Here is a 222,749-nt window from a genome sequence, read left to right as displayed (position 1 = left end):
TTCTCGCCCCGTTGGCGCAGGCCTTGCACGCCTCCGGGCAGGAGGTGGCGGCCTGGTTCGAGGACGGCGCTGCCGCCAGCAGCCTGCCGGGCGTGCCCAACATCGGACTGAAACAGGCCCTGGCGATGCGGCCGCGTGCCGTGTTCAGCGCCGCCAACTGGGTGCCGACCTTCCTGTCCGGCGCCAAGGTACAGCTGTTCCATGGCTTCAACGTGGAGAAGCGCGACAGTGCGCGCGGCCACTTCCGGGTGCGGGGCATGTTCGACCTGTACTGCACGCAGGGGCCGGCCACCACCGCTCCGTTCCGTGAGATCGCCGCCCTGCAGGGCCACTTCGCCGTAGCCGAGACCGGCTGGCCGAAGCTCGACCCGCTGTTCCGCGACGACGGTGGCGAGAGCGCCGCGCTGCGCGCAGCGGCGGGCGGGCGCCCGGTGATCCTGTTCGGTTCGACCTTCACCGAGCGCCTGAGCGCAGCGCCCCACCTGCATGCGCAGATCGCCGCCGATATCGCTGGCGGTGAGCGCTATTGGCTGCTGACCCTGCACCCGAAGTGCCCACCGGAACTGTTCGAGCGCTACCGCGCGCTGGCCGGTGCCCATGCCCGCTTCATCGAACCGGAGCAGGTGATGGCCGCACAGCGCGCCGCCGATGTGCTGGTGTCGGACACCTCGTCGATCGTTTCGGAGTTCATCGTCCAGCACAAGCCGGTGGTGACCTTCCGCAACCGCGTGCCCAAGCCGCACATGATCGACTTCGACGACCCGGCGCAGCTGCCGGCGATGCTGCAGCGCGCGCTGCATCCCGACGCCACGCTGCAGGCGGAGATCGTGCGCTACGCCGACGCCATCCATCCGTACCGCGATGGCCTGTCCAGCGAGCGGGTGATCGCCGCCACCGAGGATTTCCTGTCCGGTGAAATGGGCGTGCTGCGGCGCAAGCCCTTCGGCAGCTGGGTGCGCGACCTGCAGATCCGCAAGGACCTGGGGTACTGGGGCCCGTCGCAGCGCTGATGCCTCGCCGACCCCGCTCGCGGTAGTGCCGGGCGCTGGCCGGCAACCTCGGGAATGTCTGCGGTTGCCGGCCAGCGGCCGGCACTACCGGTGTTGCTTACCAGCGCAACTTGCGCCGCGCCAGCGCCGCGGCCAGCTGCTCCATCACGTGTTGCGCCTGCGCCTGCGGCAGGTAGCGCAGGGTCAACGCCACATCGCCGTGCGCACCGGCCGTATCCAGCTGCAAGCTGCTGGTGCCGAGCAGCTTGTCCAGCGGTGAACGCTGCAGGCGCAGGCCCTGCACCTTGTCCAGCTCGGCCCAGCGCCACCAGCGCGTCCACCAGCCGCCGCGCACGGCCACGTAATGGGCATCCAGATACCAGCCCATGCGCGCCATCTGCCGATGTGCCACCAGCAGCGCCACCGGCAGCCAGGCCAGCACGATCAGGCCCCATGATCCCCAGCGCCAGTACGCGGCCGCTGCCAGCACCGGCACCAGCAGCAGCGCGCCCAGGCACAGCCGCCACCAGCCACGCTGCGGAATGGACTGCCATTGCGCTGGCGGCCACTGCAGTTGAGGCAACAGGTGCTGCACCAGCTGCTCGCAGCGCATTGCCGGTGCCAGCGGTGCCAGCTCGCGCAGGGCGCGGTCCTCGTCGCGCGAGGGCCCGCCGGCAGCGCTGTCGATGCGCAGCTGGCGCAGGCCGAACCAGCGATGCAGGGTGGTTTCGCGCAGCGTCCAGGCCTGGATGCGGCGACGCGCGACACTGCTGCGTGTGCGGCTGAGCAGGCCGGCCGAGACGGTCAGGCGGCGGTCCTGCTCGCTGAGGGTGAAGCCGTGATAGCGCAGCAGGGTCAGCACCACCGACAGCGCACGCAGCGCCAGCCAGCCCAGCAGCAAGGCTGCGGCCAGCAGCAGGAAGGCGCCGGCCACGCCGGGATGCAGGTGGCTTGCGTAGCCGAAGGCTTCCCGGCCGCCACGCTGGATGGCCGCGTCCATCACCGGCCGCGGCACGGTCTGGAACAGCACGCCGAAGGCGGCGATCGCCAATGCCCAGCCGCGGTTGGACAGCAGGCCCATGCGCACCACGTCCCAGCTCGACAGGCGCAGCAGCACCTGTTCGGTGTCGGCGTCGGTGATCGAGGGGGCGGCCACGACGTCGGCGGCCTGCGGTGCCTGCCCACGCTGGCGCACCAGTCGTTCCAGCGCCAGCGCCTGGTCCAGCTTCAGCACGCGCATTTCGGCTTCCGGACGCACGCCACCGGCCGATTCCAGGCGCAGCTCGGCCACGCCGAACAGGCGGTGCAGCGGGTTCTGCCGCACTTCCACGTTGTGGATGCGGGCGAACGGGATCTCGCGGCGGTTGCGCGCCAGCAGTCCGCTGCGCACGGTGATCGCGTCGCTGCCGATGCGGTAGCGGTAGCTGAGGTACTGCAGCACCGAGACCAGCACCAGCGCGGCAATCGCCGACAGCGGAATCAGCTGCGCCCACATCGGGTCGCGGTCACCGCGCTGGCCGAACACCAGCAGCGCCACCAGCGGCAGGAAGTAGTGGCGCAGCTGCATCAGCAGCACGAACAGCCACGACCACGGGTGCAGGCGATGGTCCTCGCCACCGGCAGGCAGCGATGCGGGCAGGGGCGGCGGCAGGCTCACAGGGCGTCGGCGTCCTGGTCGAGCTGATGGGACAGGGTGTCACGCAGGCGCTCGGCGTCGGCCTCGTCCAGGCCGCTCACGGTCACTGCGCTCATGCGGGTCCCGGCGGTGTGCACGATCAGCGTGGCCAGGCCGGCACGGCGTTCCAGCGGGCCGCGGCGCAGGTCCAGGTGCTGCACGCGCGAAATGGGGATGCGCGTTTCCAGCTGCCACATCAGGTCGCGGCGCAGGCCCAGCCCTTGGGTATCCAGCCGCCAGCGGGTGCGGGTCAAGCGCCGGTGGCCAAGCCACGCGCCGAAGACGATGCCGATCAGCAGCCCAAGGGCGGCCGTCCACAGGCCGCCGGGCAGCTCGAAGAACCACGCGGCCGCGGCCAGCGGCAGGCCCGGCACGAACAGTCCGCCGAAGGCGCCTTCCAGTGCGGCCAGGCGGGCGGCGCGCTGCGGCAGCGACTGCCAGGCATCGGCAGGCGGGGAGGTCAGGGGAACGTCGATCACGCAGGCTCCGTCAGGTGGCAGGGCGGGCGGTGGCGGCAGGGCCGCACCGCGCAGACGGTAGCAGGTCGACCGCGCTACTGGGCAGCCTGGATCAGCGCGTCCACATCCAGCATGTGGCCGGCACGATCGGCCTTGGTGCGCAGGTAGTGTTCGTTCTCGGCAGTGATCTCGCCGGTGACCGGAATGCAGTCCAGCACCTCGATGCCGGCGTTGCGCAGACGCTGTGCCTTGGTCGGGTTGTTGCTGAGCAGGGCCACGCGCGAAATGCCCAGGCCATGCAGCATCGCCACCGCACTGCCGTAGCGGCGCTCGTCGGCACCGAAGCCCAGCTGTGCATCGGCATCGATGGTGTCCAGGCCGTCGTGCTGGTAGCCGTAGGCGCGCATCTTGGCGGCGATGCCGGTGCCGCGGCCTTCCTGGTCCAGGTACAGCAGCACGCCGCCGCCCAGTTCCTTCAGCTTGCGCAGGCCGCGCCGCAGCTGGTCGCCGCAGTCGCACTTGAGTGAGCCGAACAGGTCGCCGGTCAGGCACGAGGAGTGCACGCGTACCGGCACCACCGCCGACAGGTCCGGTTCGCCGACGATGATCGCGACCTGGTCGCGCTGGGCCACGCCGCCGCGGAACACCGCGAAGGTGGTCATGCCGACGTCGCGCAGCGGTACCGGCGAACGGGCGACCAGTTCGTAATCGTGGGCGGCGTGTGCCGCGCCTTCGGCCAGATCGCAAAGCGCCACTTCAGCAGCACCCTCGAAGGTGCGGTCAGCTGCGTCCAGGCGCACGGCCACCATGGCCGGCAGCAGCAGGCCCAGGCGGGCCAGCTCCACCGCGCCGGCATCGAAGGCGTCGCCGGCCGTCCAGTCGTCCGGCATCGGGCCGGGCTCGCGGAGGTAGCCCAGCGAGGGCAGGGCATCGAAGGCAACCCCCGCCAGCGGCAGGCGTGCGCCTGCCGGTGCCTCCACGCCGAGCACGCGGGCGCGGGTGGCGGTCAGGAACAGGTAATGGCGCTCGCGTGCGGCAGCGGCGAAGGCAGCGAAGCTGCTGGCAGTGGCGCTGTCCAGTGCAATCACCGCCAGCCGCTGGCCCTGCCCATCGTGGAGCAGTACCGGGCGACCGGCACGCAGTTCGGCCACCGCGCGTTCGCAGCGGATCGCGGCGGGGTCGCCGAACAGGGAAGAGGCAGCAGGCATGGCGGGACCGGGGGAGGCGGACATCGCAGTCTCTATGGGGGCGCCGGCGTCGTATTCAACGTGGTGCGGCCGCCGGTCGCAGGGGCCGGATGGGCCTGGGCGTGGGGGCCGTCAGTGCGGATGCTCTTCGGTCGCATACGGATCTTCCTCGCCGCTGCCCGGTGGCCGCAGCGTATAGCGCTTGTAGGTCCACTGGTACTGCGACGGGTCGCGGCGGGCGATGCGCTCGATGCCGGCATTGAGCGCGGTGGCGGCCACCTGCGGGTCCGGATCGGCCACGGCCGGGTCGGTCGGCTCGATGTGCAGGGCGAATTCCATGTCCGGCCCGATGCGCTCGCACCAGCCATACAGCACGGTGGCGCCGGTGCGCTCGGCCAGCCGGTTGACCAGGGTCATGGTCAGCGCCTGCACGCCGAAGAACGGCACGAACACGCCATCGCCGGCCTTGGGCTGCTGGTCGGGCAGGATGCCGGTGGCGCCGCCGTCCTTGAGCACCTTGAACAGCTGGCGCACGGCCGGGCCCTCGGCGCGTACCTGCTGCACGTTCTGGCCGCCGCGCACCAGCTGCAGGAAGGCGTCGCTGGCCTCGTCTTCCGGCGGCTTGTAGACGATGGCGATCTGCCCGCGCGAGGCCAGCCACTGGTTCAGCAGCTCCCAGTTGCCGAAGTGCGGTGCGGCCACGATCACGCCCTTGCCGCTGGCCAGGGCCGCGTCGTACAGGGCTTCGCCGTGGCGCTGCTTCAGGTGCAGCCGCAGGTTGTCGGCCGGCTGCCGGCTCCACAAACGCAGGGTCTCGATGGCCTGCAGCGCAGTGGAGCGCAGCAGGTCGCGGTGCAGGCGGTCGCGTGCAGGACCGTCCAGCTCCGGGTAGGCCAGTTCGAGGTTGCGCCGGGTAACGCGGCTCTCACGGGCATTGACACGAACCCACGTCCACGCCAGGGCGTGTGCGAACCCCCGCAGCAGCGGCCAGGGCAGGCGGGCGAACAGGGTGGTGGCGCGGTAGACCAGCCGGGCTTTGCGTTGCGGATTCATCGGCGCCAGTTTAGCCAAGGGCGCTGCTATCGTGGCCGGCCCCGTTCATTGGAAGCCCACGATGCTCGTCCTGATCCAGCGTGTCAGCCAGGCCGCCGTCCATGTCGACGAGGAGGTGGTGGGGCAGATCGGCCCCGGCTTGCTGGCCCTGGTCGGCATGGAACCGGGGGATAGCGAGGCCCAGCTGCGGCGGATGGCCGAACGCCTGCTGGGTTACCGGGTGTTCGCCGACGAGGCCGGGAAGATGAACCGGTCGCTGCGCGACACCGGTGGCGGCCTGCTGCTGGTCAGCCAGTTCACCCTGGCGGCCGATACCCGTTCGGGCATGCGGCCGAGTTTCACCAGCGCCGCACCGCCGGACGAGGCTGAACGCGGGTTCAATCGATTTGTCGACATCTGCCGTGAAAATCATGCGCCAGGGGTGGAAACGGGCCGGTTTGGTGCCCATATGGTCGTCAGCCTGGTCAACGACGGTCCCGTGACCTTCCTTCTCAGGCCCTAGGCCGCCGGGACCACCGCCCGGCAGGCAGGGCCCCGGGCTGGTATAATGCTACGTTCCCTATTTCTCCCTAGCCGGTGGCGCGAGCACTACATGGCCAACGAACGTCCTGCCCAATCCGAAATCAAGCAACTGATCAGCAAGGGCCTGGAACAGGGCTACCTGACCTACGCCGAAGTCAATGACCATCTGCCGGACGACATGGTCGACCCGGAACAGATCGAAGACATCATCGGCATGATCAACGGCATGGGCATCGATGTCCATGAAGTTGCGCCGGATGTGGAAACCCTGCTTCTCAACGACGGCAACACCGGTAACCGCGAAGTCGATGACACCGCGGCCGAAGAAGCTGCCGCCGCGCTGAGCGCGCTCGACACCGAAGGTGGCCGTACCACCGACCCGGTGCGCATGTACATGCGCGAAATGGGCACGGTCGAGCTGCTGACCCGCGAAGGCGAAATCGCCATCGCCAAGCGCATCGAGGAAGGCCTTTCGCAGGTCCAGGCCGCCCTGGGCCAGTTCCCGGTTTCGGTCGAATCGCTGCTGACCGACTACGAGGCCCACAAGGAAGGCAAGAAGCGCCTGGCCGAAGTGATCGTCGGCTTCAACGACCTGGCCGACGAAGAGCCGGCGCCGCCGGCGGTCGCTGCCGATGACAGCAGCGATGCCGACGCAGAAGGCGACGAGGACGAGGACGATGACGTCGAGGGTGGCGAGGAAGAAGCCGCACCGACCGGTCCGGATCCGGAGGAAGTCGCTGCGCGCATGCAGGCGCTGAGCGATGCTTTCAATGCCTTCAAGAAGGCGGCGACCAAGGGCGACAAGAAGAACCTGCCGCGCCTGCGCGAAGAGATGTCGGCGGTGTTCGTCACCCTGAAGCTGCCGCTGCCGCTGACCGACGTGCTGACCAAGCAGCTGCGCGACACCATGGCGTCGATCAAGGCCCATGAGCGACGCGTGCTGAACCTGGCCACCGTCACCGCGCGCATGCCGCGCAAGGACTTCATCCGCTCCTGGGAAGGCAACCAGACCAACCTGGAGTGGGTGGAAGACGCACTGAAGCGCAAGCAGAAGTGGTCGTCGGCCCTGCGCGAAGTGAAGGACCAGATCATCGCCGAACAGCAGGCGACGATCGACATCGAGAAGCTGACCCAGCTGGACCTGGAAGAGCTGAAGGAAATCAGCCGTGCCATGGCCTACGGTGAAGCCAAGGCGCGCAAGGCCAAGAAGGAAATGGTCGAGGCCAACCTGCGCCTGGTGATCTCGATCGCCAAGAAGTACACCAACCGTGGCCTGCAGTTCCTCGACCTGATCCAGGAAGGCAACATCGGCCTGATGAAGGCCGTGGACAAGTTCGAGTACCGCCGCGGTTACAAGTTCTCGACCTACGCCACCTGGTGGATCCGCCAGGCGATCACCCGCTCGATTGCCGACCAGGCGCGCACCATCCGTATTCCGGTGCACATGATCGAGACGATCAACAAGTTGAACCGCATTTCCCGCCAGATGCTCCAGCAGTACGGCCGCGAGGCTACGCCGGAGGAGCTGGCCAAGGAAATGGACATGCCGGAAGACAAGATCCGCAAGGTGATGAAGATCGCCAAGGAGCCGATCTCGATGGAAACCCCGATCGGCGACGACGAGGATTCCCATCTGGGCGACTTCATCGAGGACACCAACGTGGAGTCCCCGATCGAGAACACCACCAACATCAACCTGTCTGAAACCGTGCGCGACGTGCTGGCCGGCCTCACCCCGAGGGAAGCCAAGGTGCTGCGCATGCGCTTCGGCATCGACATGAACACCGACCACACGCTGGAAGAAGTCGGCAAGCAGTTCGACGTGACCCGCGAGCGCATCCGCCAGATCGAAGCGAAGGCGCTGCGCAAGCTGCGTCACCCGAGCCGCTCGGAGCAGCTGCGCAGCTTCCTGGATATCGATTGATTTCCAGCGGCTGGTGAAGCGTTGAGAGAAACCCCGCCTGGTGCGGGGTTTTTCTTTTTGGGGTGCCTGGACATGCCCGACGGGGCTTGCCGATGACGCATCTGCCGTTTGAATTTTTCCTGCGACGGTCGCACGCTGATCGCGCAGATGCTCAACACATCCCGTAGGCGGGCCGGTCATCACCGGCGCCGATGCAAGCGCGCGGCAGGTCACGTGCAGCTCGTACGGCCTGCGGCATTGATTCGTCATGCATCTGGAGTCACGCCATGAATGATGTGGAGCACGATGTTCCCGAGCCCGTGCAAACCGATTTCCCGCCGCTGCTGGACTGGGATGAGGTGATGCGGGTTGAGTGCGAGGATCGATTGGGATTTGCACGCCGTACGACGTATGCGCTGCTGACGCTGTCGGAGGCCGGATTGCTTGCCGGCTTCAGCGGCGACAACCAACAGGGACTGAAGCAGATCAGACGGATGGTTGCGTTGTTCCAGGCATGCCTGAGGCGGCAGGTATGGCTCGCGGAAGCGGCGGAGAGGCGGCTGGGGCGTATTTCGGAGGCGCTTGCCGCCGCCGGGTAGCCGATCGGGCGCGGCCTCCACTACACTGTGACGCTGCGCCGGGCCTATAGCTCAACGGTTAGAGCAGGGGACTCATAATCCGCACCTCTCCCGTTTCAAGTCATCAGATAGGATGGCTATATGACTGTATTTGCAGGCTTTTTCCAGAGTTCCAGCGCCTCGCATTCCTCTTCTGTTGTAGCGAGTACGCCGGTTTTTCCGACGCGATTACACCAGAATTACCACTTCACTGCCCGGCAATCGGGGGGGGCACTTGGGATGCTCCATCAGCTGGAAAATCTGGCCAAGATTGCTGCCTTCGAGCGAGCTCTTCTTCGCGATCACGAAGCTTCTTGAGCTGCTCGCGAAGGAAGGACTCAGGATTCCATTCCCTAGAAGGTCGGCTAGGGATGCCGGTCTCCAGCCGGAGCGTCGCTGCAAGATCGGCAGCCATTACGCCTAGTTCCGCAAAACGACGTTGACGCGCCGCGATGTAGCCATCGTAAGGCGGGTCATCATTCTCACGGACCCCCTGCAGATAGTCTTTTGCTTCAGCGAGCTCAAGCGGCAGGGAAAGAACCGCGTACATCAAGCCTGGCTTAACGGACTTCCACTCAACCTCTACCGTATCCCAGCTCAGTTCCGGTGCCTCAGTCTGCGAGACAAAATACTCTTGGCCATCCTCAGTGCGCCCGGCTGGTCGACCGTGTGTTGTTCCATCATCGCCCGCTACGCTAGCGCATCCATGTATGAGCCGTTCAATTTGGATCAGGACCGTCGCGCCCAGGTAGGCCGCCTCCGCTTTCCTCTCCCGCCTGCGCCTCCAGATGTCCGCAAGCTGCGCTAAAAGCCAACCCACAATGACGCCGCCGAAAACGTTACCAATCGCATTCATCCGCTTCCCTCCAGTGGTTACGGTCCTAGCAACTATCGCACGTACTTTTCGCTGGCTGAAGGATGTTGCGAGCCTAGTGCACAATACCCACTCAGTACGATTGGATCCGCTGTTCAGACTGCGCTCGTTGGCCATGGTCGCGGGAGCAATGCCTTCAAAGAAGTCATCCCGCGTGTCGCCAATGCCTGGCCGGTAGCGTCGCCTCGGTCCGCAGGCGCTGCATCGACGTCTTGTACTGGTTCTCCACCTAAACGCGCCGCGCTCCGCCGGGCTTGCCGTCCAAAGGCAAGGTCACAGTTTCGATCCCTGTGCCACCCAACGGACAAGTCGTGCACTCGCCTTGGGGGGGGGGGGGGCGAATCTCTAGGTATCCTTTCGAGAGATGCTTTGCCGAGCGTTGAAATACGCTCGTGGCTTGGGTATGCCCAAGGCTGCTGGCCAGCGTGGCCTTGACCCTCTCCTCAGGGAGGTGAGAGTCTCCAGTTGGCTGGAACCTGAGGATAGGACATGGTAGTCAAACTTTTTGGTCCGAGTGGCGCTCACTTCGGATGGATGGTGGAAGGGGACGTGTTTGATAGAGATTACGAGCCGATTGCGTTCCCTGATGGCGACGACTTGTATTCGTTCTCCCGGAATTGGTTAGGCACCTACGACGAACGGGCAGTGTACGATCGGACTGGGACGGTCGTTGCTATCGCACTCGGTCATCCACCTCTGCGCACTGTTCCCTCTCTGCTGGGAAGGCTACCGCCGAGGTTCTCCCCTCTTGCCGTGGCGCTACCACAGAGCATGAGGCATGAAGGTGACGCAGAACGTCTCTCCAACTCAGAACGCTGGGAGGGGCTGGCTTTGGCAGAATGGCTTGCGCAGGGGAATACATGAGATGATCAAGTCTTGCAGGAAGCGCTGAGACTTCGCCAGCGCATCAGCCAGCTCCGCGCCCACTCACTCAGAGCGTGAGGCGTTCGCGGACGATGTGGTGGGTGTCTTCGCGGGTGGTGCCGCATCTTTGCGCGGTTGAATGGGATGGCGCGCTCTAACCGTCCAATAAACCCCTTAAGATTTTTCCTCACTGGTCGATTTCTTCAGCCAGCGGATGCCTTTCAATGGAGCTGAACAATGAATACGGTAGTAGAGATCCCAGACACGCAGCAGGAAGAAGAAGAGGATCTTTCGGCGCCCGCCAACGCTGCAGAAACTTACGTCGTAAGCTCCGACTGGACGCTCGAAACAATTTCGCTCCAGATTAAGAAGGGCAACATAGATCTACAGCCGGAGTTCCAGCGAAGAGCAGCATGGGACGATGAGCGAAAAAGCCGCCTGATAGAGAGCTTCTTGGTCAGCATTCCTGTTCCCAGCATTGTTCTCGCTGAGAGCAAGTTGAGCAAAGGTCAGTTCCTGGTGATTGATGGCAAGCAGCGCTTGGTCTCAATCGCTGACTTCATGGGTGACGGTTTCAAGCTGAAAGGCTTGAAGATGCGACCGGATCTGAATGGTAAGAGCTACAACGATCTGTCGCAGGGAGATCGGGATAGCTTCGACAATTCAACACTCCGAACTACGGCAATCCGCAAATGGCAGGACGAATCTTTCCTGTATACCATTTTTTATAGGCTCAACAGCGGTAGCCTGCCTCTTTCGCCTCAAGAGTTACGAAAGGCTCTCATTGGGGGGCGGTTGATAAACTCAATCGAGGACTACCTCTCCAAGAGCCAGCCGTTTAAGAGACTCTTCGGGGATGAATTAGATCGCCGCATGCGCGACTCGGAGTTGGTGCTCCGGTTTGTATCGTTTGATCTATTCCTGCTGAACTATGAAGGCGACTTTAAGAAATTTCTAGATGAAACGGCAAGATACTTCGAAGTAGACAGTCAGGCCAGAGAAGCCGAACTGCTTGCTTCATTGAATCGGCTCGACACGGCGTTGGAAACGGTTGCCACCGTTTTCCCAGACTCTGCGTTTAAGAAATGGCTTGGCGCGAAGTACGAAAGGGTAATGAATAGAGCAGTGTTCGACGCCATCTGTCGACCCTTCTCCGATGCGACAATTGCAGCTGCCGCTGTGGCGAACGCGGCGGCGGTCGAGGGGGAATTTAGAAGGGTGTGCTTAATTCAGGAGTTTAAGGCGTCCGTTGAGAAGACCACAAAGACCCGAGCGAACACGATACTCAGAATAGACACGTGGGGTCGGGCTCTTAGCGTGCTGCTTGGGCGTGGATTTGATGACCAGGACCATCGGGTGATCTGATGACTGTTTATTGCGGTCACTTCAATCATTTGAAAAATCGCAGCGACCTGATTAGGCAGAAATTCTTGGATCAGGAGTTGCAAAACGAGTTGCAGGCCGGGCTTCAATACGTCCCAGATCTAGAGATGCTCGCGGCTTATCGACTTCTCATCCATGCGGAGCTCGAATACTTCTTGGAGCAGAAGGCGAAGGACACTCTCAACGCACTTGACTCGGCGGTGACATCAGGGAAGTCGTGGCAACGAGACAACCCTCAGGTGCTCTGCCTCTGCCTCGTAGGAAGGCTCGCCGTTAAGGGGAAGGGGCCCTTAACGGATAAAGGGATCGGTGAGGTTGCGAGGGAGGTTATCAAAGAGGCACGTGATTGCATTGCGAACAATCACGGAATAAAGAGCGAATCCTTCACCATGTTGTCCCTGATCGCAGGTAAGGTTTGGGAGGAGATCGATGCACAAGTCTCGTCAATGTTGCATAGCTATGGGAGTGATCGCGGTGATGTCGCCCACCAGACTATAGGTAAGTCGACTTCCATCACGGCCCCCTCGGCTGAGTTGAATAACGTCTCGAACATGATCATCGCGCTCGGACACTATTTCGACGTGCACTGAAAAAGCGTCGCTGCGCTTAGGAGCAGCGTAGCGGCGTTCAGTCACACTGTTCTGCTCTAAGGGCCCGGTCACCAGCGCGAGGTGTGCGGATCCGCAGAACGCGGGCCCGGGCTGCAGGTGTTGTTTGGGACACCGCCTGCTGGTCCCTCTTGACGAATCAGTCGGCCAGCGTGATCGCCGGGTTGGCATCGCCGCGGCGCGGAATGCTCTTACCGGCCGCAAAGGCGTCTCGGATCAACAACTCTTCCTGCCGCTCCAGCTCCAGTAGTTGTGCCTCTAGGCGTTCCTGCTTCCGGTCATCGGTGATTGTCACCTCGCCCTGGTAGAGGGCCTCGACTTCGGTGCGGAGGCGGTCACGGATGACTTCGGGGAAGAATTTGCATGCGTAGGCATGTGCGCTCTCGGGGTAACCCGATACGGCATCGCCGCCGCCTCCAGTGAAGGCTCTTGGCCGTATGCTGATTTTCGTGGCCTCGCGCTCGATGTGAGCATCGACGGCTGCAAGCGCTTCCTCTTTCGGCGGCATGCCGTTGCTCAGGTTCCGGATTTCGTCGGCGAGTTTTTCGATCTGGGCGCGGACGCGCGACAGTTTCGGCGAGTAGTCGGTCATTGTCGTTTCCTTACTGGCTTAGGCCCCAATCGGCCACGGTCTGCTGGAGATGTTGTGAGGCGGCCTGGTAAGCCCCTACGTCACCGGATGAGGCACTGAGTTCGTCGTAAGCGGCGGCCACTATGGCGTCCACTGCATCGATCGCAGCCATCCAGCGTTGCAGCTTGGCCAACGTCTCGCGCCGGTGTTCGTCCAGGGTTTTGCCGCCAAGGTTGGTTGGCCTGCCAACGCCCACATCGAGCTCTCTGCCGCTGAAGCTCTTTGAGGCGGTCTCCATCTCTTGGCGGATGAACTTCCGCTGGTCGTTGAGCTCTTTGCGGCGCTCGCTCAGCGCGCGCCTCGCCGCGAAGTAGAGGTCGTTGCGAATTCGCAAGTGCTCCAGCTTCAGTAGGGAAGAAGGGACGGACGGAGATTTATCACTCATGGGGTGCTCCGGGGTTGAGGGCAAAGGCGGGGAGCCGCTCGGGCCTGGCTGCCAAGGCGCGCTGGAACGCGGGAAGGGTGCGCAACGCATCGGCCAAGAGCTCGGCGGGGGGAATGCCCGCGGCGTAGGCAGCGTCATTCATCGCGTCGCAGACCACCTGGGGTAGATCGAGCTCGATCTTGGGCATGGCGATATGGCTCAGAGGGAGCGTCTATTGGACGCTGGGCACCGCTGCTGGGCCGGGCCGGAATGCGTAGGAACGCGCACTTGCTGGCGGCGAATTGGGCAAGCAGCACCTGTGCATCGCGTTAGCCGGCTTAGGGCTGGAAATGCACAAGGCGTGCAGGCAGAAATCGTCCCTTTCCTTCGGGGAAACGCCGTTTTCTGCGGACCTGTGGTGGAGCACCCTAGAGGCCGAAATACTCTCTTTTACCGGGGTCCGAATTCCCCCCGGTGGCTGTGGATAACAGCAGGGGCCCCCGCTCGCAATTTTTCAACAAGTTATCCACAGGCTTGTCCATGGCGAGCTGTGACCGCTGTCACATATATTTGCCCCGACCATTCCGGTCAAAGGAGAACGGCATGACGGGACATCCTCAGCAGTTCGTGATCTACAAGGACAAGGCCGGTGAGTTCCGCTGGCAGCTCTACGCGCAGAACAGCAAACTCATTGCCGATAGCGGCGAGGGTTACAAGAATCGAAGCGATTGCATCCACGGGGCCAAGCTAGTGAGCTCGATCGCAGCTGGCGCGTTGATGTGGGACAAGTCAACTCAACAATGGGTTGAGTAGCTGATGCAGGGGCGGCGCACTACTGTGTCGCCCCTTTGTCTCAGTGACAGGGTTAAGGACGTGCTTGCCCTGGGCCTGCTCAATGGCGTCGGATGCGCTTCTTACTGCAGGTGGCACGCTTGCGGCCATTGCATACTTCGAATACCGCCGAGGGCGGCGCCTCTCTCACTGACTTTTAGTGCTTATGCAGCTGGGCGTCGATCAGAATGCAACGGCCGCGCAGAAAAGATTGCGACGGTCGGCACGCGGCTGCAACCCTATCAAGAGCGCCGTTGCAAATGCTCTAGCTCGCAAGTGCAGCGAGCTGCGGTAGGAACGGGGCAACCGCGGTTCCTATGATCTGCATGTGATCTGATACGGTCGAGACAAACCTAACGTATGCCTCGTGGAAGCTCTTCTTGGTCCCGGCCGAGCGCATTTCCTCAACTGCCTCAGTAAGACGTCGGATGGTGTCTTGATCGGCCGCAGAGGTCGAAATTGCTTTCACAAGCTCTGTGAACAGGGCGGACTCATTGTGTACCGACGTCGCTGTCTGGGTCGTCCCTGGGCTACCGTTTGCGACGTTCTGTACAGTTCCGTAGATGTTCGTATGGAAGATCTGTTGAAGTCTTTCCTGTGCGATGGGTTCAACGTTGGGCGGTGCTTCTCCCGCTTCTGGGGCCGCAGCCTCTATGTCTATAGCGAAATTTAGAACCTTCGTTCGGACGGTGTCCAGAACACCCACAATTGCTGAGACAGGAATGACCTTCCACGCCTCCATGCAGTTCATTCCGTCATAGATATCCTTACCGAAGTGCGCCACTAGGTCGGGATTCCAGAGCTCACGTAGAGTCCCTCCATCTGAATTCTTGACGAGACTCTCAAGTGCCGCGATCCCATTCTGAATGTGGGTGTGGCTGAGCATCTCGTGGAATTGGTGTGGCAAGCAGGCCAAGGGGATGTTTGCGTTTCTCAGTCCCGACTGAAAAGGTCCGGAGAAATGGCCTTTTGAGACTACTGTTGCAACTCGATAGGGAGGGAGTTCGTCGGCGGAGTCGTAGCCATTGAGTTCGCTTGCAACCCAAGTTCTCAGTTCGTCATTCTGCAGCCGCGCTGCCAACAGAGTGCACTTTCGTAGCAAGTCTGAGAGTGGGATCGAAGAGTCGACTGCGGCCTGCTGGATATCTCGGAGAAGTGACATGGCGTTTCCCGGCGGCTCTAGGGCTGTGTTGTTGGACGTATCCTAGAGCAGAGGTGGGTCCTCATGCATGTTGCTGCGTAGCTGATTGGCGCTCTCAGCGCAAACTGTCGCCGGATTCGATCCACGCCAGTACGTCGCCAAGGTAATACCAAGGCGTTTTTGCGGGCTGAAAGTAGCGCGGCCCCTTGCCCTCCAGCCGCCACCTTCGTAGACGGCTGACAGGGCAGGGGATCAGCGTTGCCGCTGTCTGTTCGGTTACCCGACCATCGATCGTCACGTAGTGACCTGTCGCTTCCAAGCGCTCGCGTACGTCTGTGATCGAAGTCGGGAGACTGCTGCCGTGGGCAGCGCGTGGTTGCTGACCGCTCACTTGTCCCTCCGTGCCGCTGGGGCCAACAGCAGGTTGTGGTAGTCGCTTCCTGCTACTCCACGGCTTTGACTGCAGCGCGCGCCCCGAGCAGCTAGTGCATAGGCTATTTCTGACCGAATGCCACGAAGCTGCTTCACTAGGTCGCACATCGCGTGCGTCGTGGCCCGTGCAGTCCGGGCCAGGCGGCGTACTGCGATGGTGAACATGGTGCACTGGTGAACGTGGTGCATCAGGTGCGCCCCCTGCAGCCCTGCGCCCGCTGCACCATTTGTCACCCGTGACGTGGTGTCACCCGTGACAACGTGGATTGATCCCGCAGTGCAACCGTCTCGCCATTTCTGGCGGTGCGGTAACGTAGGGAGCGTTAACAGCAGTGCCGCGGTGTGGGCGAAACGACACACCGCCTGGTAGTAGTTATCTGTGTAGTGTCCAGCGCTACGGTTTTTGACCATAAATCGCTCCATCCGTAGCGTCTGGCGCTACGCTTTCGTTAGTTGGTCGTTACGCGGCCTTGTCGCTGTAGCGCTGGGCGCTACAGTTTGTAGCGTCTGGCGCTACCGCGTTTTTTGGGCATTCGCTGGCGTATGGCTTCCAGTGCATGTAGGTCCGCTTCGCATCAACGTCATCGCCGGCGGGGCCAATGTTTGTCAGGAGGAACGAGCGAGCGCGTCCCGTACCTGTCTTCTGATCGAAGCTGCCGGCCTTTGCTTCCTCGATCCACCCTCGCTCCAACAGCGACTTGAATGCGTTCTGCACGGGCCTTTGCGTGACGCCTACGCGCTGCATGGCTTCCCGAACGCTGAGGAACACCTCAGCGCCGGTGGATGGGCGGTACAGCGCGCGCAGCTCCACCAGTAGCGTGCGCGCGACGGGATCGAGAGTGCGATACGCCTGGCATTCCAGCTCCCAGGCGTACAGGCGGACGTGTGGCGAGATGGGCACGTAGACGCTACTGCTGCGCCCCGTCGCCCGTGCCCGCCGCTTGGCCTGCTTACGGGCTTCTCGCTCACTCATCAGCCTCCCCTACAATCACAATGGCCACCTTCTTCCCGATGTAGTGCAAGGGAAGGGGGGTAAAGGGCAGGCAGGCGCCAACCTGGGAGCGATAGATCACGTCCACGGTCTTAGCGGAGTCCAAGTCCTGCAGCGCGCGCCTGGCTGCAGCGGAGTTGCTCTTCTCCAGGGCGTCGAAAAGATCACCGTTCATCGGATGGCCTCCCCCAGCAGCTGGCCGACAGAGCGGCCCCAGTCAGTTCCAGCCCGCGCCGCGCGCGTCATGATCCATTCGCGCACACGGGCCTCAGACGGGTTGCCCCTGTGCTGCAGGGCGCAGTCGCCGCACAGCACGTAGGGCAGGGACGCCCAGCCGAATTCCCGCTCCACACGATGGAATGTGCCGAACACCGGTAGCAGCGGTTTGCCGCAGCAGTCGCAGGCAATAGGGTCTACCTTAGGTTTGCGTATGTTCACGGCTACACCCCTAACGCTTTGTGCAGGCGTTGCTGGTCGCGCGCAGGCAGAGTTGTCCACAACAGGTCGGCGGCATCGGCTGGCCGGGTCAGTGCAACGTGCTTCTCATCGGCCATTAGCGGGCCATCTGGTAGCGTGGCGCGGGTGAATGGCGTGCACTCGAACACCACCTTGACGAACGAACCACGGTTGCAGCGGGTGTACGGCCGGTGGATGCGCTTGACCCGCACCGCCCGGCACTCGTTCCCTGGTCGCCCCCAGTAGATGAAACGGATGCTGGCCGGCGTGACCGCATTGCGTGGCCCCACTGGCAGCGCGCGCGGGACGTGGGCATCGTCCGGTGTGGCCGGCTCGGGGCGGCCGCTGTCGCCAATAGCCATTAGCTGAGGGCTCATCGGATCACCTCAGTGCCAAAGGCGTCCTGGTACTTCCTCAGGTATCGATAGGCCGTCGCACGGCACATCCCATAGCGGTCTAGCAGATCGCTGGGTGTGGCCGGCGTGCGGCGTGACTGCATCCATGCCACGAACTGGAATGCAAACTCGGTTGGGCTGGCGGCGCCTGCCTGGCGCTCGTAGAAGGCGCGGCGCTTCATCCGACCCTCCGCGTGGTGGTGGCGTAGGTGACCATCCCAAGGATTACCAGCAGGTCGGGAGGGATCGGGTAGGCAGCGCCGGGATTGCTGCGTGTGTAGACGTGCAAGCCACCGGGGCGGGCTTGGATGAATCGAATCGACTGCTGCCCGGCAATCTCCACCGCATAGCAGGCGTCGCCGGCGAAGTAGTTGCGGCGCAGGTCCACATGCAGCAGGTCGCCCGGCTCATAGCGCGGGGCGTTGAGGCTGTCCTTCACCTCGACCAAGCCCCAGCGCGCGGTGTCAGAGAAGTCCGGTAGCGGAGCGGGGGTATGCCCGATTGCGGCCGGCAGGGGTTGGTGTACGATAGGTCTCATGGTCAGGTCGTTCCTTGTAGGGGTTCGGACATGGCTTTCACGGCTCGTCCCGGTTGCCGCCGGGCGAGCCGTTTTCATTTCAGCGGGGCAGCGCACGGCTATCCGCCGTCTCCACAACTGCGGCCTCCAAGTAGGCTTCCAGGTCGGCAGGTCGGTAGAAGCAGCGTTTGCCCACCCGCAGGTATCGGGGGCCGCGCCCCTCACATCGCATCTTGTCCAGCGTGCTTTTGCTCAGGCCGAGCCAATCAGCTGCGGCCGCAGTGCTGAGTCGCTCGGCCGGGGGATTTGTAGCTTTGGGGGGGCTCATGTGCCTTCCGGTCGTACGTAGCAAAAGTGCTACGTTGCGAACGCTACTCCCCAAAATTGGAATGTGCAAGCACTTTTGCTACGTGCTATCGTTGGGCATGGCCAAGAAAGACGATCAGCAAACAAATGTGCGGCTCCCAGTCGAGCTGAAGCAGCGGCTAAAGGCGGCGGCCGAGAAGGCTGGACGCAGCTTCACCGAAGAACTGGTGGAGCGACTTGAGGCAAGCTTCTATTCGGTTCTGGAGGCAACCCTGCTACAGGCGCGATTGACGGAGCGGGGGGAACTGCTCCTCGCTCATGCTGATTGCGAAGCGACCCTTGAGGATGTTCGTCGTGAGCTGGCTGAGGTTGAATCCCGCAAAGACCCCGCTTCGATCAAGCGGCACGCTCAGCTGATCGCAGAAGAGCGTGAGGCGCAGCGGCAGTGGGAGAACATTGAGATCTATCTCAATAGACTCACAGCTGACATAAAGCTGCTCGCTGACAAGTTGCAGGAGCGCATTTGGTTCCTTGAGGCGGAAGTCACAAAGCAGTGACCGCCTTCACCCGGCTCACCAGGTCAGCGCAGCGCGCGCTGAAACCCGGCCAGTCCATCAGCGAGCATGGGATTACCTACACCCGTACCGCCAACGGTGATGGGCGTTGGTCGGTCAACGTGATGGTGGCCAGGCGCCGGCATCACCAGGTGGTGGGCTTGGAGTCGGAGGGGTACACCCGGACTCAGGCCGAAGACGTTGTGGCGGCGCTTAAGGCCGCCAAGCGCAGCGCGTCCCATGGGGTGCAGGGGAGCAAGGGCAACGCCTCGCAGACAGTCGCGCAGGCGGCGGACGATTACCTGGACTATCTACGCCGGCATGACGGCAAGGACATTGATACCAAGGAGCGTCGGTTCCGCGATCACATCAAGCCTCACCTCGGGCGCCGGCCAGTGGCTAGGCTGACCGATGACGACTGGCTTGCCTATGTGTCCAAGCGGAAAGGCGAGGGCGCGAGCCCGGGCACGATCAACCGTGAGCGCTCAGCACTGCTGCACATGCTCAACACCATGCTGCGCCGGAAGATCCTCAACGCTGCGCCGCTGCTGGCCCGCCAGCGCGAGCCGCAGGGAAAGCTGGTGTATCTGACGCCGGAAGAGGCGCAGCGGCTGCTACTGGCTGCTCAGGAGGACGTGTCGCCATTGGCACATCGGTTTGTGATGGTGACGCTCTACACCGGTCTGCGGCACAGTGCGGCGCTCAACCTGCGCGCGGGCGACGTGGACGTGCAGCGCAGGATTCTGTGGATCGGCAAGGACAAGGCGGGCCGGCGCGAGCAGCCTATGCCGCAGGTGCTGGCGCAGTACCTCGGTAAGGTCATCAAAGGCATGGAGGCTGAGGCCTACCTATTCCCGTCACAGCGCGCGGGCAGCGGCCGGGCGTACCAGATGAACGCCGTTTTCGGTCGATGCGTGCAGCGCGCTGGCATCACCAAGCACGTGACCCCGCACACAATGCGGCACACCGCCGCGACCAACGCTGCACATGCTGGTCTCGATGCGGCAACTATCCAGGCAATGGGCGGCTGGAAGACAAGAGGCATGGCCGAACGGTACACTCACGCCGCTTCGATGCAGGACGCTATGGCGGCCCTACAGAAACAGCTTTCCGGCGACGCGATTACACCGAAATTACAACGGCAACCGCGCAAAACCGCCTGAAACCCTTACAGGGCCTATAGCTCAACGGTTAGAGCAGGGGACTCATAATCCCTTGGTTCCAGGTTCGAATCCTGGTGGGCCCACCACATTGACGTCCAGCGAAGTCCGGGGATGTCCAAGAATGCTAGCGAAGTGGGTCTTTTAGGCTGCTTGACCGTCCATCGGCATCCGTTGGCATCCACTTGCATCCGCAAAAAAAGTGAGTCAGGCTGTGAGTCGAGGGTAGGTAATTCCCGACCCCGACTCACTGGCGGATGACTCACATGCTCACCGACACCAAAGTTCGCACACTGAAGCCCAAGTCAGCGGCCTACCGGATCGCTGACTCAAATGGGCTATGCATCGAGGTGCGTCCAACGGGGTCGAAGGCTTGGCGGTACCGCTATAGGTACGCCGGTAGGGCGAGCATCGTCACCCTCGACGAGTACCCCTCAATGTCGCTGCAGGCTGCTCGCGTCGAACGTGACCGTCTTCGTGCGCTGCTGCGCGGCGGAGCAAATCCCGCTCAGGTGGCAAGGGCCGAGAAGGCAGCGCAAGGAGAAAGGGCCGCGAACACCTTCGGTGCCATCGGCCTGGAGTTGCTCGCCAAGCGGACAAAGGAAGGTCTTTCCCCTGGATCCGTTGTGCGCGAGCGTCGGCTGATCGAGAAGGATCTGGCTGGATTGGCGGATCTGCCTGTTGGCGACATCACCGCGCCGGTTCTGCTAGCTGCGCTTAGGAAGCTGGAACAGCGAGGCGTAGTCGAGACTGCACATCGGGCTCGAGCCCACGCCGGCCGAATCTTCCGCTACGCCATCGCTACGGGTCGCGCAGACCGCAATCCCGCTCAGGACCTCACAGGAGCGCTTGAACAGCCTCAGACCAAGCACTTTGCCAGCGTGACTGATCCTGCCGTTATAGGAGGGCTCCTGCGCGCGCTGTGGGGCTACCAGGGGGCATTGGTCACACAAGCCGCGCTAAAGCTGGCTCCGATGCTATTTGTCCGTCCAGGGGAGTTGAGGCAGGCGAAGTGGGCTGACATCGACCTCGATGCGGCGGAGTGGCGCTACGTCACCAGCAAGACTAGGACTCCGCACATCGTTCCGCTCTCGAGCCAAGCCGTGGAAGTGCTCAGGGACCTGTATCCCTATACCAAGCGCAGCGAGTTCGTGTTTCCAGGGGTCCGTAGTGCCCAAAAGCCCATGAGCGAGAACACGCTGAACGCGGCGCTGCGGAATCTTGGATTCGACTCAGACACGATGGTGGGCCATGGCTTTCGAGCGATGGCGAGAACGGTGCTGGATGAAGTGCTTGGCTATCGCCCGGACTACATTGAGCATCAGTTGGCGCATGCCGTGAAGGACCCACTTGGGCGTGCCTACAACCGAGCGACCCACCTGCCGGAGCGCAAGAAGATGATGCAGGCCTGGTCTGACTATCTCGACCAGCTGCGCGCTGCAGAACCGAACGTGCTGGCCTTCAAAGCCAAGCGCGCCTAACCACCGGAGATAGACAGGCCTTTAGGGAGGGCCGGTCAAAGAAGTATAGCCGCATAAACAAAGCGGCCGAGGAAGGGGCGGCAACCCCTGGCTCGGCCTACCACAACCGACTATTGGAGAGTCGATCATGGATAGCGTGAGTATAAGTGCTGCCTCCGGGAGCACGCATAAAGATCCCGTCACGGGTGAGCCGGCCATTCAGGCCCGTGACCCGATTGACGAACTCTTGGCAATGGGGGTGGCTCCCCGCTTGCTCATCTCTCATCAACTCGTTTGCATGGACTGGTTGGCCGTGCACCGCCGAGACAAGTTCTGCCTGTGCTATCACGACAGCACGGGCGCGGTCGTGACGGAAACGGTGGGCGCCGCCCAACTCCTCACTCGTGCACAGGAGATCGGTTGGCGGCCCGTCGAGGACCCGATGGAGCCTAGCGCTGGTTGCCACCTCTTCGAAGAGACTTCGTACAATCTCCGGCGAGGCATCCACTGGTATGCGAGTGCTTACGACGATACCGACGAAATGCTTCCTCTTGGCTTTCCTGAGGTCGCGCTGACAGCGGGACGAGAGCGGCAGCGTCGGCGCGATGCGGCAGCGGATAGACGCTTCAAGCGCACACAGCAGGAGACTGCCAAGCGGGCGCGGGAAAAAGCAAGGCGCAGTCTCGAACGGCTTGCCGAAGACCTGCTGCGTAATCCACCTGCCGATGGCCCTGAGCTTGGAACAATGGCCCAGGCCAGACGCGCGGCTCGCGATCTAGTAAACGACACTATCGCCCACCTGAGTGGCCCTAGGTAGGATGTCGGAACCTCGGGAAATCCCAGGCTGGAGACCACATCGGAGCGGCGTATGAGTACCACCCGATATTTCATGAATCAGGAGGCGGAAGCTGCTTGGCGGAAGCTGACGGCATCTGCGGAGTATGCGCTGTGTTTGGAATCCCTGAAGGGAAAAGATCGCAGGCCCGGGATGTGGGCGGGGACGCTGGAGGATTGGATTGGCGGTGCTGTGATGCACGGTCTCGCAGAACTGGAGCCATTCGAAAAGATGACATCCAAACAGCGGCAGGAAGCCTCAAAGAGGATGGTCGTCCATTGCGAGGCTCTCAGGGAACTGCTCATACCGTTCTACGACGAGAAGAGTGGCCTAGATTGGCCCTTTCAGCCCGATCTGGACCTGGCTGCGCTCAACAGCGCGATCAACTACCAAGCTGCCCATCAGGGTGATTTCGAAGCTCTTGACGAAGATGAAAGAGAGGACTCGTTCAACCGAATTCGGTTCGCCATCTATCACGGGATCAAGATGGACCTAGGGCTTGTCTTTGATGCGATCCACAATGGCGCTCTTCGACTGGCTGAATTGGAAAGCGAGGTAAAGAAGCCGAACGACCCAAACGTAAGGAGGCTGCGCTTTATCCGGCGAGTGACTAGCAAGTTCATGAGGGAGTTTGGTACGCCACACAGAGCGCTGGTGCTCGCGCTAACCTCGGTGTTCTTTAGCACTGAGGACCTGGACGAGGCTGCTATTTCCAAGCTGGCTCCTGTCTCGAAGAGAGCGTAGGTCGGCGGCACTGAATCAGAATCGGAATTCCTGATTCTGATTCAGCTGAGCCAAATCCGTAAATTGCGGGTTTGACGGCATGTTTCATTAGGTCCCGCATCCATAAATTTCGACTCACCCGCCGCGCACAGCGGCCACACGGTGCAGTCAATGGATACGTATGGACATCGGGACTTCCGGCCCTTCATTCCGGAATGCGCGAAGGTAGGTATCGGCCGCTCTAAGGCTTATGAGCTGGCAAAGGCCGGTCTGCTTGAGACAGTCAGCATCGGCACACGTCGATTCGTCTACCTCGATAGCCTTTACACACTACCCGCACGGCTCGCTGCGGCCTCCACGGAGGTCGCAGCGTGAACGGGTTCAATTTTTCCTGCCTTAATCGGGAGCAGTCGGCTCTTCTGGATGCGGCTGGGTGGACGGCCGGCTGCGCTCGTCCAGCCCCTACGCGGCGCGCCGTCAGGGAGCTGGTAGAGCGTGGGCTCATTGAGGCTTACCCCGCCACGCATGAGGACGACCACGGATCGTACAAGGTGGTCGAGTACTACGTCCCGCAAGACGTTCAGCGCGCCTGGCAGACATTGAGCGCCTCCAGGGAACAGGAGATTGAGCCAGACGACCGGGAGGAGGCGCAGCTATGACGGAGCAGGCTATTGGTCAGCTTGTGCCACACGTGTCATCTGGCCTCCTTGTCAGTCTTTCCACCGGAAGGATCTTTGAGCCGGATGGATTAGAGGTAGGGATCCAGACTTCGGACACCTATGTGAGGGTGATACGTCGCCAGTCAGAAGCCCGTACCCCCGTGACCTGGTACGCGCACCGACTGGTTTGGGAAGCCGCTCACGGACCAATCCCTGAGGGCATGCAGATCGATCATCTCGACTCCAATGCGGGCAACAACGCGCTGTCCAATCTAGATTTGGTGACTCCCCAGGAGAACCGCGCCAGGCAGGCTAATAGGAGTCTGGCGCTGTACGGCTGTAGATCACCGTACTGCAAATTGTCGCCTGACCAAGTCAGCGCAATACGCGACAGCACGGATAGCATACCGTCAAAGGTTTGGGTCAAGCGACTCGGGATATCTCTTCGCACGGTGAACCAAGTTCGTAGCGGACAGACCTGGGCGCACCTGCCGGGGAAGCGCGCCGCGAAGGCACGTCGCAAGAAGCCCTAGTCGGGCTCATACCTATGCCCTTGGGGGGTGTATGCACAGCACAAGTGAGGACCGCGCGCAGCGGTCTCCAGAGGGCGGCGCCAGCTATGGTCTGGCGCAACCCAAGAAGAACACTGAAAGGCGACGGCAGAAGCTCGTAGGGCGGTCGAAGGGCGCGCCATTCCTGATGATTGAACACAGGATTTCTGACTCGCAAGAGTTCGGTCACCTGTCCGGTAATGCCGTCAAGCTGTTGCTGGAGCTGGCCCGCCAATACCGACCAGGCAAGAACGGCGATTTGAGCATCCCGTGGTCAATGCTCTCGAACCGTGGCTGGAGGAGTAAGGCGACGGTGCATGGCGCCAAGCTGGAGCTCCTTGCCGCAGGTTGGATCATCGAGACGCGCAAAGGCGGCAAGAACATGTGCAGCCTGTACGCGCTGACCTATTACGCCGTCGATGAGTCCGAAAAGCACCTTGAGCCACCGACCGTAACTCCACTGAACCTGTGGAGGAATCGCAATGGGTAGTCGCTATGTGGGCCAATGTGGTCGCTATGCAGGCCAATCCCGCTCTGAGTTGGCCCGTATAGAGACCTACGAGGTCGCAATGCAGGCCAGTCAGGCGGTTATCCACACCCCTTCGAGGTCGCTATGTGTACACCCTTCTAGATATATACCAAGCGGAGCGCGCTCTTCATTGCTTCCAGTGCTTCTGAAGCCTTGCTCTAGGGAGGGCGCCCCTTGAACGGTCGAGCACAGTTCAAAGCCGACCTAAAGCAGGTACGAGCGCCGGAAATTTCAGGGCTGTCAAAGCCCTGGCTGGAAGGATCGATTACCGTGGATCGAGCTTCCAAGGCCCTTGCCGCTGCTTTCGGTTGCGGCCCATGCATGTCATTGCCAGTGCAAGCTACTTGGGTTGAGGTTCTGCCTGATGAAGACGGCTCAGTTGATCCAGCGGGGCTAGCCATTCACACCAGGGGGCGCGTAGTTCAGGACGCTCGGGGATATCTGCCCAAAAGTACGCGGGCACGGACAGCCGCTCTACGCTCCTTCAGAGCTGAAGACCGGCAAGCAGCTGAGGACTTCGATGAAGTTGCGAACATGCGTGCGGACGCGTGCGCCACGCGTGTTCGACGCGTGCGGCGCTGGGAGAACCACCGTTTTGCGGGAGCTTTGGTCATCCCAACTGTGAGGCCGGTGAAGCCAGTTCTGCTGGCATTGTCCGATGCGTCGCTTGATGGCCCGCTTGAGGCATGGCTGATGGTCTACGCGGCACAGAGGATGGAGCTATGGCCCAAGGTTGAGCTCTATCTGACCGTAATGGGGCATACGGCCGAAGTGGCAAGGGCGGCGGCGGCCAAGCTTCTCGGCGTCGGGCGCAGCTACAAGGACGGCGCGCGCGGTTCCGGAGTTCGAGAGGCTACCTATCGGAAGCAAGTGTCGACCGTCGAAGCCATTCTCTGGGACTGGCTTGAACGGGCCAGCTATGCCCTGCTGGAGGAGCTCGGAGAGAGCACAGGATGGGATGTTGGCGTGGGAAGAATCTTGAACGTGACGGCGAGTGGCTAACCAGTGAACCCAGCCCTTTCCCCTAGGTTCTTCATCCCGAGCGAATTTGCCCGGGAGCGATTTACACCCGCCAAACGCCATAAGTAATAGGGGCTCTACTACCCAAGGGCGGGCTCCTGGGTGGCGTCATCTATTGGTGGCGCCGCCCACTCCCATCCGGCGTATGAGACGCCCCAGAAGCACAGGAAGCAAATGAACTCCTACATTCACAATTTCTTCGGCAGGGTCACGCCGAGATGGCAGGGCCTGTCCGAGAAGGACCAAGGCGCGGTTGCTCGCCAGAGCCTGCTATCCGCTGGACTTGCCATGCTCCGGCCGACCGGAGGCAACTTTGGCGCCGCATTGGCAAACGGCATTCAAGGTGGGCTTCTCTCAGCCAATCAAGGCGTGAGCGATGCCGAGAACGCCCGCTACAAGGACGAAATCCTCGCTCGGACTCGCCAGGGAATGCTGCGGAACGCGGCTATCGAAGAGGCTCAGCGAGGCGTGCTTAACCCTGACGGATCGCTCAATGAGGGCTCATGGAGTCAGTGGGCAAGTGTCGACCCCGTTGGCGCCCAGGAGTTCCGGCAGAAGGTGAGTCCGAAGGCGAAATGGGAGCCGGGCCAGATCGGCTATCGCGACCCGAAGACGGGTAAAGAGGGGCTGCTGGATGTCATCCGCAACACCGAAACCCAAGAGTACCGCGATCTCCAAGGCAACATCATCAGTGAAGGCCTACTTGGCTCAGGAGCCGCTGCACCGCAGTTGCCGAGTGCAGGTCTTCTGTCGCCGGATGCAGCGCGGCTGCAGATGTCCAGCCGGGGGCTACTGGGTTCCGACCTCATTCCAGGCTTGGAGCAGGCGGTGATGCAGGTTGAGTCGGGCGGCAACCCGGCTGCCGTGTCGAGCAAGGGCGCGGTAGGCACCATGCAGACGATGCCTGGCACGCTGCGCGACCCGGGATATGGTGTTGTGCCTGCCCGCGATCAGTCCCCGGCAGAGCAGGAGCGAGTCGGCAAGGACTACCTCGGGGCCATGCTGCGTCAGTACCCAGACCCGCGTGCCGCGCTGGCCGCATTCAACTGGGGTCCGGGTAACGTCGACAATGCCCTGCGCGCGGCGGGTGGCAATGTTGATGCCATGCTTGCATCTGCTCCTGCAGAAACGCGTGCCTACGTTCCGAAGGTGCTTGCGCAGGCAGGCCAGGCGAGGCCGACGGGAACTGCGGGTCTGGAAGTTGGTTTCAGACCTGATCGTTCGGCTCGTCAGGCGGAGCGCCAAGCTCCGTCTGGCTACCGCTTTAGTGCCGATGGCTCACAGCTAGAGGCTATCCCTGGCGGCCCCGCAGACCAAAAGAACAATCCTGCCCCGGGGGATCTCGCTCAGGCGGAGCAGGCGCTGCGGAAAGAGTTCATCGCTCAGATCAAGGTCCCTCAGACGGTGGTCAACTCTTACGAGCAGATCGCGCAGGCCGCGAAGAATCCGTCTGCACAGAACGATCTAGCTTTGATCTTTTCTTACATGCGCATGCTTGATCCCACTTCGGTGGTTCGTGAGGGCGAGTTCGCGAATGCTCAAAACGCTGCTGGCGTTCCGGACCGCATCCGCAACGAGTACAACAGGCTCCGAGATGGTCAGCGGCTGAACCCTGAGCAGCGAACTGGCTTTGTTAACTCCGCCAAGGGGCTGCACGACCAGGCAAAGTCTCAGATCGACGCCTATCGAGAGCAGTACTCGGGCTTGGCGCGGGAATACAACTACGCGCCCGAGCGTGTAGTGGGTAGGTCCACTGCATCTGGTGGTGCAGCAGCACGTGGGGCCTCCGCAGTTCCCCCAGCGGCGGTGGACTTCCTTCGGAAGAACCCCAACATGCGTGCCGCCTTCGAGCAGAAGTACGGTGTTAGCGCAGATGACTATCTGAGGTAGCCAATGGAAAGAAATCCATTTGATCAGTTTGATGCCCCATCGGGTGCTTCTTCGACCGGGCAGAACGTCTTTGACCAGTTCGACCAGCCCGATGAGATCGTGACGCTCCCTGCCGTACAGGCCGCCAAACCCGATTTCAGCGAGGTAGCGTCCAGCTGGGATAGCACCGCCGAGTTGCCAGGCAACGCCCTAGGTCGGTGGCTGGGCCAGTATGGCGGGCGCCAAGTCCTTCAAGGTGCTGGCGGCCTTCTCGGTGCCGTTGGCGGTGACGCTTTCAATCACTATGTCGTGGACCCGATTCGGCGCCGCCTGCACGAAACTACGGAAGAGGATGTCGCTACGGGGCGGGATAGCTTCGTTCCGACTGCCTCGTATCGCCAGGTCGGCGAGCAGATTGCAGATGAGTTGGGCATGCAGCGGCCCCAGACGAAGGCGCAGCGCATTGTTTCAGACATTGGCGAAGGGCTGACCGGGACAGCGCTCACCCTGGGCGCAGGCTCAGCGGCTAGCGGCGGCAGAGGGCTTGCTCAGGCTGCTGGCGAGTTCTTCGCTGCAAATCCTGTCCTGCAGACCGCTGCCACTGCGGCAGGCACAGGCGCAAGCTCAGCCGTTCGTGAGGCGGGTGGTGGTACTGGTGCACAGGTAGCCGCTGGGCTGGCTGGTGGCTTCGCTCCAGGCGTCGCCTCAGCGCTTCCCGGCATGCGTAGCGGCTTCGTTCCTCAGGCTGTCGCGGATGCTACCCGTGGAGCGCTAAGGGGCCGCAATGCTTCGGGTGAGCGCGTGACCGCCCAGGACGTGGAAAGGGCGATTTCCGATTTCGCGGCAGCAGGTACTTCACCGAGTGTGGGCCAGGCAACGGGTGGGCGATTTGCTCAGGCTACAGAGACCATGTTGGGCAACGTTGCTGGCGGCTCTGGTCCGATTGCGCGTCTTGCGCGCAACCAAGCTGACAACGCCAACGCGGCGATTGGTCACTATGCGGCGGAACTCTCTCCACGTGGCCGAGCCATGAGTCCGGAGCAGGCAGGACGTACCATCCTAGAGGGAATTGAGGGCAAGAGCGCTGCCGCCTTCGTGCCCAAGACAGCCAAAAGGGCGGAAGAGCTTTACGGTCGAGTCTCGAAGCAAATTGCACCGGATGCACGGGTGCCTGTGGAGAACACGCAGAGGGCGCTTGCCGATCTGAACGCCTCCATTGAAGGAGCCCCCAACGTTGCGCGCCTATTCCAGAACGCTCGCATTCGAGGAATCGGCGGTGCATTGGACGAGGATGTTGGCGGAATGGAGGCATCACTGCAGCGCCCTGATGTACAGCGGCAAGCAGAGCAGCTGAAACAGCAGCTTGAGGGGCAGGCGCAGCGGGCAGCTGCGGAGAACGCGCGCCTTCAGTCACTGGGGTTGCGTGGCTCGCTTCCCGTTCTGACGCCTCAGCAGATCGACGAGCAGGTGGTGACCGCTGTATCTGGAATGGCCGACAACCAACTGCCGTATCAGGCGCTTACCAAGCTTCGCACGCTGGTTGGGCGGGAGCTCGATAACTACTCCTTGGCTGACAGCGTTCCCCGGGACAAGTGGAAAACGCTCTATGGGGCACTTACGAAGGATATGGAGGCCGCCGCCACGACGCCCGAAGCGCGGCAGGCTTGGAGTCGGGCAAACGCCTACTACGCGGCGCGTAGCAATCGAATCGACGCCGTGGCGCATGTGGTGGATAAGAGCGGCGGACCGGAGGCTGTTTACAAGGCGGCGTTTGGCAACACCCGAGAGGGTGCGACCACGTTGCGAGCGGTGATGCAGTCGTTGCCAAAGGGCGCCCAGCGTGAAGTATCGGCGTCCTTCATTCGCCGCATGGGTCGGGCCACCGGCAGTCAGCAGAATGCGGACAGTGACGTCTTCAGTATGGAGACGTTCCTCACCAACTGGGCGAACATGAGCCCTGAGGCGAAGCGGGTGCTGTTTGACCGTCATGGCCTCGGTTTCCGGCAGGACATGGACAGGATCGCCAGGATGACGGATCGAATTCGGCAGGGAAGTTCGGTGTTCCGAAATCCATCAGGATCCGCTCGCCTGATCTCCTTGATAACTCAGTCGGCTGGTACTGCGAGCAGTGCCGGTAGCGCATTGGTGGCGGGTAGTCCGCTGCTGGCTGCAGGGATTGTTTCAGGCTCGATGGCGCTGGCTGGTGGCTTGAATGGATTGGCCCGCCTTATGACCAGCCCCGGCTTCGTTCGCTGGGTTGCGCAGAACGGCGAGAAGCCAGTTGGTGAGCTGATACCGCAAGCGCGTTTGCTGCGGGAAATTGCAGAGCGGGAAGACAACCCGGATCTGGATGCGTTTGCAGATCGGCTTGAGGCTACGAGGCCACAGCGAAGCCGGTAAAGGCGAGAACTACCAAGCCCGCCAGTAGAACGGGGACTGCGATCAGCAAGCTGGCAAAGGCAAGGCCGTATAGGCCGCCCTTCCGTCCATCAGAAACGCGGTCGCTTTCCAGCGGCTGCGGCAGGGGATAGCTCGTCTTTTTCCAGGCGTCCATTTCCCGTCCATCGGAGAGGTGTGGGGTCAGGATACACCTGGCCCCGCTGCTCAAACACTTAAGAAAATGAATGGGCCGGCAGGCGCCCAAGGAGTATGTAATGGCAGGTTCAAGAGTTCCGGCGTTCTTTGTAGGGGCGCGCAATCGCTTTGTTAACGGGGCGGTGCCGGGAAACGTCTTTGACGCACGTGGCAACTATATGGGCAACGGCGGCAGGGCGGCCATCGCCACCGGCCTCAAGTTGCTCGCAAACGCGTTTGTTCCCGGAACGGGTTTGCTGGTGGACCGAGGGCTATCCGGCTGGGTGAACCGAGGGGCTGACTACGGTATCGGTGGCCCAGTCATGGAGCAGGTTGATATCCCGGGTGCTCCCTCGTCGAGCCGAGCATTCACTGCGCCCACGCCTTCGCAGATGACAACGCAGAACCTCGGCCTGGGCGCCCAGCGTCCGGGCGGCAGCTGGTATGGCTACACAGGCGGAGCTGGTTCTATGGGGAGCTTCGGCAACACCCAGTTTGGCAATGGCATGGCAAGCATCGGCCAGTGGAACCCACAGAGCGTATGGGGCCAGCAGGTAGCGGCTCCGACTGGGTCGAACCTTGGTCTGGGCAACAACGTGGGCGGCTTCATTGGAGGCGGCTCAGGCGGCGGTAGCGGCCAAGCAACTGGAGGCGGCATGCCAGGCATCGTGGGCGGCCGATTCGCAGGCAGTAACCCCGTGGACTACAAGCGCAGCTTCATCACGACCAAGAAGGCTTAGGAGACCGGCCATGACTCCTCCCTTGTCACCCTCAGCGGTGAAGGGCATCGCTGCAGTGATGCTTCGAGCCAACGCGGGGCAACGTGTCTACCTAGGCGGTTTGGACGTCACCGAGATGGCCGCCAGGTTCCTCCAGCGACACGTCGAGGAGGTCGGTCTGGACGCAGCGGACAAGAGCTTCCGAAAGCATGGGCTCACATTGGTAACAACTGAAAACAATAGGTGAAGGCTATGGCGTTCAAGCCAGGGCAATCGGGCAACCCGAGTGGCCGGCCCAAAGTGGATTTTGAGGTTCGACAGCTGGCACGAGAGTACGGCCGGGAGGCCATTGAGAAGCTAGTGGCGATCATGCGGAGCGATAACCCTGCTCTGGCTAAGGCGGCCAGCGAGGCGCTACTGGACCGGGGCTATGGCAAGCCAGTCCAGTCAGTAGGGATAGACCCGGATTCGGAGCCGGTCCGAGCCATAACGGTGCAATTCGTACCCATGACAGCTGACAATGAGCCGGAGGGCGCTCGTGGCTGATGACCAAGAGGCAATCTCTACTTTAGAAGCGGATAGCTCCCTAGAGTCCTGGGACGGTGTGACGTACGAGGTCTTCGCTGCCGAGCGACAATGCCTGCCTGAGGATTTCGAGGGCCGGATGCAAGTGGCTGCCGCTGCAATTGGCGCCCCTTGGAGGGCGTACGACCTACATGACGGGCGATGCCCCGCCCTGAGCGGTGGCAACTGCCAATGCGGGCTGGTCAGCTACTTCAGCAATGGACGGTGGATCGCCGGAGTGGACATGTTCCATTCGATCCAGGACATCTTCCCACTGCACTAGCCCTACTTCCGAGTCTCCTTGCAGACGTACATGTCCCACTCCTTCTCGTACCGGCAGCCAACGCCGCACTCATAGCTCCCGAAGTCTTTCGACTTGTTATCGGATGCCAATTGCCTTAGTGCGCTAATCGAGGCCTGCTGGCATTGCTCGAAGGACGCGTAGTGGCCGTAGATCGCCTCGGAGGCGTCTTCTGCTGCTAAGGGCCTACCTGGGGGGTAGACGAAGGCCGTCCACGTCTCTGGCTGTCGGGCGCAGCCCCCCAGGAGGGCGAGGGCAGGCAGAGCGATGCAAACTAGTCTTGGCATGGTCGGTCCTTGACGTTTAGGCGGCAGCCTATCAGGCAACGTCATGCGAACGCATTGCGAACGCATTCTCTGAGCATGCTGGGCGCATGTATCCGGCCTCGGAGTCGTGTTATAGACGAGCCCGGGGCATGCTGAACTGATCTGGACCCATAGGTTTCTGGGACGGGCAGCTTGAAACGCGTTGGACTCTTAAGTCAAAAATTGCTGCTAAAGATTGCCTTTGGTAGGCCGATGAAATCTGCGGACTTTGAAAAGGATTTCAATTGTGAATAGCACTCCTGAGCAACGCGCCACGCAGCTGGTCATCCTCGCTGGACTCCTGAGTCAGGAGCATGCCCGTATCCTCGTCGGGCAGGAGGCGACGGATCACCGATATATTGAGCCCTGCTACCTCGCGGAACTATTGTTCCTCAACGAAGGTCTTGGTAATTCTGTTCTCGAATGGGCAATCCAAGAGCGCATCAACATTGAGCAGGGTGCGCCAAAGATCGACCCCGTGAAGAATGAGCTTCCCGCCGACATGGGCAAATCTACAGGGGATATTGAACAACCCACTGACCAAACGAAGCTCAATCTTCTTGCTCTTGTTCCGGACGTGGACCAGATCATTGCTGACACTGTGGGCGCAGCCGGCAGTAGCCAGGAGGAAGTGTTGGCTGCCGCCGAGACGGCTGATTCTACAGTCAAGATTAAGGTTAAGCTCTAAGGTCGGTTCTATCCCAAGCTCTGGCGACGCTAGCCCAAGCTGGTTTGACGACGATCGTCTGGGCGAGGCAAGCATTCTGTCCTTGCCGGACCTAAGTCTTCAGGGAGCTTGAGGCAGTGATGATCGAGTGGCGCCGCTCCCCGCGCCAGCCGAGCGACTATCCAGTGCGGACATAGCCGATCTGCTCGGTCAGAACTGTCAGCGATTGCTGGAAGGCTGCGGCGAAGAGGTCGCTGCTGTCGAGTCTGTGTTTGGCCGCAATACTTGGCAGAAGCAGATGCCAAGCATTGGAGAGATCGTTGGGTGCAGGGTGGCTCAGTACGCAGATTCGCAATGCGTACTCCATCGCCTTGAGGTAGCCACGGTGCATCTCGAGTTCGGCCTCGCAGGCTTGGAGGCGATCAAGTACTTCCGCGATTTCGGTCATCATGGCGGTCTCGACAGGCGGGGTAGGGAAGGCGATAGTCGGTGGACGTCTAGACGAGTTCGCTATGAGCATCCTCAACGTTCTGCTCACCCGTGACCACTTGGCCGTCGCGGTGGATACCCTGGCAGAGGATGCCCGAACAGGAGTGCATTCTGCTGGCGCGAAGCTGCTGCTGATCCCTCAGCACAACCTGGTGCTGGCAACGCGTGGTTCTACCCAGTTCTTCCTACGCATCTACGAGCTGGCGCTGCAGGCCAGCTTCCGTGCAGATTTTACGATGGAGCAGCTTTCTGCTGAGCTGGGACTAGTGGTAGATCAGCTATGGCCGAATTACGAGAAGGCGGCGGCAGAGGCAGGTCTGCCGCTTGAGCAACTCGACACCGAGTTGGTACTGGGCGGCTGGTCGCCGAAGAACGGGCGAATGATTGCCACGGCGTATGCCAAGAACGACAGTCAGCGCCCGGCCCGGGTCCAGCCGATCGGCGGCCAGCTGGCGTCGCCAGGCGAGCCGCTCCAGGCGGTGACGCCGAGCATGGCCCAGACCGATCTGATGGCCCATGCGCGCCTCCAGACCAGCTACCTTAATGAGCAGATGGGGCGGCAGGTTGCGGGCGGGCGACTGCTGGCTGGCTTCCTGCAGAAGGGACAGGCGGTGGTCAAGGATCTGGGGGCGATCTGACAATCGGGCGTGTGTTAGGCGAATCGGGCGTACATGCCTGGCGGGCAGCCCAGCTGCGCATGCCCAGGGTGCACAGGGCAAAGGCGAACTTGTTGACGGATCAGGCCTCGTTGGGGCAAGGCGGCATTGCAGCTCCAACAAGCGGTGGAGCTTGAACGGGACACTGACGGGTACGGGCGCGCCGCCGGCAGGGCGCGCAACGTCTCCGGGCAGCCGCCAGTGGCCACCACGTACCGCCAGCCGTGTGGCAGGCTTGGATATGCCCGAGGACCTTCCGTTTTAGCGAGTGGTTTCTCACGCATATGACGCTAAGGTCATCTATCCGGTTCGGGGGCAGCGCTTCCTTCTGTGGCTAGACTTCTGTGATCTACCCGCCAAGTTTTTGTGCTATTGGCAAGGAGTAGCGGAAAATTGTCTTCACATATTGCGTCGCAAGAAACTAACTCCACCAACTTCCATTCATCGTCGGATTTGAATTTTCTAGCGAAGATTGCTGACAGTTTTGTTGCGAATTCTTCTGCTGCCTTAGTCGGTGTTTCTAGCGGGTACACGACATAGACTGAGAGCTCGTATGGGTCGTCATTCGCCTTCCGCTCAGTCATGTGACCATCATCTAGATCAAAGAAAAGCGCGCGAATCCCTCCCCCGCTCTTCTTCGAAAGCTCATCAATCTTAGTCCTGACGCGATCCATCGCCATTTCAAAGGCGTCAGGAAACGCTGATCGACCATATCTGGAAGATAGCCATCTGCGCAATATCACCAATTGAATAGGGGAGAACTGGTATTTATGCAGCACTGCGTTCTGAAAGAAATTTTCCTTTTCCAGGCTTTCTTTACGACGCGCGTCGAAGTGAAAATTACTAGTGCTGTCGTTGTCGGCGCCACAGGAAAGCTCAAGGGTGCGCGGATTTTTCCCATATGTTTTGGAGCCGTCCGGAGATGCGGATACCGCAGGTATCCACTCAATCATCGGCTCAACAGATTTTTCAGCAGCTATGTCACAGTCATGGCTAATCAATACGCCCAGCTGACCGTCTAAGGTCGCAAGGGCTCCCTGCCACCAGCTTAGGTTCCTTCCGTTGCTCATGCTTATGGCTCAGGTCGGGTCGGTTTCATCCAGTCGGCGAAGGCTTCCTCGCGCTCTCTTCTCTGCCAAACGAGCAGCGATCAAATTTCGCTGTGCAGATCGCTCCCGCTGCGAGGTAAGGATAACTCCGATGAGGGCATCTGCAGGGGTGCCCGCAGCAAAGGCCTCCCAGAATGACTTTCCTCCGTGAACAGGAAGTGCCAGTGAACTCTTGGCTGGAATGCCCGCTTCAGACAGCAGACGGGCGGCCGTTGCCAATTGATCCAATTTGATCTGAACACCCCTAGCTGGCGCAGAATTATCCTTCATCCAGTTATAGATAGTTGTGCGCGAAACGCCCATGGCCCTCGCCAGGTTGGCGCTAGTGGTCTGGAGTCCCTCGGTGATAACTTGTATTTGGTCACGAATCGGTGCGGATGCCTCGCTTCGAATTTTGCTGGTCTTCTCTAGGTTTTCGACACGTTCTACCCCCGGGACAGAGTAGCCATGAGGATCAGTGCCTGCATAGAGACTTCCGCCGGTACCAGTCATCACCACGCCAGCGAAAATGGCTGCCGTTGCGCGAGACTTGGCTTTTGCACTGTATTTTATATGTGCCATTTTATTTCCAGTCCTCCAGCGCCTTTGGTGTCACTATGGATTTGAAAACTGCAGACAAGTCAGACTTTAGTGCTCTGAGGTGCGCTAGAATTTCAGTCGCATTAAATTCCCTGGCAAATCCGTTCTGCCCACCAAAAACGGCGTCTGAATCAATCATTGCGTGTACGCCGTCAATGCCTCGAAATCTCTCTGGAATTGCGGGGGCGATATGCACAAGATCGGCTGGATAGCAGAGTTGTGTGGATCTCGATAAAACTCTCGCCTTGATGCGCCTGTCTTGTCTATTCAGTAACGTTTCAGAGAACGTGTAATCCGCTTCCCATTCATCATCAAGCGTTTCAACGAGGCCAATAAATTCAGGGCGTATGTAAGCGTTGAGTTCGCCTTGTGGTGGCTTTACAGCATCCAGCAACCTCAAGCCGACACGCGTATATGAATCCGGCTCAAGTATTCTTGATGTGACTTCAATTGCTTTTGCGAAAGCGTTTTCAAATGCAGTCGCTGAATCAAATTCAACAGTTTGATACGCCATTGATTGTTCGCGAAGGACAATTGACTGTGTTGAATCCCGCGAAGCGAACACGTGGGCTATCGACTCCTTTGGGCTAATTTTGGGCTCAGCCACACCTGCTGGATCGGTCTTTACTTCGAATCCAGTCTGTATTGACGCTGAGTACCCCGGGAAGCCCTCCTTACGGAGTTGATCTTGGAGTTCAGGAATAAGAGTGTCGAGCTTGAGTATGGGGCTGTGAAGCACCTGCGCGACTGTGTAGAAGACGGGAGCCTTGGAGAGCTTGGCCATGTCAGATCCTCGGGGGTGACACCATTTTACACATAAGTTGACACTTTTTGTGGAATGGTGTTTACCGCTTTGTGAAGCTTTTAGCGGGCTGCTGATGGCCCGTAAGTATTTGAATGTAAATAATTTTATTCTGAGCGGTGTAGCTGGGATGGTGGGCGGCACCCCCGTGAACCTCTACCGCCGAAGCCCGGACTGCCGCCGACAGCTGAGCAACTGCAACAGGCTTGGCGCTTGGCCGAGGCTGGGACGAGTGGGCTGGAGCGGGTCAAGGAAGCGCTGGAGCCACGTCGGCGGCCTGCTGAAACGAAGTCCAGGCCAAAAGGTCCGGAAAAGGCTTGGATCAGGGCTAGCATGGCCCAGGCGTATTAGTGCGACTTCCGGCCAGCTACACCATGTACTTTCACTCCTTTCGATTTAAGCCCGAATTCTTGCTAGCTACCTTGGACTTCTTCGCTCCCAGCAGCTTTTCGAGTCGCTCATCAGCATCGTAGACGAGTGGGACCTTGATAGGGATTCTCGGGAAGACCGGCTTGGGCGGTGCTACGTACCGGGACTGTCGCCACCATTCTTCAAGGTCGTCGACATGAATCCGATCCGATTTGGCGCTCTGACCTAAGCGAGCTACTGCGAGCCGTCCAGCATCAATGGCTCTGCGTAGGGTTCTGGTTGAGCAGGCTGAAAGCTCTGCTGCCTGCATCAAGGTCAGCAGCTTGTTGCTCGATTCCATTGCAGCAGTTCCTTCTGATTCGCTGGACAGATTCTTGGTGGCTAGAACCTCAAAGTAGCCACGGCTGCGGCATCTCCATCCGAAGCCAGATGCGCGTAGTACTTCTCTGTAGTGGCGTAATCGGCATGTCCGGCCAAGATCTGCACCCGGCGAAGAGGCACCCCGGCCATGACCATGTGGGCGCAGAACGTGTGCCTTAGGCGGTGAAGACTCCCGCCAACACCCGCCGCCGTCGCGTCATCCTTGAACCAGTCGCTCACGGTGTCTTTGTGGACGCTCACCAGCGGGTCGGGAAGGGTGGCTAGAGCTGCGGCGGCGTGGGTGTTCAAAGGCACCTCTCGCCACTTTCCTGACTTTGTGCGTCCGTCGCCATCCTCGTCCGGATCGCTCTCGACCAGTAGGCGACCAGCTACCACGTTCTCGTGCCTCAGGTGCATCAGCTCGCCGCGCCGGATACCCGTGTGGGCCATGAATCGCCACAGATTCGCTCGGGCGGCATTGGCCGCATAGAGTTGCTGCATGGCATCGGCGGTATAAAACCGGACGGCAACGCTCCGCACCCCTCTTGGCGCCTGGATTCCCTCAAACGGGTTCGCATCCAGTTCCTTCCACTGCACCCCGCATCTCAGCGCGGCCTGCAGGCGCCGAACCTCCTTCCCCACCGTTTCAGGCGCCATCTTGTCCTTTACCAGGCGCTGGGTCTTGTAGGCCTCCAGCTCGATAGGCCGCAGTGTGTCGATGGGCCGATGCCCGAGACTCTTCAGGATGATCCGCAGCTCGCTCTTGGCCTTGCCGTGCGTGGTGGGATGCTCGGCCTTGTACCACTCCAGCCATACGCCAAGGAAGTCGCGGAGCAAGGGCGCCCGGGAGATGATCCGGACCCCGTGCCTTAGCTCCGCTTCGCGCGCTGATCGTATCTCCTCAGCTTCGCGAGGGCTGACACGACCGATGGATGGGCGGAATCTCTTCCCGCCATCGCGCCAGTTGCGGTAGGCGACCCCGTCCCGCCAGTAGATTGTGACCATTGCCATTATCCTTCGCCGTAAGGGAGGCATGGAGCAAACCTTGAGCGCCCGGCCTCCTGGCTCCGAGGACGTGCACTGGGGAAAGGACTCATTTACTACCGGAATTTCCGTCTCTCCTCTCGATAGCTGCTAAGGCGCCAGCAGGCATCTTCGCAAACAGCTCTTGCACCTTCTTTGGCTGGGCTATCCGATAGTCCACGATCATGTTGATCATGTCGAAGAGAGCAGCTACAAGCTCCGGAGAGTCTTGCAGGTCCATCTCACCAGGATGCACCGCGTTATTGCCCACGACTCTGCAATAATCCAGTGCTTGCTGAATCTGAGCTGGCAGTCCCTCTTTCACCAGTGCGCCGATGTCTGCATTGAGGTTCTGCCCCGACATACCAAGAGAGATCATTAGCTTCTGAACGGAAAGTCGGAGCAAGGCCCCTGCGCCTCTCGGTGAGACCATCGCAATAGCAGCTGCTTCGTTGAAGTCCTGCTTTACATCCTCAGGCATGTCTGGATGGGGTAGGGCGGCTATGCTGTTGGCCGGAAGCAGCATGCTTCCTTTAAGCTCGTTGATATCGGCGGTGCGCCACACGGCGATTTCGCCGCAGGCCGCACAAGTCGAGGTAGTCATCTGCGCACCTTCAGCTCTGGATCTTTCGTCGTCCCACCAGACCAGCCGTCTCCACATTTGTGAGGCATAGGCGTCGCAATAGGGGCAGTTAAATACCGGAGCGTGGAACGCTGGCGCAGCTCTAGGAGGCATGATCGATTCATTCCGTGCGATTGGTCGACAAATGGTAGCCTCGTCCCATTCAGTTGGGAGGGAATGGAGCCATCTCTAGTGTTCACTGAAAAGTGAGTCGAATTGCGAGTCGATTTATCTATGGGGTTCGATAAAGCTAATGTAAATCAATTACATGGAATTTGTATTCGGTTGCTGGTGGGCCACCATAAGAAGCAGGTGCTTGGGCGTCGGGCCCGATGCCTCTACCGCGTCGGCGGAAAGAACATCGGAAATAATTCTCGGACGCCGATAGGGTTCCACGGGATTTACTGCGCATCGACAGGCAATGGACACTTGTTGCCATGACAAGGAAGGCAGCAAGAAACGAATTGGTTGGTCCTCGCCGGCAGGTGCGCGGAGAGTACACGGAGGCGGCCACGCCGGCTGGCTCTATCGCCAGGACCATATCTCCATGGTAACGCTCGAAAGCGGCAAGATAATGGCCTACAGGGAGTACTGGGATCCTTACGTTGCGCTGAGAGACTTCGGGCTGGTCAGGCCCGGTGTTGCCGCTCGGTAGCCCTGAACAACACACGGCGTCGTGGCGTGATGCGTGCAGCGTGCCTTGGCAGCACCTGGATCAGCTTTCTGGAAGCTCGATCAGGAATCCCCTCCTTATGTAGTGCGGGATCTTCACGTACTCGGCCCTGACGCGTTCGGCGAACTCCGGATCCAGGTGCCAGTCACTCTTGTCCACCGCGAAATAGTTGACCCACTGCGCGGTAACGATTGGCCCTGGCCAATGACGGGCCAGTGTCATCAGATATCGACCCGCGGAACAGATTTTTCCGATGGCAATGACGCTCCGTCTCTCTTCGAGAGGCAGCATGCGCTCGGCAAGCTCGCGCGAGCGCCATACGTTCTCACCAGTGTTCATGGCGAACGGCTCGATGATGAGCACATGCTCTGGAATTCCCAACTCCATGAGGCGGGTAGCCATGGTTTCGGCTTCTGAATCGTGAAGACCTGCGGTCATGCCACCGGAAACGACTGCCTTCCGGAACATTCTCTTGTGCCACAGGGTGACTACTGCCTGGCAGAAATCCTCCACTCCGTGCCGAGTTCCGAAGATCAGTGCGAGATCTGAGCGTACTGCAGGGCGCTCCGGCATGACGTAGTCGCCTATGCGCTCGATGTCTTCCAGTTGCATGGCTGCTTCCCTCATGGTCAATTTGGCTGGCTTCTAAGTTGACCACTGGAGTATTACGGTCTGTGGGTTCTCGAATTGGTACGAAGACCCTCTTCGACGCGCAGGTCAGGGGGGCGGCCCACGATCTGGTGGTGCATCTCCTGGATACCCCGCATGACATTCGATCGCGTCCGCCAGCGCAATCGCGAGAAAGGCGCAACGTTCCCCATGGAGGTACCCGCTGCCTTCTTTGAGCTGGCGAGCGAGCATTGGGAACCGATGGACCCAACCGAATGCGAGATCTACGACGTCAGGCAATCACCTGGAATTCAAGGCCCCCTTCTGACTGACAGGGATACAAAGGCCCCAACGCCGCTGCACGCTCCTGATACATCAGGTAGCGCGTCATCGCCCCGCAGCCGCGATGCTGATTCATGGGAGGAGACGGCGGCAGCCGCGATGCGGCTGCCGCGCATGTGCTCGTCCTGCTGCTTGCAACTACTTCGGCATCAACACGGTGTCGATCACGTGGATCACGCCATTGGACTGGCCGACATCGGCAACGCTGATCCCCGCCTTGCCGCCCTTGGCATCGATGACCCACAGCTTGCCGTCATGCAGTGCGACGGTGAGGGATTCACCTTCAACGGTCTTCAGCGTCGCCTTGCCGCCGTGCTTCCTGGCATCGGCCATCAGTTGCGCTGAACTGTAATTGCCTGGCACCACGTGGTAGGTCAGGATCTTGGTCAGTTGTGCCTTGTTTTCAGGTTTCACCAGCGTATCGACCGTACCTGCGGGCAGCTTGCTGAAGGCTGCATTGGTGGGCGCGAAGACGGTGAAGGGGCCGGCGCCATTGAGGGTATCGACCAGGCCCGCTGCCTTGACCGCAGCGACCAGGGTCGTGTGGTCCTTGGAGTTGATGGCGTTCTGGACGATGGTCCTGGTGGGATACATCTCCGCTCCGCCGACCATCACGGTACTGGCGGCGAAGCTCATTGAAGTGGCTGAGACGAGTACGGCGAAGCTGACTGTGGCGGCTATCCGCTGAAGGGCTTTCACGGCGCGTTCCTCTATAGGATGCCCGCAAGGCGCGGGCATCCTACATACGCGCTGGCGCGGCCCTTGGATGCAGGCAGATGCATCAGTGCGCGTTGTCGCTTGAAACGTCGCAGCGTTGTAAAAGCCGAGTGAACGACTGCCCCTGCCGGCGGCTACGCAGTACGAACTGCGCGCCGCTCAGCGGCGCGGATGGCGGATGTCGGAAGCGCAGCCAGAAAGGCGCGCGTTGCTGATGGCCTGGCGGACACCACAGCCACGGCATGACAGCACGGTTCCACCGGCAACGTGTTCCATCTCATGCTCGTCCCACACGCTCGTCGATCCGCAGGCGGTGCAGGTGGCGACGATCTGCAGTGCGCGGGCCAGGTCGCCCTGCTCCCCAGCCTTGTAGGTGAGATCGGTGATCTGAAAAATGCCGGTATGACTCATGGGAATGCCGGGGGGTGCTTGTTGACGAACGATAGGGCCCACCGGGTATCGGTCGTGTCGGTGCTGTGTTGATGGATGGTTGAAGTGCAGGCTATTCGTCGCTGCGTCGATTGAGCTCTTCAAGCCGTGCGCGGCTGACTGACTGGTGATTGCCGCAGGTTGGGCAACTGAGGGCAGCCGCACCGTCGAGATCGACAAGGCCATGGTTGGGAATGGCCCTGAACTGCCAGGAACACTTGATGCAGGAGCAATCGATTCGGGTGACCTGCAGCAGGGTGCCGTCTGCCCGCGTCACTCCCTCGACGCTGATTACGTAGAACTGTCCGATGTCACGCATGAAGATGGACGAAATCCCTGAATCCGTAGGGCGCCATCATGCTGTTTTGTGGGCCATCTGGGACAAAGGTGGCTTGGTCGAATTCTGAAGAGTTAAGAATTCGAGTGACGGTGCGGACTCGCAGCGGGACAGGTAATCCAACGCCGCGCGAGTGAGAGTTGGATACGACGACGTGAGCGCCTTCCGCAAGGTGTTCCAGAGCATTGTCGGCATGTCCCCGTCCGCATGCCGGGATCATTTCCGTATCCGGCGGCGTGCACAGGGGGAAGGCCGACGTCGGGGGGCCGTGGTTGACGGGATGGTGTCGATCCATCGCCAGCATGCCGGTGTCACCGCGCGGGGTCGTCGACCACAGGCATGCTGGGCGTGCGGATGTTGATTCCGATCCCGACAGGAGATCGCATGATGCGCAGTGCTTGTGCGTTCTTCGTTCTGGCTGCATCGCAATGCGTTCGGGCATTCGCGTCCGACGCTGGCGAACCACCCAGGTCAAGACGCCGGCGCCGATCATCGATGGCCTGCAGTACAAGCGCGCCTTCAACCTGGCCGGGCCCTCACGGCCGAGGGTTACGGTGCCATCGAGTACCTGCATGCACAGGGCAAGGTGATCCACACGCTGGCGCCAGAGGCCGAACTTCGCCGCTAGCGGGTGCACACTCCGAATCGAGGCTTACCCGCGCCGACCGCGCCCGTCGATGCTGTAGCGCCCAGCCCCGTTGCAGGCCAGCAGCAGGAACCCACCGGCCAGCCCCAGGTTCTTCAGGAACATGATCTGCTGGGTCTGGTCGGCGAAGTTGTGGTGGAAGATGAAAGCGGTGACCAGGCTGAAGCCCACCAGCACGATCGACACCAGCCGGGTCTGGAAGCCGAGCAGGATGCACAGGCCACTGCCGATCTCGAAGGCGACCGTTGGCCACAGCAGGATGCCGGGCACGCCCATGGCTTCCATATAGGCCTGGGTGCCGCTGAGATCGCCGAGCTTGCCCAGCCCGGAGACCAGGAACAGCGCCATCAGCAGGATGCGCGCAAGCAGGTAGGCAAGCGAATGCGATGAGGTGCTCACAGGGATGTCCTCGGGGATGGCCGACGAAGGCGATCGGAGCCCACCCGCAGTGAAGCCCGTGTCTACGCGGGGGCAAGCCGCCTTGACAGGCGCCGCGCGGCAGTAGACCTTTCCAGCATGACGATCGATATTGAATCGCTCAGCCTGCGGGAGCTGGGCGCCTTGGTGGTTGCTGCTGAACAGCGGAAGCAGCTGATTTCCAACCGCCGTCCTGCCAGCGCGGTGCGGCGTATGCTGAAAGCCGCCGCAGCGGAAGCGGGATATACCCTCGAAGAACTCTTTGGCGATGAAGCCATCGAAGCGGCCGCACCCAGCCGGAAACCGGCACGGCGCAGAACCGGGAAAGTGGCCGCCAAATACCGAGACCCGGAATACAAGCGGCTGACCTGGTCCGGCCGCGGGCGCATGCCGCGTTGGCTCGCTTCCAGGATCCAGAAGGGCCACAAGGTCACCGACTTCCTGATTCCCGGGTTGGCGCGACCGACGGCGCGCAAGGGCAGCCCGATCGGCAAGCGCACGGTCTTCAAGAAGGATTGAACCTGCCACGCTGCTACCCTGCCGGGGTCTTTGAACGAAGGAGCGCGGGATGGCACACGATGCAGGCAGGACGATCACGCCCACGATGCTGTATATCGCCGCGGCCGCGGCCGTGCTGGTCAGCCTGCTGGCCTGGGCGGTGGAATGGAGCGGGATGGCCTATGTCTGCCCATATTGCCGCGTGCAGCGCACGGTCATCGGCGTGCTGGGCCTGCTGACGCTGTTCGCGCGCCCGGGCGGCATCGTGGTGCCCTGGCTGTCGTACAGCGCGGGCGCCTTCGCGTTCGTGGTGGCGGCGATGCAGCACTTCAACGGTTGGAAGCGCATTTCCGCCGGCGACTTCAGTTTCAACGAACAGTGGTACATCGATCCGTGGCTGCTGTCGGGCTGCGCGATGCTGGTCCTGGTGGCGCAGCTGATGCTGGTGCAGGCCGCCTGCCGGCGCAGGTTGCACTGACAGTGTCGTCGCTGAGGGAGAAGTGCCGGGTATGGCAAGCGCTCTCAATCCTTCAAAGTGGTAGTGACATCGCGTGTGGCGCGCGATGCTCATGAAGTATGCCGTCGCACAGGATCCTCTACATACTGAATCCATCGGGCAACATGGCACGAAAGTTCAGCGTCATGCGTGATCGTGAAGGCGGCATCCGTTGCGACAAAATGGAACCCGGCGCGATGGATTGCGAACCCTTCGTCATCATCGACGAGCTCCCGGTCGAGCAACCGGCGATCAACTATCTTCAGTTCAAGCGCATAGTCGCTCAATCGGTGATCAGCCTGTCTGAGCCCGGCTACCCGACCAATGTGTACGATGACATCCAGAATCCGCAGAGAAGGGATGCGGTCAGCCAGCATCTGGGGCAGCGTTTCGAGACTTACATCTACCTGGCTTCCGGCGCGTACTCGCTTGGCATCGATGTCTGGGCGCCGCAGAAGATCCGCTATGCTGACGGGTCTACCGCTTCCTACAACTACAGCATGATCAACCGTCGCTGGGAGCCCAACGCCCTCCTTTACAAGGACAGGTTCGGTAACTCCATTCCGCTTAGCGTTACACAGTTGAGCGAGGGGCGAGGCGGCGTTACGCATCGCTTCGAATTCCCGAATGGGAATGCCACCGATATGGGAAGCTTCGTCAATGCGCTCAACAACATCGGTGTCCCGGTGACGGGGGCGGGCAATCAGTCTGTCACCTGCACCAGCACGATCAGGCTCACCGAGGTCAAGGTGACCTGCAACCGGAACTGATGAGGAATAGATCGATGCGAGTTTCACCAGGCCTGGGTTCCACGGTCATATTCGGTACTTCCTTTGTGGGAGCACTGCTATGCGGGTTCGTGTTTCCATCCATGTCGGCAGGTTCCCCGGAGCTGACCCCTTGGATGTTCAACGGCCTGCTGGCGTGCGGCGCGGTTGCGCTTTTTAGTGCTCCCTTTGGCTGGCGGGGTTACCTGAACTGGAGATCGCGTCGATTGAAGTAACGCATGGGGCCTGCGTGACTGCGGGCCCCTTGTTGCCTGGGAGGAGGCGCAGCGCTAGGCGTCCTGGAAAGCCGCCAGCTGCGCAGCAAACGCACGCTGGTAGGCGGGCCGCTGCGTGGCCCGGGCCACATAGGTGGCGACCTGTGGGTACTCGTCGAGCAGGCCGCTGCTCTTCAGGCGCAGCAGCACCGAGACCATCATCAGGTCGCCCACGCTGAATTCGCCGTCCAGCCACGTTGTCCTGGCCAACCACGTCGATAGTTGGGCCAGCCGCGTCCGGACCCGCTCATCGAGCATTGGCAGCCGTTGCGCGTACCAGGGTTGCTCGCGCTCAAGCACCCAGGCCATGGAACGCTCGACGATGGGGGGCTCCACCGTGTTCAGCGCAGCGAACACCCACATGATCGCGCGCATGCGGGCGTCCGGATCGCGCGGCAGCAGGCCGGGGTGCTGTTCGGCCAGGTGCAGGGCGATGGCGCCGGATTCGAACAGGGTCCGGTCGCCCTCCTGCCACGTGGGAATCTGCCCGAACGGATTCCGTGCCAGGTGCGCGGGCTGCTTCAGCTCGGCGAAGCTGAGCAGTTGTACGTCATAGGCCACGGCCAGTTCCTCCAGCGCCCAGCGCACGCGCATGTCACGGGCCAGGCCCTGGCCGCGGTCGGGGGAGGTGGCGAAGGCGGTGAGGATCGGTGGCATTGGAGCGCTCCTGCAGGCCGATGGGCCTGCCTTTCCTGTTCCGACGAGCGACGGGGCGGGAAATCGACAGCCCTCGATGCGGGCCTTCACCCGGCCCGATGCTGCTCCCGATACTGATCGGGCGTGCACTGCGCGTGCCGCTTGAACATTTCGGCAAACGCGCTGACGCCTGAATAGCCAAGCTCCCCGGCGATGCGGCTGATCGGCTTGCGTGTGCACAGCGCCTCGGTGGCGCGCACGAACTTCACACGCCCACGCCAGTCGCCGAGTGACATGCCCAGTTCACTGCGCGCCATGCGCTCCAGCGTGCGCACGCTCATGTGATGCCGCTGCGCGATCTCGGCCACGGAATCGGCCGTGCATTTGCCGCCTGCATCGTGCTGATGCGGCGCCGGAAAATTCCGCTGACGGTGCTGGAGTCACTGTTCCTGCAGGCCACGGCGGCGTCGCTGATCCTGCTGCCGCTGCAGCTGCCGGAGTGAACAACCTGACCGCGGTGGGCTGTTTCGGTTTCGCTGCGGTGTGTGCGTCGATCCTTGCCCCCCTCAGCTGGATGACCGGTCTTTCGCGGTTGGGCGCGGCGCGCGTTTCGGGATTCTTCAGCCTGGTGCCGATCGTGACCACCGCACTGGCGGTGCTGCTGCTGGGTGAGTCACTCAGCGGATGGGGTGCTGGGTGGCGGCCTGCTGGCGGTGTCGGGTGTGGTACTTGCTGAATATGCCGCCAGGCACGGGTGCGGAAGGCCGATGCGGCCCGATATTCCAGCAAGGTCTGCACGAAACGTGCACCTCACGTCGACGTTGTGCGATGCCGTTGCGCTTCAGTCTGGCAACCCCATTCCCCGCCCGCGCAGGAGCCCATCGATGAATACGCCTGGAAAGCCGAGACCCACCTGGAAGCAATGGCACGTGCTGCTGGTGATCCTGGCAATCGCGCTGCTGGTCACTCTGATCATCGTCACCGCACCGTGGTAACGCGTGCAACGCGCTCAGATTCCGTGAAAGCCGACGATGCTTGAAATGACGAAGTCAGCAGGTGTTTCGCATGGTGATGCGTGCATCAATTCGTGCTCACCTGGTTGGCACACGCGATTGCACACAGTGGGGTCGAAGGCAATGCAGATGCACTGCCATTCTCCACTGACTTTCGAGCACACAGGAGCGACGCCATGAGCACCCAGTCCACCATCGAACATCGCCTCAACGACCTGATCGAAATCGCCCGCGATGGCAAGTCGTTCTATGAAGAAGCGGCCACCAAGGTCAAGGATGCCGAGCTGTCGGCACTGTTCACCCGCATCGCTGGCGTCAAGGGCCGCATCGTGGCGGCGTTGAGCGGCTCAGTGGCCGCCAGCGGTGGCAAGCCGGCCGAACATGGCACCGTGGTCGGTTCGATGCAGCAGTTCTACGGCAAGGTTCGAGCCGCTTTCGGTGACACCAACTATGGCTACGTGGCTGAACTTGAAGAATCCGAGGACCGCCTGCTGGGCGCGTTCAAGGATGTGCTGCAGGACAACGAGCTGCCGCCGGCCGTGCGCCAGGAAGTGACCCAGCTGCTGCCGGAAGTGCAGGAGTGCCACAACGTCATGCGTGCGCGAAAGCACGCAATGAAGGCCGCCTGACCGCAGCGGTCGGCCCAATCAGCGGGACTGGCAGCCGGGGCGGTTTACCGCCCCGGCTGTTGCATTTGCGGCCCGCGCCGATGGCCTTTGATCAGGCCGCGTCGTCGTTCAGCATGTAGCCCAGCCCACGCTTGGACTCGATGCTGACACTGGCCGAGCGCAGGGCACGGCGCAGGCGTGATACGTGCGGATCCAACACGGTGGTACCGCCGTCGGCGCCGGCCAGGTGCACGGCAGCACTCAGCACTTCATGGCGGACGATCCGGCCCTGGCGGGCGCAAAGCGCTTCCAGCAGCAGCAGCTGGCTGCGCGGCAGGCTCAGGGGCGCACCGCCTACCAATGCCATGCGGTTGGAAAAATCGAACGTGAAATTGCCGATTCTCAGAATGTGGCCGGCATCAGCGTCGAGGCGCCGGGTAATCGCGCGCAGCCGCGCGGCCAGTTCGTCGAACTCGAACGGCGTGGGCAGGTAGTCATCGGCACCGGCATCCAGGCAGGCGATGCAGTCGGCAGCGTGGTTGTGGCGCCCCAACAGCAGAATGGGCAGCCAGGTACGCAAGCCGCGCACGATCTGCACCAGCTTCAGTGAATCGCCTTCGGGCAGCCAGCGGTCGAGAATGAGGGCGCGGTACTCCACGGCCTGTACCGCGGCCTTGGCCAGTGACCAGGTTGCCACGAGGTCCACCAGCATGTTGCGGCTCTGCAATACGTTGCGAAGCGCCTGTGCAAGTTCGGCGTCGTCCATGGCCACGAGGATGCGCATGCTGCGTCTTTTCCTGATTGCTGGATCCGGCGGGCGTGCAGGCGCACTGCGTAGCGTCCGTCATGGTGGTGAGGTCGCAGCGGGGCCGAGCAATGGTCACGGCTGCAGCACGTGCTGCAGCTGGCTGATCATCCCCCCCCGGGATGCCTGTCCTGGCATTGGCAGATGCAGGACGCGCAGCGCGGGCAGCGGACGGCTGCCTGCCAAGCGATCTCTACGTCGTATGGAGACCTGCCACGTGGCGGTGCATCACGCTGTGGCAGATGTCGAGGTGGTGGGCGCGCACCACCACCTCAGGCAAGCCGGAGAGGCTTAGCCGTTGCAGCAGTTGCTGTCGGAGCTGCTGCAGCTGTTGCCCAGGTTTTCCTGCTGGTTTTCGATCATCAGGCGCTGCAGATTCAGGACGCGATTCATATCAACTCTCCTTAGTCGTACATGGGATCGGGAGGCATGCGTGCCTCCCACGCGTTACGCAATGAAATGATTCACTGCGCGATTGCACCACGCAATCTCAAAGCCCTGTTGCAGTTGCTGAAGAACCCCGGTCTATACGTGGCGGATGGAAAATGGCATTGCCGATTGGAATGAGTCAAGTCAATTGTGGAATGAGAATCGCCTGCGCAATGTAGCGGCAAGGTACGGTGGCAATCATCGATCTGCAGGGACATTCCGGGCGGCTGCATTGCAGCGATAGCCGGCGGATTTCACGCCGTGCTTACGAATGAAGCAGGCAGGGAATCCGCATTCCGCATTTTGCGATGCCTGCAGGCTGGAGCGCCCGCAATGCATCCATCGCGCATGTGCGAGGCGTTCGGGGATGTGTGCACCGGGCAAATGAGCCGTGGAACCGACCAGGGAGAGACGATGTCAGCGCGTCAACGATCACTGCGTGAAGCACGCCACATGGACAAGGCCGCCTATGTGGGGGGCGACGAGCGGTTCTACGAATTGAGCTACAACCAGTACCGGCCCAGCGAAGATTTCCGCAGTATCGTTGAAGCGGAGATCGAGGCGGCCGGCATGGCGTGGACGATCCATCGCATCGGTGTCTGGTCGCACCTGGCGACGCATGGCGACCCGGTCGCCGGCAACCTGCCGCCGCAAGGCTGGAAGATCCACGTTTCAGCCACGCAGCAAAACTGCCAGCGGGTGCTGCGCACCGTCACCCGGATGGCCCTGGCCGAGCGCGTGAAGTTCAAGTTCGCCAATGACATGAACACGATGCGCATGATGAGCTCCAAGCGTTGGCCACGCGGTGGCTCGGGCAAGTTCATCACGCTCTATCCGCTGGACCTTGCGGTCTTCACGCGCTTCATCGAGCAGCTGCACGGGGCGCTGAAGGACGAAGATGGCTCGTACATCCTGTCCGATCGACGCTACAAGGACTGCCGCTGCCTGTATTACCGCTATGGCGGCATGCGCCAGGTGTACCGGCTTGATTTCATCGGCCAGAAGGTGCCGATGCTGGTCGCGCCCGACGGCAGCCATGTTCCCGACCTGCGCAATCCCTATTTCGAGGTGCCTGCCTGGGAAACCGACCCGTTCCCCAGCGAGGATGATCCCGGCGAGATGACGTTGAAGGAGGGCCGCTATCAGGTGCAGGCCGCGCTTGGGTTCTCCAACACGGGCGGGGTCTACCTGGCGTTGGACCAGGTCACCGGGGAGGAAGTGGTCATCAAGGAGGCGCGGCCCCATGTGGAAATGCACGGGGAAGGGCTCGACGCCACCAGCCGCCTGGCACGCGAACGACGCAATCTGGAGTTGCTGGGCCCGGTGGGCGCCTCGCCGCGCTGCCTGGATGCATTCACCGATTGGGAAAACAGCTATCTGGTGGAAGAGCGCCTGGATGCATTCGATCTTCGCGAGCTGATGCTCAAGCATTCGCCGCTGATGAAGGCCCGTCCCAGCGCACGCGATGGTAGTGACTACTACGGCATGTGCGTGACCATCTTCACCGGTCTGCTTCGCGCGGTCGACCGCGCACACAAGGTGGGAGTGGTGATCGGTGACATCTCGCCGTCCAACATCATGGTCGACCGCAGCGACATGCGTGTGCGCCTGATCGATCTGGAGGCCGCGTTCCTGGACGGCAGCGATGAGTGGGATGACATCCACACGCCCGGATTCCGCCGGATCATGAAGGGTCGCAAGCGCGCCAGCTGTTTCAGGGATGACCGTTATGCGACCGCGGTGGTGATGTTCTACTGCCTGTTCCCGCTGATGGCCATGGCCTACATCCGTACCGACCTGTTCCAGAAGGTGCTGCCGGTGATGATGGAGGACATCGGCTGGCAGCACACGCCAGTGGCCGCGGTCATCCAGGCGCTGGTGGACGACCGTATCGGCCTGGAAGAGGCCGCACAGCTGCTGCAGCAGCCGGCGACCCTGCAGGCGCCGTTCTCGTCGCCGCAGCGCCCGTTACCGGCGCCGCGCCAGTGTATCCGGCGGCTGCTCGCGTTCATGGATGCACACAGCCGGCTGCAGCCGGAGCGGACGCTGTTCCCACTTGATCCGTTCGCGCACTCCACCAACACGATGAGCCTTGGTCTGGGGGCGACCGGTGTGATCCACGCCTTCCATGGGGTGGGTCATCAGCCGTCGCCGGCGGTGATGGAGCGCTATGCGCAGGAGCTGCAGGCCCTGGATCGCACATCGCTACCGCCGGGGTTCCTCACCGGCCTTGCCGGCATCGCCTGGTCGGCGCTGCTGCGTGGCGAGGTGGAACTCGCCCGCAGCCTGCTCGACAGCGCTGACGGCAGTGACCTGTTGCATGCGCATCACTCGCTGTATCACGGCATGGCGGGTATCGGAATGGCGCACCTGGCCATGCATCACGCGACCGGCCTGCCCGGGCATCTCGACAGGGCGCTGTCGCTGGCGCGGCGGCTTGCAGACACCGTCCACCACGGAGAGCGGGGTGCCTACTGGCAGGACGAAGGTGGCGTCCGCATCGGCATGGGTTACGGCCAGGCCGGCGTGGCGCTGTTCCTGCTGAGGCTGTCGCAGCTCAGTGGTGATCCGGCATGGCGCGTGCTTGGCGAGCAGGCACTGCGACACGATCTCTCCTACGGCTTCGAGCTGGAGACCGGAGTGACCACCTTCCCCAGCTCACCGGAAGAGGTCAACACCTATGAACCCTATCTGGAGCAGGGGACTGCGGGCATCGCCAAGGTCGCGATCCGTTACGGCCTGTGGCAGGACGTGAATCGGCTGGTGGATGACTTCCATCGCAAGTATTCCGGCTTCTGCGGCCTGTTGTATGGCCTGTCGGGCATGCTGGATGTGTTTGTCGACGCCCATCTCTACTCCGGTGACCCGAGGTACCTGCAGATGGCGGAGCGACCGTACCAGGGCATCGTCGATCTGTATCTGTTCGAGGAGGAGGAGGGAATGGCGGCGGTGCCGGGCGAGAATCTGTTCCGCATTTCCTTCGACCACGGTACCGGCATCGCCGGAGTGATCCGCGCCCTGCATCGGTACGACACGCTGGCGCCGGATGAGTTCTTCCTGGATGCACTCGATGTGCATGGCGCGGTGGTACGGGAAGTGGACGGAGTCGGGGTGGGGCAGGCGGCGGTTGCATGAATGCGCGCCCGCACCCGGCCGGACAGCCACTTCAGCGCGAGCAGACCGCGCAGCGGCACAGTGTGCGCGCCATCCTCGCCAGCTTCGCGATCCTGCTCGGCCCCCTCCGCGGGCGCTACCTTGCGGTGGCCGCCACCACCGCGATGTTCGGCGGACTGGGCGGGCTGCTGCATCCGCTGCTGATCCGCGCGATCTTCGACGAGGCCGCCAGCCGGCAGGATTTCAATCGCTTCCTGCTGCTTACCGGTGCATATCTGCTGCTGTGCCTGGTGACCAACCTGGGCAACTACAGCTGCGCGCTGTGGCAGCAGCGCGTGGATAACCGCATCGTGGAGCGGATCGGGACCTCGTTGCTGACCGCCTACTATGGCCGCAGTTATGACGAGGTGGTGCAGAAGGGGGCTGGCTACTATGTGGCGCGGATCCGCTCGGACGTGAAGGATGGCGTGGTGCCGATGCTGTCGGTCGCACGCACCACCCTGACCCAGGCGGTGACATTCGTCGCCTTGATCGCAGCCCTGCTGATCATCTCCTGGCGTGCGTTCCTGGTGCTGATGGCCATCATTCCCATCGCCACCATGGTCAGCGTGCTGGTCGGCCGACGCATCCGCGAGCTGACCGTGGTGGAGCGTGACCGCGAGGCCGAACTGGTTTCTTTGCTGACCCGGGCCGTGTCTGCCTTCAAGATGGTCTGTACGTTCGGCCTGGGCCCCAGGACGGTGCAGGCCCATGACCGCAGCCTGCGCGAGGTGCTGGATTCGACCTACCAGCGCTTCAGGGTGGTGAGGACCCTGCAGGGTGCGAGCGACCTGACGATGGTGATCTCGGATGTCTGCTCGATCTTCGTCGGCGCACTGTTCGTGTTCCGCCAACAGATGACACTGGGTTCGTTCATCGCCTTCATGAACGCCTTCTGGCGCTCAGCCACGACGCTCATCGGCATCTTCAAGAACATTGCCGAGATGCACAGCCACGGTGTGGTGGTGGTGCGGGTGGCGGAGTTCATGACCGCGCCGGCAGCCGCGGCGTCGGCCACGCACATCGAGGGTGGTCTGCTGGCGACGTCGATCGGCTACGGGTACGGCGCCACTCCCGTGTTTTCGGATTTCACCCTGGCCCTTTCACCCGGTGAACGTGCACTGGTGATTGGCGACAATGGCAGCGGCAAGACGACCCTGGCCAACGTCCTGGCCGGGTACTTCCAGCCCGTCGCCGGCCAGCTGCTGCGACCGGCGCGTATCCGCGCCATCACGCTTCCTCTGCAGTTCCCTCCGCTGAAGGTGCGCGACCTCGGCGCCGATCCGGTGCTGCTGGCGCGACTGGGGATGGACGGCGACGGGATCGCCGACAGCCTGCCGGAAACCCTGTCGGCAGGGCAGCAGCAGAAGATCGCCTTGGCGATGGTGCTGGGCGAGGATGCCGACCTCTACATTCTTGATGAGCCGGTCGCCAACCTCGATACGGCCAGCCGCGAGATTGCGATGGACGCGATCTTCGCACGCAGCCATGGCCGCATGCTGGTGATGATCATGCACGGCGCCGAGGCCTACCGCGCCCGATTCGATCACGTACACGAACTTGGCAGGTCCATGTGGCAACCGGCACGGGTCACGCCCGTGCACGTCCGGGGAGAGGCATGACATGAAGTCGATACAGGGTGCAGAAAAGGGTGCGGGCATGCGCAGGCTGGTCTACTGCGCGCAGGTGGCGCTGCACAATACACTGCGGAGCAAGGCCATCACCGCCCTGATGGTGCTGGCCATCGCGGTGGGAATTGGAGCCAGCATGACCACCTTGACCGTGGTCTACCTGCTGTCCGGCGATCCCTTGCCCGGGCGCAGCGGTGACCTCTACTACCCCCAGCTGGATGCCAATCCGAACTCGAAGGGCCGCGAACCGTACGACGTGCTGGACTATCGCTCGGCCTTCGACCTGTGGTCGTCCGGGCGCGCGGACCAGCAGACACTGGTGGTTGCCAATCCGGTCAAGCTGCGGCCCGATCAGGGCAGCGCGCCACCGGTCATCCGCTCATCGATCTCCACCACCACCGACTTCGCGACGATGTTCGCGGTGCCGCTGGCGCATGGACGCTGGTGGTCGCGCGAGGAGGATGACGCGCGCGCACGTGTGGTGGTGATCTCGTCGGAGCTCAACGAGCAGATGTTCGGTGGGGGCGACAGTGTGGGGCAGACACTGCGGGTCAAGGACACCGCGATGCGCATCGTGGGCGTGCTCGCGCCCTGGCGACCCTCGCCGCTGTTCTACAAGGTGCGGGGCGGCCGCTTCAGCGGCGGCAACACGTCGGGCTTCTTCGCCTCGGCCGATGATCTGTTCATGCCGCTGACCTCCAGCCTGGAGATCAATGACGGCGACTTCGTGCCGTTCACCTGCTGGTCCACGCCGGAGGAGCGCGGCCGGCTGCAGACCGCGCCGTGTGTCTGGGTACACCTGTGGGTCAAGCTGGACAGCGCCGCCAAGGTGGCCGCCTATCAGCGGTTCCTGCAGAACTATGCCGCGGAGCAGAAGGCCCTGGGCCGGATCAGCCACGCCGACAACACGCGGCTGCGCTCATTGATGCAGTGGCTCGACTTCAACCAGGTGGTACCCAGCGACGTGAAGCTGCAGGCCATCCTGGCCTTCGCCTTCCTCGGGATCTGCATTGCCAATGTGGTCGGTCTGCTGCTGGCGAAGTTCCTGCGCTACAGCGGTGAGATCGGCTTGCGTCGCGCACTGGGCGCAAGCCGCGCGGCGATCTTCCTGCAGTGCGTGGTCGAGGCCGCGCTGGTGGGGGCACTGGGTGGCACGCTGGGCCTGTTGCTGACCTGGCTCGGCCTGAGCGCGGTGCGCAGCCAGCCGGTGGCCTATGCGGACCTGGCGCGGCTTGATACCACCATGCTGCTGTTCACCCTGGCGCTGTCGGTGCTGGCCAGCCTGCTGGCGAGCCTGATTCCCGCGATCCGTGCCAGTGCGGTCCAGCCCATCGCCCAACTGAAGCTTCTGTAGAGGAACCACCATGCAGATCGGCATCGTACTTTCGGCCCTGCGCCGGCACCGCCTGGCGACCTTCCTCATCGCGATGGAGATCGCATTGGCCTGCGCCGTGCTGTGCAACGCGATCTTCCTGATGATCGAGCGGAACGCTGCAATGCAGCTGGTCAGTGGCCTGGACGAGTCACGGCTGGGGGTGATCCAGCTCGACGGCATCGATGCCGAGCGCGCCAACGATGTCAACGCGCGGGTCGTTGGTGCATTGCGGGGGCTGAGCGGCGTGACGGCGGCCGGGCTGGTCAGTGCCATGCCGTTCGGCAGCCCGGGCATACGCGCCGGCGTCAACCTGGACGAGGACCAGCAGGTGCCCGGCGGTGTTCTGGATTTCTACCTGGCCGATGCCGTGGCCCTGGACGCGCTGCAGTTGCACCTGGTGGGGGGGCGCATGCCCGGTGCGGACGAGTTCGCACCGACCGATGAACTGGTGCCGGCCAATCCCCCGGCGCTGGTCACCCAGGAGCTGGCCCAACGCTACTGGCCCGGCGAAAACGCCGTGGGCAAGAGCCTGTGGGCGATGGACACCCGGCTGCGGGTGATCGGCGTGGTCGAGCACATGGCCGTATCCCGCCCCGGCCGCGGTGAAGCCAAGGGCTCGGACTGGTCGGTGATCGTGCCCGCATCGCAGGGGCCGCGCCTGACCGGCCGCTATCTGGTGCGCGCCGAGGCCGGCGACATGAACCGCGTAATGCGCGATGCGCAGCAGGCAATCCGCCGTGTCGCGCCGGACGTGGTGTTCGATGCCGAGGGCAGCCGGCGGATCTCCGAACTGCGCGAGCGGCATTTCGAAGGTGACCGGGTCATGATGGGGCTGCTGGGCGGTGTCATCATCGCACTGCTGGCTGCCACTGCCCTGGGCATTGTCGGACTGGCCAGTTACTGGGTGGAGCAACGTCGCAAGCAGATCGGCATCCGCCGCGCGCTGGGGGCCACGCGCACCGATGTGATGCGCTATTTCCAGATCGAGAACCTGCTGATTGTCTCCATCGGCATCGCGGCCGGGGCTCTGCTGGCCTACGCGATGAACCTGACCCTGATGCGCTTCTACGAACTGCCGCGCCTGCCACTGCTGTACCTGCCGGTGAGTGCGGTGATCCTGCTGCTGCTGGGCCAGGCGGCGGTACTGCTGCCGGCGCTGCGTGCCGCGGCCATCGCGCCGGTGTCGGCCATCCGTTCGTTGTGAGTCCCGCAGCGGCCTTGGCCGGTCGCTGCTTTCATCTGCAAGCGAGAATTCCCATGCTCAGGATGCAAGGCGTCAGCAAAGTGTTCCAGGTGGGTGAAGTCATGACCCATGCATTGCGCTCCATCGACCTGTCGGTGCAGGAGGGCGATTTCCTGTCGATTACCGGCCCTTCCGGCTCCGGCAAGTCCACACTGCTGAACATCCTCGGTCTGCTCGAGGGCTTTTCCGGCGGCCACTACGCGATCGGTCGCGTGGATGTTGGCGGCATGCGCGACGCGGCGCTCAGCGCGCTGCGCAACGAGAAGATCGGCTTCGTGTTCCAGGCGTTCAACCTGATTCCGGATCTGACCATCCAGGCCAATGTGGAGGTGCCCCTGCGCTACCGTGGCATGGCGGCAGCCGAATGCAGGCAGCGTGTGGTCTCGGCACTGGCCCAGGTCGGACTGGGCAGCCGCATGTCGCACTATCCCGGCGAACTGTCGGGCGGGCAGCAGCAGCGCGTGGCGATCGCCCGCGCCATCGCGGGTACGCCGGCCCTGCTGCTGGCTGACGAGCCGACCGGAAACCTGGACTCGCAGATGTCGCAAGGGGTCATGGAGATTCTGCGTGAGCTCAACCAGGGCGGCATGACCATCATCATGGTGACGCATGACAAGGAGCTGGCGGCGTGCGCGGGTCGCAGCGTCCACATCGTGGATGGGCAGATCGTCGAGGTCACAGCGCAGGCCATGCAGGCGCTGTGCGCCTGAGCTGAAAGAGCGTCACCCGCAAGCAGAAGGGGCGGCCGATCGGCCGCCCCTCCTGTTTTCATCGCATTGCAGGCACAGATCAGAAACGCACGGACCAGCGTGCATTCGCACCATGGTCACGGCTCTCGCTGCCGAACTGGCCGCTGTAGCCCAGCTCCAGCTGCTGGCGCGAGGTGAGCCACGCCGACAGGCCCAGTTCGGCCACCACCGCGTTGTCGGCGATCGGCGCGCCGTTGACCGCGAACGTGGAGCTGCCATTGGCAAACGCAAGGTTGGCGACCTGGCTGCGATCCCCCGAGGCACGACGATAGCCGACGCCCCCGCGCAGGTGCAGCCAGCTGTCCTGCTGGAACGAAGCCTTCAGCCCCTTGTCGAAGCGCACGCCGGCGGTGGCGATCGTGGTTCCGGTGTCGTCCACCTTGCCCTGCAGCGCCGCTGCTCCACCGCGTTCGCTGATGCGCTTGAGGTCCACTTCCACGCGCGCCACCTGCAGGTACGGCTCCAGCCCGGCTTCGGGGCCACCGAAGCGATAACCAGCTTCGATGAAGGCCTGGCGGGTGCGGGCGTCGTAACGCGCGCTCAGGCTGTCACTGAAACCTGCGAAGGCGACTTCACGCGTGCTCTTCACCTCGTGCTTGCTCCACGCCACACCACCGCGCAGGCCGAAGCCGCCCCAGGTGTGGCTGGCATAGGCACCGAAGTGCGTGTTGTCGATCTTCGACTTGGCGCGGCGGTCCTGCTGCTTGACGTCGGTACGGCCGGTACCGGCCAGCACGCCGACCTGCCAGCCGGAGAACTCGCGGTCGATGCCGACCAGCAGGCCGTTGCTGTTGGCCTCGGTGCGGGCGGTGTTGACGTCACCGTCCAGCCTGCTGTTGCCACCGATGGCCTGCACCCATGCACCCGTCGCATCACCCACGTCGCTGCCGGGCGCGGTGGCGCCGGCACGGCGTGACAACGCGGCATCGCGCACGTAGCGGCTGCCCTCGACCAGGGCGATGGCCGTGGCCGGATGCAGCTCGCCGCTGAGGCCATCGAGCACGCCACCGACCTGCTGCGGGAACAGCTGGGTCAGCGGCTTGGGCAGGCCCTGGGCGATCGGCAGCAGGTCGGCGGCGGCCGCCACCGCACGCTGGTTGGGCGTGTTGGCAGCCGTGGCCAGCGAAGCGCCACGGGCAACGTCGATGCGCGTGCCATTGGCACCGTAGGCCAGGCTGAACTGCAGGAAAGGCGAGAACGCACTGAAGTCGGTCTTGGCGAACTGGCCGCTGATGCCACCGTCGGCACGCAGGACGTTGAACTGTTCGCCGAGGTAATACACGCCCGGTTCCGGCAGGGCGACCAGGGTGCCGCCGAGGGTCGCGGTGCCGGTCACGTGCAGCTGGTCACTGCGACTACCCGGTGCCAGCTCCGCCGCATACACGCCGGTGGCGCCCTGCACGTAGTTGCCGTTGATGGTCAGCGTGCCGATCGAGTTGCCCGGCGCGATGATGCCGTCCACGCGGGTGTTGCCGAGCGTGCCGACGCCCTTCAGCAGGCCATTGGCGCCGACGGTGGTGGTGCCACCGGTCTGCGTGCCGTTGAAGGACACCACGCCGCCGTTGACTACCAGGTTGCTGTTATCCAGCACGCCGCTGGTGCTGACCGTGCTGACGCCACCGGTGGTGGTCAGGGCGGTGGAGACCAGCCTGCCGTTGAGCAGCAGCCGGCCACCCTGGACCTCGACCGCCGAGGTGAGCGTGTTGGCGCCGTTCAACTCCAGCATGCCGTCCTGCACCACGGCGCCGTTGAAGCTGTTGTTGCCGCTCAGGCGCAGCCAACCGATACCGGATTTGGTCAGCTTGCCGGGGCCGCCGATGTCGTTGGTCCAGTTGTCCCACGCATCGCCTTCCCAGACCTTCAGGCCGCCGGCCCTCTGGTTCATCACCACGTTGGTGTCCACGCGCAGCGAGCCATAGCCCTCGATGGCCTTGCGCAGGTCGACCATGCCCCAGCCGTAGATTGCATCGATGCCTGGCGCGCCGAGATCGCGTGCGGTGGTCAACAGCACGTCGCGGACCTGGGCGTTGTCCAGGTACGGGAAGCGCTCCATCAGCAGGCCGAGGGCGCCGGTGATATGGGGGGCGGCCATCGACGTGCCGGTCTTGGTGCCGTAGACGTAGCTGGTGTTCTCGCTGTCGATGATCAGCCGCACGTAGGCGGAGGTGTTCTCGATGCGGCCCTGGATATCGCCGGAGACGATGGTGCTGACGATATCGGTACCGGGGGCCGAGATGCACCAGTTGGCGGCAACCCCGCAGATGCTGGAACTGCCATCGATCACGTAGTCGGTTTCACCTGCGGCGGCGTCGGGCCGGCGGACATTGGCGACCGCCAGCCAGTACGGTTCCAGTTCGGGCTTCCAGCGCGGCATCGAGGCGGTGATGCCGGCAACCGCACCGCTGCCGTTGCCAGCCGACCACACCTGGATGAGAGTGGAACCCGGGGCATCGCCGTTGTTGGCGTAGATGCTGCCGTACACGCCGTAGTCGGCACCAATGCTGGCGTACTGCTGGTCCAGCGCGGCGGCGGTCATGTTGCGCGTGGAAATGCCCCAGCTGTGATTGATGGCGCGTACACCCTGCGCCTGGATCTGCGCATACATGTCCAGCGTGGCGGCATCATCCGGATCGGTGCGGTACACCGCGCGCGGACGATAGAACCTGTCGGGGTCCAGGCGCCACTCGTAGTAGGTGTCACCGAACACGCGGGCGGCAGTGAGATCCGCACCAAAGGCCACGCCATGCATGCCGGTGCCATTGCGGTTGGCGCCGATGGTGCCAAGCACATGCGTGCCGTGGTCGGCGTAGCTGAAGCCGTAGGGCTGGCCGGCGGCGATCAGGCGTGCCGCCAGTGAGGCCGGAACGCCGGCGCCCAGTCCGTAGTAGTTGTAGCCGGGCTGTTCGCCGCGGGTCTGCCCGCAGGCGCCGGCCCCTGCGACCACGCCCGGCGTCGCACAGTCGGCACCGATGGTGATGCTGGAGGTATTGCGTCCTGCAAACTCCGGATGCGCCAGTGCGGAGCCCGAGTCGAACAGCGCCAGGCGTACGCCCTTGCCGGTCAGGCCGCGCGCATAGGCGTAGTCCGCGCCCATCGCGCCCAGGCCCCAATCGGCGTTGAATTCGTCGCTGCGCCAGCTGGCCGGATCGCCGGGATTGCCAAGAACGGCGGTGCTGCTGGCGGCAGCTGCCGTGGCCGTGGTTGCAGGTGCGGTGCTGGCAGCGGGCTGCGCCCACGCGGCCTGCAGCTGGCGCTGCTGCTGCCAGGCCTCGAGTGATTCGCTGGCCATGGCTGGCAGTGCGGTGGCCAGCAGCAGCGAGCTGGCGACGGCAAGCGCCAGCGGGCGATGCGACAGGGAGCGGGACGAACGGCCGTACAGCGGGTGATTCATCGGACAACTTCCTTGGTTGACGGACAACAAGGCCGTTAACGCCAAGGCATGGCGATATCCCCCAGTAATGTGAAGGGAATTTTATGAACGTGTTAATGTTTTGTGATCGGTGCATGGTGCGGCTCCAGCGGGCAGGGCACCGTGACCCTTCCTTCCGAGGCTTCGGAACCGCCCATGCGTACCGCATTCCGTAAACCACCGTTGGCGATATTGGGCGGTGCCGATCCTGGCAGCGACGCGTTCGAGCGCGCAGCTGGTGGCCAGGTGCCCAGCGTCATCCCGGAAGGCAGCATGCCGCCGGCCGACTGGCCGGCCACGGTGGTGGTGCCCTGTGGCATGGGGGATGCGCGCAACCTGATCATGGCCCTTGCCGGTGATGCCTGCATCGTCAGCGGTGGGCGCGCCTGCACGATCTCGGAGGTTTGGCTGCACAAGCGGCCGCTGCTGCCGCTTGCAGGGGCAGGTGGCGGGTCCGACGCGCTGCCGGACACCCCGCCGGACGAGCGCGGCAATTCGCCGATCCTGCCGTGGCGCAACAGTGATGAGCTGGCCGGGCAACTGCGTGTCCTGGGAATGCTGCAACACTGAGTCCAGCCGCATCCGCCTTCACCCAACGTCCCGGGTGCAGCGCTAAGGTGGCCCGGCCTGGGCTCACCAGGCTTATCAAGGAGTGATGTCGATGCGTACTTTCAGGAAAGTGATCGCCGGTGCTGTGTTCGCGTTGGCCTGCAGTGGGTCGGTGGCCGTGGCCGGACCGGTCCAGCCCTGCGATTTTCCCTGCTGGAAGGCCTACCAGGCGTGTGTAGCCGGTGGGGGTGATGCCATGGAATGCCAGTACGAATACGATCGATGCGTCATGGAGCGCTGCGGCGCGGTGTAAGCCCAGCCATGATCGGCTGATGACGGGCCCCGTCCATGACGGGGCTCTTCTGTTTGTACGCAGGGTCGGGCACCCTCGGCGCATTCTTCCTGGTGGAGTGGAACATGGCCGTCATGCGTGTCGTCGCCAACATCGCCACGTCTGATCCCGCCCGCGCCGCTGCATTCTATGGCGAGCTGCTCGGCATGCCGGTGGTGATGGACCATGGCTGGATCGTCACCCATGGCGGGCAGGGCAGTGCGCTGGCGCAGGTCAGCTTCGCCAGCGAAGGGGGTTCCGGCGCACCGGTGCCGGACCTGTCTATCGAAGTGGACAACCTGCAGGAGGTGCTGGAACGCATGCACGCGGCTGGCATCGCGCTGGACTATGGCCCGGCCGACGAGCCCTGGGGCGTGCGGCGCTTCTTCGTCCGCGACCCGTTCGGCCGGTTGTTGAACATCCTCGCCCACGCCTGAGCGACGGCGGGCGCTTCAGCGACGGGTGCCGCCACGCTTCGGCGCCGGCGACACACCGACCATGCGCAGGCAATCGGCCACCACCGCCGCAATGAAGGTGTCGGCGTCCTGCGTGGGTGCAGCGATCAGGTCATCGGTGGCGCCATGTACGCCGGCATAGATCAGCGAGGCCGTGACCTGCGGTGCCGGCAGCTGCCACAGGCCTGCACGGGTGCCCGCCTCGAGGATGTCGAGCAGCTGCTGCTGGATGGCGTTGCGCTCGGCATTGCCGCGCTGGTGGTGGTGATGGTTGGCGTAGACGACGTCGTGCAGTGCGTGCGTGCGCACATAGGTCTCGATGTTGGCGCGGATCCAGGCGCACAGGCGCGCCACGCCATCGTGGGCAGGCTGCTGCTGAACGGCATGGTCGACCTCGGCCATGAACTGCAGCGTGTAGCGCTGCGCCAGCGCCTGCAGGATCTCGGTGCGCGAGGCGAAGTAGGTATAGAACGTGCCCTTGGCCACGTCGGCGGCGGCCACGATGTCACTGATGGTGGTCGCTTCCACGCCCTGTGACAGGAACAGCGCCTGCGCGGCGTCCATCAGCTCTTCCTGGCGGGTTTCAGCGGGTTTGGTGCGGGGCCTGGCGACTGCGGGAATCTGCATGGGGCGGGGTCCGGGTGCGACGGTCGCCATTCTAGCTTCCTCCGGCAATGACTGACCGCCGGTCATTGACTGACGGTCAGTCAGCAAACTACGATGCGCGCACGCTCCCTCCCGGCATCCGCACATGCAACGCTTCCGACGGCCGGCCCTGGTGCTGGCGGCCTACCTGGGCACCTTCCTCGCCTCGCTGGACATCAGCATCGTCAACGTCGCGCTGCCGACGCTGCAGCAGGCACTGCACACCGACATGGCCGGGCTGCAGTGGGTGATCAACGCCTATGCCATCGCCCTGTCCGCAGTGATGCTGTCGGCGGGGCCGCTGGGTGACCGCTATGGCCACCGCCGCATGTGGCTGCTCAGCGTGGCGACCTTCACCGTGGGCTCGCTGCTGTGTGCCTGCGCAGGCAGTCTTTCCGCACTGGTGGCAGGGCGGGCGGTGCAGGGGGTGGCCGGCGCCCTGCTGATCCCGAGTGCGATGCCGATCCTCAGCCATGCGTTCCCTGATCCGCGCCAGCGTGCACGCGCGATCGGGGGCTGGTCGGCGTTCAGCGCGCTGGCGCTGGTGCTGGGGCCGCTGCTGGGAGGCGAACTGGTGCAGCGCGCAGGTTGGCCCAGCATCTTCCTGATCAACCTGCCGCTGGGCCTGCTTGCACTCGCGCTGGGGGCCTGGGGCATTCCTGAGCGACGGCATCCGCAGCACGCCGCGCTGGACCCGGCCGGGCAGCTGCTCAGCATCGTCGCGCTGGGTGCACTCAGTTACGGCCTGATCGCGATCGGCGAGCACGGCCTGCTGGCACCTTCGACCCTGCTGGCGCTCGGCATCGCAGCATCCGGCCTGGCGCTGTTTGCGTGGGTCGAGCGCCGCGTGGCGCGGCCGCTGCTGCCGCTGGACCTGTTGGCGAAGCCGGGTTTCGGCATGCTCAACCTGGCCTCGTTCGTGCTTGGATTCACCGCTTATGCGAGCCTGTTCTTCCTGTCGCTGTTCTTCCAGCAGGCGCAGGGACATGGGGCTGCGCAGGCCGGTGCGCAGCTGGTACCGCAGTTCGTGCTGATGGCGGTGGTGTCGCTGCTGTTCGGCCGTCTGGCGGCGTGGTTCGGGCTGCATGCCGCGCTGGTGACGGGCTATGCAATGACAGGCATGGCGCTGTGTGCGATTGCCACGTTCGAGCCGACTACAGCGCACGGCCAGGCCAGCGCACTGCTGATGCTGCTCGGCACTGGCATGGGACTGGCGGTACCTGCGACCGGCATGGCGGTGATGTCATGCGTACCGGCCGAGCGTGCCGGCATTGCGTCGGCCACGATGAACGCGCTGCGCCAGGCGGGCATGAGCCTTGGCATCGCGCTGCTGGGCAGCCTGATGGGCCTGCGCGCGGTATGCCAGTTCACTGCCACCGCGCAGGCGGCAGGGCAGCCCGCAGTGGCCGCACAGGCGCGCACGCTGATCCTGCAGCCGTCTTCACTGCTGCCGGGGACGCAGATACTGGCCTGGTACCGCGGCGCGATGGCCAGCGGTTTCGGCTGGGCAATGGCTGTCGCCGGCGTGCTGGCCCTGTTGGCGGCGCTCGCCCTGTACCGCCAGTGCAGGCGCGCCTGAGCACGCTGCGGTCAGCCCTGCTGGCGTTGCGGCCCTTCCTTCGTCGGCGCGGGTTCGGCCGCGTGCTGCCGCTGTTGCCGTGCATTGGCGTGGCGCGCGTGCCCGCCTTCGCGGCCGATCGCTGCCATGTGCTGGCGATTGCGGCTGATCGCCTCGCCGCCCTTGCGGCCTGCCACGCGTGCCTCGGCCGGGCTGAACTCATGTGCATTGCCGGACGCATGCGCGGCGCGTCCACCCTTTGCGGCGATCGCGCGCTGCTTGTCCCGGTCCATCGAAGCGAAGCCACGATGGGAGGTGCCGTGATGCTGGTCAGCCATGTGAAGGCTCCCGGTGCATGGAAGGGGAGCTCATCCTTGCGTGTGCCCGGCTAAGGCAGTGTCCGCACCGGCGGTGCTGCCCTCACGCCACGCCGCACTGGCTTTCACGGCGCAACTACGCCGCTGCGCGATGAGCGCCGCTTGGCTAGGATGGACCGGCATGGCGGATGACCGCCCAGACAGAAAAGGACGCCGTGAACAGATTCGGATGGCTTGTACTGCTGGCCTGCGCTGCACCGGCCCATGCGGACACTGCGCTGCTGAGCGGCAGTTTCGTTCACTTCGGTTACTCGTCCACCGATGAGCAGCTGCCAGCGGCGCAGCTGCCGCTGTTCCTCGACGAACTGCGGGACCTGGGCAACGACACGCTCATCATCGGCCAGACCCGCGCCACCCGTGCCGGCGTGGGCTGCGCCAGCAGCGCGCAGGATTTCGAATGGATCGCCGGCTTCCCGGCCAAGCTGGGCACGGTGCTGGACGCGGCCGCAGCGCGTGGGATGAAGGTCGTGGTCGGCACCACCTACAGTTCGGGCCAGTGTGCGGCATTCTGGCAGGGCTCGAACGCTGCAGCGGTGGCGCAGGACGCAGCGCAGTCGATGGCGCAGCTGGCCCAGCAGTACGCGATGCATCCGGCATTCGCCGGCTGGTACATCACCGATGAGCCCGCGCAGGTACCGGACGAGCGTGCGTCGTTCTATCGTTCAATCGTTTCCACACTGAAAGCGGCGACGCCGTCCAGGCCGGTGATGGTGGCGCCCTATCTGGCATCCTCCAGCGTCGACCCGGCCAGCGTGGCCAGTGCTGCGCTACGGTTTCGCTCTGCCACGGGGGTCGACGTGCAGATCTGGCAGGACGGCATCGGCGCGGCGTCGCACGCGAAACTGTTCCAGTGGGATCGACCGGGCTATTCCACCGAGCAGTACTACCAGGCGTTGTCGGCGCAGCTGGGCGCCAGCGCTGTGTGGGCCGACATCGAGCTGTTCAACCATGGCAGCCCGCTGTTCCTTGATACCGGTAACGGCCTGTCCGGTGCATACCGGTCGGCGTCGGTGCAGCGCATCAACCAGCAGTTGTGGAGCGCGCGTTCGGCTGGCAAGCGCGTTGCCTGGCTCAACCAGTACCACATGTCCGAAGTGGTCGGCCCCGGCCAGGGCTACGGCGAGGCGCCGCGGATGATGAACACCTATCGCGGGTTGTACGGGTTGGGTGCCTCGTACCTCGTCGATCCGGTGCAGACCACCTATCACTACAGCGTGGCGCCGGCGACCAGCTATCCCGACGGCAGCGGCCATGAGCTGTTCGACCGCCGGGTAGGCGACCCGCGCAATCCGATGGACGCGGGCTGGGTAGGCGTGCACGGCAACGTCAGCATCACCATCGACCTGGGCCAGCGCCGACGGGTGGACTGGATCGGCCTGCATACGATGACCCGCCCGGCCTGGGGCATCGTCACGCCGACTTCGGTGGAGGTGATGTGCGCCGAGCCCGGAACTGCCGCCGTAACCATCGGCACGCTGTCGGCACCCTTCACCCAGTCCGGCGTGATGGGCTCGACCGAAGAGGAGTACGTGCTCGGCAATGCAGCCCCCCTGGCTGCGCAATGCCGCACGCTGGAGCTGCGCGTGGCCAACGGCAGCTGGACCTTCCTCAGCGAGATCGAGATGGCTGCAGAGCAGTAACGCCTCAGCGCCGGCGGGCGTCCTGCAGGCGCTGTGCGAAGGGCCGTTGTTCGAGCGCCACCAGTGCTTTGCGCAGCACCTGCTCCAACGACTGCCCCAGATCGGCATCGAGGCTGCGTGCCGCCACTGCGGTGGCCTGCCATTGCGCCTGCAGCACAGGCATCGCGCGCTGCGCGCGCGGGCTCAACTGCAGGATGCGTTCGCGCCCGTCGTCACCATTGGCAGTGTGCAGCCAACCATCGCGCACCATCGCCGCCACGGTCTGGCTGAGCGCCGAATGGCTGAGCCCGCAGGCCAGCGCGAGGTCCTTGATCCGGCAGGGGCCCTGCGCCATCAGCGTGCGCAGCACCGGCGTGTAGCGCGGCCGGTAGTCCAGTTGCAGGTGCCGGTAGGCCTGCTCGACGGCCGGGTCCAGCTGGTCCAGCAGTGCGCGCAGCAGGGTACCCAGCGTGGCGTGTTGGAGATCCATGAGCGGGATGATATATAAGCGCTTATATATCCTCAATGCGGGGTGGATGATGGCGGTCTCCTGGATGCTCGGCGCGCTGCTGGCGACGGCCTGCCCGGCGCAGGATGCGGTGCTGCAGGCGGCCGCCAGCGCCGTGCAGGCGCAGTACCTGGACGAGGCGGAGGCCGCCCGCATCGCCGATGCCCTGCGCAGCTGGTCGGCGCAGCAGCGGTATGCGGACAGCTGTTCGGATCCTGCTGCGTTCAGCGCACGCCTGAACCAGGACCTGGACATGTTCGATGGCCACTTCCACGTTGAGCGCGTGGACGCAGCTGCCGGCCAGGACGACTGGTTGATGGCCTGGCGTGCCGATGCCCGCAGCAATGGTGCCGGTGTGCGCGAGGTGCGGGTGCTGGAAGGCAACATTGGCTACCTGCGGTTGAGTACTTTTTACCCGCTGGATCTGGCGCGGCCGAAGTTCGCTGCGGCCTTCACGCTGCTGGCCGACACCGATGGCCTGGTGCTGGATCTGCGCCAGAACGGGGGAGGCGACGATGCAAGTGCCGACCTGCTGGTGCGCACGCTGCTGGACGCGAAGATCGGCGCGGTGCAGCAGCTGGACCAGCGTGGCCGGCGCACGCCGGTACCGCTGCCGCCTGCCAGCCTGCCTGTGTACCTGAAGCCGCTGGTGGTGCTGATCGACCGGCGTACCGGTTCGGCGGCCGAGTTCGTCGCCTATTCGCTGCAGGCCCTGGGCCGCGCGCGCATTGTCGGCACGCGCAGTGGCGGTGCCGCGCATATGTTTGGTGATCCTGTGCTGCTGCCCGATGGCTATCAGATCAGCATTCCCGACCGGCAACCGATCAATCTGCGCACCGGCGGCAACTGGGAAGGCACCGGCGTGAGGCCTGATGTGGCCGGCGGCGACGATCCGCTGTTCATCGCGCGGCAACTGCTGGCGCCTGCGAAGTCGTCAAGATGAACGCACGATTGCATGGCTGTCCTATCGCAGATGCGCGAATGCATGCCTAGAATCGAAGCATCCCGGTAGTTCCCGGGCGCTTCGAGTGAATGGACTCAATGAAGATTCTGTTGACCGGCAGTTCCGGGCGCATCGGGCGCGCGATCTTCGGTGCGTTGGCGGCCGCCCACGAAGTGGTGGGGCTGGACCGCAGCCCGTTCGCCACCACGCGCATCATTGCCGATGTCACCGATCGCCAGGCGGTCACGCGTGCGGTGCAGGGCGTGGACGCGGTCATCCATACCGCGGCCCTGCATGCTCCGCATGTCGGCCTGGTGCCGGACGCGGTATTCCAGCAGATCAACGTGGAGGCAACCGCGCACCTGCTGCAGGCCGCACGCGAAGCCGGCGCACGGCGTTTCGTGCTGACCAGCACCACCGCGCTGTACGGCCATGCCGTGGTAGCCGGTGGCTGCCGTTGGATCGACGAAGACACCGAGCCACTGCCGCGCACGATCTACCATCGCACCAAGCTGCAGGCCGAGACCCTGGCTGAAGCTGCCGCCACGCCGGGCTTCAGCGTTCGCGTGCTGCGCATGGGCCGGTGCTTCCCGGAACCGCCCGAGCGCATGGCGATGTTCCGCCTGCATCGCGGCATCGACGCCCGCGATGTGGCCAGCGCACACGCTGCACTGCTGCTCGACGAAGGCGCCCGATTCGCCCGCTATCTCGCCTGCGCACCGACGCCGTTCCGGCGCGAGGACTGCCTGGAACTGGCCACCCACCCGCGCAGCGTGCTGGCCCGTCGCGCGCCGCAGCTGCTGGCCGAGTTCGAACGCCGTGGCTGGCCGCTGCCATTGAGCATCGACCGTGTCTACGACAGTGCCCGCCTGCGCAGTGAGCTGGGCTGGCAACCGTGCTTCGGGCCGGACGACGTGCTGCAGCAGTATGCCGTCGGCAGCATCGAGGTACTGCCGCGCGCGCAGTGGATCAAGGACCGCGTGGCCGAGTGAGGCCATCGCGACGAACGGGTGGCTGACCCGACCCTGAGCAGATTCAGGAATGTGCAGGCCGGTCGCCTCAACCTCGTTGGCGGGCGGCCGCTAACCCGGTGCGCTTCCAGCGCCGGGCCCGCCCGGCGGCCGGTGGCCTGCGCGACGGATCGCGCGCCTGCGCGGTGCCTTCGTGGTGCCGGTCGTCCTGAACTGCCTTGCGGACCCTCCCATGCCTTCTTCCCGTTCCGCCGCTGCCCGCCGCCCGGGCAGCATCGCCCACAAGCTGATGCTGGGCACCGCCGCGATCGCGCTGCTGTGCTTCGGCCTGACCGCGTTCCTGATCTACCGACAGGCCAGCGCCAGCCTTATCAGCGCCTCGCGCCAGACCATGACCAGCGAGGCGACCGCTGAGGCGCGCCAGGTGGCGGCCGATCTGGGCACCGCCTTTGCCAGCAACGATGCCATGGTTGAAAGCGTGCTGGCCCAGCGCGCCCGTGGTGACGTGCCCGACCGCGCCAGCCTGGCGGCGGTGCTGGGCGAGCAGCTGCGCGCCCATCCCGAATGGCTGGGCAAGAGCACCATGTGGGAGGCCGATGCCTTCGACGGCAAGGATGCCGAGTTCGTCAACACCGAGGCGCACGATGCCACCGGCCGCTACATGAGCTACTGGGCCTGGCAGGAGGGCAAGCCGCAGCAGTCGGTGATGACCGATTACACCGAGACCGCCAGCGGTTCCGGTGACTGGTACATGGTGCCCAGCCGCGACAAGCTGCCGAAAGTGAGCGAACCGTATGCCTATGACATCGCCGGGCAGCAGGTGCTGATGAGTACGCTGAGCACGCCGATCATCGAGAACGACAGGTTCCTCGGTGTCTTCACCGTCGACTTCTCGCTGGCAGCGTTGCAGAAGCACCTGGCCACGCTGAAGCCGATGGGGGCCGGCCGCGTCGAACTGCTGTCGCCGAAGGGCGTGGTGCTGGCCTCGGCCAATGCCGCCGAAATCGGCAAGCCTCGCAACGACGCACTGACCCGCAGCATGCTGGCCGAGATCGCCGCCGACCGCCCCTTCGAGGCCTTCAGCCCCGATGCGGCCGGCAACGTGCGCGTGTATGTGCCGCTGCGCGTGGGCGATGCCCCGCAGCGCTTCGCGCTGGGCGTGGTGATGCCGCATGCGGTGATCGTGGCCGAAGCGCGCCAGCTGCTGTGGCTGACCCTGCTGGTCGGCGTGATCGCCGCGCTGACCCTCAGCGCCGGTGTCTACATACTGCTGCGCCGCCTGGCGATCCGCCCGCTGGCCGAAGCGGTGCGCGTGGCCGGTGACGTCGCCGCCGGCAAGCTGGACAGCACCCTGCCGGCGCGCAGCAACGACGAAGTGGGGCGCCTGCTGGACGCGATGCAGGGCATGCGCGGCCAGCTGCAGGCGGTGATGGCTGCGCAGGCCGAAATGGCGCGCCGCCACGATGCCGGTGAACTCAGCTACCGTATGGATGCCGCGGCGTTCCCGGGCGAGTACGGCCGCATGGTGGCCGACAGCAACCAGCTGGTGGCCTCCAGCAACGCGGTCACCCAGCGCCTGGTTGAAGTGATGCAGCGCTATGCCGTCGGCGACCTAAGCGTGGACATGGAAGCACTGCCGGGCGAGAAGGCGGTGTTCACCGCTGCGATGGCGACCACCAAGCGCAACCTGGCCGCGATCAACGAGCAGATCCAGCAGCTTGCCGCTGCGGCCGCCGCCGGTGACTTCGCCGTGCGCGGTGATGCACTGCGCTTCGACCACGATTTCCGCCGCATGGTGGAGACCCTCAACACCATGATGGAAGTCAGCGACCACAACCTGGCCGCACTGTCGACGCTGCTGCGCGCGATCGCCGGCGGTGACCTCAGTACCCGCATGCAGGGTGACTTCCATGGGGTGTTTGCGGTGATGCGCGACGATGCCAACAGCACCGTGCAGCACCTGACCCAGATCGTCGGCCAGATCCAGCAGTCGGCAGCCAGCATCCGCCTGGCCGCCGGTGAGATCGCTGCCGGCAACAGCGACCTGTCGCGCCGTACCGAACAGCAGGCTGCCAACCTGGAAGAAACCGCCGCGTCGATGGAAGAACTGACCTCCACCGTGCGCCAGAACGCCGACCACGCGCTGCAGGCCAACGCGCTGGCCGGTTCCGCGGCGGGCGTGGCCAGCGAAGGCGGCCAGGTGGTCAGCCAGGTGGTGCACACCATGGAGCAGATCGAGGCGTCTTCGCAGCGCATCGCCGAGATCATCTCGGTGATCGATGGGATTGCGTTCCAGACCAACATCCTGGCGTTGAACGCAGCAGTGGAAGCGGCGCGCGCCGGTGAGCAGGGCCGTGGCTTCGCCGTGGTTGCCAGTGAAGTGCGCGCGTTGGCGCAGCGTTCGGCGGGTGCTGCGAAGGAGATCAAGGAGCTGATCGACGCCTCGGTGGCCCAGGTCGGTGCCGGTGCGCAGCTGGTGCACGGCGCGGGGCGCACCATGCAGGACATCGTCGGTCAGGTCGGTCGGGTCAACGAGATCATGGCCGAGATCTCGGCCGCGTCGCGCGAACAATCGGCCGGCATCGAGCAGGTCAACCAGACTGTGGTGCAGATGGACGAAACCACCCAGCAGAACGCCGCGCTGGTGGAGGAAGCCAGTGCCGCCGCGCGCGCGATGGAGGAGCAGGCCGAGCAGCTGGCGGTGGCGGTGTCGCGCTTCCGCCTGCAGGCCGAGCCGGCGGCCGTGGCACGCCGCGCGGCCTGATCGCGCAAATGAAGACGCCCGGCGGGGGCCGGGCGTCGGTTGCGTCCTTGCCGCGCATCCCTGCGCCGGTCTGATGGCTTAGAACATTCCTTCAAACGGGTTCCAGCTGGCGCGACCTTCCACCTTCTCCAGGTAGTAGCTGTAGTTGGTGCTGGAGGCGACCAGCAGATTCATCGCGATGAACAGCATGCGCCCGACGACGTCGGGAAGGAACATGCTGACGATGGCCAGCGCGATGTTGATGCCGATGACCACCAGCGCCTTGCGCCACATGCCCAGGATCAACAGGTAGATCGCACCGAAGAACAACGCGAAGAAGTTCAGGTTGATCTTCAGGCGGTCACCGAACGACAGCGCCTTCCAGGCCTGCTTGAAACCGGGATTCTTGGGCGCGCCATGCTGGCGGAAGAAGTTGAAGCGGAACTGCCACTTCGGGCTGAACTGGGACAGGTCAGTGGTATTCATTTGGGGGAAACATCCCTGTGAGAAAACGTTTTCATGATAAGGCAAGTCCTATTCAGGATCCAAGGGCTGCCGTCAAAAATGTGACGCGTGCCGTGTTCCACGTGCTGCGGCCGGGTGCCGCACCGTCACCCGCCCGCCTTGTTTTTAGGATAGGGTGCGCAGTTCCGCTGCCGCCCCGGTTGGACCCGTGCGGCGGCGGGATGTCCATGGAGGTTGCATGACCACACCTGCTACACCGGAAAACGCACCGGGACCGGTGCTCCTGCCGACACCTGAAGTGGTGCAGGCACAACAACTGCTCGCACGCCAGCAACTGGCGGTGGCGATGGACCGTGCGCGCACGGCCGCCACGCGGGACGCGGCACCGGCCGCGCTGGAAAGCGAGTAACCCGCAATACCGTCGATCGCGCTGGCATGTCGCCAGCGCGATCACGGCGCGTGCCGCCGGTCAGAAGCGCGCGGTCATGCTGAGGAAGTAGCTGCGCCCGGCGACGAAGTAGTCGGTGGAGCCTTCCGCATACAGCTTCTTGTCGGCCAGGTTGCTGACGCCACCGCGCAGGGTCAGCACCTCGTTGACGTTCCATGCCACGGTCAGGTCATACAGGGTGTAGGCCTTGAGGAAGGTCGTGGCGGTGCCGGTCTGCCTGCCGGTGTACTGCGCCGACAGGCTGCCGGAGAACACCGTATTCGGCGACCAGTCCAGCGACGAGTAGCCGGAGAATTCCGGCGTATCGATCAGGTTGCGGCCGGTGGTCAGGTTCCTGGCTTCCTTCATCCAGGTCGCCGAGGTGCGCCAGCGCCACTGCTCGCCGAAGCGGACGTTGAAGTTGCCTTCCATGCCGCTGGTGCGCGCGCGCTGCACGTTGCTCATGCGCGTCCACCAGATGCCGTTGAAGCGGCCCAGCGGTGCGTATTCGATCTTGTTCCGGAAGTCGGTGTGGAAGTAGGTCACGCCAACATCGATCAGGTCATTGTCGAAGCTGATGCCGATCTCGCGGTTGGTGCTGGTTTCCGGATCCAGGTCCGGGTTGCCGGCCATGTAGCACCCGCCGCGGGTATACCCCAGCGGGATCAGCGAGGTGCAGCCACGGCCGCCGGACTGGGTGGCAGCGGTGGCCGAATTCTCGGTCAGGCTGGGCGCACGGAACCCCTTGGAGACGCCACCGCGGATGGTCCACTGTTCGGCCGGATGCCAGACCAGGTACGCACGCGGGCTGACGTGGCCGCCGAACTTCTCATGGTGGTCCAGGCGCGCGCCCACGGTCAGGGCCAGGGTGCGGTGCAGCTTCAGTTCGTCTTCGACAAACAGCGCCCAGGTATCCACTTCCAGGCTGGAGCCGCTGACGGCGTTGCCGGCGTAGTCGATCGGCGCGCGGCCGATGGTATCGGTGTTGGTCAGTTCCTGGCGCTTCCACTGCCCACCCACGGCAAACTGGTGTTTAACGCCCAGGGTGAACGGCGTGGTCAGGCTGCCTTCGATGATCGTGTCGGTGGCCTCTGAGCGGCCGGTGGCGCCGATGTCGTTCTTGTATTCGGTCCAGTACGCGCTGAGCCTGGAGGTGCCGAAGCTCCACGTGCCATCGTGGTTGAGCGCCAGCGAGCTGCGCTTGAGCTCACTGGCTCCCCAGGCGCCTTCGTCCTGCTTTTCCAGCGACGCATCGATGAAGGCCTGCTGCACGCCATGGCCGGCTTCCAGCGACAGTTCCTGTGCGTCGCTCAGCTTCCACTGCAGCAGCGCATCGACAGTGCGGTCCTTCTCGCCGGCGTAGGCATTGCCGTAGACACCGTGGTTGGACTGGTCCGAATCACGGCGCATGCTGTTGGCACCGATGCGCAGGCCGAAGCGTTCGCCCAGCGGGCCGGAGAAGGTCGCGCCGATCTGCTGGGTATCGCCGCGCTTGCCATCACCGGGACGGGTGTAGCTGTGGGTGGCGCTGCCGTTCCATTCGTCGCCGATGCGCCGGGTGATGATGTTGATCACCCCGCCCATGGCGTCGGAGCCGTACAGCGAGGACATCGGCCCACGCACCACTTCGATGCGTTCGATCTGGTCGGGCGAGATCCAGTTCAGGTCCTGGCGGCCGAGGTCGGGGCGGTAGTTGGTCGCGGCCGAGCTGCCCATGCGCTTGCCGTCCACCAGCACCAGCGTGTAGTTGGACGGCATGCCGCGCAGCTTGATCTTGGACTGTTCGCCGACGGCGCTGAGGCCGCCGGTCACGCCCGGCACGCGGCTGAGCAGGGTGGCCAGGTCGGGAACCGGCTGGCGCTCGATGTCCTCACGGCTGATCACGCTGATGCTGGCCGGGGCATCCTTGATCCATTGCTGGCTGCCCGAGGCGGTGACCACCACGGTATCCAGATCTTTGGTGGAGGCATCGGCGCCGGCCTCTGCAGCGGCCAGGCCTGGCAGGGCCAGCAGGCAGGCGGAGGCCAGGGCAGGGGCCAGGCGGGTGCGCGGCAGGCGCGCGGAACGGGAACGGGACGATGGGGACATGGCGGCTTCCATGGGAGGTGGGGTGACCCGGTGGAAGCAGCAGGCGCAGGCAGACAGCAGGCAGCCACCCTTCCGTGGGTCGTCGGTGCGCGCGGTGCGGACCGGCGCAGCTGGGTGGGTCGCGGCCGTGCGGGAAGACGGTGACCTGCCTGGTTAATGAAATGATAACCGTTCGCGTTTGATACGATCCAGTACCCGGGGCGATGCAATGACATCTGGCCATCCCCCGACGTGATCGCCTGCTATTTGCTGAATGGGGATAAATCCCGGCGTAGGCCTTCGCACCCGGCTTACATTCAGCGCCCTAGACTGGGCCGCATTTTCGATTCCGCCCCGTTGGAGATCGTGTGGGTTCCGGTAGTGACAGACATCGACTGTGCGGCCTGAAGCCGACACAGTCTGGACAAGTGCGGGCGCCGGGAAAGCGCGCCGGGAACCTTGGTGCATGCAGCCCGGCCGGGATGGCCGGCCGTGCCGACGGCGCGGAGTAGGCGGCGATGGGGGTGCAGACCATCCATGCGGAAGCAGAAACGCCCCGGCTCGACGCCGGCTGGGCGCTGCTGCCCGCTGAATCGCCGTTGCAGATGCCCGAACAGACCCTGCGCGAAGGTGCACTGAAGGTCCGGCGGCATCGCACGTCGCCGCGCCTGATCGGCCTGCGCCGGCTGTACATCTTCGGTGGCACGCTCGGCATGACCGCCGTGGCCACGCGGATGATGTGGCGGGTGCTGTCGGCCAATGGCATCAGCGTGCTCGAAGCCTGCCTGCTGGTGCTGTTCGTTGGCCTGTTTGCCTGGATCGCGCTGTCTTTCGCCAGCGCCCTGGCCGGCTTCCTGACCGCCGTGTTCGACCGTGGCTATCGCCTCGGCATCGACCCGGACAAGCCGCTGCCGACCGTGCACAGCCGCACCGCGCTGCTGATGCCGACCTACAACGAAGACCCGCGCCGCCTGCTGGCGGGCCTGCAGGCGATCTACGAGTCGGTGGCGGCCACCGGCCAGCTCGGCCGATTCGATTTCTTCGTGCTCAGCGATACCCGTCGCGAGGACATCGCCGCTGCCGAGGAGCGGGTGTTCGGCGAGCTGCGCGAGCGGGTGCCGGACGGGCAGATCCGCCTGTTCTACCGCCGCCGTGGTGACAACAGCGGGCGCAAGGCCGGCAACATCGCCGACTGGGTCCGTCGCTTCGGCGGTGCCTACCCGCAGATGCTGATCCTCGACGCCGACAGCCTGATGACCGGCGACAGCATCGTGCGCCTGGTGGCCGGCATGGAGCACAACGCCGACGTCGGCCTGATCCAGACCCTGCCGTCGGTGATCGGCGGCCGCACCCTGTTCGCACGCATGCAGCAGTTCGGTGGCCGCGTGTACGGGCCGGTGATCGCTCGTGGCGTGGCCTGGTGGCATGGCGCCGAGAGCAACTACTGGGGCCACAACGCCATCATCCGTACCCGCGCCTTCGCCGACCACGCCGGCCTGCCGGCGCTGCCGGGGCGCAAGCCGTTCGGCGGCCACGTGCTCAGCCATGACTTCGTCGAAGCAGCGTTGATGCGTCGTGGCGGCTGGGCCGCGCACATGGTGCCCTACCTCGGTGGCAGCTATGAAGAGGGCCCGCCGACGCTGACCGATCTGCTGGTTCGCGACCGCCGCTGGTGCCAGGGCAACCTGCAGCACGGCAAGGTCGTGGGCAGCCGCGGCCTGCACTGGATCAGCCGCACGCACATGCTGATCGGCATCGGCCACTATTTCACCGCACCGATGTGGGCAATGCTGATGCTGATCGGCATCGCCATCCCGCTGTTCCAGGAGGGCATCGACTTCAATGCCCTGCTGCACCTGTCGCCCAGCGTGTACTGGCGCGCACAGGACGAAGAGCAGGTGGTGCGCCTGTTCGCCGCCACCATGGCGGTACTGCTGCTGCCCAAGGTGCTCGGTTACCTGGCGATGCTGCTGGACCCGGTCGACCGCCGCGGCTGCGGCGGTGCGATCCGTGCCTTCGTGTCGATGCTGGTGGAAACCGTGCTGGCCGCGCTGATGGCGCCGGTGGTGATGTACGTGCAGTCGCGGGGCGTGGCCGAAGTGTTGTCCGGCCGCGATTCCGGCTGGGATGCGCAGCAGCGTGACGACGGCGGCATCTCGTGGTTGGCACTGATCCGCGGCTACGGTGGCCTGGGTGTGTTCGGCGCCTTCATGGGCGTGCTGGCCTGGGCCGTGTCGCCGTCGCTGGCGGCGTGGATGGCGCCGGTGGTGATCGGCATGGTGTTGGCCATTCCGGTGGTGGCGCTGACCTCCTCGCGTGGTCCGGGCGCCTTCCTGCATCGCCTGGGCCTGCTGGACATTCCCGAAGAGAACATCCCGCCACCGGTACTGGTCCGCGCCGCGCAGCTGCGGCGCGAAGCGGCCGAGCAACCGCCGCTGTACTGATTGCCCCACGCCAGCGGCATAATGCGGCTCGAACTTGAAGGAGCCGCATCATGCTGCAAACGGTGGAACAGGAAACCGGCGCCTCGCCGCAGTGGTCGGTGATCTGGCTGCACGGCCTCGGCGCCGATGGCCATGATTTCGCGCCGATCGTGCCGGAGCTGGTGCGGCCGCACTGGCCGGCGCTGCGCTTCGTGTTCCCGCACGCACCGGTGCGGCCGATCACGATCAACAACGGCGTGCCCATGCGCGGCTGGTACGACATCGTCGGCATGGACTTCCGGTCGCGTGCCGACATGGCCGGCGTGCAGGAATCGGTGGTGCAGCTGGACGCGCTGATCGCGCGCGAGATCGAGCGTGGCGTCGCGGCGGAGAAGATCTTCCTGGCCGGCTTCTCGCAGGGTGGTGCGATCATCCTGACTGCTGCACTGTCGCGTACCGCGCCGCTGGCCGGCCTGATCGCCCTGTCCACCTATCTGCCCGAGGCCGACAGTGCCACGCGCGTTGAAGGCGCGGTGCAGGTGCCGGTGTTCATGGCCCATGGCAGTGGCGACCCGGTGATTCCGCAGGCCGTGGCGGCCCACAGCGCACAGGCGCTGCGTACGCTGGGCCTGGACGTGGCGTGGCACAGCTACCCGATGGCCCACCAGGTCTGTGCCGAGGAAATCCAGGCACTGGGTGACTGGCTGCAGGAACGGCTGGGCGCGGCCTGAGCCATGCCCCCGGCCAGCCCATCGCCGTGGATGCCGGAACTGTGCCGCCTGCCGCGGCTGGCGGCGATGCTGGGCCTGGCCGAGCTGGTGGTGGTGGTGCTGGCCCTGGCCCCGGATGGCAGCCGCCACTGGACCGTTGGCGAGCTGCTGTCAGCCAGCGGCTTCGCCTTGTGGCTGGCGCTGGCCGTGACCGCCAGCCTGTGCCTGCTGCGGCAGGCGCTGTCCAGGCTGCCGCAGGTGATGGGGGCGGTCGCTGCCATCGCACTGGCGGCCCTGATCGCGGTGGTCTGCGCCGGCATCGTGCACGCGCTGTACGCGGTGCTGGGTGACAGTTTCGCCAACGGCATCAGCTTCTGGCGCTTCACCCTCGGCAGCGCCGCCACCACCGCGCTGATCAGCGCGCTGGCGCTGCGCTACTTCTATGTCAGCGACCGCTGGGCGGCCCAGGTGCAGGCCAATGCGCGCGCGCAGGCCGATGCGCTGCAGGCGCGCATCCGCCCGCATTTCCTGTTCAACAGCATGAACCTCATCGCCAGCCTGCTGCATCGGGACCCGGCGGTGGCCGAGCGTGCCGTGCTCGACCTGTCCGATCTGTTCCGTGCTGCGCTCGGTGCAGGTGAGGGCGATTCCACCCTGCGCGACGAATGCGAACTGGCCGAGCGCTACCTGTCGATCGAATCGCTGCGCCTGGGCGAACGCCTGCAGGTGCGCTGGCAGCGTGACGAGCCGCTGCCGTGGGACCTGCCATTGCCAAGGCTGGTACTGCAGCCGCTGGTGGAAAACGCCGTCCTGCATGGCATTTCGCGCCTGCCCGAGGGCGGCACCATCGAGCTGCAGCTGCTGCGCGAGGGCAACGATCTGCAGATCCGCGTGCGCAATCCCGCGCCTGATCCGCAGGCGCCCGGGCTGGCCCTGGCGCGGGGGGCTGGCCATGCCCAGCACAGCATCGGCCATCGGCTGGCCTGGCGCTTTGGCAGTGCCGCGCGGATGACGGCTGGCTGGAGCGAGGGCTACTATGCCTGCCAGGTGACAGTGCCGATCCAGTGAGGGGACGATCGTGAGGGTAGTCATCGCCGATGACGAACCACTGGCGCGTGAGCGCCTGCGCAGCCTGTTGGCCGCACAGGACGGCGTGGACGTGGTGGCCGAGGCCGGCAACGGCGAGCAGGCCCTGCACGCGTGCGCGGAGCTGCAGCCGGACCTGGTCCTGCTGGACATCGCAATGCCTGGGCTGGACGGCCTGGAAGCAGCCCGCCACCTGGCCAGCTTCGAACCGCGGCCGGCGGTGGTGTTCTGCACTGCCTACGATGCGCATGCGCTGTCGGCCTTCGAAGCGGCAGCCATCGATTACCTGATGAAGCCGGTGCGCGCCGAACGCCTGGCAGCGGCGATTGCACGGGCACGCACGTTCCTGGCCGGTCGCGATGGCCAGCCGCAGGCGCACAGCGGGCAGCAGGCACGCAGCGTACTGTGCGCACGCCTGCGCGGCAGCCTGCGGCTGATTCCGCTGGACGACATCCACTACCTGCAGGCCGAAGAGAAGTACGTGGTGGTGCACCACGCGCGCGGCGAGGACCTGATCGAGGAATCGCTGAAGTCGCTGGAGGAAGAGTTCGCCAGCCGTTTCATCCGTATCCATCGCAACTGCCTGGTGGCGCGGCACGAGCTGGTGGAGCTGCGCCGCGGCTCCGGCGGGCAGGTGCAGGCGGTGCTGCGGCATGGCAGGCAGCCGCTGGAAGTCAGCCGCCGCTGTGTGGCGACGCTGAAGCAGGAACTGCGGCATCTGTGAGTGGTCCCGCGCGGCCTGCGGCCGCGACTGCTTACAGATCAACATCAACATCAACATCAAGATCAACAGCAGGTTGGCCGGCTCGTTGTTCTTACGTGCTGGGTCGGGCCGGGGTGGGGTGGCGGGACAAGCCGTAGACCCATCCCTGGGGGCTCGATGGCGCCATCCATGGCGCCAACGGTCCCGCCACCCCACCCCGGCTCAACCCTCTCGTTTTTCCCGCGTCGGACGGCAAAGGCATTGTTGTTATCGGGTGGGGGAAGAGGGGTCAGATCCCTTTTCCTGCGGAAAAGGGATCTGACCCCGGAAGCCGTGACCCCGGAAGCCGTCGGCTGTTGCCTTTGCTTCTGCACTCTTTTTTTTGATCTTCCGTGGCTGGCGCACACGGAAACTGTCAGGGGCCGGGGCGGTGGGGTCATGCGGGGTGTCCGCGGCATGGGCCCGAGGCATGCCTCGGGCGGGTTGGGCAGGACGCCCAACCCCGGTCTTGCCGTGTGCGCAGGACAGCGCACACGAGCAAGCCGCGGCCAAGCCCCCAGGGATGGGTTCACGGCGTCCCCGCATGACCCCACCGCCCCGGCCAAGCACGGCTTCTGCTTTGATAGCACCAGCCACGAGGGGCTCCGCCGTTGGCCGTATCCGCGCCGAAGGCGCGATAATGACCGGATGGAAACCGTCCGCATCGCCACCCGCAAGAGCCCGCTCGCCCTCTGGCAAAGCGAACACGTCGCCAACCGCCTGCGCCAGGCCCATCCCGGGCTGCATGTGGAACTGGTGCCGATGAGCACCCGCGGTGACGAGGTGCTCGACCGCTCGCTGGCCGCCATCGGTGGCAAGGGCCTGTTCCTGAAGGAGCTGGAGCTGGCCATGCTGCGCGGTGAGGCCGACTGCGCCGTGCACTCGCTGAAGGATGTGCCGATGGAACTGGACGAACCCTTCGCGCTGCCGGCGATGCTGACCCGCCACGATCCAGCCGATGGTTTCGTCTCCAACCTGTACGCCTCGCTGGACGCGCTGCCGATCGGTGCGCGGGTCGGCACCTCATCGCTGCGCCGCCAGGCCCAGCTGCGCGCGCTGCGCCCGGATCTGGAATTGCTGGACCTGCGCGGCAACGTCAACACCCGCCTGGCCAAGCTCGACAATGGTGGTTACGACGCCATCGTGCTGGCCGTGGCCGGCCTGGAGCGCCTGGGCCTGGGCGGGCGCATCGTCGCGCGCCTGCAGCCGCCGCAGTGGCTGCCGGCACCGGCGCAGGGCGCGGTGGCGGTGGAGTGCGACGGTGGCAATACGCGCCTGATGGCGCTGTTCGCCACGCTTGATGACGCCGCTACGCGCGCCTGCGTGGAAGCCGAGCGGGCGATGAACCGCGCGCTGCATGGCAGCTGCCACGTGCCGGTGGCGGCCATCGCGCAGTGGCAGGGCGACGACCTGCACCTGCAGGGCCTGGTCGGCAGTGCCAGCGATGGTCGTGCGGTGCGCGCCGAGGCGGTGGGCCCGGCCCGGGATCCGGAGGCGCTGGGCCAGCGCGTGGCGAAGATGCTGCTGGAAGCCGGTGCCGGCGAACTGCTGAACGTCTGAGCTACCGCCGGTAGTGCCGGCCGCTGGCCGGCAACCGCGTGCCACCACTTGAACGCAGTTGCCGGCCAGCGGCCGGCACTACCGGAAGAAGAACGGGCGCCCTGGCACCCGTTCTGCTTACTTGAACTTGTAGACCACGTTCATCGTGGTCAGCGTATCGGTCTTGCGCTTGTCCTCGGCCACATCACTGTTGTAGCGCGCCTGCCAGCCGGCCTTCAGTGCCAGGTGCTCGTTCATGCTCACCGAGACACCGAAGTCGTTCTGGCCGAAGGTGTTGTACGAACCGGATTCGACCAGCAGCGTGTTGACCAGGTCGGTGTTGTCAGTCAGCGAATACTTCATGTCGAACAGGCCACGGCCGATCAGGCCGGTGCGGGTGCGGTCGTCCTCGGTGCTGTGGGTGCGGCGCACACCGGGGCCGATCTGCGCGTCGAACGAGAAGCGCTCGGTGTTCCACAGGCGGGTGCCGTAACCCAGACCGAACGAGCTCTGGCGGTCGTAGGTGGCGAAGTCGTCGCGTTCCGTACGCACCGTCGCGGTCAGCTGGCGGTGTTCGCCCAGCTGCAGCGCGCTGCCGGCACTGCCGGTGTAGCGGTTGGCGGTGGTGTTGTTGCGGCGGGTGGTGGTGCCGTCGTCGTTGGTTTCGGTCACCTTGGAGCTGGAGCGCAGGCCGAACAGGTCCATGCTGTGCACCCAGTCACCGTCGGTGTAGCGCAGGCGCAGACGGCCGTTGAAGCTCTCGGTGCTGCTGTTGCCGCGTGCCGAGGCAAAGCCGAGCTCGCCGCCGCTGCCGCTCCACGGCGAGGACATCGCCGCCAGTTCGGAGGCATCCTGTGCGTATGCGAGCGGCGCACACAGCAGCAGGGGGATCAGCAGGGACACGCGCAGGGACATCGAGGCTTCTCCGGAACGGTTGACAGCCGGTGATGATACTGGAAGCGTGATGGCGGTCCGAATCGATCCAATGCGCGCTTCAGCGAACGTTGGCGCGGTCGCCTATTCAGGGCAGATCGACGCGCACCTCAGGGTCGTTGAAGCGCGAATAGCGCAGGCGCAGCTGGAAGCTGCGGCCATTGCTGCTGCCGCTGCGTACGATCTGGCGTGGCAGGCCCTGGGCATCCACCCAGTACTCCAGGCGTTCCCCGGGCTGGGTGCCGCGCAGCCGGTAGTGCCGGGTCTGCACCCCGTCCAGCGACTGGCTGCCGAGATCTTCGGCCTTCAGATCGGCGGGCAGGGCATCGGCGGGCAGCGGGTTGCGCCACTGCTCGAGCAGGCCGGGCGGGGTCGGCACCTGGCGGATCGCGCCGTCGGCCTGCAGGAACATGGTGTCGCCGATGATGGTCTGCGGCCCCGCCGGCGTCTCCACCCGGAAACGATCGGGCGCGACGAAGTCCATGCCGCTGCGTACCGGCTGCGGCGCGCCCAGCACCTCCAGTTCGGCGTGGAAGCTGCGCAGGGCCGCGAAACGCTGGCTGGCGCCCAGCACCGCCTGCGTCGGATCGGCGACGGGTACCGGGGGCTCGGCGCCGGCCGGCGCCGGCGCGCGATCACAGGCGGCCAGCAGCAGGCAGGCCAGCAGGGACAGGGCAGGCAACCGGCGCATCGGGCATTCCATGGGGGTGGGGCCGACCACGATAGCCCAAACGTCCCACACAAGACCCGCGACTCGGACATAATCGGGGGTATGGACCGATACGAACGCATCACCGCCCTGCATCGTCTGCTCAAGTCCGCGCGCTATCCGGTGACGGTGGCGACCCTGCAGGACAAGCTCGGTTGTTCCCGCGCCACCGTCTACCGCGACCTGGCCTTCCTGCGCGATGCGCTGATGGCACCGATCGAGGGCGACGGCGAGGCGGGCTTCCGCTACCAGGCTGACGAGAGCGACCGTTTCGAGCTGCCCGGCCTGTGGCTCAGCTCGGAGGAGCTGCATGCCCTGCTGGCCTCGCAGCACCTGCTGGCGCGGACCGGCGGTGGTGTGCTGTCGTCGGTGCTGGCACCGCTGCAGCAACGCATCGAGAGCCTGCTGGCGGCCCAGGCCGGCGTGTCCAGCTGGCCGGTCGACCGCGTGCGGGTGATTCCGCACCGTGGCCGCAAGTTTGACGAAGGCAGCTTCCGCAGCGTCGCATCGGCCGTGCTGGAGCGCCGCCAGCTGGCGTTCGAGTACCGTGCCCGTTCCACCGACGAGCCGACCAAGCGCACCGTCTCGCCGCAGCGCCTGACCCACTATCGCGACAACTGGTACCTGGATGCCTGGGACCATGACCGCGACGCCCTGCGCAGTTTCGCGGTCGACCGCATCCACAAGGCGCGGGTGGTCGACAGCACCGCGCGCGACGTCGCCGACAGCGAGCTGGACGAGCAGCTCGGCGCCAGCTACGGCATCTTCTCTGGCGCGCCGAAGGGCTGGGCGACCATCCTGTTCAGCGCCAAGGCCGCGCGCTGGGTGGCCGACGAGCACTGGCATTCCAAGCAGCAGGGCCGCTTCCTGGCCGACGGCCGCTATGAGCTGAAGGTGCCGTACAGCGTCTCGCGCGAGCTGCTGATGGATGTGCTGCATTACGGCTCGGATGCCGAGATCGTCGAGCCCATGATGCTGCGCGAGCAGGCCAAGGCGTTGCTTGAGCTGGCCCTGAGCAACTACGAAAACTCCTGACACTCCCCCGAGAATTCAATCCCCCATGAAAAAGACCCTGTTGCTGCCCCTGCTCGCCGCTGCGCTGGCCCTGACCGCCTGCGGCAAGTCCGGCGAGCCCTCGCAGAAGCTGGTGGTGGCCGCCACGGCCGTGCCGCATGCCGAGATCCTCGAGGTGGTCAAGCCGATCCTCAAGCAGGAAGGCGTGGACCTGGACGTGCGGGTGTTCAATGACTACGTGCAGCCCAACGACCAGCTGGTGCAGAAGCAGGTGGATGCGAACTACTTCCAGACCGAGCCCTACCTGGATGCCTACAACCGCGACCGCAAGACCGACCTGGTGAAGGTGATCGGCGTGCACATCGAGCCGTTCGGTGCGTACTCGCGCAAGGTCAAGTCGCTGGCCGAGCTGCGCGAAGGCGCCGACGTGGTGATCCCGAACGATCCGAGCAACAACAGCCGCGCGCTGATCCTGCTGCACAAGGCCGGCGTGATCGAGCTGAAGGACCCGACCAACGCACTGGCGACCCAGCGCGACATCATCGCCAATCCGAAGAACCTGAAGTTCCGCGAGCTCGACTCGGCGATGCTGCCGCGCGTGCTGGACCAGGTCGACCTGGCCCTGATCAATACCAACTACGCGCTGGACGCAGGCCTCAACCCGACCCAGGATGCGCTGGCGATCGAGAGCAAGGACTCGCCGTACGTGAATTTCCTGGTCGCGCGCCCGGACAACAAGGACGACGCCCGCGTGCAGAAGCTGGCCAAGGCCCTGACCAGCCCGCAGGTGAAGGCGTTCATCGAGACCAAGTACAAGGGCGCGGTGCTGCCGGCGTTCTGACGCCAGCGCCCATTCGCCTGTAGAGCCGAGCCTATGCTCGGCTCTGCTTTTTGCGGTATCCCGCCAGCGGCAGCCGAGCATGGCTCGGCTCTACAGTGTCACTCCACGTGCCGCAGCAGGGCAGGGCATTGCCATTTCAATCGACGTGGAAGGCGAGGGTGGCGGCCACCGCCTGCTGCCATCCCGCATACAGTTTCTCGCGCCGGGCCACCTCCATCCGTGGCTCGAAGCGCCGGTCCAGGCCCCATTGCGCGGCGATCTGTTCGCGGCTGTTCCAGAACCCCACTGCCAGGCCGGCCAGGTAGGCCGCACCCAGCGCGGTGGTCTCGGTCAGTCGCGGCCGCAGCAGCGGCACACCGAGAATGTCGGCCTGGAAACCGGCCAGGAAGTCGTTGCCGATCGCACCGCCATCAGCGCGCAGCTCGGTCAGCGCGATACCCGCATCGGACTGCATCGCATCGAGTACATCGCGGGTCTGATAGGCCATCGCTTCCAGCGCGGCGCGCACGAAGTGCGCCTTGCGGGTGCCACGGGTCAGGCCGAACATCGCACCGCGCACATCACTGCGCCAATAGGGCGCGCCGAGGCCGACGAACGCCGGCACCAGGTAGGCGCCGCCACTGTCGGGCACCTGCGCAGCCAGCGCCTGGCTGTCGCTGGCGCGTTCGATCATGCGTAGTCCATCGCGCAGCCACTGCACCACCGAGCCGGCGATGAAGATCGAACCCTCCAGCGCGTACTCCACGCGGCCGTCCAGGCCCCAGGCAATGGTGGTCAGCAGGCCGTTGCGCGACCGCACCGCCTGCGCGCCGGTGTGCATCAACATGAAGCAACCGGTGCCATAGGTGTTCTTGACCATGCCCGGCTGGAAACAAGCCTGGCCGAACAGCGCCGCCTGCTGGTCACCGGCGATGCCGGCGATGGGGATCGGATGGTCGAAGAAGAACTGCGGCCGGGTGTGTGCGTACACCGCGCTGGAGTCGCGCACCTGCGGCAGCATCGCGCGCGGAATGTCGAGCAGGGCCAGCAGGTCGTCATCCCAGTCCAGCGTGTGGATGTTGAACAGCAGCGTGCGTGCCGCATTGCTGTAGTCAGTCACATGTGCCTGGCCACCGCTGAGGTTCCACACCAGCCAGCTGTCGATGGTGCCGAACAGCAGCTCACCACGTTCGGCGCGCTGCTGCGCACCATCCACGTGGTCGAGGATCCAGCGCACCTTGGTCGCGGAGAAATAGGCGTCGATCAGCAGCCCGGTCCGCTCGCGGATCAGTGCTTCATGCCCGTCGGACTTCAGCCGCTCGCAGATGGCGTGGCTCTGCCGCGATTGCCAGACAATGGCGTTGTGGATCGGCTGGCCGGTGGCACGGTCCCAGACCACGGTGGTTTCGCGCTGGTTGGTGATGCCCAGCGCGGCGATATGGCGTGGGTCGATCTGCCCGCGGCTGAGCAGTTCGGTCAATGTGGCATAGACGCTGGTAAGGATCTCGCGGGGGTCATGCTCGACCCAGCCGGGCTGCGGGAAGATCTGCGCGAACTCGCGCTGCGCGCTGCCGACGATGTCGCCGGCGCGGTCGAACAGGATCGCGCGCGAACTGGTGGTGCCCTGGTCGATGGCCAGCACGTAGCGGGGCGTCATGCAGCGTCTCCAATGGCGATGGGGAAATCCTAATGCATCGATCGCGTCGCCCGCGGCTGCCCTGGTAGCTGCCAACCTGGGTTGGCACACGTGGCAACACGGGGGTCAGAGCCCTTTCCGTGGAAAAGGGATCCGACCCTCCATCCACGCCTGCAGCCGTGCCACCTGCGCAGCATCCAGGCGCAACCCCAGCTTGCTCCGGCGCCACAGGATATCGTCGGTGTCACACGCCCACTCGCGTTCGCGCAGGAAGTCCACTTCGCGTGCATGCAGGCCACCGCCGAAGTCCTCGCCCAGATCGTGCAGGCCGTGTACACCCTGCAGCAGTTCCGCGCTGCGACTGCCATAGGCCCCGGCCCAGCGTCGCGCGATACCTGCGGGCAACCACGGTGCCAGCGCCAGCAGGCGCGAGCACGCCTGTGCGGCGTCGCCCCAGTCGCTGCCCGGCAGCGGGTCTCCGCGCGCCGTCCAGGCCGGTCCCATCTGTGGCAGGGCAGGGCGCAGCAGGTCCAGTGCCTCCTCGGCCAGCACCCGGTAGGTAGTCAGCTTGCCGCCCAGTACATGCAGCGCCGGTGCCGGGTCCACCTGCACCTGCAGGCGGTAGTCGCGGCTCAGCTGCGCTGCGCGCGGATCCGGGTCGGCCAGCAATGGACGGACACCGGCGAACGCCCAGACCACCTCGTCCGGGGCGATGGGGTCACGCAGGTAGCGATTGGCCGCTTCGCACAGGTAGGTCACCTCGGAAGGCAGCACGCTGCAGCGCGCCGGGTCACCGCGATAGTCGGTATCGGTGGTGCCCACCAGCAGGTGGTCGTGGGCGAAAGGCAGCAGGAACACCACCCGTCCGTCGGGCTGCTGCAGCAGGCAGGCGCTGTCATCGGGCCAGGGCCTGCGCAGCACGATGTGGCTGCCCTGCACCAGGCGCAGCGCAGGGCCGCCGCTGCGCGCCTGCATCCGTTCCAGCAGGCCCCCGGCCCACGGGCCCGCCGCATTGACCACGGCGCGGGCATTCACGGGGTGCCGCTGGCCATCGGCGGATTCCAGAACGGCCCGCCACCGGCCCTGCACGGGGTGCAGGTCGATGCAGCGGCTGCGCACCTGCACCTGTGCGCCCCGCTGCGCGGCATCCAGGGCGTTGAGCAGTACCAGCCGCGCGTCATCGACCTGCGCATCGGCGTAGCTGAAGGCCTGCCGCAGCGCCGGGGAGAGCCACTGGCCGAGCGGATCGTGTTGCAGTTCCAGTGCGCGTGACGCGGGGAAGGCGGGGCTGCGCCGGCCCAGATGGTCGTACAGCCACAGCCCCGCGCGCAGCATCCAGCGTGGGCGCCGGTGCGGTTCCCACGGCAGGACGAAGCGCAGCGGATGGACCAGATGGGGCGCCTGCCGGCGCACCACCTCGCGTTCGCCCAGCGCCTTGCGCACCAGCCCGAACTCGCCCTGCTCCAGGTAGCGCAGGCCGCCGTGGATCAGCTTGCTGCTGGCGCTGGAGGTGTGCGCGGCCAGGTCATGCTGTTCGCACAGCAGCACGCGCAGGCCGCGGCCGCTGGCGTCACGGGCGATGCCGGCGCCATTGATGCCGCCACCGATCACCAGCAGGTCGACGTCGTCCATCGTGTCTCCGCGTCCTGTGTCTGTAGAGCCGAGCCGCGCCACCCTTGACCGTGGGCGCCATTGAACGTAACGCATCGCAATGCGCGCGGAGCCCGCCGCTCGACTCGGGATAGGGGGCTTGGCTCGACTCTACAAAAAAGCAGCCGAGCATGGGCTCGGCTCTACACGCGGAACGCGGGTGACGGAAACGACGACGGGCCCCGAAGGGCCCGTCGCGTTGCATCAGTGAAGCAGGTGCTGCCTGGATCAGAAGCGGGCGCCGATGCCGAAGCCGACGGTCCACGGATCCATCTTGGCTTCGCCGATCTTCTCGCCGCCGACCTTGATGTCCGGGCGGGCGCGCATGTAGCGGGCGTCAGCGCGGGCGAACCAGGTGGAGTTGATGTTCATGTCGACGCCGACGGTGCCGATCACGCCCTTGGCATCCTTGAAGCGGATGTCGGTGTCAGCACCGTTGCCCAGCTTCTCGTTGCTGAAGCTCGACTGGTAGTAGCCCACGCCCACGAACGGGCGGAACACGTTGTCGGCCTGGCCGAAGTGGTACTGGCCGCTCAGCGCGACCGGCTGCTGCTCGACCGAACCCAGGCGGGCGTTGTTCGGGCCCTTGAACTTGTTGTCGAACTTGTCGGCAGCGCCCCACAGCTCAACGGCCCAGTTGTCGTTGATGTAGTAGCTGAAGCTGACGGTCGGCGCCGGGCCACCGTCGGTCTTCTTCACGCCGGTGATCGGGTCGTTCTTCGGCTCCAGCAGCGAGATGCCGCCAACAACGGCAAAATGCTTGCCCGAAGCGGTATCGGTGGTGCTGCTGTCCTGGGCGAAAGCGGCCGGCGCGAAGGCGGCGGAGGTCAGCAGGGCGAGACTCAGGATACGGATGGAGCGCATGGGGGTATCTCCTAATGTTTCTTGTTTTGGGCCCCCGGTTGCGGGGCGAGCACACCGTAGTCGCCCCAACATGAATCGAATCCGACGCACGTTAAAAAATAGTTTTCCTTGTTCAGCGACGGGTGCGGAATGCCTTTATTCATGGCGTTTTCTGCTCTCGCCGACATTCATGCAGTTGGAGAAGATGTGAGCGCAGCAACGTTGTGCATTGGCCTGCCAGCGCAGGTGAACGTGGGATGCCGGGTGCTGCTGCTGGGCTCGATGCCAGGCGTGGCATCCCTGCAGGAGCAGCGCTACTACGCGCATCCTCGCAACCGCTTCTGGCCGCTGATGGCCGATATCTGCGGTTTCGACGCGGATCTGCCCTATGCGCAACGGCTGCAGGCGTTGAAGGCCGCAGGCATCGGCCTGTGGGATGTGATCGGGCGCTGCGAGCGGCGCGGCAGCCTGGATGCGGACATCGTGCGTGGCACGGAAGTGGCCAATGCACTGCCGGAACTGATCGCCACGTTGCCTGAGCTGACGCTGATCGGCTGCAATGGCGGCGCGTCATTGCAGGCATTCCAGCGCTGGGTGTTGCCGCGGCTGGAGGCCCCGCCGAAGGTGGTCGCGCTGCCGTCGACCAGCCCTGCCAATGCGGCGTGGTCGTTGCCGCGCCTGCGCCAGGCCTGGCAGCCGGTGGCCGACGCGCGGGCGACATGAAGCGGACATCGCCTGGACAATACGCTACCGACTGGTCGCGCACCCGACCCATGGGCAACAGCCTGTCCCGGCTGCGTGCGTACTGAAAACACCTGTAACGGTTGGCGCTGGACCCCGCTGGCCGCACAATAGACGTTTCCCTACACCAGATTGCCGGAGTTATCCCCATGGCCGAAATCAAGGAAGCACTTGTCCCCGATATCGGTGACTACAGCGATATCCCGGTAATCGAGGTGCTTGTCGCCGTCGGCGACACGGTCAAGAAGGACCAGGGCCTGGTGACGCTGGAAAGCGACAAGGCGACCATGGAAGTGCCGTCCTCGGTGGCGGGCGTGGTCAAGGAGCTCAAGGTCAAAGTGGGCGACAGCCTGTCCGAAGGCAAGGTCGTGGCCCTGATCGAAGTGGCCGAAGGCGAGGCCGAAGCCGCCAAGCCGGCCGCTGCCGCACCGGCACCGGCCAAGGCCGCTGCCCCGGCTGCCGCCACCCAGAGCGCGCCGGCCGCAGCTGCGCCGGCCGCTCCGGCTGCCAGCGGTGGTGCGGTTGAAGCCCTGGTGCCGGACATCGGCGACTACGCCGGCATTCCGGTCATCGAAGTGCTGGTCGCCGTGGGCGATACGGTCAAGAAGGACCAGGGCCTGGTCACGCTGGAAAGCGACAAGGCCACCATGGAAGTGCCGTCGTCTGTGGCCGGCGTGGTCAAGGAGATCAAGGTCAAGGTGGGCGACAATCTGTCGCAAGGCGACGTGGTTGCCATCATCGAAGCCGAGGGCGCTGCCGCGCCGGCGCCGACCAAGGCCGCTGCTGCTGCCGCTCCGGCTGCCGCAGAGACCGCCACCAAGGTCGAGCCGGTCGCTGTGCCGGCGCAGCCGGACAAGCTGGCGGCCCGCGAGATCGCCTCGGCCGGTACCCCGTCCAGCCCGCCGGTGCAGTTCAATGCCGATGGCGTGTTGCCGGCCAAGGTGCCGTACGCCACCCCGGCGGTGCGCGTGTTCGCCCGCGAGCTGGGCGTGGACCTGCTGCAGATCAACGGCACCGAGAAGGGTGGCCGCATCACCAAGGGTGACGTACAGAAGTTCGTCAAGGCCGCGCTCAGCGGTGGCGTGCCGGCCGCTGCCGGTGGCGCCGTCGCCGCTGGTGGTGGCCTGAACCTGCTGCCGTGGCCGAAGGTCGACTTCAGCAAGTTCGGCGAGACCGAAGTCCAGCCGCTGTCGCGCATCAAGAAGATCTCCGGTGCGAACCTGGCCCGCAACTGGGCCATGATCCCGCACGTCACCCAGTTCGAGCAGGCCGACATCACCGACCTGGAAGGCCTGCGCGTGGCGTTGAACAAGGAGAACGAGAAGGCCGGCATCAAGCTGACCATGCTCGCCTTCCTGATCAAGGCCAGCGCCGCAGCGCTGAAGAAGTTCCCGGAATTCAACGCCTCGCTCGATGCCAGCGGTGAAAACCTGACCCTGAAGAAGTACTTCCACATCGGTTTCGCCGCCGACACGCCGAACGGCCTGGTCGTGCCGGTCATCCGCGACGTGGACAAGAAGGGCGTGGTGCAGATCGCGCAGGAAACCGGCGAACTGGCCAAGAAGGCACGCGACGGCAAGCTGGGCCCGGCGGACATGAGCGGCGGCTGCTTCTCGATCAGCTCGTTGGGCGGCATCGGCGGCACCGCGTTCACCCCGATCGTCAACGCACCGGAAGTGGCCATCCTCGGCGTCTCCAAGTCGTCCATCCAGCCGGTCTGGAACGGCAAGGAATTCGCACCGAAGCTGATGCTGCCGCTGTCGCTGAGCTACGACCACCGCGTCATCGACGGCGCACTGGCCGCACGCTTCACCACGTACCTGTCGCAGGTACTGGCCGACATGCGCCGCGTGCTGCTGTAAGGCACCGCTTCGCCCCCACCGTGCGGCCGCAGCCCCTGGCGCGGCCGCGTGAACAGATGCAGTGACAGCCCGCCGGCGCCGCCGGGCGGGCACGAGGAAAACCCACCATGGCCACGATTGAAGTCAAGGTTCCCGACATCGGCGATTACAGCGATGTGCCGGTGATCGAAGTGTTGGTCGCCGTCGGCGACACGGTGAAGAAGGACCAGGGTCTGGTAACCCTGGAGTCGGACAAGGCCACCCTGGAAGTGCCGTCCTCGGCCGCTGGTGTGGTCAAGGAAATCAAGGTCAAGCTGGGCGATACCCTGTCCGAAGGCGCCGTGGTCGTGGTGCTGGACACTGAAGGCGCCGCCGAAGCCCCGGCCAAGGCCGCCGCGCCGGCTCCGGCCGCCCCGGCCAGCAAGCCGCCGGTGACCCCGTCGCACCGCGCCCCGGCCGAACCGGCTGCGCCGAAGCCGGCGCTGTCCAGCGGCAAGCCGGCCGACATCGAATGCGAGATGGTCGTGCTGGGCTCCGGCCCGGGCGGCTACACCGCGGCCTTCCGCGCCGCCGACGTCGGCCTGGATACGGTGCTGGTCGAACGTTACGCCAGCCTCGGCGGCGTCTGCCTCAATGTCGGCTGCATCCCGTCCAAGGCGCTGCTGCACGCCGCAGCGGTCATCGACGAGGTTGCCCACGCCGGTGATTTCGGCGTCGAGTTCGGCAAGCCGACCATCACCCTGGACAAGCTGCGCGCGTACAAGGAAAAGGTCGTCAACCAGCTGACCAAGGGCCTGGCCGGCATGGCCAAGCAGCGCAAGGTCCGCAACGTGCAGGGCGTCGGCAGGTTTGTTTCGGCCAACGAGCTGGAAATCACTGCGGCTGACGGCAGCACCCAGCTGCTGCGCTTCCAGAAGTGCATCATCGCCGCCGGTTCGCAGGCGGTGAAGCTGCCGAACTTCCCGTGGGACGACAAGCGCGTGATGGATTCCACCGATGCGCTGGAGCTGGCCGAAGTGCCGGGCTCGCTGCTGGTCGTCGGCGGCGGCATCATCGGCCTGGAAATGGCCACCGTGTACAGCGCGCTGGGCAGCAAGGTCACCGTGGTCGAGTTCATGGACCAGCTGATGCCGGGCGCCGACAAGGACCTGGTCAAGCCGCTGGCCGACCGCCTGAAGAAGCAGGGCATCGACGTGCACCTGAAGACCAAGGCCTCGGGCGTCACCGCCGATGCCAAGGGCATCACCGTGACCTTCGAAGCCGCCGAGGAAGGCCAGGCGCCTGCGCTGGCGCAGGGCACCTTCGACCGCGTGCTGGTGGCCGTGGGCCGCTCGCCGAACGGCAAGAAGATCGATGCCGAGAAGGCCGGCGTGCAGGTCACCGACCGCGGCTTCATCCCGGTCGATCGGCAGATGCGTACCAACGTGCCGCACATCTTTGCCATCGGCGACATCGTCGGCAACCCGATGCTGGCCCACAAGGCCACGCACGAGGGCAAGCTGGCCGCTGAAGTGGCAGCCGGCCACAAGAAGGAGTGGGTCGCCCGCGTGATTCCGTCGGTGGCCTACACCAACCCGGAAATCGCCTGGGTCGGCGTGACCGAGACCGAAGCCAAGGCCAAGGGCCTGAAGGTCGGCGTGGCCAAGTTCCCCTGGGCCGCCAGTGGCCGCGCGATCGGCATCGGTCGCACCGAGGGCTTCACCAAGCTGATCTTCGACGAAGAGACCCACCGCATCATCGGTGGCGCGATCGTCGGCGTGCATGCCGGCGACCTGCTGGCCGAGATCGGCCTGGCGATCGAGATGGGTGCGGAAGCGGAAGACATCGGCCACACCATCCATGCGCATCCGACGCTGAGCGAGTCGGTGGCGATGGCCTCGGAAATCTACGACGGCACGATCACCGATCTGTACATGCCGAAGAAGAAGTAAGGCGTCCGCGCCGTTCCGAACGAAAAGCCCTGGCATCTGCCGGGGCTTTTTTTCTTCGATCAGTGCTGCAGCAAAGGGTGGGGCCACTGCACGGGTGGCAGGCATTTCGACAAATGTCCCCCGTCGCCCGCCTGCGGCGGTCGCCTCCTCCTTTACTTTGTCGAAATGCCCGCCACCCGCGCAGCGGCTCGGCTTGCGGATAGTCGAGAGCCACAGCCTGGCCCGCCTGGATGCCTGACACGCGGGGGAAGAGGGGCTTGTGTGCGAAGTAAAGGAGGAGGTGACGGCCGTAGGCCGGCGCCGGGGGACATTCGCACGCAAGCCCCTCTTCCCCCAGCGCTCGACCACGCATGCGTCTACGGCAATTGCCACCCGCGCAGCGGCTCGGCTTGCGGATAGTCAAGAGCCACAGCCTGACCCGCCTGGATGCCTGACACGCGGGGGAAGAGGGGCTTGTGTGCGAAGTAAAGGAGGAGGTGACGGCCGTAGGCCGGCGCCGGGGGACATTCGCACGCAAGCCCCTCTTCCCCCAGCGCTCGACCAGCCTGCTTTTCTGCTCGACGATGCAAAGAAAAAACGCGGCCCCGATGTTCCGGAGGCCGCGCCAGGAGAGAAGATGCCGTGGAAGGGGCAGGGGATCAGAACACGAAGCTGATACCGGCCACCGGGCCCTTGAATTCCTGCTTCAGGCCGACCGTGCCGTCGCTGCCCTTCTTGTCCACGTCCAGCTTGAACCAGTCGTAGCCGGCGAACACACCGAAGTTCTTGGTGAAGCGGTAATCGACGATCGCATTGGCGCGGCTCAGGTCGCCCTTGTAGTCATCGAAACTGCCCCAGCGCGTGTTCAGGTACTGGCCCTGCAGCGTGATCATCCAGCGCTCGGACGGGGTGAAGGTCATGCGCGCACCCACCACCGGTGCCACGCCATCGGCCTTCTCGTTGAGGAACTGGCCTTCATACACCGTGCCCAGGTCCGCGTAGCCCTTGGTGCTGACCTTGGCGTACTCGCCACCGATCTGCAGGCCCAGGTCGAAGGTGTCGGTATCGACGACCGAGTAGTCATAGACCAGGCTGGCCACCTGGTACTTCAGCTCGCCCTTAACGAAGCTGCCGGCCGGCACGCTCTCACCGCCGAAGGAAATGCCCTGGTCAAGCGTCTCGCGACGGTCCTTGTCGTACTTGAAGTAGTTGAACAGCAGGCGCTGACGGTTGCTGATGCGGAACATGCCGTCGATGCGCGGCTCCCATTCCTTGCCACCCAGCTTGAAGTCCTGGTCCAGGGAGATGTCCTGGCCGGCCACGGTGGTGCTGCCACGCAGCGTGTTGTCCGAATCGATGTTCATCGCACCCAGACGGATGGCGAAGCGGTCGTCGCCTTCGGCGGCGTGGGCGGCATTGGCGAACGAGGCGCCGGCAGCGAGCAGGGAAAGGGCGAGCAGGGTGGGTACGGGGCGCATCGAAGAGTCCTTGCAGTGGTTCATCAGAATGAAGACCACTGTGCCGGACGCCGCCGTCCACCATCCGTGAACGTATGGTCCACGGAGTGTGCACGGTTCAGCCCTGTCGCGACGACGCAAAAAGATGGCCCCGGAGACGGGCTTCGGGGCCATCGTGGGACCTGCGGGGCGGAGCGTCGACGAGGTTGCTGCAGGCAGGTCGAAAGATCGGACCGGCGCATCCAGCGAAAGTTCCGCGCCTGCGACCAAAGTTCAATACTGCGGTGCAGCATCACGCGGACGTCATTGTCCCCCGGGTGGCACGCAAAAATGTAACCGTTACCGCAACTTGCGGCTTCCAGGGATGAACAGGCAGCGGTTGTCTCGCAAATTGTCCCATTGCTATAATTTGGCGGCTCGATGAGGCCCCCCTGCTGTAGCCGCCTCAGCCCTCCACTTGCAACCACGCGGGACGTCCTGTGCTGAACTCCGTTGATGCGGGTCGGCGACTGATGCTGCGCGCCGCGGTCTACCCGCTGGCCGCGGTGGCTGTCCTGGCCCTGGCCTTCCTGCTGGTAGGTCCGAAGTATGCCCTCGGCGCGCTGGCGTCCGGTGTGGCCATTTCGGCCGGCGGCTGGGTTGCGGCACGGATGGCTCTGGGCGGTGGTGCGGTGGCCGCAGGATCGGCGATGGCTCGCCTGATCATTGCGATCGTGGCCAAGTGGGTCGTGGTTTTCGGCGTCCTGCTGGTGGGGTTCCTGGTCTTCAAGCTGCCTGCATTGGCGCTGTTGGCCGGTATCGCCGTCGGCTTGATGTTCCAGGTCCTGGCCATGGCCAGGCGTTGACAGAATTCAATTAACTGAAGGTTCCGGACACATGGCGGGCGAGGCTCTAACCCCTACCAGCTACATCCAGCATCACCTGCACAACCTGACCGCACCGGTCGGCAAGGGTGAGGGTATGTTCTGGCATATCCACGTCGATACCTTCCTCACCGCCGTCCTGATGGGCCTGGTGATCGTTGTCGCGTTCTGGCTGGGGACCCGCAAGGCCACCGCCGGCGTGCCGGGCAAGTGGCAGGCCTTCGTCGAGATCTGCCTGGAGTTCGTCGACCGCCAGGCCAAGGACACCTACCACGGCAAGAGCAAGCTGGTCACGCCGATCGCCATCACGATCTTCTTCTGGATCCTGTTGATGAATCTGCTGAAGATGATCCCGGCCGATTTCATCGCCAAGCCGCTGGAATGGGTGGGCGTGCACTACTGGAAGCCGGTGCCGACCGCTGACGTCAATGCCACCCTCGGCATGGCCATCAGCGTGTTCTTCCTGATGCTGTTCTTCGCGCTCAAGTCCAAGGGCCTGGTCGGCTTCGTCAAGGAATTCCTGACGGCGCCGTTCGGCAAGTGGATGATGCCGTTCAACCTGATCCTCAACATCGTCGAGTGGCTGAGCAAGCCGATCTCGCTGGCGATGCGACTGTTCGGCAACATGTTCGGCGGCGAAATCGTGTTCCTGCTGATCTGGGTGCTGGGTGGTGCCGGTTTCTTCGGTGCCATCGCGGGTGGTGTGTTCGGCCTCGGCTGGATGCTGTTCCACCTGCTGGTGATCCCGCTGCAGGCCTTCATCTTCATGATGCTGTCGATCGTGTACCTGAGCCTGTCGGAAGACGCTCACTGAGTTTCAAGCTTCAACGCGTTTCAACCTTCATCCGTTTCATCACCCTTAGCAACTTAAGTTCCTGGAGATAACCATGTACTTCGCCGTCCTGACCAACTTCGCGCAGATTCAGAGCTCCACCGCCCTTGCCGTCGGCATCATGATCGGCCTGGCCGCGCTGGGCGCCGGTCTGGGTCTGGCCATCATGGCTGGTAAGTTCCTGGAGTCGGCCGCGCGCCAGCCGGAACTGATTCCGGTCCTGCAGGTCCGCATGTTCATCACCGCCGGCCTGATCGACGCCGCGTTCATCATCTCGGTCGCCGTTGGCCTGCTGCTGGCCTTCGCCAACCCGCTGTCGGCTGCCTTTGCTGGCGCCGTCACCAAGGCTCTGGCCGGCTGATACAGCGGTTTGAGACGACCGGGTGCTGATGCACCCGGTTTCGGATGAAGGCCGGATGTGCCGCTTCGGCGGCACGTCCACCCCGAAACCAGCGATCGAGCTAACCATGAATATCAATTTCACCCTTCTTGCGCAGGCGCTGGCCTTCGCTGGTCTGATCTGGATCATCGCGACCAAGATCTGGCCGCCGCTGATGAACGCGATCGAAGAGCGCCAGCAGAAGATTGCTGAAGGCCTCGCTGCTGCCGACCGCAGCCAGAAAGATCTGGCCCAGGCGCAGGAGAAGGTCAACGAAGCGCTGAAGGAAGCCCGCACCAAGGCCAACGAGATCATCGATCAGGCCCACGCGCGTGCCAACCAGATCGTTGATGCAGCCCGTAACGAAGCGATCACCGAAGCCACCCGTCAGAAGGAACTGGCCCAGGCTGAAATCGACGCCGCCGCCAACCGTGCCCGTGAAGATCTGCGCAAGCAGGTGTCCGCGCTGGCCGTGACCGGTGCCGAAAAGCTGCTCAAGCGCGAAATCGACGCCAACGCCCACAAGGCGCTGCTCGACGAGCTGGCCTCGGAGATCTAAGGATGAGCCAGGCCCTCACGCTTGCCCGCCCGTACGCCCGCGCCGCGTTCGCGACCGCGCGCGACGAAGGTGCGTTCGCGCCGTGGTCGGACGCCCTGGCGTTCTCCGCCCACGTCGCCGCCGACCCGCGCGTGGCGGCCCTGCTCGCCAACCCGGAGCTGGGTCGTGACGACGCCGTCGCCCTGCTGGCGCCGGTGTCGCACGGCGAGACCTACTCGCGCTTCCTGGCCATCCTGGCCGAATCGCATCGTCTGCCGCTGCTGCCGGAAATCTCCGGCATGTTCGACGCCCTGCGCGCCGAAGCCGAGCACGTGGTCAAGGCCACGGTGACCTCGGCTTCCGAGCTGTCGGCCGGCGAGCTGGACGCGATCAAGGCTGCGCTGCGCAAGCGCTTCAACCGCGAGGTCGACGTGACCACCGCGGTCGATGCTTCGCTGATCGGCGGCGCCGTGATCGACGCCGGCGACGTGGTCATCGATGGTTCGCTGAAGGGCAAGCTGGCCCGTCTGCAGACCGCGCTCGCTAACTGAATTCATTTAACGTCCGGCCCCGCTGCCGGCACTAGGACTTGACGATGGCAACCACGCTCAACCCCTCCGAAATCAGCGAACTGATCAAGAACCGCATCGAGAAGGTCAAGCTGGCCGCGGAATCGCGCAACGAAGGCACCGTGACCAGCGTGTCCGACGGCATCGTGCGCATCTTCGGTCTGGCCGACGTGATGCAGGGCGAAATGATCGAACTGCCGAACAACACCTTCGCCCTGGCCCTGAACCTGGAGCGCGACTCGGTCGGCGCCGTGGTCCTGGGTGACTACGAGCACCTGCGCGAAGGCGACGTCGCCAAGACCACCGGCCGCATCCTGGAAGTGCCGGTCGGCCCGGAACTGCTGGGCCGCGTCGTGAACGCGCTGGGCGAGCCGATCGACGGCAAGGGCCCGCTGGGCACCGACCTGACCGCTCCGGTGGAACGCGTTGCGCCGGGCGTGATCTGGCGCAAGTCGGTCGACCAGCCGGTGCAGACCGGTTACAAGTCGGTCGACTCGATGATCCCGATCGGCCGTGGCCAGCGCGAGCTGATCATCGGTGACCGCCAGACCGGCAAGACCGCCATGGCGATCGATGCGGTGATCAACCAGAAGGGCACCGGCATCAAGTGCGTGTACGTTGCGATCGGCCAGAAGGCGTCGACCATCGCCAACATCGTGCGCAAGCTGGAAGAGAACGGCGCGCTGGCCCACACCATCGTGGTGGCCGCGACCGCTTCCGAATCGGCTGCCATGCAGTACATCAGCGCCTACTCGGGCTGCACCATGGGTGAGTACTTCATGGACCGCGGCGAAGACGCGCTGATCGTGTACGACGATCTGTCCAAGCAGGCCGTTGCCTACCGCCAGATCTCGCTGCTGCTGAAGCGTCCGCCGGGCCGTGAAGCCTACCCGGGTGACGTGTTCTACCTGCACTCCCGTCTGCTCGAGCGCGCTGCCCGCGTGTCCGAGGAATACGTCGAGAAGTTCACCGAAGGCAAGGTCACCGGCAAGACCGGTTCGCTGACCGCGCTGCCGATCATCGAGACCCAGGCCGGCGACGTGTCCGCCTTCGTTCCGACCAACGTGATCTCGATCACCGACGGCCAGATCTTCCTGGAAACCGACCTGTTCAACGCCGGCATCCGCCCGGCCGTGAACGCCGGTATCTCGGTGTCGCGCGTCGGTGGCTCGGCCCAGACCAAGATCATCAAGAAGCTGTCGGGCGGCATCCGCATCTCGCTGGCCCAGTACCGTGAGCTGGCTGCGTTCGCGCAGTTCGCCTCGGACCTGGACGAAGCGACCCGCAAGCAGCTGGAGCGTGGCCAGCGCGTCACCGAGCTGATGAAGCAGAAGCAGTACGCGCCGATGTCGATCGCCAACCAGGCGCTGTCGATCTACGCCGTCAACGAGGGTTACCTCGACGACGTGCCGGTCAACAAGCTGCTGGCGTTCGAAGAAGGCCTGCACGCCCACTTCGCCAACACCCAGGGCGAGCTGATCAGCAAGGTCAACGCCACCGGCGGTTGGGACAACGACATCGAAGGTGCCTTCAAGAAGGGCATCGCCGAGTTCAAGACCACCGGCAGCTGGTAATCGCGGTCCTGTAGAGCGGAGCCGCTGGCTCCGCTGGACCAGATGACAAACGGTTGAACAACGCGGGGCATCAGCCCCGCGCCACGGGAAACAAGAGATGGCAAGCGGACGCGAAATCAAAACCAAGATCAAGAGCGTGCAGAACACCCGCAAGGTGACGCGCGCCCTGGAAATGGTCTCGGCCTCCAAGATCCGCAAGGCGCAGGATCGGATGAAGACCTCGCGTCCGTACGCGCAGGCGATGAAGCAGGTGATCGGTCATCTGGCCCAGGCCAGCACCGACTACCAGCATCCGTTCCTGGTCGAGCGCGAGCAGGTCAAGCGGGTCGGTTTCATCGTGATCTCCTCCGATCGCGGCCTGGCCGGCGGCCTGAACAACAACCTGTTCCGCAAGATGCTGGGCGAAGCCAAGGCATGGCAGGACAAGGGTGCCGAAGTGGACCTGGTGACCATCGGCCAGAAGGCTTCGACCTTCTTCCGCCGCGTGAAGGTCAACATGGTCGGCAGCGTGACCCACATCGGCGACGTGCCGAAGCTGGAATCGCTGATCGGTGTGATCAAGGTCATGCTCGACGCCTTCACCGAAGGCAGGATCGACCGCGTGTACCTGGTCTACAACCGCTTCGTGAACACCATGGTGCAGAAGGCCAGCTTCGATCAGCTGCTGCCGCTGCCGCCGGCTGAGAAGCAGGTCGCTCACCACGACTGGGACTACCTGTACGAACCCGATGCCGCGACCGTGCTCGAGCACGTGATGACGCGTTACATCGAGTCGCTGGTGTACCAGGCACTGCTGGAAAACGTCGCCTCCGAGCATGCGGCACGCATGGTTGCGATGAAGGCGGCGAGCGACAACGCCAACAAGCTGATCGGCACCCTGCAGCTCGTCTACAACAAGGCGCGCCAGGCAGCGATCACCCAGGAAATCTCCGAAATCGTCGGCGGCGCGGCAGCAGTCTGACCGCGTTCGTTCAAAGCACACATTAGAGGATGCAGCAATGAGTCAGGGCAAGATCGTTCAGATCATCGGCGCGGTCGTCGACGTCGAATTCCCGCGTGAATCGGTGCCGAAGGTGTACGACGCACTGAAGGTGGAAAACACCGAGATCACCCTCGAAGTCCAGCAGCAGCTGGGCGACGGCGTGGTGCGTACCATCGCCCTCGGTTCCACCGACGGCCTGAAGCGCAACCTGGTTGCCGTCAACACCGGCCGTGGCATCTCGGTGCCGGTCGGCGCCGGCACCCTGGGCCGCATCATGGACGTGCTTGGCCGTCCGATCGACGAAGCCGGCCCGGTCGCTGCCAGCGACAACTGGGAAATCCACCGCGCTGCGCCGTCGTATGAAGACCAGTCCCCGGCCACCGAGCTGCTGGAAACCGGCATCAAGGTCATCGACCTGATGTGCCCGTTCGCCAAGGGCGGCAAGGTCGGCCTGTTCGGCGGCGCCGGCGTCGGCAAGACCGTCAACATGATGGAACTGATCAACAACATCGCCAAGGCGCACAGCGGTCTGTCCGTGTTCGCCGGCGTGGGTGAGCGTACCCGTGAGGGCAACGACTTCTACCACGAAATGAAGGACTCCAACGTCCTGGACAAGGTGGCGATGGTGTACGGCCAGATGAACGAGCCGCCGGGCAACCGTCTGCGCGTCGCCCTGACCGGCCTGACCATGGCCGAGTACTTCCGCGACGAGAAGGACGAAAACGGCAAGGGTAAGGACGTCCTGCTGTTCGTCGACAACATCTACCGTTACACCCTGGCCGGTACCGAAGTGTCGGCACTGCTGGGCCGCATGCCGTCCGCCGTGGGTTACCAGCCGACCCTGGCCGAGGAAATGGGCGTCCTGCAGGAGCGCATCACCTCGACCAAGAACGGTTCGATCACCTCGATCCAGGCCGTCTACGTTCCCGCGGACGACCTGACCGACCCGTCGCCGGCGACCACCTTCGCCCACCTGGACTCGACCGTGACCCTGTCGCGTTCGATCGCCTCGCTGGGTATCTACCCGGCCGTCGACCCGCTGGACTCCACCAGCCGCCAGATGGATCCGCTGGTCATCGGCCACGAGCACTACGACACCGCCCAGCGCGTCCAGCAGACCCTGCAGAAGTACAAGGAACTGAAGGACATCATCGCCATCCTGGGCATGGACGAACTGTCCGAAGAAGACAAGCAGGCCGTGTCGCGCGCCCGCAAGATCGAGCGCTTCTTCAGCCAGCCGTTCCACGTGGCCGAAGTGTTCACCGGTTCGCCGGGCAAGTACGTGCCGCTGAAGGACACCATCCGTGGCTTCAAGGCCATCGTCGATGGCGAGTACGACCACCTGCCGGAGCAGGCGTTCTACATGGTCGGCGGCATCGAAGAAGCGGTCGAGAAGGCCAAGAAGATGGCCGAGAAGGCCTGATCCGGGACGGGCGGGAGCGATCCTGCCTGACCTGACGCCGGCGCCGGGCAACCGCCCGCGCCGGTGGACCCCCACGGCGGCATTGCGCCGCCGCGAACAGCGAAGAGATTTGCATGAGCACGATCCGTTGCGACATCGTCAGCGCCGAGCAGGAAATCTTCCGTGGCGAAGCGACCCTGGTCGTGGCCACCGGTGAGCTGGGCGAACTGGGCATCGCGCCCAAGCACGCGCCGCTGATCACCCGCCTGAAGCCGGGCAAGGTGGTGGTGACCACGCCGAACGGCGAGCAGCTGGATTTCGCCATTTCCGGCGGCATCCTGGAAGTGCAGCCGCAGGTGGTGACCGTGCTGGCCGACACCGCGATCCGCGCGCAGGACATCGACGAAGCCTCGGTCCGCAAGGCCAAGGAAGAAGCCGAGCGCATCCTGGCCAACCGCGGCGAAGCGATGGAAGTGGCTGAAGCCCAGCAGAAGCTGGCCGAAGCCGTCGTCCAGCTGCAGGCGCTGGAGCGCCTGCGCAAGAATCTCAAGCACTGAGGTTCGCGCGTCATCAAGCACAAGCGCCGGCTAGCTGCCGGCGTTTTTGTTTGTTCGCCACAGGAGCAGGGAATGCAGCACCACTCGACAGCGATTGAAGGCGGCAGCTGGCAGCGGCCGTGGCGCACACCGGCAGGCGTGTTCCTGATTGCGTGGATCGTTCTGTGCCTGCCATGGCTCAGTGGCATCAAGACCATTCCCTTTGATGCCGTGCAGCAGTTCTTCCCGGCGGTCAGTTTCAGTGCCGAGCAGTTGCGTCACCTGCAGGCCCCCTGGTGGAATCCGTATCTCTACGGTGGCTACCCGCAGGTGGCCGATCCGCAGATGATGACGCTGCAGCCGACGATGCTGCTGCCGATGCTGCTGGCGCCGGGCTCCCTGCATCTGTTCACGGTGGTGGTGCTGCTGCATGTGCTGGCAGGCGGCCTGGGTGCACTGCGGTTGAGCCGCGTGCAGGGCATGCCGCCGCCGGCGCAGCTGCTGTTCGCGCTCACGCTGATGTTTGGTGGCGTGGCCGCGTCGCGCCTGCAGCACACGCCGATGATCATCAGCTACTGCCTGCTGCCCTGGCTGTGGCTGGGCCTGGAGCAGGTCCGCCGGCGGGGACGGATGCGCGACATCCTGCTGGCCGGTGTGGCCGGCGGGATGTGTGCGCTTCAACTGACCCAGGTCACCTATTTCATCATCCTCGCGTGCGTGATCTACGCCGTGGCTGCTGTCGTGCTGGCACAGGGGCAGCGCATGCGCCTGCTGTGGCAGCTGGGCGTGGTGGCCATTCTCGCCGGTGGTGTCAGTGCGCCGCAGTGGCTGTCCACGCTGGCCTGGCTGGACCAGACCAATCGCAATGGCCTGACGCTGGAAGCCGCGCTGCCGGGTGCCATCCACTGGCAGACACTGGTGACACTGCTGTCGGGCAACGTGTTCTCGCAGGGGCGCGGCGACAGCTGGGCCTTCGGTGATATCAGCGCCGATTACCTCTATGTGGGGGCAGTGCCGCTGGCGCTGTGGCTGCTCTGGGGCGGTGAGGTGCTGCGGCGCAAGCCGGCGGCGACGCGCGTCGCGCTGTGTGCGCTGACGCTGGCGATCATGGTCGCGGTGGGTGGCGCCACGCCGCTGTTCCCCTGGTTGTTCGGCTGGCTTCCGGGGCTGGACCTGTTCCGGCGCCCGTCCGATGCGCTGTTCCTTACCGTGCCTGCGGCGGCGTGGCTGGGTGCCAGTGCCCTGCAGGTTGCCCTGCAGCGGCAGCCATTGCGATTGCATCGGGTGTCCGTGGCGGTCGTCGCAGTGCTGGGCGCGTGCGCTGCGTGGCTGGCGATCGATCATGGTCATCCGCTCGCTTTCGCCTGGCTTGCGGTCAGCGCCGCGCTGGGCGTAGCCGCGGTGTGGGTGCTGCGCCGCCACCAGTCACCTGCGCGCTGGGTGCTGGCGCTGGTGCTGTTGGACCTGCTGCTGTTCAACGTCGGCACCAGGTTCAACGCGGGCAGCGGCACAAAGTCGGTGCTCACCGCCGATCGTGCGGGTCCTGCGCAGCGCGCCTATGCGCTGCTGGCGGCAGAGCGGCATATCGGCATACCCGAGCGCGCGGTGGTCTTCGGCATCGGCGGACTCACCAACGGCGCGGCGGTGCATGCCATTGCGCTGGCAAACGGCTACAACCCGCTGCTGGCAAGCGACTATCTGCAGATGACCGGGATGCCGGGCGAGCCGGTGGATACCTTCCAGCAGAAGGTCCCCACTGCCTGGATGCCAGACACCGCTGCTCCCCTGTACGACCTGCTGGGCGTGCGTTGGCTGCTGGCCCAGGAGCCGTTCCCGGGCTCCAGCGCGCAGGGCGACCAGGTGGAACTTGCGCGGCGTGACAGCGTGCTGCCACGGGTGCTGAATCCGCGGCAGGTGCGCCGCCATGAGGAGCGTCTACCGCCTGCGCCGCTGTTCAACCAGACCGATTTCAACCGGCAGCTATGGCTGCCGGCAGCCGCCAGCAGCCACTGTGCCGAACAGGATGCCGGCGAGGCCACGGTACAGGTGCTGCGCTACCAGCCGGGACGCATCGAGCTGACGGTGGTGGCCGACCATGCAGCATGGGTGGTGATCAACGAAACCACCGGTCGTGGCTGGCAGGCGCAGCTCGAGGATGGCCAGGTACTGCCGCTGCTGCGCGGCAATGGCCTCTTCCATGCGTTGTGCGTGCCGGCCGGGCAGCACCAGGTGCGGTTGCGCTACAGCGCGCTGCAGCTGTGGCGTGAGGGACTGGGAGCGCGCCTGCGCCTGCGCCGTGACGGTGATCGCTGACCGCTGACCGCGATCAGCGGTACACCACGTAGCGCATCAACAGGAACGACACGCACGCCAGCCCGCCTTCCACCAGTGGCTTGGCCAGCCAGGTGTACTGCAGGCCCAGCGCGTGGTCGACCAGGCTCACCAGCAACGTGCTTGCCGCAGTCAGCAGCAGCCACAGCCCGAAGAAGCGTGCAAAGCGCTTCCAGCCCAGCTTGTGGGTGCCGGCCTCGGCAAAGGTGTAGCGGCCGTTGAGCCAGAAGCCCAGCAGCATGCCGGCCAGGCGCCCGGCGACGTTGGCCGGTGCGACCGGCATGCCAAGCGCGGTGGCGACCACGAACACCAGCCAATCGACCAGCAGCTGCACGAGCCCGATCACGAGGTAGGCGCTTCCCTGGCGGACAAGGCTCATCGGCATGGTGAAGGAGGAGGGATGCCCATGTTAACGGCGTACGCTCTAGAATCGTCGGCAACGAACCACGGACTGCCGTTCCCATGACCCAAGCCCTGCACGTCATCATCCTCGCCGCCGGCGCCGGCAAGCGCATGAGGTCGGTGCTGCCGAAGGTGCTGCAGCCGATCGCCGGCCAACCGATGCTGGCGCACGTGATCGATGCGGCCCGCGAACTGCAACCGGCGGCCATCCATGTGGTCTACGGCCATGGCGGTGAGGCGGTGCGGCAACAGTTCGCCGACCAGCCCGACCTGCAGTGGGCTGAACAGGCGCAGCAGCTGGGTACGGGCCACGCGGTGGCGCAGGCGATGCCGCAGGTGCCGGATGCCGTGCAGGTGCTGGTGCTGTACGGCGATGTACCGCTGATCCGCGCGCAGACCCTGCGCGATCTGCTGGCGCAGCCGGGGCGGTTGGCGGTGCTGGTCGCCGAGGTTGATGACCCGACCGGTTACGGCCGCGTGCTGCGCGATGCCGAAGGCAAGGTGGGAGCGATCGTCGAGCAGAAGGACGCGACCGACGACCAGCTGCGCGTGCGCACGATCAACACCGGCATCATCGCCGCGGAGTCGACCGCGCTGCGCCGCTGGCTGTCGCAGCTGTCCAACCGCAATGCGCAGGGCGAGTACTACCTGACCGACGTGTTCGCATTTGCCGCGCATGAGTACACCCCGGCCGAAATGGCGCTGGTGGCCGACGCGCAGGAAGCCGAGGGGGCAAACGATCCCTGGCAGCTGTCGCAGCTGGAGCGTGCCTGGCAGCATCGCGCCGTGCGTGCGCTGTGCGCACAGGGTGCACGCGTGCGCGACCCGGCACGACTCGACATCCGTGGCACCGTCACCGTGGGCAGTGACGTGCTGATCGATGTCGATGTCGTTCTCGAAGGCAACATCGTGCTCGGCGACGGCGTTACCATCGGTCCGTTCAACCGCCTGAAGGACGTTACTCTCGGCCCCGGTACCGAAGTACGCGCGCACTGTGATCTGGAGGGTGTGGTCACCGAAGGCGCGGCGCTGGTCGGTCCGTTCGCGCGCCTCCGCCCAGGTACCGTGCTGGCCGATGGCGTGCACGTCGGCAACTTCGTCGAAACCAAGAAGGTCACCCTCGGCGTCGGCAGCAAGGCCAACCACCTCACCTATCTGGGTGATGCGGTGATCGGCAGCAAGGTGAACATCGGTGCCGGCACCATCACCTGCAACTACGACGGCGTGAACAAGTCGACCACCACCATCGGCGACAACGCGTTCATCGGTTCCAACAGTTCGCTGGTGGCGCCGCTGACGATCGGCGAGGGCGCGACCATCGCTGCCGGTTCGGTCATCACCCGCACCGCCCCGGACGGCAAGCTGACACTGGCCCGCGCACGACAGGAAACCATCGATGGCTGGAAGCGCCCGGTCAAGAAGTCCTGAGCCACGTATTCCGCATGCCGACGAGCTCGGCGTGCTGCCGGCAATTGAACAGCGTGCCGGCGAACTGCTGAAGGATCACGAAGCCCATCCAGTATTTGCCGGCCACGGCCTGGATCTGCCGACGCTGCAGGACGGCCTTCAGCGGGGCCAGCTGTGGGTTGTGGATGGCCCCGGCGGCGACATTGCCGGCTACCTGCTGGGCGGCGAGCTGTGTGGCGAGTTCCATGTCCTGCAGATGGATGTGGACCCCGCGCACGCGCGTCGTGGCCATGGCCGTGCATTGCTGCGGCACGCCTTGGCGCAGGCCAGGGCCACCGGCTTTGCTGCAGCGGTGCTGACCACCTTGAGCGATGTGCCATGGAATGCAGCCTTCTATGCCAGCGAAGGGTTCGACGTAGTGCCTGAGGCTGAGTGGAACGACGGCCTGCGCGCCGTCATGGCCGAAGAGGCTGCGCTCGGGTTTCCGATGCACCTGCGGGTGGCGATGCGGCGGGCCTGGTAGGTGCCGGCCCTGGTCGGCACATCCGCGCATGGCGTGGATCTACCCGATCGGCCCGCTCAACCCACCGGCAACAGGATCGACACGCACAACCCGCCATCGCCGCGGTTCTGCAGCGACACGCGGCCACCGTGCGCTTCCACGATCTCGCGCGTCAGTGCCAACCCCAGGCCGGTGCCGTTGCGCTTGGTCGAATAGAACGGCATCAAGGCGTTCTGCAGCACCTGCTCGTTCATGCCCTTGCCGCGATCCAGTACGTCCAGGCGCAGCCATTGCGGCAGCCGCGTGAGTTGCACCTGTACGTCATCGTTGGGCGGATCGGCCTCGGCGCAGGCTTCATGCGCGTTCTTCAGAAGATTCAGCAATGCCTGCCCGAACTGCGCGATGTCGATGCGGCTGCTGAGGTCCTCGTCCGGCTCGCGTTCCATGGTGAACGGGATCTGCTGGCGCAGGCTGGACAGGAACGGCGCCCAGTGCACGGTCTGCAGTTGCGGCTGCGGCAGCTTTGCGAAGCGTGCATAGCCACGGATGAAGCCTTCCAGGTGGCGTGCGCGGTCCTCGATGGTGGTGAAGATCTCCGGCAACCGGTCGAAGCGTTCGCGCTGCACCAGCACGCCACCGGAGTGGGCCAGCGAGGCGATCGGTGCCAGTGAGTTGTTGAGCTCGTGGCTGATCACCCGGATCACCTTCTTCCACGTCTGCACTTCCTGGCGGCGCAGTTCGGCGGTGAGCAGGCGTACCAGCAGCAGGTCGTGCGGACGGCCGTTGAGCTGGAAGGCGCGGCGCGACAGGTGGTAGACCTGTTCGTCATCCTCGTCGCCGTCCTCGCCCTCGGCATGCACCGCGAACAGGCTGTCGCCGCCACGGGCGATGGCATCGCGCAGCTCCACCGGCACCTGTTCCAGCACCTCTTCCAGACGCTGGCCTTCCAGCTTCCAGCCGCCATGCAGCAGCTTGCGCGCAGCCAGGTTGGAGAACACCACGCGGGCGATGCCATCGCCGCCGGAGGCAATCAGCAGCATGGCCACCGGCGTGTTCTGCACCATGGTGTCCAGCAGCAGTTCGCGCTGCACCAGGCCCTGCCGCTGTTCGCGCAGCACATCGCCCAGCTCGCGGTGCGCCTGCACCAGGTCGCCCAGTTCGTCGTTGCCCGGCCAGTACACGCCGAAGTTGTACTCGCCGTCGCGGTAGCTGCTGGTGGTGCCGGACAGTGCGCGCATCAGCGAGCGCACCGGTGCGGTGGCGCGGCGCAGGGTCCACCACATCAACGCCAGCAGGATCACGGCCGACGCCGTGGTCACCACCCAGCCATGGTTCATCCAGTACGCCAGCAGCCACGGCAGCGCAGCGGCCAGCGCCAGCACCGGCAGCAGGCGCAGGAACAGGCGGAAGGTGAACGAGCGCCGTTTCATTCGCGTGGGATGCCGTGGCGGTCCATGCGCCGGTACAGGGCCTGGCGGCTCAGGCCGAGTTCGGCAGCCGCCTGGGCGATGACGCCGTGGTTGCGTGCCAGCACGTCCTCGATGCGCTCGCGGTCGGGATCGTTGCCAGCGCTCGGTGCGGGGCGTGGCGCCGGTGCGGTGCGCGGCAGGTTCAGGTCGGCCACCTCGATGCGGTTGCCGGTCGCCAGCAGTTCGGCACGCTGGATCACGTTGCGCAGTTCGCGCACGTTGCCCGGCCACGGGTGCCGTTGCAGGGCGGCACTGGCGGCACTGGACAGCGGCTTGCCGGCCGTCAGGAAACGCTCGGCCAGTGGAACGATGTCGCCCGCGCGCTCGGCCAACGGCGGTAGTACCAGTTCCACTGTATTGAGGCGGTAATAGAGATCTTCGCGGAACGTGCCGTCGCGGATCATCGCCGGCAGGTCGGCATTGGTCGCGCTGACCACGCGGACTTTGACCTGGCGTTCGCGATTGGAACCCAGGCGCTCGAAGCGGCCGGTTTCCAGCACGCGCAACAGCTTCATCTGCCCGCCCAGCGACAGGTTGCCGATCTCATCCAGGAACAGCGTGCCTCCGTCGGCGGCTTCGAACTTGCCCTCGCGTGCCTTGTTGGCGCCGGTGTAGGCGCCGGCCTCGGCACCGAACAGTTCGGCCTCGATCAGCTCCGACGGCAACGCGCCGCAGTTGACCGTGATGAACGGGCCCTTGGCCACCAGTGAATTGGCCTGGATGATCTGCGCGATCTTCTCCTTGCCGGCACCATTGGGACCGGTGATCAACACCGGCAGCTCGGAGCGCGCGACCTGGCAGGCCAGGGCGATGACGCGCTCGCTGGCCGGATCGGCGAAGACCGCACCGCACAGGTCGTACTTTTCTTCCAGCGCATTGCGCTGGCGCAGCTCACGGCTGCGGCGGCGGTCCAGTTCGCGCCGCGCCTCGGACAGCTCCAGCAGGTTGTTGACCGTGGTCAGCAGCTTGCGGTCGTCCCAGGGCTTGGCCAGGTAGTCGGCGGCGCCGGCCTTGACCAGGTCCACCGCGCTGCTCAGGTGGGTCCAGGCCGTCAGCAGGATCACCGGCAGGTCCGGGTGGCGTGCGCGGATCTGTGCGAACAGCGCTTCGCCCTCCTCGCCGGAGGTGGTGTCCTCGCTGAAGTTCATGTCCTGGATCACCAGGTCGACCGGCTGCGACTCGAGCAGGGCCAGCCCCTCGGCCGGGCTCTGCGCCTGCAGGGTGTCGATGTCGTGCAGGGAGAACAGCACGTCCAGTGCAGTGCCCACACTGGCGTTGTCGTCGATGATCAGGATCGAAGGCATCAAGCGGTTCTGCAGAAAGGGATGGGCGGCGCCGATGGAGCCGTGTTCGTGTCCATACGCCGGGAGAGCCCGGCGCCACCCATCAAGCATAGCCAAACCCGTAGCCGTCGGGGCGGCGGGCTCAGCGTCGGGGCGGCGGCGGTGGCGGTGCTGGCGGAGGCGGAGCGACCAGCGCCCTGCGCCAGGCAGCGGCGTCCACCGCGACCGTCAGTTCCTGCCTGTCGCGCTGCAGCAGGAGATAGGCCCTGGCGGCGCTTGAACGCCGCAGGGCCTCGGCAAGATGCTCGATCCTGCGTACGGTGGTGTCATCCACCCGCAGGATGCGATCGCCGCTGCGCACGCCGAAGCGGGCTTCCGGGCCGGCGGCTTCCACGCGCACCTGGCCTTCGCTCGAACGCAATGCCAGGCGCGCATCGTCCTGGCGCCACTCCAGTGTCTGCGAGCTGCCACCGCCGGCCAGTGCCGGCAGTGGCAGGAGCATCATCATCAGCATCCAGCGGATACGCATCTCATGCGCCCCGCGTGGCAACCGCAGGCGGTACCGCTGCCGCGCGCCGGGCCGGCCCGAACACCGCGATCTGGCCAAGCACCCACAGCAGCAGTGCGCCCAGCGGCAGGTAGTGCAGCGGCATGCGCGGCAGCTCGTACATGTTCATCAGTGCCAGGTTGATCGCATAGGCGGCCAGCATGCCCAGCACGATGCCCAGCGTGGCCAGCAGGAAGTTCTCGGTCTGGAAGTAGCGCAGGATCTGCCCACGCGTCGCGCCGAGCGCGCGACGGATACCAATCTGCTTGCTGCGCTGCTGCACCCAGAAGCTGGCCAGGCCGATGATGCCCAGTGCGGTGACCACCAGCAGCGAGATGCACACCGTGATCAGCAGCCCGACCATGGCCCTGTCGTTCTTGAAGTAGTCATTGCGCTGCGCCTCATAGGTCAGCTTCTCGCGCACCAGCCGGTTGGGGTCGTTGCGTTCAAGCGCGGCGATCGCGCCCTTGAGTACTTCCTCGCGCCGTTCCGGAGCAGTGCGCAGGACGTACGGGCCCTGGGTGAAATCGGTCCGCACAGGCAGCACCATCGACAGCGTGGTGTTGTTGTTGTAATCGGTGGGCGTGGCCAATGACGCGACAATACCCACCACGTGCAGTGGCTGCTTGCCCATGTAGAACGTCTTGCCCAGTGCGTTCTCGCCGGGGTACAGCCTGTCGGCGAGCGTGCGGCTGATGATCACCGAGGAGGCGGTATTGGTGGAGGCGTTCTTCTGTGCATCCTCGACGTTGCTGTATTCACTGGGCTGGAAGTCGCGGCCGGCGGTCAGCTGCAGTCCAAGCGTGGACAGTCCACCTTCGCCGAACATGTACATGGTGACGAAGGCGGTCGGACGTTCCTGTTCCTGCTTCAGCGAAACGCTGGTATTGGAGGAGTTCGGGCGGAACGGCAGCTGGTTGACCTTCGCGGCGGCGGTGACCCCGGGAACGGCGCGCAGGGCGGACAGGTCCTCCTGGGTGCGGGCCTGGCCATTGGTCTGCTTGCCGATGCCGCTGACCCGGACGAACACCAGCTCGTTCTCGGCCAGGCCGCTGGTCTGGCTGATCCGTTCAACGCGCTGGGTGACCAGGAACAGGGCATTGCAGACGATGGCGCAGGTCAGGGCGACTTCCAGCACGATCAGGGCGGCGGCTGTCTTGTGCCGGCGCAGGGTGCTGAGGATGGGGCGGATATCCATGGGAGGTCCTCGTACTCGTGCTTACTGCGACTTGAGCTGGATGGCCGGGGTAACCTGCATCGCGCGCCAGGCGGGCAAGAAACCAGCGGCGAGGCTGGCGAACAGGGTCAGGCCAATGGCCAGCAGCAGCATGCTGCCGTCCAGGTGGGCCAGGCTCGCGTAGTCCACGGGTTGCTGGCGCACCGCATACAGGCCGAGCAGGGCCAGGCCGATGCCGAGCACGCCGCCGGCAACGCCGATCGCACCGGCTTCAACCAGGCATTGCAGGAAGATCTGCCCACGGCTGGCACCGAGGGCGCGGCGCACGCCGATCTCGCCGCTGCGGCGCAGGAACTTCGCCAGCAGCAGGCCCACCGTGTTGACCAGGCAGACGCCGAGAAAGCCCAATGCCAGCCACATCTGCAGGCGCACGTCGCTAGGCACGGCATTCTTGAACGTCAACCACTCCATCACCGGGCGCAGGCGCACGTTGGTGGGGCGCTCGAAACGGCCCGCTGCGCGCTGCTGGTCCGAGTAGTTGGCCAGGTAGCTGCGGTAGTCCTCGACCTTGGCCGGATCCAGCTCCACCCAGTACTGGATCCAGCTGCAGGGCGCGTTGATCGAGTTGCTGCTGCCATCCGGATTCTCGCCGAAGCAGTTCATGTTGCCGTTGCTGCCGAACTCCAGGTCCATCGCAGTGGAAAACGGCACCAGCAGGTCTTCATCCTTGCCGTAGTTGCCGGTGGTCAGATCGAAGAAGTGGGGTTCGGGATTCCACTTCTTCATCACGCCGATCACCCGCAGTGAATGGCCACTCAGGCGGATCTCGCGACCGGTGCTGTCGGCACCCTGGAACAGCTTGTCGTTGATCGCTTTCGACAGCACCACCACCCGGCTGCGATTGTCATCATCGCTGCTGTTCCAGGCACGCCCGTACTGCATCGGCACGTCGAACATCGGGAAGAAATCGGCCGACGTCCAGCGCGTATCCACCGAGAACGGCTTGAGCGTGCTGAGCTCCGGTTCCACCGTGCCGCCGCCCGCGCTCATCATCGCCTGGCGGATGCCGCGCTTCTCGCGCAGCAGGGTCTCGGCGTCGCGCCGTGTCATCTGTTCCTCAGGCTCCTCACCCGGGGTATAGCCGCCGCGCGGGCGCGGATCGACCTGCACGTAGAACAGCTGGTCGCTCTTGCCGGGAATCGGGTCGCCGGACAGCACGTGGAACACCGTCAGCGTGGTCATCGAGGCACCGATGCCGAGCGCGATGGCGACCACCATCAGTGCGGTCAGGATCTTGTTGCGGCGGAAGCTGCGTACCGCCAATCGGGTGTAGTAGGCGAACATGGGAGTGCCCTCACTCGTTGACGGCAACGATGTGGCGCGGCGGGGTAGCCAGCACCGGTTCGCGCACCAGGTCGGTCACCTGGCCATCGACGATGTGCACGTTGCGCTGCGCGCGTGCGGCCAGTTCCGGGTCGTGGGTGACCATCACGATGGTGGTGCCGGCGGCATTGATCTCCTCCAGCAGTTCCATCACGCCGCGGGCCATCTGCGTATCCAGGTTGCCGGTCGGTTCGTCGGCCAGCAGCAGGCGCGGGCTGCCGGCCAGCGCACGCGCGATCGCCGCACGCTGCTGCTGGCCGCCGGACAGTTCGTTCGGGTAGTGCTTCATGCGTGAGCCCAGGCCGACCTGGGTGAGCGCCTTCTCGATGCGTTCGCGGCGCTCGTTGGCACTCATCTTCCGGTAGCGCAGCGGCACGTCGACGTTGTCGAACAGGTTCAGGTCGGGAATCAGGTTGAAGCCCTGGAAGATGAAGCCGATCTTCTGGTTGCGCAGGCGGCTGCGGGCGTCATCGCCCAGCGTGCTCACGTCCTGGCCGTCAAGCAGGTAGGTGCCGCTGGTGAAGGTTTCCAGCAGGCCGGCGATGTTGAGGAAGGTGGTCTTGCCGGAGCCGGACGGGCCGGTGACCGCGACGAACTCGCCTTCCTTGACCTGCAGTTCCAGCGAGCGCAACGCGTGGGTTTCCACCTGTTCGGTGCGGAAGACCTTGGCGACCGAACGCATTTCGAGCATGTACATGGGGTGTCCTCTCTCCAGGATTCAGGTATCAGGTATCAGTTGACGGAGACGCGTTCGGCGTCCTTGAACAGGTCGCTGCCGGAGACCACGATGCGGTCGCCCGGCTGCACACCCGACTTGATTTCCACTTCGCCCAGGCTGCTGACGCCCAGTTCCACCGGACGCCGCACCGCGGTGCGGCCATCCATCACGTAGGCCACGCCATTGCCCTGTTCGACGAACGGGCCGCGCTCGACCTTCAGCACGTCCTTGCGGGTATCGAGCAGCACGCGCACCGACATCCGCTGGCTCTGGCGCAGGCCTTCCGGCTGCGCGCTGGCGAAGCGCACGCGGGCGTTGACCTCGCCGTTGACCACTTCCGGCGACACCGCGCTGATCTCGCCCGGGAACGGCTTGCCATTGCCGCCGGTCAGCTGCGCCGGCATGCCGATCGCCAGGTCGCGGGCGAAGCTCTCCGGCACCTTGATCTCGACCTCGAACTTGGACAGGTCGACCACGCCCAGCACCGGCGCGTTGGCAGCCAGGTTGGTGGACTGGACCGCCTGCACCTGGCCGACCTGGCCGTCAAACGGTGCGCGCAGGGTCAGTGCGTCGACCTGGCGCTGCACTTCGGCCACCACGGCCTTCTGGCGGTCGGCCAGCAGGCGCTTGTTGCGGGCATCCAGGTCGGCGCCCTGGCTCTGCAGGCGCGCATCGGTGGTGGCGTTGGCCAGGGTGATGTCGGCCTTCTTCAGCGAGTCCTTGGCCTTGGCCAGGTCGATCTGTGGCACCGCACCGCCGTCGTAGCCGCGCTGGAAGCGCTGCAGGTCGCGGTCAGCGGCCTGGCGCTCGATGGTGGCCTGGTCGGTTTCCTTGCGCGACTTGGCGCGGGCCAGGGTGGCGTCCAGCGCGGCACGGCTGGCCTCGGCTTCCAGGCCGGCCAGGGTGGCCTGTTCCTGGGCCAGCTTGCTGCGCAGTTCCGGGCTGTCGATGACCGCCAGTTCCTGGCCCTTCTTCACCACGTCACCGGCGACCACTTTCAGGTCCACGGTGCCGGCCGAGATGGCGTACAGGATCGGGCTGTTGGCGGCGATCACCCGACCGTCGGCGGCGATGTCGCGGACCAGGTCCCCGCGCTTCACTTCGGCGATGCGCACCCGGCTGCTGTCGAAGGAGCGGCTGGCATTGGACCAGGCATGCACGGCCCAGCCGATGCCGGCCAGCAGCACGATGGCGCCCAGCGCCGGCCAGCGGTAGCGCTGCCAGTTGACGCGGGTGGCGCCGGCGGGGGCGGAGGAAACGATCTGGTCCTGTGCGGAAGTGTCGCGGATCATCGGGTGCGTGCCTGACGGTGGTAGCCAGTACCAAGCACGTAGCGTGCCAACTTTATTTCCTTTCAGTTCAACAGGTTGGGCGGGCCGCTGGAGTGTCCGGGTGTCCGCGGACACCTTTCCGGACACTTTCATTAAGCGGACAGGAGGGGGAAGCCGGACACGCGGGCTAGAATGCGCCGATCGTCTTCAAGGAAACGCGTGACATGTGTGGAATCGTGGGTGCAATCGCCGATCGCGACGTGGTGCCGGTGCTGATCGAAGGCCTGAAGCGGCTTGAGTACCGTGGTTACGACTCCTCGGGCATCGCGGTGATCGATCACGCCGAGCGCCCCGAAGTACGTCGTGTCCGCCGCACCGGTCGCGTGTCGGAAATGGCCACGGCGGCCGAGGCCGAAGGGTTCAATGCGGTGCTGGGTATCGGCCACACCCGCTGGGCCACCCACGGCGGCGTCACCGAGGCCAACGCGCATCCGCACATCAGCCACGGCGTGGCGCTGGTGCACAACGGCATCATCGAGAACCACGAAGAGCAGCGCGAGAAGCTGCGCGCGCTGGGCTACACCTTCGAGTCGCAGACCGACACCGAAGTCATCGCGCACCTGATCCATCATCACCTGAAGGGCGGCGATGACCTGCTGGTGGCGCTGCAGCACACGGTGAAGGAGCTGACCGGCGCCTACGCGCTGGCCGTGGTCAGCCGCGCCGAGCCGGAGCGCTTCGTCTGCGCGCGCATGGGCTGCCCGCTGCTGGTGGGCCTGGGCGAGGGCGAGAACTTCGTCGCCTCCGACGTCTCGGCGGTGATCTCGGCCACCCGCAAGGTGATCTTCCTGGAAGAGGGCGACACCGCCGAGATCCGTCGCGATGGCGTGCGCATCTTCGATGAGCATGACCGGCCGGTCGAGCGCGATGTGCACCTGTCCGACGTGTCGCTGGCATCGCTGGAGCTTGGCCCGTACCGCCACTTCATGCAGAAGGAAATCCACGAGCAGCCGCGTGCGCTGGGCGACACCATCGAGGCGGCGATCGACGCCGGTGGTTTCCCGGCCGAGCTGTTCGGCAAGAACGCCGAAGCGGTGCTGTCGGGCATCGAGGGCGTGCAGATCATTGCCTGCGGCACCAGCTACTACGCCGGCCTGACCGCGCGCTACTGGATCGAAGCCATCGCCGGCCTGCCGTGCAGCGTGGAGATTGCCAGCGAGTACCGCTACCGCGCCGCGTATGCCAACCCGAAGCACCTGATCGTCACCATCTCCCAGTCCGGCGAAACGCTGGATACGATGGAGGCGCTGAAGTACGCCAAGGCGCTTGGCCACAAGCACACGCTGTCGATCTGCAACGTGCCGGAAAGCGCGATTCCGCGCGCCAGCGAGCTGGTCTGCTACACCCGCGCGGGCGCGGAGATCGGCGTAGCTTCGACCAAGGCCTTCACCACCCAGCTGGCCGCGCTGTTCCAGTTGACCGTGGTGCTGGGCAAGCTGCATGGCCGCATCGACGCGGCGCAGGAAGCGGATTACCTGGAACAGCTGCGCTTCCTGCCGGGCAGCGTGCAGCACGCGCTGAACCTGGAACCGCAGATCGCGGCGTGGGCCGAACGCTTCGCGCGCAAGTCCAATGCGCTGTTCCTGGGCCGTGGCCTGCATTACCCGATCGCGCTGGAAGGCTCGCTCAAGCTCAAGGAGATTTCCTACATCCACGCCGAGGCCTACCCGGCGGGCGAGCTGAAGCATGGCCCGCTGGCGCTGGTGGACGAGGACATGCCGGTGGTGGTGATCGCCCCCAATGACAGCCTGCTGGAGAAGGTGAAGTCGAACATGCAGGAAGTGCGCGCCCGTGGTGGCGAGCTGTTCGTGTTCGCCGACCAGGACAGCAACTTCAATGAGTCCGAAGGCGTGCACGTGATCCGCACGCCGCGCCATGCCGGCGTGCTCAGCCCGATCGTGCACACCATTCCGGTGCAGCTGCTGGCCTACCACACCGCGCTGGCACGCGGCACCGACGTGGACAAGCCGCGCAACCTGGCCAAGAGCGTGACGGTGGAGTAACACTCCCGGATCCGTCGAATGCTGCATGCGAAAAGGGGCCCGCGTGGCCCCTTTCGTTTGCGTGGTCGGCCATGCCAAGTGGGACAGCCACCGGGTGTTCTGTCCGCCGTCGGCAGCAGGCAATCATTCTTTAATGCGCGGCATCGGCTGTATTCAGCGGCGGTTTCAGCCGCGGTGCCATTCTCTGGATCGTCGGTTGGTTCCCACGACGAACTGTCCTATCGATGCCGGTAGTGACCGATGGTCGCAGTCGTAGAATCGATTTGACCGAGGTCCGGGTTGAGCGGTTGAGCCCACCTCGTTCGCGTTGCAGCACATCGCCTGCCGATCCATTCCACGCGGCGGGCGGGTGCGCCAGACGTGCGCTGAAAGGTCTGTTCCCGGGGAGGGGGCGTATCGGAAGAGCACACTTTTTTGACTTCAGTGACCTGCACCAGGAAACAAGAATGAACGTCCGCGAACTTCTGCAATCCAAGAAAGAAGCTGTCATCACCATCGACGCCGAGGACACCATCGGTGCCGCCGCCCACAAGATGAGCGCGAACAGGATCGCTGCGCTGGTGGTGATGAAGGACGATGCCCCGGTCGGCATCATTTCCGAGAAGGACATCGTGCGTACCCTGGCCGACGACGGCCCGCAGGCCGGCCGCCGGGTGATCTCCAGCCTGCCGTCCACCGGCCTGGAAGGCATTGCGCCGGACGCGACGCTGAAGCAGGCCATGTCGTTGATGACGTACTCGCGGCGCCGTCATCTGATGGTGACCGACGGCAACCAGCTGGTCGGCATCCTCAGCCTGGGCGATATCGTGAAGAACCTGCTGGGCGAGCTGGAACTGGAAAAGGCCGTGCTTCAGGACATCTACATGGCCGCCCACTGAGGGCTGCAGCGCTGGAAGCAGGGAAGCCGGGCATTGCCCGGCTTCTTCGTTCACGGCTTCGGTGATATCAGAACGTGACCTTCACCGAGTCGGCGCTGTAGTTCGCAGGACCGTGATAGACCACTTCGATGTTGTTGCCGTCCGGGTCGAGCACGAAGGCGCCGTAGTAGCCCGGGTGGTAGGGGCGTTCGCCCGGCGCGCCGTTATCGGTGCCGCCGGCGGCGATCGCGGCGGTATGGAAGGCATCGACGGTGGCGCTGTCGCGGGCCTGGAAGGCCAGATGGTGCCGGCCGGTCAGCTGGCCGGCGGCGGCCTCGCTGCTGGCGCTGGAAATGAACAGCTCATCGGCCCAGAAGTAATCATCGCCTTCGCCGGCGATCGGGATGCCGATGGTGTCGAACACCGCCTGGTAGAAGCGGCGGCTGGCCGCCAGGTCACGCACCACCAGCTGGATGTGGTCGATCAGGCGGCCGCGGTGCAGTTCCATCGTTTCCATACGAACCTCGCAAAAAAGGGGACGGAGGGGATTAAGTCGCTTCCGGCCAATAGTGCCAGAAACGACTTAATCCCCTCCGTCCCCTTTTTGTCAGTTGGCGATGATTTCGACCCAGTAGCCGTCCGGGTCCTTGATGAAGGCCAGATTCTTCATGCGGCCGTCGGTCAGGCGCTTCTGGAAGGTCACGCCGAGGTCCTCGAAGCGCTGGCAGGCGGCCTCGATGTCCGGCACCGACACGCAGATGTGGCCGAAGCCGCGCGGGTCGCTGTTGCCGTCGTGGTAGACCGCGCCCTGCTGGGTCTCGGTGCCGTGGTTGTGGGTCAGTTCCAGCACGCCCGGCAGGCCGGCCATCCACAGGCGGCGCTGGCTGTCGTCTTCCGGCACCACTGCGCCGGCCGGCACGTAGGCCAGGAAGTACAGGCTGAACTGGGCGTCCGGGAAGTCGCGCTTGTCGATCAGCTGGTAACCCAGTACGCGGGTGTAGAAGTCCAGCGAGGCGGTGATGTCCTTCACCCGCAGCATGGTGTGGTTGAACACGAAGCCGCTGGTTTCGGCCGGGGCCTGGGCGGCGACGCCGGGGACATCGCGCAGGGCGGGAATGGTCATGGGGGAGGTCCTTCAGACGGGGCCGTTGCCGGCCGGATGGCCGCCATTCTACCGGCCCGCACCTGACGGCACCGCGACGTACAATGGCCGGATCGCACCGTTCCGTCCTGATAACGATTGCCCGCCATGTCGCAGCGTGAATGGGTGGCCGCCGCCATCCGCAAGATCGAAGCCGATTTCAACCGTTCCGCCGATACCCATCTGATCCCGCTGGCGCTGCCCGGGTTCGAGGGCATCGACCTGTACCTGAAGGACGAGTCGAGCCATCCCACCGGCAGCCTCAAGCACCGGCTGGCGCGCTCGCTGTTCCTGTACGCGCTGGCCAACGGTTGGTTGCGCGAGGGCCGGCCGGTGATCGAGGCCTCCAGTGGCTCGACCGCCGTGTCCGAAGCCTATTTCGCGCGCCTGCTGGGCCTGCCGTTCATTGCGGTGATCCCGGCCACCACCTCGCCGGAAAAGATCGCGGCGATCGAGTTCCATGGGGGCCGCTGCCACCTGGTCGAGCGCGCCTGCGACCTCAACTGTGATTCGGAAAAGCTGGCCCGCGAAACCGGCGGCCACTTCATGGACCAGTTCACCTATGCCGAGCGGGCGACCGACTGGCGTGCCAACAACAACATCGCCGAATCCATCTTCAAGCAGATGGCCGAAGAGCCCAGCCCGGTTCCGGAATGGATCGTGTGCAGCCCGGGTACCGGCGGTACCGCCGCCACGCTGGGCCGTTATGTCAGCTACCGCCGGCATGACACCCGCATCCTGTGCGCGGACCCGGAAGTGTCGGTGTTCTTCGACGGCTACAAGGCTGCCGTGGCCGGTGAACAGGACTGGCGTGGACTGACCTGCAGCGGTGGCTCGCGCGTGGAAGGCATCGGCCGGCCACGGGTGGAGCCGAGTTTCATCCCGACCAGTGTCGATGCGATGGTGAAGGTGCCCGATGCGCTGAGCCTGGCCGCGATGCGCCATGTCAGCCGCCAGCTCGGCCGCCGTGTCGGTGGCTCCACCGGCACCAACTTCATCGGCGTGCTGCAGGCCGCGCAATGGATGCGTGAGGCGGGCCACCAGGGCAGCATCGTCAGCATCCTGTGCGACAGTGGCGAGCGCTATGCGCAGAGCTATTACGACCCGGCGTGGTATGGGCGACAGGGGATCGATGTCGACGGCGCCGATGCGCAGCTGGCGGCGGCGGTGGCCGGGCAGGGGTTGCCCGAACTGCCGTGGTGCAGCCTGGAAGCGTTGTAACGCGGCAACGCACGGCCGGCCGTGCATCGGCTGGGTAGCGTCTACTGTTGGTCGACCGCTCCACGTTCAGGTCGCCAGAATCCCGCGCTGCGCGCGAAAGTCGACCCACAGTCGACTCCACCCGGTCGCCGGGGCGTCTCAATACCCCGCTGCGGTGAACGCATCCAGCACCGCATCGCGCAGCGCATCAGGCAACGCCTCGATGTCCATCGCGCGGTCATCCAGGTGCAGGCTGGGGTCCAGGATGCTGGCGCGTCCCTGGGCCAATGCCTGCAGCCACAGCAGCACGCAGAGCACGAACTTGCGCTCGTGGCCCAGCTGCAACTGGCTGGCGCCGCGCTCGATCACCTCGAACGGGTACCACTCCTGGGCATCGTTGAACGTGCCGCCCTGCTGCAATACCGCCTGCAGCTGCTCCAAATGGCGGGGGGCGTCGTCGCCGGCATCGCACAGCGCGGCGATCCAGGCCAGTTCTGCCGGGCTGGCGGACAGCGCCAGCGAGCGCGCCGGTGAGATGGATGCCACTGCAGCCAGACCTTCCATGTAGGGCCTCGTTCGGTAAGTACCGCTGCGGACTCCCCCGCAGCCAGAGCTTCGGTGCGCGGCCGTCAGGCCGACGTGAACGCCGGCGCATGCCCCCTTGTCAGCCGCGCCTGTCAGCGCCATATCTGGGAAGCTGCCCGCCCGCCGGGCCCGTTCCCTGGAGATCTGCCGTGACCGTTGCCAACCCCCTGCTCGACTTTTCCGGACTGCCGCGCTTTGACGCGATCCGCCCCGAGCACGTCGCGCCGGCGCTGGATGTGCTGCTGGCCGAGGCCGAAGCTGCCGTCAGCGCAGCCGAGCGGGTGCAGCCGGTGCGTTGGGACACCTTCGTCACCCCGCTGGATGACGCCACCGAGCGCCTGTGGCGTGCCTGGGGCCTGGTCGGCCACCTGCAGGGGGTGGTCAACACCCCGGAACTGCGTGAGGCCTACAACGGCAACCTGCCGCGGGTGACCCGTTTCGCCAGCGCGCTGGGCCAGAACCTGGCGCTGTATCGCCAGTACCAGGCACTGGCCGCCAGCCCGGAGGCGGCGCATTTCAATGAAGCCCAGCGCAAGGTGCTGGACAACACGCTGCGTGACTTCCGCCTGGGCGGTGCCGAGCTGGCACCTGAGGCGCAGCAGCGCTTTGCGGCGATCAAGGAGGAACTGTCGGCGCTGTCGGCGAAGTTCTCGCAGAACGTGCTCGACGCCACCGATGCATGGTCTCTGTACATCGAGGACGAAGCGCGACTGCTGGGCCTGCCGGAAGACGTGAAGGCTGCCGCGCGCGCTGCGGCAGAGAAGGACGGCAGGACCGGCTGGAAACTGACCCTGCAGATGCCGTGCTACCTGCCGGTGCAGACCTGGGCTGAAGACCGCGACCTGCGCGAGATCCTGTACCGTGCCAGCGCGCAGCGTGCATCGGAGTTCGGCGATGACGCGCTGGACAACAGTGGCAACATCGACCGTATCCTTGCCCTGCGCGCCGAACTGGCCGCGTTGCTCGGCTTCGATTCGTACGGCCATTACTCGGTGGCGACCAAGATGGCGCAGGATCCGGCCGAAGTGCTGGGTTTCCTGCGTGACCTTGCCGCGCGAGCCAAGCCGTTCGCGGCCAAGGACCGCGCCGAGCTGGAGCAGTTCGCACGCGAGCAGCTGGGCATCGATGACCTGCAGGCCTGGGACCTGGCGTTCGCCGCCGACCGCCTGAAGCAGGCGCGTTACAGCTATTCCGAGCAGGAAGTGAAGCAGTATTTCACCGAACCGAAGGTACTGGGCGGCCTGTTCTCGGTGATCGAGCAGCTGTATGGCCTGCATGTGCAGGAAGACAGCGCACCGGTGTGGCACGAAGACGTGCGCTTCTTCCGCCTGGTCGATGCGCAGGGCGCGCTGGTCGGCCAGTTCTACCTGGACCTGTACGCACGCGAGGGCAAGCGCGGCGGTGCGTGGATGGACGATTGCCGCAACCGTCGCGTGCGTGGCGACGGCAGCGTGCAGACGCCACTGGTCTACCTGGTGTGCAACTTTGGCCGGGGCGCCAACGGCAGGCCGGCGACCTTCAGCCACAATGAAGTGACCACGCTGTTCCATGAGATGGGCCACGGGCTGCACCAGCTGCTGACCTGCATCGGCGAACTGGGCGTGGCCGGCATCAACGGCGTGGAATGGGACGCGGTGGAGCTGCCCAGCCAGTTCATGGAGAACTTCTGCTGGGAATGGGACCACCTGCAGGGCATGACCGCGCACGTGGACAGTGGCGAGCCGCTGCCGCGCGCGCTGTACGAGCGCATGCTGGCGGCGCGCAATTTCCATAGCGGCATGGCCACGGTGCGCCAGCTGGAGTTCGGCCTGTTCGACATGCTGCTGCACAGCCAGTTCGAACCGGCGCAGGACAGCGTGCTGGCACTGCTGGACCGAGTGCGCGCGGAAGTGGCCGTGAACCACCCGCCGGTCTGGAACCGCTTCCCGCACCAGTTCAGCCACATCTTCGCCGGTGGTTACGCCGCGGGTTACTACAGCTACAAGTGGGCCGAAGTGCTCAGCGCCGATGCCTACGCCGCGTTCGAGGAAGCGCCGCAGGCACTGGCTGAAACCGGTGCACGCTTCCGCGATGAGATCCTGTCGCGTGGTGGCAGCCGCCCGGCGGCGGAGAACTTCAAGGCCTTCCGCGGCCGCGCGCCGCAGATCGACGCGCTGCTGCGGCACTCGGGCATGGCGTAAGCGAAAAAAAGGGGACGAAGGGGATTAAGTCGTTTGTGCACAAACGACTTAATCCCCTCCGTCCCCTTTTTCTATTCGGCGTAGATCATCTTCCGGGTCATGCCGCCGTCGACGATGAAGTCCTGGCCGGTGCTGAAGCCGGACAGCGACGACAGCAGGTACACCGCCAGCGCGCCGATGTCCTCGGGGCGGCCGACCCGGCCGACCGGGTGCTGTGCCTGGTCGATGGCCGAGTACTCCGGTGCGTGTCGCCGCGAGGGGGCCTGCCAGGCCGTGGTGCCGATCCAGCCCGGACTGATGCTGTTGACCCGCACCGTCGGGCCGGCACTGATCGCCAGCGCATGGGTGAACGCCACCAGCCCGCCTTTGGCCGCAGCATAGGCCTCGCTGTGCGCTTCGGATTGCCAGGCGCGGGTCGAGGCGATGTTGATGATTGCGCCGGCGGCGCTGGCCGTCAGCGCCGGTAGTGCGTGCTTGCTGCACAGGAAGGCGCCGTGCAGCGAGGACAGGCGGCGCTGCCACTCGTCCCAGTCCATGTCCTGCAGCTGCGTGCCATGCGGTCCGGCGATGCCCGCGTTGTTGACCAGCCCGTCGATACGGCTGAAACGCCGCAGGGCCACGGCGATGAAGTCGCGCACGCTGGCTTCGTCGGTGATGTCCAGGCGCTGGAATGCGGCCTCGCCACTACGCTGCCATTCCGCCAGGCACGCCTCGCCGGCCTCCACGTCCAGGTCGCCGATCAGCACGCGTCCGCCGGCACCGAGCACGGCCTGTGCGATGCCACGGCCGATGCCGTTGGCGCCGCCGGTGACCAGCACCACCTTGCCCGACAGCGGCGCGGCCGGCCATGCGGCAATCGGCGGCACCGTGCTCACGTCAGGTCTTCGCCACGCAGGCGGCGATGCCAGCCGTCCACGCCGATGCGGTCCAGGGTCTGGATGTTGCGCTCGACGATCACGTCCGGGTCCGGATAGACATCCACTGCGCGCGCCACGCTGTCTTCGCGCAGCAGGTGCAGGGTGGGGAAGGGCGCGCGATTGGTGTAGTTGCTGGCGTCGTCCGCTGCCACGCCGTCGAACTGGTAGTCCGGGTGGAAGCTGGCCACCTGCAGGATGCCCTGCAGGTCCAGTGCCTCGATCGCGGCGTCGGCGTTGTCGAGGAAATCGTTGTAGTCGAGGAAGTCCGTCAGCACCTGCGGATGCACGATCAGCGTGGTATCGATCTGCTCGGCCGGCGTATCGCGCAACAGCACCAGTTCCTCGGCCAGCTGCTCAACCAGCGCTTCCGGCGTGGTCGCATCACTGAGCACGATGCGGACCTGGTCCTTCACATACACCGCCTTGGCGAACGGGCACAGATTCAGGCCGATGACGATGCGCTCCAGCCACAGGCGGGTGGCAGCGATCGGGTCATCGGTGGGCAGGGGGGAATCGGTCATGGCGGGCACGTCGGCTGGCGGGGCCGCCATTGTAGGCGCGTCGTTGGCAACGCGCCGTCGTGCCTGCCGCTGGCAGCGCCGGGGCATGCCCGGCGGATGCCTCAGTCGCGGAAGTTGTTGAACTGCAGCGGCAGCTCGAACTTGCCGGCCTTGAGCACGGCGATGGCGTCCTGCAGGTCGTCGCGCTTCTTGCCCTGCACGCGCAGCTTGTCGCCGTTGATCTGGCTTTCCACCTTCAGCTTGGCATCCTTCAGCGCCGCCGCGATCTTCTTGGCGATCTTCTGCTCGATGCCCTGCTTGACGGTGATCTTCTGCCGGGCCTGGGCCAGGTTGGTCTCGATGTCGCCGAACTCCAGGCTGAGCACGTCGATGCCGCGTGCGGCCAGGCGAGCACGCAGGATGTCGTTCATCTGCTTGAGCTGGAATTCGGTCGGCGCGGTCTGGTTGATGACATCGCCGTCGCGCTCGAACTTTGCGTCCACGCCCTTGAAGTCGAAGCGGGTGGCCAGTTCGCGGTTGGCCTGGTCGATGGCGTTGGTCAGCTCGTGGGTGTCGACTTCGGACACGACGTCGAAGGAAGGCATGGGCGGTGCTCCGCAGGTTTCAGTGGCGATCATTCTATCGCGAGGGCCCGCATGCCCGTCCCCTGTAGAGCCGAGCCCACGCTCGGCGGCTTTGTGAAGAGCAGCCGAGCGTGGGCTCGGCTCTACAGAAAGCGACGACCGGGCGATAATGGGCCATGAACGTGCAACGCTCCCCTTCGCGTGCGGTGGCCTGGATGGTCGCTGCGGTCGCCTGTTTCTCGCTGATGGACGCTGGCATGAAGCAGCTGTCGGCCAGCTATCCGACCCTGGAGGTGACCTTCCTGCGCGGCGCGGCCTCGTTGCCGTTCGTGCTGGTCTGGGTGTTGGCCAGCGCCGGCCCGCGCTCGCTGGTGCCGCGTCGCTGGGGCCTGCACCTGCTGCGTGGCGCGCTGGGCATGGCGATGATCGGCTGCTTCGTGTTCGCCCTGCGCGACCTGCCGCTGTCCACCGCCTACACCATCTATTTCGTCGCCCCGTTGCTGATCGCCGCCTTGTCGGTACCGCTGCTGGGCGAGCGGGTCGGGCCACGGCGCTGGGTCGCCATCGGCATCGGCCTGGTCGGCGTGCTGGTGGTGCTGCGGCCGGGCGTGGACGGTTTCATCTCGGTGCCCGGCCTGATGGTGCTGGCTGCGGCCACCGCCTATGCCGTGGCGGCGATCACGGTCAGCCTGCTGACCCGCACCGATACCTCGCAGTCGATGGTGGTCTGGTTCCTGGTGATCATGGCCATCGGTGCCGGCCTGCTGTCCCTTCCCGGCTGGGTGCCGCTGCAGCTGGCGCATGCGCCGCTGATCGCCGGCATGGGCCTGGCCGGGGCGCTGGGCCAGATCGCCCTGACCAAGGCGTTCCAGCTGGGAGAGGCCTCGATGATCGCGCCCTTGGAATACAGTGGCCTGGTCTGGGTGATCGGTTGGGATCTGGCCTTCTGGGGCCAGCTGCCTGATGGCTATACCTGGGTGGGCGCCGCGATCATCGTGGCTTCGGGGCTGTACCTGCTGCATCGTGAGCGGGTGAACCGGCAGGAGCCGCCGAAGCCGCTGGATCATCCCTGAGCCGGTTGGGCCTGGGAATGGGGTCAGAGCCCCTGCGGGGATCCGACCCCGGGGTCGGATCCCCGCAGGGGCTCTGACCCCAGCCAACACGTCGGCGCGGGCGGCTTAGAACCAAAAGGAATAACATTCTGGCCCATGGCGCGGGCGCGCGACCGCCTGCGCTGGTAGGCTGCACGCCCCCTTCCGTCACCCAGCCGGTGAGCCACGCCCGTGATCGAGTTCCAGCGCCTGCACAAATCCTATGCCGTTGCCGGCCGCGAAGTCAGCGCGCTGCAACCGCTGGACCTGACCATCGAGGCCGGTGAGGTATTCGGCATCATCGGCCATTCCGGCGCCGGCAAGTCGACCCTGATCCGCATGATCAACCGCCTGGAAGAACCCAGCGGTGGCCGGCTGCTGATCGGTGGCGAGGATGTCACCGCACTGGACACGGACGGCCTGCGCACGCTGCGCCGGCGCATCGGCATGATCTTCCAGCACTTCAACCTGCTGTCGTCGCGCACGGTGGCTGGCAATGTCGCCTTCCCGCTGGAACTGGCCGGCACGCCGCAGGCGGAGATCGACGCGCGCGTGGCCGAGCTGCTGCAGACCGTGGGCCTGGAAGCGCATGCGCAGAAGTATCCGGCGCAGCTGTCCGGCGGCCAGAAGCAGCGTGTCGGCATCGCCCGTGCGCTGGCGACCCGCCCGCAGATCCTGCTGTGCGACGAGGCCACCAGCGCGCTGGATCCGCAGACCACCGCCTCGGTGCTGTCGCTGTTGTCGAAGATCAACCGCGAGCTGGGCCTGACCATCGTGCTGATCACCCACGAGATGGACGTGATCCGCCGTGTCTGCGACCGCGTGGCCGTGCTCGATGCTGGCCAGATGGTCGAGACCGGTCCGGTTACCCGGGTGTTCCTGCATCCGCAGCACCCGACCACGCGGCGGTTCGTCAGCGAATCGGAGCACGTGGACGAAGGGGCGTTGCACCGCGATTTCGACGTGGTGGGCGGGCGCATCGTGCGCCTGACCTTCCTCGGCGGCGACACCTACGAACCCCTGCTGGGCAGCGTCGCGCGCCAGACCGGGGTCGACTACAACATCCTGTCCGGCCGTATCGACCGGATCAAGGACACCCCCTATGGCCAGCTGGTGGTCGCCCTGGTGGGCGGTGACCAGTCCGCCGCGCAGGCTGCCTTCGTGGCTGCCGGCGTGCATGTCGAGGAGCTGCGTCGATGATCATCGCCACTGCCGGCGGTTTCTTCCGTCACCTGGATGCGGGCAAGTGGGCCGACATCGGCCAGGCCACCTTCGACACCCTTCTGATGCTGCTCGGTTCGCTGCCGCTGACCCTGGCCATCGGCCTGCCGCTGGGCGTGCTGCTGTACCTGTTCGGGGCGCCGCAGATGAAGCGCCGGCCGTTTGCCTATGGCGTGCTGGCTCTGGTGGTGAACCTGCTGCGCTCGGTGCCTTTCATCATCCTGATGATCGTGCTGATCCCGGTCACGCTGTTCCTGATGGGTACCTCGCTGGGCGTGCGCGGCGCGATCGTGCCGCTGGTGATCGGCGCGGCGCCGTTCTACGCGCGCCTTGTCGAGACCGCGCTGCGCGAAGTGGATCGTGGCGTGATCGAGGCGACCCAGGCGATGGGCGCCACCACCTGGCAGCTGGTCACCCGGGTGCTGCTGCCGGAAGCACGACCGGGGCTGATCGCCGGGGCGACGGTCACCACCGTGGCCCTGATCGGCTTCACCGCGATGGGCGGTGCGATCGGTTCCGGTGGCCTCGGCGACCTGGCGTTCCGCGATGGTTACCAGCGTTCGCACACCGACGTGGCGCTGGTCACCGTGGTCCTGTTGCTGGTCCTGGTGCAGCTGCTGCAGATGCTCGGCGACCGCCTGGTCGCGCATTACAGCCGCAGATAACAGAGTGCCGGGCGGCGCCCGGCATCGTTCGCGTAGTGCCGGCCGCTGGCTGGCAGCTTGCAGCCTGCAGAGTGTCGACAGGGTGCCTGTAATGGCGCCAGGCTCTGGAAGCTGCCACGTCGATCGATATCGCCAGACTGGGACTGGCAGCACGTCGCGTTCCTTGGTGTGTTCCGTAAGGCGTAATACGTTTGGCGGAATGATCCGTTCATTCCGCTGCAAGCAGACCCGGCCCTGTTTGAAGGAACCTGCCCTCGCGCTTGGCGCCCGATACGACGCGCTGCTGAACGTAAACTCCAGCTGCTCGATTCGGCACAGACGCTGGCCTTCCTGCGCAGCCCGCCCGGGAATCGTCTTGAGGCGCTGTCAGGTGATCGGAGAGGACAATACAGCCTCCGTGTCAACGATCAGTGGCGGCTCTGTTTCACCTGGACCGACGGCGGCGCCGATGCCGTGGAAATTGTTGACTATCACTGAGGTGCCCGCCATGAAGCGTCCCCACAACGGCATGCGCGCCATCCATCCTGGCGAGATCCTGCGCGAAGAGTTTCTGCTGCCCCTGTCGCTGAGCGTGAATGCGCTGGCGAAGGCGCTGGATGTTCCCGCAACGCGGCTGCACGCCATCGTCCACGGTCAGCGCAGCATCTCGGCGGACACGGCAGCGCGGTTGGCACGGCATTTCGGCGGGGATGCCGCTTCCTGGCTTGCGATGCAGGCGGCCTACGATCTCAAGACATTGCCAACACGCAGCGAGATCGAACGCCGCGTGCAGCCTCGGGCGGCATGAACCCTGGACGCGCGGCCCCGGATCCGTGCCCACGATCCGGTCAACGCGCGTTCGGTACTTCGTAGCCCAGCTTCCCGACCTGTTCCGGATGCTGAGGCACGCGCTTGAGCTTGTCGGTGTTCACGCCGTACTCGTCGCGCAGGCGCTCGGCCAGCTCCTTGTACAGGGCTTTGTCCATGTCCGGCTTGCGCGCGAAGATCCAGGCCATTTCGCGGCCCGGATAACCGATCAGTGCCCATGAATAGTCCGGGGCCACTTCCAGTACCCGCGAATGGGTCGGCACCACGCGATAGAACCAGGTTCGCCAGCCATGGTTGCCGCTGTCCGGATCGACGCTGGCACGTGCGCGAATTTCCTGCAGTGGTTCGCCGAAACCGTCACGGTAGCGGTAGGTGATGGCGACCTTGTGCTCGTCGCGCAGCTCGTACTCGTTGACGCTGGCGACATGCCCGCGTTCGATGAAGTTCGGCACGCGGCCGATCACATACCAGGTGCCCATGAAGCGCTTCAGGTCGATCGGCGCCCCCGGGTCGGCCGCGTCGGTGGCGCTGGCGCGGGGCGACGGCGGCTCACTGGCGGCCATGGCAGGACCTGCCAGGGACAGAGCCAGCAGCACGGCGCAGAACGGGCGGATCGAAGTCATGCGGGAGCGGGCTCCAGTGGGCTTGCACGCGCATGGTCGACTGTGTGCACGCGATCCGTCAATGGTGTCGCATCCTGTGAGAAGGGGCTTGCCCAAGCTGTGTTGCATTGTCTACCGGAGAAGCCCCCATGAACGCTCGTTCCGTCCGTCGCCCTGCAACTGAACGCGTCATCGAACGCGCCGACCCGCGCCTGCTGCGCGGCGTGCGGCAGCTGGCCCTGGCTGGGCTGGCGCTGATACTGGTCTGGCCGGCGGCGCGTGGCAGCAGCGCATGGCTGGGCTGGCTGCCGATGTGGCTGGTGGGCATGCCGCTCGCCGCCTGGTGGGCGCTGCTGCGCTTTCCGCTGCCGCACCCGTCATGGCGATGGCGGGCGCGGCGTACCGGTGGACAGGCGCGCCGTCGGCCGGCTTCCGCCGCACGCGGCCGGCGCGGTCCGGCGGCCACGGCCTGACCTTCGACACGGGGGAGGCCGCGACATTCCGTGCTAGCGTTCCCCGGCTTATGACTGCCTGGAGCTGCAATGTCACGACTCGCTTCCGCCTGCCTGCTGGCCGGCATGATGACCGCTGCCTCGGTGGGGACCGCCGTGGCCGCTGAAGACACCGATCGCTACGCCTGGCTGGAGGACGTCACCGGCGACAAGCCACTGTCCTGGGTCAAGGAACAGAATGCCAGGTCCGAGGCGCGCCTGGCGCAGACCCCGGCCTTCAAGCAGATGGAGACCAGCATCCGCGAGGTGCTCGACTCCGACGCCAAGATTCCCGGCGTGCAGAAGATCGGTGACTACTACTACAACTTCTGGAAGGACCAGCAGCACGAGCGCGGCCTGTGGCGCCGCACCACCCTGGCCGAGTACCGCAAGGCCTCGCCGCAGTGGGAGACCGTGCTCGACCTGGATGCACTGAACAAGGCCGAGGGCGAGAACTGGGTCTGGCACGGCGCCGACTGCCTGCGCCCGGATTACAGCCGCTGCCTGATCGCGCTGTCGCGCGGCGGCGCCGACGCCGACGTCACCCGTGAGTTCGACCTGGCCAACAAGACCTGGATCAAGGACGGCTTCTTCCGTCCGGAGTCGAAGGGCGGCCTCAACTGGGTCGATCGCGACACCGTGTTCGTCTACACCGACTTCGGTGCCGGCTCGATGACCACCTCCGGCTACCCGCGCGTGGCCAAGCTGTGGAAGCGCGGCACGCCGATGGCCTCGGCCACCGTGGTGTACGAAGGCAAGCCGGAGGACATGTACATCGCGGCGATGCACGATGACACCCCGGGCTTCGAACGCAACCTGGTCAGCCGCACCCTGGCGTTCTACAACAACGAGCTCTACCTGCGTGGCGACGACGGCACGCTGACCAAGATCGACGCGCCGAACTCGGCCGAGAAGGGGTTGCACAAGCAGTGGCTGACCCTGGAACTGCGCGATCCGTGGACCGTGGGCGGCAAGACCTACGCGTCCGGTTCGCTGCTGGCGACGAAGCTGGACGACTTCCTGGCCGGCAAGCGCGACTTCGACGTGCTGTTCACCCCGACCGCGACCACCTCGCTGGCCAGTGCCAGCTGGACCAAGAGCCACCTGGTGCTGAACGTGCTGGACGACGTCAAGAACCGCCTGTCGGTGCTGACCCCGGGCGCCGACGGCTGGCAGGCCAGCCGCTTCGTCGGCGCCCCGGCCTTCGGCACGCTGGGCGTGGCTGCGGTGGACAGCAATGACAGCGACGCGGTGTGGCTGACCGCCACCGATTACCTGACGCCGACCACGCTGGCCCTGGCCGAGATCGGCCAGGCACCGGAAACGCTGAAGACCATGCCGGCCTTCTTCGATGCCAAGGGCAAGGTGATCGAGCAGCACTTCGCCACCAGCAAGGACGGCACCCGCGTGCCGTATTTCGTGGTGCACGACAGGGCGATGAAGCTCGATGGCTCCAACCCGACCCTGCTGTATGGCTACGGTGGTTTCGAGATCTCGCTGACCCCGAGCTATTCCGGTGGCATGGGCCGCGCCTGGCTGGAGAAGGGCGGCGTGTACGTGGTCGCCAACATCCGCGGCGGCGGCGAGTACGGCCCGCGCTGGCACCAGGCGGCGCTGAAGCAGAACCGTCACAAGGCCTATGAAGACATGGCCGCGGTGGCGCGGGACCTGGTCAAGCGCAAGATCACCAGCGCCAAGCACCTGGGCGTGCAGGGCGGCAGCAACGGTGGCCTGCTGACCGGCAACATGCTGACCCAGTACCCGGAGCTGTTCGGTGCGGTGGTGGTGCAGGTGCCGCTGCTGGACATGAAGCGCTACAGCCACCTGTTGGCCGGCGCCTCGTGGATGGCCGAGTACGGCAACCCGGACACCAGCGACTGGGAATTCATCAAGACCTTCTCGCCGTATCACCTGTTCAACGCGAAGAAGAACTACCCGCCGGTGCTGTTCACGACCTCCACCCGCGATGACCGCGTGCACCCGGGCCACGCCCGCAAGATGGCGGCGAAGATGATCGACGCCGGCAAGGACGTGACCTACTACGAGAACATCGAAGGGGGCCACGGCGGCGCAGCCAACAACGCACAGGCCGCGCATATGTCCGCGCTGGCCTACAGCTTCCTGTGGGAGCGGTTGGGCGGCAAGTAAGCAGAACGGAAAACGCCGCCCCAGGGCGGCGTTTTTCTTTACCGGCACTGCCGTCAACGTGATCCCTGCCAACGCTTCAACCCGCGCGCGATCCGCGCCACCGCCTCCTGCAACCGCGGTACCTGCTGGGTATACGCCAGCCGCACATGCTGGTTGGCGCGATGGAAGCCGAAATCCAGGCCCGGGGTGAACGCCACGTGCTCGGTTTCCAGGAAGTGCGCGCAGAACGCCTGCGCGTCGTCGGTGAACGCGCTGACATCGGCGTACAGGTAGAACGCGCCCTGCGGTTCGACTTCAATGCGGAAGCCGAGCTCACGCAACGCGGGCAGCAGGAAGTCGCGGCGTTGGCGGAACGCTTCCCGGCGCTGTTCGAAGATCGCCATCGATTCCTCGCTGAAGCAGGCGAGCGCGGCGTGCTGGGCGATGCTGGAGGCGCTGATGTACAGGTTCTGCGCCAGCTTTTCCAGGTCCGGTACCGCTGCAGGCGGTGCCACCAGCCAGCCCAGCCGCCAGCCGGTCATGCCGAAGTACTTGGAAAAGCTGTTCAGCACGAACGCGCTGTTGTCCACCTGCAGCACGCTGGGCGCATCCAGGCCGTAGGTCAGGCCGTGGTAGATCTCGTCCACCACCAAGTGGCCGCCCCGCGCGTGCAGGGCCTGCGACAGTGCCGCCAGTTCGTCGGCGGACAGCACGGTGCCGGTCGGATTGGCCGGTGAGGCGACCAGCGCGCCGACGCTGTCGTCATTCCAGTGCTGTTCCACCAGCAAAGGGGTCAGCTGGTAGGCGGTGTCCGGGCCGACCGGCACCAGCTGCGCGCCGCCCTCGACGAGGCGCAGGAAGTGGCGGTTGCAGGGGTAGCCGGGGTCGGCCAGCAGCCAGTGGCGGCCGGGATCGACCAGCAGGCTGCTGGCCAGCAGCAGCGCACCGGACCCACCTGGGGTGACCAGGATGCGTTCGGGATCGACATCCAGCCCATAGTGGCTGCGGTAGAAACCGCTGATCGCCTGGCGCAGCGCCGGCAGGCCGCGCGCGGCGGTGTAGCGGGTGTGGCCGGCGGCCAGTGCGGCCTGGCCGGCACGCACGACGGGTTCGGCGGTAGTGAAGTCCGGTTCGCCGATTTCCAGGTGGATCACATCGTGGCCTGCCTGTTCCAGCGCCTGCGCGCGGGCCAGCAGGGACATCACGTGGAACGGAGCGATTTCATGGCTGCGCCGGCTGTAGCCCGGCGTGTGGGGCGGGGTGCTCATGTGCCCATGGTACGCCGGCCGGCGCAACCCATGACGTTCCGCAGGGTTGCCGCATTGCCGAGATTGGGGTCAGATCCCTTTTCGGGAAAAGGGATCTGACCCCGTCGAAGACCATTGCATTGATGCGCCAGGAGCCTTATCTCATGAAGTCCACCCTCTGCCTGTTGCTCGCCAGCCTGATGACCACGACTGCTACCGCCGCCACGCCGCCCGTTCCGCCGGATGCCGCCAAGCATCCGCATGTGGTCAAGGCGCCGTTCGGCGCGACCCGCAACGATGACTATTACTGGCTGCGCGACGACAAGCGCGAGAACAAGGACATGCTGGCCTACCTGCAGGCCGAGAATGCCTACGCCGACCAGCTGCTGGCACCGCTGAAGCCCCTGGAAGACACCCTGTACAAGGAGATCGTCGGCCGCATCAAGCAGGATGATTCCAGCGTGCCGGCGCGCGAGCGCGGCTACTGGTACTACAGCCGCTTCGAGACCGGCCAGGATTACCCCATCCACGCGCGCCGCAAGGGCAGCATGGAGGCGGCCGAGGAAATCCTGCTGGACGTCAACGCAATGGCCGCCGGCAAGGGCTACTTCAGCGTCGGCTCGATGGAAGTCAGCCAGGACAACCAGCTGCTGGCCTGGGCCGACGATGACGTCGGCCGCCGCCAGTACACGATCCGCTTCAAGGACCTGGCCACCGGCACGGTGCTGCCCGATGTGATCACCGGCAGCTCCGGCGACCTGGTCTGGGCCGACGACAACCGCACCGTGCTGTATGTCGAGAACGATCCGGAAACGCTGCTGACCGTGCGCGTGAAGAAGCACGTGCTGGGCACCCCGGCCAGCGCCGACACCGTCGTCTACGAAGAGAAGGACGACAGCTTCTACATGGGCATCGGCCGCACCCGCGACGATCGCTTCATCACCATCGGCGTGCACAGCACCGTGTCCTCGGAAGAGCGCTACGCGCCGGCCAGCGACCCGACCACCTTCACCGTGCTGGCGCCGCGCCAGCGCGATGTCGAGTACGACGCCGACCACCATGACGGCCGCTGGGTGATCCGCACCAACGACGGTGCGAAGAACTTCAAGCTGGTCACCGCGCCGACCGATGCCACCTCGCGCGCGCAATGGAAGGATTGGATCGCGCACGACGATGCGGTGTTCATCGAAGGCTTCGAACTGTTCGACACGTACACCGCCATCGCCGAACGGTCCGAGGGCCTGGAGCGCATCCGCCTGCTGTTCAAGGACGGGCGCAGCGACTACGTGAAGGCCGACGAGCCGGCCTATTCGATGGGCCTGGGCGACAACACCGAGGCCGATACGCCGTGGCTGCGCTACGTCTACACCTCGATGACCACCCCGACCACCGTGTTCGAGCTGAACACCGCCACCGGCGAGCGTCGCCAGCTGAAGGTGCAGCCGGTGATCGGCTATGACGCCTCGAAGTACGAGACCGACCGCGTCTGGATCACCGCGCGCGATGGCGTGAAGGTGCCGGTGTCGCTGGTCTACCGCAAGGGCTACCAGAAGGACGGCAAGGGCGCGCTGTTCCAGTACGCCTACGGCAGCTACGGCATGTCGATGGATCCGTACTTCAACCAGACCGCGGTCAGCCTGCTTGATCGTGGCGTGGTGTATGCCATCGCCCACATCCGTGGCGGCCAGGAGATGGGGCGCGACTGGTACGAGAACGGCAAGCTGCTGCACAAGCAGAACACCTTCAACGACTTCATCGACGTCACCCGTGGCCTGGTAGCACAGGGCTGGGCGGCGAAGGATCGCGTGGCCGCGTCCGGTGGCAGCGCCGGCGGCCTGCTGATGGGCGCGGTGGCCAACCAGGCGCCGCAGGATTACCGGGTGATGGTGGCGCAGGTGCCGTTCGTCGACGTGGTCACCACCATGCTCGACCCGACCATTCCGTTGACCACCAACGAATACGACGAGTGGGGCAACCCGGAGCAGAAGCCGTATTACGACTACATGCTGTCCTACTCGCCCTATGACAACGTGAAGCAGCAGGCGTACCCGGCGCTGTACGTGGGTACCGGCCTGTGGGATTCGCAGGTGCAGTACTGGGAGCCCGCCAAATGGGTGGCCAAGCTGCGTGATGACAACACCGGCCACTACCCGATCCTGTTCCGCACCAACATGGAAGCTGGCCACGGCGGCAAGTCGGGGCGCTTCCAGCGCTACCGCGAACTGTCCGAGTCGTACGCGTTCGTGCTGCAGCAGCTGGGCATCGCCCAGCCGTAACGGCGAAGGGGCGCCGGGCGCTGCCTGGCACCCCGAACCGGTATCCTTGCGGCCATGAGCCAGCCCGAGCCATCTGCACCCCGCGATAGCGCCACGCCGCCGCGCGTGGTGCGTTTCCGCTGGGCATGGTGGCTGCTGGCGTACGTCAGCCTGGGCACCGGCATCGTCGGCATCTTCGTTCCGGGGCTGCCGACCACCGTATTCATCCTGATCTCGGCCTGGGCCGCCTCGCGCGGTTCGGAGCGCCTGCATACCTGGCTGCTGCAGCATCCGCGTTTCGGCCCGGCCATCGCCAACTGGCAGGCACACGGGGCGGTCAGCCGCTACGGCAAGTGGATGGCCACGATCACCATGGCGGTATGCGCCGGCATCATGCTGTGGTGCGTGCCGATCGCCTGGGTGAAGTGGTTCTCGATCGGCAGCATGACCGTGGTCGCAATCTGGCTGTGGACGCGGCCGCTGCCACCACCGCCCGCGGATTGAGCGCCGGCGGTAGTGCCGGCCGCTGGCCGGCAACCCGATTCCCTGCACCAACCGCTCAGCCGCCAATGGCTATACTCGGGGCATGAAGATCCCCCATCGAAACGCCATCCTGATTCCGCTGGCAGCGGCCTCGCTGCTGCTCCTCGCCGCCTGCGGCAACAAGGGCCCGCTGGTACTGCCGCAGAAGCCGGTGCCGGTGGAAGAAACTGTCGAACCCGCTGCCGAGCCCGCCACCGAGGCGACTGCGCCGCAGACCCAGGGCAGCGGCACCCCGGCCACGACCGTGGAGCCGGCCGCACCGGCCACCCAGCCGGCGCCCACGCCCGCGAAGAAGGCGGGCAGCGGGAATGAGTAAGGCCGGTTCCAGGGCCCTGCGTTTCAGCAAGATGCATGGCGCGGGCAATGATTTCGTAGTGATCGACCTGCGTGACGGCACCGCGCCGCCCACGCCCGAGCTGGCCGCGCGCCTGGCCGACCGCCACACCGGCGTTGGCTGCGACCAGATCCTGACCATCGAGGCACCGCGTGCGGACGGTTCGGTGGCCTCGTACCGCATCTGGAATGCCGACGGCTCCAATTCCGAGCAGTGCGGCAACGGCGCGCGCTGCATCGCCGCCTGGCTGGTGCGCGAGGGCAGTGCGCAGGGCGGTGCATTCGTCATCGACAGCCCGCTGGCCAGCCATGAAGTGAAGGTGCTGGGCGAAGGGCAGTTTGCGGTGACGATGGGCGTGCCCGCCTTCGAGCCGGCCAACGTGCCGCTGATGGGCTTTGCGCACGCGCGCGAGGAATACCTGCTGCCGCTGCAGGGCGAGAGCGTACGCTTCGCCGCGGTGTCGATGGGCAACCCGCATGCGGTGATCGAAGTGGGCCTGGTCGATGCTGCACCGGTCGAGCGCGTCGGTGCGCTGCTGCAGCAGCATGCGTCGTTCCCGCGCTCGGTGAACGTGGGCTTCGCCCAGGTGATGGGCCCGGCCCACGCCCGCCTGCGCGTGTTCGAGCGCGGTGTCGGCGAGACCCTGGCCTGCGGCAGTGGTGCCTGTGCCGCCGCGGTGACCCTGATGCAGCGCGGTCGCCTGCAGCGCGATGCACGCATCAGCCTGCCCGGTGGCGACCTGCGCATCCAGTGGCCGGGCGATGGCCAGCCGGTGGTGATGGCGGGCCCGACCGCATTCGTCTTCGAAGGGGAGTGGATCGCATGACCGAAACCGTCGACAAGCTCGGGGCCCATGAAGTCGCTGCCTGGTTGCGGCGTCATCCCGGCTTCCTCAAGCAGTTCCCGGACCTGGCCCTGACCCTGGTGGTGCCGCGTGACGACGGCCCGACCGCGTCGCTGGCCAGCTACCAGCTGGAAGTGCTGCGCGAGAAGAACCGCGAGCTGGCACGACGGTTGGCCGATCTGGGCGCGACCGCCCAGGTCAATGAGCGCCTGGCGGTGCGCACGCACCAGCTGACCCTGGCGCTGATGAAGCAGGACAACGCGGCTGACACCCTGCGCGCGATGGCCGCCTCGCTGCAGGAAGACTTCGCCGGCGACCTTGTGCGGCTGGTGGTGCACACGCCAGTGGCCGGGCTGGAACAGGCCGACTGGCTGCAGGTGATTGCCGCGGATGATCCGCAGCTGGGCCCGTTCCGCGATTGCCTGAACGATGGCGAGCCGATCTGCGGCCGCCTGCAGCCGGAAAAGAATGCCGTGCTGTACGGCGTGCGCAGCGAGGAAGTGCAGACCACCGCGCTGCTGCCGCTACCGGGCGTGGGCCTGATCGCGGTCGGCAGCCACGACCCGAACCGCTTCTACCCGGGCATGGGGACGTTGTTCCTGCGCATGATGGGCGACGCGCTGGTCACTGGCCTGAAGCGCTTCCCGGGCTGAGCAGGTTGCGACGACGATGAGCGCGGTACAGGCCTTCCTGCAGCACCTGCAGGTGGAGCGGCGGATGTCGGCGCATACGCTCGACGCCTACCGCCGCGACCTGGACGCGCTGTCGGCCTGGGCCGAGCCGCGTGGCGTGGCGGTGGAGGCACTGGATGCCGAGGCCGTGCGCCAGTTCGTTGCCGACGAGCACCGGCGTGGCCTGTCGGCCAAGAGCCTGCAGCGCCGTCTGTCGGCCTGCCGAAGCTTCTATGCCTGGCTGCTCAAGCACGGGCGTATCGAGGTCAGCCCGGCAGCGACGCTGAAGGCACCGCGCGCACCGCGCCGGTTGCCACAGGTCCTCGACGCCGATGAGGCGGTGCAGCTGGTCGAGCTGGAGCCGGAGGGTGAGCTCGGCCGCCGTGACCGCGCGTTGCTGGAACTGTTCTATTCCTCTGGCCTGCGCCTGAGCGAAGTCTGCGCGCTGACCTGGCGCGATCTGGATTTCGACAGCGGGTTGGTGAACGTGCTGGGCAAGGGCAGCCGCCAGCGCCGGGTGCCGTTCGGCCGGCCCGCGCGCGAAGCCCTGCAGGCGTGGCGCACGGAAAGTGGGGGCGGCCCGGCCTCGCCGGTGTTCCCCGGCCGCAACGGGCCGATCAGCCAGCGCGCGGTGCAGATCCGCATCCGCCAGCTGGCGCAGCGCCAGGGCCTGTTCAAGCACGTGCATCCGCACATGCTGCGGCACAGTTTCGCCAGCCACATCCTGGAATCGTCCGGCGACCTGCGCGGTGTGCAGGAGCTGCTGGGCCACGCCGACATCGCCACCACGCAGATCTATACCCACCTCGATTTCCAGCACCTGGCCAAGGTCTACGACGCCGCGCATCCGCGCGCGAAGCGCCGACGCAGCAACGAGGGCAGCGGGGAAAGCTGAACGTTGCCCCTGCGGCAGCCGGTCGCGGGTGGCTTGAAGGGCGCAGCGCAGTCCCCACCTCTGGTTCTGTCACCCCGGAGGCATCATGGACCCCAGTCAGAACCCCAACGTTTTCCACGCCACCACCATCGTCTGCGTCCGTCGCGGCGAGCACGTGGCCATTGCCGGCGACGGCCAGGTCACGCTGGGCCACACCGTGATGAAGGGCAACGCGCGCAAGGTGCGCCGCCTCGGCCGTGATGGCCAGGTACTGGCCGGCTTCGCCGGTGCCGCCGCCGATGCCTTCACCCTGTTCGAGCTGTTCGAGGCCAAGCTGGAAAAGCACGGCCAGCTGCAGCGTGCTGCGGTCGAACTGGCCAAGGATTGGCGCACCGAGCGCCGCCTCGGCAAGCTGGAAGCCCTGTTGGCGGTGGCCGACAAGGAAACCTCGCTGATCATCAGCGGCACCGGCGATGTGATCGAGCCGGAGGACGGCATCATCGCCATCGGCTCGGGTGGCTCGTATGCACTGTCGGCCGCACGCGCCTTGATGGCGCACACCGAACTGGATGCGCGCACCATCGCCAGCGAAGCGATCGGCATCGCCGGCGACATCTGCATCTACACCAACCGCAACGTGGTGGTCGAGGAGCTGTGAGGGTAGCGTCGGGCGCTGGCCGGCAACCTCATGATCCCCCGCACGCGTGCCTGGTTGCCGGCCAGCGGCCGGCACTACCGACAAAGAATCCGTGAGCACATCCATGTCGAAGATCGAAGTTTCCTCCGCCACCATGACCCCGCGCGAGATCGTGCAGGAACTGGACCGGCACATCGTCGGCCAGCACGACGCCAAGCGCGCCGTGGCCATCGCCCTGCGCAACCGCTGGCGCCGCATGCAGCTGGTGCCCGAGCTGCGCAATGAAGTGATGCCGAAGAACATCCTGATGATCGGCCCGACCGGCGTCGGCAAGACCGAGATCGCGCGCCGCCTGGCCACGCTGGCCAACGCACCGTTCGTGAAGGTCGAAGCCACCCGCTTCACCGAAGTCGGCTACGTCGGCAAGGACGTCGAGCAGATCATCCGCGACCTGGCCGATACCGCGGTCAAGCTCTATCGCGAACAGGCCAAGGTGCGCGTACGCACCCAGGCCGAAGAGCGTGCCGAAGACCGCATCCTGGATGCGCTGCTGCCGCGCCGCAGCGGTGGCATCGGCTTCGATCCGGAAGTCGCCCGCAACGAGCCGTCGGCGCAGGACAACGAGACCCGCATCAAGTTCCGCAAGATGCTGCGCAACGGTGAGCTGGACGAGCGCGAGATCGAACTCGACCTGGCCGCAAACGTCAGCATGGACATCATGACCCCGCCGGGCATGGAGGAAATGGGCCAGCAGCTGAAGTCGATGTTCGCCAACCTCGGCGGCGGCGCCAAGGCGCACAAGCGCACGCTGACCATCAAGGCCGCGCGCCCGCTGCTGATCGAGGAAGAAGCGGGCAAGCTGGTCAACGAGGACGACATCCGCACCGCCGCGATCGAGGCCTGCGAGCAGCACGGCATCGTCTTCATCGACGAGATCGACAAGGTCGCCAAGCGTGGCGACAACGTGGGTGGTGGTGACGTGTCGCGCGAAGGCGTGCAGCGTGACCTGCTGCCGCTGGTGGAAGGCTCCAACGTGTCCACCAAGTACGGCACGATCAAGACCGACCACATCCTGTTCATCGCGTCGGGCGCGTTCCACCTGGCCAAGCCCAGCGACCTGATTCCGGAGCTGCAGGGCCGCTTCCCGATCCGCGTGGAGCTGGGTGCGCTGAGCAAGAACGATTTCGTGCGCATCCTGACCGAACCGAAGGCCGCGCTGACCAAGCAGTACGAAGCACTGCTGGCCACCGAAGGCGTCAAGGTCAGCTTCACTGCCGATGCCATTGATCGTCTGGCCGAGATCGCTTTCCAGGTGAACGAACGCCAGGAAAACATCGGCGCGCGTCGCCTGCATACGGTGCTGGAGCGCCTGCTGGATTCGCTCAGCTACGAGGCACCGGACCGCGACGGCGAAACCCTGGCCATCGACAGCGCCTACGTGGACAAGCACCTGGGTGAGCTGGTGCAGGACCCGGACCTGAGCCGCTACATCCTGTAATGCCCGGTGGGGTCGGATCCCTCGCCGTGGCGAGGGCGCTGACCCCGCCCACTGCAGCAGAAAAGGCCGCCGCAAGGCGGCCTTTTTCCTGTGCGGTCAGTGCGATTGCCGGGTGCGGTAGTCCCGCAGCACCTGGTCGATCACTGCACTGGTGCGGGCGGCGCTGATGCCGTTCGAGGGCGAGTGCCCGTTGCCGCGCAGTTCGTCCACGAGGGAGGCGATCAACGGCTGCTGGATCGACGACGGGTTCGGGATGTCGAAGGCCTGCACGCCCGCTTCGGTTTCCAGCTCCACCGGAACGTCCTCGAAGGTGGCAAAGCGCAGCTGGCCACGGTCGCCGGTGATCTCGATCTGATCCTGGCGGCGGAACGCGCAGAAGCTCCATTGCGCGATGCCGTGTGTCCCCGTCCCGGTGCGGAAGCACATCGAGACGCTGTCCTCGGCGGCGTAGGCGCCGGTCAACGAGCTGGCCAGGCCACGCACATCGCTCAGCGGCCCCAGCAGATGGTCGAGCAGGTCCAGGGTATGCGAGCCCAGGTCGACGAACAGCCCGCCGCCGGCGATCGCGGGGTTGGTCCGCCAGAAGTCAGGCGATGCGGCATCCACTGAATGCGGCCGGTGCAGGGTGGCGCGCACGGCGCGCACTGTGCCGATCGCGCCGTCGTCCAGCAGCTGCTTCACCTGTGCGAAGCGGGGCAGGGCACGGCGGTAGTAGGCCACGAACACGGGCACGCCGCTGCGGGCGCTGGCCGCGATGATGCGCTGGCACTCGTCGTGGTCCATGGCCATCGGCTTTTCGATGTAGACCGGCTTGCCCGCAGCAATCGCCTGCAATGCGTAGTGCATGTGCGTGGAGGGCGGTGTTGCAACGTAGACCGCGTTCACCTCCGGATCGGCGATGAGTGCATCGGCGTCCGCGTACCAGCGCGGAATCGCGTGGCGGCGTGCATAGTCTTCGGCCAATGCGGCATTGCGGCGCATGACCGCCACTACCCGTGAGCCCGGCGTGTTGGCCAGGGCCGGCCCGCTCTTCTTCTCGGTGACGCTGCCACACCCGATGAAGCCCCACACCACGTTGTCCAGGATCATCGATCTGCCCTTGCAGGGGGGGGGGCCGCAGTGATGGGAGCAGCCTCGTTCACGCCTCGGGCAGCGGCTCGGGGACGGTGCCGGGAACGAACACACCATCCTTCACGTAGGCGGCCAGGGTCATGTCCAGCGCGAGCATGCCATCGCGCTTGAGGTCCATCAGTTCCGGTTCGACCATCGCGCCGTGCAGCACGCCCAGCACGGTGGCGTGCAGCATGCGCGCGGCGATTTTCGGGTCGGCGCCTTCGCGCAGCTGGCCCAGATCGCGGGCGCGGCGCAGGGCACGCTCCATCCGGTCCAGCGCATCGCGGAATCCGGCCTGCTGCATTTCGGTCAGCACCCTGGTGTCCGCCGACGCATCGCTGCGCAGCATGATCTCCATGGTCTTGCGCAGGCGCTCGTCCTCGGACAGCTCGATGAACGAGTGGATCATCACCGCGCGCAGGTCGTGCACCGGGGTGTCGCGCTGGTCGGTGGAGGTGCGCTCCAGTTCCTGCATGAAGGGCAGGTGCACGCGCTCGACGATGGCGGCCAGCACCTCGCTCTTGTTCTTGAAGTGCCAGTAGACCGCGCCACGGGTGTAGCCGGCGCGGGCACCGATCATCTCCAGCGTGGTACGGGCCACGCCGTGTTCATGGAAGCAGGCTTCGGCGGCGTCAAGGATGCCTTCCCGGGTTGCCTGGGTGTCCTCTTTGGTCTTGCGGGCCATGGGTGTGGGTACGAGTGCGGGTGAAACGTGGCTGAATTGTACCGGTTTACAAACAAACAAGCATGTATGTATATTTCGCACCCATCATTCCCGTCGTGTGCGTGGCAGGCCGGTCTGGCGCCCACTCCACCCGGGTGGGCGCGATCTGCGGGCTTTCACCGGAAGGGGAACGTCCATCGATATCAGCTCCCTCTGAGATTCTTTCCTCCAAGAGCCTTTCCGTCATGTTGCTGAGCCGAATCCGACCCTTTGCACTGTCGCTGGCAATCGCCGCGACCGTGGCTGCCTGCGGCGGCCAACCCCAGGCCCCCGAGCAGGGCCCGGGTGACGTCACCGTGGTCACGCTGAAGTCCGAGACCGTGGGCCTGACCCGCGAACTGCCGGGCCGTACCAATGCCTTCCTGGTCGCCGAAGTGCGCCCGCAGGTCAATGGCATCGTGGCCAAGCGCCTGTTTACCGAGGGCGGCATGGTCAAGGCCGGCGAGCCGCTGTACCAGCTCGACGATGCCAGCTACCGGGCCCAGGCCAACAACGCCCGCGCCCAGCTGGCCCGCGCCGAAGCCACCGCCAATGCCGCGCGCCTGAGTGCCAAGCGCATCACCGAGCTGGCCAAGGTCGATGCGGTCAGCCAGCAGGACCTGGAGAACGCCGTCGCCGCGCAGAAGCAGGCCGAGGCCGACGTCGGTGCCGCCAAGGCCTCGCTGGATGCGGCCAACGTCACCCTGGGCTACGCCCGCATCACCGCGCCGATCAGCGGCCGCATCGGCAAGTCCAGCGTCACCCAGGGTGCGCTGGTCAGCGCCGGCCAGGCCAACGCACTGGCCACCGTGCAGCAGCTGGACCCGATCTATGTCGACCTGACCCAGTCCTCGGCCGAGCTGCTGCAGCTGCGCCGCGAACTGGCCGCCGGCCGCCTGCAGGACAACCAGACCCTGCCGGTCAGCATCCTGATGGAAGACGGCAGCACCTTCGAGCACAAGGGCACGCTGGAGTTCTCCGAAGTCAGCGTCGATCCGACCACCGGCAGCTTCGGCCTGCGCGTGAAGGTGGACAACCCGGACGGCCTGCTGATGCCGGGCATGTACGTGCGTGCGGTGATCGGCGGCGGCGTGCGCAGCGACGCGGTGCTGGTGCCGATGCAGGGCATCGCGCGCGATCCGAAGGGCGACACCACCGCGATGGTGGTCGGCAAGGACAACAAGGTCGAAGTGCGCCCGGTCAAGGTCAGCCGCACGGTCGGCGACAAGTGGCTGGTCGAGGACGGCCTGAAGGCCGGTGACAAGGTCATCGTCGAAGGCCTGCAGAAGATCGGCCCCGGCATGCCGGTCAAGGCCACCGAGAAGGGCGACGCACCGGCCAAGCCGGCGGCAGCCGCCCAGCCTGCCGCCCCGGCCGGCGACGCGAAGTAAGCGGAGAACCCCATGGCACGCTTTTTCATCGATCGACCCATCTTTGCGTGGGTGATCGCCATCATCATCATGCTCGCCGGCGGCCTGGCGCTGTTCAAGCTGCCGGTCTCGATGTACCCCAACGTCGCACCGCCGGCGGTGGAAATCAGTGCCACCTACCCGGGTGCATCGGCCAAGGTGGTCGAGGACTCGGTGACGCAGATCATCGAGCAGAACATGAAGGGCCTTGATGGCCTGATCTACTTCTCCTCCAACAGCTCGTCCAACGGCCAGGCCACCATCACCCTGACCTTCGAGAGCGGCACCAACCCGGATATCGCCCAGGTGCAGGTGCAGAACAAGCTGCAGCTGGCCATGCCGCTGCTGCCGCAGGAAGTGCAGCGGCAGGGCATCAACGTGGCCAAGTCCAGCTCGGGCTTCCTGAACGTCATCGCGTTCGTGTCCGAGAACGGCAGCATGGACGCCAACGACATCGCCGACTACGTCGGTTCCAATGTCGTCGACCGCCTGAGCCGCGTGCCGGGCGTGGGCAACATCCAGGTGTTCGGTGGCAAGTACGCCATGCGCATCTGGCTGGACCCGAACAAGCTGCATACCTATGGCCTGTCGGTGCCGGAAGTGACCGCCGCGATCAAGGCGCAGAACGCCCAGGTGGCGATCGGCCAGCTCGGCGGTGCGCCGTCGGTGAAGGGCCAGCAGCTCAACGCCACCATCAACGCGCAGTCGCGCCTGCAGACCCCGGAACAGTTCCGAAACATCATCGTGCGCGGTGCGCAGGACGGTGCCGAGCTGCGCCTGGGTGATGTCGCCCGCGTCGAGCTGGGTGCCGAGTCCTACGACTTCGTCACCCGCTACAACGGCCAGCCGGCCAGTGGCCTGGCGGTCACCCTGGCCACCGGCGCCAACGCGCTGGATACCGCGGCCGGTGTGGATGCCGCGCTGGAAGACATGAAGGGCTTCTTCCCGGCCGGCCTGAAGGCCGAGATCCCGTACGACACCACCCCGTTCGTGCGCGTGTCGATCAAGGGCGTGGTGCAGACCCTGATCGAAGCGATCGTGCTGGTGTTCGTGGTGATGTACCTGTTCCTGCAGAACTTCCGCGCCACCCTGATCCCGACCATCGCCGTGCCGGTGGTGCTGCTGGGTACCTTCGGCGTGCTGGCGATGCTGGGCTTCTCGGTGAACATGCTGACCATGTTCGCGATGGTGCTGGCGATCGGCCTGCTGGTGGACGATGCCATCGTGGTGGTGGAGAACGTCGAGCGCATCATGTCCGAGGAAGGGCTGTCGCCGCTCGAAGCGACCCGCAAGTCGATGGGCCAGATCACCGGTGCGCTGGTGGGTATCGGCCTGGTGCTGTCGGCGGTGTTCGTGCCGATGGCCTTCATGAGCGGCTCCACCGGCGTGATCTATCGGCAGTTCTCGGCCACGATTGTCTCTGCGATGGCGTTGTCGGTGCTGGTGGCGATCGTGCTGACCCCGGCACTGTGCGCGACCATGCTCAAGCCGCTGAAGAAGGGTGAGCACCACGTCGCCCACCGTGGCCTGGCCGGTCGCTTCTTCAATGGCTTCAACCGTGGCTTCGATCGCACCAGCGAAAGCTACCAGCGCGGCGTGCGCGGCATCATCCACCGTCCGTGGCGCTTCATGGGCATCGTGGCGGTCTTGTTCGTGCTGATGGGCGTGCTGTTCGTGCGCCTGCCCAGCTCGTTCCTGCCCAACGAAGACCAGGGTGTGCTGATGGCGCTGGTGCAGGCGCCCGTCGGTGCCACCCAGGAACGCACGCTGGAATCGATCGCGGCACTGGAAAACCACTTCCTGCAGAACGAGAAGGATGCGGTGGACTCGGTGTTCTCCGTGCAGGGCTTCAGCTTCGCCGGCATGGGCCAGAACGCGGGCATGGCGTTCGTCAAGCTGAAGGACTGGAGCGAGCGTGACGCCGACAATGGCGTGATGCCGATCACCGGCCGTGCGATGGCGGCCCTGGGCCAGATCAAGGATGCCTTCATCTTCGCCTTCCCGCCGCCGGCCATTCCGGAGCTGGGGACCGCCTCGGGCTACACCTTCTTCCTGAAGGACAACAGCGGCCAGGGCCACGAGGCACTGGTGGCCGCGCGCAACCAGCTGCTCGGCCTGGCCGCAGGCAGCAAGAAGCTGGCCAACGTACGCCCGAACGGCCAGGAAGACACGCCGCAGTTCCGCATCGACATCGACGCGGCCAAGGCGACCTCGCTGGGACTGTCGATCGACCAGATCAACGGCACGCTGGCGGCCGCGTGGGGCAGCTCGTACATCGATGACTTCGTCGATCGTGGCCGCGTCAAGCGCGTGTTCGTGCAGGCCGACCAGGCGTTCCGCATGGTGCCGGAGGACTTCGATCTCTGGTCCGTGAAGAACGACAAGGGTGAGATGGTGCCGTTCAGCGCCTTCGCTACCAAGCACTGGGACTACGGTTCGCCGCGCCTGGAACGCTACAACGGTGTGTCGGCAATGGAAATCCAGGGCGAACCGGCCCCGGGTGTCGCCTCCGGTGATGCCATGGCCGAGATCGAACAGCTGGCCAAGCAGCTGCCGGCGGGTTTCGGCATCGAGTGGACGGCGATGTCCTACCAGGAACGCCAGGCCGGCTCGCAGACGCCGCTGCTGTACACGCTGTCGCTGATGATCGTGTTCCTGTGCCTGGCCGCGATGTATGAAAGCTGGAGCGTGCCGACCGCGGTGCTGCTGGCGGCCCCGCTGGGTATCCTCGGCGCGGTGCTGGCCAACACCTTCAAGGGCCTGGAGCGCGACATCTACTTCCAGGTGGCGATGCTGACCACGGTGGGCCTGACCAGCAAGAACGCGATCCTGATCGTCGAGTTCGCCAAGGAAAACCTGGAAAAGGGCGCCAGCCTGATCGAGTCGATCATGCACGCCGTGCGCGACCGCCTGCGCCCGATCGTGATGACCTCGCTCGCCTTCGGCATGGGCGTGGTACCGCTGGCGATCTCCACCGGTGCCGGCTCCGGCGCCAAGCAGGCGATCGGCACCGGCGTGCTCGGCGGCATGATCGTCGGCACCGTGCTCGGCGTGTTCTTCGTGCCGCTGTTCTTCGTGGTGGTGCAGCGCGTGTTCAAGCGCAGATCCACGACGTGACCTGTAGCGGTCATGCCGGCCTCAGGCTGGCGTTATCGAAACGGTAGTGCCGGCCGCTGGCCGGCACTGCCTCCTGCCATCCGGCAGTACCGATGGAAGTGATCCCCATGAAAAGTGCATCCCTGTTCCTCTCCATTGCCGCCACGCTCGCGCTGGCCGGCTGCTCCACCCTGGCGCCGAAGAACACCGCCGTCGCTCCGGCGATTCCTGCGCAGTGGCCGGCCGAGGCCGCGCAGGGCGAGGTGGCCGATGTCGCCGCCGTCGGCTGGCGCGATTTCTTCACCGATGCGCGCCTGCAGCAGGTGATCGAGCAGTCGCTGCAGAACAACCGCGACCTGCGCGTGGCCGTGCTCAATGTCGAGCGCGCGCGTGGCCAGTACCGCGTGCAGCGCGCCGATCGCGTGCCCGGCGTGGCCGTGACCGGCCAGATGGACCGCCGTGGTACCGATGCCGGTGTCACCGAGCAGTTCAGCGCGGGCGTGGGTGTGGCCGAGTTCGAGCTGGACCTGTTCGGTCGCGTGCGCAACCTCAGCGAGGCGGCGCTGCAGCAGTACTTCGCCGTGGCTGCCAACCGCCGCAACGCGCAGCTGAGCCTGGTGGCCGAGACCGCCACCGCGTGGCTGACCTATGGGGCTGATGCGCAGCGGCTGAAGATCGCCGATGCCACGCTGAAGACCTACGAGGATTCGCTGCGCCTGGCCGAGGCCCGCCACGAACGCGGCGGCAGTTCGGCGCTGGAGCTGACCCAGACCCGTACCCTGGTCGAGACCGCACGCACCGATGCCGCGCGCCTGCGCGGCCAGCTGGCCCAGGACCGCAACGCACTGGCGCTGCTGGCCGGTGGCCAGCTCGATCCGGCACTGCTGCCGGACAGCATCGAACCGCAGCTGCTGGCGCTGGCCCCGCCGCCGGCCGGCCTGCCCAGCGACGTGCTGCTGCAGCGCCCGGACATCATGGCCGCCGAACACCAGCTGCTGGCCGCCAATGCCAACATCGGTGCGGCACGCGCAGCGTTCTTCCCGAGCATCTCGCTGACCGGCAGCATCGGCAGCGGCTCCAGCGAACTGTCCAACCTGTTCGACAGCGGCACCCGTGTGTGGAGCTTCCTGCCGAAGATCACCCTGCCGATCTTCCAGGGCGGCAAGCTGCGCGCCAACCTGGCCATCGCCAACGCGGATCGTGATATCGCACTGGCGCAGTACGAGAAGTCGATCCAGGTGGGATTCCGCGAAACGGCCGATGCGCTGGCGTTGAATGTCAGCCTGGATGAGCAGGTGAGTTCACAGCAGCGCCTGGTGGAAGCGGCCGAACAGGCCAATCGCCTGTCGCAGGCACGCTACGACGCGGGGCTGGACAGCTTTGTCACCCTGCTTGACGCGCGGCGTACCGCCTACAACGCGCAGCAGACCCAGCTGCAGGCGCAGCTGGCGCAGCAGGCCAACCGCATCACCCTGTACAAGGTGCTGGGCGGCGGCTGGCACGAGCGCGGGTAAGCAGTGCTTCTGGTAGGTGCCAACCTTGGTTGGCACGGATGCGTCAGCGCAGGCGGCTGGCCCTGTGCCAACCAAGGTTGGCACCTGCCTGGAGATCGAGGGTAGTGCCGGCCGTTGGCCGGCATTGTCATTCGGAGGCCTGCTATACCGCTTCATCGTCGCGCCGCGCCGCATGGCAGGCGCGAACGCGCGCCAGCGCATCGCCGGCTTCGCGCGCCATCTGCTCGTACTCGGCGCGGATCTCTTCCAGGCGCGCTTCATCCAGTTCTTCCAGATCCAACAGTTCGTTGTTGGCTTCGGCCGTCGCCCGGATCAGCTCGTCCAGCTTGATCTGCATCGCGGCAGTATCCGCGTTCTGCGTGTGCTGGATCAGGAACACCATCAGGAAGGTGATGATGGTGGTGCCGGTGTTGATCACCAGCTGCCAGGTGTCGTTGAAACCGAACACCGGGCCACTGATGCCCCAGATCACCACGATCGCTACTGCAGCCAGGAAGGTCCACGGCGAGCCGGTGGCGGCCGCGGCCTTCTTGGCGATCGTATTGAACAGGTTGCGTGCTTTCATCGTCGTCGTCCCACTCAGGTGACGAGGATGATCGGCAGTGGCCCGTGCAGGGGTTGTGCAGCGGCGGTCAGGCGCGCATGCGCTGCAGTCGTGGCGCCTGCAGGCTGCGCACCGGGCTGCTCTGGTAGACGTGCTGCCAGCAACGGTCGACGAACTCACGGGCCTGGGCTTCGCTCAGCCGCGGCATGATCTGCAGGGCGTATTGGGTCTGGAACATCTCGTCACGTTCGGCCTCGCTGGCGCGCGGCTGGGTGATCAGCGAATCACAGGCGAACTTGATCCACGGCACGTACGAGCCGAACGAGTTGTGCGGCAGTGCGCCTTCGGCATGTTGGCGGCGCCAGTGGTCAAGCTCGGCGTCAACGTTGATGACCGGAGGAATGGTGGGGACTTCAGCGTGCATGACAATCCAGTTCGGTTGAGTGGAAAGGGAGTGGGGGTTCATCCGAGTGTGGCGTATATGGCGGTGCATGCCGCGTCAGCGGGATGTGGAGCCTGCGTTGGCATGGCCGATCAACTGCGCATGTTCGACCGCACCGAGGTCTTCGGCCAGAGTGGCCATCGCATTGCACAGGCGTTCGTGGTCGAGCGGGTGGCGGCGGACCAGCTCCAGTTGCATGTGCTGATAGGCAGTCCAGAACGGCGCGCCGCGCCGGTGCAGCGCATATTGCTGCTGCAAGCGTTCGCGGATCGGATCGAGGATCGGGTCTGTCGTAGGGCGTACGGCGTGCGCGCACATGGCTGGCTCCGCCGGGGAACGGGTGCCCCGGTGAACCCACCGTAGGCGTGTCAGCCGCGTGGGGTGTTACCGCAATGTGTGCGCGTGGCCTGGCTGACTGTGCGCGCGGTCACGCCGATGCCCGCAAAGGCCGCCGGCACAAGGGCGCACCGGCGCTGAAGCGTTCATTAAATGTGTTGCAGAGACGAGCGCGCGTGGCTCATTCGCCGATGTCCTCGTTCCAGATGTCGGGATGACGGCTGATGAAATCGCCCAGCAGGTCCACGCATTCCTGGTTGTCCAGGTCGATCACGTTGACGCCGTTTTCGCGCAGCCAGTCGATGCCGCCCTGGAAGGTGCGCGATTCGCCCACCACCACGGTGCCGATGTTGAACTGGCGCACCAGCCCCGAGCAGTACCAGCACGGGGCCAGGGTGGTGACCATGATGGTGTCCTGGTAACGGCGCTGGCGGCCGGCCTTGCGGAAGGCGTCGGTTTCCCCATGCACCGACGGGTCGCCTTCCTGCACGCGGCGGTTGTGGCCGCAGCCGAGGAGGCGGCCGTCGTTGTGGTACAGCGCCGCGCCGATCGGCACGCCGCCCTCGGCCAGGCCCTGGCGGGCTTCGGCGATGGCGGTCTGCAGCAGGGCCTGGTAGTCGGGCGTGGTGATCATGCGGGGCTCCGGTAAGTCGTGGCCCGCCATCATACGGGCAGGGGGTGCCGCTGGCCCCCGGCGGTGCGATAATCGGGGCCATGAGCGAATCCCCCTACAAAGCCGGTACCACCCATTTCGGGTTCCGCGACGTCGCCGCCAAGGACAAGCAGAAGCTGGTCGGCCAGGTGTTCACCTCGGTCGCGCGCAACTACGACCTGATGAACGACCTGATGAGCCTGGGCGTGCACCGGGCGTGGAAGCGCTACTACGTGGCCACCGCGCAGGTGAAGCCGGGCGACCGCGTGCTCGACCTGGCCGGCGGCACCGGCGACATCGCCGCCCTGCTGAAGGAGCGCGTCGGTGCCGAGGGCTCGGTGGTGCTGGGCGACATCAACGCCGGCATGCTGTCGGTCGGCCGTGACCGCCTGACCAACCGCGGCCTCGTGCTCGGCCTGGACTACGTGCAGTGCAACGCCGAAGCCCTGCCGTTCCCGGACAACAGCTTCGATCTGGTCACCATTGCCTTCGGCCTGCGCAACGTGACCGACAAGGACGCTGGCCTGCGCGAGATGTACCGCGTGCTGAAGGTGGGCGGCCAGGCCCGCGTGCTGGAATTCTCCGAAGTCACCGCGGACTGGTTCAAGCCGATCTACGACTTCCACTCGTTCAAGATCCTGCCCAAGCTGGGCAAGCTGTTCGCCAACGATTCGGACAGCTACCAGTACCTGGCCGAGAGCATCCGCAAGCACCCGCCGCAGGACGAACTGAAGGCGATGATGGGGCAGGCCGGCTTCGAGCGCTGCCACTACAAGAACCTGACCGGCGGCATCGTCTCGATCCACTCCGGCTACAAGCTGTAAGCCCTGCTCTGGTGGGTGCCAACTTGGTTGGCACTCGCCCGCTGCGGTCATCCGCTCTGGTAGGTGCCGACCTTGGTCGGCACGGGCCTGCCGCGTGCGTTGATGGATCCGTGCCAACCAAGGTGGGCACCTGCCTGTAGATGCCAACCTTGGTTGGCATGCGCCGGAGGCGCAGGAACGGCCCCGGCCTGCATTACCCCGCACCGCGCAACGCCTGCGCGGCCGGAGGGAGGTACCATTGGGGTTTGATCCCCGTAACGGTCCCGATTCATGCGTAATCCGCTGATGCTCCTTCCGCTGGCCGTGGCCCTGGCCGCCGGCTGCTCCCAGGAGGCGGCCGCGCCCGCCGCCGCCCCGACTGCCGCAAAGGCCCCCGCCGCCCCCGTGAACGCCGAGAACCGCAGCCACGACGAAAGCTCGTACGCCGAGCCGGACAAGGTCGTCATCAAGGACATCGCACTGGATCTGAAGCTGGACTTCGACCAGAAGCAGATCGGCGGCACCGCCACCTACACCCTGGAATGGAAGCAGAAGGACGCCAGGCAGCTGGTGCTCGACACCCGCGAGCTGACCGTGTCCAAGGTCGAGGCCGTCGGTGCCGATGGCGCGCGCAGCCCGCTGCAGTTCGCGCTGGCCCCGGTCGACAAGGTGTTCGGCAGCAAGCTGACAATCGAGACCCCGGAACAGCCAGCCAAGGTGGAAGTGACCTACCACACCGCACCGACCGCCTCGGGCCTGCAGTGGCTGGCGCCGTCGATGACCGAAGGCAAGAAGCTGCCCTTCATGTTCAGCCAGTCGCAGGCCATCCACGCCCGCTCCTGGGTGCCGCTGCAGGACACCCCGAGCGTGCGTTTCACCTACAGCGCGCACGTGGTCTCGCGCCCGGACGTGATGGTGCTGATGAGCGCCGACAACGATCCGAAGGCCGCGCGTGACGGTGACTACACCTTCAAGATGCCGCAGCCGATTCCGTCCTACCTGCTGGCCATCGCCGCCGGCGACCTGGTGTTCGAGCCGATCTCCGGCCGCTCCGGCGTCTGGGCCGAGCCGACCATGGTCAACAAGGCCGCCAAGGAATTCGAAGACACCGAGAAGATGATCGGTGCCGCCGAGAAGCTCTACGGCGAATACCGCTGGGGCCGCTACGACATGCTGGTGCTGCCGCCGTCGTTCCCGTTCGGCGGCATGGAGAATCCGCGCCTGACCTTCGCCACCCCGACCGTGATCGTCGGTGACAAGTCGCTGGTCTCGCTGGTCGCCCATGAACTGGCGCACAGCTGGTCGGGCAACCTGGTGACCAACGCCAGCTGGAAGGACATCTGGCTCAATGAAGGCTTCACCACCTACGTCCAGGGCCGCATCACCGAAGCCCTGTACGGCAAGGAGATGGCCGAGATGGAGAAGCAGATCGACCAGACCGACCTGCTGGCCGAAGTGAAGGACATGAGCCCGGCCGACCAGGCGCTGGCGCTGCCGCCGCTGAACGAGCGTGACCCCGACGAAGCCCTCAGCCAGGTCGCCTACGTCAAGGGTTCGTGGTTCCTGGAATTCCTGGAGCAGCGCTTCGGCCGCGAGACCTTCGATCCGTTCCTGCGCGGCTGGTTCGATGACCATGCCTTCCAGAGCGCGAACACCGACCAGTTCGTCGCGTACATGAAGAAGAACCTGCTGCCGAAGAATCCCTCGGCAGTGACCGAGGCCGAACTGAAGGCGTGGCTGGACGAGCCGGGCATTCCGGCGTTCGCGGCCAAGGCGCAGTCGCGCAACTTCAGCAGCGTCGATACCGCGCGCATTGCCTTCGCCAGCGCCGGCACCGTGCCGAGCAGCCAGGTCATCGCCGACTGGAGCACGCAGGAATGGGTGCGCTTCATCGACGGCCTGGGTGCGACCCAGCCGCTGGACAAGCTGGCCACGCTGGACAAGGCGTTCCACTTCACCGGCACCCCGAATGGCGAGATCGCCATGCGCTGGTACCCGCTGGCGATCCGCAGCGGCTACGAGCAGGCCAATGAAGGTGCTGCCGCGTTCATCGAGCGCGTCGGCCGTCGCAAGCTGATCCTGCCGATCTACGCCGAACTGGTGAAGACCCCGAAGGGGCTGGAGCTGGCCAAGCAGGCCTTTGAAAAGGCCAAGCCGGGCTACCACCCGATCACCACGGCCTCGGTCCAGGACATGCTGGCCAAGGCTGAAGCCAAGTAACCGGTGGTGCCGGCCGCTGGCCGGCAACCGGTCACTGCTTCACCAGCTACGGCGGGGAAACCCGCCGTTGCTGTATCCGCTTTTCGCTGCCGATAGAATCGGGATGCACTCGCATAGGACCTCCGCCATGAAACGACTGATCCTGCTCACCGCCTGCACCCTGGCCCTGGCCGCCTGCAGCAACCCCGAGGAAGAGCGCAAGGCGCAGGAAGCCGCCGCGGCCGCCGTGCAGGCGCAGAAGGAAGCCAAGGCCGAGGACGTGGCCAAGCAGTACGACATGGCCGTGGCCGCGCAGGACTGGGAACGCGCGCGCCTGCATGGCGCCTCGCTGCTGGACCAGTACAAGGACACCGCCGCCGCCGAGCGCATCGCCGCGGGCTTCGACGAGGTCAAGGCCAAGGGCGATGCCGCACGCGACCTGCGCCGCATGCAGGCGCTGTGGCAGTACAACCAGATCCCGGTGGGCAACAAGGGCAACCAGGTTTCGGCGCAGATCTACAGCAAGGAACGGGTGGACGTGGATGGCAGCGGCGCCAAGCCGGTGCAGCTGGTGTTCCGCGATCACCCGGAGTGGAAGCGGCACGCTTACCTGGTGCTGCAGGCCGGCGATTTCCGCTGCCCGCAGTGCACGGTGAAGGTGACCGTGGACGATGGCAAGCCGGTGTCGATGGCGGCCTGGCGCCCGAAGACCGATGAAGCCATCGCCCTGTTCATCACCGACCAGAAGGCGTTGTGGAAGCTGGCGCGCAAGGGCAAGTCGATCAGCATCGAGTTCCCGGTCAAGGCTGGCGGCACGCGTACGGCCGTGTTCGAGACCGGCGGTGTCGACGCCAGTCGCATGCCGCAGTGGTGGCAGTGATGATCGCGACGGGCAGCGCAGTGCACGCGTTGTCCGCGATCCGGCACTGGATCTTCGACATGGATGGCACGCTGACCGTCGCCGTGCATGATTTCGCCGCGATCCGCCGTGCGCTGCAGATCGCGGCCGAGGAGGACATCCTGGACCATATCGCAGCGTTGCCGGATGCGCCGGCGCAGGCCAAGCGTGAGTGGCTGCTGGATCACGAACGTGTGCTGGCCGAGGAGGCGCTGCCGGCGCCGGGTGCGGTGACGCTGCTGCGTGCGCTGGCAGCCGACGGTTGCCGGCTGGGCATCCTGACCCGCAACGATCATGCGCTGGCGAAGCTGACGCTGGACGCGATCGGGGTCGGGGAACTGTTCGATGATGCCGACATCGTCGGCCGTGATGAAGCGGTGCCCAAGCCCTCGCCGGATGGCCTGCAGCAGCACCTGCGGCGCTGGGGCATTGCAGCGAGGGAGGCGGTGATGGTCGGCGACCACGCCTACGACCTGGAGTGCGGCCGCGCCGCGGGCGCCCATACCGTACTGGTCAACCTGCCGGAAAACCCGTGGCCCGGCCGTGCCGACTGGCATTTCGCCGATTGCCGCGCGCTGTTGGCGGCCTGGCAGGCCGCATGACCGTGTAGAGCCGAGCCCACGCTCGGCTGCTCTGCGGTCAGATCGCGCAGGCGCGCGCAAGCCGAGCATGGGCTCGGCTCTACAGAGAGCAGGCAACGTGTCGGTCGGAAGTTCCGGTAGTGCCGGCCGCCGGCCGGCAGTGTCGACCCAGGTCGACACCCACCGAGCGATGCGCGGGCAGTTCGGTTTACGCGCCCAGCGCGTAACCGAACTGCTGCTTGAACTGCTCGTTGAACTCATCGAAGGTGAAGCGCTGGTTCTGCGTGCCCGGGTGCTCGACCTTCAGTGCGCCCATCAGGTTGCCCATGCGGCCGATGGTCAGCCAGTCGTAGCCCTTCTGGATGCCGTAGATCAGGCCGGCGCGGAAGGCGTCGCCACAGCCGGTCGGGTCGACCACGCGGCGCTCGTGCGCCGGCGGGATGTCGTAGCTCTTTTCCGGGGTGTGGATGACCGCGCCCTTCGGGCCGCGGGTGGTGATGTAGGCCTTGACCCGGCTGACGATCTCCTTTTCGTCCCAGCCGGTGCGCTCCTGCAGCAGGTTCGACTCGTAGTCGTTGACCACCACGTAGTCGGCCTGGTCGATGAAGGCGCGCAGCTCCGGGCCGTTGAACAGCGGCATGGCCTGGCCCGGGTCGAAGATGAACGGGATGCCGTCCTCGTGGAATTCCTGCGCGTTCTGGATCATGCCTTCGCGGCCGTCCGGGCCGACCAGGCCCAGGGTCACGCCCGGCACGCCGCGCACATGGTTCTCGTAGGAACGCATCATCGCGCCCGGGTGGAAGGCGGTGATCTGGTTGTTGTCGTGGTCGGTGGTGATGAACGCCTGCGGGGTGAACAGCTCATCGATCACGCGCACGCGCGACAGGTCGATGCCCAGGCCTTCGAAGTACTCGCGGTACGGGCCGAAGTCCGAACCCACGGTGCCCATCGGGATCGGCTGGCCGCCCAGCAGGTGCAGGTTGTAGGCGATGTTGCCGGCGCAGCCGCCGAACTCGCGGCGCATGCGCGGCACCAGGAAGGACACGTTCAGGATGTGCACCTTGTCCGGCAGGATGTGATTCTTGAACTGGTCCGGAAACACCATGATGGTGTCGAAGGCAAGAGAACCACAGATCAGAGCGGACATCGATGTAAGCCTATGCGGTGAATTTTGGGGTGGGCCAGCCCGGTTCAGCGGGCAAGCAAACGGCGCCCTTGGGCGCCCGACGGCGCAAAGGTTACCCGCTGGTGCCGCTCAGGGCCAGAACCGGGTGATGCCCGATCAGGCCGAAAGCCTGTGAAGACGCGGGTTCAGCTAGTTTTTTCCTTGCTCGGCGGCAGGCGGGTTGCTAGGCTTGTCGGCCTCGATTTCTGCCCATTTTTTCGCCATCCCGCGGCGGGCACGACACCCCTCAGGACTCCTTCCTCAGATGTTCAAGAAACTCCGTGGCATGTTCTCCAACGACCTGTCCATCGACCTGGGCACGGCCAACACCCTCATCTACGTGCGCGGGCAGGGGATCGTGCTGAACGAGCCGTCGGTCGTGGCCGTGCGCCAGGACCGTGCCATCGGTGGCACCCGCTCGGTGGCAGCCGTGGGCGCCGAAGCCAAGCAGATGCTGGGCCGTACCCCGGGTCACATCACCACCATCCGCCCGATGAAGGACGGCGTCATCGCCGACTTCACCTACACCGAGGCGATGCTCAAGCACTTCATCAAGAAGGTGCACAAATCGCGCGTGCTGCGCCCGAGCCCGCGCGTGCTGGTCTGCGTGCCGGCCGGCTCGACCCAGGTCGAGCGCCGCGCGATCAAGGAATCGGCCGAGGAAGCCGGTGCCCGTGACGTGTTCCTGATCGAAGAACCGATGGCGGCCGCGATCGGCGCCGGCATGCCGGTCACCGAGGCCCGTGGCTCGATGGTCATCGACATCGGCGGCGGCACCACCGAAGTGGCGGTGATCTCGCTCAACGGCATCGTCTATTCGGCCTCGGTCCGCATCGGCGGCGACCGCTTCGACGAGTCGATCACCAACTACGTGCGCCGCAACCACGGCATGCTGATCGGTGAAGCCACCGCCGAGCGCATCAAGGTCGAGCTGGGCTGCGCCTACCCGCAGGCGGAAGTGATCGAGATGGAAATCTCCGGCCGCAACCTCGCCGAGGGCGTGCCGAAGATGATCAAGATCAGCTCCAACGAGGTGCTCGAGGCCCTGCACGAGCCGCTGTCGGGCATCGTCAGCGCGGTCAAGCTGGCGCTGGAGCAGACCCCGCCGGAACTGTGCGCCGACGTCGCCGAGCGCGGCATCGTGCTGACCGGTGGTGGCGCCCTGCTGCGCGATCTGGACCGCCTGATCTCCGAGGAAACCGGCCTGCACGTGCAGGTGGCCGACGATCCGCTGACCTGCGTGGCCCGCGGTGGCGGCCGTGCGCTGGAGCTGGTGGACATGCACGGCAACGAGTTCTTTGCGCCGGAATAAGCCGTCCCGGCCGTTCCTGCCCGCCGCGCCCTTCCGGGGTGCGGCCCGCCGTGATGGCGGGCCGGCACCGGCGGGGCGCCCGCGTGTTTCCCTTTCGCCTTCTGCCAGTTGAATCGTTGCCGTGCCGCCCTACGCCGGTCCTCCCGTTGCCTCCCGATCCGGTGATGCCGCCAGCCCCCTGCGGTTGCTGGCCTATCTCGCGTTGGCCATCACCCTGATCGTGCTCGATGACCAGGCCGGCTGGCTGGCGCGCCTGCGCGAGCAGGCCAACAGCCTGGTGCAGCCGGTATGGGCGCTGGCCGGCCTGCCCGGCAAGCTCGGCAACCAGGTCAAGGATTCCGCCGCCAGCCATACCCAGCTGGTGACCGAGAATCGCGAACTGCGCAACCAGCTGCTGCTGGCCAACGCGCGCCTGACCCGCCTGCAGACCGCCGCGCTGGACAATGCCCAGCTGCGCGAACTGCTGAACGTGGCCGAGCGCAGCGGCCTGGACGTGCAGCTGGCGCCGATCCTGGACATCGACCTGGACCCGGTGAAGCAGCGCCTGGTGCTCGACGCCGGCACCCGCGAAGGCGTGCACGTCGGCCAGGCGGTGATCGATGCCGGCGGCTTGATGGGGCAGGTGATCAGCGTCACCGGCGGCACCTCCACCGTGCTGCTGCTGACCGACCCCGACCACGCGGTGCCCGTTACCGTGGCCCGCAACGGCGTGCGCCTGATCGTCTACGGCCGCGGCGACACGCTGGAGCTGCGCGACATTCCGCTCAGCGCCGGCGTGGAAGTGGGCGATGAGATCGTTACCTCCGGCCTCGGCGGGCGCTTCCCGGCCGGCTTCCCGGTCGGCACCATCACCGGCCTGCGCCCGGACGACACCCACGCCTTCCTGGTCGGCGAACTGAAGCCGGCGGCCCAGCTCGACCGCGGCCGCGACGTGCTGCTGCTGCGCCCGGGCGCGGCGATCCGCATTCCGCCGGAACTGCGCCTGCAGCTGGAAGAAACCGCCCCGGGGGGGCCGGCCACCGGCGCCAGCGTGCCTGCGGGAGCCGCGCCAGCGGCAACGACGCCGGCTCCGGCCAGCTCCCCGGTAGTGCCGGCCGCTGGCCGGCAACAGCCCTCGTCGCAAACGAGGACTGTTGCCCGCGCATCCTCGCCTGATCCTGCTGCTCCGGTAGTGCCGGCCGCTGGCCGGCAACCGACCACGCCGGAGGCCCAGCGATGAGCCGCCTGCGCGACAACCCGTGGGTGCTGCCGGCCAGCCTGGTGGTGGCGCTGCTGCTGGGCCTGCTGCCGTTGCCGGCGCTGCTGCAGCCGCTGCGCCCGTACTGGCTGGCGCTGGTGCTGGCGTACTGGGTCATCGAAGCCCCCGAACGCGTCGGCCTGGGCATCGCCTTCGCCAGCGGCGTGGTTGCCGACCTGCTGTACGGCGGCGTGCTGGGCGAACAGGCGCTGCGGCTGGTGATGCTGGCCTTCATCCTGCAGCGCTTCCGCGCCCGCATCCGCTTCTTCCCGATGTCCCAGCAGATGCTGGCCATCGGCGGCCTGCTGTTCAACGACCGCATCGTCAGCGCGCTGGTCCACATCGTGGTGGATGAGCCGACCCTGCCGTGGTCGTACTGGTGGGCACCGCTGCTGGGCATGGGCCTGTGGCCGCTGGTGTTCGTGCTGCTGGACGCGGTGCGCTTCGGCAAGCGCGGGCGCTGAGCCATGATCCCGCGCCGCCAGGTCAAGAACCCGCACGCCGAAGCCGAACAGTTCCGCCGCCGCGCGGCGCTGGGCTTCCTGGGCGTGCTGGTCTGCCTGCTGGGCCTGGGCGGCTGGTACTTCAAGCTGCAGGTGCTGGACCACGACGTCTATGCCACGCGCTCGGAAGCCAACCGCATCAAGCCGCGGCCGGTGGTGCCCGGGCGCGGCATGATCTACGACCGCAATGGCCGCCTGCTGGCCGAGAACGTGCCGGCCTTCCGCCTGGACGTGACCCCGGACAAGGTCAAGGACATGGACGCCACCCTGGAAGGGCTGGCGAAGATCATCAACATCAGCCCGGAAGAGCTGGAAGCGTTCAACAAGTCGCGCAAGGCGCGCCGCAAGTTCCTGCCGGTCACGCTGAAGCTGCGCATGAGCGACGAGGAGATGGCGCGCTTCGCGGTCGACCGCTGGCGCTTCCCCGGCGTCGAGCTGGAGCCCTACCTGACCCGCCGCTACCCCTACGGCGATCTGTTCGCGCACATCATCGGCTACGTTGGCCGCGTTGATGACAAGGATCTGGAGATCCTCGGCGAAGGCAATGCCGCGCTGACCCACATCGGCAAGTCCGGCCTGGAGCGTTACTACGAGCAGCAGCTGCGCGGCAAGGTCGGCTACGAGCAGGTCGAGACCAACGTGCAGGGGCGCGCGATCCGCACCATCGGCCGCGTCGCCGCGCAGTCCGGCGCCGACCTGCGGCTGTCGATCGACGCCGACCTGCAGCGCGCCATGGTGGCCGCCTTCGGCGACCAGGAAGGCTCGGCGGTGGCGATGGACCCGCGCACCGGCGAAGTGCTGGCGATGGTCAGCCTGCCGTCCTACGACCCCAACCTGTTCGTCAACGGCATCTCGCATGCCGACTTCAAGGCGCTGAACGAAAACCCGTCGCGGCCGCAGTTCAACCGCCTGGTGCTCGGTGGCGTCGCCCCCGGTTCCACGCTGAAGCCGCTGATCGGCCTGGCCGGCCTGGATTCGGGCGTTCGACGCCCGGAAGACAAGGTGCTGTCCACCGGCATGTTCTATCTGCCGGGCACTTCCCGCGGCTGGGGTGACGCCCACCGTGGCGGCCATGGCTGGACCGACCTGCGCAAGTCCATCGCCGAATCGGTCAACACCTACTACTACAAGCTGGCGCTGGACCTGGGCATCGAGCGCTTCGACCATTACATGGAGTACTACGGCTTCGGCCAGCCGACCGGCATCGACCTCACCGGCGAGATCGGCGGCATCCTGCCGTCGCCGGCCTACAAGCGGAAGAGCCGCAAGGAAGCCTGGTACCCCGGTGATACGGTCAACATCAGCATCGGCCAGGGTGACTGGAAGGTCACCCCGCTGCAGCTGGCGCGCGGCGTCAGCGGTCTGGCCGATGGCCAGCTGCGCACCCCGCACCTGGTGATCCAGCAGCGCGAGGGTTTCGACAGCGACTGGTCGGCGATGCCGGCTGGCGAGAGCAAGCCGGTCAGCCCCAACCCCGCCAACGTGCAGGCCGTGCGCGAGGGCATGATGGCGACCATGCGGCCCGGCGGCAGCGGCTGGCGCGTGGCGGTGGGTGCGCCGTACGTGATGGCCGGCAAGACCGGTACCGCGCAGGTCATCAGCCGAAAGGGCACGGCGGCAGTGAATCCGAAGAGCCTGCCGATGCACCTGCGCCATCGCGCGCTGTTCGTCGGCTTCGCACCGGTGGAAAACCCGGTGATCGCGATCGCGGTGGCCGTGGAAGGCGGCGGCTATGGTGGTTCGGCGGCCGCGCCGATCGCACGCAAGGTGTTCGACGCCTACCTGCTGGGCAAGATGCCCGAAGGCATGCAGCCACTGGACAGCGAGCGCGGCACCACCGCCATCGGCGCCACCGCGTTCGACAACGAAGATGCCGGCGCGCGCCAGGCTGGCGACCTCGCCGCGGCGCAGCTGGGTGAACATCCGGTGCTGGTCGGCGTGCCGGCGCCGGAACCTGTACCCGCACCGCAGCCGGCGACGCCGGCCGCCGCCGTGTTGCCCGCCACGCCACGCCCGACCGTCGCGGAGCCCGTACGATGAGAGTGTTCCTGCGCTGGGCCGGCGACATGCTGCGCCGCTTCTTCAGCACGCTGGACTGGGTGCTGTGCCTGGCCCTGGGGACGCTGATGGTGATCGGCCTGGCCACCCTGAAGAGCGCCGGTGGCGACAGCCTGGTGATGGCCCAGGGCGCGCGCTTCGCCGTGGGCATGGCCGCGCTGTGGGGCATCTCGCGGGTGCCGATCCTGCGCATCCGCTCGGCTACGCCGATGATCTACGCGATCTCGATGATCCCGTTGCTGGCGGTGTTCGTGCTGGGCACCGGCAAGTACGGCCGGCAGTGGCTGGACCTGAAGTTCTTCTACCTGCAGCCGGCCGAGCTGCTGAAGGTCAGCCTGCCGATGATGGTGGCCTGGTACCTGCACAAGATGCCGCTGCCGCCGCGCTTCAACACCGTGCTCGTGGCCCTGGTCATCATCGGCGTGCCCACCGGCCTGGTGATGCTGCAGCCGGACTTCGGTACTGGTGTGCTGATCGCTGCCAGTGGCGTGTTCGTGCTGTTGTTGGCCGGGCTGCCGTGGTGGTGGGTCGGCCTGGGTGTGGGTGGCGTGGCCGCGGTCGCGCCGGTGGCCTGGTTCTGGTTGCTGCGGCCGTACCAGAAGGACCGCATCATGATGTTCCTGGACCCGGAGATGGATGCGCTGGGGGCCGGGTGGAACATCATCCAGTCGAAGATCGCGATCGGTTCCGGCGGCTTCGATGGCAAGGGCTGGGGCGAGGGCTCGCAGTCGCACCTGAACTTCATTCCCGAACAGACCACCGACTTCGCGTTCTCGGTGCTGAGCGAGGAGTTCGGCTGGATCGGCGTGGCCACCGTGCTGGCGCTGTACCTGGTGGTGATCGGGCGCTGCCTGTGGATCGCCAGCCAGTCGCGCGATTCGTATTCGCGCCTGCTGGCCGGCGCCACCGGCCTGGCGTTCTTCGTCTATGTGCTGGTGAACGGCGGGATGATTTCCGGCCTGCTGCCGGTGGTGGGCGTGCCGATGCCGCTGATCAGCTACGGCGGTACCTCGGCGGTGTCACTGCTGGCCGGCTTCGGATTGGTGATGGCGGTGCGCAGTCACAACCCGGTGCACGGCGGCTACGGCTGAGTACGGCGTCGGGGTCAGATCCCTTTTTCCACAGGGAAAAGGGATCTGACCCCACAGCCCGGCTACGGAGATCAGAAGCACCCTGACAGCTTCACGCAAGCGCCCGTTGCTAGCGTGCTGCGCGTGGAATGGAAACGACTGTTTGGCGGCTGCCGTGAGGCAGTGCGCACGATCGATCTGCCGTTGCTGGTCGCATTGCTGATCCTGATGGGCGCGGGCCTGGCGGTGCTGCACAGTGTGTCCGGGCCGGTGGCCGGGCAGGCGGCGCGCTTTGCGGGTGGACTGCTGGCGATGTGGCTGCTGTCACGTGTTTCGCTGCTGCGCCTGCGCGCGTGGACACCAGCGTTGTACGCGCTGTCGATGCTGCCGCTGATGGCGGTGTATGTGATCGGCACCGGCAAATATGGGCAGCGCTGGCTCAACCTCGGCGTGTTCTACCTGCAACCGTCGGAGCTGCTCAAGCTCAGCCTGCCGTTGATGATGGCCTGGTACCTGCACCGGCAACCGCTGCCGCCGTCGCCGCGCACGGTACTGACCGCCGCGGTGCTGATCGGCGCGCCGGCGGTGTTGATCCTGATGCAGCCCAACCTCGGCACCGCCACGCTGGTCACCGCCAGCGGCGTGTTCGCGTTGTTGCTGGCGGGCCTGCACTGGGGCTGGGTGGCGACCGGCGCGGCGGGGCTGGCAGTGGCCGCGCCGCTGGCGTGGTTCGGTCTGCTGCGTCAGTACCAGAAGGATCGTGTGTTGACCTTCCTCGACCCGGCGGCCGACCCCCTGGGCACCGGCTGGAACATCCTGCAGTCACGCATCGCGATCGGCTCCGGGGGATGGCAGGGACGCGGCTGGGGGCAGGGCACCCAGGCCACGCTGGATTTCCTCCCCGAATACACCACCGACTTCGCGTTTTCGGTGCTGGCCGAAGAGTTCGGCTGGATCGGCGTGGCGACGCTGTTCGCGCTGTACCTGTTCGTGGTCGGGCGTTGCCTGTGGATTGCCGTGCACGCGCGCGACACGCATGCACGGTTGCTGGCCGGCAGCCTGGGGCTGGCGTTCTTCGTCTACGTGCTGGTGAACGGCGGAATGATTTCCGGCCTGCTGCCGGTGGTGGGCATTCCGATGCCGCTGATCAGCTACGGCGGCACATCGGCGGTTTCGCTGTTGGCCGGCACCGGGTTGGTGATGGCGGTACGCGGGCACCGGCCCGTGCACGGGGGATAGGGTTTCCAGCCAACGGCGCAGCCCCTCGTGGGTGACGGCGCAAAGCAGTTCATGGGTGGGGCCGGGTAGATGGGCTGCGCAGGGGGCGCTGCAAGTACGTCCATGTAAGCTCGGTCGCCGCATCCATGCGGCTCACGCCCCTGCGCAGCCCATCTACCCGGCCACGGACAGGTTCCGGGCGTGTCCACCCACGGAGAAGAAAAAGAAGATCAACAGCGGATCGCAGCGCTGCGCTTGCTCGCGTAGAGCCGAGCCCATGCTCGGCTTCGTGGGCCGGCCGGAAAGCAGCCGAGCGCGGGCTCGGCTCTACAGAAAGCGACCTGCCAAGCCGCTTTTGCTTTTGATCTTTTCTTTTCTTCGCCGTGGGTGAACGCGCGCGAAAACTGTCAGAGGACGGTCGGGTTGGGTACGCGGGGGTGTCAGCCGCATGGATGCGGCTGCCAAGCCTCCATGGACGGATTCACGGCGTCCCCCGCGTACCCAACCCGACCGGCCCACGCGCGGCTTCTGCTTTACGCGACCACCCAGACACCACCCACGAGGGGCTGCGCCGTTGGCTGGAAACTTCCTGACTGCGCAACGCCCGTTGTGTAAGCGTTCTCACACCGATGCACGACAGCACGCCCGCTGACGAAAGTCCGTAAAAAACGTTAGCTGGTTCACACTTTTACACCGCGTTGATCTTGATCAATGGACTTGTCGTAATCGGCCTGCACAATGGCGGCCCGTTCGGCACGGCGCGCCGTCAATCGTTGCAGCGCGAGGGGGCGTCGGGCGGGAAGCAGTACTGATCCAACGGGTACAGGGAGCGCGGGGTACTGCCACTGGGGAGCGGCAGCCGCGCAGGTACCGACCGGATCCGGTCGCCGGTTGCGTCTGCGGGGATGGGGACGCAACCGGCAACCTCCATCTGAATGGGGAAGGGCGATCACGGTGCCTTCACATTTCCCGCTGGTCGCAGGCAAATCGTTGTGATTCATGGTGTTAGGGGTTTTAATTCATCCATGACCTGCTAACCTGCGACGATGATTCGACGCACTCTGGCCTGCATGCTCACCCTCGGCCTGGTCGCCTGCGCGACCCAGCCGAAGTCCCCACCGTCTTCGCCCCAGGCCAGCAGTACGCCGCGCCAGCCCGCCGCCAAGGCCCATGGCCCGGCCGAGGCCGCGCCTGAAGCCACCGCCGCCACCGCGGCGCCTGTCGATCTCACCCCGGTGCCGTTCGAGGTCGCACGGGCCCGCTTCATTGCCGATACCGCCAAGCGCTATGGCCTGAAGCCGGAGCAGATCAGCAGCGTGCTCGACCAGGCGCAGGTGCGCCAGCCGATCATCGCCGCGATGTCGCGCCCGGCCGAACGGGTCAAGCCGTGGAATGAGTACCGGCCGATGTTCATCAGCAAGGCGCGCATCGATGGCGGCCGCGCGTTCCTGGCCGAACACCGCGCCGAACTGGATCGCGTGCAGCAGCGCACCGGCGTGCCGGCCGAAGTGATCGTCGCGATCATCGGTGTGGAAACCAGCTACGGCAGGAATGCTGGCAGCCATCGTGTGCTCGATGCGCTGTACACGCTGGCGTTCTATTACCCGCGCAGCGGCGACCCGGCCAAGCTGGAACGCGAAGTGCGCCGCGAGCTGTTCTTCCGCGATGAGCTGGCCAAGCTGTTCGAGTTGGGCCACGAAGAGAAACTGGATATCACCACGCTCAAGGGCAGTTATGCCGGTGCGATGGGCATGGGCCAGTTCATGCCGTCCAGCTATCTCGACTACGCCGTGGACGGAAACGGTGATGGCCGCCGCGACCTGTTCACCAGCTACGACGACGTGTTCTCGTCCATCGCCAACTACTTCGTGAAGAAGGGCGGCTGGGTGCGTGGCGGGCAGGTGGCCGTGCCGGCCACGCTGGCGCCGGGCCGCGAGGAGTTCAATCCGACCGAATGGATGCCGACCTGGACGATGGCCGACCTGGCGCAGCGCGGCTACCAGCCGGGCGCGCCGGTGCAGCCGGGCGCCACCGCCACGCCGATCACGCTTGAAGGCAGCACCGGCAAGCAGTACTGGCTGGGCTTCCAGAACTACTACGCGATCACCCGCTACAACCTCTCGAAGATGTACGCGATGGCCGTGTTCCAGTTGTCCCAGGCCATCGCCGGACAGGAGCTGCCCCCGGCATGAACATCAGATGGCTGGTCCCAGGCTTGATCGTCCTCGCGCTGGCTGCCTGCAGCAGCGCGCCGAAGAAGCCGGCCACGGCCGGCCATGGTGGCAAGTCCGGCGGCACGCTGGTGCAGGGGCGTGGCTCGCGCCCGGCACACTGCCCGGAAGGGTCACCGTACGCGGCGGCCAAGGAAGACCTGAGCACCCGCGGCAACTACACTGCCGGTGGCCTGTACAAGCCGGGCGTGCGTGACAGCACGCCGGATTACATTCCCAACGTGGCCTGCATTCCCGAGCCGGAAGTGACCGCCGAGGAGCGCTCGGCGATCGGCAACAAGTCGCCGTACGTGGTGCTGGGGAAGTCGTACAAGGTGCTCGACGATACCCACGACTATGTCGAGCGCGGTACCGCGTCGTACTACGGCGCCAAGTTCCATGGCCGCCTGACCTCCAACCGCGAGGTCTACGACATGTACCAGTTCACCGCCGCGCACAAGACGCTGCCGCTGCCCAGCTTCGCCCGCGTGACCAACCTCGACAATGGCGAGTCGGTGATCGTGCGCGTCAACGACCGCGGCCCGTTCCACGATGGTCGCGTGGTCGATCTCAGTTATGCCGCCGCCGTGCGCCTGGGCATCACCCAGCGCGGTACCGGCAACGTGGAAGTGCGCGCGCTGCAGCCGGGCGAGAGCAACCTGCTGGCGCAGAAGCCGTCCCGCCGCGAGCGTCGTGCCGCCGAAGCGGCAGCTGCGGTGGCCAGTGCACGCCCGGCAGCGACCGCGCGCGCCACTGCCGACAGCGATATCGATCGCCTGGTCAAGCGCCTGCCGGCCGATGGCATGCCGGCACGCGGCCAGCCGGCCACCACCCAGGGCGTGGCCAGCACCGTGCCGGAGGTGGCGGTCAGCAGCCTGCCGCCGAGTGCACCGCTGGTGCGCAGCACCGCACCGGCGCCGATTGCAGTCGCCAGCGCCGCGCCGCGCGCCGTCGCGCCGGCACCCGTGCGCACCGTCGCCGCCACGCCGGCGGCACCCAGCCTGTCGCAGCAGGTGGTGGGCGCGGTGATGGTGCAGGTCGCCAGCTTCTCCAGTCGCGACAACGCCAACCGCGCGATGGGCCAGCTCAACGCTGCCGGCATCGTCGGCGCGACCATCAGCGACATCGCCGCCGGTGGCCGCACCCTGTTCCGTCTGCGCGTTCCTGCCAACGACCATGCCAGTGCCGCGGAACTTGCCGGCCGCATCGCCGGTCTGGGCCTGGGTTCGCCGCAGATCGTCAAGGATTGATCCGCCCGGGCCGGTGCTGCCGGCCCAGGCTCCCCCGGCCTTACAATGGCCGTTACGTTCCACCCTCCATTCCCGGCCGTCCCCTGGAGCCTGCTGTCCAATGAATTTCCGTTCCGCCGCCACCGCCCTGGCCGCCACCCTGGTGGTGGGCCTGGCTTCCGCCCAGACGCCGCTGCCGACCCCGGCCACGCCGGCGCCTGCCGCCGCCGCCGCCGCCCCGGCCACCGTCGCGACCCCGCCGGCCCCGGCCCCGAGCGTGTCCAAGGCCTGGGTCCTGATGGACTACGCCACCGGCCAGGTGCTGGCCGGCGAGAACATCCACGAGCAGCTGGCCCCGGCCAGCATCACCAAGGTGATGACGTCGTACGTGGTTGCCGCCGAGGTCAAGAACGGCAAGGTCCGTGCAGATGACCAGGTGATGATGAGCGAGCGCGCCTGGCGCGAAGGTGGCGCCGGTACCGACGGCAGCTACAGCGGCTTCCCGGTCAACCAGACCGCACGCCTGGAAGACATGGAAAAGGGCATGGCGATCCAGTCCGGCAATGACGCCGCGATCGCCCTGGCCGAGCATGTGGCCGGCAGCGAAGAGGCCTTTGCGTCGCTGATGAACAGCTACGCCGCCAAGATCGGCATGAAGGACTCGCACTTCGTCAACGCCCACGGCCTGACCGCACAGGGCCACCACAGCACCGCCTACGACCTGGCGCTGCTGGGCCGCGCGATGGTGCGTGATTACCCGGAAACCTACGCGTATAACAAGATCAAGGAATTCCAGGTCGGCAACATCAAGCAGCCGAACCGCAACCTGCTGCTGTGGCGCGATGGCAGCGTGGATGGCATCAAGACCGGCCACACGTCCGAAGCCGGCTACTGCCTGATGAGCTCGGCCCAGCGTGGCGACCAGCGCCTGATCGCCGTAGTGCTGGGTGGTGCGTCGGAGAAGCAGCGTGCCGACGACAGCCTGGCCCTGCTGAACTGGGGCTTCCGCTTCTTCGAGACCCACCGCCTGTACGAACCGGGCAAGGCCGTGGCCGAGCACAAGGTCTGGAAGGGCACCACCGACAAGGTACAGCTGGGCGTGGCCCAGCCGATGCTGGTGAGCGTGCCGCGCGGCCGCTACAACGATCTGAAGCCGAGCATCGACGTGCCCAAGACCCTGGAAGCACCGTTCACCGCCGGCCAGCAGATCGGCACCGTGAAGGTCACGCTGGATGGCAAGGTCATCGCCGAGGCACCGCTGGTGGCCGTGGCCGCCGTCGAGCAGGCCGGCTTCTTCAAGCGCCTGTGGGACAGCTTCTGGATGTGGTGGGAATCGGAATGATCCACGCCTTTGCGTGGTGAACGAAAAGGTCGGCCAATGCCGGCCTTTTCTGTTTCGGAAGGCCGCTTCCCCCCGCACGCGGGGGGTAGAGCCGGGCGCTGGCCGGCTCCCCAGCAACTCATCCGGAACTGCCGGCAGCCGGCCAGCGGCCGGCACCACCTGCAGCGCCTGACTTGCAGCGAGCGATGCGGTAACCGGTGTGCCGACCAACGGTCGGCACCTACCCGCTTCACCCTCAGCCCCTCGCCTACAGCGAGCGGCTGATGGTGAAACTGCCGAACACCGGCGATTGGCGCTGGCCGTTGAACTCTCGCGTGCTGTGGTAACGCGCAGCGGCGAACTTCCAGCGTCCGTACATCACGGCCACGCCATAGCCGCCGTAGGCCACCACATGGCGCTTGTCCACGCTGTGACTGTTGCGGAACGTGTTGCCATCCAGCGTAATGTCGCGGATCACCCAGGCCGCGTCCGAGGTCGCGAACAGGTGCCAGGACCAGCCATTGGGACGGCCGCTGCGGGTCGGTGCCGTGTTCTCACCGGCCGGGCGCAACGGCGTGCTGCCGAAGTCGTCCGGCAGCTTCCAGCCGAAGCGCACTTCACCGCCGAGGTTGGCCTTGGTTTCCAGATTGCCGATCGAGCCGCCGTAGTGGCTGATCGCGTCCCAACCCCAGCCGTCGGCATTGATGCTGGCATCACCCGGCCAGCGGCGCATGCGCTCATGGGTCAGCATGAACAGCGGCTCGTTGTGCAGCTGGTTGTCCCAGCCCTTGAATTTCTCGTCGCCCAGCACTTCGTGCACGGCATTCTGCACCTGCTTGCCCTGTGCCCACGGGCCAACTACGCCCAACGTCAGCTGGGTGGTCTGCAGGCGGTCGCCGCTGCGCGCATTGAAACCGAAGTTTGCGATCAGTACGCCCGCGTAAGGGCGGTCGTCCTCGATCAGGTCCCTGCGGCTGAAATCGGTCGGGGTGAAGATGCCCTGGCCGATGCTGAAGATCATGTTCTGCTGTTCGAACCTGCCCGGATGCAGGCCTTCCAGGTACTGGTTCACCCAGCGCGCCATGCGTGGAAGGCACGGGTCGTCGGTGTAATCGACCAGATTGGGCGAGACCAGGGTCAACAGCGCACCGTTGGTATAGCCCTGGTCCTGGTGGCGGCCGCCGAACAGGTCGTTGTCGACGCGGAAATTGACCTGCGGCGGGTGATCGCGCATCGCGTCCGGGCCACATTGTTCGGCCGCCTGGGCGGCAAAGGGGAGGGCAGAGGCCAGCAGGCCGGCCAGCCCGAGGGCTGCGACACTACGCATGGATGGAATGCTCATGGGGAAGGGGGCGGTTTTCTGTCGTTTTCTGCAACGCTACGGTACTCGTGCCCGCGCGCCGGAACGAGCACGTTGGGATCACTTGTCTGTTCCGAAAACAACATTGTCCGGCGGACACAATTCGTTACCCGCGCACGCGCCGCAGGCCTGGCGTGAAGGCGACTGCAGGCCGCGCGCACGATGCCCGGTCAGTGAGGGGCCGAAAGAACCAGTCAGCTGCCGTTGGGCTCTCCGCCCGCGCTTTTGGGCCAGCTGCAACGCAGCAGGCCGCCAGTGCTGTCTTTGACGTTGATGAATACTCTTGGGTTTGTTGCCCTGCGGCCCGATAATGGGGCCATGGAAATCAAGTCCGACAACCCCGACCACGGCTTCCAGTTCCCCGGCCAGTTCGAGCTCAGCGCCATGGGCCCGGCCAACCGCGGCCTGGAGCATGAGCTTCCCCGTCTGCTGCTGGCTGCCGGCATCGATGTGGTGAACGAACGCATCAGCTGGAAGCATTCGTCCAACGGCAAGTACGTGTCCGTCCGCATCGTGTTCAAGGCCGAGAGCCGCGAGCAGTACGACCTGGCGCACCAGGCACTGCGCGACCACCCGGAAGTGAAGTGGACGCTGTAGCCGACAGCTGCCCGGCCGAAGCCGCCCCGGAAGACCGCGCGCCGCGTCCGGCGGTGGTCCGCGACCTCGGCCGCCAGGCGTACGAGCCGGTGTGGCGCGCCATGCAGCGCTTCACCGACCAGCGCAGCGACGCCGACGCCGACGAACTGTGGGTAGTCGAGCACGATCCGGTGTTCACCCTGGGCCAGGCCGGCAAGGATGAGCACGTGCTGGCGCCGGGTGACATCCCCGTGCTGCACGTGGACCGTGGCGGCCAGGTGACCTATCACGGGCCCGGCCAGATCGTGGTCTACCCGCTGTTGCGCCTGCCGCGGCTGGGCATCGGTGTGCGCGACTACGTGTGCCGCATCGAGCAGGCCCTCATCGATACCCTGGCCGAGTGGAACATCGGCGCCGAACGCCGCGAGGGCGCCCCGGGCGTCTACGTCGGTGGCGCCAAGATCGCTGCGCTTGGCATCCGCGTGCGCCGCGGCTGCACCTTCCATGGCCTGGCCTTCAACGTGGCCATGGACCTGGAACCCTTCCACCGCATCAACCCCTGTGGCTATCAGGGGTTGCAGGTGACCTCGGTGGTAGACTTGGGCGGCCCCTCCGGGCTGGATGCCGTCAAGCCGGTGCTGCTGGACCACCTGGCCCGCCAGTTCGGCCTGCTGCTGCAGCACACGCCGGAACTGCCCGATCTTTCTGCGGCCGCCTGACCGCCCCCCGGAACTGCCATGACTGAAACCACCGCCCGTTCCATTCCCCTGCAGATCGTGCAGGGCGACTCTCCGTCCGCCGCGCCGTTGCAGGCCGGGGTCAAGCAGCTGGGCGGTGACAAGATCAACCGTTCGCCGGTGCAGTTCGCCGATGCGCCGGTGCTGCGCAAGCCGTCGTGGATCCGCGTGCGTATTCCCTCGGGCAACGCCGTGCAGAACCTGAAGGCCAAGCTGCGCGAGAACCGCCTGGTGACGGTGTGCGAGGAAGCCAGCTGCCCGAACATCCACGAATGCTTCGGCCATGGCACCGCCACCTTCATGATCCTCGGCGAGGTCTGCACCCGCCGCTGCTCGTTCTGCGACGTGGCCCATGGCCGCCCGAAGCCGCCGGATGCCAACGAACCGGCCAGCCTCGGCCAGACCGTGGCCGACATGGGCCTGAAGTACGTGGTGGTGACCAGCGTCGACCGCGATGACCTGCGTGACGGCGGTGCCCAGCACTTCGTCGACTGCATCACCGCCATCCGCGAAAAGTCGCCGGGTACCCGCATCGAAGTGCTGACCCCGGACTTCCGTGGCAAGGGCCGCATGGAGCGCGCGCTGGAGATCCTGGCGCAGAACCCGCCGGATGTGTTCAACCACAACATCGAGACCGTGCCGGACCTGTACCGCAACGTGCGCCCGGGTGCGGACTACCAGTGGTCGCTGAACCTGCTGAAGAACTTCAAGGCACAGCACCCGGACGTGCCGACCAAGAGCGGCATCATGCTGGGCCTGGGCGAAGACTTCGAACAGATCAAGGCCACCATGCGCGACCTGCGCGCGCACGATGTGGACATGATCACCATCGGCCAGTACCTGCAGCCGACCGCGCATCACCACCCGGTACTGAAGTACTGGACCCCCGAGGACTACAAGGCGCTGGAAGACTACGGCTACGCGCTGGGCTTCAGCCACGTGGCGTCCGGCCCGATGGTGCGCTCGTCGTACCACGCTGACGTGCAGGCCAAGGGCGCCGGCGTCTCCTGAGGTGGGTGCGGACCGTTGGTCCGCACGCCTCTGCCTGCCGTAGAGCCGAGCCCATGCTCGGCTGCTTGCTGCCGGCCAGCCGAGCATGGGCTCGGCTCTACCTGCATTCACAATTTGCTACACCGGCCCGGCTAGGCTGGTTTTCCACCGAGCGCGGCCGGATGACAAACCCGGCAACTTTCGGCACTGTCGTGGTGTCTGAACACCCTGCAGTCTCCCCCTTGGCAAGGCGCCTTCGAGCACGTCAATGAAATTCAAAGCCCCCGCATTCCTGATGGCCCTGGCGCTGGTCGCGCCGCTGGCGCTGGCGGCCAAGGCCGACTCGCCCGCATTGCCCGCGGCGGCCACCGCCGATCAGGTGACCACCTCCAAGCTGGTGTACGGCCTGTTGTCCGACAGCCGCTACGCCTACCGCCCGCGCGCGCTGGACGAGGCCACCTCCAAGGACGTGTTCAAGCGCTACCTGGAGACCCTGGACGGCGGCAAGCAGTACTTCACCCAGGCCGACGTGGCGCGCTTCGCGCCGTTCGAAGCCAACATCTCTTCGGCCATCCGTGGCGGCGAGCTGGAGCCGGCGTTCCAGGTGTTCGCGGTCTACAAGCAGCGCGTCGGCGAGCGCGTGGCCTATGCGCGCAAGCTGCTCAAGCAGGAGCCGGACTTCACCACCGACGAGCGCTTCGAATACGACCGCAAGAAGGTTCCGTGGGCGGCCAGCAGTGCCGAACTGGATGAGCTGTGGCGCAAGTCGGTGAAGAACGACTGGCTGCGCCTGAAGCTGGCCGGCAAGAAGCCGGACGACATCCGCAAGACGCTGGACAAGCGCTACGCGACGCTGGAGAAGTCGGTCAACGAGCTGAAGGGCGAAGACGTCTTCCAGTTCTTCATGAACGCCTACACCAGCGCTGTCGATCCGCACACCGACTACTTCACCCCGCGCACCGCCGAGAACTTCAACCAGGCGATGTCGCTGTCGCTGGAAGGCATCGGTGCGCAGCTGCAGCGGCAGGACGACATGGTGGTGATCCGCGAGATCATCGCCGGTGGTCCGGCCGCAGTGGACGGCACCCTGAAGCCGGGGGACCGCATCGTCGGCGTTGGCCAGGGCAAGTCCGGCCTGGTCGAGGATGTGATCGGCTGGCGCATCGACGACGTCGTGGCCAAGATCCGCGGTGCCAAGGATACCCAGGTCAAGCTGGAATTCATCCCGGCCGCCGAGGGCGTGGACGGCAAGCACCACACGCTGGTCCTGACCCGCCAGAAGGTGCGCCTGGCCGAACAGGCCGCCAAGGGCGAGACCATGAGCATCCCGGCCGCCAACGGCGAACCGGCGCGCAGGATCGGCGTGATCAAGCTGCCGACCTTCTACCAGGACTTCGAAGGCCGTCGCCGCAATGCCGCTGACTACGCCTCGGCCACCCGTGACGTCGCCAAGCTGCTGGCCGGCTTCAGGAACGACAAGCTGGATGGCGTGGTGCTGGACCTGCGCAACAACGGGGGGGGCTCGCTGGATGAAGCGATCGAACTGACCGGCCTGTTCATTGAACAGGGCCCGGTGGTGCAGGTGCGCGAGTCCGGTGGCCGCGTTACCGTCAACAGCGACCGCAACCAGGGCGTGGCGTGGGATGGCCCGCTGGCGGTGCTGATCAACCGCGGTTCGGCCTCGGCCTCGGAGATCTTCGCCGGTGCCATCCAGGACTACGGCCGTGGCCTGGTGATCGGTGAAACCAGCTTCGGCAAGGGCACCGTGCAGAACATCGTCGACCTCGATCGCTGGCCGAGCGGCGAGACCCAGCGCTTCGGCCAGGTCAAGCTGACCATCGCCCAGTTCTTCCGCATCAGCGGCAGCAGCACCCAGCACAAGGGTGTGGTGCCGGACCTGGCCTTCCCGGCCAGCGTCGATGCCACCGAATTCGGCGAAAGCACCTACGACAACGCCCTGCCGTGGACCCGCATCGCCGCCGTGCCGCACACCCAGTACGGCAACTTCGCGCCGCTGCTGCCGAAGCTGGAGACCCGCCACGACGCGCGCATCGCCACTGACAAGGAATTCCAGTGGTGGAACGAGGACGTGGAGCAGTTCCGCACCGAGGCCGCGAAGAAGTACATCTCGCTCAACGAGGCGACCCGTCGTGCCGAGCGCGAGCGCCAGGACGCCCAGCGCAAGGAGCGCCAGGTGCAGCGCAAGGAACTGGGCCTGGCCCTGGACCCGCTGGCCGACGACAGCAGCGACGATGGCCTGACCGGCAACGAGCGCGACATCGTGAAGGATGCTGCCCGTGAGAAGGCCGCTGAAAAGCGTCCGGACCCGCTGCTGCGCGAGTCGGCCTCGATCCTCGCTGACGCGGTCAATCTGCTGGCCAATGACCGTCCGCTGTCGGCCCAGGTGCTGCCGCAGTCCACCGGCGCGGGGCGCTGGGCGGACTGAGCCGGCCACGGCATGTGACACTCAGGGGCCGGCATTGCCGGCCCCTCGGCGTAAAAGGGGACGGAGGGAATTAAGTCGTTTGTGGCACAAACGACTTAATTCCCTCCGTCCCCTTTTTCGTGCATGAACCGGGAGCAACGTGGGAGGGTATGTCGACCTGCCGCACACGGGGGTGGGACTACCCTTGGTGCTTCCGTTCTCGCAGGAGTACCCATGCGGGCCTCCCGTCTTTCCAGCGCCGCCGTGGCGCTCACCAGCGCCCTGATCCTCTCGGCCTGCGGTGGCCGTGCCGCCGACAGCACCGTGTTGCGCGAGTCCTTCGATTCCGGCGATACCTTCTCGCGCACGGTCGATGGGCGCCCGGGCGAAGCCTGCGAAGCGGCGCGCCGCACGCTGCTCAGCCAGGGCTATGCCATCGCCCGTTCCGACGATGCACAGGTGGAAGGCAACAAGAACTTCCAGCCGCGCGAGGATGACCATGAGCAGCTGGTGCTGCGCATCTCCTGCGCCCCGCGTGGCGGCCAGACGCTGGTGTTCGTCAGCGCAGTGCAGGATCGCTACGCGCTGAAGAAGAGCCCGACCTCGGCCAGTGTCGGTGTGGGAGCGCTGGGTTCGGTATCGCTGCCCTTCGGCAGCAACGACGACTCGCTGGTGAAGGTGGCCAGCAGCACGGTCACCGATGCCGAGTTCTATCGTCGCTTCTTCCAGCGCCTGCAGCAGTACCTGCCGGCCGCGGCGGGCAAGCCGTCGCCATCGCCGGCGGCGCCACCGGAGCCCGCACCCGCACCGGCGGTCACGGACCAGGGCTGAGCGTGCGCGGCAGGTGGCTGATTGCAGCCCTGCTGCTGGCGCCCGCGTGGGTCGTCGCAGCGCCATCCCCGGACTGTACGCAGGGCCTGCTGCAGCGGTTGGGGTGGCGCTTCGAGGATGCCGGGCTGCGTGCACCGCAGGTACACAAGGGCCCGGTGTGTACGCGTTCCTCGCTCGCCGCGGCACAGGCAGCGGGTGACCTGCGCGTACGCTGGCCGGCGGATCTGCCTGCAGGCGAACGACAGGCACTGCTGCAGCAGCTGCTGGAAGACCCTGCTACGGTCTGCGCCTATGCCTTCGAGCTGGGGGCGGCCACGCGGCGCGCGACCTCGGCATTGCAGGGCAATGCCACGTTCCGTTTCTCCGGCCCGCAACTGGGCTGGATCGGCTTTGGTCTGCGCGGCGCGCCGGCACAGGGCTGGCAGCGTACGCGCAGTTTCGGCCGTGGCTTCGTGCCCAGTGCGGGCAACAGCCATGCGCTGCAGGCGTTCTACAGCGGTGCCGTGCGCGCCGAGTGCGGTGTCGGCCGCCAGGTCGCGCAGCTGGCCACCCAGCGCGAGCTGTATGGCGATGCTGCGTTCGATACGGAGTTCGCAGCGGATGAACTGTCGATCGGCACCTTCCTCGCGCTGCACGCCACCGACAGCATCCTGCTTGGCGCGCACGCGGGCGAGTTCTTCGCCGACGGCAAGGCGGTGCGCACCTCGGCGATGGGGCGGCAGGCGTTCGTGGGTGTGCCCGGCTTCATCGAACATGTGTACGACAACGGTACGCTGGATGACCTGAGCAACCAGGCCGAGAACTTCGTGGTCGTCACTGTGGGCGAGGGCGCTGCGCAGGCCCTGGCGCAGCACGGCGGCCTGGCCTGGTACGACCAGCGCAATGCCGAACTCTGGAACCTGGCGCAGGACATCCCGCGCATCGGCCAGCGCTACTTCGAGCGCCTGCTGTTCGAGCGCGATCCGCAGTTGCGCGCACGGCTGGCGCCGCGCTACCACGACACGCTCGCGCGCATGGACCAGCTGCTGGACGATCCGTTCTACCAGCAGTTCGTGATCTATGTGCATCCACGCGGTATACGTCCCATCGGCTACCACGTCGCCCGCCTGCTCGATCGCAACCCGCGAACCCCGTTTTCAATCGACCTGGCGGTGCACAATCTGCATACCACGCTCTACCGGCGTTGGCGCGAGGCGCAGCTGCGCCATTGCGCGGCTACCGGCAGGCCAGGCAGCCTGACCCTAGACCCCAACTGAAGGTGAAACAATGGATATTGCAATGATCGGCCTCGGCCGCATGGGCGCCAACATGGCCCAGCGCCTGCATCGCGGCGGCCACCGCGTGGTCGGCTACGACCCGGGCGAAGGCGCCCGCCAGCGCGCCGCCGAGGCCGGCCTGGAGGTGGTTGATTCGCTGGCCGCCGCCGTGGCCGCGCTGCCGGTGCCGCGCGTGGTGTGGCTGATGGTACCGGCCGGCGAAACCGTCGACCAGACGCTGGGCCAGCTGACCCCGCACCTGGCCGAGGGTGACATCGTCATCGACGGCGGCAACTCCAACTACCAGGACTCGATCCGCCGCGCCAAGGCGCTGGCCGAGGACGATCTGGGCTACGTCGACTGCGGCACCAGCGGTGGCGTGTGGGGCCTGCAGGAGGGCTACAGCCTGATGGTCGGTGGCGAAGCGTCGGTGGTGGAGCAGATCGCACCGTTGCTGCGCACGCTGGCCCCGGCCGAAGATCGTGGCTGGGGGCGCGTCGGCCCGTCCGGTGCCGGCCACTTCACCAAGATGGTCCACAACGGCATCGAGTACGGAATGATGCAGGCCTATGCCGAAGGCTTCGCGCTGATGGAGCGCAAGCAGGAGATGGAACTGGACCTGGCGCAGGTGGCCGAGGTGTGGCGCCACGGCAGCGTGGTGCGTTCGTGGCTGCTGGACCTGAGCACGGAAGCCCTCAAGCGCAATCCTTCGCTGGATGGCATTGCCCCGTATGTGGAGGATTCCGGCGAAGGCCGCTGGACCGTGGCCGAAGCCATCGCGCTGGATGTGCCGGCGCCGGTGATCACGCTGTCGCTGCTGGAACGCCTGCGCTCGCGCGAATCGAATTCGTTCACCGACCGCCTGCTGTCGGCGATGCGCAATGAATTCGGTGGCCACGCCATCAAGAAGTCGTAAGCACTGCGGTGGCGTCAGAGCCCTTCGGCGTTGCCGAAGGGATCCGGCCCCAGGCAGATCGGGGTCGGATCCCTTTCCGCCGGAACGGGCTCTGACCCCATGCAGCCAATCGAGCATGGCTCGACTCTACAGAAGCCTGCTCCGATCGCTTCCACGTTGACGTGTCGACCAAGGTCGACACCTACCGTCGGGCGCGGATAACTGTCGAAGGCGGGGGGGGCCGCCATCTCACGGGTAGCCGTTTTTTGCCGTTGCTGTTGAGGTTGCCGGCCAGCGGCCGGCACTACCGTTTCTGCGGGTGCAGGGCGCAGCCCTGCCGATCACCCCAACGCGATCCGGCGCCCTTCGCGCGCGCTGTCCATGCCGGCCTGCAGCAACCGCATCAGCTGCAGCGCCTGCACCGGGCTGACCGTGGCTTCGCCCTCGCCGTGCATCGCCGCTGCGAACTGCGCATACAACCGGCGATAGTCGCCGGGCAGGTTGTCGACGGTGCTGCGTTGCACGTTGTCTTCGGTATCGCAGCGCACCAGCTCGCCATGCCGCGGATCGAGGCCCCAGCCTGGCGCACCCGGCGCCACGCCGCGGCGCAGCTGCGCCTCCTGCACGTCCAGGCCGTGCTTGATCCAGCTGGCGGCGCTGCCATGCACACTGAAGTGCGGCGTCTGCGCTGCCACCAGGGAACCGGCGTGGACGATCGCCCGATGCCGTGGGTAGTGCAGTATCGCGTGGAAGTAATCGATGCCGCCGCCACCTTCGCGCTGCACGGCCAGGTCGGCATCGATTGCCTCGGGCCAGCCGAACAGCACCAGCATCTGGTCCAGCAGGTGCGGACCGAGGTCGTACCACAGGCCACTGCCGGGCCCGTCCTGTTCGCGCCAGCGGTCGCGCACCTGCGGACGGTAACGGTCGAAGTGCGCGTGGCACTCGGCCACGTCGCCCAAGCTGCCTTCGGCCAGCAGCGACTGCAGGGTGAGGAAGTCGGCATCGAAACGCCGGTTCTGGAACACGGTGGCGATGCGCCCGGCATCGCGTGCCGCAGCCAGCACCGTTTCCGCTTCGGCCACATCCAGCGCGAACGGCTTGTCGACCAGCACATGCTTGCCTGCCGCCAGCGCCGTGATGGCCAGTGGCGCGTGCTGTTCGTTCGGCGTGGCGATCACTACGGCATCCACGGCCGGATCATCGAATACCTGCTGCGGCGTGGCACGCACGTGCACATCGCTGAACGTCCGCAGCAGGGTGTCGCGTTGTGAACTGACGATGCTGTGCAGCGCCAGCCCGGGGGTGTGCTGGATCAGCGGTGCATGGAAGACGCGGCCGGCGAGGCCGTAGCCGATCAGGGCCAGTTGCAGGTCGGGGCGCATGGCAGGGCTCCGGCAGTGGGAAGGGCAGGGTAAACGACGGGTGCTGGCCGTCCAAAACTGAACGGTTGCCATTGGAAACGTTTCGATTCACGGCGGCATGACCGCAACGCCACGCCTGCTCTACGGTGGGTTGTCCAGACTGGCAGCACATTCCGAAGGAGTACGACACGATGAGCAATACCACCCGCACGCTGATTGCTTCCGCCCTGACCCTGGGCCTGGCGCTGTCCTCCTCGGCCGCATTCGCCAAGGACCCGGCCGCGAAGAGCCCGCCGACCAGCACCCATCCGACGACCCATGCTGATCGTCACGACTCCAATGAGCCGGTGACCGATACCTGGATCACCACCAAGGTGAAGGCCGATCTGCTGGCCAGCAGCAACGTTCCGGGCACCGAGATCAAGGTGGAAACCGTGAACGGCGTGGTCAGCCTGAGCGGTGCCGTCGCTACGCAGGCGGAGAAGGACAAGGCGGTCAACACCGCCAAGGGCATCAAGGGCGTGACCCGCGTCGATGCCGCCGCGCTTAAGGTCAGCGCCGCTGCCAAGCGCTGAGCATCCACCGCGCGTTGAACAGGGTGGGCGCCCCGAAGGGGGCGCCCACTCGCGTATGGGGCCGGCTGCGGGGCCCGTTCAGCCTGCCGCGCTTTGGGCTCCAGAGTTGTGACCGCCTGCGCTATATTGCCGGTTCCGCCGCAGCCGGGCTCGTCCCGGGTCCCGCTCCGCGGCCGTGCTGACGAGGAACTATGGCGCTGGTTTTCAGTGACGACATCTGGGACCGCTGGCGGTTGCCGGCCCTGGCGCTGGCGGCTGCCGCGATCATCGTGGTGCCGTGGTTGACCCTGCGCAAACTGCAGCAGGACAGCGAAGAGGCGATGGCCTGGGTCAACCATACCCAGTCCGTTGGCGTGGCGCTGCAACAGCTGCAGGCCGATGTGCGCGACGTCGAATCCGCCGCCCTGACCCTGTCCAAGGGCGTGGATGCGCCCGGCCTGCGCGAGCGGATGGCCAAGGCCAACGAGATCCCCGGGCGCCTGGCCGAACTGGGCCGGATGACGCGTGACAATCCCGATCAGCTGATCCGCATTGGTCGGATCGAATCGATGCTCGAAGGCCGCATGGCGCTTGCCCGCGAGCTGGCCCGGTCCGAACCGAACTCCGACCAGCGTGAGCTGGTGCAGGACCTGAGCACGCGTTATCCGATCCGTGGCCTGGTGGAGGAGCTGCAGGCCAGCGAGCAGAATCTGCTGGCACTGCGCGCCCAGCAGGCCGCGCGCCAGCGCAAGCAGACCGAACTGGTGTCGTGGAGTTCGCTGGCGATCCAGCTGGCCCTGCTCGGCCTGGTGCTGTGGCTGCTGCAGCGGCAGATCGGCCGCCGCCTGCATGCGGAACGGCAATCGCTGCGCTCGGCCGCACGCGCGGCGTCGGTGCTGCAGACCGTGCGCGAACCGATTGTGCTGCTCGACCGCGACCTGCGCGTGCAGCTGCACAACCCGGCGTTCGCCGAACTGTATGACCTGCAGGACGAGCGCGCCGATGGCCTGCTGCTGGAAAACATCGGCGACGGCGCCTGGCGGGATCCGGTGGTGCGCCAGCGCCTGGCCGATGTGCTGTCGCGTGGCCGCGAACTCTGGGACTTCGAGCATGAGCAGCGTACCGCCGTTGGCATGGTGCGCTATATGCTGCTCAACGCACGGCGCATGCCGCTGCCCGACACCGATGACGAAGTGGTGCTGCTGACCATCAGCGACGTCACCATGCAGCGCGCAGTGCAGCTGCGCGTGGAAGAGCTGAACCGCCAGCTGGAGGGCAAGGTCGCGCAGGTGTCCGAGGTCAACCGCGAGCTGGAAGCCTTCAGCTACTCGGTTTCGCATGACCTGCGTGCGCCGCTTCGCCACGTGGCCGGATTCTCCGACAAGCTGTCGCGCCACCTCGGCGACGCCGCCGATGACAAGAGCCGGCATTACCTGGAGGTGATCTCCAGTTCGGCCCGGCGCATGGCGGCGCTGATCGACGACCTGCTGGTCTATTCGCGGCTGGGCCGCGCAGCGATGCGCCAGCAGGCGGTGGACATGCAGTCGCTGGTGGCCGATACCCGCGCCATGCTCGATGCCAACCTGCAGGCCGAGGCCGAGAACAGCGGCCATGCGCACCACGTGGAGTGGAGCATCGCGCCGCTGCCGATCGTGGTGGGCGACGAGAACATGATCCGCCAGGTCTGGCTGAACCTGCTCGGCAACGCGGTGAAGTACTCGGGCAACCGCGAGCCGGCGAAGATCCGCGTGGACTACCAGCCGCAGCCCGATGGCGGCCATCAGTTCACGGTCAGCGACAATGGTGCAGGCTTTGACATGGCCTACGCCGGCAAGCTGTTTGGTGTATTCCAGCGCCTGCACAAGGCCAGCGACTACCCGGGTACCGGCATCGGCCTGGCCAGCGTGCGCCGCGTGCTGACCCGCCATGGCGGCCGTATCTGGGCCGAGGCCGAACCGGACGTCGGCGCCACCTTCCACTTCTACCTGCCTCCCGCGATCGACGCGGACAAACAAGGGCCTTCTGCATGACCACTCTGCGCACCATTCTTCTCGCCGAAGACAGCCCGGCGGATGCCGAAATGGCGATCGATGCCCTGGAAGAGGCGCGTCTGGCCAATCCCATCGTGCACGTCGAAGACGGCGTGGAAGTGATGGACTACCTGCTGCGCCGCGGCGCCTTCGCCAATCGCGAGGAAGGCCTGCCGGCGGTGCTGCTGCTGGACATCAAGATGCCGCGCATGGATGGCCTGGAAGTGCTTCGGCAGATCCGCGAGCATGAAGAACTCAAGCGCCTGCCGGTGGTGATCCTGTCGTCCTCGCGCGAGGAAAGCGATCTGGCCCGCAGCTGGGACATGGGCGTGAACGCCTACGTGGTCAAGCCGGTGGACGTGGACCAGTTCTTCGGCGCGGTGCAGACCCTGGGCAAGTTCTGGGCGTTGATCAACCAGGCACCGGAACTCGAGTGAGCCCATGCCCCTGACCGGTCCCGCCCTGGGGGCGCTGCGCATCCTGCTGGTGGAAGACTCACCAGAGGATGCCGAGCTGATGTCCGAACAGATGCTCGACGCGGGCCTGGACGCCCGCTTCGAGCGTGTCGAGAGCGAGGCGGAACTGCGCCAGGCACTGGCTGCGTTCCAGCCGGACATCGTGCTGTCCGACCTGAGCATGCCGGGGTTCTCCGGTGATGACGCGCTGCGCATCGTGCGCGAGACCTCGCCGGACGTGCCCTTCATCTTCGTCTCCGGCACGATGGGTGAGGAGAACGCGGTGGCGGCGCTGCAGAAGGGCGCCAATGACTACATCATCAAGCATCTGCCGGCGCGCCTGCCGTCGGCGGTGGCGCGTGCGATCCGCGATGCACGCAGCGCGGTGGAGCGTGCACGGGTGGAAACCGAGCTGATGCGCGCGCAGCGCCTGGAAAGCCTGTCGCTGCTTGCTGCCGGCCTCAGCCATGACCTGCGCAACATCCTGCAGCCATTGCTGATCATGCCGGACCTGCTGAAGGCGCGCACCGAGGATCCGCAGCTGCACCACCTGGCCGATGTCATCGCCGAGTGCGGTCGCCGTGGCCATGAGATGGCCGAATCGATGCTGTCGTTCGTGCGCGGTTCGCGCAAGCCGAGCGAGCGCATCGAGATCGATGGCCTGTTCGATGCGGTTGCACTGCTGTTGCGCAGCAACGTGCCCGATGCCGTGCGCCTGGAACTGCAGGTGCAGGACGAAGGCCTGGTGGTCGATGCCAACTACACCGAGCTGCAGCAGGTGATGTTGAACCTGGCGCTCAACGCGATCCAGGCGATGCCCAACGGCGGTCGCCTGAGCCTGACCGCCAGCCATGCCGGCCAGCGCGATGGCGTGGACTGGATGCGGATCTGCGTGGCCGATGAAGGCATCGGCATGGATGCAGACACGCTGTCGCACCTGTTCAATCCGTTCTTCACCACCAAGGCCGACGGCACCGGCCTGGGCCTGATTTCCTGCAAGCGCATCGTCGAAGGTGCCGGCGGCAGCATCCATGTCAGCAGCCAGCCGGGGCAGGGCACCTGCTTCGAACTGCACTTGCCGATGCACGAAGCCAGCGACGGCAGTGAGCCGATCGAGCAGCTGGTGGCCCTGGGCAGTGGCCAGTCGATCCTGGTGGTCGATGGCGAGGCCACGCGCCTGTCGTTGCTCGGCAATGCGCTGTCAAGCCAGGGATATCAGCTGCAGCTGGCCTCCGATGGCCCGGCGGCGCTGCGCTGGATGCAGCAGGAGGCAATGCCGGCGCTGGTGATTGCCGACGCCGGCTCGAAGTTGTTGCCGGCCAGCCAGCTGCTGGGCGAGATGGCCACGCTGGGCTATCGCGGCCCGGCGCTGGTGCTGGAAGACGCAGCGGTGGAGGTGGCGGCCGATGCATTTCCCGCTGGCGTGCAGGTGCACGTGCTGCGCAAGCCGCTGCAGATGCAGCAGGTGTTCCGCGCGGTGTCCGAAGCGCTGGGCTGATGTCGCGGTAGTGCCGGCCGCTGGCCGGCATCCCTGTGTGGTGGGATCAACGCGGTTGCCGGCCAGCGGCCGGCACTACCGTCCGTTGGTTTCCCAGGGGAAGCGCGGCAGGGCGTCCACTGCCTGTTCCAGCCGCCGCGACCAGTTCTGGTGGATGTCCGCATACAGCGTGGAATCCGCACCCAGCCGCAGCTGCTGGCCGATGCGCAGTTCGCCGTCGCGCAGCAGCGCCAGGTCGATCGGCAGGCCCACCGACAGGTTGGAACGGATGGTGGAGTCCAACGAGACGATCGCCGTGCGTGCGGCATCCTCCAGGCGCGTGGCCGGGCTGAGGATGCGGTCGAGGATCGGCTTGCCGTACTTGGATTCACCGATCTGCAGGTAGGGCGTCTCCGGCGAGGCGGCGATGGCGTTGCCGAGCGGATAGATCATGTACAGCCCGGGGCGCTCGCCGGCGATCTGCCCGCCGAAGATCAGCGTGGCCTGGGTATTGACCCCATCGTGGCCATGTTCGCTGTGGTTGGTGTGCACCTGGCTGTCCACCAGCAGCTGGCCGACGTACTCGGCGGCTTCGAACAGGTGGGGCATGTCGCGCAGGTTGGGCACGCGCCGCTCTGCGGCGTCGCGGCCCAGACGCGACACCAGCAGCTGGGTGGTGGCCAGGTTGCCAGCCGCCATCAGCACGTAGGCTGCCTGGCCGGGATACTCGAACACGTGCAGCTTGCGATGCACGCGCACATCGTCCAGCGAGGCATTGGTCCGGGTGTCGGCAGCGAAGACCAGGCCCTCGTCCACCTCGATTCCAACGCAATAGGTCATGTCGGTGCCCTATCATGTGCATCCCGGATTGTAGGCAGGCCGCCGTGACGACGGCATGTCCACGCCCCCATTGCTGCCACCTGAACCGCATGACGACCGTGCTCCTGAGCCTGGGCAGCAATGTCCAGCCCCGCCGCTACCTCCACGCCGCGGTGGCGGCCCTGCGCGAGCGCTTCGGCGCGCTGCAGGTATCGCCGGCCTACCGTACCGCCGCGGTCGGCTTCGATGGCCCGGCCTTCCTCAACAATGCGGTGGCGATCGAGACCGATCTGCCGCTGCAGGAACTGGACGACTGGCTGCACGCGCTGGAAGACGCGCACGGTCGCGACCGCAGCGGGCCGCGCTTCTCCGACCGGACCCTGGACATCGACGTGGTGTTCTATGGCGACCTGGTGCTGGAAGGCCCGGGGCACCTGCGCATCCCGCGGCCGGAGCTGAAGCACGCGTTCGTGCTGAAGCCGCTGGCCGACATCGCGCCGGGCTTCATCGACCCGGTCAGCGGCCAGGACCTGGCCACGCTGTGGCGCGCGCACCCGCAGTTTGGCGAGGCATTCGAGGTGGTGGATCTGGAGTGACGGGGTCAGATCCCTTTTCCCGCCGGGAAAAGGGATCTGACCCCGTTGTGGACCCCGGCAACCTTTCAGCTGACCGTACGCCCGCCATCCACGCGCAGGGTGTGGCCGGTGACGAAGCTGGCCTCGGCCACCAGCCAGTACACCGCCTCGGCGATCTCCTCGACGGTGCCGATCCGCGCCAAAGGCGTGCGTGCCAGCAGCGCCTCGCGGGCGAAATCATCCTTGCCCTGTTCCGGCCACAGGATCGCACCCGGCGCTACTGCATTGACCCGCACCTTCGGCGCCAGCTCCAGCGCCAGCGCGCGCGTTGCCATCTCCAGCGCGGCCTTGGCCATGGTGTAGGCGATGTGGTCACGCATCGGGTCGGTGCCGTGCAGGTCGGTGAGGTTGACGATGCAGCCCTGCTGGCGGCGCAGGTAGGGCGCTGCCGCCTGTGACAGCAGCAGCGGCGCGCGTGCATTGACCGCATACAGCGCGTCCATCGCCTCGGCGGTGACCTGGCCGAGCGGGGTGGGGAAGAAGTTGGAGGCGTTGTTGACCAGCGCGTCCAGGCGGCCGAAGTGGGTGACGGCCTGTTCGACCAGATCGGCCAGGGCGTCGGCGTCACGCAGGTCGGCCTGCAGGGCCAGCACGCTGCCCGGGCGCACGTTGTCGAAATCGAACGCAGCCTGCTGCAGCTCGGCGCTGGAGGTGTTGGCGTGCAGCACCACCGACCAGCCACAGGCGTGGAACTGGCGGGCGATGGCCGCACCGATCCGGCGCGCGCTGCCGGTGATCAGGACCACGGGGTGGGTATCGCTCATCGAGGGTCCTCCAAGGCTCGGCTATCCTGTGCACCATTGTCACCGCATTCGAAGACGCCATGCAGCCCACCTTCCCCCTGCCCGAAGCCGATGCCCTGGCCCACAGCGACCAGCTGGCCGCTGCCCTGCGCGCCGAAATCCTTGCGCAGGGCGGGGCAATGCCGTTCTCCCGCTTCATGGAGCTGTGCCTGTACACCCCCGGCTGGGGCTATTACAGCGCCGGCGCCAGCAAATTCGGCGGCAGTGGCGACTTCACCACCGCGCCCGAGCTCGGCAGCCTGTTCGCCGGCAGCGTGGCCAACGCGCTGGCGCCGGTGTTCGCCCAGCTGGGTACGCAGGCGCGGATGCTGGAACTGGGCGGTGGTACCGGCGCCTTCGCCGAAGCGGTGCTGCTGCGCCTGGCCGAGCTGGACGCGCTGCCGTCGCGCTACGCCATCCTCGAACCCAGCGCCGACCTGCGCGAGCGCCAGCAACAGCGCCTGCAGCAGAACCTGCCGGCCGAGCTGGCCGCACGCGTGGACTGGGTCGATCGCCCGTTCGAAGAGGACTGGGAGGGCGTGGTGTTTGCCAACGAAGTGATCGACGCGCTGCCGACGCCGCGCTTCCTGATCCGGGATGGCGAGGTCTACGAGGAAACCGTGGAACTGGACGCCGAAGGCAACTTCATCCGTGGTGCGCAGCCGGCCGACATCCTGCTCAACGGTGCGGTGCGCCACATCGAGCGCTACCTGGAGCGCCCCTTCGCCGAGGGCTACCGTTCCGAGGTGCTGCCGCAGCTGCCGTACTGGTTGCAGGCGGTGGCGGGCGGCCTGCAGCGCGGTGCGATGCTGTTCATCGACTACGGTTACAACCGTGGCGAGTTCTACCAGCACGACCGCGATGAGGGCACCGTACGCGCGTTCTACCGCCACCACGTGCACAACGACGTGCACCGCTGGCCGGGGCTGCAGGACATCACCGCGTCGGTGGATTTCACCGCGATGGCCGAGGCCGGCATGCACGGCGGTTTCGAGCTGGCGGGCTACTGCAGCCAGGCCAGCTTCCTGCTCGGCAACGGCCTGGACCAGGTGCTGTCGCTGGCCGAGGAGCGCACCGATGAAGTCGGCCGTATCCAGCTGCGCGACCAGGTGAAGAAGCTGACCCTGCCGACCGAGATGGGGGAGCGCTTCCAGGCGATCGGCCTGCAGCGCGGCGTCGACTTCGAGCCCGCCTTCGAGCTGGGTGACCTGAGCTGGCGCCTGTGAGCGATGCGCTGCCGCTGATCAAGCCGCTGCGGCGGCCGCGGCTGTGGACCGCACTGTGGTTCAGCGCGGTGTTGCTGGTGATCGTGGTCTGCCTGATCCCACCGCCACCGATTCCGTTGCCGGAAAACGGCGACAAGGGTGAGCACTTCCTCGCCTATTTCATCCTGGCTGGCAGCGCGGTACAGCTGTTCCGGCGCGGACGTCCGCTGCTGTGGGTGGGCGTGGGCCTGGTGCTGATGGGGATCGGCATCGAGTTCGCGCAGGGCGCATTGACCGATGACCGCATGGCCGATCCGATGGACGCGCTGGCCAACACGATCGGCGTGCTGGCCGGCCTGGCTACGGCACTGACCCCGCAGCGCGATCTGCTGCTGCGCTGGCGCGGGTAAAGTTCCTGTAGAGCCGAGCCCATGCTCGGCTTCCTCCCAAAGGCGGCCGAGCATGGGCTCGGCTCTACAGTAGATCCACACCATGCGTGGATCGATTGTGCCAGGACAGGCCTGCCGTTACTTCCCCAGCGTGACCTCATCCAGCACCCACATCGCCGGGCGCGTGTCGCCGGTGAAGTTGATGCACAGGTCACCGGTGCCCTGGGAGCCCTTCGGCAGCATCGCACGCAGCGTCACGAAGCCATCGGCATCCGGCGTGGCCGGCAGCGGCACTTCGGCCAGCACCTTGCCGCTGCAGTCGCCGCGACGCACCAGCATCTCGCCATGCGCACGCTTGGCCTTCTCGAAGCGACGCTTGGGCTCGTCGTGGGCCAGCTGGAAGTAGTACGGAATACGCCCCGCGCGGACTTCCACGCTGCCGATGCCGTCCAGCTGTGCCTGTGGCCAGCGCCAGCATGGCTGGAAGATGTCCACGTTGAACACTGCGCGGTTTCCCTCGCGCGGGCCATCGTCTTCCAGGCGCAGCACCAGCCCCTTCTTGCCTACGCAGCTGAGCAGTTCGTCACTGCGGCGGCTGAGCAGCGATTGCGCACTGAAGTCCGCGACCGTCGGCTTCGCCGCCAGCATCTGGCCTTGGTAGAAGGCGGCGGCCTGCACCGTGGTCGGCAGCGTACTGGTCAGCGGCTGCTGGTACAGCGGCGACTGCGCCGTCACCGGCTGGCCATCGGTGCTGTAGCGCACCTCATAGCCCAGCGGGTTGGCCAGCGACACGGTCACCGTGTTGGCGGCGCGGTTGTCGGTGTAGTCCACGCCCACTTCGAACGGGGTCTGCGCGTAGGCCAGGCCCCAGGCGCGGTAGCGTTGCAGCTGCGCGGGCAGGCGCGCGAGGAAATCGCGGAAGTCGCGATGCTCCGGCGTGCTCCAGCCGGTCTCGGCCACCGCGGCCAGGCGCGGGAACAGGTTGTGCTGCAGGCGCGCATAGGTGCGCGTGTGTTCGGTGAACATATTGGCCTGCAGGCCGAGGATGTGCCCGCGCTTGTCAGCGGCCAGCTCGGCCGGCACGGGCTCGAAGTTGTACAGCTTGCCGAGGTTGACCTGGGCCGGGCGGCCCGGCGGTTCGTTCGGCGAGGCCGTCTGCAGGTAATCCAGATAGAGGTAGCCCACGGGCGACATGACCACGTCATGGCCAGCACTGGCCGCGGCCAGGCCACCTTCGGTGCCCTGCCAGGACATCACCGTGGCCTGCGGCGGCAGCCCGCCTTCAAGGATTTCATCCCAGCCGATCAGGCGCCGGTCGTGCTCCTCCAGGAAGGTCTCCAGGCGCTTGATGATGTGGCTCTGCATGGCCATTTCATCCTTGATGCCCAGCGCACGCATGCGCTGCTGGACCTGCCTGGAGGCTTCCCACTGGTCCTTGACCGCCTCGTCGCCGCCGACGTGCACGTACTTGGCCGGGAACAGTTCGATCACTTCCTCCAGTACGTTCTCGAGGAAGGTGACAGTACTGTCTTCCACGTTGAACAGGTTCGGGAACACGCCCCATTCGCTGAGCGGCTTCAGCGGGGTATTGATCGAACCCAGTTCCGGGTATGCGGCAATCGCCGCGGTCGCGTGCCCCGGCACATCGATTTCCGGAATCACCTGGATATGCAGCTTCGCGGCATAGGCAATCACTTCGCGGATCTGGTCCTGCGTGTAGAAGCCGCAATACGGATGCTCCTTGCCAGTGACCGGATCGATGCCACCGTCGCCGGCCGGCAGGCGGCAGCTTCCCACTCCGGTCAGCTTCGGATAGCGCTTGATCTCCATGCGCCAACCCTGGTCATCGGTCAGGTGCCAATGGAAGGTGTTGAGCTTGTGCGCGGCCATTGCGTCGAGCACGCGCTTGATCTCGTCCAGGCTCTGGAAATGCCGCGCCGAGTCGAGCATGAAACCGCGCCAGCTGAAGCGTGGCGCGTCCTGGATCTGCACCGCTGGCAGCACGCCGTTGCTGCCGCCGGTGGCGAGCTGGGCAAGGGTGGTTGCGCCGTAGAACAGGCCGGTTTCGTTACCGGCCTGTACCACTACGCCCTGTGCGGTGCTTTCCAGCGTGTAGCCCTCGCCGCTGTCGCGGAAGGTGGGCACGATCTGGAAGCGGATGCCACCGGTCCTGGCCGCCGTCTTGCCCTTGGCCAGCCCCAGGCGCGGGCCGCCACTGCGCGCCAGCAGGTCGGCGAACTGGCTGGCGACGCGCTGTGCGGCCTCGCCTTCGGCCTGCAGCACGGTATCGGCGCGCACGGTGATGCCGCTGCCCTGGCCAGGCTGCACATTGCTGGGGGCGGGAATCAGCATCAGGCTGCCGGCACGCAGCTGCGGGCCGGGTGCCTCAGCGGCCGTCATGGGGTCGGCGGCAAGTGCCGGCAGTGCCGGCAACAGGGCGAGCAGGCTGCCCAGCAGCACTGCGCTGCGCATCCGGGCGCGGGAAGGCTTGACCATCGGTACGACTCCTTGGAACGGTGCGATGAACGCTATACATGAAAAACGCCGGGCCCGGAATGACCCAGGCCCGGCGTGCGTGCACGACTCGGCGATGTTGCCGCCGCTGGATCAGTACTTGAAGCGGAAGTTGAGGTAGTACTGGCGACCGTTGCTGTAGAACGAGGTCGGGATGGCCGCGGTCTGGTAGTACTTGTAGGTCGGGTTGTTGAGGTTCAGGCCATCCAGGGTGATGCTCAGCCAGTCGGTGGCCTTGTAGCTCAGCGACGCCGACAGCGTGCCGAAGTCATCCTGGTAGTACGGATTGGTGCCCGACAGGCTGATCAGGAACGAGGAACGGCGGGTATAGCTGACGCGGGCGCCAAAGCGCTCGTTCTCGAAGTAGGCACCCACGTTGTAGGTGTTCTTCGAGGTGCCCAGCAGGTTGTGCGAGCCGTCCGACCAGGTGTGCGAGGTGGTGCCGTTGGCGTAGGTGTAATTGGCATTGACGCCGAAGTACTCGCCGATCGGCTGTTCGTAGGCCACTTCCACGCCGGTGACCTTGCCGTCGGCATTGATCGGGGTGGAGATCTGGTAGGTCTCAAGCTGGTTGGTCAGTTCGCTGTACAGCTGGCGCGAGACCACGTCGAAGGCGATGTAGTCCTTCAGGTCCATGTGGTACGCGCCCACCGACAGCAGGCCGCGCGGCATGAAGTACCACTCCAGGTTGGCGTCCAGGTTGGTCGACAGGGTCGGCTTGAGGTTCGGATTGCCACCGCCGCCGGTGCGGTTCAGGTCCGAACCGTACGAGGAGGCACCCAGTGCCGAGTAGTCCGGCAGGGTCTGGGTCTGCGAGGCGGCGACGCGCAGCACCAGCGAGTCGTCCAGGTCGAACTTGATGTTGGCGCTGGGCAATACGCGGTTGCGCTTGTTCTGGAAGGCCAGGCGCTCCCACATGCCGAACAGGCTGCTGACATCGGCATCGGCGGCCTTGCTGACGGCGTTGTAGGTGTCGATGTCCTGCTTGATGTTGACGTAGCGCAGGCCGACGTTGCCGCTCCACCAGTCGCCGCGGAAGTTGGCCTGCACGTAGCCGGCGAAGTTCTTTTCCTTCACCTTCCACTCGGCGCCATAGTTGTGGCGACCGGTCGGGCCATCATTGCCGGCCAGCCAGGTGGAGTTGTTGGTCACCGCGTCCTTCAGCGCGCCCGGGGTGAAGTACCAGAGGTTGCGCGGGAAGGTGCCGCCGATGTCACCGGCAAAGCCGCTGGGATAGTTGGCCGTCGCGCCGTTCTTCAGTGCGCTCCAGATGTCACCCGGGGTTGCACCTTCCGGCGACAGCGCTTCGCGCTTGTGGTCGGCGAAACGCAGGCCGAAGTCGATCGAGCTCAGCACGCCGCCATCGTTGAAGTACTGGTTGAAATCGAGCGTGGCCCACTTCTCCTTGTCTTCAGCGGTGACCTGCTGGTTGCCCCAGGTGCCGAAGCTGGTCACGCCGTTGGGCGAGATGTCGCCGCCGACGTTCCAGTCGATCGGCGAGCCATTGCCGTGGGTAGCCCAGCTGGCGCCGCCGCCGTTGGCCAGGGTGACCTCGGCGATGTACTGGCGCGGCGTCTCGCCGGTACCCTTGGTGCTGCCGGCCTGGAACTTGACGGTCAGGCTGTCGCTGATCTGCCAGTCGGCATCGAAGGTGACATAGCTCGACTTGGCCTTCGACTCGCGGTAGATCATGTCGTACACCGCATAGTCGGTGCCGGGCACGCCCTTGTAGTTGGCGTTGGTCAGCACGCCGTCCTTGACCACATAGCCCGGATCCGGCGCCTGCGACTTGGCGAAGCTGTTGCCGAACATCATGAAGTTGCGGTTGTAGTTGTTCGCCTTCAGCTCGGAGCTGAAACCATTGAGGCCGAGGGTGAGGCTGTCGCTCGGCTTGAACTGCAGCGAGACCAGGCCGCCCTTGCGCTCGCGGGTCTGTTCGAACAGGGTCGAACCCAGCAGGCCCGGAACGTTGACGCCGATCAGGTCCGGATTGGTCCTGGCGACCGGATCGTTTGCGCCGATCTTGAAGAAGCCACCCGGGATTTCCTGCGCTTCACGGCGCAGTTCGCGCTTCTGGCTGAAGCCCTGCACCATCACGCCGAAGGTGCCTTCGTCGTTCTTGTAGTTGAACAGCGCCGAATATTGCGGGTCGTTCGACTTGGCCTGGTCCGAGCGCACCAGGCCGATCGAGCCTTCCGCGGTGAACGGCTTGGAGAATTCCAGTGGCTTGCGGGTGATGATGTTGACGGTACCGGTGGTGCCGCCGTCCTGCAGCTTGGCCTGCGAGGACTTGTTCACTTCCACCGAGCTGACCAGTTCGGACGGCAGCAGCGAGTAGCTGACGCTGCGGCCGACGTTGTTGCCCTGGCTGAGCACGAACCAGTCGGCCGAACCGACGGTGTGGCCGTTGATCAGGGTCTGGGTCAGGCTCGGGCTGGTGCCGCGCAGGCTGACACGGTCGGCTTCGTCGAAACCGCCTTCATCGGCGCTGGACGAGCTGATGTTGACGCCCGGCAGGCGCTGCAGGGTGTCGGCGACGTTGTGCGCCGGCAGCTTGCCCACGTCCTCGGCGGTGACCACTTCCACGCGCGCATTGGCTTCGCGCTTGGTGTCCAGCGATTTTTCCATCGAACCACGGATGCCGGTAACGGTCACGGTGTCCAGGTCGGTGGCGGTCGGGGCAGCCTGCTGCGCGTGCGCACTGAAGGCGATGCAGCTGACGATGGCGGCCGAAAGCAGGGTCTTGCGGGTATTCATGATGTCTCTCCTCATCACTCGATTGGATGCCGGCGGCGGTGTTCGATAACGGTTGCGATGACATGCGCGGGGCGGCGGCGAAGTCCCGTGCGTTGGCGTGCCACGTACTGCGATTGCGTTGGAGCCTGTTGCGGTGTCAGGCGGCCGACTGCTGCTGCAGGTACCAGCTGGCAGCGCCGACCACGCCCAGCTGGCCGTGTTCGACGACCTTCACCGGGATGCGTGCCAGTGCTTCGCCCATCGGCCCCTTCTGCAGGTAGCGTTCGACGAAGGTGCTGGCGTGCAGGTATTCGCGGATCTGCGGCAGGATGCCGCCGGCCAGGTAGACGCCACCGTGGGCACCATAGAACAGGGCCATGTCGCCGATGGTGCTGCCGAGCAGGCCGCAGAACACATCCAGCGCCTGGCGCGCGTGCGCATCGGTGTCGGCCATGGCGGCGGCGGTGACCGCATCGGGGCTGGCCAGCGTCGGTGCCTGCCCCTGCAGCGCGCACACCGCGCGGTACAGGTTCATCAGGCCCGGGCCGGAGATCGCATGCTCGATCGACACGTGCGCGCGGTCGCGCTGCATGTGGCGGACGATGGCCATTTCCAGTTCGGTGCTGGCGGCCAGGGTCGGCTGGCCGGCTTCCGTCGGCAGCACCACCGGGCCGTGCGCAGTGGGGATCCACAGCGCGGCGCCGAGGCCGGTGCCGGGACCGACCACCAGGGTCGGGCCACGCGCAGCGGTGTCCGGCCCGCACAGGTGCAGCACGCCACTGGCGTCCACCTGCGCGGCGGCATAGGCCACCGCTTCGAAGTCATTGACGATGTAGACCCGCTGCAGGCCGACATCGGCCTCCACCTGGCGTGCCGACAGCGGCCACGGCAGGTTGGCGGTGATCACCGTGCCGTCCTCGCGGGCGTAGCCGGCGCTGGCGACCACACAATGCGTGGGCCGCGGGCCTTTGCCGAGGAAGTCGGACAGGATCGCGCTGAGGCCGGCATGGTCGGCGTTGCGGTACTTGCGGTATTCCAGCACCTGCACCGGATGGGCGGTGTCACCGCTGGCCTGGACCCGGGCCACGCGCACATGGGTGCCACCGACGTCCGCGGCCAGGAACGAGGGCGCGACGCGGGACAGGACATGCGACGGGGCGGGGTGGCTGGCGGTCACGCGGGCTCCTGCTGCAGGTGGGGCTGGCCCCGGGATCGGGGGCAGCGATTGGGGCGGAGTCTGTAACCGCTCTGACAACGATGTCAACGAGTTCGTGACACTTTCGTTGCTGCGCCGCAACGAATGCGACAGGCAGTAAACGTTTACATGGCGTGAGTGCGGGTTTCACGTGGGAACCGTTGCTGCATGGGGCTCTAGGGCTGGCGCGCATTCAGCGCGGAGCACCGCAATCGACTTGCGCAGTGCAGCACGAGGTTGAAGGGGCGTGCATGGAAGTTGACAAACCGCCGTTGTCCACCGAAAGAATGTGACAACGTTGTTCCCAGCCACTCTCCGACGCCGCGTTCTGCGGCTGTCGCCGCAGGAGCCCTCCTGATGTCCGCCGTCCCCGCTGCAAGCGCGCGCCCGAACGTGGCCACCTCCATCGCCATCGTCGGCGTGTTGTTCTTCCTGATCGGCTTCTTCACCTGGCTCAACGGCCCGTTGATCACCTTCGTCAAGCTCGCCTTCGAGCTCAGCGAGGTCGGCGCCTTCCTGGTGCTGATGGTGTTCTACCTGTCCTACTTCTTCCTGGCGCTGCCCTCGTCGTGGATCCTGCGCCGTACCGGCATGAAGAAGGGCCTGAGCCTGAGCCTGCTGGTGATGGCCGGTGGCGCGGCACTGTTCGGCGAATTCGCCACCCAGCGCTGGTACCCCGGCGCACTGGGCGGCCTGTTCGTGATCGGCAGCGGCCTGGCCCTGCTGCAGACGGCCATCAACCCGTACATCTCGATCCTTGGGCCGATCGAAACGGCGGCGCGGCGCATCGCGTTGATGGGCATCTGCAACAAGATCGCCGGCATCCTGGCGCCGATCCTGATCGGCACGGTGGTGCTGCATGGCATTGGCGATCTGGACGTGCAGGTGCAGGCGGCCGATGCCGCGACCAAAGCCGTGCTGCTGAACCAGTTCGCCGCCAAGATCCATGCCCCGTACCTGGCCATGGCGGCGCTGCTGGTGGTGTTGGCGGTGGCGATCCTGTTCTCGCCGCTGCCGGAAATCAAATCGTCCGAAGCCAACGCTACGCCGGTGGCCGCCGGTGCGGTCGAGCGCCGCAGCATCTTCCAGTTCCCGCACCTGTGGCTGGGCGTGCTGTGCCTGTTCGTGTACGTGGGCGTGGAAGTGATGGCCGGTGATGCCATCGGCACCTACGGCCATGGCTTCAACCTGCCGCTGGACGAGACCAAGATGTTCACCGCCTTCACCCTGGGCGCGATGCTGGTCGGTTACGTGGTCGGCCTGCTGGTGATTCCGCGGGTGGTGTCGCAGTCGCGCTACCTGACTATTTCGGCGGTGCTGGGCGTGGTGTTCTGCCTGGGCGCGTGGGCAACGCACGGCTATGTGTCGGTGGCCTTCGTGGCCCTGCTGGGCTTTGCCAACGCCATGATGTGGCCGGCCATCTTCCCGCTGGCCATCCGCGGCCTGGGGCGCTTCACCGAAACCGGTTCGGCCCTGCTGGTGATGGGCATCGCCGGTGGCGCGATCATTCCGCAGCTGTTCGCCCTGCTCAAGCAGCACATCGATTTCCAGCTGACCTTCGTGCTGCTGATGGTGCCCTGCTACCTGTACATCCTGTTCTATTCGGTGGTGGGCCACCGCGTGGGCCTGCCGCAGGACCGGAGCTGATCGGCGATGATGGACGGCAGCCAACCCCAGGAAAAACCGATGCGCAGAGCGACCATCAAGGACGTTGCCGAAAAGGCCAAGGTCTCGCTGAAGACGGTATCGCGGGTGATCAACAACGAGCCCTCGGTGATGCAGGCCACCCGCGCGCGGGTGCTGCGTGCCATCGCCGAGCTCGATTACGAACCCGATCCGTCCGCGCGCAACCTGCGCAGCGGCACCACCTTCGTGATCGGGCTGGTCTACGACAACCCGAACCCGTACCACATCATCGGCGTGCAGAACGGCGTGCTCGCCGCCTGCCGCGAGACCGGGTTCGGCCTGCAGATCCATCCCTGCGATTCCAGTTCGCCGCTGCTGGCCGATGAACTGGCTGACTGGGTGCAGCGTTCGCGCCTGGCCGGGCTGGTGCTGACCGCACCGATGTCCGAGCGCCGCGACCTGATCCAGGCGCTGACCGCGCGTGGCATCAAGCTGGTGCGCATCATTGCAGCCACCGAAGATCCGGCCGACGGTGCCTGCGTGTTTGTCGACGACCGCGAGGCCGCCTACGAGATCACCGAACACCTGATCCAGCTGGGGCACCAGCGCATCGGCTTCCTCTGGGGCGGCAGCTCGCACCGCTCCTCGGGCGAACGCTATGCCGGTTATGAGGCCGCGCTGAAGGACTACGGCATGACCGTGGACAAGCACCTGGTGGTGCAGGGCGACTACACCTTCGACGACGGTTTCCGTGGCGCGCGCCGCCTGCTGGCGCTGCGCGAACCGCCTACCGCCATCTTCGGTTCCAACGACGAAATCGCTGCCGGCGTGCTGGCTGCCGCCAAGTCGGCCGGCATGAACGTGCCCTACGACCTGTCCATTGCCGGTTTCGAGGACAGCCCGTTCTCGCGCCAGTCGTGGCCGCCGCTGACCACCGCCAAGCAGGCCACCGAAGACATCGCCCGCCATGCCGCGCGCCTGCTGATCGCGCAGCTGCGCAGCGACGCCTACGACGATGCGCCGGCACCGCTGCACAACCAGGGCTTCGTGCCGCAGCTGGTGGTGCGCGGTTCGACCGCGCCGATGCGCCCGGCCGGCGCACGCCCCCTTCCTTCCGATCCTGCCTGAGCCTGCCATGTCGCTGTCAGACCCCACCGCTACCCTGATGTTCGCCGAGGCCGCTGAAGCGGCCGACGTGGTTGCCCGCCAGTTCTCGCGAAACCACGCCACCCTGGAAACCCTGGCCGCCAGCCTGCGTGCCGCGCCGCCGCCGTTCGTGGTTACCTGTGCACGCGGCAGCTCCGACCACGCCGCCACCTATGGCAAGTACCTGCTGGAAACCCAGCTGGGGCTGGTGGTCGCGTCGGCCTCGCCATCAGTGGGCTCGGTCTACGCCGCACCATTGCAGCTGCGCGGCGCACTGTTCATCGTCATCTCGCAGTCGGGCAAGAGCCCGGACCTGCTGCGCAACGCCGAGGCGGCCAAGGCCGCCGGCGCGCGCGTGATCGCGCTGGTCAACGTCGAGGATTCACCGCTGGCGCAGCTGGCCGACACGGTCATCCCGCTGCATGCGGGCCCCGAGAAGAGCGTTGCAGCGACCAAGAGCTACCTCGCCTCGCTGGCCGCATTGCTGCAGCTGGCCGCGTACTGGAAGCAGGACAGCAGCCTGCGTGCGGCGCTGGACCTGCTGCCGGACGCGATGCGTGAAGCCTGGCAGTGCGACTGGAGCGCGGTGACCGAAGGCCTGGTCGAGGCCACCAACCTGTTCGTGCTCGGCCGTGGCCTGGGCCTGGGTGCGGCGCAGGAAGCGGCACTGAAGTTCAAGGAAACCTGCAGCCTGCACGCCGAAGCCTACAGCTCGGCCGAGGTCAAGCACGGCCCGATGGCGCTGGTCGGCCGTGGCTTCCCGGTGCTGGCCTTCGCCCAGCCGGACGAGACCGGCGCCGGTACCCGTGCAGTGGTCGATGAATTCACCGCACGTGGTGCGCAGGTGTGGATGGCCGGTGCCGGCGGCAACCTGCCGGTGGCGGCCGCGCCGCATCCGCTGTGCGCACCGCTATTGACCGTGCAGAGCTTCTATCGCGCCATCAATGCGCTGGCGCTGCGCCGTGGCTTCAACCCGGACCTGCCGCCGCATCTGAACAAGGTTACGGAGACGGTGTGATGGCGACGGTGCTGCGCAATGCCCGCATCCTGGCCGGCGATGAGTTCCGCGACGACCTGGCGGTGGTGATCGAGGACGGTCGCATCAGCGCGCTGCTGCCCGATGCCGCGCCGCAGCTGGGCCACGCGGCCGAGCAGGTGGACCTGGGGGGCGGCTGGCTGCTGCCCGGCTTCATCGATGTGCAGGTCAATGGCGGCGGCGGCGCGCTGTTCAACAACACGCCGGACGTGGCGGCACTGCGCACCATCGCGCAGGCGCACCGCCGCTTCGGTACCACCGCGATGCTGCCGACGCTGATCAGCGATGACGTGGCGGTGATGCGCGAAGCCATCGGTGCGATGCGCGAGGCCATCACGCAGGGCGTGCCGGGCGTGATCGGCATCCACCTGGAAGGCCCGTACATCGCGCCGGCACGCAAGGGTACGCACGATGCCAGCAAGTTCCGCGTGCCGGATGAAGAAGAGATCGCATTGGCCGCGTCGCTGGATAACGGCGTGACCCTGCTGACGCTGGCGCCGGAGCGCGTGCCGCTGGAGACCATCCGTGCGCTGGTCGAGCGTGGCGTGATCGTCGCTGCTGGGCACACTGCAGGCACCTACGAAGAGATCCGCGCCGGCCTGGATGCCGGCGTGCGCGGCTTCACCCATCTGTACAACGCAATGTCGCCGCTGCAAGGGCGTGAGCCCGGCGCGGTGGGCGCTGCGCTGGAAGACCGCGACAGCTGGATCGGCATCATCGTCGATGGCGTGCATGTGCACCCGGCCAGCCTTCGCGTGGCGTTGGCGGCCAAGCCGCGCGGTCGCCTGCTGCTGGTGACCGATGCGATGCCGCCGGTTGGAGCCGACGATCCCAGCTACGTGCTGTATGGCGAAACCATCACCGCCATCGATGGCGTGGTGCGCAATGCCGCCGGTTCGTTGGCCGGCTCGGCGCTGGACATGGCCACCGCCGTGCGCAATACCGTGCAGCTGCTCGGCCAACCGCTGGCCGAAGCGGCGCGCATGGCGTCGACCTATCCGGCGCAGTTCCTCAACGTCGACGACCGCCTTGGCCACATCGCCGAGGGCTACCAGGCCGACCTGGTGCTGCTGGATGACGCCCTGCAGGTGCGTGGTACCTGGATTGCCGGACAGTACGAGGCCGCCTGATGAACAGTACGCCGCCACGCCGTCTGGGCTCGATCGATGCCCTGCGCGGCATCACCGTGGCGGCGATGCTGCTGGTCAACAATCCGGGCGACTGGAGTGCGGTGTTCGCGCCGCTGCGTCACTCGGAATGGCATGGCTGCACGCCCACCGACCTGGTGTTCCCGTTCTTCCTGTTCCTGGTGGGTGTGTCGATGGCCTTCAGCGTGGCACCGCGCGCGATGGATGCCGCTGCACGGCCAGCATTGGCGCGCGGGGTGCTGGAGCGTGCACTGCGCATCCTGCTCGCCGGCGCGTTGCTGCACCTGTTGATCTGGTGGGCGCTGCATACCCATCACTTCCGCATCTGGGGCGTGCTGCAGCGGATTGCGCTATGCGCAGCGTTGGTGGGTGTTCTGGCGGTGTACGCGCGGCCGCGCGTGCAGGCTGGCGTGCTGGTCACGCTGCTGGTGGGCTACACCGTGCTGCTGCTGGGCATCGGTGATCTGGCGCCATGGACCAACCCGGCCAGCCGCCTGGACACCACGCTGTTCGCACCGTGGATCTACCAGTGGCACGCCGATACCGGACTGGGCCATGACCCGGAAGGATTGCTGAGCACGCTGGGTGCGCTGGCCAGTACCGTGCTCGGCCTGATTGCCGGTGGCCTGCTGCGCAACGGTCGTGCGGCGGCATTGGCTGGCCTGGGTGTGGCAACCGCCGTGCTGGGGCTGCTGCTGGCCACGGTGCTGCCGTTGAACAAGCAGCTGTGGACGCCCAGCTATGTGCTGTGGACCGGCGGCCTGGCCGCGCTGGCGCTGTGGCTGGGCCATGTGTTGATCGACCAGAAGCGATGGCCGCCGCTGGGCCGCCGTTTCGGGGTCAACGCAATTACCGCCTATCTTGGCGCATCGGTGATGTCGGTGGCGCTGATGGCGACCGGCGCGTGGGGCTGGATCTGGCAGCAACTGGCCGCCGCGATGCCGCACGCGCTCGAGCTGGCGTCGATGCTGCAGGCGCTGGCGTTCGTCGCGCTGTGGTGGGGCGTGGCGTGGTGGCTGGACCGGCGGAAGATCTATCTGAAGATCTGAGGGCTCCGGGTCGGATCCCTTTCCGCAGGAAAGGGCTCTGACCCAACCCGGGAGGCCACCTCCTCCAGGCATGGGCATGACCCCGCAAAGATGAACGATTTCAGGCACGTAGAGGTGGGGTGATGCCCGATCAGGTTCGCATCTGAACTGTGATGATCGGCACGCAAATTCACCTGCCGAAACCGTTCACCATGGCGCAGACTTCGCTCGCAGTACCGCATATCCGCAGTTCCTGATCCCCTGTCCAGGAGTGCTGTATGTCCCGTGCCGTCCCGCGCGCAGTGCGTATGCGCCGCCTCACTGTTTCCGTACTGCAGGCTTTGGCTGTTCCCTCCGTCATGCTGTTGACCGCCAGCGCCGCCTGGGCCGGCTGTGACAGCGTCGCCCCCGTCGCCGGCCAGACGGTCACCTGCGATGCCAATGCGCCGAACCCGCAGACCGTTCCCGTCACCGCCAATGGCGCCGCCGGCATCACCGTCACTGTCGCCAGCACGGCGCAGCTGCAGCAAAGCGGTGGCAGCAGCGCGATTTCGCTTGTCGGGGCCGGTGGGCACCTGTTGTCCAACCTGGGCACGATCAGTTCGGTGGGCGGCGTGGCGGTGCAGCTCGGTGGCGGCAGCCGCGTCGAGAACTCGGGCAGCATCAGCACCGGCAACAACACCGCCCTGCAGTTCGTCGGCGCGGGCGACAGCGTGCTGGTCAACCGCGGAACGATCAGCGGGCGCACCGGCGTGCAGTTCGGTGCCGGCAATGATCGCCTGGACATGCAGGCTGGCAGCATCAGCGGCAGTGTGCTGCAGGGCGATGGCAATGATGCGCTGCTGCTGGGCAACGGTACGATCGACAGCGTCGACCAGGGCAGTGGCGATGACCAGATGACCGTCACCGGCGGCACCGTCACCGGCGTGGTGGCGCAGGGCAGTGGCCGCGATGATTTCGTCATGAGTGGCGGCACGGTCGGCGCGCTGCAGCAGGGCGACAACATCGATACCTTCCGCATGAGCGGTGGCCGCATCATCGGTGCGTTCGAGGATGGTGACCAGGCGTGGATGACCGCTGGCCGCATCGGCCGGGTCAACATGAAGCTGGACAAGAACCTGTGGGACCAGTCCGGCGGCACCGTGGACGGCAACGTGGTGACCGGCTTCGATACCGACACCATCATCATCTCGGGTACCGCCTACATCGGCGGCAACATCAGCGTCAGCGGCGGCAACGACAGCGTGACCATCACCGACGGCACCGTGCGCGGGCAGGTACTGCTCAGTACCGGCAACGACACCTTCAACTGGAATGGCGGCGGCATCGTCTACGGCGCGATCGACATGGGGCCGGACAGCGACGTCGCCAACCTCGGCAACCTCAACCAGGGCAACCTGGGGGCGGTGCCGCTGTTCGACGGTGGCGGTGGCATCGACCAGCTCAACTTCCACAACGTCAAGACTGCCGGCGTGGGCCGCTTCCAGAACTGGGAGGCGATCAGCCTGGCCAACAGCACCGAGCTGACCTTTGATGGCGACCTGGTGCTGGGCGACAGCGGAACCGGCACCGGCACGCTCACCGTGGACGACACCAGCACCGTCTACGCGGGCAGTGGCGGCCATGCAGTCCGTCCGTTCAACAGTGGTGCACTGGTGGAGATGGTCAATGCCGGGCGCATCGACCTGACCGGCACCGGCGCAGGCGACGTGTTCACCGTGCGTGGCAACTACCGTGGTGACGGCGGTGGCCTGTACCTGCGTACCGTTCTGGGCGCGGACAATTCCAGCAGCGACCGCCTGGTGATCGATGGCGGAACCGCCACCGGTACCACCGGCATCGGCGTGCTCAATGCCGGCGGCAGCGGCGCCGCCACGCTGGCCGATGGCATCCTGGTGGTGCAGGCCTTGAATGGTGGCCGCACTGCGCCGGGCGCGTTCTCGCTGTTCGCACCGGTTGCAGCCGGTGCCTACGAGTACTTCCTGTTCAAGGGTGGTGTCAGCGCCGGCACCAGCGAGAACTGGTACCTGCGATCGACGCTGGTGACCGGACCAACGCCGGCACCCAACGGCGGCGGCACTGCCACGCCACCGCCCCTGACGCCGCCGGTCGCACCGCCGCCGGCGATCACCCCGGCACCGCCGCCGCCGCCTGAAGGCGCTACCGATCCGAACCTGACCGCCGGCGAGGCCGCGCCGCCACCGCCGCCACCGGAACCGGCGCCGGTGGCGCCGCCCAGCGACCCGGCGGTGCCGGACGTGCCGGTGGCCGGCGGTGCGTTGCCCGGTACCGGCACCCCACCAACGCCGGGTGCACGCCCGGCCGAAGGCGCGGTGGTGCCGCTGTACCGCGTGGAGACCGCCGCCTACGCCGTGGTGCCACCGCTGCTGCGCGAGACCTCGCTGAGCAGCCTCGGTACCTTCCACGAGCGGCAGGGCGAACAGCGCCTGCTGTACAACCAGGGCACAGTCCGCACCGCCTGGGGCCGGTTGGTGGGGCAGAGCAGCGAGATCCACTGGAAGGGTGATGCGCAGCCGGGCTTCGATGGCGATGTGATGGGCCTGCAGGCCGGCCTCGACGTGTGGGCTGCGGCGTCTGACAACCACCGCAACCAGATCGGTGTATTCGTTGGCCGCACCCGCGCGCAGGGCAAGACCACGGGTCTGGCACTGGGCTGGGAGAACGTGCAGGTAGGCCAGAACCGCCTGGATGACAAGCACGTGGGCCTGTACTGGACCTTCACCGACAGCAGTGGCGGCTACATCGACGCCGTGGCGATGCAGAGCCGCTACGACGGCCGCGTGCGTTCCTCGCGTGGGCTCGGCTTCGGCCTGAGCGGCGACGGTACCAGCGTGTCGGTGGAGGCGGGCAAGCCGCTGCTGCACTTCGGGCAGTCCGCATGGTGGCTGGAACCGCAGGTGCAGGTGATCTGGCAGCGCACTTCGCTGGATGACCGTCGCGATGAAGTATCGAGCGTGCGCTTCGACAACGACAACGCCTGGACCGGCCGCATCGGCCTGCGCTTGGCGGGCGATTACCAGTTGGCCGACAACGGCTGGCAGCCGTATTTCAAGCTCAATTACTGGCATGGCCGTTCTGGTGAAGACCGCATCCGTTTCGACGACGACGTGATCATCAATTCGCAGCGCTCACGCGCGCTGGAAGCCGGCGTGGGTGTGGTCGGGCGTTTCAACCGAACGATCAGCGCCTATGCCGTGGCCGACTACACGCGCGAACTGGGCGGCGACCGCAACGAGAAGCGCCGCATCATCGAAGGCAACATCGGCCTGCGCGCGGACTGGTAGCGCCCGGTGCAGATGTCCGACCCGCTCTGGTAGGTGCCGACCTTGGTCGGCACGAATCCCACCGGCGCCATGACGTTGCTCAGGTAGGTGCCGATCTTGGTCGGCACGAATCCCGCCGGCGCCATGACGCTGCTCTGGTAGGTGCCGACCTTGGTCGGCACGAATCCCACCGGCGCCATGACGCTGCTCTGGTAGGTGCCGACCTTGGTCGGCACGAATCCCACCGGCGCCATGACGTTGCTCAGGTAGGTGCCGACCTTGGTCGGCACGAATCCCACCGGCGCCATGACACTGCTCTGGTAGGTGCCGACCTTGGTCGGCACGAATCCCACCGGCGCCATGACCTCCGCGCAGCTGAGCATAGGCTCGGCTCTACAGCAGCGGTGCGCACGCATCCGGTTCCACCAGCGCCCCGGCATGATCGGCCAGCACCACCACCGCATGCAGCAGACCTTCCTCCACCTGCGGCGGACACTGCGCCTGCGCATCATCCATCTCGCGTGCCGACTGCGCCGCCAACAAGATGCCCCCACACGCAGACACCGCCGCCAGGCAGCGCGTCGCCTCGGCCAGGTGCCGGCCGCGCGCCTCGCTGAGTTGCCGTTCGCGCCACGCCTGGCCGTCGGCCGCGTGGCTGTGAGCGATGCCGCGCAGCCGCGCGAAGAATGCGGAGGGCGGCGCCTGTTCGTCGACTTCGGTGAGCGCATCTTCCAACGCTTCGGCTGCGGCGTTGGACAGCTGCAGGCCGGGCAGTGCAGCGCCGAGCAGTGCCTGCAGGCGTGGACAGGCGGGGTAGGGCGTGTTCATGGCGGCAACCTCACGAGGCAAGGCCACCTGCGAAGCGCAAGGTGGCGGGCGGTGCGGGTTGGCGTGCCGGTCAAAATCAAAGCGAAAAAGCCGACGGATCACGAGGATCCCCACGCACCGCCCACCATGGGCAAGCCGGTGCATTGTCGCGATTGCCGTTGATGCGGCAAATCGATCGCTTCGATGTTTGATTCAGGACGCCAATCCCGGTCAGCGCAGGAAGCGCCGACGGGGCCACCTTGGCGCGTTGTGCGCCGCGATGGCATGGGCAAAGTTGCAATGTGGTGACCGCACGCAAGCCGCCTTGCTGCAACCCGCGACCGGGCCGGATACGACAGTTCGCGCGTGGCGCAAGCGATCATGCCCCGGTTATGCTGCGGTCCTGATTCAACGACAAGGAAGCGTCGCATGCAGGTTCGCAAGGGAGTGCGTCGCATCGGCGCGCTGATGCTCGTGTTGCTGGCGACCGGCGCCATGGCCGATACGCCAGGCGCGGTCGAGATGCCCTCGCCGGAGGCCCAGGCTGAGATCCTCAACCTGCTTGAACGCCAGGCGCTGTATCGCGACCGGGTGGACTGGCCCGCCATCCGCATCCGCCTGCAATCGGCGCAGGGGGATCCCGCGCAACGGCTGGCCGTTCTGCGCGAAGCCATTGCGCTCAGCACCGGCCACCATGGTGCGTGGACCACGACCCAGCGTCAGCGCGAATCCCTCGCGCGTGCGCAGCAGGCCGGTGCCGCCGCCGTGGACCGGGCCAAGGCCGCTGATGCGGTGGATGCGCGCATCGGCTGGGTGGTCATCGAGGGCTATGCCTCCTCGCCGGGCGCGACGCCGCAGGAAAAATTCCGCCAGGACATCCAGCGTGCCGCGCGATGGCAGCAGGTCATCCGCAGCAAGGACGACGGCGCGCGCTGTGGCTGGATCGTCGACCTGCGGGACAACGGTGGCGGCTCCATGTGGCCGATGCTGCTGGGCATGGCCCCGCTGTTGCGCACCTCGGTGGTGAACAACGAGGACGTCGGCGCGTTCGAAACCGCGCAAGGGCCGCAGCGCTGGACGTTGACGGCGACTGCGGTGCAGCTGGCGGGCAGGCCGCTGCTGGACTTCGGCCAGTCCGGCCATGTAGTGCGGCAGCCTGGCGCACCGGTGGCGGTGCTGTTCGGGCCCCGCACCGGCAGTTCGGGCGAGGCCTCGGTGCTGGCGTGGCGTGGCCGCCCGCAGGCGCGGAGTTTCGGCCAGCCGACCGCGGGTGTCTCCACCGGCAATGTCGTGCACACCCTTGCCGATGGAAGTCGCCTGCTGCTGACCACCAGCGTGATGCGGGACCGCAATGATCGTGGCGATGGCTTGAAGATCGAACCCGACCAGCGCGTCGAGGGTGATGCCGCCACTGTGGCCGCCGCCCAGGCCTGGCTGCTGGCCCAGCCCGCCTGCCAGGGCAACCGGACATGATCCTGATCGGCCAACAGGAACGGGTGCTGATCGTCGGCCCCACCGAAGCGCACCACTGCCTGCGCTGCCAGACGGAAACCGAGTTCGCGCCGCAGCTGCGCTACAAGATGGCGCGCATCGACCTGCTGTTCGGCTTCACCTACCAGCGCCGCTACGAGCTGGCCTGCACCCGGTGCGAGCACGGCTGGGTGCTCGATACCGAGACCATGGACCAGCAGCTGGGCGGGGTGCCGATCCCGTGGCGGCACCGCTTCGGCCTGCCGTTGATGCTGGTGGGGGTCGCCGCGCTGGCGGTGGCCGGTTGGATGTGGCGGCACGGATACATCGGTTGAGGACCGGGCCTGTTAAAGTCTGCCCTGCAACCACGTACCGGAACCGACCATGGACCACGACACCCCGTTCGAACCCCTCAACGACCTCGAGGTGCGCCTGCTGCAGGCCCAGGACGGCACGCTGACCGCAGCGCAGTTCCTCGACGGCCTGCTGACCTCGACGGCGTTCGTGCTGCTGGACAAGGCCATTGGTGAGGATGGCGCCTGGGACGAGAGCATCTCGCCGCTGGTGCTGACCAGCGAGAGCGGCGAGCCGATGTTCGCGGTGTTCACCGCGCCCGAGCGCGCTGGCTTGTGGCACGAGCAGCTGCCGCAGTTTGCCCATGCCATGCCGATCGCGGTGCACGCGCTGCTGGCCGGTATCGGCGAAGGCGTCGGCCTGGTGCTGAACCCGGGCCTGGACGTGGGCATGGAGATGATTCCCGATGCCGTGGCCCAGCTGAAGCAGCGTGCGGCGGCGATTACCCGTGGGATGGCGCACTGAAGCCAGTGATATAGGGGTGCCGGCCAGCGGCCGGCACTACCCATGGGAGTCGGTGCGCGGCCGCCACGGCGGTTGCGGATCAGCGGGCGGCGGCGATGGCTTTCACCCGCGCCTTGGCCAGCGCTTCGCCGATGGCCGGGCCCTTCAGATGCGTGGTATCCAGATCCCGCGCCTGCACTGACAGCGCCGCTTGGTGCAGGCGCTTGAGCGTTTCGCCCTGGGGGTAGTCGGCGTCCTCGAAGCCGAGCCGGCCGCGCTTGTCGGCCTCGCAGCACAGTGCGATGCGGGCCACGCGTTCCGGCCGGCGCAGCGCATCACAGCGGCCCAGCAGTTCCAGCACGGTGGCATCGCGCAGTTCGTCGATGCGGTGCACGTTCAAGTGCTCGCGACACACCGCTTCGGCCAGCTGCTGGTGTTCGGCGGGAATCTTCAACCGCGCACACAGTGCCTTCAAGGGCTTGATGCCGCGCTGCTCGTGCATGATGTGGCGCGGCCACTCCTCCGGCGGGGTCAGGCCCTTGCCCAGGTCATGGGTAAGCGCGGCAAAGCCGACCAGGTCATCGCCCGGCGCCAGTTTCGCGGCGGTGTCGCTGACCATTTCCTGATGGATGCCGGTATCGACCTCGGGGTGGAACTCAGCACGTTGCGGCACGCCATACAGCGCTTCCAGCTCGGGCAGGATCGGGCCCAGTGCCTGCGCATCGTGCAGCGTGCGCAGGAAGGCGGAGGGCCGTTCACTGACCAGCGCCTTGCGCAGCTCCTGCCAGACGCGCTCGGGCACCAGCGCGTCCAGCTCGCCGCTGGCGGCGACCTCGCGCATCAGCGCCATGGTCTCTTCGGCGACGGTGAAGCCCAGTGGTGCGAAGCGCGCCATGAAGCGCGCCGCGCGCAGCACGCGCAATGGATCTTCCACGAACGCGGGGCCGACATGGCGCAGCACGCGTTGCTCGATATCGCGCACACCGCCGTAGGGATCGACCAGCGTGCCGGTGTCTTCGTCGCAGGCAATCGCGTTGATGGTGAAGTCGCGGCGCTGCAGGTCTTCTTCCAGCGTCACTGCCGGGTCGGCATCGACCACGAAGCCGCGGTAGCCACGGCCGGATTTGCGCTCGGTGCGCGCCAGCGCGTATTCCTCAGCGGTCTTCGGGTGCAGGAACACCGGGAAATCGCGGCCGACGGCGGTGAAGCCCTGCGCTTCCATCTGCGCGGGCGTGGCGCCGACCACCACCCAGTCATGGTCGCCGGCAGGTCGCTGCAGCAGGCGGTCACGCACGGCGCCGCCGACAAGATAGATCTTCATGGCTGGAATCATCGCATGCCCGGCGCAGACGCACCGGTAGTGCCGGCCGCTGGCCGGCAACCGCAGTCACCCCGAAGCTGCCGGCCAGCGGCCGGCACTACCGATACAGCGTCCAGCCCGATCCAGGCCAGCAGGCTCATCGTTTCCCTCCCCAGCGAGTGGATGCCGGGGAATGCCGGCCAGCGGCCGGCAGTACTGTGTTGCGATCAATCGCCGCCCTGGTCGGCGTTGGCGGCGCAGCTGAAGCGCTTGCGCTTGTCCACCAGGCGGCCCATCAGGCGATCGCTCAGCGGCAGCGCATCACCATTGAGGCGCCAGTCGTAGATCACGCTGAAGGCCAGCACGCGGGCCACGTACTCGCGGGTTTCCTTGTAGCTGATGGTCTCGATCCACAGGTCCGGATCAAAGCCCGGGCGCTGGCTCTGCCAGCGTGCGGTCGGGGTCGGGCCGGCGTTGTACGCGGCGATGGTCACGTAGGGCAGGCCGTCGTACTTGTTCATCAACTGGCGCAGGTAGGCGGTGCCGATGGCGATGTTGGTGTCCGGGTCGTACAGGCTGTCGGCGCCGCCGTAGCCGGTCAGGCCGATCGACTTGGCCACGCCGGCACCGGTGGCTGGCAGCACCTGCATCAGGCCCATGGCGTTGGCAGGCGAGCGCGCACGCGGGGTGAAGGTGCTCTCGGCGCGGATCTCCGCCGCCACCCAGGCCGGGTCGATTGCGTTGCGTGCCGATTCGCGGCGGATGGTGGCGTCGTGGTGCAGCGGGAAGCGCAGGTCGTACAGGCGCTGCTCCTGCGGCTGCTTGCCGAGCGCGAACACGGCGCGGTCGAACCAGCCGTTGTCCTGCGCCACGCGCACGGCGAGGCGACGCTGGGTGTCATCGAAGCGCGACAGTGCACTGTTCCATTCGGCCACGGCCCAGCCAGCGCGATCGATCTGGTACAACGCCATTGCGCGCTGGATGGCCGGGTCGCGCGCGATCACCGCCTGAGCCTGCGCGCTGTCGTTGGGCTGCCACGGGCACAGCGTGTAGCCCTGCTGCAGCTTGTCGGCGGCGAGGAAGCCGTGGAAGGTCGATGCACGCGCGGCCTCGCGGAACAGCGGCTGCGCCTGCTGGGCCTGGCCGGTCTTCTCCAGCATGCGGCCTTCGAAGTAGCGCCAGCGCGGGTCGCTGCGCTGCTTGCTGCCCATCTTGCGGATGGCGGTCAGCGCCGCGGTCCAGTCGCCGCGGGACATCGCTTCGCGCACGCGCCACTCGTGCAGGCGTTCGTCATAGGCCGACTCCGGCACCGCGTTGAGGCGGCGTGCCGAATCGGGCAGGTAGGACGCCACCGTCCACAGCGCGATCTGGTACAGCACCTGGCCCTGCTGGGCGGCACTCAGCCCCAGTGCCTGCGCGTACTGCGGCAGCTGCTGTTCGGTGGCGGCCGGGTCGGCCTTGGCCAGCTTGGCCAGGCCATCGGTGGCGATGCGCCGGCTGCGCTCGTTGCGGGGCCAGTTCAGGGCGCTGGCGTTGGGCTTGTCGACGAAGGCGGCGTAAGTGTTGGCCAGTGCCAGGTCAGTGGCAGGCAGGCCGCGGGCCGCGCTGCGCATCACGGCGGGCTGCTGCGCGTCGGCGGCAGCATCGATCCGTTCCCAGCGCAGGGCGTCGCTCAGGCCGCCTTGTGCCTGCAGCACGGTGAACACCGCATCGCAGCTGTCCGGCAGCGGCTTGCCGTTCTTGCGCCACAGCTCCTGTGCTTCGCTGATCCACTGCGGATCGGCCTTGCCGGTCACCTGGCGCGCGGTCAGCTGCGCACAGCGCAGGCCGGCGTTGTCGGTGGGCGCCCAGTTGGCCAGCAGGGTCGGCCAGTCCTGGCGGCGGGCGAGCGAGGGCAGCCACACGCTGCGGAACGTGCTGGCCACGGCCTGGCCCTCATAGCGCTTGAGGAAGGCCTGTGCCTGCGCGGTATCGACGGTGTCGATGTTGCGGCGCAGGTTGGCGTACTCCAGCCAGCCATACGCCGGATGGCGGCTGAGCGCAGCGGCCTGGCCAGGATCGAACTGGCCGCGTTCGGCGGCCGCGATCGCGGCTTTCAACTGCGCGTTCTGGGCATCGAGGGACTGGGCATTGGCGCAGCCGATCAGCAGCGTGGTGGCCAAGGGCAGCAGGGACAGGGCGGTCGAAGAGCGTCGGGTCATGGCATGCAGCATAGCGGGCAGTGGCTGAATTCAGTTTCGCATTGCGTGCACGCAATGCGTGGGCAACGATAGCTGAATGACTCCGCACAGGCCCCTGCCGCAGGCGGGCGCAGGCGTCGTAACGTCGGCCTTGGGCGAACGGCCCGGCTGCAGGGAGCGGCACATGGCGTTCAGTAGCGCAGGAAGAAGCGGCCCGCTGGCGGACATCAATGTCACGCCACTGGTGGATGTGATGCTGGTGCTGTTGATCATCTTCATCGTAACCGCGCCGATCGTGGCCCGGCCGATTCCCGTGCAGTTGCCACAGGCCACCGATCGCACGATCGATCGCCCCGAACCGCCGCCGCCGATCGAGCTGCGACTGGATGCGTCGAACCAGCTGAGCTGGGATGGCCAGCCGATGGCGATCGGCGATCTGCAGGGGCGCCTGCAGGCGCAGGCCGGCGAGCATGCCGGCAACCTGCCGGAGCTGCGCATCGCCACCGATCCGGCGGCCGAGTACGAAGGCATGGCGCGGATATTGGCTGCGGCCGAAGCCACTGGCATGGAGCGCATTGCCTTCGTGCGGTGAGTTTCGTGCGGTGAGTCCGGCAACGGGCGGCCTGCCATCGGCAGGCCGCTCTTCCTGCGAGGGAACGTGGCATGCGATACGGGACACAGCACGCGGCCTCACTGATGGCCGCCCCCAATCTGGCACCGCTGGTGGATGTGTTGCTGGTGTTGCTGGCGCTGGTGATCACCGCGCTGCCGATGGCGCAGGCGACCGGCCTCCTGGCGCTCCAGCAGCGCACCTCGTGCCCACCCTGGCCGGCGTCCTCACCCCAGCCGATCCACCTGCGCATCGACGCGGCGGGGGCGATGTTCTGGAATGGCCAGCCGCTCGACGCTGTCGCGTTGCAGCGGCACCTGGTGCAGGCGCAGCAGATGCCGCAGCAGCATGGCCCCTGGGTGCACCTGGCGACCGCCGACGACACCGACTACGAAGACATGGCACGCGTGCTGCTGGCCGTGAGCCAGCATGGGCTGCGCGTCGACGCGCCCGGTCACTAGCGCCTGCACCGACAAGTCCCCTTGATGAGTTGTGGCGGATCTCGGCGCGCGCTGACGCAGCCGGCATCAAAGTGGAGGGCGGTGAACAGTACCGTCCGGTTCTAAACGGTCCTCATCTGACGTAAATGGCTGTCAATTGCGTCAATTCCGCGTGAAAGAGTGTCGATCATCACGCCGTGATTTTTACCGCTTGTTTACAAAGGAGACGCTGCCGCCATGCAGGGGGGAGCGCGGCAGTCCATGTCCCGACATTCCTTTGGAGAGAGAGCGAATGAAGCACCTGCACCACCGCCCGTTGGCGGTTGCCGTCACGCTGTGCGTGATGGCCTTGGCACCCCTGGGTGCCGCTGCACAATCCACCACCAACCTCGACGCGGTGGAAGTCACCGGTACCCGCATCAAGCGCGCTGAAGTAGAGGGCCAGGTCCCGATCCAGACCCTGACCCGTGGCGACATCGAACGCACCGGCCTGACCTCGATCGGCGAAGTGCTGCAGCAGCTCACCGGTTCCGGCTCTGCGCTCAACGCCAAGTTCAACTCGTCCGGCAACTTCGGTTTCCCGCCCGATGGCAGTGGCGTGGGTGCCGGCTCGGCGCAGGTCGATCTGCGCCACCTGGGTGCCAAGCGCGTGCTGGTGCTGGTCGACGGCATCCGCTGGGTCAATGAATCGTCGGCGTCCGGTGTGGGCTCGGCCACCGACCTCAACACCATTCCGCTGGCCATCGTCGAGCGCATCGAGGTGCTGGAGGACGGTGCTTCGTCGCTGTACGGCTCCGATGCCATCGCCGGCGTGGTCAACATCATCACCCGCCGCGATTTCGATGGTGGGCAGGTGACGCTGAACTACGGCGAGTACAGCAAGGGCGACGGCACGCAGAAGGGCGTGGATCTGGCCTGGGGCAAGAGTGGCGATCGCTTCAGCCTGTTCCTGGGCGCCAGCTGGACCAAGCAGGACCCGGTATTCGCCAAGGATCGCGAGCAGTCGCGCTTCCCCATTCCCGGTACCGGCCTGGCGTTCGGCAGCGGTGGTATTCCGCAGGGCCGTTTCATGTTCACCGACCCGAACACCGGTGCGGTGCAGAACATCGTGCCCAATATCGGCGTGAGCAATCCGCGGTACGACGGCAGTGCCGGCTGCAGCCGCACGGATGACTATCACTGCTTCACCACCGCCGACCGCTTCAACTTCGCCGAATACAACATGGTGCTTACGCCGTCGGAGCGCAAAGGCCTGTTCGGCCAGTTCCGCTTTGACATCACCGACAACGTGCAGTGGTACATCAAGGCGCTGGGCAACCGCCGCGAGTCGACCAACCAGGCCGGCCCCGAGCCGCTGTTCTTCGGCCCCGATGGCGCCACCGGCAATCCGTTGGCCGACAACATCGTGGTCTCGCGCCTGAACCCGTACAACCCGTTCGGCTTCGATCTCGTCTCCGGCGACAACATGAGCCTGATCGGTCGTCGCCCGGTGGAGGGCGGTGCGCGCGTGTTCAAGCAGAAAGTGGACACCACCTACTTCGCCACCGGCCTGGTCGGTGACTTCCATGCCGCCGACCGCAGCTGGTACTGGGACGTCAACGGCATGTACAGCAAGAACAAGGCCGAGCAGACCAACTACGGCAGCTATGACATCTACAAGGTGAACATGGCGCTGGGCGATCCCGCGGTGTGCGCGGCCACGCCTGGCTGCGTGCCGTTGAACATCTTCGGTGGCGCCGGTTCGATCACCCCGGACATGCTGAAGTGGATCCAGCCGGTGGTGCGCGACCGCAGCCAGAACGAACTGAGCCTGTTCACCGCCAACCTGTCCAGCGAGCTGTTCTCGCTGCCGGCCGGTCCGGTGTCCTTCGCCACCGGCTTCGAGTACCGCAAGTACAAGGGCGCCTACCAGCCCGATCCGCTGACGGTGATCGGCCACTACAACGGTGTGCCGTCGCAACCGACCTCCGGTTCCTACGACGTCAACGAGGCCTACCTGGAGTTGAGCGTGCCGATCTTCGCCGACTCCTCGTTCGGCAAGAAGCTGGACCTGAGCCTGGCCGGCCGCTATTCGGACTACTCCACCTTCGGCGGCGAGTTCACGCCCAAGTACGGCCTGCGCTGGCAGGTGACCGATGACTTCGTGCTGCGCACCACGTACGCCGAGGGTTTCCGCGCACCGTCCATCGGTGAGCTGTACGGCTCTGCCGCACGTGCCGACCTGCAGCTGTTCGATCCGTGCTCGGTGGGCCTGGGCGGCACGCCGCCGCGTGGCAGCGCGGCCAACTGTGCTGCACTGGGCGTCCCGGCCGGCTTCCAGCAGGCCAACTCGCAGATCTCGGTGACCACCGGCGGCAACCGCGAGCTGGACCCGGAACGCTCGCGCAGCTTCAGCGCGGGCTTCGTGTGGAGCCCGTGGTTCGGCAACAACGCCTCGTGGTCGGAGCGCTTCGATGTGGAAGTCACTTTCTACCGCCATGCCATCGATGGTGCGATCCAGGCCATCAACGCGCAGACCCAGCTGGACCTGTGCGTGGATACACTGGACCCGATCTACTGCAACGGCATCACCCGTGCCAGCACCGGTGCGGTCAGCAGCTTCAACAACCGCCTGACCAACCTGGGTTCGATCAAGACCGACGGTTGGGACGTGGATCTGTTCTGGACGCTGCCGCAGACCTCCATCGGCCAGTTCAAGCTGGGGTGGAAGAACACCTTCGTCGGCCGTTACGAGGCCACTGGCGCGGCCGGGCAGAAGCAGCCGCAGAAGCCGGGCGTGGAAGTGGCCGACAGCTCGATCCCGGAGTGGACCAGCAATGCCAGCCTCGGCTGGACGATGGATCGCTGGAGCGCCAACTGGACGGTGCGCCACATCTCCGAGCTGACCGAGAACTGCGGCGATGCGGCGGCCTTCCCGGTGTGCAGCAACCAGGCTGCGGGCACCAACACGCTGTCGGCCACCACCTTCCACGACATGCAGGTGGGCTACAAGATCGACTGGATGAAGGGGTTGCAGCTGACCGCCGGCCTGAACAACGTGTTCGACAAGGATCCGCCGATCTGCCTGTCGTGCTCGTTGAACGGCTACGACGCTTCGACCTACGACATCCCGCGTGGCCGTTACTGGTACCTGCGCGCGGACCTGCGCTTCTGATGTGACGGTGGCAGCGCCGGTCAGTTCCGGCGCTGCCTTGCGGGGGCCGAGCCCGCGCTCGGCTGATTCTCTGAGCCGAGCATGGGCTCGGCTCTACAGGTGCGGGGCGTGCGAACCCCGCGTCTGATCAGAACGCCCAGGTGAACGTCAGCGAGCCATTGCGGCCATCGCCGTAGGCACCGTAGCCGTTGATCTGCGACAGGTACTTCTTGTCCAGCAGGTTGTTGAGGTTGGCCTGCACGCTGAACTCCGGCGAGATGCGGTAACGCACGAAGGCGCTGACCAGTGCGTAACCTTCCTGCTCGAAGCGACCCACCACCGGCGCGGCGTAATAGATGCGGTTCTGCCAGTTGGCACCGCCACCGACGGTCAGTGCCTGCAGCGACTGCGGGGTGTAGCTGGTGAACAGCTTCAATGCGGTCTGCGGCAGGTTGGTGTTGATGTCGGCACCGTTGATGTCCTTGGCCACATAGCGCGAAGCACCGAAGGTCGCGTTCCAGCCCGGTGCCAGTTCGCCGTTCAGCTCGAACTCGAAGCCGCGGCTGACGGTGCCGCGTGCAGCGCGATAGGCGAACTCGTTCTGGCTGCCCTGCACGGGTTCACCGGTGGCCTGGCCGACGTTGTCCTGTTCGATGCGGAACACGGCCAGCGAGGCGTTCAGGCGGTTGTCGAACCACGCGCCCTTGACGCCCACTTCGTAGCTCTTTCCATCGACCGGATCGAGGTAGCCGCCATTGCGGTCCTTCAGCGTCTGCGGCTGGAAAATCTCGGTGTAGCTGGCGTAGGTCGAGTACGTCCCGTTGATGTCGAAGACCAGGCCAGCGTACGGCGTGGTCACCTTGTGCGCGCGGTCGGCGCCTTCACCCTCGCTCTTCCAGTCGGTGTAGCGTGCGCCGATGATCAGCTTCAGCGGATCGGCCAGCGACAGGCGAGCGGCCGCGTAACCGGCCTTCTGCGTGATGGTGCCCTCGCTGGCCAGGGCCAGCGGGTTCCAGTTCGGCTCACCGATCTTGCCCGTCCAGTTCAGATAGCTGGCGAACGGATCCCAGGGCTGGCCCGGGCCACCGACCTGGTAGTCGCCGTAGTTGGCGTACTCGCGCCTGTTGTAGCTGAGGCCGGCCATCAGCTGGTGCTCGCGGCCAAACAGCTGGAACGGGCCATCCACGTAGCCGTCGACGCCAGTGACCTTGCGCTCGGTGTTGTACAGGCCTGCGGACGGCGAGATGCCCGCGCCAGTGGTCCGGTCGAAGTTCGAGGCGCCCGTGGTCCAGTCGTTGTAGGCGGGGTAGAACAGCTTGTCGTCGGCCCTGGTCTCATCGTGCGTGGCACCCACCTTGAACTTCCAGCCGTTGCTGAAGGCGTGTTGCAGGGTGGCGAAGGCCCGCTTGCTGGTGGTGTCCCAATAGGTCCACTCCGGGCTGGCGTTGAACGATCCGTCGTAGCCGGTGCGCGAGCCATCCGAATACAGCATCGGGAAGCCGCCCCAGGTCGCACCATTGGCGCGCTTCTGCTGGTAGTCGTAGCCCACGCTCAGCTGGGTGCCCGGGGTCAGGTCGGCATCAATGACGGCGTAGCCCAGCGTCTTGCGCTGGTTGTAGCGGTCCATCTGGCCGTCGGTATCCAGGTAGCTGCCGATCACGCGACCGCGCACGCTGCCGCTGGCGTTGAGCGCGCTGCCCACATCCACCGTGGTGCGGGTGCGGCCCCAGCTGCCGACGTTCACCGACACGCTGCCGGTCAGCTCGGCGCTGTCGGCATGCTTGCGGATCAGGTTCACCGAAGCGGACGGGTTGCCGGCGCCGCTGAGCAGGCCGGTGGCGCCGCGCACCACTTCCACGCGGTCGTACAGCGCCAGATCCAGGCCGGAGTCACCGTAGCTCCAGTTCTGCACCATCTGCGTCGGCAGGCCGTCGAACTGGTAGGCGTCGATGTAGAACCCACGCGCGTAGAACTCGGTGCGCTCGCTGTCGGACTGGGTGCTGGTCACGCCGGTGGTGTTGGCCAGCACGTCGATGATGTCGTCGAGCTTCTGATCTTCGATGCGCTGGTGGCTGATGATGCTGACCGACTGCGGGATCTCGCGCGGTGCCAGGTCGAAGCGGGTACCGGCCGAGGTGCGGCGCACCGAATAGCCTTCGGCGCGTTCGCCCTTGACCACGACCTTGTCCAGCGTGGTCGGGTCGGCGGCGGTGTCGGCGAAGGCGGCCGGGGCCAGGGCGCAGAGTGCAACGAGTACGGCAACGGACAGCCGCTGCGGCTGCGGGATACGGAAGGCGGAACAGGTCATGGGGGTCCTGGACGAGCACGCGCGCTCGGCCGGCATCCAGAAGGCGAGGCGCTACGGGTGGGAAACGGGCGGGCAGGCCGTCCTGGCACCACCGGAAACGAAAGAAATGGTAATACGAACTATTCCTATTTACAAATCATGAACGAGGTAGGCACTCACGCGGGCCGCGACGCAGCGCATGGGGTTCAGCGCAGCAGCGGCAGCGGATCGCGCGCGCCATCGGCGCCGTAGATGCCCCAGTGCAGGTGGGGCGGCGTGCCCTTGGCATTGCCGCTGTCGCCTACATGCCCGAGCAGGTCGCCGGCCTGGACCACCTGGCCGCGCGCCAGGCCCTCGGCCCAGTCGTCCAGATGGGCGTAGTAGTAACGTTCGCGCCCGGGCCCGATCACCCAGACCTGGCGGCCACCGAGGCCGCGCTCGCTGACGTCCGCGATGACGCCGGCAGTGACGCTGCGCACCGCGGTGCCGCGCTTGGCGAAGATGTCGATGCCGGCGTGGGAGCGGTCACGGCCACGTGGTGCGCCGAAAGTGTCGGCGATCTGGCGCGGCCGCACGCCGTCCACCGGCACCGCCAGTTGCGTGGCCGGCGGCATACGAGAGAGTGTCCACAGCAGCTTCGGCGCAGCGGCCCATGGGCTGTTCCACAGCGCCATCGCGGCAATGAGGGCGATGGCCAGCCACAGGCCGCGCAGCAACCAGCGGCGCAGGCGACGGGCGGGGGAGGGCGATGTGTTCATGGTCTCCGACTGTAGCGCCGAGCCATCTTCGGCGGCTGTTGCTGTGCGGTCAAAGCGCAGTCGAGCATGGCTCAGCGCTACAGAACCGGGGCCAGCGGCACTTCGAAACTGCGCTTCAACGTCCCCAGCGCGACCGACGTACGGAAGCGCTCGATGTTGTCATCGCCGCCGAACAACCGCTCGGTAATGGCCTCGTACTCTTCCATCGACGCCGCCGAAAGCAGCAGCAGGAAATCGCCATCGCCGGTGATCGAGTAGCACTGCTGCACCGCCGGGTCGTCCTGCACGCGGCGCTTGAACGGCGCCACGTGATCACGCTGCTCGCTGACCACGCGCACTTCGACGATGATGGTCAGTGGCCGCCCGACCTGGGCGGCGGCGATCACCGCCACATTGGCCGCGATCACGCCGCTGTCCTGCAGGCGCTTGATGCGGCGCTGCACGGCCGGCGTGGACAGGTGCACGGCCTCGGCGATTTCGCGCTGCGGCAGGGTGTTGTCCCGCTGCAGCAGGTCGAGGATGGCGCGGTCGAAGCTGTCGAGCACGGGGGCGGTGGCCATGGCGAGCAGAAGTTGCACGAACGGGCCGTCAATTGAGCCAAGTGCTCGGCGCTGGCGCAATAGACTTTGCCCATGCAGACCCCACGACTCGCGCCGATGTTGCCGGCGCTGGCGGTGCTCGGCTCGGTCACCTCGCTGGCCATCGGCACCTCCTACGCAAAACACCTGTTCCCGCTGATCGGCGCGCAGGGCACCAGCGCGCTGCGCGTGGGCTTCTCGGCGCTGTTGTTGCTGCTGTTCTGGCGGCCGTGGCGCTGGAAGACCAGCCGCCCGGATGCGATCACCATCCTGCGCTACGGCCTCACCCTGGGCCTGATGAACCTGCTGTTCTACATGGCCCTGCGCACCATTCCCTTCGGCATCGCGGTGGCCATCGAATTCACCGGGCCGCTGACGGTGGCCATGCTGTCGTCGCGACGGCCGATCGATTTCCTCTGGGTGGGCTGTGCGGCGGTGGGGCTGCTGTTGCTGCTGCCGATCGGCGGTGGTCCGGCGCTGGATCCCGCTGGCGTGCTGTATGCGATGGGGGCTGCGGCGTGCTGGGGCCTGTACATCGTGTTCGGCAAGCGTGCCGGCCACCTGCACGCCGGGCATTCGGTGTCGCTGGGGCTGCTGGCGGCGTCGCTGGTGGTGGTGCCGGTGGGCGTGGTGCACGCCGGCGCCGCGCTGCTCGATCCGAAGATCCTGGCCGCCGGGCTGCTGGTGGCGCTGGTGTCCAGCGCGATCCCGATGTCACTGGAGATGATGGCGCTCAAGCGCCTGCCGAAGGAGACCTTCGGCATCCTGATCAGCATGGAACCGGCGGTGGCCGCGCTGTGGGCGATGCTGCTGCTGCACGAGCACCTGCATGGGCTGCAGTGGCTGGCGATCGGCTGCACGGTGCTGGCCTCGGTGGGCAGCACGATGACCGCGCGGCGCCTGAAGGCACCCGTCACCGCCTGAAAAAAAGGGGACGGAGGGGATTAAGTCGTTTATGCCCCGATTTAGGGGGCGCCGGGCGGCGCCCGGCGCAGAGCGTGCGGACCAACGGTCCGCACCTACCGTAACGGCGAGTCAGCGCAGGGCGTCGGCCGGGACGTCGATCTGCATCGCCAGGGCGAGGTGATCGGAGAACGCGGCTGGTACGGCTTCCACGGTACGAGTCTGCAGGCCACTGCTGACCAGGATGTGGTCGATGGCGCGGTCGGGGCGCCAGCTGGGGAAGGTCGGCACGATGCAGCCCGGGGGCTGCAGCCGGGTCTTCTGGTACAGCACCTGCATTTCCGGGCGTTCGGCCAGGCAGTTGAAGTCGCCCATCAGCACCGCGTTGGGGTGGTCGGACAGCAGCTCGGCGATGAAGCCCAGCTGCGACATCCGCGAGCCCGCGCCCAATGACAGATGCGCCACCGCCACCGCCAGGCCATCGGTACCATCGCCGAACTTGGCCAGCAGCACGCCGCGCCCGCCGATGCGGCCGGGCAGGGCATGGTCCTGCACTTCCACCGGTTCCAGCTTGCTCAGCAGGCCATTGGCACTGGATGCCACGCCGCCCATGCGCCGGTTCGGCTGGTGGCTCCAGTAGTTGAAGCCGGCGCGCTGGGCCAGGTAGTGGGTCTGGTTGGTGAAGCCCGAGCGCAGGCTGCCCGGGTCGGCCTCCTGCAGGCCGACGATGTCATGGTCGCGCGCCAGGGTGGCGATCGCGTCCAGGCTGCTGCGCTTGCGCCCCGCCGGCAGCGCATGTGACCAGCTGCGGGTCACATAGTCGCTGTAGCGGCGGGTACTTGAGCCGGCCTGGATGTTGGCCGTCAGCAAGCGCAGGGTCCGTGTACGGGGGGAATTCACGGCCGGGAAATGCTTCTCTTGGATCAGTGAGCCTGGGCCGCACCGCGTTCGCGGGCGATCAGGTGGTCGGCGATGCGCAGCATGTCCGGGAAGCTCTTGCCCTTCACCAGGTACTTGCCGTTGACGATGATCGACGGGGTGCCGCTGATCTGGCTGCGCTGGGCGAACTGCTTGGCCGAGTTGGTCTTGGCGTTCACCGCGAAGCTGCCCATGGTGGCGGCGAACTGCTTCGGATCCACGCCATAGGTGGCGTAGAACTTGGCGATGTCTTCCACCGAGTCACGGCCGCGCTCGCCCTTCAGGGTCTTCTGCGAGTGGATGGCGGCGTACAGCGCTTCGTGGGTCTTCTCCTGCACGCCCAGGGTCTGCGCGGCGTAGAAGGCACGGGCGTAGTCATCCCAGGTGCCGCCGAACATGGCCGGCACGTAGACGAAGTTCACGTCGCTGGGCAGGCCGGCCTTCCACGGGCCGACCAGCGGCTGGAATGCGGCGCAGGCCGGGCAGACGTAGCCGAAGATCTCGGTCACTTCGATCTTGCCGGCAGCCGGCTGGAACGGCTGGCCGTTCGGGATCACCTGGTAATCGGCGCCTTCCACCGGGGCCGGGCCGGTCAGCGCGGCGGTGGTCGGGGCCGGCGCCGCGGCGGGGGCGGCTTCGGCCGGGGCCTTTTCGCCTTCGGCGGCAGCCGGAGCGGTGCCTTCGCTGCCCGTGGCCGGCGCAGCGGCCGGTTCGGCGGTGGCCGGGGCGGCTGCCGGTGCGGCCGGGGCCGCGGTGGTGTTGGTGCTGCCGTCATCAGCCTTGCAGGCAGCCAGGATCGGCAGCAGCGCTGCGAGGGCGAGGGCGTAACGGATCTTCATGGAAACGTCTCCAGCATCTGGAAAGGTGGGGGCCGGCGCCAGGCGCCAGCCAGGGGGAAATGATGACATGCGGCGGCGACAGCGCCGTGTCGAGGGTGGGCGTTGGTTCAGCGGCCGCGGGCGGCGCGGGCCTGCGCGATCAGCGCCGAGGCGATGCGCAGCTGGTCGTCGAAGCTGTTGCCCCGCACCAGGTACTGGCCGTTGATGATGATGGCCGGGGTGCCCGGGATCTTGGTGCGCTGGGCGAACGCGCGCGCGGCCTCGACCTTCTTCTGCACGGCATCGCCGCGCAGCGCCTGGAGGTAGCGGTCCGGGGTCACGCCGTAGGCCTTGTAGAACGTGGCGAGCTCATCGGCCGAGACGTTCTGCATCGGCAGCGATCCCTGCTCGTGCAGGGCCTTGAACACGGCAGCGTGGCTGCGCTTGGCCACGCCGACTTCGTCGGCGGCGTAGTAGGCCAGTGCCCAGGCATCCCAGGCGCCACCGAAGGCCGCCGGCACCGGGGTGAAACGCACGTCGGCCGGCAGCTTGGCCGCCCAGGCTTCCAGCTGCGGTTCGAAATGGGCGCAGTGCGGGCAGGTATAGCCGAAGACCTCGACCACTTCGATCTTGCCGGCCAGCGGCTGGAACGGGCCTGGCTGGGCGATGCGCTCGTAGTCTTTGCCCTCGACCAGCGGGGCATTGGCGGGGGTGGCGGCGCAGGCTGCCAGCGGCAGCAGCACCAGCACGGACAACAGCAGGCGGGAAATCAACCTCATCGACACGCATCTCCGTTGAAAAAAGCAACGCCGGCGCGGTCGCCGGCGTGAAGGAACATACCGCAGCCGTGGGCCGGCGTCGCGGCCCGGGCCGACCAGTGGTGGTCAGGGGGCGGCAGCCGGTTGCGTCGGCGTGGCCGCAGCGGCTACATCGTCGGCCTTGTTGTGCAGGCCCTGCAGGTAGCTCGACAGCGCCTGCACCTCCTGCTCGCTGAGCTTCTGCGCGACCGTGGCCATGATCTGGAAGTGCGCCTTGTCGGTCTCGTTGGTCTGGCCGGCCTGGTACTCCTGCAGGCGGCGCGCGACATAGCTGGCGTGCTGCCCACCGAGGTGCGGATAGGCCGGGCCGGGATTGCCGGCACCGCTGGGGCCGTGGCAGGCCATGCAGGCCGGCAGGCCGCGCTTGGCATCGCCGCCGCGGTACAGCTGCTGGCCGATCTCGTAGAACTTCATGCCCTTGTAGGGGCCATCGGTCACTGCCGTGTCATCGGCGATGCCGGCGTTGGCCTTCTGCGTGGCGAAGTAGGCGCCGATATCGCGCATGTCCTGCGGGGTGAGGTTCTGCACGAACGGCACCATCGCCACCGCCGCGCCGGAACTGCGCTGGCCGTTGGCGATCAGGGCCATCTGCTGGGCCACGTAGCGCTCGCTCTGGCCGGCAATGGACGGGTACATCTCCACCGTGGAGTTGCCGTCGGCACCATGGCAGGCCGCGCAGGCCGTCGCCTTGGTCTGGCCGGCCTTGGCATCGCCCCAGTGGGTCTTGCTGAAGTCCACCTCCAGCGAGGCGGTATTGATCGGCCCGTTGTCGGGCAGCGGGGTCAACGTGGTCTGCGCGAACGCAGCAGCGGCAACGACTACAGCAGTGGCAAGGGCGGATACGGCAAGAACGCGAGCGTGGCGCATGCTGAAGCTCCGTATGGACCGGGCCGGACGGTGGCCGCCGGCATCGCCCGGATTATCAACGGCGTTTCCGCGCACGGTCAACGCAGCAGTGCAGCAAAATGGCCGCAGCGGCCGCCGGCACGGGCGCGCGGCGCCGCAACATGCGATCCTAGGCACATGTCATTGCTCATCGAACGCGCCCGTTACCACCTTTCGGCCCACAACGTGCGGCAGCTGCCGCCCGACGAAGGGGCTGAAGTGGCCTTCGCCGGCCGCTCCAACGCCGGCAAGTCCAGCGCGCTCAACGCGCTGACCCGCCAGAACGCCCTGGCCCGTGTCTCCAAGACCCCCGGCCGCACCCAGCAGCTGGTGTTCTTCCAGGTCACCCCGGAAGCGCATCTGGTCGACCTGCCCGGTTACGGCTACGCCAAGGTGCCGCTGGACCTGCAGGCGCACTGGCAGGCCTTCATTGACAAGTATTTCCGCACCCGCGAGGCCCTCAAGGGCCTGGTGGTGGTGATGGACATCCGCCACCCCCTGAAGGACTACGACCGGCAGATGCTGTCCTATGCCGTGCAGCGTGGCCTGCCGGCGCACGCGTTGCTGACCAAGGCCGACAAGCTCAGCCGCAGCCAGCAGATGCAGTCCCTGCAGAAGGTGCGCAAGGAGCTGCAATCGGCTTACGGTGACAGCGTCAGCGTGCAGGTGTTCTCCGGCGAAGACCGTACCGGCGTGGACGAAGCCCGCGGCGTGATCGGCGGCTGGCTGGGGCTGGAATAAGGCTCTCCGGTCGCCCGGCTGGCAGCCGGGCGCTACCCGATCGGGTGGGTGCCGACCTTGGTCGGCACACCCTCACAACGGCGAATACTCCGCCGGCACCCACGCATAGGCCTGGCCCTCGCCACGCACATGGCCCAGGCCCGGGAACGGCAGGTGCGCACCGGCCACCCACCAACCGTTGGCGGTGGCCTGCTGCAGCAGCCCGCGACGGCTGGCGATGGCCGCCTTGCGGTCCGAATCGGCCTCGAATGCCGCTTCCGGGTGCGCGAACTGCACCGCATGGAAGTGCAGCACATCACCCCACACCAGCAGTGACTGGCCCTGGCTGTCGAACCGGTAGGAGACATGGCCGGGGGTATGGCCGTGGGTGTCCATCGCCACCGCGCCACCGGGCAGGGCATCGCCGGGGCTGAACGTGCGCAGGTGGCCGCTGGCCTGGTAGGGCGCGACCGCGTTGCGTGCCAGCGGGAAGGCGAAGCGCACGCCCTTCGGCGCCGTGGCCTCGCTGGCCGGGCTGAGCCAGTAATCGGCATCGGCCTTGGACAACCACACCGTGGCATTCGGGTAGGCCGGCTTGCCCTGCGCGTCGAGCACGCCGCACAGATGGTCCGGGTGGGCGTGGGTCAGCAGCACCTCGTCCACCTCGGCCGGGTCCACGCCGGAGGCGCGCAGGTTGCCCAGCACCTGGCCCAGGCCGGGGCCGAAGCACTGCGCGGTGCCGGTATCGACCAGGGTCAGGTGGTTGCCCTGGCGCACCAGGAAGGCGTTGATCGCGGTCTGCAGGCCCTTCTTGTCTTCCGGTACGTAGCGGCCTTCCAACAGGCGGCTGACCAGTGTCGGCGGCACGTCGACCACTTCCTGCCGGCCCAGCGCGACCACGCCGTCGAACAGGGCGGTGACCTGCAGCGCACCAACGCGCTGGTGGTAGACGCCGGGCACCTGCTGGGTGGGAGCGGGCGAGGTGGCTTCGGCCAGTGCAGCCAGCGGCAGGGACGACAGGGCCAGCAGCAGGGCGCCGCGCAGCGGCAGGGGACGCAGGATCATGGCGGTTCTCGGTGGATGACGGGCGGTTCCGTTGTGCCCAGCGTGCCGTGGCCGGCGTGTGCACGGCGCTCAAACCACTGCGCGGAATGCTCAGGGAAGGGGGGGCTGCAGGGCTGCGCCCTGCACCCGCAGAGGCAACGGCAACGGCCGAAGCAACAGCAACAGCGACAGCGGGCTATCTGGGATGGCGGGGTGGGTCCGGTTGCGGGAGACGCCGTAAACCCCGCTCCGCGGTCCGGCCCAGTCGCTTGCGGCTGTGCGTTCGGGCGCTTGCGAAGCAGTGCTTCGCAAGCAAAGCGCCCTCACCCATGGGGGCTTGGCCGCGGCATCCATGCCGCGGACACTCCCGCAACCGGACCCACCCCGCCTTCGACAGTTTTCCGCGATCTGT

The 222,749-nt window shown here is 65.9% G+C and carries 209 protein-coding genes, 1 tRNA gene and 2 pseudogenes (1 of these 212 running past the window's edge); 127 read left to right on the top strand and 85 right to left on the bottom strand.

The genetic code is table 11. The features are described 5' to 3' along the window. On the top strand, positions 1-1,010 hold the 3' portion of the coding sequence (locus AC5P7A_RS09155) for a CDP-glycerol glycerophosphotransferase family protein (RefSeq protein WP_495220078.1). It extends 49 nt beyond the left edge of the window; only the last 1,010 of its 1,059 coding nucleotides appear in the window; its start codon lies beyond the left edge, outside the window; it ends in the stop codon at positions 1,008-1,010. A 97-nt stretch (positions 1,011-1,107) separates the two neighbouring features. Here AC5P7A_RS09155 and AC5P7A_RS09150 read toward each other — a convergent pair whose 3' ends face one another. The 4 genes from AC5P7A_RS09150 to AC5P7A_RS09135 form a co-directional block, all read right to left on the bottom strand. Further along, positions 1,108-2,646 (bottom strand): PH domain-containing protein, encoded by a 1,539-nt coding sequence (locus tag AC5P7A_RS09150; RefSeq protein ID WP_111206756.1) that lies wholly within the window; start codon positions 2,644-2,646, stop codon positions 1,108-1,110. Beyond that, positions 2,643-3,143: a PH domain-containing protein gene (locus AC5P7A_RS09145; RefSeq protein ID WP_014648556.1), complete on the bottom strand. Its 501-nt coding sequence runs from the start codon at positions 3,141-3,143 to the stop codon at positions 2,643-2,645. The genes AC5P7A_RS09150 and AC5P7A_RS09145 overlap by 4 nt, the downstream gene beginning before the upstream one ends. 74 nt (positions 3,144-3,217) lie before the next feature. Next, positions 3,218-4,354, bottom strand: a complete 1,137-nt coding sequence (gene ribA, locus AC5P7A_RS09140) for a GTP cyclohydrolase II RibA (protein WP_041863895.1) — start codon at positions 4,352-4,354, stop codon at positions 3,218-3,220. 87 nt (positions 4,355-4,441) lie between these two features. Beyond that, the gene (locus AC5P7A_RS09135) at positions 4,442-5,362 is read right to left on the bottom strand and encodes a lauroyl acyltransferase (protein WP_049439254.1); all 921 of its coding nucleotides are present in this window, start codon (positions 5,360-5,362) and stop codon (positions 4,442-4,444) included. A 61-nt stretch (positions 5,363-5,423) separates the two neighbouring features. Between AC5P7A_RS09135 and dtd the strand changes: the two genes are divergently transcribed. The 3 genes from dtd to AC5P7A_RS09120 all read left to right on the top strand — a co-directional run bounded on the left by dtd (position 5,424) and on the right by AC5P7A_RS09120 (position 8,386). Beyond that, positions 5,424-5,864 carry a D-aminoacyl-tRNA deacylase gene (gene dtd, locus AC5P7A_RS09130; protein ID WP_014648553.1) on the top strand — a complete coding sequence of 147 codons (441 nt, stop codon included), beginning with the start codon at positions 5,424-5,426 and terminating at the stop codon, positions 5,862-5,864. 90 nt (positions 5,865-5,954) lie between these two features. Next, positions 5,955-7,808, top strand: coding sequence for an RNA polymerase sigma factor RpoD (gene rpoD / locus AC5P7A_RS09125; protein ID WP_014648552.1), 1,854 nt, complete (start codon positions 5,955-5,957; stop codon positions 7,806-7,808). Between the two features lie 266 nt (positions 7,809-8,074). Then, positions 8,075-8,386 (top strand): hypothetical protein, encoded by a 312-nt coding sequence (locus AC5P7A_RS09120; protein WP_126411400.1) that lies wholly within the window; start codon positions 8,075-8,077, stop codon positions 8,384-8,386. Between the two features lie 226 nt (positions 8,387-8,612). Here AC5P7A_RS09120 and AC5P7A_RS09115 read toward each other — a convergent pair whose 3' ends face one another. Next, positions 8,613-9,260, bottom strand: coding sequence for a hypothetical protein (locus tag AC5P7A_RS09115; protein ID WP_495220077.1), 648 nt, complete (start codon positions 9,258-9,260; stop codon positions 8,613-8,615). Positions 9,261-9,767: 507 nt separating this feature from the next. On the opposite strand from AC5P7A_RS09115, the gene AC5P7A_RS09110 reads away from it, so the two are divergent. The 3 genes from AC5P7A_RS09110 to AC5P7A_RS09100 all read left to right on the top strand — a co-directional run bounded on the left by AC5P7A_RS09110 (position 9,768) and on the right by AC5P7A_RS09100 (position 12,115). After that, the gene (locus AC5P7A_RS09110; protein ID WP_495220076.1) at positions 9,768-10,142 is read left to right on the top strand and encodes a 4-fold beta flower protein; all 375 of its coding nucleotides are present in this window, start codon (positions 9,768-9,770) and stop codon (positions 10,140-10,142) included. 237 nt (positions 10,143-10,379) lie between these two features. Further along, complete coding sequence (locus AC5P7A_RS09105) at positions 10,380-11,507, top strand: DUF262 domain-containing protein (RefSeq protein WP_495220075.1); 1,128 nt, start codon at positions 10,380-10,382, stop codon at positions 11,505-11,507. After that, on the top strand, positions 11,507-12,115 hold the full coding sequence (locus tag AC5P7A_RS09100) for a hypothetical protein (protein ID WP_495220074.1): 609 nt from the start codon (positions 11,507-11,509) through the stop codon (positions 12,113-12,115). The genes AC5P7A_RS09105 and AC5P7A_RS09100 overlap by 1 nt, the downstream gene beginning before the upstream one ends. A gap of 157 nt (positions 12,116-12,272) precedes the next feature. Here AC5P7A_RS09100 and AC5P7A_RS09095 read toward each other — a convergent pair whose 3' ends face one another. Genes AC5P7A_RS09095 through AC5P7A_RS09085 form a run of 3 tightly spaced genes read right to left on the bottom strand, consistent with a single transcriptional unit; the run spans position 12,273 to position 13,336 of the window. Further along, on the bottom strand, positions 12,273-12,725 hold the full coding sequence (locus tag AC5P7A_RS09095) for a hypothetical protein (RefSeq protein WP_495220073.1): 453 nt from the start codon (positions 12,723-12,725) through the stop codon (positions 12,273-12,275). 10 nt (positions 12,726-12,735) lie between these two features. Beyond that, positions 12,736-13,149, bottom strand: a complete 414-nt coding sequence (locus AC5P7A_RS09090; RefSeq protein ID WP_495220072.1) for a hypothetical protein — start codon at positions 13,147-13,149, stop codon at positions 12,736-12,738. Beyond that, positions 13,142-13,336 (bottom strand): hypothetical protein, encoded by a 195-nt coding sequence (locus AC5P7A_RS09085; RefSeq protein ID WP_164092943.1) that lies wholly within the window; start codon positions 13,334-13,336, stop codon positions 13,142-13,144. Before AC5P7A_RS09085 ends, AC5P7A_RS09090 begins: the two co-directional genes overlap by 8 nt. Positions 13,337-13,731: 395 nt before the next feature. Here AC5P7A_RS09085 and AC5P7A_RS09080 point away from each other — a divergent pair, with 395 nt between their 5' ends. After that, positions 13,732-13,941 carry a YegP family protein gene (locus AC5P7A_RS09080; RefSeq protein WP_233653696.1) on the top strand — a complete coding sequence of 70 codons (210 nt, stop codon included), beginning with the start codon at positions 13,732-13,734 and terminating at the stop codon, positions 13,939-13,941. Between the two features lie 283 nt (positions 13,942-14,224). Here AC5P7A_RS09080 and AC5P7A_RS09075 read toward each other — a convergent pair whose 3' ends face one another. The 7 genes from AC5P7A_RS09075 to AC5P7A_RS09045 form a co-directional block, all read right to left on the bottom strand. Next, complete coding sequence (locus AC5P7A_RS09075; RefSeq protein WP_233653697.1) at positions 14,225-15,121, bottom strand: AbiTii domain-containing protein; 897 nt, start codon at positions 15,119-15,121, stop codon at positions 14,225-14,227. 871 nt (positions 15,122-15,992) lie between these two features. Continuing rightward, complete coding sequence (locus tag AC5P7A_RS09070; RefSeq protein WP_495220071.1) at positions 15,993-16,505, bottom strand: hypothetical protein; 513 nt, start codon at positions 16,503-16,505, stop codon at positions 15,993-15,995. Next, complete coding sequence (locus AC5P7A_RS09065) at positions 16,498-16,698, bottom strand: hypothetical protein (RefSeq protein ID WP_495220070.1); 201 nt, start codon at positions 16,696-16,698, stop codon at positions 16,498-16,500. The genes AC5P7A_RS09070 and AC5P7A_RS09065 overlap by 8 nt, the downstream gene beginning before the upstream one ends. 265 nt (positions 16,699-16,963) lie before the next feature. Next, positions 16,964-17,341, bottom strand: a complete 378-nt coding sequence (locus AC5P7A_RS09060; RefSeq protein ID WP_495220069.1) for a hypothetical protein — start codon at positions 17,339-17,341, stop codon at positions 16,964-16,966. Positions 17,342-17,352: 11 nt separating this feature from the next. Beyond that, positions 17,353-17,556, bottom strand: coding sequence for a hypothetical protein (locus AC5P7A_RS09055; RefSeq protein WP_233653701.1), 204 nt, complete (start codon positions 17,554-17,556; stop codon positions 17,353-17,355). Beyond that, a complete protein-coding gene (locus AC5P7A_RS09050; RefSeq protein ID WP_495220068.1) occupies positions 17,553-17,912 on the bottom strand; it encodes a hypothetical protein in 360 nt (119 codons plus the stop codon). The genes AC5P7A_RS09055 and AC5P7A_RS09050 overlap by 4 nt, the downstream gene beginning before the upstream one ends. A 79-nt stretch (positions 17,913-17,991) precedes the next feature. Beyond that, the gene (locus tag AC5P7A_RS09045) at positions 17,992-18,219 is read right to left on the bottom strand and encodes a helix-turn-helix transcriptional regulator (protein WP_495220067.1); all 228 of its coding nucleotides are present in this window, start codon (positions 18,217-18,219) and stop codon (positions 17,992-17,994) included. A 97-nt stretch (positions 18,220-18,316) separates the two neighbouring features. Between AC5P7A_RS09045 and AC5P7A_RS09040 the strand changes: the two genes are divergently transcribed. The 13 genes from AC5P7A_RS09040 to AC5P7A_RS08980 all read left to right on the top strand — a co-directional run bounded on the left by AC5P7A_RS09040 (position 18,317) and on the right by AC5P7A_RS08980 (position 32,708). Further along, positions 18,317-18,754 (top strand): Arc family DNA-binding protein, encoded by a 438-nt coding sequence (locus AC5P7A_RS09040; protein ID WP_495220066.1) that lies wholly within the window; start codon positions 18,317-18,319, stop codon positions 18,752-18,754. Then, positions 18,751-19,914 carry a tyrosine-type recombinase/integrase gene (locus AC5P7A_RS09035; RefSeq protein WP_495220065.1) on the top strand — a complete coding sequence of 388 codons (1,164 nt, stop codon included), beginning with the start codon at positions 18,751-18,753 and terminating at the stop codon, positions 19,912-19,914. Before AC5P7A_RS09040 ends, AC5P7A_RS09035 begins: the two co-directional genes overlap by 4 nt. Before the next feature lie 10 nt (positions 19,915-19,924). Beyond that, positions 19,925-20,000: transfer RNA gene (locus AC5P7A_RS09030), tRNA-Ile, on the top strand. Positions 20,001-20,177: 177 nt separating this feature from the next. After that, positions 20,178-21,392 carry a tyrosine-type recombinase/integrase gene (locus AC5P7A_RS09025; RefSeq protein ID WP_495220064.1) on the top strand — a complete coding sequence of 405 codons (1,215 nt, stop codon included), beginning with the start codon at positions 20,178-20,180 and terminating at the stop codon, positions 21,390-21,392. An 847-nt stretch (positions 21,393-22,239) separates the two neighbouring features. Next, on the top strand, positions 22,240-22,950 hold the full coding sequence (locus tag AC5P7A_RS09020) for a hypothetical protein (RefSeq protein ID WP_133050277.1): 711 nt from the start codon (positions 22,240-22,242) through the stop codon (positions 22,948-22,950). Positions 22,951-23,584: 634 nt separating this feature from the next. Beyond that, a complete protein-coding gene (locus AC5P7A_RS09015; RefSeq protein ID WP_495220063.1) occupies positions 23,585-24,121 on the top strand; it encodes an HNH endonuclease signature motif containing protein in 537 nt (178 codons plus the stop codon). A 31-nt stretch (positions 24,122-24,152) separates the two neighbouring features. Next, entirely contained in the window at positions 24,153-24,629 is a 477-nt protein-coding gene (locus AC5P7A_RS09010; RefSeq protein ID WP_495220062.1) for a hypothetical protein, read from the top strand. A 573-nt stretch (positions 24,630-25,202) separates the two neighbouring features. After that, positions 25,203-25,670, top strand: a complete 468-nt coding sequence (locus AC5P7A_RS09005) for a hypothetical protein (RefSeq protein WP_495220061.1) — start codon at positions 25,203-25,205, stop codon at positions 25,668-25,670. A 192-nt stretch (positions 25,671-25,862) separates the two neighbouring features. Continuing rightward, entirely contained in the window at positions 25,863-27,578 is a 1,716-nt protein-coding gene (locus AC5P7A_RS09000) for a lytic transglycosylase domain-containing protein (RefSeq protein ID WP_495220060.1), read from the top strand. Positions 27,579-27,581: 3 nt separating this feature from the next. Beyond that, a complete protein-coding gene (locus AC5P7A_RS08995) occupies positions 27,582-29,957 on the top strand; it encodes a hypothetical protein (RefSeq protein ID WP_495220059.1) in 2,376 nt (791 codons plus the stop codon). Positions 29,958-30,211: 254 nt separating this feature from the next. Then, a complete protein-coding gene (locus tag AC5P7A_RS08990; protein ID WP_495220058.1) occupies positions 30,212-30,871 on the top strand; it encodes a hypothetical protein in 660 nt (219 codons plus the stop codon). A 231-nt stretch (positions 30,872-31,102) separates the two neighbouring features. After that, complete coding sequence (locus AC5P7A_RS08985) at positions 31,103-31,396, top strand: DUF5681 domain-containing protein (RefSeq protein WP_495220057.1); 294 nt, start codon at positions 31,103-31,105, stop codon at positions 31,394-31,396. Positions 31,397-32,267: 871 nt separating this feature from the next. Then, complete coding sequence (locus AC5P7A_RS08980) at positions 32,268-32,708, top strand: hypothetical protein (protein WP_495220056.1); 441 nt, start codon at positions 32,268-32,270, stop codon at positions 32,706-32,708. Positions 32,709-32,865: 157 nt separating this feature from the next. Here the strand turns inward: AC5P7A_RS08980 and AC5P7A_RS08975 are convergent, their stop codons facing one another. After that, positions 32,866-33,138: a hypothetical protein gene (locus AC5P7A_RS08975; protein WP_495220055.1), complete on the bottom strand. Its 273-nt coding sequence runs from the start codon at positions 33,136-33,138 to the stop codon at positions 32,866-32,868. A 61-nt stretch (positions 33,139-33,199) separates the two neighbouring features. Between AC5P7A_RS08975 and AC5P7A_RS08970 the strand changes: the two genes are divergently transcribed. Then, on the top strand, positions 33,200-33,814 hold the full coding sequence (locus AC5P7A_RS08970; protein WP_495220054.1) for a hypothetical protein: 615 nt from the start codon (positions 33,200-33,202) through the stop codon (positions 33,812-33,814). Between the two features lie 314 nt (positions 33,815-34,128). On the opposite strand, the gene AC5P7A_RS08965 is transcribed toward AC5P7A_RS08970, so the two are convergent. The 10 genes from AC5P7A_RS08965 to AC5P7A_RS08920 all read right to left on the bottom strand — a co-directional run bounded on the left by AC5P7A_RS08965 (position 34,129) and on the right by AC5P7A_RS08920 (position 42,848). Further along, entirely contained in the window at positions 34,129-34,902 is a 774-nt protein-coding gene (locus AC5P7A_RS08965; RefSeq protein WP_495220053.1) for a hypothetical protein, read from the bottom strand. Between the two features lie 9 nt (positions 34,903-34,911). After that, entirely contained in the window at positions 34,912-35,502 is a 591-nt protein-coding gene (locus AC5P7A_RS08960) for a hypothetical protein (protein ID WP_495220052.1), read from the bottom strand. A 1-nt stretch (position 35,503) separates the two neighbouring features. Then, positions 35,504-36,304 (bottom strand): TIGR04255 family protein, encoded by an 801-nt coding sequence (locus tag AC5P7A_RS08955; protein WP_495220051.1) that lies wholly within the window; start codon positions 36,302-36,304, stop codon positions 35,504-35,506. A gap of 400 nt (positions 36,305-36,704) precedes the next feature. Then, positions 36,705-37,031 carry a helix-turn-helix domain-containing protein gene (locus AC5P7A_RS08950; RefSeq protein ID WP_495220050.1) on the bottom strand — a complete coding sequence of 109 codons (327 nt, stop codon included), beginning with the start codon at positions 37,029-37,031 and terminating at the stop codon, positions 36,705-36,707. A gap of 41 nt (positions 37,032-37,072) precedes the next feature. Continuing rightward, positions 37,073-38,056, bottom strand: a complete 984-nt coding sequence (locus tag AC5P7A_RS08945) for a tyrosine-type recombinase/integrase (protein ID WP_495220049.1) — start codon at positions 38,054-38,056, stop codon at positions 37,073-37,075. An 88-nt stretch (positions 38,057-38,144) separates the two neighbouring features. Then, positions 38,145-38,678, bottom strand: coding sequence for a DUF4145 domain-containing protein (locus AC5P7A_RS08940; RefSeq protein ID WP_495220048.1), 534 nt, complete (start codon positions 38,676-38,678; stop codon positions 38,145-38,147). A gap of 733 nt (positions 38,679-39,411) precedes the next feature. Next, the gene (locus AC5P7A_RS08935; RefSeq protein WP_495220047.1) at positions 39,412-39,981 is read right to left on the bottom strand and encodes a YdcF family protein; all 570 of its coding nucleotides are present in this window, start codon (positions 39,979-39,981) and stop codon (positions 39,412-39,414) included. A gap of 477 nt (positions 39,982-40,458) precedes the next feature. Then, positions 40,459-41,019, bottom strand: coding sequence for a fasciclin domain-containing protein (locus AC5P7A_RS08930; protein ID WP_111206688.1), 561 nt, complete (start codon positions 41,017-41,019; stop codon positions 40,459-40,461). A 177-nt stretch (positions 41,020-41,196) separates the two neighbouring features. Beyond that, the gene (locus AC5P7A_RS08925; RefSeq protein ID WP_014648542.1) at positions 41,197-41,448 is read right to left on the bottom strand and encodes a hypothetical protein; all 252 of its coding nucleotides are present in this window, start codon (positions 41,446-41,448) and stop codon (positions 41,197-41,199) included. Positions 41,449-42,455: 1,007 nt separating this feature from the next. Continuing rightward, positions 42,456-42,848 carry a DoxX family protein gene (locus tag AC5P7A_RS08920; RefSeq protein ID WP_180835858.1) on the bottom strand — a complete coding sequence of 131 codons (393 nt, stop codon included), beginning with the start codon at positions 42,846-42,848 and terminating at the stop codon, positions 42,456-42,458. A 117-nt stretch (positions 42,849-42,965) separates the two neighbouring features. Here AC5P7A_RS08920 and AC5P7A_RS08915 point away from each other — a divergent pair, with 117 nt between their 5' ends. The 3 genes from AC5P7A_RS08915 to AC5P7A_RS08905 all read left to right on the top strand — a co-directional run bounded on the left by AC5P7A_RS08915 (position 42,966) and on the right by AC5P7A_RS08905 (position 44,630). Beyond that, complete coding sequence (locus AC5P7A_RS08915) at positions 42,966-43,385, top strand: H-NS histone family protein (protein WP_032958325.1); 420 nt, start codon at positions 42,966-42,968, stop codon at positions 43,383-43,385. A gap of 49 nt (positions 43,386-43,434) precedes the next feature. After that, a complete protein-coding gene (locus tag AC5P7A_RS08910; protein WP_049404777.1) occupies positions 43,435-43,842 on the top strand; it encodes a hypothetical protein in 408 nt (135 codons plus the stop codon). A gap of 164 nt (positions 43,843-44,006) precedes the next feature. Continuing rightward, positions 44,007-44,630 carry a hypothetical protein gene (locus AC5P7A_RS08905; RefSeq protein WP_227864596.1) on the top strand — a complete coding sequence of 208 codons (624 nt, stop codon included), beginning with the start codon at positions 44,007-44,009 and terminating at the stop codon, positions 44,628-44,630. A gap of 287 nt (positions 44,631-44,917) precedes the next feature. Here the strand turns inward: AC5P7A_RS08905 and AC5P7A_RS08900 are convergent, their stop codons facing one another. Then, positions 44,918-45,559 carry a glutathione S-transferase family protein gene (locus AC5P7A_RS08900; protein WP_478409158.1) on the bottom strand — a complete coding sequence of 214 codons (642 nt, stop codon included), beginning with the start codon at positions 45,557-45,559 and terminating at the stop codon, positions 44,918-44,920. A gap of 86 nt (positions 45,560-45,645) precedes the next feature. Further along, a pseudogene (locus AC5P7A_RS08895) lies at positions 45,646-45,915 on the bottom strand (helix-turn-helix domain-containing protein); the annotation flags it as partial. Between AC5P7A_RS08895 and AC5P7A_RS08890 the strand changes: the two are divergent. The 3 genes from AC5P7A_RS08890 (at position 45,880) to AC5P7A_RS08880 (ending at position 47,180) form a co-directional block, all read left to right on the top strand. Further along, the gene (locus tag AC5P7A_RS08890; RefSeq protein WP_495220046.1) at positions 45,880-46,041 is read left to right on the top strand and encodes a hypothetical protein; all 162 of its coding nucleotides are present in this window, start codon (positions 45,880-45,882) and stop codon (positions 46,039-46,041) included. The pseudogene AC5P7A_RS08895 and the gene AC5P7A_RS08890 overlap by 36 nt on opposite strands. Further along, positions 46,038-46,274: an EamA family transporter gene (locus AC5P7A_RS08885; RefSeq protein WP_495220045.1), complete on the top strand. Its 237-nt coding sequence runs from the start codon at positions 46,038-46,040 to the stop codon at positions 46,272-46,274. The genes AC5P7A_RS08890 and AC5P7A_RS08885 overlap by 4 nt, the downstream gene beginning before the upstream one ends. Positions 46,275-46,727: 453 nt before the next feature. Next, positions 46,728-47,180, top strand: coding sequence for a PA2169 family four-helix-bundle protein (locus AC5P7A_RS08880; RefSeq protein WP_014648535.1), 453 nt, complete (start codon positions 46,728-46,730; stop codon positions 47,178-47,180). Between the two features lie 91 nt (positions 47,181-47,271). On the opposite strand, the gene AC5P7A_RS08875 is transcribed toward AC5P7A_RS08880, so the two are convergent. Then, entirely contained in the window at positions 47,272-47,943 is a 672-nt protein-coding gene (locus tag AC5P7A_RS08875) for a response regulator transcription factor (protein ID WP_032958333.1), read from the bottom strand. Positions 47,944-48,255: 312 nt separating this feature from the next. After that, positions 48,256-48,357: a class III lanthipeptide gene (locus tag AC5P7A_RS08870; protein WP_014038605.1), complete on the bottom strand. Its 102-nt coding sequence runs from the start codon at positions 48,355-48,357 to the stop codon at positions 48,256-48,258. A 450-nt stretch (positions 48,358-48,807) separates the two neighbouring features. Here AC5P7A_RS08870 and lanKC point away from each other — a divergent pair, with 450 nt between their 5' ends. From lanKC to AC5P7A_RS08845, 5 genes are read left to right on the top strand one after another with little or no spacing between them, the layout of a single operon-like run. Further along, on the top strand, positions 48,808-51,528 hold the full coding sequence (gene lanKC / locus AC5P7A_RS08865) for a class III lanthionine synthetase LanKC (protein ID WP_495220044.1): 2,721 nt from the start codon (positions 48,808-48,810) through the stop codon (positions 51,526-51,528). Continuing rightward, positions 51,525-53,168, top strand: coding sequence for an ABC transporter ATP-binding protein (locus tag AC5P7A_RS08860; protein WP_329768467.1), 1,644 nt, complete (start codon positions 51,525-51,527; stop codon positions 53,166-53,168). The genes lanKC and AC5P7A_RS08860 overlap by 4 nt, the downstream gene beginning before the upstream one ends. A gap of 1 nt (position 53,169) precedes the next feature. Beyond that, positions 53,170-54,531: an ABC transporter permease gene (locus tag AC5P7A_RS08855; protein WP_425604375.1), complete on the top strand. Its 1,362-nt coding sequence runs from the start codon at positions 53,170-53,172 to the stop codon at positions 54,529-54,531. 10 nt (positions 54,532-54,541) lie between these two features. Beyond that, positions 54,542-55,756 carry an ABC transporter permease gene (locus AC5P7A_RS08850; protein ID WP_197574304.1) on the top strand — a complete coding sequence of 405 codons (1,215 nt, stop codon included), beginning with the start codon at positions 54,542-54,544 and terminating at the stop codon, positions 55,754-55,756. A 53-nt stretch (positions 55,757-55,809) separates the two neighbouring features. Further along, complete coding sequence (locus tag AC5P7A_RS08845; protein WP_329768482.1) at positions 55,810-56,505, top strand: ABC transporter ATP-binding protein; 696 nt, start codon at positions 55,810-55,812, stop codon at positions 56,503-56,505. A gap of 79 nt (positions 56,506-56,584) precedes the next feature. Here the strand turns inward: AC5P7A_RS08845 and AC5P7A_RS08840 are convergent, their stop codons facing one another. Next, a complete protein-coding gene (locus AC5P7A_RS08840) occupies positions 56,585-59,935 on the bottom strand; it encodes an autotransporter domain-containing protein (protein ID WP_495220043.1) in 3,351 nt (1,116 codons plus the stop codon). A 174-nt stretch (positions 59,936-60,109) separates the two neighbouring features. On the opposite strand from AC5P7A_RS08840, the gene AC5P7A_RS08835 reads away from it, so the two are divergent. The 3 genes from AC5P7A_RS08835 to AC5P7A_RS08825 all read left to right on the top strand — a co-directional run bounded on the left by AC5P7A_RS08835 (position 60,110) and on the right by AC5P7A_RS08825 (position 61,270). Then, complete coding sequence (locus AC5P7A_RS08835) at positions 60,110-60,523, top strand: SLOG cluster 4 domain-containing protein (RefSeq protein WP_049439235.1); 414 nt, start codon at positions 60,110-60,112, stop codon at positions 60,521-60,523. Positions 60,524-60,614: 91 nt separating this feature from the next. After that, the gene (locus tag AC5P7A_RS08830) at positions 60,615-60,815 is read left to right on the top strand and encodes a hypothetical protein (RefSeq protein WP_032958391.1); all 201 of its coding nucleotides are present in this window, start codon (positions 60,615-60,617) and stop codon (positions 60,813-60,815) included. Positions 60,816-60,919: 104 nt separating this feature from the next. Beyond that, the gene (locus tag AC5P7A_RS08825) at positions 60,920-61,270 is read left to right on the top strand and encodes a VOC family protein (protein WP_032958352.1); all 351 of its coding nucleotides are present in this window, start codon (positions 60,920-60,922) and stop codon (positions 61,268-61,270) included. Between the two features lie 15 nt (positions 61,271-61,285). Here AC5P7A_RS08825 and AC5P7A_RS08820 read toward each other — a convergent pair whose 3' ends face one another. Then, on the bottom strand, positions 61,286-61,915 hold the full coding sequence (locus tag AC5P7A_RS08820; protein ID WP_032958354.1) for a TetR/AcrR family transcriptional regulator: 630 nt from the start codon (positions 61,913-61,915) through the stop codon (positions 61,286-61,288). 124 nt (positions 61,916-62,039) lie between these two features. Here AC5P7A_RS08820 and AC5P7A_RS08815 point away from each other — a divergent pair, with 124 nt between their 5' ends. Further along, positions 62,040-63,512, top strand: coding sequence for an MFS transporter (locus tag AC5P7A_RS08815; protein WP_049439232.1), 1,473 nt, complete (start codon positions 62,040-62,042; stop codon positions 63,510-63,512). A gap of 11 nt (positions 63,513-63,523) precedes the next feature. Here the strand turns inward: AC5P7A_RS08815 and AC5P7A_RS08810 are convergent, their stop codons facing one another. Further along, on the bottom strand, positions 63,524-63,829 hold the full coding sequence (locus AC5P7A_RS08810; RefSeq protein ID WP_046432675.1) for a KGG domain-containing protein: 306 nt from the start codon (positions 63,827-63,829) through the stop codon (positions 63,524-63,526). Positions 63,830-64,023: 194 nt separating this feature from the next. Here AC5P7A_RS08810 and AC5P7A_RS08805 point away from each other — a divergent pair, with 194 nt between their 5' ends. After that, complete coding sequence (locus AC5P7A_RS08805; RefSeq protein WP_049439229.1) at positions 64,024-65,508, top strand: DUF4434 domain-containing protein; 1,485 nt, start codon at positions 64,024-64,026, stop codon at positions 65,506-65,508. 4 nt (positions 65,509-65,512) lie between these two features. On the opposite strand, the gene AC5P7A_RS08800 is transcribed toward AC5P7A_RS08805, so the two are convergent. Continuing rightward, on the bottom strand, positions 65,513-65,977 hold the full coding sequence (locus AC5P7A_RS08800) for a MarR family winged helix-turn-helix transcriptional regulator (RefSeq protein WP_014648520.1): 465 nt from the start codon (positions 65,975-65,977) through the stop codon (positions 65,513-65,515). A gap of 49 nt (positions 65,978-66,026) precedes the next feature. Here AC5P7A_RS08800 and AC5P7A_RS08795 point away from each other — a divergent pair, with 49 nt between their 5' ends. The 3 genes from AC5P7A_RS08795 to AC5P7A_RS08785 all read left to right on the top strand — a co-directional run bounded on the left by AC5P7A_RS08795 (position 66,027) and on the right by AC5P7A_RS08785 (position 70,673). Next, complete coding sequence (locus AC5P7A_RS08795) at positions 66,027-66,938, top strand: S41 family peptidase (protein WP_049439338.1); 912 nt, start codon at positions 66,027-66,029, stop codon at positions 66,936-66,938. 98 nt (positions 66,939-67,036) lie between these two features. Further along, positions 67,037-67,930 (top strand): NAD-dependent epimerase/dehydratase family protein, encoded by an 894-nt coding sequence (locus tag AC5P7A_RS08790; RefSeq protein WP_014648518.1) that lies wholly within the window; start codon positions 67,037-67,039, stop codon positions 67,928-67,930. A gap of 211 nt (positions 67,931-68,141) precedes the next feature. Further along, complete coding sequence (locus AC5P7A_RS08785) at positions 68,142-70,673, top strand: methyl-accepting chemotaxis protein (RefSeq protein ID WP_111206671.1); 2,532 nt, start codon at positions 68,142-68,144, stop codon at positions 70,671-70,673. 78 nt (positions 70,674-70,751) lie between these two features. On the opposite strand, the gene AC5P7A_RS08780 is transcribed toward AC5P7A_RS08785, so the two are convergent. Then, positions 70,752-71,138 (bottom strand): DUF2628 domain-containing protein, encoded by a 387-nt coding sequence (locus AC5P7A_RS08780; RefSeq protein WP_014648516.1) that lies wholly within the window; start codon positions 71,136-71,138, stop codon positions 70,752-70,754. A 217-nt stretch (positions 71,139-71,355) separates the two neighbouring features. Here AC5P7A_RS08780 and AC5P7A_RS08775 point away from each other — a divergent pair, with 217 nt between their 5' ends. After that, the gene (locus tag AC5P7A_RS08775; protein WP_005419553.1) at positions 71,356-71,526 is read left to right on the top strand and encodes a hypothetical protein; all 171 of its coding nucleotides are present in this window, start codon (positions 71,356-71,358) and stop codon (positions 71,524-71,526) included. A 60-nt stretch (positions 71,527-71,586) separates the two neighbouring features. Here the strand turns inward: AC5P7A_RS08775 and AC5P7A_RS08770 are convergent, their stop codons facing one another. Next, positions 71,587-73,632 (bottom strand): TonB-dependent receptor domain-containing protein, encoded by a 2,046-nt coding sequence (locus tag AC5P7A_RS08770; RefSeq protein ID WP_495220042.1) that lies wholly within the window; start codon positions 73,630-73,632, stop codon positions 71,587-71,589. A 497-nt stretch (positions 73,633-74,129) separates the two neighbouring features. On the opposite strand from AC5P7A_RS08770, the gene mdoH reads away from it, so the two are divergent. The 5 genes from mdoH (at position 74,130) to hemC (ending at position 80,132) form a co-directional block, all read left to right on the top strand. Further along, positions 74,130-76,055, top strand: coding sequence for a glucans biosynthesis glucosyltransferase MdoH (gene mdoH / locus AC5P7A_RS08765; protein ID WP_041863849.1), 1,926 nt, complete (start codon positions 74,130-74,132; stop codon positions 76,053-76,055). 50 nt (positions 76,056-76,105) lie between these two features. After that, positions 76,106-76,765, top strand: coding sequence for an alpha/beta hydrolase (locus tag AC5P7A_RS08760; protein WP_014648513.1), 660 nt, complete (start codon positions 76,106-76,108; stop codon positions 76,763-76,765). Between the two features lie 3 nt (positions 76,766-76,768). Beyond that, positions 76,769-77,812: a sensor histidine kinase gene (locus AC5P7A_RS08755; protein ID WP_262094111.1), complete on the top strand. Its 1,044-nt coding sequence runs from the start codon at positions 76,769-76,771 to the stop codon at positions 77,810-77,812. Positions 77,813-77,822: 10 nt separating this feature from the next. Beyond that, positions 77,823-78,554 (top strand): LytR/AlgR family response regulator transcription factor, encoded by a 732-nt coding sequence (locus AC5P7A_RS08750; RefSeq protein WP_014648511.1) that lies wholly within the window; start codon positions 77,823-77,825, stop codon positions 78,552-78,554. 666 nt (positions 78,555-79,220) lie between these two features. Next, positions 79,221-80,132: a hydroxymethylbilane synthase gene (hemC, locus tag AC5P7A_RS08745; protein ID WP_014648510.1), complete on the top strand. Its 912-nt coding sequence runs from the start codon at positions 79,221-79,223 to the stop codon at positions 80,130-80,132. Between the two features lie 117 nt (positions 80,133-80,249). Here the strand turns inward: hemC and AC5P7A_RS08740 are convergent, their stop codons facing one another. Both AC5P7A_RS08740 and AC5P7A_RS08735 read right to left on the bottom strand, forming a co-directional pair. Then, positions 80,250-81,026, bottom strand: a complete 777-nt coding sequence (locus tag AC5P7A_RS08740) for a DUF481 domain-containing protein (protein WP_032961276.1) — start codon at positions 81,024-81,026, stop codon at positions 80,250-80,252. Positions 81,027-81,132: 106 nt separating this feature from the next. Beyond that, complete coding sequence (locus tag AC5P7A_RS08735; RefSeq protein ID WP_111206398.1) at positions 81,133-81,735, bottom strand: LolA-like protein; 603 nt, start codon at positions 81,733-81,735, stop codon at positions 81,133-81,135. Positions 81,736-81,816: 81 nt separating this feature from the next. On the opposite strand from AC5P7A_RS08735, the gene AC5P7A_RS08730 reads away from it, so the two are divergent. Then, entirely contained in the window at positions 81,817-82,788 is a 972-nt protein-coding gene (locus AC5P7A_RS08730) for a helix-turn-helix transcriptional regulator (RefSeq protein WP_014648507.1), read from the top strand. A gap of 25 nt (positions 82,789-82,813) precedes the next feature. Next, positions 82,814-83,608: a MetQ/NlpA family ABC transporter substrate-binding protein gene (locus AC5P7A_RS08725; RefSeq protein WP_014648506.1), complete on the top strand. Its 795-nt coding sequence runs from the start codon at positions 82,814-82,816 to the stop codon at positions 83,606-83,608. 136 nt (positions 83,609-83,744) lie between these two features. On the opposite strand, the gene glpK is transcribed toward AC5P7A_RS08725, so the two are convergent. The 3 genes from glpK to AC5P7A_RS08710 all read right to left on the bottom strand — a co-directional run bounded on the left by glpK (position 83,745) and on the right by AC5P7A_RS08710 (position 87,737). Further along, complete coding sequence (gene glpK / locus AC5P7A_RS08720; RefSeq protein ID WP_046432650.1) at positions 83,745-85,244, bottom strand: glycerol kinase GlpK; 1,500 nt, start codon at positions 85,242-85,244, stop codon at positions 83,745-83,747. Positions 85,245-85,349: 105 nt separating this feature from the next. Next, positions 85,350-86,855 (bottom strand): glycerol-3-phosphate dehydrogenase, encoded by a 1,506-nt coding sequence (glpD, locus tag AC5P7A_RS08715; RefSeq protein WP_329768528.1) that lies wholly within the window; start codon positions 86,853-86,855, stop codon positions 85,350-85,352. A 246-nt stretch (positions 86,856-87,101) separates the two neighbouring features. Continuing rightward, positions 87,102-87,737: an OmpW/AlkL family protein gene (locus AC5P7A_RS08710; protein WP_014648503.1), complete on the bottom strand. Its 636-nt coding sequence runs from the start codon at positions 87,735-87,737 to the stop codon at positions 87,102-87,104. A gap of 186 nt (positions 87,738-87,923) precedes the next feature. Here AC5P7A_RS08710 and AC5P7A_RS08705 point away from each other — a divergent pair, with 186 nt between their 5' ends. The 3 genes from AC5P7A_RS08705 (at position 87,924) to lpdA (ending at position 92,229) form a co-directional block, all read left to right on the top strand. Beyond that, a complete protein-coding gene (locus tag AC5P7A_RS08705; RefSeq protein WP_134809325.1) occupies positions 87,924-88,439 on the top strand; it encodes a DNA-deoxyinosine glycosylase in 516 nt (171 codons plus the stop codon). Between the two features lie 167 nt (positions 88,440-88,606). Further along, positions 88,607-90,319, top strand: a complete 1,713-nt coding sequence (aceF, locus tag AC5P7A_RS08700) for a dihydrolipoyllysine-residue acetyltransferase (protein WP_329768527.1) — start codon at positions 88,607-88,609, stop codon at positions 90,317-90,319. 107 nt (positions 90,320-90,426) lie between these two features. Further along, complete coding sequence (gene lpdA / locus AC5P7A_RS08695) at positions 90,427-92,229, top strand: dihydrolipoyl dehydrogenase (protein WP_049405902.1); 1,803 nt, start codon at positions 90,427-90,429, stop codon at positions 92,227-92,229. A gap of 638 nt (positions 92,230-92,867) precedes the next feature. Here the strand turns inward: lpdA and AC5P7A_RS08690 are convergent. After that, a complete protein-coding gene (locus tag AC5P7A_RS08690) occupies positions 92,868-93,686 on the bottom strand; it encodes a hypothetical protein (RefSeq protein ID WP_046432636.1) in 819 nt (272 codons plus the stop codon). Positions 93,687-94,144: 458 nt separating this feature from the next. Between AC5P7A_RS08690 and AC5P7A_RS08685 the strand changes: the two genes are divergently transcribed. From AC5P7A_RS08685 to AC5P7A_RS08640, 10 genes are all read left to right on the top strand, one after another. Continuing rightward, positions 94,145-94,510: a hypothetical protein gene (locus tag AC5P7A_RS08685; RefSeq protein ID WP_014648497.1), complete on the top strand. Its 366-nt coding sequence runs from the start codon at positions 94,145-94,147 to the stop codon at positions 94,508-94,510. Between the two features lie 31 nt (positions 94,511-94,541). Then, complete coding sequence (gene atpB / locus AC5P7A_RS08680) at positions 94,542-95,342, top strand: F0F1 ATP synthase subunit A (protein WP_014038569.1); 801 nt, start codon at positions 94,542-94,544, stop codon at positions 95,340-95,342. A gap of 73 nt (positions 95,343-95,415) precedes the next feature. Continuing rightward, positions 95,416-95,721 carry a F0F1 ATP synthase subunit C gene (gene atpE / locus AC5P7A_RS08675; RefSeq protein ID WP_005411133.1) on the top strand — a complete coding sequence of 102 codons (306 nt, stop codon included), beginning with the start codon at positions 95,416-95,418 and terminating at the stop codon, positions 95,719-95,721. A 106-nt stretch (positions 95,722-95,827) separates the two neighbouring features. Then, positions 95,828-96,298, top strand: coding sequence for a F0F1 ATP synthase subunit B (locus tag AC5P7A_RS08670; protein WP_005419512.1), 471 nt, complete (start codon positions 95,828-95,830; stop codon positions 96,296-96,298). Positions 96,299-96,300: 2 nt separating this feature from the next. After that, positions 96,301-96,828 (top strand): F0F1 ATP synthase subunit delta, encoded by a 528-nt coding sequence (locus AC5P7A_RS08665; protein WP_014648495.1) that lies wholly within the window; start codon positions 96,301-96,303, stop codon positions 96,826-96,828. Positions 96,829-96,872: 44 nt separating this feature from the next. Next, positions 96,873-98,420, top strand: coding sequence for a F0F1 ATP synthase subunit alpha (gene atpA, locus AC5P7A_RS08660; RefSeq protein WP_005419511.1), 1,548 nt, complete (start codon positions 96,873-96,875; stop codon positions 98,418-98,420). Positions 98,421-98,517: 97 nt separating this feature from the next. Continuing rightward, positions 98,518-99,381, top strand: a complete 864-nt coding sequence (atpG, locus tag AC5P7A_RS08655) for a F0F1 ATP synthase subunit gamma (protein ID WP_014648494.1) — start codon at positions 98,518-98,520, stop codon at positions 99,379-99,381. A 37-nt stretch (positions 99,382-99,418) separates the two neighbouring features. Next, positions 99,419-100,825 carry a F0F1 ATP synthase subunit beta gene (atpD, locus tag AC5P7A_RS08650; protein WP_005419510.1) on the top strand — a complete coding sequence of 469 codons (1,407 nt, stop codon included), beginning with the start codon at positions 99,419-99,421 and terminating at the stop codon, positions 100,823-100,825. A 113-nt stretch (positions 100,826-100,938) separates the two neighbouring features. Beyond that, the gene (locus AC5P7A_RS08645) at positions 100,939-101,361 is read left to right on the top strand and encodes a F0F1 ATP synthase subunit epsilon (protein ID WP_005419509.1); all 423 of its coding nucleotides are present in this window, start codon (positions 100,939-100,941) and stop codon (positions 101,359-101,361) included. Positions 101,362-101,433: 72 nt separating this feature from the next. Continuing rightward, positions 101,434-103,653, top strand: a complete 2,220-nt coding sequence (locus AC5P7A_RS08640; RefSeq protein WP_329768525.1) for a putative glycosyltransferase family protein — start codon at positions 101,434-101,436, stop codon at positions 103,651-103,653. A 13-nt stretch (positions 103,654-103,666) separates the two neighbouring features. Here the strand turns inward: AC5P7A_RS08640 and AC5P7A_RS08635 are convergent, their stop codons facing one another. After that, a complete protein-coding gene (locus AC5P7A_RS08635; protein ID WP_041863846.1) occupies positions 103,667-104,050 on the bottom strand; it encodes a GtrA family protein in 384 nt (127 codons plus the stop codon). A gap of 83 nt (positions 104,051-104,133) precedes the next feature. On the opposite strand from AC5P7A_RS08635, the gene glmU reads away from it, so the two are divergent. Together glmU and AC5P7A_RS08625 are read left to right on the top strand one after the other, a co-directional pair. Further along, positions 104,134-105,501, top strand: a complete 1,368-nt coding sequence (gene glmU / locus AC5P7A_RS08630; RefSeq protein ID WP_014648491.1) for a bifunctional UDP-N-acetylglucosamine diphosphorylase/glucosamine-1-phosphate N-acetyltransferase GlmU — start codon at positions 104,134-104,136, stop codon at positions 105,499-105,501. Continuing rightward, positions 105,470-106,003, top strand: coding sequence for a GNAT family N-acetyltransferase (locus AC5P7A_RS08625; protein ID WP_049440005.1), 534 nt, complete (start codon positions 105,470-105,472; stop codon positions 106,001-106,003). The genes glmU and AC5P7A_RS08625 overlap by 32 nt, the downstream gene beginning before the upstream one ends. Before the next feature lie 56 nt (positions 106,004-106,059). Here AC5P7A_RS08625 and AC5P7A_RS08620 read toward each other — a convergent pair whose 3' ends face one another. From AC5P7A_RS08620 to AC5P7A_RS08590, 7 genes are all read right to left on the bottom strand, one after another. Next, complete coding sequence (locus AC5P7A_RS08620; protein WP_014648489.1) at positions 106,060-107,412, bottom strand: sensor histidine kinase; 1,353 nt, start codon at positions 107,410-107,412, stop codon at positions 106,060-106,062. After that, on the bottom strand, positions 107,409-108,755 hold the full coding sequence (locus AC5P7A_RS08615; RefSeq protein ID WP_014648488.1) for a sigma-54-dependent transcriptional regulator: 1,347 nt from the start codon (positions 108,753-108,755) through the stop codon (positions 107,409-107,411). The genes AC5P7A_RS08620 and AC5P7A_RS08615 overlap by 4 nt, the downstream gene beginning before the upstream one ends. A 121-nt stretch (positions 108,756-108,876) precedes the next feature. Further along, on the bottom strand, positions 108,877-109,248 hold the full coding sequence (locus AC5P7A_RS08610) for a PDZ domain-containing protein (RefSeq protein ID WP_014648487.1): 372 nt from the start codon (positions 109,246-109,248) through the stop codon (positions 108,877-108,879). Positions 109,249-109,264: 16 nt separating this feature from the next. Further along, positions 109,265-110,479: an ABC transporter permease gene (locus tag AC5P7A_RS08605; protein WP_014648486.1), complete on the bottom strand. Its 1,215-nt coding sequence runs from the start codon at positions 110,477-110,479 to the stop codon at positions 109,265-109,267. Positions 110,480-110,500: 21 nt separating this feature from the next. After that, positions 110,501-111,802: an ABC transporter permease gene (locus AC5P7A_RS08600; protein ID WP_014648485.1), complete on the bottom strand. Its 1,302-nt coding sequence runs from the start codon at positions 111,800-111,802 to the stop codon at positions 110,501-110,503. Positions 111,803-111,812: 10 nt separating this feature from the next. Then, complete coding sequence (locus tag AC5P7A_RS08595) at positions 111,813-112,538, bottom strand: ABC transporter ATP-binding protein (protein WP_014648484.1); 726 nt, start codon at positions 112,536-112,538, stop codon at positions 111,813-111,815. A gap of 35 nt (positions 112,539-112,573) precedes the next feature. Continuing rightward, positions 112,574-113,851, bottom strand: a complete 1,278-nt coding sequence (locus tag AC5P7A_RS08590) for an efflux RND transporter periplasmic adaptor subunit (RefSeq protein ID WP_032961233.1) — start codon at positions 113,849-113,851, stop codon at positions 112,574-112,576. Between the two features lie 203 nt (positions 113,852-114,054). On the opposite strand from AC5P7A_RS08590, the gene glmS reads away from it, so the two are divergent. Together glmS and AC5P7A_RS08580 are read left to right on the top strand one after the other, a co-directional pair. Further along, positions 114,055-115,893, top strand: coding sequence for a glutamine--fructose-6-phosphate transaminase (isomerizing) (glmS, locus tag AC5P7A_RS08585; protein WP_014648482.1), 1,839 nt, complete (start codon positions 114,055-114,057; stop codon positions 115,891-115,893). Positions 115,894-116,339: 446 nt separating this feature from the next. Further along, a complete protein-coding gene (locus tag AC5P7A_RS08580; RefSeq protein ID WP_014648481.1) occupies positions 116,340-116,771 on the top strand; it encodes a CBS domain-containing protein in 432 nt (143 codons plus the stop codon). Positions 116,772-116,838: 67 nt separating this feature from the next. On the opposite strand, the gene AC5P7A_RS08575 is transcribed toward AC5P7A_RS08580, so the two are convergent. After that, on the bottom strand, positions 116,839-117,267 hold the full coding sequence (locus tag AC5P7A_RS08575) for a VOC family protein (RefSeq protein WP_049404183.1): 429 nt from the start codon (positions 117,265-117,267) through the stop codon (positions 116,839-116,841). A gap of 90 nt (positions 117,268-117,357) precedes the next feature. Then, positions 117,358-117,873 carry a lactoylglutathione lyase gene (gene gloA, locus AC5P7A_RS08570; RefSeq protein WP_111206406.1) on the bottom strand — a complete coding sequence of 172 codons (516 nt, stop codon included), beginning with the start codon at positions 117,871-117,873 and terminating at the stop codon, positions 117,358-117,360. Between the two features lie 126 nt (positions 117,874-117,999). Between gloA and AC5P7A_RS08565 the strand changes: the two genes are divergently transcribed. Beyond that, a complete protein-coding gene (locus AC5P7A_RS08565) occupies positions 118,000-119,112 on the top strand; it encodes a PLP-dependent cysteine synthase family protein (protein WP_014038552.1) in 1,113 nt (370 codons plus the stop codon). A 138-nt stretch (positions 119,113-119,250) separates the two neighbouring features. On the opposite strand, the gene AC5P7A_RS08560 is transcribed toward AC5P7A_RS08565, so the two are convergent. After that, entirely contained in the window at positions 119,251-119,655 is a 405-nt protein-coding gene (locus tag AC5P7A_RS08560) for a hypothetical protein (RefSeq protein ID WP_495220041.1), read from the bottom strand. Between the two features lie 170 nt (positions 119,656-119,825). Between AC5P7A_RS08560 and AC5P7A_RS08555 the strand changes: the two genes are divergently transcribed. After that, positions 119,826-121,856 carry a M3 family metallopeptidase gene (locus tag AC5P7A_RS08555; protein ID WP_111206408.1) on the top strand — a complete coding sequence of 677 codons (2,031 nt, stop codon included), beginning with the start codon at positions 119,826-119,828 and terminating at the stop codon, positions 121,854-121,856. Positions 121,857-121,927: 71 nt separating this feature from the next. Here the strand turns inward: AC5P7A_RS08555 and AC5P7A_RS08550 are convergent, their stop codons facing one another. From AC5P7A_RS08550 to AC5P7A_RS08540, 3 genes are all read right to left on the bottom strand, one after another. Next, a complete protein-coding gene (locus AC5P7A_RS08550; protein ID WP_032961223.1) occupies positions 121,928-122,731 on the bottom strand; it encodes an SDR family oxidoreductase in 804 nt (267 codons plus the stop codon). Continuing rightward, entirely contained in the window at positions 122,728-123,294 is a 567-nt protein-coding gene (locus AC5P7A_RS08545; RefSeq protein ID WP_049406028.1) for a DUF1415 domain-containing protein, read from the bottom strand. Before AC5P7A_RS08545 ends, AC5P7A_RS08550 begins: the two co-directional genes overlap by 4 nt. Before the next feature lie 101 nt (positions 123,295-123,395). Continuing rightward, the gene (locus AC5P7A_RS08540) at positions 123,396-123,878 is read right to left on the bottom strand and encodes a YajQ family cyclic di-GMP-binding protein (RefSeq protein WP_006471121.1); all 483 of its coding nucleotides are present in this window, start codon (positions 123,876-123,878) and stop codon (positions 123,396-123,398) included. A 155-nt stretch (positions 123,879-124,033) separates the two neighbouring features. On the opposite strand from AC5P7A_RS08540, the gene AC5P7A_RS08535 reads away from it, so the two are divergent. The 5 genes and pseudogenes from AC5P7A_RS08535 to AC5P7A_RS08515 all read left to right on the top strand — a co-directional run bounded on the left by AC5P7A_RS08535 (position 124,034) and on the right by AC5P7A_RS08515 (position 127,621). Then, on the top strand, positions 124,034-124,930 hold the full coding sequence (locus AC5P7A_RS08535; protein ID WP_049444938.1) for a DMT family transporter: 897 nt from the start codon (positions 124,034-124,036) through the stop codon (positions 124,928-124,930). 210 nt (positions 124,931-125,140) lie between these two features. Next, on the top strand, positions 125,141-126,148 hold the full coding sequence (locus tag AC5P7A_RS08530; RefSeq protein WP_495220040.1) for a methionine ABC transporter ATP-binding protein: 1,008 nt from the start codon (positions 125,141-125,143) through the stop codon (positions 126,146-126,148). After that, entirely contained in the window at positions 126,145-126,834 is a 690-nt protein-coding gene (locus tag AC5P7A_RS08525; protein WP_197575531.1) for a methionine ABC transporter permease, read from the top strand. The genes AC5P7A_RS08530 and AC5P7A_RS08525 overlap by 4 nt, the downstream gene beginning before the upstream one ends. A 199-nt stretch (positions 126,835-127,033) precedes the next feature. Then, a pseudogene (locus AC5P7A_RS08520) lies at positions 127,034-127,311 on the top strand (type II toxin-antitoxin system RelE/ParE family toxin). Positions 127,312-127,321: 10 nt separating this feature from the next. Beyond that, positions 127,322-127,621, top strand: coding sequence for a HigA family addiction module antitoxin (locus AC5P7A_RS08515; protein WP_049439995.1), 300 nt, complete (start codon positions 127,322-127,324; stop codon positions 127,619-127,621). A gap of 40 nt (positions 127,622-127,661) precedes the next feature. On the opposite strand, the gene AC5P7A_RS08510 is transcribed toward AC5P7A_RS08515, so the two are convergent. Beyond that, complete coding sequence (locus AC5P7A_RS08510; protein WP_014648471.1) at positions 127,662-128,264, bottom strand: lipocalin family protein; 603 nt, start codon at positions 128,262-128,264, stop codon at positions 127,662-127,664. Positions 128,265-128,392: 128 nt separating this feature from the next. On the opposite strand from AC5P7A_RS08510, the gene AC5P7A_RS08505 reads away from it, so the two are divergent. Both AC5P7A_RS08505 and AC5P7A_RS08500 read left to right on the top strand, forming a co-directional pair. After that, positions 128,393-128,716, top strand: a complete 324-nt coding sequence (locus tag AC5P7A_RS08505) for a hypothetical protein (protein WP_032961212.1) — start codon at positions 128,393-128,395, stop codon at positions 128,714-128,716. Between the two features lie 69 nt (positions 128,717-128,785). Next, on the top strand, positions 128,786-130,882 hold the full coding sequence (locus tag AC5P7A_RS08500) for a prolyl oligopeptidase family serine peptidase (protein WP_495220039.1): 2,097 nt from the start codon (positions 128,786-128,788) through the stop codon (positions 130,880-130,882). Positions 130,883-130,935: 53 nt separating this feature from the next. Here AC5P7A_RS08500 and AC5P7A_RS08495 read toward each other — a convergent pair whose 3' ends face one another. Continuing rightward, complete coding sequence (locus tag AC5P7A_RS08495; protein WP_495220038.1) at positions 130,936-132,129, bottom strand: pyridoxal phosphate-dependent aminotransferase; 1,194 nt, start codon at positions 132,127-132,129, stop codon at positions 130,936-130,938. 143 nt (positions 132,130-132,272) lie between these two features. Here AC5P7A_RS08495 and AC5P7A_RS08490 point away from each other — a divergent pair, with 143 nt between their 5' ends. The 8 genes from AC5P7A_RS08490 to hslU all read left to right on the top strand — a co-directional run bounded on the left by AC5P7A_RS08490 (position 132,273) and on the right by hslU (position 139,764). After that, positions 132,273-134,384 carry a S9 family peptidase gene (locus AC5P7A_RS08490; protein WP_049406041.1) on the top strand — a complete coding sequence of 704 codons (2,112 nt, stop codon included), beginning with the start codon at positions 132,273-132,275 and terminating at the stop codon, positions 134,382-134,384. 54 nt (positions 134,385-134,438) lie between these two features. Beyond that, positions 134,439-134,867 carry a YbaN family protein gene (locus tag AC5P7A_RS08485; RefSeq protein ID WP_014648466.1) on the top strand — a complete coding sequence of 143 codons (429 nt, stop codon included), beginning with the start codon at positions 134,439-134,441 and terminating at the stop codon, positions 134,865-134,867. A gap of 82 nt (positions 134,868-134,949) precedes the next feature. Further along, positions 134,950-135,222 (top strand): LPS translocon maturation chaperone LptM, encoded by a 273-nt coding sequence (lptM, locus tag AC5P7A_RS08480; RefSeq protein ID WP_014648465.1) that lies wholly within the window; start codon positions 134,950-134,952, stop codon positions 135,220-135,222. Continuing rightward, positions 135,215-136,066, top strand: coding sequence for a diaminopimelate epimerase (gene dapF / locus AC5P7A_RS08475; protein WP_495220037.1), 852 nt, complete (start codon positions 135,215-135,217; stop codon positions 136,064-136,066). Before lptM ends, dapF begins: the two co-directional genes overlap by 8 nt. Continuing rightward, on the top strand, positions 136,063-136,737 hold the full coding sequence (locus tag AC5P7A_RS08470) for a DUF484 family protein (protein ID WP_014648463.1): 675 nt from the start codon (positions 136,063-136,065) through the stop codon (positions 136,735-136,737). The genes dapF and AC5P7A_RS08470 overlap by 4 nt, the downstream gene beginning before the upstream one ends. Positions 136,738-136,753: 16 nt before the next feature. After that, positions 136,754-137,650 carry a tyrosine recombinase XerC gene (xerC, locus tag AC5P7A_RS08465; protein WP_495220036.1) on the top strand — a complete coding sequence of 299 codons (897 nt, stop codon included), beginning with the start codon at positions 136,754-136,756 and terminating at the stop codon, positions 137,648-137,650. Between the two features lie 85 nt (positions 137,651-137,735). After that, the gene (gene hslV, locus AC5P7A_RS08460; protein WP_005411093.1) at positions 137,736-138,287 is read left to right on the top strand and encodes an ATP-dependent protease subunit HslV; all 552 of its coding nucleotides are present in this window, start codon (positions 137,736-137,738) and stop codon (positions 138,285-138,287) included. Between the two features lie 103 nt (positions 138,288-138,390). Then, positions 138,391-139,764: an ATP-dependent protease ATPase subunit HslU gene (gene hslU, locus AC5P7A_RS08455; RefSeq protein ID WP_014648461.1), complete on the top strand. Its 1,374-nt coding sequence runs from the start codon at positions 138,391-138,393 to the stop codon at positions 139,762-139,764. 96 nt (positions 139,765-139,860) lie between these two features. Here the strand turns inward: hslU and AC5P7A_RS08450 are convergent, their stop codons facing one another. Further along, positions 139,861-140,853 (bottom strand): Gfo/Idh/MocA family protein, encoded by a 993-nt coding sequence (locus AC5P7A_RS08450; RefSeq protein WP_014648460.1) that lies wholly within the window; start codon positions 140,851-140,853, stop codon positions 139,861-139,863. A 49-nt stretch (positions 140,854-140,902) separates the two neighbouring features. After that, complete coding sequence (smeT, locus tag AC5P7A_RS08445; RefSeq protein WP_032961200.1) at positions 140,903-141,562, bottom strand: efflux transporter SmeDEF transcriptional repressor SmeT; 660 nt, start codon at positions 141,560-141,562, stop codon at positions 140,903-140,905. A gap of 224 nt (positions 141,563-141,786) precedes the next feature. On the opposite strand from smeT, the gene smeD reads away from it, so the two are divergent. The 3 genes from smeD (at position 141,787) to smeF (ending at position 147,599) form a co-directional block, all read left to right on the top strand. Next, the gene (gene smeD, locus AC5P7A_RS08440; protein ID WP_014648458.1) at positions 141,787-142,971 is read left to right on the top strand and encodes a multidrug efflux RND transporter periplasmic adaptor subunit SmeD; all 1,185 of its coding nucleotides are present in this window, start codon (positions 141,787-141,789) and stop codon (positions 142,969-142,971) included. A gap of 12 nt (positions 142,972-142,983) precedes the next feature. Further along, positions 142,984-146,106 carry a multidrug efflux RND transporter permease subunit SmeE gene (gene smeE, locus AC5P7A_RS08435; RefSeq protein ID WP_495220035.1) on the top strand — a complete coding sequence of 1,041 codons (3,123 nt, stop codon included), beginning with the start codon at positions 142,984-142,986 and terminating at the stop codon, positions 146,104-146,106. Positions 146,107-146,198: 92 nt separating this feature from the next. Then, positions 146,199-147,599: a multidrug efflux RND transporter outer membrane subunit SmeF gene (smeF, locus tag AC5P7A_RS08430; RefSeq protein WP_115444190.1), complete on the top strand. Its 1,401-nt coding sequence runs from the start codon at positions 146,199-146,201 to the stop codon at positions 147,597-147,599. A gap of 142 nt (positions 147,600-147,741) precedes the next feature. Here the strand turns inward: smeF and AC5P7A_RS08425 are convergent, their stop codons facing one another. From AC5P7A_RS08425 to AC5P7A_RS08410, 4 genes are all read right to left on the bottom strand, one after another. After that, the gene (locus AC5P7A_RS08425; RefSeq protein WP_032961193.1) at positions 147,742-148,164 is read right to left on the bottom strand and encodes a low affinity iron permease family protein; all 423 of its coding nucleotides are present in this window, start codon (positions 148,162-148,164) and stop codon (positions 147,742-147,744) included. Positions 148,165-148,231: 67 nt separating this feature from the next. Next, positions 148,232-148,567 carry a hypothetical protein gene (locus AC5P7A_RS08420; protein ID WP_005411085.1) on the bottom strand — a complete coding sequence of 112 codons (336 nt, stop codon included), beginning with the start codon at positions 148,565-148,567 and terminating at the stop codon, positions 148,232-148,234. Between the two features lie 75 nt (positions 148,568-148,642). Continuing rightward, positions 148,643-148,903, bottom strand: a complete 261-nt coding sequence (locus AC5P7A_RS08415) for a hypothetical protein (RefSeq protein ID WP_014648454.1) — start codon at positions 148,901-148,903, stop codon at positions 148,643-148,645. 199 nt (positions 148,904-149,102) lie between these two features. Further along, complete coding sequence (locus AC5P7A_RS08410; protein ID WP_005419409.1) at positions 149,103-149,555, bottom strand: nucleoside deaminase; 453 nt, start codon at positions 149,553-149,555, stop codon at positions 149,103-149,105. A gap of 80 nt (positions 149,556-149,635) precedes the next feature. On the opposite strand from AC5P7A_RS08410, the gene ubiE reads away from it, so the two are divergent. The 4 genes from ubiE (at position 149,636) to AC5P7A_RS08390 (ending at position 154,075) form a co-directional block, all read left to right on the top strand. Beyond that, complete coding sequence (gene ubiE / locus AC5P7A_RS08405) at positions 149,636-150,397, top strand: bifunctional demethylmenaquinone methyltransferase/2-methoxy-6-polyprenyl-1,4-benzoquinol methylase UbiE (RefSeq protein ID WP_005411082.1); 762 nt, start codon at positions 149,636-149,638, stop codon at positions 150,395-150,397. A gap of 270 nt (positions 150,398-150,667) precedes the next feature. Further along, positions 150,668-152,596, top strand: coding sequence for a M1 family metallopeptidase (locus tag AC5P7A_RS08400; protein ID WP_041863838.1), 1,929 nt, complete (start codon positions 150,668-150,670; stop codon positions 152,594-152,596). Positions 152,597-152,723: 127 nt separating this feature from the next. After that, positions 152,724-153,455 (top strand): hypothetical protein, encoded by a 732-nt coding sequence (locus tag AC5P7A_RS08395; protein WP_008265071.1) that lies wholly within the window; start codon positions 152,724-152,726, stop codon positions 153,453-153,455. Then, complete coding sequence (locus tag AC5P7A_RS08390; protein ID WP_049439974.1) at positions 153,455-154,075, top strand: HAD family hydrolase; 621 nt, start codon at positions 153,455-153,457, stop codon at positions 154,073-154,075. The genes AC5P7A_RS08395 and AC5P7A_RS08390 overlap by 1 nt, the downstream gene beginning before the upstream one ends. A gap of 187 nt (positions 154,076-154,262) precedes the next feature. Here AC5P7A_RS08390 and AC5P7A_RS08385 read toward each other — a convergent pair whose 3' ends face one another. Further along, positions 154,263-155,201 carry a carbohydrate kinase family protein gene (locus tag AC5P7A_RS08385; RefSeq protein WP_005411078.1) on the bottom strand — a complete coding sequence of 313 codons (939 nt, stop codon included), beginning with the start codon at positions 155,199-155,201 and terminating at the stop codon, positions 154,263-154,265. Between the two features lie 283 nt (positions 155,202-155,484). Here AC5P7A_RS08385 and AC5P7A_RS08380 point away from each other — a divergent pair, with 283 nt between their 5' ends. The 6 genes from AC5P7A_RS08380 (at position 155,485) to rodA (AC5P7A_RS08355) (ending at position 162,638) form a co-directional block, all read left to right on the top strand. Next, on the top strand, positions 155,485-156,531 hold the full coding sequence (locus tag AC5P7A_RS08380) for a rod shape-determining protein (protein WP_005419402.1): 1,047 nt from the start codon (positions 155,485-155,487) through the stop codon (positions 156,529-156,531). 121 nt (positions 156,532-156,652) lie between these two features. Continuing rightward, the gene (gene mreC / locus AC5P7A_RS08375) at positions 156,653-157,750 is read left to right on the top strand and encodes a rod shape-determining protein MreC (RefSeq protein WP_495220034.1); all 1,098 of its coding nucleotides are present in this window, start codon (positions 156,653-156,655) and stop codon (positions 157,748-157,750) included. Further along, positions 157,747-158,232 carry a rod shape-determining protein MreD gene (mreD, locus tag AC5P7A_RS08370; protein ID WP_005419400.1) on the top strand — a complete coding sequence of 162 codons (486 nt, stop codon included), beginning with the start codon at positions 157,747-157,749 and terminating at the stop codon, positions 158,230-158,232. Before mreC ends, mreD begins: the two co-directional genes overlap by 4 nt. 3 nt (positions 158,233-158,235) lie before the next feature. After that, positions 158,236-160,311, top strand: a complete 2,076-nt coding sequence (mrdA, locus tag AC5P7A_RS08365; protein ID WP_075076653.1) for a penicillin-binding protein 2 — start codon at positions 158,236-158,238, stop codon at positions 160,309-160,311. Then, the gene (gene rodA, locus AC5P7A_RS08360; RefSeq protein ID WP_014648447.1) at positions 160,308-161,420 is read left to right on the top strand and encodes a rod shape-determining protein RodA; all 1,113 of its coding nucleotides are present in this window, start codon (positions 160,308-160,310) and stop codon (positions 161,418-161,420) included. The genes mrdA and rodA (AC5P7A_RS08360) overlap by 4 nt, the downstream gene beginning before the upstream one ends. A gap of 123 nt (positions 161,421-161,543) precedes the next feature. Further along, on the top strand, positions 161,544-162,638 hold the full coding sequence (gene rodA / locus AC5P7A_RS08355; RefSeq protein WP_495220033.1) for a rod shape-determining protein RodA: 1,095 nt from the start codon (positions 161,544-161,546) through the stop codon (positions 162,636-162,638). A gap of 659 nt (positions 162,639-163,297) precedes the next feature. On the opposite strand, the gene AC5P7A_RS08350 is transcribed toward rodA (AC5P7A_RS08355), so the two are convergent. Beyond that, positions 163,298-163,618 carry a DUF8588 domain-containing protein gene (locus AC5P7A_RS08350; RefSeq protein ID WP_414615787.1) on the bottom strand — a complete coding sequence of 107 codons (321 nt, stop codon included), beginning with the start codon at positions 163,616-163,618 and terminating at the stop codon, positions 163,298-163,300. Between the two features lie 45 nt (positions 163,619-163,663). Between AC5P7A_RS08350 and mltB the strand changes: the two genes are divergently transcribed. From mltB to AC5P7A_RS08335, 3 genes are all read left to right on the top strand, one after another. After that, on the top strand, positions 163,664-164,809 hold the full coding sequence (mltB, locus tag AC5P7A_RS08345; protein ID WP_032957863.1) for a lytic murein transglycosylase B: 1,146 nt from the start codon (positions 163,664-163,666) through the stop codon (positions 164,807-164,809). Then, on the top strand, positions 164,806-166,077 hold the full coding sequence (locus AC5P7A_RS08340) for a septal ring lytic transglycosylase RlpA family protein (RefSeq protein ID WP_495220032.1): 1,272 nt from the start codon (positions 164,806-164,808) through the stop codon (positions 166,075-166,077). The genes mltB and AC5P7A_RS08340 overlap by 4 nt, the downstream gene beginning before the upstream one ends. 100 nt (positions 166,078-166,177) lie before the next feature. Further along, on the top strand, positions 166,178-167,398 hold the full coding sequence (locus tag AC5P7A_RS08335; protein WP_014648443.1) for a D-alanyl-D-alanine carboxypeptidase family protein: 1,221 nt from the start codon (positions 166,178-166,180) through the stop codon (positions 167,396-167,398). 247 nt (positions 167,399-167,645) lie between these two features. Here AC5P7A_RS08335 and AC5P7A_RS08330 read toward each other — a convergent pair whose 3' ends face one another. Then, positions 167,646-168,704 carry a lipid A deacylase LpxR family protein gene (locus tag AC5P7A_RS08330; protein ID WP_080281880.1) on the bottom strand — a complete coding sequence of 353 codons (1,059 nt, stop codon included), beginning with the start codon at positions 168,702-168,704 and terminating at the stop codon, positions 167,646-167,648. A gap of 351 nt (positions 168,705-169,055) precedes the next feature. Between AC5P7A_RS08330 and AC5P7A_RS08325 the strand changes: the two genes are divergently transcribed. The 7 genes from AC5P7A_RS08325 (at position 169,056) to gnd (ending at position 176,468) form a co-directional block, all read left to right on the top strand. After that, on the top strand, positions 169,056-169,334 hold the full coding sequence (locus AC5P7A_RS08325; RefSeq protein WP_005411067.1) for a YbeD family protein: 279 nt from the start codon (positions 169,056-169,058) through the stop codon (positions 169,332-169,334). After that, positions 169,322-170,032: a lipoyl(octanoyl) transferase LipB gene (gene lipB / locus AC5P7A_RS08320; protein WP_014648440.1), complete on the top strand. Its 711-nt coding sequence runs from the start codon at positions 169,322-169,324 to the stop codon at positions 170,030-170,032. The genes AC5P7A_RS08325 and lipB overlap by 13 nt, the downstream gene beginning before the upstream one ends. An 18-nt stretch (positions 170,033-170,050) precedes the next feature. Further along, positions 170,051-171,061 (top strand): lipoyl synthase, encoded by a 1,011-nt coding sequence (lipA, locus tag AC5P7A_RS08315; protein WP_014648439.1) that lies wholly within the window; start codon positions 170,051-170,053, stop codon positions 171,059-171,061. Between the two features lie 247 nt (positions 171,062-171,308). Further along, complete coding sequence (locus AC5P7A_RS08310) at positions 171,309-173,486, top strand: carboxy terminal-processing peptidase (protein ID WP_142235160.1); 2,178 nt, start codon at positions 171,309-171,311, stop codon at positions 173,484-173,486. Between the two features lie 213 nt (positions 173,487-173,699). Next, entirely contained in the window at positions 173,700-174,296 is a 597-nt protein-coding gene (locus AC5P7A_RS08305) for a DUF2242 domain-containing protein (RefSeq protein WP_164077479.1), read from the top strand. 2 nt (positions 174,297-174,298) lie between these two features. Next, positions 174,299-175,552 carry a hypothetical protein gene (locus tag AC5P7A_RS08300; RefSeq protein WP_126411370.1) on the top strand — a complete coding sequence of 418 codons (1,254 nt, stop codon included), beginning with the start codon at positions 174,299-174,301 and terminating at the stop codon, positions 175,550-175,552. Positions 175,553-175,562: 10 nt separating this feature from the next. Continuing rightward, positions 175,563-176,468: a phosphogluconate dehydrogenase (NAD(+)-dependent, decarboxylating) gene (gene gnd / locus AC5P7A_RS08295; protein ID WP_014648435.1), complete on the top strand. Its 906-nt coding sequence runs from the start codon at positions 175,563-175,565 to the stop codon at positions 176,466-176,468. Positions 176,469-176,788: 320 nt separating this feature from the next. Here gnd and AC5P7A_RS08290 read toward each other — a convergent pair whose 3' ends face one another. Then, on the bottom strand, positions 176,789-177,832 hold the full coding sequence (locus AC5P7A_RS08290; protein WP_049439961.1) for an oxidoreductase: 1,044 nt from the start codon (positions 177,830-177,832) through the stop codon (positions 176,789-176,791). 170 nt (positions 177,833-178,002) lie between these two features. On the opposite strand from AC5P7A_RS08290, the gene AC5P7A_RS08285 reads away from it, so the two are divergent. The 4 genes from AC5P7A_RS08285 to AC5P7A_RS08270 all read left to right on the top strand — a co-directional run bounded on the left by AC5P7A_RS08285 (position 178,003) and on the right by AC5P7A_RS08270 (position 182,348). Further along, on the top strand, positions 178,003-178,386 hold the full coding sequence (locus AC5P7A_RS08285; RefSeq protein WP_014648433.1) for a BON domain-containing protein: 384 nt from the start codon (positions 178,003-178,005) through the stop codon (positions 178,384-178,386). Positions 178,387-178,577: 191 nt separating this feature from the next. Continuing rightward, on the top strand, positions 178,578-180,395 hold the full coding sequence (locus tag AC5P7A_RS08280; protein ID WP_142235163.1) for a sensor histidine kinase: 1,818 nt from the start codon (positions 178,578-178,580) through the stop codon (positions 180,393-180,395). Continuing rightward, entirely contained in the window at positions 180,392-180,832 is a 441-nt protein-coding gene (locus AC5P7A_RS08275; protein ID WP_005411057.1) for a response regulator, read from the top strand. The genes AC5P7A_RS08280 and AC5P7A_RS08275 overlap by 4 nt, the downstream gene beginning before the upstream one ends. Before the next feature lie 4 nt (positions 180,833-180,836). Continuing rightward, positions 180,837-182,348, top strand: coding sequence for an ATP-binding response regulator (locus tag AC5P7A_RS08270; protein ID WP_046432552.1), 1,512 nt, complete (start codon positions 180,837-180,839; stop codon positions 182,346-182,348). Between the two features lie 75 nt (positions 182,349-182,423). Here the strand turns inward: AC5P7A_RS08270 and AC5P7A_RS08265 are convergent, their stop codons facing one another. Beyond that, on the bottom strand, positions 182,424-183,167 hold the full coding sequence (locus tag AC5P7A_RS08265) for a proteasome-type protease (protein ID WP_046432549.1): 744 nt from the start codon (positions 183,165-183,167) through the stop codon (positions 182,424-182,426). An 89-nt stretch (positions 183,168-183,256) separates the two neighbouring features. Here AC5P7A_RS08265 and folK point away from each other — a divergent pair, with 89 nt between their 5' ends. Beyond that, on the top strand, positions 183,257-183,742 hold the full coding sequence (gene folK, locus AC5P7A_RS08260; RefSeq protein ID WP_014648428.1) for a 2-amino-4-hydroxy-6-hydroxymethyldihydropteridine diphosphokinase: 486 nt from the start codon (positions 183,257-183,259) through the stop codon (positions 183,740-183,742). 65 nt (positions 183,743-183,807) lie between these two features. Here folK and AC5P7A_RS08255 read toward each other — a convergent pair whose 3' ends face one another. Then, positions 183,808-184,545 carry a pteridine reductase gene (locus tag AC5P7A_RS08255; RefSeq protein WP_014648427.1) on the bottom strand — a complete coding sequence of 246 codons (738 nt, stop codon included), beginning with the start codon at positions 184,543-184,545 and terminating at the stop codon, positions 183,808-183,810. A 59-nt stretch (positions 184,546-184,604) separates the two neighbouring features. On the opposite strand from AC5P7A_RS08255, the gene AC5P7A_RS08250 reads away from it, so the two are divergent. Together AC5P7A_RS08250 and AC5P7A_RS08245 are read left to right on the top strand one after the other, a co-directional pair. Next, positions 184,605-185,789 carry a class I SAM-dependent methyltransferase gene (locus AC5P7A_RS08250; protein WP_014648426.1) on the top strand — a complete coding sequence of 395 codons (1,185 nt, stop codon included), beginning with the start codon at positions 184,605-184,607 and terminating at the stop codon, positions 185,787-185,789. Beyond that, the gene (locus AC5P7A_RS08245) at positions 185,786-186,178 is read left to right on the top strand and encodes a VanZ family protein (RefSeq protein WP_111205664.1); all 393 of its coding nucleotides are present in this window, start codon (positions 185,786-185,788) and stop codon (positions 186,176-186,178) included. The genes AC5P7A_RS08250 and AC5P7A_RS08245 overlap by 4 nt, the downstream gene beginning before the upstream one ends. A 117-nt stretch (positions 186,179-186,295) precedes the next feature. Here AC5P7A_RS08245 and AC5P7A_RS08240 read toward each other — a convergent pair whose 3' ends face one another. The 3 genes from AC5P7A_RS08240 to AC5P7A_RS08230 all read right to left on the bottom strand — a co-directional run bounded on the left by AC5P7A_RS08240 (position 186,296) and on the right by AC5P7A_RS08230 (position 192,584). Then, entirely contained in the window at positions 186,296-188,653 is a 2,358-nt protein-coding gene (locus AC5P7A_RS08240; protein ID WP_495220031.1) for a beta-N-acetylhexosaminidase, read from the bottom strand. Between the two features lie 111 nt (positions 188,654-188,764). Continuing rightward, positions 188,765-191,428 carry a TonB-dependent receptor gene (locus AC5P7A_RS08235; protein WP_495220030.1) on the bottom strand — a complete coding sequence of 888 codons (2,664 nt, stop codon included), beginning with the start codon at positions 191,426-191,428 and terminating at the stop codon, positions 188,765-188,767. Between the two features lie 136 nt (positions 191,429-191,564). Beyond that, positions 191,565-192,584: a glucokinase family protein gene (locus AC5P7A_RS08230; protein WP_288496786.1), complete on the bottom strand. Its 1,020-nt coding sequence runs from the start codon at positions 192,582-192,584 to the stop codon at positions 191,565-191,567. A gap of 375 nt (positions 192,585-192,959) precedes the next feature. On the opposite strand from AC5P7A_RS08230, the gene AC5P7A_RS08225 reads away from it, so the two are divergent. The 6 genes from AC5P7A_RS08225 (at position 192,960) to AC5P7A_RS08200 (ending at position 201,891) form a co-directional block, all read left to right on the top strand. After that, the gene (locus tag AC5P7A_RS08225) at positions 192,960-194,249 is read left to right on the top strand and encodes a sugar MFS transporter (protein WP_014648421.1); all 1,290 of its coding nucleotides are present in this window, start codon (positions 192,960-192,962) and stop codon (positions 194,247-194,249) included. Between the two features lie 39 nt (positions 194,250-194,288). Continuing rightward, a complete protein-coding gene (locus AC5P7A_RS08220; RefSeq protein WP_005411045.1) occupies positions 194,289-195,356 on the top strand; it encodes a LacI family DNA-binding transcriptional regulator in 1,068 nt (355 codons plus the stop codon). A 7-nt stretch (positions 195,357-195,363) separates the two neighbouring features. Continuing rightward, positions 195,364-196,392 carry an SIS domain-containing protein gene (locus AC5P7A_RS08215; protein ID WP_014648419.1) on the top strand — a complete coding sequence of 343 codons (1,029 nt, stop codon included), beginning with the start codon at positions 195,364-195,366 and terminating at the stop codon, positions 196,390-196,392. Then, complete coding sequence (gene nagA, locus AC5P7A_RS08210) at positions 196,392-197,540, top strand: N-acetylglucosamine-6-phosphate deacetylase (RefSeq protein WP_134809298.1); 1,149 nt, start codon at positions 196,392-196,394, stop codon at positions 197,538-197,540. Before AC5P7A_RS08215 ends, nagA begins: the two co-directional genes overlap by 1 nt. Beyond that, on the top strand, positions 197,540-198,607 hold the full coding sequence (locus tag AC5P7A_RS08205; protein WP_495220029.1) for an acyltransferase family protein: 1,068 nt from the start codon (positions 197,540-197,542) through the stop codon (positions 198,605-198,607). The genes nagA and AC5P7A_RS08205 overlap by 1 nt, the downstream gene beginning before the upstream one ends. Positions 198,608-198,864: 257 nt before the next feature. After that, positions 198,865-201,891 (top strand): autotransporter family protein, encoded by a 3,027-nt coding sequence (locus AC5P7A_RS08200; RefSeq protein ID WP_288496787.1) that lies wholly within the window; start codon positions 198,865-198,867, stop codon positions 201,889-201,891. On the opposite strand, the gene AC5P7A_RS08195 is transcribed toward AC5P7A_RS08200, so the two are convergent. Both AC5P7A_RS08195 and AC5P7A_RS08190 read right to left on the bottom strand, forming a co-directional pair. Continuing rightward, the gene (locus tag AC5P7A_RS08195; protein WP_197574727.1) at positions 201,810-202,232 is read right to left on the bottom strand and encodes a hypothetical protein; all 423 of its coding nucleotides are present in this window, start codon (positions 202,230-202,232) and stop codon (positions 201,810-201,812) included. The two genes, AC5P7A_RS08200 and AC5P7A_RS08195, sit on opposite strands and share 82 nt — an antisense overlap. A gap of 31 nt (positions 202,233-202,263) precedes the next feature. Further along, a complete protein-coding gene (locus tag AC5P7A_RS08190) occupies positions 202,264-202,698 on the bottom strand; it encodes a hypothetical protein (protein ID WP_134809296.1) in 435 nt (144 codons plus the stop codon). 408 nt (positions 202,699-203,106) lie between these two features. On the opposite strand from AC5P7A_RS08190, the gene AC5P7A_RS08185 reads away from it, so the two are divergent. From AC5P7A_RS08185 to AC5P7A_RS08175, 3 genes are read left to right on the top strand one after another with little or no spacing between them, the layout of a single operon-like run. Further along, positions 203,107-204,150, top strand: a complete 1,044-nt coding sequence (locus AC5P7A_RS08185) for a S41 family peptidase (protein WP_014648414.1) — start codon at positions 203,107-203,109, stop codon at positions 204,148-204,150. After that, positions 204,147-204,482 (top strand): hypothetical protein, encoded by a 336-nt coding sequence (locus AC5P7A_RS08180; protein ID WP_014648413.1) that lies wholly within the window; start codon positions 204,147-204,149, stop codon positions 204,480-204,482. The genes AC5P7A_RS08185 and AC5P7A_RS08180 overlap by 4 nt, the downstream gene beginning before the upstream one ends. 49 nt (positions 204,483-204,531) lie before the next feature. Further along, the gene (locus AC5P7A_RS08175) at positions 204,532-204,966 is read left to right on the top strand and encodes an SseB family protein (protein WP_072167163.1); all 435 of its coding nucleotides are present in this window, start codon (positions 204,532-204,534) and stop codon (positions 204,964-204,966) included. Between the two features lie 79 nt (positions 204,967-205,045). Here AC5P7A_RS08175 and AC5P7A_RS08170 read toward each other — a convergent pair whose 3' ends face one another. Next, entirely contained in the window at positions 205,046-206,266 is a 1,221-nt protein-coding gene (locus tag AC5P7A_RS08170; protein ID WP_053495110.1) for a multifunctional CCA addition/repair protein, read from the bottom strand. A gap of 206 nt (positions 206,267-206,472) precedes the next feature. Continuing rightward, positions 206,473-208,458: a transglycosylase SLT domain-containing protein gene (locus AC5P7A_RS08165; RefSeq protein ID WP_126411364.1), complete on the bottom strand. Its 1,986-nt coding sequence runs from the start codon at positions 208,456-208,458 to the stop codon at positions 206,473-206,475. A 151-nt stretch (positions 208,459-208,609) separates the two neighbouring features. On the opposite strand from AC5P7A_RS08165, the gene AC5P7A_RS08160 reads away from it, so the two are divergent. From AC5P7A_RS08160 to AC5P7A_RS08150, 3 genes are all read left to right on the top strand, one after another. After that, the gene (locus tag AC5P7A_RS08160) at positions 208,610-209,017 is read left to right on the top strand and encodes an ExbD/TolR family protein (protein ID WP_014648410.1); all 408 of its coding nucleotides are present in this window, start codon (positions 208,610-208,612) and stop codon (positions 209,015-209,017) included. Positions 209,018-209,121: 104 nt separating this feature from the next. Then, a complete protein-coding gene (locus tag AC5P7A_RS08155) occupies positions 209,122-209,496 on the top strand; it encodes an ExbD/TolR family protein (protein WP_495220028.1) in 375 nt (124 codons plus the stop codon). Positions 209,497-209,767: 271 nt separating this feature from the next. Next, positions 209,768-212,629: a TonB-dependent receptor plug domain-containing protein gene (locus tag AC5P7A_RS08150; RefSeq protein ID WP_134809292.1), complete on the top strand. Its 2,862-nt coding sequence runs from the start codon at positions 209,768-209,770 to the stop codon at positions 212,627-212,629. A gap of 127 nt (positions 212,630-212,756) precedes the next feature. Here AC5P7A_RS08150 and fhuE read toward each other — a convergent pair whose 3' ends face one another. The 3 genes from fhuE to AC5P7A_RS08135 form a co-directional block, all read right to left on the bottom strand. Further along, positions 212,757-214,916 carry a ferric-rhodotorulic acid/ferric-coprogen receptor FhuE gene (fhuE, locus tag AC5P7A_RS08145; protein WP_495220027.1) on the bottom strand — a complete coding sequence of 720 codons (2,160 nt, stop codon included), beginning with the start codon at positions 214,914-214,916 and terminating at the stop codon, positions 212,757-212,759. A gap of 185 nt (positions 214,917-215,101) precedes the next feature. After that, entirely contained in the window at positions 215,102-215,653 is a 552-nt protein-coding gene (locus tag AC5P7A_RS08140; RefSeq protein WP_046432517.1) for a M23 family metallopeptidase, read from the bottom strand. Positions 215,654-215,730: 77 nt separating this feature from the next. After that, entirely contained in the window at positions 215,731-216,213 is a 483-nt protein-coding gene (locus AC5P7A_RS08135) for an Lrp/AsnC family transcriptional regulator (RefSeq protein WP_046432515.1), read from the bottom strand. A gap of 72 nt (positions 216,214-216,285) precedes the next feature. On the opposite strand from AC5P7A_RS08135, the gene AC5P7A_RS08130 reads away from it, so the two are divergent. Continuing rightward, a complete protein-coding gene (locus AC5P7A_RS08130; RefSeq protein ID WP_126411362.1) occupies positions 216,286-217,155 on the top strand; it encodes an EamA family transporter in 870 nt (289 codons plus the stop codon). Positions 217,156-217,266: 111 nt separating this feature from the next. On the opposite strand, the gene AC5P7A_RS08125 is transcribed toward AC5P7A_RS08130, so the two are convergent. The 4 genes from AC5P7A_RS08125 to AC5P7A_RS08110 form a co-directional block, all read right to left on the bottom strand. Beyond that, positions 217,267-218,004, bottom strand: a complete 738-nt coding sequence (locus AC5P7A_RS08125) for an endonuclease/exonuclease/phosphatase family protein (protein WP_021202520.1) — start codon at positions 218,002-218,004, stop codon at positions 217,267-217,269. 53 nt (positions 218,005-218,057) lie between these two features. After that, positions 218,058-218,891 (bottom strand): thiol:disulfide interchange protein DsbA/DsbL, encoded by an 834-nt coding sequence (locus tag AC5P7A_RS08120; RefSeq protein ID WP_049440671.1) that lies wholly within the window; start codon positions 218,889-218,891, stop codon positions 218,058-218,060. A gap of 107 nt (positions 218,892-218,998) precedes the next feature. Then, a complete protein-coding gene (locus AC5P7A_RS08115) occupies positions 218,999-219,649 on the bottom strand; it encodes a thiol:disulfide interchange protein DsbA/DsbL (protein WP_032960695.1) in 651 nt (216 codons plus the stop codon). Between the two features lie 105 nt (positions 219,650-219,754). Further along, the gene (locus AC5P7A_RS08110) at positions 219,755-220,555 is read right to left on the bottom strand and encodes a c-type cytochrome (protein WP_014648400.1); all 801 of its coding nucleotides are present in this window, start codon (positions 220,553-220,555) and stop codon (positions 219,755-219,757) included. Between the two features lie 156 nt (positions 220,556-220,711). On the opposite strand from AC5P7A_RS08110, the gene yihA reads away from it, so the two are divergent. Further along, the gene (gene yihA, locus AC5P7A_RS08105) at positions 220,712-221,314 is read left to right on the top strand and encodes a ribosome biogenesis GTP-binding protein YihA/YsxC (protein WP_005411022.1); all 603 of its coding nucleotides are present in this window, start codon (positions 220,712-220,714) and stop codon (positions 221,312-221,314) included. A gap of 72 nt (positions 221,315-221,386) precedes the next feature. Here yihA and AC5P7A_RS08100 read toward each other — a convergent pair whose 3' ends face one another. Continuing rightward, positions 221,387-222,358 carry an MBL fold metallo-hydrolase gene (locus AC5P7A_RS08100; RefSeq protein WP_046432495.1) on the bottom strand — a complete coding sequence of 324 codons (972 nt, stop codon included), beginning with the start codon at positions 222,356-222,358 and terminating at the stop codon, positions 221,387-221,389. Positions 222,359-222,749: the final 391 nt, after the last annotated feature.

The organism is Stenotrophomonas sp. YJH_SMC_65 (assembly GCF_059369475.1).
Note: the sequence above shows the minus strand (reverse complement) of the source record. Positions and strands in the feature narration are given on the sequence as shown.

What these genes read in the sequence shown, in the direction of transcription:
- ribA (WP_041863895.1), bottom strand. Translation starts at nt 4,354, where the DNA reads ATGTCCGCCTCCCCCGGTCCCGCCATGCCTGCTGCCTCTTCCCTGTTC.
- AC5P7A_RS09135 (WP_049439254.1), bottom strand. Translation starts at nt 5,362, where the DNA reads ATGAATCCGCAACGCAAAGCCCGGCTGGTCTACCGCGCCACCACCCTG.
- dtd (WP_014648553.1), top strand. Translation starts at nt 5,424, where the DNA reads ATGCTCGTCCTGATCCAGCGTGTCAGCCAGGCCGCCGTCCATGTCGAC.
- rpoD (WP_014648552.1), top strand. Translation starts at nt 5,955, where the DNA reads ATGGCCAACGAACGTCCTGCCCAATCCGAAATCAAGCAACTGATCAGC.
- AC5P7A_RS09120 (WP_126411400.1), top strand. Translation starts at nt 8,075, where the DNA reads ATGAATGATGTGGAGCACGATGTTCCCGAGCCCGTGCAAACCGATTTC.
- AC5P7A_RS09115 (WP_495220077.1), bottom strand. Translation starts at nt 9,260, where the DNA reads ATGAATGCGATTGGTAACGTTTTCGGCGGCGTCATTGTGGGTTGGCTT.
- AC5P7A_RS09110 (WP_495220076.1), top strand. Translation starts at nt 9,768, where the DNA reads ATGGTAGTCAAACTTTTTGGTCCGAGTGGCGCTCACTTCGGATGGATG.
- AC5P7A_RS09105 (WP_495220075.1), top strand. Translation starts at nt 10,380, where the DNA reads ATGAATACGGTAGTAGAGATCCCAGACACGCAGCAGGAAGAAGAAGAG.
- AC5P7A_RS09100 (WP_495220074.1), top strand. Translation starts at nt 11,507, where the DNA reads ATGACTGTTTATTGCGGTCACTTCAATCATTTGAAAAATCGCAGCGAC.
- AC5P7A_RS09095 (WP_495220073.1), bottom strand. Translation starts at nt 12,725, where the DNA reads ATGACCGACTACTCGCCGAAACTGTCGCGCGTCCGCGCCCAGATCGAA.
- AC5P7A_RS09090 (WP_495220072.1), bottom strand. Translation starts at nt 13,149, where the DNA reads ATGAGTGATAAATCTCCGTCCGTCCCTTCTTCCCTACTGAAGCTGGAG.
- AC5P7A_RS09085 (WP_164092943.1), bottom strand. Translation starts at nt 13,336, where the DNA reads ATGCCCAAGATCGAGCTCGATCTACCCCAGGTGGTCTGCGACGCGATG.
- AC5P7A_RS09080 (WP_233653696.1), top strand. Translation starts at nt 13,732, where the DNA reads ATGACGGGACATCCTCAGCAGTTCGTGATCTACAAGGACAAGGCCGGT.
- AC5P7A_RS09075 (WP_233653697.1), bottom strand. Translation starts at nt 15,121, where the DNA reads ATGTCACTTCTCCGAGATATCCAGCAGGCCGCAGTCGACTCTTCGATC.
- AC5P7A_RS09070 (WP_495220071.1), bottom strand. Translation starts at nt 16,505, where the DNA reads ATGAGTGAGCGAGAAGCCCGTAAGCAGGCCAAGCGGCGGGCACGGGCG.
- AC5P7A_RS09065 (WP_495220070.1), bottom strand. Translation starts at nt 16,698, where the DNA reads ATGAACGGTGATCTTTTCGACGCCCTGGAGAAGAGCAACTCCGCTGCA.
- AC5P7A_RS09060 (WP_495220069.1), bottom strand. Translation starts at nt 17,341, where the DNA reads ATGGCTATTGGCGACAGCGGCCGCCCCGAGCCGGCCACACCGGACGAT.
- AC5P7A_RS09055 (WP_233653701.1), bottom strand. Translation starts at nt 17,556, where the DNA reads ATGAAGCGCCGCGCCTTCTACGAGCGCCAGGCAGGCGCCGCCAGCCCA.
- AC5P7A_RS09050 (WP_495220068.1), bottom strand. Translation starts at nt 17,912, where the DNA reads ATGAGACCTATCGTACACCAACCCCTGCCGGCCGCAATCGGGCATACC.
- AC5P7A_RS09045 (WP_495220067.1), bottom strand. Translation starts at nt 18,219, where the DNA reads ATGAGCCCCCCCAAAGCTACAAATCCCCCGGCCGAGCGACTCAGCACT.
- AC5P7A_RS09040 (WP_495220066.1), top strand. Translation starts at nt 18,317, where the DNA reads ATGGCCAAGAAAGACGATCAGCAAACAAATGTGCGGCTCCCAGTCGAG.
- AC5P7A_RS09025 (WP_495220064.1), top strand. Translation starts at nt 20,178, where the DNA reads ATGCTCACCGACACCAAAGTTCGCACACTGAAGCCCAAGTCAGCGGCC.
- AC5P7A_RS09020 (WP_133050277.1), top strand. Translation starts at nt 22,240, where the DNA reads ATGAGTACCACCCGATATTTCATGAATCAGGAGGCGGAAGCTGCTTGG.
- AC5P7A_RS09015 (WP_495220063.1), top strand. Translation starts at nt 23,585, where the DNA reads ATGACGGAGCAGGCTATTGGTCAGCTTGTGCCACACGTGTCATCTGGC.
- AC5P7A_RS09010 (WP_495220062.1), top strand. Translation starts at nt 24,153, where the DNA reads ATGCACAGCACAAGTGAGGACCGCGCGCAGCGGTCTCCAGAGGGCGGC.
- AC5P7A_RS09005 (WP_495220061.1), top strand. Translation starts at nt 25,203, where the DNA reads ATGCGTGCGGACGCGTGCGCCACGCGTGTTCGACGCGTGCGGCGCTGG.
- AC5P7A_RS09000 (WP_495220060.1), top strand. Translation starts at nt 25,863, where the DNA reads ATGAACTCCTACATTCACAATTTCTTCGGCAGGGTCACGCCGAGATGG.
- AC5P7A_RS08995 (WP_495220059.1), top strand. Translation starts at nt 27,582, where the DNA reads ATGGAAAGAAATCCATTTGATCAGTTTGATGCCCCATCGGGTGCTTCT.
- AC5P7A_RS08990 (WP_495220058.1), top strand. Translation starts at nt 30,212, where the DNA reads ATGGCAGGTTCAAGAGTTCCGGCGTTCTTTGTAGGGGCGCGCAATCGC.
- AC5P7A_RS08985 (WP_495220057.1), top strand. Translation starts at nt 31,103, where the DNA reads ATGGCGTTCAAGCCAGGGCAATCGGGCAACCCGAGTGGCCGGCCCAAA.
- AC5P7A_RS08975 (WP_495220055.1), bottom strand. Translation starts at nt 33,138, where the DNA reads ATGATGACCGAAATCGCGGAAGTACTTGATCGCCTCCAAGCCTGCGAG.
- AC5P7A_RS08970 (WP_495220054.1), top strand. Translation starts at nt 33,200, where the DNA reads ATGAGCATCCTCAACGTTCTGCTCACCCGTGACCACTTGGCCGTCGCG.
- AC5P7A_RS08965 (WP_495220053.1), bottom strand. Translation starts at nt 34,902, where the DNA reads ATGAGCAACGGAAGGAACCTAAGCTGGTGGCAGGGAGCCCTTGCGACC.
- AC5P7A_RS08960 (WP_495220052.1), bottom strand. Translation starts at nt 35,502, where the DNA reads ATGGCACATATAAAATACAGTGCAAAAGCCAAGTCTCGCGCAACGGCA.
- AC5P7A_RS08955 (WP_495220051.1), bottom strand. Translation starts at nt 36,304, where the DNA reads ATGGCCAAGCTCTCCAAGGCTCCCGTCTTCTACACAGTCGCGCAGGTG.
- AC5P7A_RS08950 (WP_495220050.1), bottom strand. Translation starts at nt 37,031, where the DNA reads ATGGAATCGAGCAACAAGCTGCTGACCTTGATGCAGGCAGCAGAGCTT.
- AC5P7A_RS08945 (WP_495220049.1), bottom strand. Translation starts at nt 38,056, where the DNA reads ATGGTCACAATCTACTGGCGGGACGGGGTCGCCTACCGCAACTGGCGC.
- AC5P7A_RS08940 (WP_495220048.1), bottom strand. Translation starts at nt 38,678, where the DNA reads ATGACTACCTCGACTTGTGCGGCCTGCGGCGAAATCGCCGTGTGGCGC.
- AC5P7A_RS08935 (WP_495220047.1), bottom strand. Translation starts at nt 39,981, where the DNA reads ATGCAACTGGAAGACATCGAGCGCATAGGCGACTACGTCATGCCGGAG.
- AC5P7A_RS08925 (WP_014648542.1), bottom strand. Translation starts at nt 41,448, where the DNA reads ATGAGTCATACCGGCATTTTTCAGATCACCGATCTCACCTACAAGGCT.
- AC5P7A_RS08915 (WP_032958325.1), top strand. Translation starts at nt 42,966, where the DNA reads ATGACGATCGATATTGAATCGCTCAGCCTGCGGGAGCTGGGCGCCTTG.
- AC5P7A_RS08910 (WP_049404777.1), top strand. Translation starts at nt 43,435, where the DNA reads ATGGCACACGATGCAGGCAGGACGATCACGCCCACGATGCTGTATATC.
- AC5P7A_RS08905 (WP_227864596.1), top strand. Translation starts at nt 44,007, where the DNA reads ATGCGTGATCGTGAAGGCGGCATCCGTTGCGACAAAATGGAACCCGGC.
- AC5P7A_RS08900 (WP_478409158.1), bottom strand. Translation starts at nt 45,559, where the DNA reads ATGCCACCGATCCTCACCGCCTTCGCCACCTCCCCCGACCGCGGCCAG.
- AC5P7A_RS08880 (WP_014648535.1), top strand. Translation starts at nt 46,728, where the DNA reads ATGAGCACCCAGTCCACCATCGAACATCGCCTCAACGACCTGATCGAA.
- AC5P7A_RS08875 (WP_032958333.1), bottom strand. Translation starts at nt 47,943, where the DNA reads ATGCGCATCCTCGTGGCCATGGACGACGCCGAACTTGCACAGGCGCTT.
- AC5P7A_RS08870 (WP_014038605.1), bottom strand. Translation starts at nt 48,357, where the DNA reads ATGAATCGCGTCCTGAATCTGCAGCGCCTGATGATCGAAAACCAGCAG.
- lanKC (WP_495220044.1), top strand. Translation starts at nt 48,808, where the DNA reads ATGTCAGCGCGTCAACGATCACTGCGTGAAGCACGCCACATGGACAAG.
- AC5P7A_RS08860 (WP_329768467.1), top strand. Translation starts at nt 51,525, where the DNA reads ATGAATGCGCGCCCGCACCCGGCCGGACAGCCACTTCAGCGCGAGCAG.
- AC5P7A_RS08855 (WP_425604375.1), top strand. Translation starts at nt 53,170, where the DNA reads ATGAAGTCGATACAGGGTGCAGAAAAGGGTGCGGGCATGCGCAGGCTG.
- AC5P7A_RS08850 (WP_197574304.1), top strand. Translation starts at nt 54,542, where the DNA reads ATGCAGATCGGCATCGTACTTTCGGCCCTGCGCCGGCACCGCCTGGCG.
- AC5P7A_RS08845 (WP_329768482.1), top strand. Translation starts at nt 55,810, where the DNA reads ATGCTCAGGATGCAAGGCGTCAGCAAAGTGTTCCAGGTGGGTGAAGTC.
- AC5P7A_RS08840 (WP_495220043.1), bottom strand. Translation starts at nt 59,935, where the DNA reads ATGAATCACCCGCTGTACGGCCGTTCGTCCCGCTCCCTGTCGCATCGC.
- AC5P7A_RS08835 (WP_049439235.1), top strand. Translation starts at nt 60,110, where the DNA reads ATGCGTACCGCATTCCGTAAACCACCGTTGGCGATATTGGGCGGTGCC.
- AC5P7A_RS08830 (WP_032958391.1), top strand. Translation starts at nt 60,615, where the DNA reads ATGCGTACTTTCAGGAAAGTGATCGCCGGTGCTGTGTTCGCGTTGGCC.
- AC5P7A_RS08825 (WP_032958352.1), top strand. Translation starts at nt 60,920, where the DNA reads ATGGCCGTCATGCGTGTCGTCGCCAACATCGCCACGTCTGATCCCGCC.
- AC5P7A_RS08820 (WP_032958354.1), bottom strand. Translation starts at nt 61,915, where the DNA reads ATGCAGATTCCCGCAGTCGCCAGGCCCCGCACCAAACCCGCTGAAACC.
- AC5P7A_RS08815 (WP_049439232.1), top strand. Translation starts at nt 62,040, where the DNA reads ATGCAACGCTTCCGACGGCCGGCCCTGGTGCTGGCGGCCTACCTGGGC.
- AC5P7A_RS08810 (WP_046432675.1), bottom strand. Translation starts at nt 63,829, where the DNA reads ATGGCTGACCAGCATCACGGCACCTCCCATCGTGGCTTCGCTTCGATG.
- AC5P7A_RS08800 (WP_014648520.1), bottom strand. Translation starts at nt 65,977, where the DNA reads ATGGATCTCCAACACGCCACGCTGGGTACCCTGCTGCGCGCACTGCTG.
- AC5P7A_RS08795 (WP_049439338.1), top strand. Translation starts at nt 66,027, where the DNA reads ATGGCGGTCTCCTGGATGCTCGGCGCGCTGCTGGCGACGGCCTGCCCG.
- AC5P7A_RS08790 (WP_014648518.1), top strand. Translation starts at nt 67,037, where the DNA reads ATGAAGATTCTGTTGACCGGCAGTTCCGGGCGCATCGGGCGCGCGATC.
- AC5P7A_RS08785 (WP_111206671.1), top strand. Translation starts at nt 68,142, where the DNA reads ATGCCTTCTTCCCGTTCCGCCGCTGCCCGCCGCCCGGGCAGCATCGCC.
- AC5P7A_RS08780 (WP_014648516.1), bottom strand. Translation starts at nt 71,138, where the DNA reads ATGAATACCACTGACCTGTCCCAGTTCAGCCCGAAGTGGCAGTTCCGC.
- AC5P7A_RS08775 (WP_005419553.1), top strand. Translation starts at nt 71,356, where the DNA reads ATGACCACACCTGCTACACCGGAAAACGCACCGGGACCGGTGCTCCTG.
- AC5P7A_RS08770 (WP_495220042.1), bottom strand. Translation starts at nt 73,632, where the DNA reads ATGTCCCCATCGTCCCGTTCCCGTTCCGCGCGCCTGCCGCGCACCCGC.
- mdoH (WP_041863849.1), top strand. Translation starts at nt 74,130, where the DNA reads ATGGGGGTGCAGACCATCCATGCGGAAGCAGAAACGCCCCGGCTCGAC.
- AC5P7A_RS08760 (WP_014648513.1), top strand. Translation starts at nt 76,106, where the DNA reads ATGCTGCAAACGGTGGAACAGGAAACCGGCGCCTCGCCGCAGTGGTCG.
- AC5P7A_RS08755 (WP_262094111.1), top strand. Translation starts at nt 76,769, where the DNA reads ATGCCCCCGGCCAGCCCATCGCCGTGGATGCCGGAACTGTGCCGCCTG.
- hemC (WP_014648510.1), top strand. Translation starts at nt 79,221, where the DNA reads ATGGAAACCGTCCGCATCGCCACCCGCAAGAGCCCGCTCGCCCTCTGG.
- AC5P7A_RS08740 (WP_032961276.1), bottom strand. Translation starts at nt 81,026, where the DNA reads ATGTCCCTGCGCGTGTCCCTGCTGATCCCCCTGCTGCTGTGTGCGCCG.
- AC5P7A_RS08735 (WP_111206398.1), bottom strand. Translation starts at nt 81,735, where the DNA reads ATGCGCCGGTTGCCTGCCCTGTCCCTGCTGGCCTGCCTGCTGCTGGCC.
- AC5P7A_RS08730 (WP_014648507.1), top strand. Translation starts at nt 81,817, where the DNA reads ATGGACCGATACGAACGCATCACCGCCCTGCATCGTCTGCTCAAGTCC.
- AC5P7A_RS08725 (WP_014648506.1), top strand. Translation starts at nt 82,814, where the DNA reads ATGAAAAAGACCCTGTTGCTGCCCCTGCTCGCCGCTGCGCTGGCCCTG.
- glpK (WP_046432650.1), bottom strand. Translation starts at nt 85,244, where the DNA reads ATGACGCCCCGCTACGTGCTGGCCATCGACCAGGGCACCACCAGTTCG.
- glpD (WP_329768528.1), bottom strand. Translation starts at nt 86,855, where the DNA reads ATGGACGACGTCGACCTGCTGGTGATCGGTGGCGGCATCAATGGCGCC.
- AC5P7A_RS08710 (WP_014648503.1), bottom strand. Translation starts at nt 87,737, where the DNA reads ATGCGCTCCATCCGTATCCTGAGTCTCGCCCTGCTGACCTCCGCCGCC.
- aceF (WP_329768527.1), top strand. Translation starts at nt 88,607, where the DNA reads ATGGCCGAAATCAAGGAAGCACTTGTCCCCGATATCGGTGACTACAGC.
- lpdA (WP_049405902.1), top strand. Translation starts at nt 90,427, where the DNA reads ATGGCCACGATTGAAGTCAAGGTTCCCGACATCGGCGATTACAGCGAT.
- AC5P7A_RS08690 (WP_046432636.1), bottom strand. Translation starts at nt 93,686, where the DNA reads ATGCGCCCCGTACCCACCCTGCTCGCCCTTTCCCTGCTCGCTGCCGGC.
- atpB (WP_014038569.1), top strand. Translation starts at nt 94,542, where the DNA reads ATGGCGGGCGAGGCTCTAACCCCTACCAGCTACATCCAGCATCACCTG.
- atpE (WP_005411133.1), top strand. Translation starts at nt 95,416, where the DNA reads ATGTACTTCGCCGTCCTGACCAACTTCGCGCAGATTCAGAGCTCCACC.
- AC5P7A_RS08670 (WP_005419512.1), top strand. Translation starts at nt 95,828, where the DNA reads ATGAATATCAATTTCACCCTTCTTGCGCAGGCGCTGGCCTTCGCTGGT.
- AC5P7A_RS08665 (WP_014648495.1), top strand. Translation starts at nt 96,301, where the DNA reads ATGAGCCAGGCCCTCACGCTTGCCCGCCCGTACGCCCGCGCCGCGTTC.
- atpA (WP_005419511.1), top strand. Translation starts at nt 96,873, where the DNA reads ATGGCAACCACGCTCAACCCCTCCGAAATCAGCGAACTGATCAAGAAC.
- atpG (WP_014648494.1), top strand. Translation starts at nt 98,518, where the DNA reads ATGGCAAGCGGACGCGAAATCAAAACCAAGATCAAGAGCGTGCAGAAC.
- atpD (WP_005419510.1), top strand. Translation starts at nt 99,419, where the DNA reads ATGAGTCAGGGCAAGATCGTTCAGATCATCGGCGCGGTCGTCGACGTC.
- AC5P7A_RS08645 (WP_005419509.1), top strand. Translation starts at nt 100,939, where the DNA reads ATGAGCACGATCCGTTGCGACATCGTCAGCGCCGAGCAGGAAATCTTC.
- AC5P7A_RS08640 (WP_329768525.1), top strand. Translation starts at nt 101,434, where the DNA reads ATGCAGCACCACTCGACAGCGATTGAAGGCGGCAGCTGGCAGCGGCCG.
- AC5P7A_RS08635 (WP_041863846.1), bottom strand. Translation starts at nt 104,050, where the DNA reads ATGAGCCTTGTCCGCCAGGGAAGCGCCTACCTCGTGATCGGGCTCGTG.
- glmU (WP_014648491.1), top strand. Translation starts at nt 104,134, where the DNA reads ATGACCCAAGCCCTGCACGTCATCATCCTCGCCGCCGGCGCCGGCAAG.
- AC5P7A_RS08625 (WP_049440005.1), top strand. Translation starts at nt 105,470, where the DNA reads ATGGCTGGAAGCGCCCGGTCAAGAAGTCCTGAGCCACGTATTCCGCAT.
- AC5P7A_RS08620 (WP_014648489.1), bottom strand. Translation starts at nt 107,412, where the DNA reads ATGAAACGGCGCTCGTTCACCTTCCGCCTGTTCCTGCGCCTGCTGCCG.
- AC5P7A_RS08615 (WP_014648488.1), bottom strand. Translation starts at nt 108,755, where the DNA reads ATGCCTTCGATCCTGATCATCGACGACAACGCCAGTGTGGGCACTGCA.
- AC5P7A_RS08610 (WP_014648487.1), bottom strand. Translation starts at nt 109,248, where the DNA reads ATGCTGATGATGATGCTCCTGCCACTGCCGGCACTGGCCGGCGGTGGC.
- AC5P7A_RS08605 (WP_014648486.1), bottom strand. Translation starts at nt 110,479, where the DNA reads ATGGATATCCGCCCCATCCTCAGCACCCTGCGCCGGCACAAGACAGCC.
- AC5P7A_RS08600 (WP_014648485.1), bottom strand. Translation starts at nt 111,802, where the DNA reads ATGTTCGCCTACTACACCCGATTGGCGGTACGCAGCTTCCGCCGCAAC.
- AC5P7A_RS08595 (WP_014648484.1), bottom strand. Translation starts at nt 112,538, where the DNA reads ATGTACATGCTCGAAATGCGTTCGGTCGCCAAGGTCTTCCGCACCGAA.
- AC5P7A_RS08590 (WP_032961233.1), bottom strand. Translation starts at nt 113,851, where the DNA reads ATGATCCGCGACACTTCCGCACAGGACCAGATCGTTTCCTCCGCCCCC.
- glmS (WP_014648482.1), top strand. Translation starts at nt 114,055, where the DNA reads ATGTGTGGAATCGTGGGTGCAATCGCCGATCGCGACGTGGTGCCGGTG.
- AC5P7A_RS08580 (WP_014648481.1), top strand. Translation starts at nt 116,340, where the DNA reads ATGAACGTCCGCGAACTTCTGCAATCCAAGAAAGAAGCTGTCATCACC.
- AC5P7A_RS08575 (WP_049404183.1), bottom strand. Translation starts at nt 117,267, where the DNA reads ATGGAAACGATGGAACTGCACCGCGGCCGCCTGATCGACCACATCCAG.
- gloA (WP_111206406.1), bottom strand. Translation starts at nt 117,873, where the DNA reads ATGACCATTCCCGCCCTGCGCGATGTCCCCGGCGTCGCCGCCCAGGCC.
- AC5P7A_RS08565 (WP_014038552.1), top strand. Translation starts at nt 118,000, where the DNA reads ATGTCGCAGCGTGAATGGGTGGCCGCCGCCATCCGCAAGATCGAAGCC.
- AC5P7A_RS08560 (WP_495220041.1), bottom strand. Translation starts at nt 119,655, where the DNA reads ATGGAAGGTCTGGCTGCAGTGGCATCCATCTCACCGGCGCGCTCGCTG.
- AC5P7A_RS08545 (WP_049406028.1), bottom strand. Translation starts at nt 123,294, where the DNA reads ATGACCGATTCCCCCCTGCCCACCGATGACCCGATCGCTGCCACCCGC.
- AC5P7A_RS08540 (WP_006471121.1), bottom strand. Translation starts at nt 123,878, where the DNA reads ATGCCTTCCTTCGACGTCGTGTCCGAAGTCGACACCCACGAGCTGACC.
- AC5P7A_RS08535 (WP_049444938.1), top strand. Translation starts at nt 124,034, where the DNA reads ATGAACGTGCAACGCTCCCCTTCGCGTGCGGTGGCCTGGATGGTCGCT.
- AC5P7A_RS08525 (WP_197575531.1), top strand. Translation starts at nt 126,145, where the DNA reads ATGATCATCGCCACTGCCGGCGGTTTCTTCCGTCACCTGGATGCGGGC.
- AC5P7A_RS08515 (WP_049439995.1), top strand. Translation starts at nt 127,322, where the DNA reads ATGAAGCGTCCCCACAACGGCATGCGCGCCATCCATCCTGGCGAGATC.
- AC5P7A_RS08510 (WP_014648471.1), bottom strand. Translation starts at nt 128,264, where the DNA reads ATGACTTCGATCCGCCCGTTCTGCGCCGTGCTGCTGGCTCTGTCCCTG.
- AC5P7A_RS08505 (WP_032961212.1), top strand. Translation starts at nt 128,393, where the DNA reads ATGAACGCTCGTTCCGTCCGTCGCCCTGCAACTGAACGCGTCATCGAA.
- AC5P7A_RS08500 (WP_495220039.1), top strand. Translation starts at nt 128,786, where the DNA reads ATGTCACGACTCGCTTCCGCCTGCCTGCTGGCCGGCATGATGACCGCT.
- AC5P7A_RS08495 (WP_495220038.1), bottom strand. Translation starts at nt 132,129, where the DNA reads ATGAGCACCCCGCCCCACACGCCGGGCTACAGCCGGCGCAGCCATGAA.
- AC5P7A_RS08490 (WP_049406041.1), top strand. Translation starts at nt 132,273, where the DNA reads ATGAAGTCCACCCTCTGCCTGTTGCTCGCCAGCCTGATGACCACGACT.
- AC5P7A_RS08485 (WP_014648466.1), top strand. Translation starts at nt 134,439, where the DNA reads ATGAGCCAGCCCGAGCCATCTGCACCCCGCGATAGCGCCACGCCGCCG.
- lptM (WP_014648465.1), top strand. Translation starts at nt 134,950, where the DNA reads ATGAAGATCCCCCATCGAAACGCCATCCTGATTCCGCTGGCAGCGGCC.
- dapF (WP_495220037.1), top strand. Translation starts at nt 135,215, where the DNA reads ATGAGTAAGGCCGGTTCCAGGGCCCTGCGTTTCAGCAAGATGCATGGC.
- AC5P7A_RS08470 (WP_014648463.1), top strand. Translation starts at nt 136,063, where the DNA reads ATGACCGAAACCGTCGACAAGCTCGGGGCCCATGAAGTCGCTGCCTGG.
- xerC (WP_495220036.1), top strand. Translation starts at nt 136,754, where the DNA reads ATGAGCGCGGTACAGGCCTTCCTGCAGCACCTGCAGGTGGAGCGGCGG.
- hslV (WP_005411093.1), top strand. Translation starts at nt 137,736, where the DNA reads ATGGACCCCAGTCAGAACCCCAACGTTTTCCACGCCACCACCATCGTC.
- hslU (WP_014648461.1), top strand. Translation starts at nt 138,391, where the DNA reads ATGTCGAAGATCGAAGTTTCCTCCGCCACCATGACCCCGCGCGAGATC.
- AC5P7A_RS08450 (WP_014648460.1), bottom strand. Translation starts at nt 140,853, where the DNA reads ATGATCCTGGACAACGTGGTGTGGGGCTTCATCGGGTGTGGCAGCGTC.
- smeT (WP_032961200.1), bottom strand. Translation starts at nt 141,562, where the DNA reads ATGGCCCGCAAGACCAAAGAGGACACCCAGGCAACCCGGGAAGGCATC.
- smeD (WP_014648458.1), top strand. Translation starts at nt 141,787, where the DNA reads ATGTTGCTGAGCCGAATCCGACCCTTTGCACTGTCGCTGGCAATCGCC.
- smeE (WP_495220035.1), top strand. Translation starts at nt 142,984, where the DNA reads ATGGCACGCTTTTTCATCGATCGACCCATCTTTGCGTGGGTGATCGCC.
- smeF (WP_115444190.1), top strand. Translation starts at nt 146,199, where the DNA reads ATGGAAGTGATCCCCATGAAAAGTGCATCCCTGTTCCTCTCCATTGCC.
- AC5P7A_RS08425 (WP_032961193.1), bottom strand. Translation starts at nt 148,164, where the DNA reads ATGAAAGCACGCAACCTGTTCAATACGATCGCCAAGAAGGCCGCGGCC.
- AC5P7A_RS08420 (WP_005411085.1), bottom strand. Translation starts at nt 148,567, where the DNA reads ATGCACGCTGAAGTCCCCACCATTCCTCCGGTCATCAACGTTGACGCC.
- AC5P7A_RS08415 (WP_014648454.1), bottom strand. Translation starts at nt 148,903, where the DNA reads ATGTGCGCGCACGCCGTACGCCCTACGACAGACCCGATCCTCGATCCG.
- AC5P7A_RS08410 (WP_005419409.1), bottom strand. Translation starts at nt 149,555, where the DNA reads ATGATCACCACGCCCGACTACCAGGCCCTGCTGCAGACCGCCATCGCC.
- ubiE (WP_005411082.1), top strand. Translation starts at nt 149,636, where the DNA reads ATGAGCGAATCCCCCTACAAAGCCGGTACCACCCATTTCGGGTTCCGC.
- AC5P7A_RS08400 (WP_041863838.1), top strand. Translation starts at nt 150,668, where the DNA reads ATGCGTAATCCGCTGATGCTCCTTCCGCTGGCCGTGGCCCTGGCCGCC.
- AC5P7A_RS08395 (WP_008265071.1), top strand. Translation starts at nt 152,724, where the DNA reads ATGAAACGACTGATCCTGCTCACCGCCTGCACCCTGGCCCTGGCCGCC.
- AC5P7A_RS08390 (WP_049439974.1), top strand. Translation starts at nt 153,455, where the DNA reads ATGATCGCGACGGGCAGCGCAGTGCACGCGTTGTCCGCGATCCGGCAC.
- AC5P7A_RS08385 (WP_005411078.1), bottom strand. Translation starts at nt 155,201, where the DNA reads ATGTCCGCTCTGATCTGTGGTTCTCTTGCCTTCGACACCATCATGGTG.
- AC5P7A_RS08380 (WP_005419402.1), top strand. Translation starts at nt 155,485, where the DNA reads ATGTTCAAGAAACTCCGTGGCATGTTCTCCAACGACCTGTCCATCGAC.
- mreD (WP_005419400.1), top strand. Translation starts at nt 157,747, where the DNA reads ATGAGCCGCCTGCGCGACAACCCGTGGGTGCTGCCGGCCAGCCTGGTG.
- mrdA (WP_075076653.1), top strand. Translation starts at nt 158,236, where the DNA reads ATGATCCCGCGCCGCCAGGTCAAGAACCCGCACGCCGAAGCCGAACAG.
- rodA (WP_014648447.1), top strand. Translation starts at nt 160,308, where the DNA reads ATGAGAGTGTTCCTGCGCTGGGCCGGCGACATGCTGCGCCGCTTCTTC.
- AC5P7A_RS08350 (WP_414615787.1), bottom strand. Translation starts at nt 163,618, where the DNA reads ATGAATCACAACGATTTGCCTGCGACCAGCGGGAAATGTGAAGGCACC.
- mltB (WP_032957863.1), top strand. Translation starts at nt 163,664, where the DNA reads ATGATTCGACGCACTCTGGCCTGCATGCTCACCCTCGGCCTGGTCGCC.
- AC5P7A_RS08340 (WP_495220032.1), top strand. Translation starts at nt 164,806, where the DNA reads ATGAACATCAGATGGCTGGTCCCAGGCTTGATCGTCCTCGCGCTGGCT.
- AC5P7A_RS08335 (WP_014648443.1), top strand. Translation starts at nt 166,178, where the DNA reads ATGAATTTCCGTTCCGCCGCCACCGCCCTGGCCGCCACCCTGGTGGTG.
- AC5P7A_RS08330 (WP_080281880.1), bottom strand. Translation starts at nt 168,704, where the DNA reads ATGCGTAGTGTCGCAGCCCTCGGGCTGGCCGGCCTGCTGGCCTCTGCC.
- AC5P7A_RS08325 (WP_005411067.1), top strand. Translation starts at nt 169,056, where the DNA reads ATGGAAATCAAGTCCGACAACCCCGACCACGGCTTCCAGTTCCCCGGC.
- lipA (WP_014648439.1), top strand. Translation starts at nt 170,051, where the DNA reads ATGACTGAAACCACCGCCCGTTCCATTCCCCTGCAGATCGTGCAGGGC.
- AC5P7A_RS08310 (WP_142235160.1), top strand. Translation starts at nt 171,309, where the DNA reads ATGAAATTCAAAGCCCCCGCATTCCTGATGGCCCTGGCGCTGGTCGCG.
- AC5P7A_RS08305 (WP_164077479.1), top strand. Translation starts at nt 173,700, where the DNA reads ATGCGGGCCTCCCGTCTTTCCAGCGCCGCCGTGGCGCTCACCAGCGCC.
- gnd (WP_014648435.1), top strand. Translation starts at nt 175,563, where the DNA reads ATGGATATTGCAATGATCGGCCTCGGCCGCATGGGCGCCAACATGGCC.
- AC5P7A_RS08290 (WP_049439961.1), bottom strand. Translation starts at nt 177,832, where the DNA reads ATGCGCCCCGACCTGCAACTGGCCCTGATCGGCTACGGCCTCGCCGGC.
- AC5P7A_RS08285 (WP_014648433.1), top strand. Translation starts at nt 178,003, where the DNA reads ATGAGCAATACCACCCGCACGCTGATTGCTTCCGCCCTGACCCTGGGC.
- AC5P7A_RS08280 (WP_142235163.1), top strand. Translation starts at nt 178,578, where the DNA reads ATGGCGCTGGTTTTCAGTGACGACATCTGGGACCGCTGGCGGTTGCCG.
- AC5P7A_RS08275 (WP_005411057.1), top strand. Translation starts at nt 180,392, where the DNA reads ATGACCACTCTGCGCACCATTCTTCTCGCCGAAGACAGCCCGGCGGAT.
- AC5P7A_RS08270 (WP_046432552.1), top strand. Translation starts at nt 180,837, where the DNA reads ATGCCCCTGACCGGTCCCGCCCTGGGGGCGCTGCGCATCCTGCTGGTG.
- AC5P7A_RS08265 (WP_046432549.1), bottom strand. Translation starts at nt 183,167, where the DNA reads ATGACCTATTGCGTTGGAATCGAGGTGGACGAGGGCCTGGTCTTCGCT.
- folK (WP_014648428.1), top strand. Translation starts at nt 183,257, where the DNA reads ATGACGACCGTGCTCCTGAGCCTGGGCAGCAATGTCCAGCCCCGCCGC.
- AC5P7A_RS08255 (WP_014648427.1), bottom strand. Translation starts at nt 184,545, where the DNA reads ATGAGCGATACCCACCCCGTGGTCCTGATCACCGGCAGCGCGCGCCGG.
- AC5P7A_RS08250 (WP_014648426.1), top strand. Translation starts at nt 184,605, where the DNA reads ATGCAGCCCACCTTCCCCCTGCCCGAAGCCGATGCCCTGGCCCACAGC.
- AC5P7A_RS08240 (WP_495220031.1), bottom strand. Translation starts at nt 188,653, where the DNA reads ATGGTCAAGCCTTCCCGCGCCCGGATGCGCAGCGCAGTGCTGCTGGGC.
- AC5P7A_RS08235 (WP_495220030.1), bottom strand. Translation starts at nt 191,428, where the DNA reads ATGAATACCCGCAAGACCCTGCTTTCGGCCGCCATCGTCAGCTGCATC.
- AC5P7A_RS08225 (WP_014648421.1), top strand. Translation starts at nt 192,960, where the DNA reads ATGTCCGCCGTCCCCGCTGCAAGCGCGCGCCCGAACGTGGCCACCTCC.
- AC5P7A_RS08220 (WP_005411045.1), top strand. Translation starts at nt 194,289, where the DNA reads ATGCGCAGAGCGACCATCAAGGACGTTGCCGAAAAGGCCAAGGTCTCG.
- AC5P7A_RS08215 (WP_014648419.1), top strand. Translation starts at nt 195,364, where the DNA reads ATGTCGCTGTCAGACCCCACCGCTACCCTGATGTTCGCCGAGGCCGCT.
- nagA (WP_134809298.1), top strand. Translation starts at nt 196,392, where the DNA reads ATGGCGACGGTGCTGCGCAATGCCCGCATCCTGGCCGGCGATGAGTTC.
- AC5P7A_RS08205 (WP_495220029.1), top strand. Translation starts at nt 197,540, where the DNA reads ATGAACAGTACGCCGCCACGCCGTCTGGGCTCGATCGATGCCCTGCGC.
- AC5P7A_RS08200 (WP_288496787.1), top strand. Translation starts at nt 198,865, where the DNA reads ATGTCCCGTGCCGTCCCGCGCGCAGTGCGTATGCGCCGCCTCACTGTT.
- AC5P7A_RS08195 (WP_197574727.1), bottom strand. Translation starts at nt 202,232, where the DNA reads ATGGCGCCGGTGGGATTCGTGCCGACCAAGGTCGGCACCTACCAGAGC.
- AC5P7A_RS08190 (WP_134809296.1), bottom strand. Translation starts at nt 202,698, where the DNA reads ATGAACACGCCCTACCCCGCCTGTCCACGCCTGCAGGCACTGCTCGGC.
- AC5P7A_RS08185 (WP_014648414.1), top strand. Translation starts at nt 203,107, where the DNA reads ATGCAGGTTCGCAAGGGAGTGCGTCGCATCGGCGCGCTGATGCTCGTG.
- AC5P7A_RS08180 (WP_014648413.1), top strand. Translation starts at nt 204,147, where the DNA reads ATGATCCTGATCGGCCAACAGGAACGGGTGCTGATCGTCGGCCCCACC.
- AC5P7A_RS08175 (WP_072167163.1), top strand. Translation starts at nt 204,532, where the DNA reads ATGGACCACGACACCCCGTTCGAACCCCTCAACGACCTCGAGGTGCGC.
- AC5P7A_RS08170 (WP_053495110.1), bottom strand. Translation starts at nt 206,266, where the DNA reads ATGAAGATCTATCTTGTCGGCGGCGCCGTGCGTGACCGCCTGCTGCAG.
- AC5P7A_RS08165 (WP_126411364.1), bottom strand. Translation starts at nt 208,458, where the DNA reads ATGCTGCATGCCATGACCCGACGCTCTTCGACCGCCCTGTCCCTGCTG.
- AC5P7A_RS08160 (WP_014648410.1), top strand. Translation starts at nt 208,610, where the DNA reads ATGGCGTTCAGTAGCGCAGGAAGAAGCGGCCCGCTGGCGGACATCAAT.
- AC5P7A_RS08155 (WP_495220028.1), top strand. Translation starts at nt 209,122, where the DNA reads ATGGCCGCCCCCAATCTGGCACCGCTGGTGGATGTGTTGCTGGTGTTG.
- AC5P7A_RS08150 (WP_134809292.1), top strand. Translation starts at nt 209,768, where the DNA reads ATGAAGCACCTGCACCACCGCCCGTTGGCGGTTGCCGTCACGCTGTGC.
- fhuE (WP_495220027.1), bottom strand. Translation starts at nt 214,916, where the DNA reads ATGACCTGTTCCGCCTTCCGTATCCCGCAGCCGCAGCGGCTGTCCGTT.
- AC5P7A_RS08140 (WP_046432517.1), bottom strand. Translation starts at nt 215,653, where the DNA reads ATGAACACATCGCCCTCCCCCGCCCGTCGCCTGCGCCGCTGGTTGCTG.
- AC5P7A_RS08135 (WP_046432515.1), bottom strand. Translation starts at nt 216,213, where the DNA reads ATGGCCACCGCCCCCGTGCTCGACAGCTTCGACCGCGCCATCCTCGAC.
- AC5P7A_RS08130 (WP_126411362.1), top strand. Translation starts at nt 216,286, where the DNA reads ATGCAGACCCCACGACTCGCGCCGATGTTGCCGGCGCTGGCGGTGCTC.
- AC5P7A_RS08120 (WP_049440671.1), bottom strand. Translation starts at nt 218,891, where the DNA reads ATGAAGATCCGTTACGCCCTCGCCCTCGCAGCGCTGCTGCCGATCCTG.
- AC5P7A_RS08115 (WP_032960695.1), bottom strand. Translation starts at nt 219,649, where the DNA reads ATGAGGTTGATTTCCCGCCTGCTGTTGTCCGTGCTGGTGCTGCTGCCG.
- AC5P7A_RS08110 (WP_014648400.1), bottom strand. Translation starts at nt 220,555, where the DNA reads ATGCGCCACGCTCGCGTTCTTGCCGTATCCGCCCTTGCCACTGCTGTA.
- yihA (WP_005411022.1), top strand. Translation starts at nt 220,712, where the DNA reads ATGTCATTGCTCATCGAACGCGCCCGTTACCACCTTTCGGCCCACAAC.
- AC5P7A_RS08100 (WP_046432495.1), bottom strand. Translation starts at nt 222,358, where the DNA reads ATGATCCTGCGTCCCCTGCCGCTGCGCGGCGCCCTGCTGCTGGCCCTG.